Raw genomic sequence first — 230686 nt, 5'->3', positions numbered from 1 at the left:
GCGGCAAAAAGGTCAGCCGATCCGGTAATCGGGCAGGTCTAGGTTGTCGCGCAGACTGCCGGCGAACAGCCCCGCCACCGGGCGTCCGAGGTTCATCGCGCGCATCGCGACATCGCGGAACCACAACCCGAACCGGGTCCTGGTGGCGAAGAAACCCAGCAGCCGTTCGGCACCGGCCTGCTTGCTCTCGATGAACGGCCGCAACAGCGACTCGTAGCTCTCGAAGGCACGGCGGTGATCGTCACCGGCGCGGGCGAGTTCCCCGGCCAGGGCGTACGCCTCGGTGATCGCCAGCCCGGTGCCCTCGCCGCCGAGTAGGGAGATGCAGCCTGCCGCATCACCGATCAACAACACCCGGTCGTCGGACCAGCGGTCCATCCGGATCTGGCTGACCACGTCGAAGAAGAGATCCTCGACGTCGTCCACCGCGGCCAGGATCTGCCGGGACTCCCATCCGGCCTCATCGAACTGGTTGTGTAACTGCTCTTTTGGTGTCATGCCGTGGTTGTCGTGCTCGTCGCGGAACACGAACAGGAACATGGTGCGGTTGCCGCGCAAGGTGAACTGACCGATCTGGCGGCCCGGAACGCTGTACGTGAGATAGGTATCGGACGTCCCACCGCGGTAGCCGTCGACCACACAGGCGGCGACCTTGCAGCCCAGGTAGTGCTCGAAGCGCTCCTCGGGCCCGAACACCAGGCGGCGCACGTTGGAGTGCAGGCCGTCGGCGCCGATGACCAGGTCGAAATCGTCGGCAGGCGCGTTCTCGAACGTCACCCGGACCCGGTCGGGACGCTGGTCGATGCCGGTGATGCTGTCGTCGAACAATGTCGGCAGGGAACCCTCGACCGTGCGGTAGATCGCGGCGGCCAGGTCGCCGCGGGGCAGGCTGGTGTAGTCGTTGCCGACCATGCGACGGAACACGTCGACGCGGAGTTCGGCACGGGTCGCGCCGTCAGGTCCGAGCGAGCGCACAGATCCCACGTCATAGCCCGCATCGCGGATGGCGGCTTCGATGCCCATCTTTCGGGTCACCCGGTAACCGATACCCCAGAAGTCGATCATGTAGCCGCCGGTGCGGAAAGCCGGCGCCCGCTCGATCAGCGTCGGGCTGTGGCCGGTGCGGAGCAGCCAGTGCGCAAGCGCCGCCCCGGCGACCCCGGCCCCACTGATGGCTATCCGCATAGCAATTCGATGCTACGCGAGTCGCGGCTGCGGGCGTGTTTGCAAAGAAAGGCCCGGACGGGTTACGTCCGGGCCCCTCCTTCCCCCTGGCTTATCTGGCGAGCCGAGTTGACGGCGGCTCAACGCCTCTTGGGGTGTAGAACTTCCTCGGTCGAGTGTGCGTCGCGTGCGTTGTCCCGCTTGGCTGCGCGTTTCTCCTTGAGCGACTTCCCTGATTTCTTGGTCATGCTCTGCCGTGGCGACTTGTCAGAAATGGTCGGCCCCTTTGACTTGGGGGCCTGTGTGGTCCCGATAGCTCGACCCTACGCGCGGTTCACTGCACCCGCAACGATGTATGCCAACAGTGTTGACAGCCGGTGGGGAGATGGTGATGCTGTCAATGATGTGGGCACCCATTGCGGGCGTGCGATGTAGTCTCGCGCTCCCAGCCATTTGGAGGAGTCGTCACGATGGCTAAACAGGCGACCGCGGCACGGCGTGGTGTGGACGGCCAGATAAACCGTTCGGTGATCCTGCAGGCTGCACTGCGACTGGTGGACCGCGACGGCGTCGATGGCCTCTCGATGCGCCGGCTCAGCGAGGAGGTCGGCCGGGATCCTGCCGTGCTTTACCGGCATGTGCCCAGCAAGGCCGCGTTGCTCGACGGGGTCACCGAGATGGTGATCGGCCAGCTGCGCATCGACACCGCCGATCCAGACTGGGCCGGCCAGCTACGAACGGCGGCGCACAGGTTTCGTAAGTTGGCCCTGGATCACCCAAATATCGTGCCGCTGATGGTGACTCGTCCGCTGGCCACCACTCTGGGGCGGCGTCCGCCGGGGATGCTGCGGCCACTGGAGGATGTCCTGACGCTGTTGACAGCAGCCGGATTCTGCGGGACCGACGCCCTGTACATCTACCGAATGCTCTTCGGCTACCTGCACGGCCACATCCTCACCGAGTTGCAGGAGGTCGTCGAACGGCCAGAGGAGTCCGACGATGTGCTGCGGCTGGGTCTGCACCGGCTGTCCATCACGGAGTTCCCGCAGGTGCGCGCACTGGCCTCCGCGCTGGGGTCCTACGACGGCGCAGCCGAACTTGACCGCGGCCTCGACGTGCTGCTCATCGGGTTGGAGACCACCATGGGCCCACACCCCGGCTGAGGACCGTCCCGGCAGCGGGGCGGTCCTCAGGCAGGAGGCTATGGGGTCAGGTTCACGGTCACTCCTCCCGAGAACATCGAGTCGTGCAGCTCGATGGGGGCGGGCGGATAGGGAGTGCTCATGTCGGTTCCTTCGTGTCGGGTGCCTGGTATCCACGCCAGGCGAACAGGTGAACGTACAAACAGCCACCGACAAGTGCGTGGACTCGGAAACCGGCGCCCCGATGTCCAGCCGAGCGTCAGACTCGCGTGCCAAGCTGGAGGTATGGCTGCGAAACGTTCCCCGCACCGCGCTGACCTCGTGCTTTCCGGCGGTGGGGTCAAGGGCATCGGCCTGGTGGGTGCGGTCGTCGCGCTCAAGGACGCCGGGTACGCGATCGAGCGGATCTCCGGAACCTCGGCCGGTTCATTGGTCGGCGCCGTGGTGGCGGCCGCCGAGCAACGCAACGACCTGACCAGTGCGCAGCTGCGCGAGCTCGCCTTGGACGTGCCCTACCGCAAGTTCCGCGACAGCGGGCCGATCGAACGCATCCCGGTGCTGGGGACGGCGTGGGGGCTGCTGCGTGAGACCGGTGTCTATCGCGGGGATTTCGCCTACGACTGGATACGCAGTGAGCTGAAGAACCTGGGCGTCAAGACTTTCGGCGACCTGGCGATCAAAGACGACCATCTACTCCCTGAACGTCGCTACCGGTTCGTGGCCACGGTGACCGACGTGACGACCCAGCAATTGGTGCGTCTGCCCTGGGATTACCGACGTGTCTATGGCCTGGACCCCGACGAGCAACTCGTCGCCGACGCGGTGCGGGCCTCGATGGCGATCCCGTTCCTGTTCAACCCGGTCACGCTGAACACCGCTGCCGGAAAACCGTGCACGCTGGTCGACGGCGGGGTGCTGTCGAACTTCCCGATCGACTCGTTCGACCGTCCCGACGGTGCCGAGCCGCGCTGGCCCACCTTCGGGGCGGCCGTGGTGCCGTACCTGCCCGCGCCCTCGGCCGAGCAGCTCATCCCGGGGCTGGGGATGCTGCGCTGCGGCGAACCCTCTTTCCTGGAAAGTCTGCTCACCACCCTGCTGGTCGGTCACGACCAGGCCCATTTGAGCCTGCCGTGGGTGAAGGTGCGTGCGATCCAGGTGGATTCGACCGACGTCGGGGTGTTGGACTTCGACGTCACCCGCAACGAGGCTGAGACGCTGTACGACAAGGGCTACGCGGCGACGACGGAGTTCCTGTCCACCTGGGACTGGCCGGCCTATCTGGAACGCTTCCGCCGGGCCCACCAGGTGGATCCGCGCTAGTGCGGATCAGCTACTCCGCACCGGGCCGGATCAATCTGATCGGCGAGCACACCGACTACAACCTGGGCCTTGCGTTGCCGATTGCCTTGCCGCAGCGGACCTTTGTCAGCTTTGATCCGGATTCATCTCGTGCTCTGGAGGTTTCGAGTTCGTTGGGCGACGGGCCGGTGCGGATCGGTCTGGACACCGTGCCGGGGGAGCTCACCGGGTGGGCGGCGTATGTCGCCGGGGTGGTGTGGGCGCTGCGGACTACTGGGATCGCGGTGCCGGGCGGGACGATGACGATCACGAGCGAGGTGGAGATCGGGTCGGGGCTGTCGTCGTCGGCGGCGCTGGAATGTGCGGTGCTGGGCGCGCTGCTCACCGCGGCCGACGTCGAACTGGATCGCGTCGATCAGGCGCGGATTGCCCAGCACGCTGAGAACGAGTACGTCGGTGCGCCAACGGGACTGCTCGATCAGCTGACGTCGCTGTTCGGTGAACCCGGACAAGCCATGCTGATCGACTTCCGCGACGTCACCGTGCAACCGGTGCGCTTCGAGCCCGAGTCGTCCGGCGTGGCACTGCTGTTGATCGACTCCCGGGCCCGGCACGCGCACGCCAGCGGCGAGTACGCGGCCCGGCGGGCATCGTGTGAGCGGGCCGCCGCCGAGCTCGGGGTGGCCTCGCTGCGTGAGGCGTCTGTCGCCGCAGCGCTCACGGCGGTGAAAGATCCGGTCGATGCCCGGCGGGCACGTCATGTGCTGACCGAGAACCAGCGGGTGCTCGATTGCGTTGCCGCGCTGGCATCGGCGGATTTCGTGGCCGCCGGCGCACTGTGGAACGCGTCGCACGCCTCGATGCGCGACGACTTCGAGATCACCACCGGCCACCTCGATCTGATCGCTGAAACAGCGGTGCAGGCCGGTGCGTTCGGTGCACGGATGACCGGCGGCGGGTTCGGTGGCTGTGTCATCGTGCTGGTGCCGCAGGAGCGGGTGAAGGCGGTCGGCGAAGCGGTGTCGCGCGCGGTGTGTGCGGCGGGGTATCCGGAGCCGAGCATCACCAGGACGCACGCGGGTGGTGGCGCGGGGTCGGCTAACGCAACTTGACCATGCGCGTGGTCGAGCTCTCGTCCAGCTCGACGACATCGGTCCGTGACCGCAGGAAGTCGCTGAAAGACTTGAATCCCAAAGACCTCTCACTGAACGACGGATCCATCCGCTTCATCTGACCCTTGACGGCGGAGTTGTGCAGCCACTCGACGTCGTCTTTCTCCAGGCCGATCTGCAGCGCGCGGGTCAGCAGCGCGGTGGCCTGGGCCTGAGGGTCGGGTTCCTCCTTCTTGCGGGTTCTCCTCGGCTGCGTGGGTTCCGGCTCCGGTGTCAGCGTGGGGACACCGGGCAGCGAGTCGTAGACGACGAACTCGTCGCACGCGGCGGCCAGCACCCGGCTCGAAGATCCGGCCACCCCGATGCCGACGACATAGCGGCCCAGGCGTTTACACCGCTGGGCAAGCGGGATGTAGTCGGAGTCGCCGGCCACGATCACCACATGGGTGAGGTCAGGCAGGCGGAACATGTCCTCGACCGTGTCGACAGCCAGCCGGATGTCGGCGCCGTTCTTGCCGTAGGCGGCGGCGGGGAAGAGCTGCACCAAATCGACGGCGCGGCCGACGAGCTGCTCGCGGTATCCGGCGTTGAGGTCGGCCGACCAGTCCGCGTAGGCGCGGGTGAGTACCAACGTGCCGAAGGAGGAGGCGAAGTCGAGGATGGCACCGAGGTCGACGGTGGCCTTGGTGAGCTTGTCGGGTTCCAGGCCTTTGGCTTTGTCTTTCTGAAATGAGTTGCGGCCGTTGACCTGGTCGTAGCGGGAGATCACGATGTTGTCGAAGTCGAGGTATACCGCGACGCGGGTATTGAGTTCGGTCATGTCAGTCCTCGGTTTCGGGCTGCCCGATGAGATTGCGGGCACCGGTGGGGCCGAGCAGTTCCCGGAACGCCTGGATGGTGTAGCCGACGACGGTGGCGTCGGTCTTTGCGCGCGCGGTGGCGGACCGGGGCAGGCTGAACAGCGGCCCCATCTCCCCGAAGTAGTCGCCGGGCCCGACGACCTTGATGACTTCCTCGCCGCCGCTGGATAATTCGCGAACCAGGTCGATCTCGCCCTCGCTGATGATGTAGATCAGGTCGCCCATCTCGCCCTGGGAGAACAATACCTCGCCGGCTTCGATGGTAACGGTCTCGGTGTTCTGATGCTCGACGGCGACGTGCGGAACGAGCTCCACCACATGGTCGGCCAGCGGCAGGATGCGGGTGTCGTGGGTGGCGACGACGACGACGTGCTCACCGCTGGCGAGTTCCCGGATGAGTCGGAGCACTTCCTCGACCTGGATGAAATCCAGGTGTGCGGTCGGCTCGTCGGCCAGGATCAGCGGCGGATCGAGGGCGATGGCGCGAGCCACCGCGACGCGCTGCTGCTGCCCGCCGCTGAGATCGCCCGGGCGGTGGTGCAACCGGCTCTCCAGGTTGACCCGGGTGAGCAATTCGGTGGCGCGCTGGCGGGCTTCCCGCCGGGTCCGGCCCGCGGCGCGCAGCGGCACCATCACGTTCTCCAGCGCAGTGAGGCTGGGCACCAGGTTGAAGGCCTGGAACACGATGCCGACGGTGTCGCGCCGGTAATCCGAGAGCGCTTTCTTGTCGAGCGTCGTCACGTCGATGTCGCCGAACTCGATACGGCCCGCGGTCGGTTTGAGGATCCCGCCCAGGCACGACAGTAGCGTCGTCTTGCCGCAACCGCTGGGGCCCAACAGAATTGACAGCGATCCGGCGGGGACTTCGAGGTCGAGGCCGTCGATCGGGCGTACGGCGTAGCCGCCGCTGGAGTACTCCACGACGAGGTCTTTGACGAGCAAGTCGGCCATCTCAGGGACCTCGGAATGCCAGTGCCGGGTCGACGTTCACGGCGCGGCGCAGCCCGGCCACACTGGCCAGCAGGCCGACCACGACAGCCACGATCGGTAGCGCGACGAAGGCCACGGTGGGCACGTCGCAGCGCATCGGGAACAGCGGTCCGAGCAGCAGTGACAGCCCGGCGCCCAGCACCGCGGCCAGCAGCGCGACCGTCACGGCCTGCATCGCCAGGCCGGCCATGATGGAGCGGCTGGCCACGCCGACGGCCTTGAACACCGCGAAGTCGCGCGTGCGTTCCAGCGCGGACAGGTAGATCACCGAGCCGACGATCAACACCGCGACCGCCCACAGCAGGCCGGCCATCAGGCTCATCGCCTGGTTGGCTCCCCGCAGTGGGCGCACCATGTCGTCGACGGCGCCGGATCGGTCGACGATGCGGAACTCCGGTGGCGCCGCGCCCGGGGTGCCGACGATGCCGACCGAGGAGATCAGCTTCTGCCCCGAGAACAGCAGTTGCTGGGCGCCGGGGACCGTCAGGTAGATGTTGTCCTGGGCGGCCAGGGCGGTGAGGTCGTCGACCAGGCCGACGATGCGCAGTTTCGCCGCCCCGACCGCGACATCGGAGCCGATCGGCTGGTCCATCGTCGTCGATACCGCGACCTCGTCGGTCGCGCGCGGGGCCCGGCCGTCCTTCAACGGCGGCGCACCCGGGCCGGCGTCGGGCACCCCGAACACATTCACGTTGCGCGGGGTGCCGTTGTTGGGGATCGTCGAGGAGCCGTAGACGAGCGGGACGGCTGCGGTGACGCCGGGCAGGCGCGCGGCGCGCTGGACATCGGTGAGCGGCAGCGGTGCCGAGCCGAGGAACGGGCCCGCCGCGCCCGCCTTGATCATGAACGCGTCCAGGCCCAGCGCGTCGACACTGCGTTCGGCCTCGACACGGAAACCGTGGGCCAGGCCCGTCAACACCAACGTCATGGCAAAGACCATGCCGGTGCCGACAGCGGCGATCAGGAATCTTCGTCGCCGCCATTGCAGATCGCGTAACGCCGCCATCAACACGTCAGTGCCCTCCGCATCTCTGCCGACGTTACCGAGGTGGATGTTGCTGGTGGAGGTTATTGGGCAGAAGCTTGTGTTCGATCACCCTCGCTGACCCTCAGATCCTTGCGCAGGCCGGAGCACACCATCTGCCAGGTCCGCGTGCGGGTACGTGGCCGTAGGGTTTGCCACCGGTTCAGCTCCTGTGTCCCATTCGCGACGCTGTGACGAGCGTGCAGCTTTTCCGGCCAGAATTGCGAGATCGCGCCGAAACCCTGCACGTTCGCCACAGCACCGCAGCCACTACCCCAACCCGACATTCGTGCCGGTAGCTGTGGGTTCCTAGCGGTTCGCCGTAACCTTCCATTCGCGGGGCGATTGGAAGGTCAGTGGGCGTCCTGCCATGCTTGCCAGATGTCGGGGCGGAGTCGGCCGCGGTCGGGAACCGTCAGTCCGGCTTCGCGCGCCCAGGCGCGGACGTCGGCGGTGCTGGGTTCGGATGTCGGTGTGGCTTGATCAACGACGGCGACGTCGATTCTGACTTGTGAAATACGTTGCAGCGCAGCTTGTTCTGTGATCGCCCAGGTGTGTGCGGCCGCGAGGAATCGGTAGGTCCATTCCTCGGCGAGCTGGCGGGCCTCGCAGAACACGATCGGTACGTTCGGCCAGCGGACCTGCAGTTCGGCCAGCCCGTCGGCGACCACGGCGGGACGCACGCGGTCGAGTTTGAACAGCTGCGAATAGCGGTCTTCGACGACGACGGTCGCACGCGGCAGGGCGGCCAGGTCGGCGAGTTGATAGCGCAGTCGACCAGTGGTGAGGCTGGTGACCAGGTCGGCCAGGGATTTGCGTTCGACGCTGGCGACCAGCATCCCGTCGATAACCACGCCGTAATCGCCGCACGGCAGCGCCTGCTGCACGGTGGTGACCTGCTGGGCGCCGAACCGGTAGGCGTAGCGCTCGTGGCTGTCGATCACGATGTGCAGCTCGTCGATGCCCTGGGCCCGCGCTGTCGGGGTCCGCACGTTCGGACGCGCCTGCTTGCGGGTGCGCGGCGACTGCCAGAACACCGCGTCCCGGCCGCGGGCGGTGGTGAACACCAGTTGGGAGCGGTTCTCCCGGGACCGCTGCAGGATGACGTCGATGGATGCACCCCGGCGCTGCGACGACCGCAGGGGGAGTCGTTCGACGATCACCGCGTCGGTCGGCCACTCATCAAGGCCGACCGGGTGGCAATACAAGGCCTTGGCCCGAGGCCATGTCCCCGACGTCCGAAACAGCAGGTCACCACCGGGTTGCGGAATCCTCAGCAGGTAGGGTAGCCGCGAGTCTTCGTCCGGATTGAGGGCTATCACCATCTCCGCCACACCCCGAGTCTGCCGGTGTCGGTGCGGGATTGACCAGTGCGGGTTGTCGGTGGCTGGTGCAACGATGCGCGGTTCACTTCAAACAGGAGGTTGATATGAAGCGGGTATTGCTGGCGGTTGCCGGTGTGGTGGTTGTTGCTCTGGCGACGAGCCCGGCGGCGGTGGCGTCGCCGTCGTGGACCATGCCGAATCTGATCGGGATGGATCTGCAGGGCGCGCAGGATGCGATCCAGTCGTTGACCCGCGGTGAGGTGTGGTTCAGCAGTTCGACCGATCTCACCGGGAAGGGCCCGGCCCAGATCAGCGACCGCAACTGGCAGGTGTGCAGTTCGACGCCGCCGCCGGGGACGAAGTTCTCTGCGTCGACCGAGATCGACTTCGGTGTGGTGCGCATCGACACCGAGACGTGCCCGTGAGGGTGTGACTCATGGGGCTCGAAGGCGTGGCTCCGAGCCCCATTCGCCCTCGTTCTGGCTGGGATTGCGCTGATAATCCCCAGGTGAGTCCTCGTGCGCGGTTCCGGCACCGATTCCTGGCGAAAGCCCTGTTGCTGAGTCGGCTGCGCAACTGGACGCTGCGGCCGGCGATGATCGACCGGTTGGCCGCCGGGCCGCCACGCCAACCGTATGCGGGGCTTCCTCCGAAGCGGGTCTTCAAGAGCGTCGCCGTCACCCGCAGCGACATCGACGGATGGCCGGTCTACGAGATCAGTCCCAAGCTGTCCGAACCCGCGGTCGTTGACGGTCACGTGCTTTATCTGCATGGCGGGTGCTACGTCGCCGAATTCGCACCGGCCCTGTACTGGCCGTTCCTGGCCAAGATGTCGGTCCTGGTTCGTCGCACTATCACTGTGCCGATCTTCCCGCTGACGCCCGAGTACTCGTACCGTGACGTCTATCCGCTCCTGTTGAATGTCTACCGCCGAATCCTCGGCAGCCATGACCCGAAATCGATTGTATTCATGGGTGATTCGGCTGGTGGAGGTTTGACTTTGGGATTGTGCCATGCCGGCCGGGATGCCGGCTTGCCGCAACCGAGCGATGCGGTCCTGCTGTCACCGTGGTTGCATGCCGGGTTACCCGATCCAGCTGTGGCGGCTGTGGCCAAGCTCGATCCGGTCCTCAACCTCGAGTTCTTGCATCGGGCCGCACGGCACTTCGCCGGAGGCGATTCACTCGATCATCCGTTGTTGAGCCCGGCGGTAGGTTCGCTGACCGGGTTGCCCAAGATCACCGTGTTGACGGGCACCCACGACATGCTTAATCCCGATGCGCGAGCATTTCGGCGACGTGCACAAGCCGACGGTATCGAAATCGGTTGGTACGAACTCGACGAGGGCATTCATGGCTGGATGGGGTTTTCCGTACTGGGGCGTGATGCGGACGACGCGTGTTACTACATCCGTGATGTGCTCAGGCGCCGATGCTGATCCGACCGGCCACATTGGCACCGGCAGCGGGAAAGATATGTGATTTCGAAACGTGACACTGCCGGTGATATCAGCTGTGCCGAGCGCCAGGTCAATTGAACGCAGTGCTGCCAGCTACGGCGTGCGTCGTGCTGATGAGCTTCGCGTAGCAGTGATTCCGATCGAAGCCATGGTCGCTGCACCAGGACAACGTCAACTCGTTGTCCCACGCAACGCCTTGGTTGATGACTCCCGGTCGTTTGGAACTCAACTGCGGCACCCATCGGTCGGCGCCCTGGGTGCTCACGACGGTGTGGTCCCCCAACGAGATCTGGCGTAGTTGTGCGGAACTGGACACTTCAGGGTTTCGGGTCGCCGTCGGCATGTACGACGGGGGCGGCGCCGTCTTGTGCACCCCAGTCGTGAATCGGCACGACGTGGGCCTCCTCCAATCGTGCCGCCGCCTACAACTCACGGAGGAACCGGGTCCGGAACTGCGCATCGTGTGCCGTGATCATGGTGGTCGCGAGCGTTGCCGCGGTCAACGTCCACGGCGACGACGCGGTGCTTCCGGCCATCCTTCTCGATGTGGCGGCGAGGCTCGGTGTCGCGCAGGTTCCGTAAGCGGCGTGCGGGTGGCGATGGTACCGAGAAAGGTCGGTGAGCTGAAGGCGTTGGAACCCAGCCAGTTTGGCTGTCGCTACCCCCAGCGCATTCCGTTCAGCGGCTTGTTCATTCGGAACGTCGCGTCCTGATAATCCAAAGGGGACGAAACTTCTTCGGCATAGATCTGCTAGCCACGGTGCCGGATGTAGCGGTCTGGATACGTCAACGATCGGAACGATATCGCATTGGGGTCGATGAGCCCCTTCTCGATGACGAACATCGAATTAGCCCGAACCTCAGCCACCACAGCAGGTTCCATGCGCTCGGGGTTGAAGCCTTTCGTGATGATCGAAAAGTCGCGCCACGTAGCTATCATCAGCACAAAGCCAGGAGTCAAGATGCGTAGCTGGCCTTGTTGACCGTAGGCCTCCGAACTTTCCCCTTCTCGTTTCAGGTCACCGAGGGTGAAGATCAGTACGTCGTGTCCGTGAGTCGGCGAGGCGACATGAGTTACTCGTTCGCCAGTTTGAACGCCAACGGCGTGTCGCTGGTGCTGGGGTGAACCCGGTGCGGGCTACCCGGACGGGGTCAACTTGATCGCAGCGAGGTGCTCACGATCGACCGCCTCGGTGAACTCGTCCAGCGTGGGGATGCGCTGATCGCGGAACGTCAACCCCATCATCCGCTGGGCGCGTTTGACGCCGTAGGACTCGGCGCAGCGCCAGAACAGGTCGGCGACGGTCGCGCGGTCCTCGATGAGTTCGCCGCGCATGGTCGTCGTCTGGCCGTCGTGGAGGACTTCGGCGGTGGCGCCGTCGCGGAAGTTGTGCTTCCACCCGGCGTCGGTCATCGCGTAGAGGGTGTTGTCGATACGGTGTGCGCTCAGCGGAATCGCATACTGTCGTCCGGTCTTTCGACCCCGCACGGTCAGAACCATGAACTGGTGGCGTGCGGCGCCGGCGATCGGCGTGCGCAGCACGAACCGCAGGGCCGGGTTGACGACGCGCAGCATCGCTTTCGGCGGATGAGCCACGGATACCGCGGGTAACTGCTCTGTCATGACTTCACGCTAGGCCGATTGTGCGACGTTGCCCAGGGTGCCGGTGGTTGCGCGGGTTGGGGCGATTGCCGACCTCGGCGAGGCTTCGGAACGTGATCTCGTCGGTGATGTCACCGCACTCGGGTCGGTCAATTCTGGACCCCTGAAATGCGGAAAGTGGTAGAACGACCTCTTTTGTAAAAGATGTCGAGCGACTACAATTCGAAATGTCGGCGAACGACTACAGGGAGTGGGGCATGCAAGTCAAGACAATGGGCGACGTCGGTGCGCTCGTCCGTTCTGCTCGCACGGCTCGCGGAATGACTCAGGCTGAGCTGGCCGCACAACTGCGCATGAGTCGAGACTGGGTTGTTCGGCTCGAGAAGGGGCATCCCCGGCTCGAAGCGCAACGCGTGCTCGATGCACTTCGCGTCGTCGGTGTGAGTCTGGAGGCGACCGCGCCGGAGGTGACGTCCAACGCTCGCAAACGTACCCGGAAGGAAGCTCCCGAGAAGCCCAAGCCGGAGGGAACGGCTCCCGTGACCTCTGATCCGTTCGACGCGCTGTTCGGCACGAGGAAAAGGTGATGGCGGACAGGACGTTGGGGATCTACCTAGACGGGATCCCGGCCGGCACGGTGACACAGTCTGCCCACGGAGCTCTGCGTTTCACCTACGACGACGAGTACGCCGCCCAGGCTGACCCGACACCGTTGTCGCTGTCCTTGCCTGTCTTGTCGAATCGGCATCGGGACAAGGCTATTCGATCTTATCTTGAAGGCCTGCTTCCGGACAGCGAAGGTGCGCGACAGCGGTGGGGACGCGAATACAACGTGTCACCTAACAATCCCTTCGCCCTGCTCGCCCACGTCGGGCGCGACGCAGCCGGCGCGGTGCAGATTCTCCCGCCCGATGCCGATCCGGCTGATGCCCGCGCGCGGACAGGTGACATTCAATGGCTCAGTGAGACTGAGCTCGCAGATCTCGTCCAGGTGCTCGCCACTCATCAATCCGACTGGGACCCAGGAAGGTTCGGTGGCAGGTGGAGCCTCGCCGGCGCGCAACCCAAGGTCGCGCTGTTCCGGGACCCGCAGTCCGGGCGGTTCGGGATCCCGCGAGATTCGACCCCGACGACCGTGATCGTCAAGCCTGCAATCGCCGGCTACGCACGGCACCACATCAACGAGACGCTGTGCCTGCGGGCTGCACGTGAAGTCGGGCTGCTCGCCGCCGAATCCGCGGTGATGGAAATCGGTGACGTCCAGGTATTGACCTCGACGCGCTATGACCGCCGCTATGACGGGACCACCTGGCACCGGGTCCACCAAGAAGACATGTGCCAGGCGCTGTCGGTCCACCCCAGTCTGAAATACCAGTCCGACGGAGGGCCCGGGGTCAGTGATATCGCTGACCTTCTCAACAGGCTCCCGATCGAGGACCGCGCTGTGAACGCCGAGCGCTTCTTCAAAGCACTGTCCTACAACGTCCTCATCGGCGGAACTGACGCGCACGCGAAGAACTACTCGCTCGTCCTCATCGGGTCACGGGCCCAGGTGTCGCCGCTGTACGACGTTGCTTCGGCCGCGCCATACGAACAGCGCGAGCGCCTCCACTCTTCGATGAAGATCGGTGACCACTGGAAAATGCTCGACGTCACCACTTCCGATTGGAGCAAGGTCGGACGTCGTCTCGGGATTCCCGCGGACCAGGCCGTGGCCTGGGTGGACGAACTGCGCAGGGATCTTCCTGGTGCGTTGGAGAGTGCCGCAGCGGCTCTGCCGGTGAGCGTGCAACCTGCGGCAGAACGCATGGCGGAGCGGATCGTTGAACATGTCACCGGGACATGGAGGCCCAACCTGGACCGCTGAACAGCGCGAGGATGGAGATATGGAGGGTTTCGTGACCGTTCGGGCCTACGCCGAGCTCAACGACTTCGTGGAAGCGGACTCGCGAGGCCGGGTCGTGCGCCGTCCCTGCCAGAGCCATCAGACCGTCAAGGATGTCCTGGAGGCAATGGGTATTCCGCACACCGAGATCGATCTGATCCTCGTCAACGAGGACCCGGTGAGTTTCGATCACCGCCCGGTAGTGGGCGATCGCATCGCGGTGTATCCCATGTTCGAGGCGCTCGACATCGGGTCCACGGCACGATTACGGCCAGAGCCGTTGCGGCATCCGCGGTTCGTGATCGACGTCAACCTCGGCTGGCTGGCCCGATTGCTCCGGGTGCTCGGGTTCGACGTGTGGTGGTCGAGCGACGCCGACGATCAGGCACTGGCCGGTATCAGCGTGGATCAGCGGCGGATCCTGCTGACCCGGGACCGTGGCCTGTTGAAGAGGCGGGCGATCACCCATGGCTTGTTCGTTCACTCTCAACAGTCGGAGGAGCAGACGCTGGAGGTGATGCGGCGGTTGGATCTGCGACGGCGGGTTGCGCCGTTCACTCGGTGCGTGCGATGCAACGGCGCGCTGGCGGCTGTGGCGAAGGAGCAGGTTATCGACCAGCTTGAGCCGTTGACCCGGCGGTATTACGACGAATTCAGTCAGTGTACGGACTGTGGGCAGATCTACTGGGCCGGCGCACATTTCGAACGGTTGACCCGTCTCGTCGACAGGTTGCTCGCGCAGCTCTGACCGGTGCGCTTGCTTGGAACCTTCCGAGCCGGGAGCGTCCACCCAGACATGTGGGCGACCAATTGAGGTAGTCGGCTACGCATGCCCAGCACGATCGCCCGGTCGCCCGGTCGAGGCTGGATGGCGAAACCCACCGTCGCACCAGGGGAGGCACTGCGATGACCACCACAGAGGTCAACAAACCCATCACGAGACGCAGGACGAAACCAACCGATCAGCCCCCTGCGGCGCTGGCGCCCAATGCCCGAAGCCCCTACGCACTCGCGGAGTTCACCGTTGGACATCCGATCGACTGGTCTACTGTCGACGACCGGAAAGGCGTGCTCGAGGACGTCTTTGGGATGCCCTATGCCGAACTGTTCGATCCGCGGCACGGGTCGCCGCTGTTTCTGGGATCTCGCCTTGACGTGGACGGGATTCTTCGGCCTGAAGACATTGCAGCGCCGGAACCTCCTACACTAGTGCGCGATTCGGAGCGATTGGAGAACCGCGAGGATTTCGTACCCCGGGTTCTGCGCGATATCGAACCGCTGGTCGGTCGGTTTGACACCGTTCGCCTGCGGTCGATTGTTCCTACCCGGGGTGGGGGATGGATGGTCGAGATCGCGGGGCCGCGGGACGGTTCCGGGATATTCATCGACAAGGTGTTCACCCATGGCATGCTCGACGCGCTGATCAACTTGGGCGTTTTCGTCACCGGGTGGACGCCTGACGGCGCCGAATGGACCGACACTGGTCGGTTCTACAACGAGGCTGCCGAATACTTCGATCCGATTCAGGGCAGCCTCGGCGACTGCGGTTTGATATCCGCACTGTCATCGGTGGCCTGGACATTGCCCTACACATTCGCCCAGCGCTCGCGGGCCACGGGCACGGACAATCAGCAGTTCAAGAACCAATTCCGGTTCACCGATCCCAGCACTGGTGTGGCCAGCCTGGTCGAGGCCACCGAACGGATCCCGGTGTGGGCAAGCACCTCCACACCGCTCTATGCCCACTCATCTGAGCCTGGCGAGACGTGGCCGGCGCAATTGGAGAAGGCGTACGCAAAGTGGATCACCGGGACCACGAACGATCGCCCCGACATGACGTCGTTGAACGGCAGCGTCTGGCCGGACGTGGCGACGGCAGTGCTGACCGGACGGCGGCCGCAACGCACCGCTACCGCTGGGCAGACCACCGCCGCGATCACCAACCTCGTTAAATCGCATTGTGTCAACGGTCGCACCGTCGATCCGATGACTGCGTGGACGTACCAGACGGAACCCGAAGGTGTGAATTACGCTGACGCGAATATCGTTGCCAACCACGCCTATTCCGTGTTGGGCTGGGTCGGCGCTCCTCTACTTCTACCGTTCCGTAGATCGCTGCGGCCGGTCCTGAGGGTCCAACTGGACTACGTGATTCTCCGCAATCCGTGGGGTGACACCGAGGGCACCAACCCGTTGGTCAACTCGGTTTCGTTGCGGGACATCGGGTTCACGCGAACGCTGGATCTCTCCGTCGATGACGGGGTTTTCGCCATCGACTTCAGTACGTTCCAGCGGTACTTCACGGCCATCGGCGTGGCGGTATGAGGCCGATGTCAGATTCGTAAGCGCGGGAACGTGGCTGGCAGTTCTTCATGACCGAAAGTAGGGGCCGGCGCGCTGGGTTTACGGCGGATCCGCATAGCGACGGGGTTCAACCGTTGGCTGGTCGCCGTCGTGGCGTACTTCGGCAGCCGGCACCGAGGTCGGGTTGTGTCGGTAGATCGCCGGAATATCGGACAGGGCCTCCGGCAGACCGTCGGATTGGCCGCCGCGCCAGCGGATGATGCCTGGATCCTTACCCGGTTGCGGTGAGAGCGGTCCTGCCCATCCCTCCTCGAAATCGAGCATGTAGTAGTACAGCGCTGGGTTGTCAGTGTCGTTCCACCGACCGGTGTCGATGGGGGATTCTCTGGTGTCGCGGACCAAGCCCCACGTGATATTCAACGGCGGCGCTTGATACACCACGTAGATCATCGGACCGGCCGTCCAGGCGTGGGAAACACGAAACACGCGATGCCCCGGCTGGTCGCCACCGGTGTGTTTGCCGTTCTCAACGGCGATGTGCCGCAGTAGTTTTTGCAGCACACCGGCTGCGAACTCGTGCGCAGCCTGGGTGGGATCAGTTGATGGGCACATTGCTGTTCCTCCTTCCGGGTGGGCGGCCGTATCGTGACACATGCGGGCACACCCAAAGATCGCGGCCAGTGTGGTCGGCGCAACGCTTGCATATCGGCATGGTGCAGCACGTGCATGTCGGGTCCATGTACACGGCGAAGATGGAGATGTTGTGACGAACAGGCCGACACCGTTTGAGGTGCATGAGTCCGGTGCGCTGTTGCACGGCACCAAGGCCGACCTGGCGGTGGGTGACTACCTGATGCCCGGACGCGAGTCGAATTACGAAGCCGGCCGGATCATGAACCATGTGTACGTCACCCGCACCTTGGATGCCGCGGTGTGGGGAGCGGAGATGGCCGTTGGCGAGGGGCGGGGCCGCATCTACATCGTCGAACCCGAGGGTGCGCTGGAGGACGACCCGAACGTGACCGACAAGAAGCTTCCGGGAAATCCGACCCGCTCCTACCGGACCCGCGAGCCGGTGAGAGTCGTCGGTGAGATCACCGACTGGGTGGGGCATTCACCCGAGCAGCTGCAAGGCATGCGGGACACCTTGGCTGACCTTCGGCGGCGAGGGTTGGACGTCATCTACGACTGATATCTACCGGTTCGCGCACGGTCGCCGGTTCGCTCGATAAGGGAATATGTACACCCCCCGTACCCTTTCATCGTGAACGCGATCGATCCCGACCAGCTCAGCACCTGCCTGCGGGTGCTGTCCGAGGTGGAGGCGCTGCCGCCCGAGCATCCCGATGCCGTTGCTGTGCGGCGGGCCACTGCGAAGATGTTCAAGGCGGTGAAGAAGACCCGCCGAGACGCCAGACGTGACGCGATCGCGGCCGCTGACCGTGCGGTCATCGCCGCCACCGCCACGGGTGCGCCGGGACGGATCGACGACGAGACCCAGGGTCTGCCGCTGGTGTCCGCCGCGGTCGGGGCCAGTGCGGGCACACTGCTGCGCTCGCGGGCCTGCTACATCTGCAAGAACCATCACACCGTGGTCGACGCGTTCTACCACCAGCTTTGTCCGGACTGCGCCGCGGTCAACCGGGCCAAGCGCGATGCCCGCACCGACTTGACCGGGCGCCGAGCCCTGCTCACCGGCGGGCGGGCGAAGATCGGCATGTACATCGCGCTGCGGCTGTTGCGCGACGGCGCGCACACCACGATCACCACCCGGTTCCCCAACGACGCGGTGCGGCGCTTCGCCGCGATGGAGGACAGTGCGGACTGGCTGCACCGGTTGCGGGTGGTGGGTATCGACCTGCGTGACCCTGCGCAGGTGGTTGCCCTTGCCGACGAGGTCGCTGCGCAGGGACCGCTGGACATCCTGATCAACAACGCGGCGCAGACGGTGCGCCGCCCGCCCGGCTCGTATGCCGCGCTGGTCGAGGCCGAGCGCACCCCTCCGCCGGCGTTGGTGGACGTGATCACCTTCGACCATGTCAGTGACGCCCACCCGCATGCCCTGGCCGGGAGCCTCGGCGAGCACCCGTCGGCGCACGCGCTCACCGAACTGGCCCTGACCGCGCGCAGTGCCTCGCCGGAGCGAATCTCTGCCGGGACTGCCATCGATGCAGGTGGGCTGCTGCCCGACACCGCGTCGGTCAACAGCTGGACCCAGCGCGTGCACGAGGTCGACGCGATGGAGCTCCTCGAGGTGCAGCTGTGCAACCAGACGGCGCCGTTCATTCTGGTGAGCCGGCTGCGCCCGGCGCTGGCCGCCTCGTCGGCCCGACGCAAGTACGTGGTGAACGTGTCGGCGATGGAAGGCCAATTCGGCCGCGGCTACAAGGGCCCCGGCCATCCGCACACCAACATGGCCAAGGCCGCGTTGAACATGCTGACCCGCACGAGCGCGGGGGAGATGCTCGAACAGGACGGCATTCTGATGACCGCCGTCGACACCGGCTGGATCACCGACGAACGCCCGCACCCGACCAAACTGCGGCTGGCCGAGGAAGGCTTCCACGCACCGCTGGATCTGGTGGATGGTGCTGCGCGCGTCTATGACCCGATTGTGCGGGGGGAATTGGGCGAGGACCTCTACGGGTGTTTCTTGAAGGATTATTCGCCGGCCAGTTGGTAGGGGCTCTCCCGAACTTCTTCGCCCCGGTCGCCCACGTGGTCGTTCTGTTTCTGATGCGACGATCTTCGGTTGCTTCGAGCCAGGAGAAATAGTCCGGTGTCGTGGACCTGCGTCGGTTTTGAGCAGGTGTCCAGCAACTTCACAGGAGATCGCCAGGATGTGCCTGAGATGATTGCTGTAGGTGCGATGGGCCGGCATGGCTCTTGATGGATAGAGCATCTTGAGGGGGAGAGATGGCCGATCTGCAGGTGACACCGGAAACGTTGCGACAGGTGTCGACGGAGTTCGCGACGGCAGCGCAGCAGCTACACGCGAGTTTGGGATCGCTCGACAGCGAGGTCGCACAGATGCTGGGGCCGAGTTGGACCGGCAGTGCGGCGTCGGCCTACGACGCGGTGTGGCGTGAGTGGCATGAGGGCTCGTCGAAGGTGCTTGACGGGTTGACGGCGATGTCGGACCTCTTGGCGTCGGCTGCAGCGCGGTATTCGGGCACTGACCGAGACGGTGGCGTGACCATCGCAGGAGCGGGCATCTAGAGCATGGGTGCATTCAAGGTGGATCCGGCGGTGTTGTTGGCCGCTGCCGATCGGATGTCGCAGTTCGAGCAGCACATGGAACAGACACTGGCGCAGTTGGCGGCCATCGAGCACCAGTTGGGTGCGACGTGGGATGGCGAGGGAGGGCAGGCGCAGGCCGGCGCTCAGCAGCAGTGGACCGAGGGCTCGGCCGAAATGCGACGGGCGTTGGCCGATTTGCGCACGATAGCTGAGGGCGCGCACGAGAACTATCACGGTGCCGCGCAGTTGAATCTGCGCAACTGGGGTTAGTCGGTGGGCGGTTATGAGGTCGATCCGGCACAATTGGCCGTATCGGGCAAAACTGTTGGCGCGCAAGGTGATGCGCTGATCAAAGCACTGACTGCGTTCGATTCTGCATTGTCGGGATCGGGTTTGATGTGCGGTACCGACGCGGCGGGCATGGCGTTCTTTGCCGACTACCGCAAGGGCGGGCAGTCGGTGATCTCGGCGGCCGAGTCGGCGGTGAATGCGCTCCGTAATGTCGGCTATGGAGTGGAGGTGTCGGCGCACAACTATGCAGTCGGCGACGCAGCCTCGACCGTCGGCGGTGGCCACGAATCGATTCCGGTTCCAACCGAACCGGCCAAGTACTCGGCATCCGGGGTATCGGGACAGTCGGGGCCGGAAATCCCGGAACCCAGTTTGTGGTCGATGATCCAGCCATTCGTGAGTCAGTCCTGGCCGAACGGTAACCCGGAAACCATGTGCGAGGTCGCGGCTGCGTGGCGTGGGCTCGGTACTGCCATATCGACGGCGTCGGGCGACGCCGGGGACTGCCTATCGAGTGTTTCCGGCCATGACATTCCCGAGTTGACGAGTATCACCGATGCGCTGAACACGTTGACCAATGGCACCAAAAATCTTGCCGGCAAATGCACTTCGATGGCTGAAAAGCTGGAATCCTTCGCCGGCGAGGTACAAAGCTCGCAGGACGCGATCCGAGATCTGCTGCACCGGTTGAGTGCATCGGGAATTTTGAGCGAGATCGGGAAGATCTTCAGCGGACACAACCCAATTGACGATCTCAAGGCGATCGGCCACGACATCTCGGAGATCCTGCACACCCTGAGCCGCGAGTTGGACGCCGCCGCTTCGGGGTTCCAGACACTCATCGATGGTATGGACGGACTGGTCCGCGAATTCGAGGCTTGGGACCGCAAGGAGTTCACCCGGTTCTTCGGCAATGACGTCGGCAACGCGCTCGCCAACACCGTCAACGCGCACACGCAAATCGCTGAGGGCGTAGTGAAGTCGGGGCTGGAAGTCGGGCAATCGGTTCCGGCGATGCTCGCCCACCCGGTGGACACCGCGAAGGGCATCTGGGACATCGACAAGAATCTGGCGGAGTTTTTCAATCCGCTGGGCCCGGTGTTCGATCGGCAAGGGCAGAAGGAGGCTGGCGACCACCTCCTCGATACTGTCAAAGGTGTTGTGGATTACAAGGATTGGTCGAGCGACCGCCCTTTGGTCGGTCTAGGGCGTGTCTGCTTAATGTGAACAGTGTTGTGACTGATGCTGTTTAGGTGATACGTACAGGTGTGATTTCTGATGAGTTGTGGTCGGCGATCGAGCTGCCCTCCGCCCGACGGCGGGGCCGCCCGTGGAATGATCATCGCCTGACGCTGGAAGGCATTATCTGGCGTTTCCGCACCGGATCACCGTGGCGCGATCTACCCGAGCAGTTCGGTGCCTGGCAGTCGGTAGCCGAACGACATCTGCGCTGGTCCACCGATGGGACCTACACACGGATCTTCGCAGCGATCGCTAACGATATTGATGACACCGACGCTGATCTGGCCGAACTGCTGCTGTCGGTGGATTCGACCAGCGTACGTGTGCATCAGCATGCTGCTGGTGCACGCCCGGGGCGGCACACAGGGGGATCTATCGAATTACAAGAAGTACCCCGACGAGCCTGACGACCACGCCATTGGACGTTCCCGGGCGGGTTGACCACCAAGATCCATGCGCTGGCCGACCAACGATGCAGTCCGGTCGCCATGGTGCTGTCGGCTGGCCAGGCCGGCGACAATCCGATGCTATGGCCACTGCTGGACCTGCTTGCCGACACCGATATCAACACGTTCCGCCTGCTGGCCGACAAGGCCTATTCGCACGACTCGACCCGGGCGCGGCTACGCCAGCTGAAGATCGCGCACACCATCCCCGAACGCAGTGATCAGATCGAACGCCGCAAAGCCAAGGGCAGCAAAGGCGGACGGCCACCAGCATTCGCCGGGCGAATCTACAAGCATCGCAACACCATCGAGCGGTGCTTCAACCGCATCAAACACTGGCGAGCCATCGCCACCCGCTACGACAAGTACGCCCTTTCATACCTCGGCGGAGTCACCCTGGCCGCGATCATCACCTTCCACCGAGTCCGCAATTAACAGACACGACCTAGGCGACAATCTCGGGAATATCGCGCAGGTATTGCTCCCCGGGGTGGGAGAAGCCAAGGCCGGTGTCACAGCCGGGAAGGTAGGGGAGGAAAGCGCCCGAGCAGCGCGCGCCGAGGGGGCTGCGGCCCGCGGAAGCCTGAGAGCGCTCGGCGAAACCAGTGGTAAAGAGATCGCCGACCAGGCCGGCAAGATCGGCAAGGACCTCGACGGGTTGGGTGCCAAGCCGGTCGAGGCGCCCAAGGCTGAACCGGTGGCGCGGCCGGCGGACTCGGGGCCAGCACCGGGGGCGAATCCCGCGGTTGACGGCCGAGCGGCGGGGGACGCTGGTGCTGGGAAGGCCCCGGTTGACGCCGGCGCTCGGCCGGGCGGGGAGCCCGTGCCCACCTCGCATGGGCCGGGGGCGTCACCACATGGCTGGGAACCGCATGGGGCGGGTGCCGTGCCACACAGCGGAGAAGCATTGCCGCCAGCGGGTGCGCATGCTCCCGGTGGATCCACGACCGACGCTCCACACGGCGATGGATCACATCCACAGGCGCCGGCGAACGCGTCGGCGGGTGAATCCACACCGGGTAGCTCGGTTCCGCATGAGGCACCGGCTCCGCAGGCGATGGCCGAGGCGCACGCCGGTGGCGGTTCGCACGGTGGTGACCATGGAGGGGCTTCGCATGGTGGAGGTGACCACCAGGCGCCTCATGCTTCGGGCGACCAACATTCACCAGGGAACCCTGTGACGCCCACGGGTAGTGATCATCAGCCGTCCACGCTTGGCGCGCCCACCCCGTACGCGCCAGAAGCACCCGACGTCGCGTCCCAACTCAACGGCGCTTTCGCGAACGGGCATCCGACAACCGATCTCGTCCGCCAGGTCGCCGACCTATCGACACACCAATTCGGCGACGCCGACCGCGTGGTCCTAGGTAAATGGGATGGGCAGGACGGTGGCTACATCGGAGAAGCGAGACACCACGGCGGCACCTTCTTTGATACAGGAGATGCGGCGTGGGATGCGGTTGAGCACGGGCTCCCTGAGGCTCAGTCGAAAGCTCTAGGCTGGCAGATCAATGAACAGTTCCTGCGCAGCCAGATGGAAAACCACGTCGGCCGGATTGATTACATTCTCGACCGAGGAAAATACTCCTCACTTGAAGATATGGCAATCGAACGCCCAGGTTCGTTCTCTGCAATGGAGGTAGAATTCCTGAATAAATATGCCGCGTCTTACGGGTATCAACGAGTCGGTGACTCTTGGGTGTACGTGAAAGATGGAAGATGACGACGAATTTTCGTGAACAAGTTCAGGCTACAGTGGGCCCACTGCTGGATGAACTTGGTTTCGCGTTCGATGGATACGATGACAGTCCTGACAGAGGTGGCAGTCGGCACATTGTCTATTACCGTTCTGGAGACTGCAAAGTGCAGATATACACGTCATCCAGGGAAGGCGAAGTAAACTGCATGATCGCTCCCTTGGCTGCCCCTAACGAATTCGGGATGCGCGCGGATAAGTGGCAGTACTTCACACGTTTCGCGAAACGTCCAGATCTGCCGTTGGAGGAGTTGATGCAGGCGGCGCGAGCGGAGTACGAATCATATTCGAATCCACTGGAGTGGGTGCGCGACCGTATCGCGAATAACTATGAACGCGCGCATGCCGGGATTCTGGAGATGTACGGCAATCCTTAGACCTGCGCGCGCTAGTTTCCACTTGCGTCAATGGCCGCCGCGGAGAAACCGCGTGGACGGGGGTGGCTCACGAACTGCTTTGGCGTCGAGCCGCGCATAGTGCGTGTAGGAAAGGCTATACGGATATGGCCCGAATGTAGATGTATTCCTACGCGGCGTCGGGGGGCAGATGCGTAGTGCGGCCGGCCATCGGGCGCCAATCGAACAGGCTGCTCTGGGCATCTATGTGGTCGCACTGTTGCCGTGCCCACTGTCGGATCGACGCGTTGGAGTCGTTCTGCGCCAGTGGGCAGTCGCTCTCGACGTCCGGTGCAGCCTGTCCAAGGCCGCAGTCCGAGGCGTCTGATGCGCCGAGGCCAGTGCGACGCTCAGTATGCTCTGGGCCTCCTCATCATCCGGATGGATGGCCAATTCGCCGCGGTTACAAGGGGCCAGGCCATCCGCACACCAACATGGCCAAGGCCGCGTTGAACATGCTGACCCGCACGAGTGCGGGGGAGATGCTCGAACAGGACGGCATTCTGATGACCGCGGTCGACACCGGCTGGATCACCGATGAACGCCCGCACCCGACCAAGCTCCGGTTGGCCGAGGAAGGCTTCCACGCACCGCTGGATCTGGTGGATGGTGCTGCGCGCGTCTATGACCCGATTGTGCGGGGGGAATTGGGCGAGGATCTGCATCTGCACCGTCGAACACGGGTCATCGTTTGCCGCCGGTTCAGGTCCAGCATCCCCTTCGGGACGCTGTGACGAACGTGCAACTCTTCCGGCCAGAATTGCGCAACCACGCGGAAACCCTGCACATTCGCCACAACACCGTCGAGCGTCTCTTTGCCCGCGGCAGCGTCAACGCGGGCAGGCCCGAGTGAGCACACCGATCAGGTCAGGCGTTCCATGGCGCGGCGCGCGTACCGGCGAGTGGCCGGAGAGCTGTCCTTCAGGTGGGGTTCGATCAGGTGGCGTACCCCGGAGGCGTTCATCTTGATGAGTGCCGGAATCACGATGTTCGCCCAGCGGTCAAGGTAGGGCAGCACGGTGTCGCGGGACTGGGGCGTTTTCACTTTGCCGAAGTACGCGGTCAGGAAGAACTTGTCGCTGCCGTCGTCGAGTTCGCTGAACACCTCGACGATCCGGTCGAAGTGGCGGACTGTCGCGCTGCGAGCCAGCACCTGCCCCGCAGCGCCTGAACACGGCGATGCGCGAGGTGGCCGTCGACGGATCTGGTCGGTTGCCACGTCGATGACGCGCTGGTTTCCGCGGATTGCCGGGTCGTTGAGGCGGTGGAGCAGCCGGCCACGGATGAGTTCACGGTGGCGGGTTTCCGGCCCGGGGATTCGTTCCTCGAGATGCTCCAGCCAGTCGAGAAGCACCGGAATGGCCTTCGGAACGGTGCGCTGCGGCAGCTGATTGACTGTGTAGCAACGGAATCCGACTGCGGCCAGATCCTGCATCAGTCGCCGGTCGAATCCGTCCTCACCGTGCCGATACTGGGCCGGTACGTCGTCCATCCAATCGTCGCCTTCGGGCATCCCCAGATAATCGGTCGTCGGTTCGGGCCGTTTGGGCTTCTCCTTGCGGGCCTTCCGTGCCGCAGCTGCCGCATCTTTTTCGACCGGGCTGGACGACTCGATCTCGGTGATGCGGTGGCGGAGGCGGGCAATCGCGTCGTCATCGCGGCTGCCCCGCAGTTCGTCGGGTGCGCCGGAATCGACGGGCATGGCTTCCCTTCAGGTCGGTCACCTGATGCTAACCGGGGCTGAGAGAACGTCGTGACGGGAATTCCACATCAATTGAATGCAGTGCTGCCGGACACGGCGTGAGTCGTGCCGATGAGTTTCGCGTAGCAACGATTCCGATCAGAGCCGTAGTTCCGGCACCAGGCCAATGCTCCACTCGCGTCTTCGTAGGCGAGTTTTGCTTCCGGAGCGCGGGTTTCGACGCTGACGTCCTACAGGTTGTTGAATGACGCCTGGCATTCCACGCGGAGTCAGACGAACATCCTCTCGGTCGGGACTGCGCTGTTGTCTCACAGGTGAATACGCATCACCCTGCGATCGGACGACGCACATCCAGCTGCGCACGGTCTGCTGCAATTCGTCCGGCCGCCCATCCAGCACCGCTGGAAGCCAACATTTCACGGGGAACCGTCGCTGGAAAGAGCCGGTTGGTGAGGTCATCGGTGGCCTGGCTGCGTGCTGCCAGTACCGGAAGTAGCGTTCCGCGATCCACTTCGGTGGCCACCGTCGCAGAGGTGGCGGTGAGGCGTTCACCGATGCGGGTGGCGTAGGAGAGCAGAAACGATTGGCGAAACGAGCGTGTCCGGGTCTGTCCGCCGCGGCGGGTTTCTCGGCCCGCGCGCAGCATCGCCCGGGTGGCCTGGACCAATAGCGAAGTAGCGAGCAGTTCAACCAATTCTAGGTCGCACTCGGCCCCGACGACGGCGACGAACCCGATCTTTTCCGCGCACACCATGCGGCACCGGTTGGCCGTTGCCACGGACTGCACCAGTGCCGCCTTGGCGCTGACGTAGGGGCTGTCGATCCAGATCCGCCGAGCGATGGCCTCCGCTGCGCGACCACGCTCGTGATCTCGAATCGCGTGGTGCAACGAATACCTGCTCATCAGCTCTTGCGCCTTGGCCGAAAGGGCTTCAGCTTCTTCAGGAAACTTGGTGGCCTCTGCCTTGGCCAGCAGCCCGCGCACCCGGCTGAGCGCTTTCGCGTCGGCCGTACTCACTGCGACAGCGGAATGCTGGTGCGTGCCGGGCGGCGGCAGCAACGGTTCCAGGATCGGCAGGGTTCCCAGAAGCCGCAGTAGCTTCAACACGACCGTCAATGCTGCGCGATGGTCGACAGCATGTCTGTCGGCCCAGTCCGACATCTGCGGAGTGCCGTGATCGATCCTCGCGGACAACGCGGCGAGCTCGGCGCGCCATCGGGGGTGCAGCGCGGTCGCGGGATAGCGCTGGGACTCGCGAACGACCGACTCGTCCAGATAATCGGTAGCCGATGCGTCGAAACGGCGACGCGCGAACTCGTGGAGGTCATTCGGCGACCAACCCGCCTCCCACGCCCTGTTGATGGCGCCAGTCATGGCGCCGTCGGCGGCAAGGTCAAGATCGTGTGCCCGGCCAGAGAACCCGTCGAGTAACTCAGCGGCGTGGAATTCCGCGTCGTGGTCGGGACACATCGCGTAGTGGTGCAACCCTGCGATGAGCTGGTCGAGTATCACGACCCGGTCGGGCTCGGGATCGGTGTGCCAGCGTTTCTGGTGGGTCGTTGCGCGGCGGCTCTTATGCTTGGCGGCGCGCTTTTGGCGGTTGCGGCGGCTCATGTTCGGATTCTGGTGGAAGGGTCTGACATTGAGTGACGTCTGCTGTGTCACCGCACCGTGCGCCAGCCTTGGACCCGGGAACGTACGAATCGCTGCTCGTCAACGGCAGCTGAAAAGCTGATCAGCCGTCGGCAGCATGGGGGCTCGCCCGGTGGAAACTGGTGCATAGCGCGGTGGCCGTCATCGGTGACAATGGCTATCGGCACATGCATTCGGGGAGGTCGATGATGCTGGTGGATCCTGAGGTCCTGAGGACCTTGGCTAGTCAGGCAGATGCCGCAAGTTCGACGATTTCTTCTGCAGACGTCGGTAGCAAGGCAACGTCGGCGGCAGATGGCCTTCCAGGTTCAACCACGCAGTGGGCCGCACGAACCGTCGGTGAGCACTTCTCGAATGCGGCCATCAAGCTCGCCGACAACGTCACCAAAATGGGGCAGGCTGTCCGTGGCGCGGGCGATGCTTTCGAGGTGGCGGATGACGCGCTCGCGAGCAACTTCGACGGATTGTTCTAGCCGATGTTGCCGTCTCGTCCCACCTTGATTGGTTGGAATCCAGACTCCTTGACCACGTCCGCAGCTGCGATCAAGTCGGCTGCGGGATCCGTCTCGGGTGCGGTAAAGGGAATCAATCAATCGTGCCAGGAAATGCCCGCGATGAAGTCATGGTCGGGCCGTTCCCATGAAGCGGCCGCTGCGATGTTCACCCGTGCAGAGCGTGATGCCGTCAAGTTTTCTGGATACGCCAACGCTGTGGCGGCTGCGCTTAGCGGCGGCGCGGAATCGATCGGGAGTGCGCGCAGCACGTTGATTGCGAAGGCTGATGAGGTCGACTCCGGGCCGCTGAATGTGTCTGATCAGTGGGTGGTACTTGTTGACCCGGCGTTCATGTCAGAGGAGGAGATGGCCAAGCTGCAGGCGCTGGCGTTAGAGGAGCAGGGAGTTATCAACCGCATGCTGATCGCGGTCGGTGACGCTGACGATGCGACTGCAAACGCTGTGGTGGCGGCGGGCCACGAGTTCGGGTACATCGAGCCAAGGCCGGCAACTGATCTCGGCGGGTTGCTGCTTCCAACGGCTCAACGGCCCCCCGATCAGGTACCTGACCCGAGGACCGTGCCGGGTGTGATGGGTCAGGAGGCGATCCGGTCTGCCGATGAGCAGATGCATGTCCGCGAAATCATCGAATCGACCAACAAGAACGGCGAGGAGACGAAGACGGTCATCAAACAGGACGGCAGCAAGGCGGTGACCACGCGAATGGATCCCTTCGATTGGCCGAGCAAACAGAACTTCTACCAGATCGAGGAGTTCGACAAGAACGGTGAGCGGGTGGCGACGACGAGTTCCTGGCGCGATGCGGGTACCGACACCGACTACACGTCGATCACCTATGCAAATCAATCGAATCTCTTGATGTCCAGGGACTCGTCCGGGCACCGGAGTGCTAGCTTCACCCCGCCGGCGGGGCAACCGAGTAAGGTGCCGGTCGACTTGATCGACAGAGTGTCGCTGGTCACCGGCGCGGGGATGTCTGGGTTGGAAAAGCACATCGGACACGGTGGTTCGTTGCCAATGGTCACTGCGGAATCAGTCGAGAGCATCGGCAAGACCATGAAGTTCGGTGGTCCGGCGTTGTCGGTGGCGACTACGGTGTTCGATTTCGCGATGGCAGAGTCGGACAAGGACAGATGCATCGCTCTCGTCGCGGGCGCCGCAGGTGGTGGTGGTGCTTGGGGGATGGCGGAAGTCGGCGCGGCGATCGGTGCTTTCGGCGGGCCCGCTGCACCTGTCACAGTCCCGGTTGGCGCTGTAGTTTTCGGTCTTGCCGGAGGACTCGGCGGCTCCGGAATGGGTAAGTTCGTCGGGGAGGTCCTGTGTCCGAACTGAACCTTCCCGAGCCGACGAGCTGGGCGAAGGCTGGTCGGCTACCTGTGTGGGCGATCGTGGGCGCTATTGCAGTTCTCGTTTTCATGGTTGTTCAGGGCGTTCTGGCCACGATTCGCGGTAGTTACTTGACATCTGTTGTCGTCTTCGGACTGCTCGCGTTTCCGGCGCTGTTGTGCTTAGCGTTGCTGCTGGCATCGGCTGGGCGGACGAGAGCTCGAACAACCAGCGACGGGACCGGATTCACCCTGTGGCCCGACAAGCGGTTCAGCGTGTTGTACTTCTCCGGACTGACGCTGCTGGTTCCATCGGGAGTTCTCTTCGCGATCTTTGTGCCGCGAGGCGCCGTCGACATTTCGATGTCGCGTGGGATGCAGATCTTCTCGCCCGCGTTGATGATGGCGGGCGTAGCGTTTGCGATCGCCGGGTTGATAGCCGGATGGCGGCGCGGAGGGGTCGGCTACCTCAAGTTAACACCCGCATCGGTCGAGATCGCTGATGCGATCAAAACCAGGGCAGTGGAGTGGGATGACATTGTCGACATCAAGGATCATTCGGAGACCAAGGACGGCAAAAAGGCCGGCAGATCAGTGGTTCTGTGCCTGCGCGATGGCGGCGAGAAGGTTATCGGCGGCCTGAATATCTATGTCCCTACGGGCGTCGCGCTGTACTGGTTAGTCCGGCACTACTGGCGGCACCCTGAGGACCGGACGGAGTTGGTGGACTCGCGGGCTCCAGAACGGTTGCGCGACGGACGATTTGATCTCGGGTAGGCATTCATAGGCTGACCGGTATCCGAGGCCCGGCGATTTCGGTGGCGCACAAATCGGCAAGTTTGTAGGGGAGGCTTTGTGTCCGAACTGAATCTCCCCGATCCAGCGAACTGGGCCAAAGCAGGCAAGCACGCGGTGTGGGCGGGATTCGTCGTGTCCGTGGGGATGGTCTACTTCGTTGTCCGGGGGATCCTGGCTGGACTGCGCGGCAACTACTTGACGACGGTTTTGATTCTCGGATTCATCACGTTTCCAGTCCTGATGATGGCTGCGCTTCTGCTGGCGGCAGCCGGCAAGACACAGACGCGGACCTCCAGCGACGCAACGGGGCTCACCGTGTGGCCGGATAAGCGGTTGAGCATGCTGTACTTGATAGGACTGGCGGCGATCGGCCCCTCCGCCCTGCTGCTCGCGTTCTTCATACCACGCGGTTTGATCGACATTCCCATGTCGCGAGGGCTCCAAATCTTCTCCCCTGCGCTGTTCATAGCGGCTGCGGTGTTCGCGGTCATCGGTCTAATTAGCTGGATGCGGCGCGGCGGAGTCGGATACCTCAAATTCAACCCGGCAATGGTTGAGATCGCCGACGTGCTCAAAACGGGGACCGTGGAATGGGATGACATTGTCGACGTCAAGGATCATTCCGAAACCAAGGACGGTAAGAAGGCTGGCAGTTCGGTGGTGTTGTGCCTACGTGATGGCAGCGAGAAGGTGATCGGCGGCCTGAGCCTCTACGTCCCGACGGGTGTGTCACTGTATTGGTTAGTTCGGCACTATTGGCGGCATCCCGAGGATCGGACGGAGTTGCTGGACTCGCGGGCTCCGGAACGGTTGCGCGACGGACGATTCGATCTCACGTAGCGTTACGATCCGAGGTATTCAGATAAGTTGCACGGTTCGCCGACCCGACGAGTAATCACCGAGCGAGCCCATACTGATGGAAGCTGGAGCTGTGAGGGGACAGATCAACTGGACCACTGCGACGGGCTCACCTCGACATGACGATCTACTCACACTCAAACCTGGCACTGATCGCGCTATGCCGATGCGAACGGGCGGCCAGGTACTGTTGCGGTGCTTGTGGTCTCGGGGATCCGTGATGGCCGGCATGGTGTCAAACCACCGCTACTCATTCGGTGGAGTTGACCCAGAACCAGCCAACCTTTCGTTCAAGAATGCCGCGCTTGCGGCGTGGGTAACGATTTGTCCGTCCTTATCGGGCACGTGGCGCGTCCACTGATCCTTGGATAGCTCGAACACTACGGTGTGTTGCGGATCGGTGCCGATGAGCATTCGACGGGTCATGAAGAGTCGGCCGTGTTCACGCGCTTCTTTGCGCGTGGGCGACCGCGTCGTGATGCATGCGGGGCACAGCGAAAGCTCGCCGGTGGTCCCTCGCGCGCATCGCTTGCAGATCGGCATCGTGCAGCATGTACACAGCAGCATTCGGTCGACACACTCTGCGCAGGTCCGGCCGCCGCAGTATTCACACGGTGGGCTGTCCACCCCAAAATGGCCCTCGCGATCGATCATGCCGACGTCCATCGCATGACCGGTGGCTTTACTGACTCGCCGCGCGTCTCGTTGGCCGGCCGCGAGTTGGCGATCGTAGTGCCATTCTTGGCCGCCGTAAACTGTTACAAGTTGCTTGAGTTGAGCGCCGATGGTGAGCGTGGTCTGAGGACCCACGGCGCCCAATGTCTGCTCGAGAGCAGCGGCGAGCCGGGCCGAGAGCGGCTGAGCGTCAGGTGTTACGACGCTTGCCGTCGGCGTCCAAGCCGCTAGTGCTGCCCATGTGGTGTCCGCCCCCATACGGGGTCCCGCTGTCAGCGCTCCTACGGGATCAACGTTGAGCGTAGGCGATGATGCGGCGTTCGTGACAGTGGAGAGTCGGAGCTTCGCCGGGTCGGTGAACGCCGAGACACCGTCTGCGTCACCAAGTCCCATCGAACGCGACAGCGCTGTTGCCGCGGCGGCATTCTCCGACGGCCTGATCACGTACCAGTCGACTTGCGCCGCGCGCCGAACCCCAAGGACTCGCAGCGACGCCAGGCCGAAGATCGCCGCCTCGGCATGCTGCCCGATTGCATAGGCATACAAGCGCGGCGCCGGTTGCCATGCTTCGGCTACCCACGTCGGTAGGGCTGCATGATGACCTCGACTCCATGCGGCCATCTGGCGATGAGCACCAGATCCGTCCACTGTCACTTCGAGGATGCCTGCCGGTGTTATCGCGACGTCGTGGCCGTGCCGCTCCCATCGGAGACGCAGACTCGTCGCGGTGGGTTCCTGCAAACCCTTGAGGATCTGCGCAACGGCAGGTGGCGTGCGGGGGATGGTGTCGGGAAGTGTCGCGGCAGATGGCAATTCGTCGACCGCCAACGACGCAAGGTTCTGATCAGGTCTTGTGAACACCGTTGCGCTTCGCTCGGCAACCTGAAGCTCGGAGCTAGACCAGGTGGCGTGGAAGGTGCGTTCGGTTTCCAACACGAGATGAGGATCTGGGAGCGCCGTTTCGGGTACGAGTACCTCGTGGATGGGCACCATCTGGGTCCTGTACTTTGCGCTAGCCGCCAGCCTCAACCGGTAGTCGAAGTCAATCATGTTCCGGCCGAAGGCAAACCACTGCGCAATCGATCCGTGTCGAATGAGCGCCTGTTCGGCGGCGCCACCGCGAGTCATTACTACTACTGTGGCATCCGCGTCTGTTCCGATGAGGACGGAGGCGCCCACCGCGGCCAGCTCCACCGGCAAGCCTTCCATTTCCTGTCGTGTCGCCACGTGCAGGTCAGAGCAGGCTGGGCATACTTCGCCGACTCGGCATGCGCCGCACGTATTGCGTTTGCACACAGGACAGCTGGAAACCTGGGGATCTCTACCACAGTCTGAACAGGCGAGGTTGTTGCATAGCAGGCAGTGGTCTCGGGAGACAGTGTGGACGGAGATCGAACACCGTCGGCACACTGAGGCTGAACAGCCGGTGCATTTGATCGCGGCAAGGCCCCCGACCGAATCGCAGGCCCTGCATGCCCAGGAATCGCACGCTTCGCATCGTTCTGCCGTGCCGGCAGCGTAGAAGTGACCGTCACGGCAGACACCGAAATCGGTTTCATGGATGCCGATGTCGTCGAGTTTGGGAAAGACCGGTTCGCCGTCGAAACTGCGGTACTTGTATATCGCCCGGCTATGGCCCTGCCACGTTTCGGTCACCTCGAACCCGTTGCAAAGCAGGTCCGTAAACGGTCGCTGCGCCCGGCTCAGGAACGCTTGCTTCAGTACATCTGGTAGTCGCGCCATACGATGTGCAGCACGTTGGTTCGGTTGCACACCGAATGTCGCCAATGTTGCGATGTCGGCGGCAATCGCGTTGAAATCGGATTCAATTCCGACGTGTTCGACGACCGGTTGGATATCGCGCGACACCAGGGTGCATTCGGTTGGCGCCGGGAAGGGGCCCTTGATGGACTGCGCCTCATCGAGGCGCTTGCCGAGCCGTCCTCCGGGCTTGCCACGTGAATCAAGATAAGCGAAGGAGCCTAGTTGATGTGGCAGGGAGGTCTCATCGGGGCCGGCGAGCCATTCCTGTTCGCTACCCAAGTAGCTGGGCTTTCGAATGCTCACCAATATTGCTTCGTTCCGTGCCTGAATTGACAGGCGTACGGGCTCCAACGCCGCCGTGGCGAGCGTGGACGTCTTCTCGGCGTGACCACGCCATTGAAGTTGAGAATATTCAACCGTATTCGTCGTGAACGAACCATCATTGTCGACCGACGTGACTTCCTTCACCATGCGGTCGGCTTCCAGGTAAAAGTCGGTGAACCTCGAACGGCGGGTGACGAGGATCGTAGGGGGAGCCGGCGGCGGAACGTTGCGCCGAAGATTTTGAAGCACGGATTCGAGCCGGAATTCCTGCTCGGTTCGGACAGGCGTGTCCGAATACTTGGGTAGGTCAGCAACAGCCTTGCTGTCGATAGCCGTGCCCACAGTGTCAGCGAGAGAGAATTCGATGTCGACGGCGGTCGCCGTGCCTATCCTGACTCGCGTTTCGTCTGAGTGAGGGGGCTCATGTGTGAGGTCGCGAAAGGCCAGTCCGCAGTCGAACGGAAGCTTGTTTTGTGCAGCGTACGAACGGATTCGCGCTCGCTCGCGATCGGCGATGTCTTCCTTCGAGAGCAGAGTTTCCGTCCATCCGCTGGGGCGGATCAGTTGCGCTACTCGCCCACCGACCAACAATGTCGCCCCATGGCTCAACGTCCAGGCGACCGCATATTCCTCGTCTAGCTGCGGCGCGCGAACCGGTGTCGCACATCCGCTGCACAATCCGCTGGTCTTGGTGCGACATGCGCGGCAGGTGGCCGTGCCGCATATCGGGCAATCGGCGAAGACGGCGTCGTCACCACACTCTGTGCACAGGTACTTATCGCAAGATCCGCAATGGGTTGACTCTGATTCATCGATCCAGTGCGCTCCGGAGCAGTGGGCCAGCACCTTGATCGGCTTGCCAGATACGTCACTCTCGACGACTGGAGCAGGCAGACCCCACTCGTACGTCAGCTCTCGCTCGTCACCACTGGGGCCGGCCCACGTCTCCTCGACAATCCAATCGTCCTCCTCCAGCGTCACGGCAAGTACTTTCGCCCTGGCACGGATGTCGGGCTGTCGACTCAGACGCTTCTCCTCGGAACGCAGCGCCTTGGTGAGCCGTGCTTTGTCCTCGTAGGTGGCTTCATCGATCTGTGCGCTGTAGCCCTTGGCAATTCGTTTCAGCTCGTGGGCTTGGTCTTTCGTTACCTGTTTTTCTCTGTCACGACGTAGCGATTCAAGTTGGCCGGCCGCCGACTTCTCGAACTGGTCAACAACTTCCGATGGCGTGTTGAACACGGCGGGGAGCGTTTCGCCGTCCTGCAGCGGACGGCGGGGCAGCCGTTGTTTGTTGTGGCCATTGATATCAGCGGTGATCAGATGCTCGGACGTTTCGGCTTCACCGATAGTCGCGCGGAAGGTCGCTTGGCCGCTCCACGAGCCCGACGGAATAAGCCTGCGCCGTACGAGCGTCAGTGTTGAAGCGTGTTTGTATGGGCTAGGCCCGATGTCGTCGGGAATGACCGGGACTGTCGCATGCATGTCGCCACGCATCCGCAGAAGGCCGAGCAGTTCGTCGAAGACCGGTGAGCCAACTGCACAGAGCTCCGCGTCTGGATGCTGTTCGAGCCCCATCCGGTCGAATGCGAGATGCATGACGGTCCGACCGCCGAGTTCCTCTTCGAACTCCTCGTCGAACTCGGCGGTGAGGAAGGCGCCGTCGCCTTCGCCGGTGTCATGGAGCAGCCTTGCATCCAGTGCCTTGAGGACCTTGCGTGCCCACTTCTGTACGCGCCGCTGACGCATCCGCGCACGCTCGCTCACAGCGGGCGCCAATTCGCTGCTACCGGCCTTGGTCAGATCTTTTCGATGCTCAAACGCCGACGCCATCCAGTTGCTCAGGCCGCTGTCGGTGGCGATAAGCGTGGACGCACGGTCGCGCGCTTGGGCGAGCTCGGTGCCCAGCTGGGTGAGCAGCCCTTGCATTTTAGAGTCGTTGTCGGCGAAAAGTGCTTCCATGACCCGTGTTTCGAAGGATGCTGATTTCGAGTCGTCGAGCTCGCCGAGGATCGTGGTGACTTGTCCGAACAGTAGCTCGAACATCCTCAGCTTCAAGGCCAGCAACTGATAGACACTCTCGTCGATGGTTCCCCGTGCGTAGAGATTTGCGACGAAGACTTCGTCTTTCGGCTGTGTCAGACGGTCGACACGGCCGATGCGTTGCTCGATGCGCATCGGGTTCCACGGGAGGTCGAAGTTCAGCACACAGTTGCAGAACTGCAGGTTCTGACCTTCGGCGCCGGCGTCGGTCGAGATCATGACCGGTGCTTCGCCCGACCTGAAGGCAGCGATGGTCTTGGCTCGCTCGCTCGGGGACATCGATCCGTGGAACGAACGCGCGTGCAGCCCCTCGGCATCCATCCGGCGTAACAGCCCAGTGACCGTATCTGTGTGCTGGGTGAAGATGAGGACGCGTCCGTGCTCGCGTACCCAGCCGCGGGTGATCTCAAGGGCCTTGTTCTCGCGGGCTGATCCCTGGATGTCCATGGCGAGGTGGCCGACTTCACTCAGGACAGAACGGACCCGAGGATTGGGATGGCGCTCAGCCATGCGCATCGCAGTGGTCCCCATCGAGAAGGGGCTGGCCGTCAGTCGCAGCGCCAGGCTGCGTCGACGCATGGTGTCTCCGCTGTCGCGCATGACATTTCGGAGCAGATCAGTGCTCAGCGCATACAACTCGCGTTCACGGGGACCGAGATCGACGGGTACGTCGACTGCGACTCGTTGCACCCGGTCAACGCCGGCTTGGGCACGAGTGGTGCGGATCATGGCGCTGCTGATCAACCGGCGCAGCGCTGCCGGGTCATTGGGCGTGCGCGGGTCGGACGACTTCATGAACTGTCGTTTGAAGTCGTTCACCGACGTGAATGTGCCCGGTCGCAGCAGCTCCACCAGTCGGTATAGCTCAAGTAAGTCGTTCTGGACCGGTGTTGCCGTCAGGAAGAATGCGTACCGGCAGGCGGTCGTCAAAGCGGTGATCAGCTCGCGCGTCTTCTTAGCGTTCTTCCCCGCTGCGCGGTGAGCCTCATCGACGATAACGATGTCCCACGGTTTCGCAGTAAGTTTGTCGATGGCCCGAGTGCCCAAATTCAGGGTGAGGATCAACTTGTCTTGCTTCCCGACCTCCCGACTATTGAGCGCGACATCAAATGTGAGGTCGAACTTGTGGTTCATCTCTTCGCGCCACTGTTCGCGCAGGGGAGCAGGGCACAGGATGAGGACCCGCTTCGCCAAGCCCCGAAGCGTCAGTTCTTTGATGGCCAGACCGGCTTCGATCGTCTTGCCCAGGCCGACCTCGTCGGCTAGAACCGCGCGTCCACGTAGGCGCGACAGCGCGTGGCGGGCAACGGCTTCCTGATGGGGCATTCGATCGACATTGGCCACATCGACGGCGAGAAGCTCATCAAAATCGTCAAGGGTGGCCAGCTCTTCGCCCTGCAGGCGAAGTTCGACGATTTCGAGCGGATCAAATCCGGCGGCCTTCAGTTGCTCACCAAGAAGTTTGCGCGCCTCCTTGAGAAACCCGATGGAGTTGCCGGGGCTGGACTTCCAATCGTATTCGGAGTCGGCGTGGAACTGTCGGTCCACCGTTCGCCGCCGCTCCACCTTGGACACTTTTAGCTTGGGGACCACCACCACGGGTGGGTGCACTGGGGGCGTGATTGGTGACGTTCCAGGCGGTAGCAGCAACAGCCGGTACACTTCGCCGACCTGGCGCAGTCGGAGAAGACCCCGGTCTTGGCCGTAATCCTGCAACCGCTCGGTCAACAGGTCGCCGGTGAGTTGTCTTGAACGTCCACTCCATTGCACGTGGAAGGGCTCGCCTTCCAGTTCGAAGCTGAGCGTGGTGCTGTGTTGCGGCAGCGCCAGATCCGCGGCCTCACGTTCGGTGAGTGTGAGCTCGCCGGCTTCCAGCAGCTGCTGAGTGATTCGTTTCTCAATCATCGTTCTTCACCGTCATTCCGAGTGTCTGCGCGCCGAGAGAAGTGAGCACCAGAGATTGATACGGGGTCCGCGCGCCCTCACGCTGCACCGATTTCCGTTCGATGAGACCGTCTCGCAAGAGCTTGGCGACCGCATCTTCCCAACGCTTTTGGCCGTTGCGGACGTGACGGAGTGCACCGAACTGAGGACAGCTGAGGACGCCTGCCCCGAGTGGCCGCCCTTCACCGAGGGAGTCTTTGCCGAGGACCGCGGCGCTCAAGCTGGCTTCCCCATAGAAGCCCTTGCGATAGGCCGATGACCAAGCGACTGCCTGCAGCACGGTCAGCTCGGCGTTGACGAGCAGTTCGGGGTCGGCGACCAGATGGTCGGCCAGTGATGCCCATGGCGCCGATCCGCCACTGCAGTGGTCGCACTCCGCTATGTCACGGCTGGTGCAGTTGCCGACAGTGTCCCCGAAGTGACGCCCGACGACGATGCGACGGCAGTCGGATTGGTTTGTGGCGTAATCGATGATGGCCTGCAACCGGCGCTGTTGCCAGTGTTTCCAACGTGCCGATTCGCGCTCCAGCGCCTCCTGCGAAGCGTGGGTCGAGAGCAGTTTTACCCGCCGGAGCCTGCGCGAGCTGGAGAACGTGATCAGCCTGTCGAGTGACCAGGCGATCAGTTGTTCCTCCAGTGCGTCAGGGTCATAGCCGTGTTTGTCTTTGAGCTGTTGGAAGTCGAGTTGGAGACGGACATTTGGGCGTGCCCGGAACTTCTTGTAGAACAACTCGCGGAAGAGCCGACGCTCGGCCTCGTCGTCGGGTTGGTGGAAGCCGACATCGACGGTGCCTCTCGCTGAGCAGTCGAGGCCGAGCTTGAGGGCGCCCACACGCTCGAGTTGAGCAAGGTGGACGTTGATCTCGTCGTCCTCGATCTCGAGTCGGTCAGCCAGTTCATCGATATCGAAAACCCTGCTGTCACCGCGATCGGGGCATTCCCACAGCGCCGTCAGCAGGCGTTGCGTGATCGCCGCATCGGCTTTCGATTCGTGGGCGCTGATGAGGCGATTCCGTCGACCGAGATCGGCCTTGGTGTACAGCAGCAGGCACTCGCCGGTGATATTCGGAGCCCGCGCCGCTCGGCCGGCCTCCTGTGCGTATCCGTCGAGTGAGTCGGGCAGGTCGTAGTGAGCAACCCAGCCGATGTTGGGTTTGTTAATGCCCATACCGAAAGCCTTGGTTGCCACAATGATTCGGGTCGTGTCCGAATCGAAGTCCTCTTGGGCGGCGTCGCGTTGTTCGGGAACCATACCGGCGTGGTAGGGCCGTGCAGGATGGCCCGCACGGCGCAGCATGGCGGCGATCTCCTCGGCCAATGAGCGTTTCGACACGTAGACGATGCCCGGGGTGTCGCCCGACCAGGTGACGAACCGCAACAGTTCTCGAACACGCTCTCGCTCGTTGCCGCATTCGATCACCCGGAACCGCAGGTTCGGACGGTCGCTGGGCTCACGTACCGTCGTCGGATCGTGCATGTCCATCGCACCGACGATGTCGGTCGCGACCTCGGGGGTGGCGGTCGCCGTCAGGCCTGCACGCGGTGGACGTGTGTCAAAGCTGGCGACCGAGGTGGGGACCTGACGGAATTCTGGGCGAAAGTCGTGCCCCCATACCGAGACACAGTGGGCCTCGTCGACAACGACACCGTTGAGTTGTTGGCGTCCTAATGCGCGACGCAGCACCGGATCTCGGGCAAGTCGTTCGGGCGAGACATATAGCAGCCGAACCTTTCCATTGGCGGTGTCGCGAAGAATCTCGCTCTGCACTACACGTGATGTCGTTCCGGTGATGCCCTGAACAGGTCGAATGCCGCGGCGTCCACGTAGATCGTTCACCTGATCTTTGATCAGCGCGATCAACGGGGAGACGACGACGGTGGCGCGCGCCTGTGGAGCGAGCAGTGCGGGTAGCTGGAAGCACAACGATTTGCCGAACCCAGTAGGCAGCACGGCCAGAATGTCTTTGCCTTGGGCGATGGCAAGCATGACTTCCAGCTGCTTGGGGTGGAGATTGGTTATCCCGAAAAGCTTTTCGGCGGCTTCGATGAACTTCGCGGTGGGATCCTCCCCCTCGACGAGTCGCAGCTCCTCCAGCATCTGGGTCACGTCGTCACGACCGAACGTGATCGCGGACGACAGGTCGGGTGCCGCACCGGTGACGAACTCGATGGCGGTGGTCCAGGCATCATCGCGGTCTGTGGCCTCGTGGAGGCTGGGCCCGGGCAGTGATCCGAGGAGAACCCGCTGGGCCTGCGTCGGTGAGTGCAGTCGGCGGTCGCACACCAGGGCAGCGCCCTTGTCGGTTTCGGAACGGATGAGCCGACCGAACCCCTGGGTGAACTGAATGGCCGTCATGGGCAGGATGTATTCCAGGAACGGATCCCCACCGCGCTCGGCGATGGCCCGCTGGCGAGCGGACACGAGAGGATCGTCGGGGTGCGGGTAGGGCGGCTTTTCGATGAACAGATACGACAGGGTTTCGCCGGGAGCGTCGAAGCCTTCCCAGTATGACTTCAGTCCGTATAGTGCGGTCCCTGGTTCGGACCTGAACCGATGCGCAATCTGCGTCCGGCCCTGCTCACCTTGTACGAGAAGTTCGACGCCGCGTTCGGCCAGCTCGGCAGACTTCGTTCGGACGCCGTCGGCGACGGTTTCCATCCGTGAACGGGCTGCGAAGAGGGTGAGCGTCTTGCCGCCCGCCAGTGAGAGGAAGCCGGCCTGGTCGGCGGTCATCTCCTCGCAGAATTCTCGTTCGTTCACGGGGATCGGGATCGGGAGATGGTTGGTGAGAATGACTTTCGACTGTTGCTTGTAGTCGAAAGGGGAGCGCAGCGTCAGCCCACGGAAGGAGCCTTCGACCGGGTCAGGGTTGATGCTGATGCCCAGCCGGGAGGCGAGGTAATCGAAGCGATGCTCGACGGTCAACGTTGCCGAGCACAGAACCGTCGAGTGGGTCCGATCGACCACGTGCTGCTGGAACTCGGGGAACACATGTATCGGGAGGCGTTCGAATGCCCATGCGGCGGGGTCGTCTTCGTCGGCCGCGAGCCGGTAGACCCAAAGATGGCTGTCGGGCAATGTGCCCAGGGTGCCGAGCAAGTCGATCGCATTGTCGATGCGTTCTGCATATCCGCGTAGGCGTTGTTTTGCGGAGTTCAGCCCACTCGTATCGGTGAGTGCACTTCTCAGGGCGGCGACCGCTTTGGCGAGCTGAATCAGTGCGTAGCGCACAGACGCGCCGGTTTGTCGAAGCGTTCGGAATTCGGGTCGGTTGGTGACAACCCCTGACTGAAGGACCGCCGCGTCGGCCTTACCCGCATACTCGTGTAGGTAGGTGTCGATTGCTCGGGCGAATTCATCACCAGCAGAACGGATCTGGCTAGATGCAGTGGTGACGGCCTGAACGGCTTCACCGACCGTCGGGCCTCCACCGGCTTTCGACCGGATATCACGCAGGAGTCGCGAACGACGAGACAAGACGTTGACCAGGATCTCGAGCTCGATCGCGTCGACGCGTTCCGTCCACGCCGCGGTCAACGAATCTTCGAGGGTGTGCGCCTCGTCGAAGATCAGGTCGGCTCGGCCCTCGTCGAGGACATTGCCCGGACTCCGTCCGACTCTCACCCAGCTGGCAATGAGTGCATGGTTGACGGACAGCACGCCAGGCGACTTGTCGAGGTCTTCGATCTGCTGCATCAATGGGCAGATCGAAGACCACTTGCATGACGCACGGTCGCAACCTGCCGCATTGGTGCGCAGTCGGGCCCGGGTGCGGGCATAGCGAGTGTCGGGGCGACGGATCACTTCATCGGTGACGTCATCCCAAGTGCCGGTGGGTGATTCAGCGATGGTGCGGAGCGCCACCGCGGCTGCCAGCCCAGAGATTTCCTTGTCCGGCAACGCATCTTCGAGTTCGCGTGCGCAGACATAGTTGCTCACGCCCTGGATCTGCCGGAACGGGGCAGTCAGCAGCTTTTCGTATTGGAGCCGTTTGGCTTCATCGCGCAGCTGGCTTTGGAGCGCTTTCGTTGCTGTGGCGACAACGACCGGTTGACGGGGGCGTGATGCGCGGCCGAGCGCCGGCAGCAGGTATCCCAGCGACTTGCCGGTACCGGTCGGTGCCTCAACGGCAAGCCTCCCGCCGGCATCCAGCACCTGGGCGACAGCGTGGGCCATCTCCTGTTGTGCAGGACGAGGGCGGAGGTTGCGGCGCTCGCGCAACACCGGGAAATTGTCCCGAGTGGCCGACCATGCATCGGTGGTCGCGTGGCCAGACGGGACGAGGAGTGGATCGGGCGGGCGAGTCAACGTTTCGATGTCCGGTGCTGCTTGCAATGCGGGCAGCAGCAAGGCCAGTGGACTGCTGTGGGTTTCCAGTGTGGCGATGGCGAGCGGCCAACTGGGGTCGTTCATGTCGACGGCGGCCAGCATCTCGCGGGCAACCGCGGCGGTCGCCGTGGCGTCCGACAGCGCGCGATGAGGCTCGTCGTTGCGGATCCCGTAGTGCTGGGTCAGGTCCGCGAGTTGGCGATTCGGCATCGCCACATCGACGAGCAAGGACAGGTGCAAGGTGTCGGCAGATTGAGGGAACGGCGGGCTCTCGATGCCGGCGGCCTTCGCGGCGTCCTTGAGGAACGGCAGGTGGAACGCGAGCAGGTTGTGACCGATGAGGAGGTCGACGTCCTGCAGAGCAGTGGTCAGTGTGGCCACTGCATCGGCAAAGGGCATTGCCGGACGCAAATCATCATCGGGCGTGGCCACTGCGATGTCTGCCAGTACCGTGCCATCGAGGCGAATCAGGGCAATCTCGGTGATGAAGTCCGTGGTTCGGTTCAGACCCGTCGTCTCGATATCGAGCACCGCCACGCGGCCGTACGGAATGCGCGTCGTGTTCGGGACGTACCAGTCGTCATCGGCCGCGGGGCCTTCCGACTGTTCGTTGCCGCTCTCGAAGCCGGCAATCGCTACTCTGATCAGCCCGTCTGCTGTAACGCCAAACCGGCGCGGAAATCGATCGGGCAACAGTTGCAGCCGCTCCAGCGGCTGATTGAAACCCTCTGCGCTCAGCCGTTCCCTCAAGTCGGTGGCAACAAGTGGCCCGAGCTGAGCGAGGATGCGGTGCGCCGCCTCGATCGCGGGAGGCAGCGGGCGTTCTGGCGTACTCATGGGCAGGCTGAAGTAATGCGCGCCCGCAACGGCGGCTGCGCCACGAGGCAACGAACTGCGTGCACCCTGACCACCCCCGGCCTAACCTCGAATCGCCCTATGCGGCCGCGTCAATATCGAGCGGTTGCGCGAACCATACTCACGAGGACCGACATGGCGACCGGTGGGGTGGTCAACGCGTTGGCTCCGGTCGTTGGGGCCGGAGGGCGCCGAACTGCTCGACATCGAACAAGCAGCAGGATAGGCCTGTCGAGGGTCGCTGGTACGTGGAACGAAGAAGGTTCGGACTTGCCTAGCGCAAGCGTGTGGGTCGGGCCGGAGATCTTGCCCGTGGTGAACTTCGACGTCCGGGTTTCCGGTGAGTTGCGCCGTGTGATCAGACGTTTGGTCTTCTTGAGAAAGCGCAGTGATCGCTTGGCCGAGATTCGATCACCCAATACTCGGGATTCGCGTTCCATCTAAGCTCGTGGCGGGTGGATTCGACGTGGTGAGCAGGGAGATTGCCGATGGAGATTCGGTGACGCGACGGCCGGCGGCGTCGTCTCGTGTGGTCCGCTCGCGTATGAGCAAGCAGCGACGCCGAGATACGCAACCAGAGCTGCTGGTCCGGAAAATTCTTCACTCACGCGGCATTCGTTATCGCGTGGATGCGCGCCCGGAAGCTGATCTCAGGTGCAAGGCTGACCTCAGCTGGAAGGGCATCCGCCTCGCTGTGTTCATCGATGGTTGCTTCTGGCACGGCTGTCCTGACCACAAGACCAGCCCGAAGGCGAATGAGGAGTGGTGGGCGCTGAAGCTGGCAGGGAACGTTCAGAGGGACCGTCGAACCGACGGCGAACTGTCAGAACGTGGGTGGACAGTGCTCCGTTTCTGGGAGCACGAAGACCCAGAGGCTGTCGCCGACGCCATTTGCCATCAGATCGAGGCGCTCCGGGCCGGGTGTGGCTGAAGCGGATCAGTCAAGGGTGCTCGCGAGATCTCGAAGCTCCGCGGGCTGGGCAGCTAGAGGTCCGAGGCGACTGTCTTCCCATCGGGCAGTGACCACCTGGTCGAGTTTCGCGCCGTCAAAGGTGACGCCGATAGCCTGGGCCAGCACGTGCACGGCAAGGCGAGGTGGAATGGCATTGCCGATCTGTTGGCCGATGTCCTTTCCCGACCACGGGTAGTCGCGGGGGAAGGTCTGCAGAACGCCGGCCTCTTGGTGTGACAGGCGGCGCCAATCGCCGTCAGGAAAGCGGAGCCGATTCCTCATGATCTTCCCCGTCACCGTGGCTGACGGCTCGTCAGAATGACGGACGCCCCGGTTACGTGGGTCGCCACCGCTGCCGTAGTTCGAGACCACGGTGAAGTCGACGTCGTGACCGAGTGCCTCGCCCATCGAGACCCAGGGCTCGAGATCGAACGCGGTCTGCTCAGGTCCTCCCTTGCGGAACCCGTGGTGGGTCGGTGCAGGCAGGCTGATGCCGTGGGTGCCCAATCGCGCGATCAGGATGGCACGGCGGCGGGTCTGTGGGACCCCGAACTCCTCGGTTCGGAGCACGCCGTGAGCGACCTGGTATCCGAAACGCTCGAGCACGGCGCGAAACGCCGCCCAAACCGGTAGTACGGCTGGAACCTGCTCCAGAACGATCGCTTGAAATGGGGCACCTGCGCGAAGTGCACTCAACGCCCACCTCATCGGCTCCAGGACGAGTCCTGTTCGTTCGTCGGCGAACCCGCCGAGCGTGTGTTCAGCCTTCGGGCTTTCTGCCATCTCCGTCACGCGTCGAACGACGTCATCCAACGCATGCCTTCCGGAACCTGTACCTGCGACGGTGAATGTTTGGCACGGTGGCCCTCCGGTGAGGACGTTCGCTTCGGGGAAGTCCGATGGCCCGTACGCCCGGACGTCGTCAGGCACTGTCTTCAGCTCGGCAGCGGTTCGGGTCGCACAGGCGTTGGCGTCGAGCTCGATCCCGGTTGTGGGGATGCCTAGCCATGTCGCGCCGACGTCGAGCCCTCCCGGGCCCGCAAACAGGTCGATGATCCGGGGCTTGGGACCTGTCTCTCCTGGCTCGGATGGCATGGGTTGATGCTAGCCGGCCGCTCGTGATCTGCCGGTGCAGCGCGGCCGAACCCGCTCAGTCGACTGCTGCCCGGCCCGGTTCCGCTTGCGCGACGCAACAACCACTTCGCAGGACTAGCCAATATTTGACGGTGGCGAATGATACAAACTCGGGGAACGCGGACGATGGTTCCGCAAACAAGCGGAGTTGCTGCCGTTGACGTGTGGGGAGGCTGATGGTGGCCATGGGGTGGTCTGACCCGGATCGTGGGCTGGAACGGCTGGTCAACGAGTTCCGCGAGAGGTGTATTCGGGTCTACAAAGAGGATCCGAACCGGGTCGAGGAAGACGCCGGCAAAGAGCGTGGCATCGCCGAAGGCGGGTACGGGCGGAAACAGATCCAGGAACTCGTCCAGAACTCTGCGGACGCGCTCAAAGGGGCGCCCGGGCGTATCCAGGTCACCCTGACGAGTGATGCGCTCTACGTGGCGAACGAGGGCCATCCGTTCGAGGACTCAGGCGTCCGTGCACTGCTGTACACGCACCTGTCGAACAAGACCGGTACCGAGATCGGCCGCTTCGGGTTGGGATTCAAGTCGATCAGCGGCATCTCCGACAGCCCGCAGATCTTCAGCCGCTCGGTTTCGTTCGAGTTCAGCCGACACCAGGCAGCCGAAAAGCTGTCCGACGAACTGGGACGCCATCATGAACCTGCCGACGTCCCGGCGTTGCGGCTGGCCTGGTCGCTCAACCCAATGTCCGAGTTTCGCGCGGATGCTGTCCTTGCCGACCTCGCCGAGTGGGCTACGACCGTCGTCAAGGTGCCGTTGAAGAACGGGGCGGCAGCTCAGCTGTCCGCCGAGATCAACGAGTTCGACGAGTCGTTCAATCTCTTTGCCCCCCATGTGCGGATCCTCGACCTCGTCGACCGGGTCGGGGGCCGTGAGCGCCATTTCAAGGCGGCAAAAAGTGGAAACCGGGTCATCCTCACGACCGAGGACGGCGATCGAGATTGGTTGGTCGTATCTACTGAGCACAAGCCGTCCGCCAAAGCGTTGGAATCGGCTGGTCACGCAGCCCGGCGCGACTCTGTGACGGTGAGTTGGGCACTGCCGTTGACGGGGGCAGTCGGTGTGGGTCAGCTGTCCGCCTTCTTCCCGGTCAAATCTGATTTGACCCTGAGCGGCCGGGTGAATGCCCCGTGGAAGCTGTCCGACGATCGCATCAACGTGATCGAGTGTGAGTTCAACTACGAGATTCTGACCCAGGTGGTGCCGAAGCTGGTGGTCGCCGCGCGCAAGGATCTGATCGCTGACCGCGCATTCGGTCGTTACATCGACGTCTTGCCCGCGCGTGGGAAGGAGTCCCGTAGTTGGGCCGACACGGTCTTGAATGAGCCCGTTTTTCGAGCTCTCCGGGAATCTCGCTGCCTGCCGGATCTTGATGGACAGCTGCGGGCACCTAGTGCGCTACAACGTATTCCCAACGACGTCGTTGAACTAGCGGGTCGATGGTTGACCGTCACCGGCAACCGTGGGGCATGGGTGCACCCCGACTGCACCAGCAGAACCGATCGACGCTCCAAAGTCGATCGTCTCCTGCAAGAGGATGACAGGGAGAAATCCCCGGGTCGGGTTCTGCACTGGCTGCAGTCGGTGGTGGCCGACCCGAAACCTGAACAATCCGCCGCGGCAATCGAGCTGGCCGCGGAGCTGGTACGCACAGGCGGCAACACCGAGAAGGACGTGCGCGATGCGCGGATCGTGTTGTTGGAGAACGGGTCTCTTGCGCAACCAGTACGTGGTCGGTGCTTCCTGCGTACCAATCCGGGGCAGAATGGAACCTCCTTTGTCAACGAGACTGTGGCCGGGCGTCCGGCCATCGCCGATGCACTGAAATACCTGGGCATCACCGCGTACGAAGACGGTGGTGAGATGCTGCAGCTACTCACCGAGCTCAGACACACCGGGAAGGTCGACTGGGACGAGCTGTGGATCGCGATGCGCGGCTCAGGCGTTCAGCAGGTGCACGAGGCTTTCGACGGAGTGTTGGACGGCAAAGCCACCAAGGTGATCCAGGTGCGAAATGGTCACGGCCGCTGGGTGCTTGCCGAAGGTTTGTATTTCGCAGGGGAGTGTCTCAAGCCTTTGAAGGAGGACGGTGCATACCTCGTTGACGGCGATTATCACGCCGCCGACCACGAAATCCTGTTCTTGCTGGGTGTGAGATCGAGGCCAACGCGATCGGCAGCTGCCTCGAATGAGAAATGGGTGGCGCGGTACCAAAGCACCGTTCGCGAACGGCTCGGAGATGAATTGGGACTGGGACTCCAGGCGCGACAGGGTATCGAGATCGACGGCATCAATGCGGTCCTCGGGCCTTTGGAATGCTTGCCGGACCTCAGTGTCACGAACAAGGTGGCACTGAGTGCCGCGGTCATCAACGACGTCGACGTTCCGCGGGTGCGGGTGACCCATCCCAACGTCCCCAAGACGGCCCGCTACGTTGCGCCGGAACTCTGGTGGGTTCGCCAACATGGGCTGTTGCAAACCACGTTGGGAGCCGTGCCGGTGGCCGATGCATTCGTCGCAGAGGTGCAGGGTGTTGCTGAGGGTCTCATCCCGTGTGTGAGCCAGATCGTGATCAGCTCCGATGCCGAACGGGTCTTGGGGCTCAAGCGCGAGATGGGAGACCTCGACCCGTCAGGATTCAATTCGCTTGTGCAGGTTCACGTCAAGCGCGATGACACTCTGCGGGTAGGTCAGACTTACGCCTGGTGGTGTTGGACGCACAAAGAGGTCGAGCCGCCCGATCGAGTGTGGGTGCGCCGTGATGGTCAGTGGGCGGAGGAGGACCGGAAGTCCGTCGCGGTTGTCCACGGCAAGAAGTCATACGACGAACTCGACGAGTTCGGCATCCCTTGCATCCTCGTCGACAGTATCGATGACGTCCACACGCTGAGTGAGTGGTGGGGCTGTCTAGAGGGTCGCGCCCTCCCCGTCACCTATTCCTACGAGACGAGTGCGGAGCCGGAACGGCTCACTGAGGTGTTCCCGGTGCTCGACACGCTCCCCGGCGCTGATGAGCTCGAAGGTCTGGTCCTGCAGAAGTGCCTGTCCATCAGCAAGGTGGCGGCTGTCCCCGGCCAGCCCGCCGTACAGGTGGCTTGCACGTCGGGCCGAGAAGCGAACAGAATCCTCGTGACCGGCACCACCGACCGAGAGATTCTGAAGCAAGCGCTCGAATGCCTGCTTCACGACAATTCCGACAGACGCGTCGACCTTTTGCTCCAGGACATGGAGCAGCGCCGTAATTCGGAACTTGTTCGGGCGATCAGGAATGCGTCCACCGATGCCGAACGCCTCCTCATGTTCGCGGGAGAGGAGCGTCTGAGGACGCTGGTCCCGAAGGATGCGCTCACCTACCTCGTCAACGACGGCTTGCTGGAACCGCATGGTCTCGACCTCGCCAAACTCTGCGTGACGATGCTCGGTGTCCGTGCATTGGAACGCGCGTGCAGAGTGGGTGCCAGTGGGCTGCCGGTTCCCGCTCCGTCGACTTGGGCGGGATCGTTCAATACTCGGGCCTGGGTGAAACGACTGGGGTTCGGCGAGGAATGGGCGGGCCAGAAGGCAAGGCAGCGTAACAAGCCGACGGAATACATCGACGGCCCAACCCAACTCGACGAGCTCCACGACTACCAGCAGGTGGTTTCCCAGCGCCTCGCCGACCTGCTGCGCGGAGTTGGGCCCCGGCGAGGAATCGTTTCGTTGCCCACAGGTGCCGGAAAGACCCGCGTTGCCGTACAGACTGTCATCCAGTCGATCCGCGACGGCAGTCTCGACGGATTGGCCTATGGCACTTCCTTCTCTGGACCCATCCTGTGGTTGGCCGACGGAGAAGAACTCTGTGAGCAGGCGATCGACGCGTGGTCATATTTGTGGCGGGCCCTCGGCCGGCAGGACACCCAGCTGATCCTCAGCCGATTCTGGTCGAACTACGACATGGAAGAGGAATTGGCGGGCGTGCAGGTCGTGGTGGCGACATGGCAGAAGATCAAGGCCGCTGCCGTCGACAACGCGGATTACGCCTGGTTGGCCGAGGCGCCGATCGTCATTATCGACGAGGCGCACGGCGCCTACACCCCGTCCTACACCACGATCTTGGAGTGGCTGGGCCGCGGCACGCGCCAGCGGGACAAACCCCTGATCGGGCTGACGGCAACACCGTTTCGGGGTCGCCGCGACAGTGCGGAAACGGAACGCCTGTTGGCTCGATTCGACGATAACCGCTTGGACGAGGGGGTATTCGGCGACGAACTCCCACAGGTCAGGTTGCAGCGAGACCGAGTTCTCGCCCGCGCCAGCCTGGAAATTATCGGTGGTGTGTCCATCGATCTGTCGGACTACGAACTCCAAGATTTCAAGTCAAAGGGCTGGCTGTCCAAGAGTGCCGAGATCCGGATCGGTCGGGATGAAGACCGTACCCGCACGATCGTGGATTCGATCCTGAGCAAGCCCGAGAGCTGGCAGATCGTGGTCTTCGCCGCTTCGGTCGAGAATGCCCAGACCTTGGCCACCTTGTTGACGCTCCACGGACGCCCGGCTGCTTCCATAGACCAGGACACCAGCCCCGAAGACCGGCGCGTGGCGATCGAACGGTTCAAGTCAGGCGATTTGAAGGTACTGACAAATTACGCGGTGTTGTCCCAGGGCTTCGATGCGCCGAAGACCGACGCCGTATACATCACCCGTCCGACCAGTAGCGAGGTCCGTTACCTGCAGATGGTAGGCCGCGGTCTTCGTGGACCGAAAAATGGTGGTACCGAAGAGGTCTTGATTGTCAACATGCTCGACAACATCGTTGAGTTCGGTGACAGCATCGAGTACCACAAGGTGAAAGACATCTTCGAATCAGAACGTGAAGAGGAGCCTGCCGATGTCGGATGAAGGTCGGCATGAAATAGAGCTCAACGAGCAACAACTCGACGTGGTCGACGCGTCCGCGGATGCGCGATTGCTGGTGATCGCGGGGGCTGGGCAAGGCAAGACCGAAGTCGTCGTCAGTCGGATCAACAGCCTGGTGCGCGACGAGGGTCTGACGGCCTCCGACGAAATTCTCGTTCTGAGCTTCTCTCGAGCCGCGGTATCGGCTGTCCGGACCCGGCTGGAGATGAGGGACGCTGCCGCGCCAAACGTTCGGACATTCGACTCATTTGCGAGCATCTTGCTGCTCGGAGCCGATATTCAACCCGAGGGCAGCTTCGACGCCCGTATTCGGCGTGCGACGCAGCTGCTGAAGGAGGCGGACAAAGCGCCCGACGAGATCGAGCCCCTGCGTCATGTTGTCCTCGACGAGGTGCAGGACCTCGTCGGTGACCGATCCGATTTCGTGCTGGCCATCCTGAATTGGCTCGATGACGACGCCGGTATCACCGCCCTCGGTGACCCGTTGCAGGGTGTGTACGACTTTCAGCTTGAGGATTCGCTCAGCAAGACGACGGCTGAGGATTTCTTCGACTCACTCAAGGGATCGTTCGGTTGTGAAACCGTCGGTCTGGGCAGGAATTACCGCGCCAGGGGTAAGTACCCGAAAGCGGTTGTCGCCTTGGGTGAGAAGCTCCGTGCCACCGCCGACAGCGACGAGGCGGAGGACCTACTGGTAGATCTGGCTTACGAGCTGCCTTATCGCGGCGAGATCGAGGATTGGTACGACCTTGTCACGCCGTCCGCGGGCAAGAAGACGGCGATACTCTGCACGACCAACGCGGACGTGCTCCGGGTGTCGCGGTATCTCAACGAAAAATCCGTCGCGCACGCTGTCCGCAGGCAGGCACAGGATTTCGGTGCCGCACGGTGGATCGCGGGTGCGCTCGGCCCGTTGCCGGGCCCGAAGGAACGGCGATCCGAGGTCGAAGCCGCGCTCGAGCGGCTGCTCGCCGAGCGCGACGTGGAAGAGAAGTGGAACGAACTCAAGTCTGCCGAAGGGCGCAGCAGTGAATACGACTCGCTGGACCTTCATCGGATGAGCCGTCTGGTCAAGGCGCGGGCGTTGCCGCTTCCGCTCACCGAGCCCGACCTCAGTTCGGTGATCGTGTCGACGGTCCATCGGGCGAAAGGCTTGGAGTTCGACTCCGTCTTCATCGTCGAACCTGGATGGTTGCCGGAAGACGAGGACATTTGGACGAGGATGCGTCGTGAGTACGTGGCGTTGAGTCGAGCGCGCGATGAAATCTTCACGTGCAGGTTGCCGCAATCGAAATCCGTGATCAAAGCCGACGACCGGCTGGGACGGTTCAAGGAGGAGGTTTGGAGTAAGAAGAAGCGCGGTGCGACGTGGACGAGGGCATTCGAATTCCTCTACAGCGACGTGGAGACCGCGTACCCCGTCGCGTCACACACCGTCGATGCCCAGCGCCTACAGCAGACGCTGCAATCAATCGGTCAGGTCGGCGTGAGGATTTACGCAGAACTCGACGAGGCCGAGTCCACCGCCGAATCGCCGTCCTACCTGTTGGTGACACAAGACCTGCAGCCGTTGGGACGCACAAGCCCTGCGTTCAACCACGCGTTCCAGAAGGCGTTCGGTTGGTTGAAGAATCGTCCGACGGTCATCGACGGTCTGTCTCTGGTGTCGATCGAGACGGTCGCGGGTGACTATCGCGAGTCGGAGAAGGCCGGTCTCGGAAGCTCAGGATTCTGGTTGGTGCCGCGCATAACGGGTCTGGCCCGCCCGGACTTGACCACAACATAGGAGTTGCAGTTCGCGATGGCGAATCTTGCTGAGCAGTATGGTTTTCGCGACGACATCGTCGATGAATTGATCAAGGATCTGGTCGGGCCGGCAGAGGGGCCGGACGAGGTCGTCAGCGATCTTCCGCTGGACCGGTACATCGCCGGTGTTCTCTGGCCTGCAGATGATCTACTGCAGGAGGCTGCAGAACCCGACAGCGGCGAGTCCGAAGAGAACGACTCCGTCGACAGCCCGATCTCGCAGGCTCTGATGCGTTACCCGACCTCGATGGGGATCACGTTCTCCGTCGACCTGACGAGGGCCAAGTCGATTCATATTGCGATCGAAGCGGCCAAGTACATTCCATCGGGTACCGCGGGAAGCGGTGAGTCGTCCGATCAACGTTCGAGTCGGCGGAATCAGAAGGTGAAACCGGACTCGTGGGTCCGCCACCAACAGGTCGTCGAGCCCGTCGAGTGGGATGTCGCGACGCCCGGGGCCAAGAAGGTCGACGTCGTCCCGGGTCTTCAGCTGTACGTGTACACCCGCGTGCCGAAAGACGGCCGCGTGGCGGTGTCGGTGGCGCTGCGTAACACGCAGGTGCCCCCCAAGAAAGAATTCCGCGACGCATATTCCTGGTTCCAGGTCGGATTAGAGGTGCGGTCGCCCCAGGAGGCCATCGTCGACCGATCCTCGTACGGTGTCCTCAGCGACGATTCTGACTTGCGCTCGGCCGCCTTGCTGTACCGCAACGCGCGGGTCTTCGCGATCGGCCACGGCTGCGCCGCCACCTGGGATCGCGAGGGCACTTCACCTCACGTGGGACGGGTGACAACCACGTTCACCCCTCAGCAGGAGATCTCCAGGGCGAAACCTGGTGGGGTCAGCGACGCTGTCAACCTGCGGATGTCGTTCCTGGCCAACGCCACCGATGGAGAGTTGGCGGAGAACCTGGGGCAGCTGGTCACCGAGTATCGCGAGTGGATCGACCGGTTGAGCACGAGTGTTCAACGTGGCGACGCGGATGTCGAGGACGGCCTGAAAGTCGTCGCAGAGGAACATGTCGCGCGTGCCCGGACTGCGGCCGAACGAATACAGAACGGTATCGACCTGCTCGTGACCGATCCCGTTGCAGGACGCGCATTTCGGCTTGCGAACGCGGCGATGCAGATGCAGCGCGCACGTCAGGACTGGGTCCGCAAAGGCGCTGTTGGACCGGTCGGCGACGGCGCCGAGCAGACATGGCGCCCGTTCCAGATCGCCTACATACTGCTGAACCTTCCGGGCCTTGCGGACGCCGATCACGAGGACAGGGACATCGCGGACCTTCTGTGGTTCCCCACCGGTGGTGGCAAGACCGAGGCATACCTGGGTCTCGTCGCCTTCACGATCTTTCACCGCAGGATCAAGGATCCCGAAACCCTCGGGGTGGCGGTGATCATGCGGTACACCCTGCGGCTGCTGACGATTCAACAGTTCGAGCGTGCAACTATGTTGCTTTGCTCGCTGGAGCGGCTGCGGCAGCGTGAGAACGACCTGGGGAACCGCCCGTTCTCGATCGGTCTGTGGGTGGGCCAAGCAGCGACACCGAACACACTGGTCGAAGCACGCAAGTCACTCCGGGACATTGCCGACGGCAGAGAACTCAACGAGAAGAACCCGGTTCAGCTGACGCAGTGCCCCTGGTGCGGTCAGGATCTGAACGAAACCCACTACGCTGTGGTCAAATCAGCCGACGAGCGGCTGAGGATCGCGTGTGGGAACAGTTCGTGTGACTTCCGAGACGGCCTGCCGGCGTACGTCGTAGACCAGGACATCTACCGAGTTCGTCCAGAGCTCGTTCTCGGAACGGTCGACAAGTTCGCACAGATGGCGTGGAACGAGAAAGTTCGAAACCTGTTCGCACGGGACGGAATCGGAACCCCACCGTCGCTGATCATCCAGGACGAGTTGCATCTGATCTCCGGGCCGCTCGGCTCGATCGTCGGACTATACGAAGCCGCCATCGATGCCGCTTGCGGGCGGCTGACCTCGGAAGGTGTCATCGACGGGCGGCCGAAGGTCATTGCCTCGACGGCGACCATCCGCCGTGCCGACCGTCAGATCCGTGCCGTCTTCAACCGTCGTGCCGAGCAGTTCCCGCCTCCCGGCATCGACCCCGATGAGTCGTTCTTTGCAGAACCCGCGCCCCGCGAGGACTACGGCACGCGCGAGTACGTCGGGGTGATGGCACCGGGAACCAGCCACGCCACGCTCATGGTCCGGGTCTATGCCGCCATCTTGCAGGCCGCGCAAGATCTGCCCGGTGCCCCCGAGACCAGGGATCCATATTGGACGCTCCTGGGGTACTTCAACAGCCTCAGGGTGCTCGGCAGCGCCAGTCTCCAGGTGCAGGGGGACGTGAGGGACCGCCTTCAGTTGGTCGCCCGCCGCAAACAGGCTTCGCCGCGAGACCCGAGACCGCCAGTTGAGCTGACGAGCCGGGAGCCCTCTGCGAATATCCCCCGGATCCTGAAAAGTCTTGAAAGAGATTTCACGTCGGGTGCAGCGAACGACGTGGTCCTGGCCACCAACATGATCTCGGTGGGTGTGGACATCGACAGGCTGGGGCTGATGGCGGTGATGGGCCAACCTCAATCCAGCGCCGAGTACATCCAGGCCACCAGCCGGGTCGGTCGTCAGCATCCCGGATTGGTCGTGACGATATTCAACGCTGCCCGTTCCCGTGACAGGTCGCATTACGAGAACTTCGTCCCGTACCACCAGGCGCTGTACCGTGCCGTCGAGGCGACCAGTGCGACACCGTTTACCGCCCGCGCTCGTGACCGTGCCCTGCACGGCGTGCTGGTCTCGCTCGCCCGGCTTTTGGTGAAGGACCTTGGGGCCAACGAGTCGGCCCACAAGGCCACCGTTCGGTACGACGAGATCACCCAGCTGGCGGAGTTTTTGGAGCAGCGTGCGCAGGCCGTCACCGATCCGGAGGAAGCCGAAGACACCAAGAAACAGCTCGGGGAGCTTCTCGAGGTGTGGGCCGAGGCCGCAGAATCTCGCCCGGAGATGCAGTACAGGAACAGCGGCAACGACTACGACGATTCGCTGCTCGTACCCTCCGATGTGGCGTTGACCAAAGACGACATCGAGTACTCCACCCGAGAGACACCGTGGCCGACCCTGCAGAGCATGCGGGACGTCGACGCCGAAAGCACGCTGTTTCGGATATCTGAAAGGAAGGTGCCCCGATGAACGGTGCGAAGGCTCGGCGCAGCCAGTTATTGAGCACATACGGGGTGGGCGGTCTGTTCCCGTCTGAGTCAACGAGCTTCATGATTGCTGGTCTTCATGAATGGGATCCGAAGAGAGCCGAGCACATCGCGGAGCCGCGGTTGGCCCGGGCGCTTGGGGTCGCGGAGCTCAAGGCCCCGCCGGCAGGCGGCAAGCGGGATGTGCCGGTCATCCGCTACCCCTACACGCAGGTGTGTCCGAAGTGTCGACGTATCGGTTCGCTGAGGGATCTGTCCAAGGATCCGAACGAGGCGAGGTGCAAGGAAGACAACATCGACCTGACCCCGTTTCGTCTGATGAGCGCATGTCGAAACGGTCATGTGAGCGAATTCCCCGTCTTCTCGTGGTTACACAAGGGCCAATATGACAAGAGCAGCGGCGATGAGCACAGAATGGAACTCAACGTGCTCGGACGGACGTCATCTCTGGCTGACCTTGTCCTGGAGTGCAGCTGCGGCGTCCAGAGTCGGAGCCTTGACGGTGCCATCGGTGCGGGTTCACTCATTGACTTTGGTAAGTGCAAGGGTCTGCGGCCATGGTTGGGACCTGACACGAATGAGGAATGCGACGAATATCCGCGCGCGGTGCAACGCGGTGCCTCGAACGTCTGGTTCCCGGCCGTGCGGTCCTCGATCTCGATACCGCCCTATTCGATAGCCATCGCGAAGTTCGTGGACAAGCACTGGGAAATGGTCAAAGATCCTGCCGCCGTGATCCCGCCCGTGCTCGCCGGCCTGGCTGCCATGTCCAAGGGCCGGTTCAGCGTCGACCAGATCACCCGTGAGATCGAACGCCGTCGCGGTGAGGCGGAAGGCGACGAAGAGATCTCGGAGGCCAAGCTCCGCGCCGATGAATACAAGGCGCTGGTCGAGGGACGTGAGGAGGAAAGCCTCGACTCGGACTTCGTCTGCCTGCGCCGCGATGTCCCGGACGGGTTCGAATCCCTGATCTCTGACGTTCGGAAGGTGACCAGACTCCGGGAAGTGCGTGCACTGCAAGGGTTTACCCGTCTGGATGGTGCGCCCGATCCATCCGGTCCCGCGCAGAAACTGTGTGCTCTCTCGCCCAAACATGAGCACTGGTTGCCGGCGATCGAAGTGATCGGCGAGGGTGTCTTCCTCGCGTTTCGGCGCGACGCGCTCGAGGAGTGGGCCGGCGGTGAGTTCGCACAAAGGCGACGGCGGATATTGCAGAAGGCAGCCGACCGAGCGGCCGCAGATTACGGACGCCCGCCAGCGCCTGTCGACATTATCAAGGTTGCGATACACACGTTGTCGCACATCATCATTGATCAGTTGTCCCTCGACGCCGGGTATCCGGCATCAGCGCTTCGAGAACGGCTCTTCGTGAACGACAAGGTGGCAGGGCTATTGATCTACACGGCAAGCTCAGACTCGGCCGGAAGCCTGGGCGGAGTCGCCTCGATGGCAGAGACAGAGCACCTTGGGGCGGCACTCAGGGAAGGTCTGCAACGCCTGTCCTGGTGTTCGTCCGACCCGGTGTGCATCGAGTCGGCGGGCTCGGGCGCCGATGGACTGAATCTCGCAGCCTGTCATGCATGCGTCCTCGCACCGGAGACGTCATGTGAGATGAACAACTCATATCTGGACCGAGCCCTGCTGTTCGGCACCCATGACGAGGGCTGTGAGGATGCGGGGTTGTTCTGTGAGCTGGTCGAGAAGGCGCTCTGATCAGTTTGGGGCGAGGCCGGCAAGTGAGTCAGGAAAGGTTGTGGCACGTAGTGAAAGGCAAACATCATCAACGGTTCCCGCTCAAGTACGGGGAGCTGCGCGACATGAGATGCGGCGCGGTCACCGACGAGGCGAAGGGCATTCGTCGGGTCAGGGACTTCCGTCCGACTTACTTCACGGCTGACTGGACCGACGGTGTGCTCGTGCAGGTGAGGGTGTGGGGTCCCCAGCTGCTCGACGACGGCTCAGAAGGTGAGCGTGACCTCGATTACCGTTGGCGCAATACCCGCGACTTGGGGCCGGTGAAGTACCGCGATCTGCCGCGAATCGTCGCCGAGCGGCTGCAGGAGTACTACGCCGAGAACGGTTTCACAGTCCTGCCCGAGCAACTATGAACGACCGCTGTACACCGCGCTCACCACGGTCGAATCGTGAACTCGCTGTGGTTCGCGCGCGGCCGCTACCCCGGCGAGCTGAATAGAAGGTAGTTCCGACGCAGACAGATTGGACCGTAGCGTGATTGGTATCCAGCACCTTTCCATGCGAGTGCCGTGGCGGGACAGGCCGTGGGACGCATCCATATGCGACGATCCGCTGGGCAACTCGTCGTGCACGTTGCTCGCCAACATCGGTCCGAATCGACAGGATCTGTACGAGGCCGAGAATGCTTCAGCGAGCACCGACACACTCGACACAAGCCGCTTGCCATGCCTCAGCGAACGAGGCATGTTCATGTCTCCGATCGGCTATACGGTTACGAAGACCCACCCGTTCGCGTGGCATCAGGCGCTGAAAGATTCGCTGCGGCCGACCCGGGTTTTGTTGCCGGGCTATGCGTTCGAGGCGATCCCGTTCCGCTGGCTGAACCGCAAATCGCTGAATGAGGATGTCGGCTTCGCCCGTGTCCCCGATTACAACCCGACAGCCGAAGACGACGTCGACCAGGTGCTCGGTTTCCGCGACGGTGCCTCGTGGGTCATGGACGGTGACAACCAGCGGGCCATCATGGATGAGTTTTTCGCCTCGGTCGCACCGGGCGAGTCCCTCGTTTTCATCTACCTCAAGCATTCGCCGCTGCAGGAGGTGCGTACTGATCGCCTGATTGTCGGGGCAGCCCGTGTCACCGGGGTTCAACGGCCCCCGATGTGGAACCAAGAGGGCAAGCCGCCATTTGACTCGTGCATGTGGGAAACGGTCGTTGAGCACAGCCTGAGGCCCGACATGCGGGACGGCGTGTTGCTCCCATACCAAGAACTCGTGAGTCTTCTCGACCAAGGTGTGGATATCGATGGGGCGCTGGCGTGGGCACCTGAAGGTCGTACAACTGAATTCAGTTATGTGACTGAGCATCTCACCGACGATGCCGCCATTGATGCCCTGGCATCGCTCAAGAACGCCGCCGAAGGTGCTCGTGCGCTCGGCGTGGAGGTCCCTCACGCTGCGCTGGCCTGGCTGACCGAGCAGACAGAGCGGCTGTGGGAACTGCGCGGCCCTGTGCCGGGCCTGGCGGCCGTTCTCGCATTCCTGCGGGTCGAACAGCCGTACGTTGCCACACGCGCCGTAATGGACGAGGTCGCGGACGCCGTGACGTGGGGTGTGTTGCGCGAGATGCTCAATGGGCATCGGCCGGTTCCCGGTGCGCTCGACCGTCACCTGACGTCGACGGTCCGAAGGATCTGGGCAAAGCTGGAGGCGGAGAAACAGAATGCACTACAGCTGCTTTCGGCATTCGACATCTCACCTGAGCAGCTGGAGATGCTGATGAGTGGTGATGCCGAAGTCGAATGCTCGCCGCAAGAACTGCTCGACAACCCCTATTTCGCGAGTACCTGCACGTATGGCTCGGAGCTCCATGTGCCTTTCCTAACCGTGGACCGGGCGCTCTTTCCACCCACCCATGTCAAGTGGTCGCCACCTTTGCCCCCCGACGTTGACATCTGTGACCATCTCGACCGTCGACGGGTGGAAGCCCTACTGACAGATGTGTTGGAGCGGCAGGCGGTGCAAGGGGACACCTTGCTACCCGAGTACGAGGCCATCGACTTCGCCAATGACTTTGCGCTCAGCCGGCCGCCCAACTTGGCTCACATCGTGCTCGAAGGGCTCGACCTAGATCGTGATGGACTCCTCGATCAGGAGGAGTGGTCACCGCTCACCAGCATCGCATTGGCCGACGGATCCCCTGCGATCAAGTTGACCCGGTTTGTGGAGGTAGCCGAATTCATCCGAAACTGGGTGAAAGATCAGGAGTCCATGCCGAACCTCGGGCACCTGGATGATGCGCGGGAGGTGCTGGATACGGCGTTGGCACGGAATCAGAATGTCGATAGCGATGGTGCCGCGTTCGACGAACTCGAGGACCGTGCCCGAACCGAGAAGGCGGCGGGGCTCAGCGAGCTGCACGATTCACCGTTGTCGGTGCTCATCGGACCTGCCGGCACCGGCAAGACCACCCTCCTGCGGGCACTCGTGGAATATCCCGGTGTCGCAGATGGTGGAGTCCTGCTGCTGGCGCCCACTGGTAAGGCGCGGGTCCAGCTGGAGACCAAGATCGGTCTACCCGCGAAGACGCTCGCCAGTTACCTTTCCTCGTCGCGCCGGTACGACGGTGAGTCCGGCCGATACCTGGTCTGGGGTGATCAACAGCCGCGTCAGAGTCATGGCCTGGTTGTCATTGATGAGGCGTCGATGCTCACCGAGGAGATGTTGGCGGCAACACTCGACGCGTTCACCGGGGTTCGGCGCATCGTCCTTGTAGGCGATCCACGTCAGCTTCCTCCGATCGGTGCCGGTCGGCCATTCGTTGATCTCGTCGACGCCAAGCACCCTGATTCATTCGACAAATGGACACACGTCTGCCCCGGCTATGTCGAACTGCAGGTGACCCGTCGACAACTCCCCGAGGGTGGTCACGGGACGCGTCATGATCTGGAGCTTGCCGCCTGGTTCGGCGGAGGTACCCGTGGCGCCGGCGACGAAGCCATCTGGTCCGAACTCGCTGAGGAACCGAATCGGCCTACTGTCCGCTACCTCCAATGGGGAGACAGAAGTGTCGCCGAGGCATTGCTCGAGGCGCTCTCCGATGAGCTGCCGCTGGATGTGCATGAGAAGCCTGATTGGGCGTTCGCCCTCACGTACGGGGCCACGCTGAACGAGCCCTACCTGAACTGGGAAGCGGGGGCCGGCAGGCATGCGGAGGACTGGCAGATTCTCTCGCCTACCCGGTCACGGGCATTCGGAACGGGTGAACTGAATCGGCACATCAAACGCACCTACCGGGCAAGCGACACGGAGTTCGGGCAACGCAATGCCAAGGCCAATATTCCAAGGCCGATCGGTCCGGAGCTGATCGTGCGTGGCGACAAGGTCATGCAGACCGTCAACAAGAAGTCGAAGGCGTACCCGGCGGAGGGCGCCATGAACTATGTCGCGAACGGTGAGATAGGGGTGGCGATCGGCAGGATCGTGCCAAGCTACAAGCGCAAGAAGGCCAACCTGCCGTTGAACGTGGAGTTCTCCTCGCAGCCTGGGTTCCAATATGGCTACTGGCCGTCGTCAGGGGAGGATCCGCCTCTCGAACTCGCCTGGGCGGTAACAGTTCACAAGTCGCAGGGCTCCGAGTTCGCTACGACGCTGCTCGTACTGCCGGCGCGGGCGAACGTTTCGCGCGAGCTGATGTACACCGCGCTGACGAGGCAAAAGGACAGGGTGATCATCCTTCATGAGGGGACGCTTGCCGATCTGCGAGGGCTGGCGGAATCGTGGCGGTCCGAGACGGCGCGGCGGCTCACTGATCTGTTCGCTGCGCCGAGTCCGGTGTCGGTCGAGATCCGCGGAGCGCGCCGGCGCTACGAACGGCGGCTGATTCATGTCTCGGCGAACGGGACGCCGATGGCGAGTAAGAACGAGGTCATCATCGCCGGGTTGCTCGACCGCCTCATGCCAGGTCAGTGGAGCTACGAGGAACCCTTCCGGGGTGCGGACGGTCGAGAGGTCCTGCCGGACTTCACGATCCACACGGCCGGCGGCCGCAAAGTGTACTGGGAGCATGCCGGGATGCTCGATCGGTCGGACTACGCGGCGAAGTGGGAACTCAAGAAAGCCTGGTACGCGGAGAATGGTGTGTTTCCGTTCGACGACGGCCGCGCCGGTGACGCCGTCCTGATGTGGACAGATGACCTGAGGGGCGCGGATGCGCAGGCCTGGCTGGAGCTGGCATCAAGTGTGTTCGGCGTGCAGGCCGCTGAACCGGCATCGGGCGGCGGCGTGGGCAAGCGGCGCGTGGCCAAGAAGGCACCGCCGAAGCGCGCCAAATAGAGCCCAAAGGGACAGCGCCGACTCTCATGGCGAAGCCATGTGTATCGGAATATTTGTCGGTGGCCCGTGCGAGGCTGGAAGGCTGTCTCGAAGAAGGCCGAGACTACGGAAGGAGTGTCCAGGTGCCCCGCCTGACGCCAACCCGATCTGGACCGGCATTCCAGCGAGGGCCGTGTAGTGCCTAAGTACAGGTTCCACTGGTCAAACCTGCCCGCAGACCTCCTCGACGAGCTCTGCAACGGCCTGTTCGACGACTGCGACGGGTTCGACCCGGCCGACGTGCTATATGACGCCTACGGTGCCCGCCCGAAGGAAGACTTCGCCGCCGAAGCCTGGGATGTGCTGCGCGAGGCCTGGCTGGAGCACGATAAGGAGTCGCGCGAACGTGTCGTCGCGGACCTGCGGGAAATCCGCCATGAGAATGGTCAGATCACCAACCGCAGAGCCCAGATGGAGTATCTGCGCGAGCTGAGGAATGCCAAGACTCTGCGAACCGTGGTCCTGCAGGCGTTCATCGACCGCGGTGAAATCGAGTCCGAGCCGCCCGGGCCCGAACCGCCCGCGGTCGCGACACCGAAGCCGAGACCGCCCACCACAATTCCAAAGTCCACTGCAACAAAGCCCGGAGAACAAGTGATCACCGCCGTCGAAACCAACCCTGCCGACCTCAACGTCGCTCCCGGCTCGATCGTCGTCATTCGCGACGAGGAATGGCTGGTCACCTCGGCCGAGCAGGGAGCCGACGGCTGGCTGGTCCGGGTGCGTGGCCTCTCCGAGTTGGTGGCCGAAACCACCGCCGCTTTCTACTCCAGTCTCGACAAGATCCAAGTGCAGGATCCTAAGAAAGCGAAAGTGGTCCCCGACGGCTCGTCGGGCTACCGCGACTCCCGACTGTGGCTGGAGGCACTGATCAGAAAGACGCCAGTTCCTTACGGGGACCAAAACCTGACCGTCTCGACCCACATGCTCGCCGATGCCCTGGCTTACCAGCGGGCGGCGGTCACCAAGGCGCTCGACCCGCAGCACATCCGCCCGCGTATCTTGCTCGCCGACGCTGTCGGGCTGGGCAAGACGCTGGAGATCGGCATGATCCTGTCGGAGCTGGTGCGACGTGGCCGTGGTGAACGCATCTTGATCGTCACGCCCAAGCACGTCTTGGAGCAGATGCAGCACGAGTTGTGGTGCCGCTTCGCGCTGCCGTTCGTCCGCCTCGACTCGATTGGCATCCAGAAGGTCCGCCAGAAGCTGCCGGCCACCCGCAACCCGTTCACCTATTTCAAGCGGGCCATCATCTCCATCGACACCCTCAAGAGCCCTCGCTACAAGGCTCACCTGGAACGCCAGCAGTGGGACGCCGTGGTCATCGACGAGTCCCACAACCTCACCAACACCGGCACTCAGAACAATGAGCTCGCCCGCGTCCTGGCCCCCAACACCGAGGCGCTCATCCTGGCCTCTGCCACCCCGCACAACGGCAAGGAAGAATCCTTCGCCGAACTGCTGCGGCTGCTGGACCCGACAGTGGTGCACGCCGACGGTGGCTTCACAAAACGGGACGTCGAGTCGCTGCTGATCCGCCGGCATCGGCACAGCCCAGACGTCGCCGCCGAGGTCGGCAGTGATTGGGCCGAACGTGCCGAGCCGGTACACCTGCTTGTCAAACCATCCGCGGCCGAGGACGCGGTCGCCGCGGAGCTGTCGACGACCTGGCTGCACCCCGCGTCCGGCAGCTCCCCCTACTCCGGCGACACCAAGGCGCTGTTCCCGTGGACGCTGGCCAAGGCGTTCCTGTCGTCGCCGGCCGCGTTGGCCGAGTCGATCAAGCAGCGCCGCGCCAAGCTCGACCAGAACGATGCCAAGCAGCGGGCCGAGCTCAAAGCCCTCAACACCCTCGACGAGCTCAACGAAGTAGCCCTGGGCGATCAGGCCGGCAAGTTCGCCGCATTGGTCAAGCGCCTCAAGCAGATTGGTGTCGGCAAGGGATCAGAGACCCGTGCGGTGGTGTTCGCCGAGCGGATCGCCACGCTGACCTGGCTGCGAAACAACCTGCCCGCGGCGCTCGGTCTGAAAAGCGAGAACATCGCCATGCTGCATGGCGGGCTGTCCGACGTCGAGCAGCAAGAACTCGTCGACAGCTTCAAACTGGAGACCTCGCCGATCCGAGTGCTGGTGACCGGTGACGTCGCCTCCGAAGGCGTGAACCTGCACGCGCAGTGTCATCACCTGATCCACTACGACATCCCGTGGAGCCTGATCCGCATCGAGCAGCGCAACGGTCGTATCGACCGCTACGGGCAGAAGCATCCGCCGGTGATGTCCTCGCTGATCCTCGAGCCCTCCGACCCCGAGTTCTCCGGCGACCTGCGGGTGCTGTCGCGGTTGCTAGAACGGGAGAACCAGGCCCACGAAACGCTCGGCGATGTGGCCTCGCTGATGGGCAAGCACAGCGTCACCGAGGAAGAGAACGTGATCCGCGATGTGCTCGCCAAGGGGTCTGAGCTCGACGACGCGGTTCGTACCGCTGCCGAGGTCGCTGCCGGGGAGGACCTCGATGCGTTCTTCGCAGAATTCGATGCCGTTGAGGCGACTGCGACGCCGTTGCCAGCATCTCCGCGCCAAAGCCTCTATCCCGATGACCTGACCTTCCTCGACGAGGCGCTGCACGCGGCATTCCACGACAAGCCGCACGCCAAACCCGAGCAGGGCGGTATCGGCTGGACGGTCAGTGCGCCGCACGGCATTGCCGAACTGTCCCCGCCCCGCGATCTTCGGCAACGGCTCGCGCAGCTTCCACAGAACTATCTGCAGCACGGCCGGGTACTGGAGCGGCTCAAGCTCGCCACCAACCCGACGGTCGGCACCGCCCAGTTGCGCATCGCGCGAGAAGGCAAGGGCATCAACAACACAACCTGGCCCGAGGCGCACTACCTGGGTCCGCTACACCCCGTGCTGGACTGGGCCAGTGACCGCGCGCTGACAGCGCTGGGCCGCAATCAGGTGTTCGCGATCCGGGGCGACGTCGACGCCCCCACGGTGTTGCTCATGGGCACCTTGAGCAACAAACGGGGACAGCTGATCTCGCGGGTGTTCTCCACCGCGGTGTTCCGCAAACCGGCCAACCCTGACTTCTGCATGGTCGAACCTCTCGAAGACATCAGCTTCCTCACCTCGCAAACCGGTCTCAAACCGGGCGCGTCCAATCCGGGACCGATCGCCGGACCCGAGCGCTACCAGGCGCTGATCCCGATCGCCGTCGAGCGTGCCCGACTCCAGATGCGCACGGTACTCACTGCACAAGAAGCAGCCACCACCGAACGCCTGGCCCAGTGGCGCATGCGGGCGCAGCGCTGGCACGACGATGCCGAACAACTCGAACTCTTCGGGGCGCAGCGCTCAAAGGTGAGCAAGCTCGGGCAGCGCATCAACGACGAGCAGCGCCTGGCCGACCTGCTGGCCCCCACCCAGCAGCTGGTCCGCCCGCTGCTGATCATCGTGCCCACCGACATCCCCGTCGCCGGAAAGGAACTCTGAGCCATGCCGTCCTACGATTCCATCGTCGTCGGCGAGGACTGGATCAGCGAGCACTACTTCACCACCGACTCCACCAAGGAATCCTTCCAGGGCAAGGTGATCGAGCTGCGCAAGCAGTGGGACGCCGAAGCGGCGGAGGGCCGGGACACGGTGCAACGACGGCTGTTGGCCGCTGCCGGCGAATTGCAGACCGAGTTGTCGACCCTGGCCGAGAACCCAGACGGGGCGCCCGGCGCACACGCCACGATTCGGACCGTTCTCGGGTTTCCCGAGACGCTTACCGACTACACCGGCGAGCGTGCCGGCACCGAGCTACGGTTGCCCAACGCCCGGCCGCCCGGTGTGACGAGCATGTTGTTGCTGCAGGCCCGCCCGGTCGAATCGGTTGACGACCTGCTTGACCCCGAAACCGGGCTGCTGCTCGACGCGGGGGAGGAGGACGGCAAGCGCATCGACTCGGTGACCAAGGCGGTGTCGGCCGCGTTCCGCGCCGATGAACCCCCCACGTTCATTGTGGTGCAGGCTGGCCAGTGGATGCTGCTGGCCGAGGGGCAGCGGTGGGCTGAAGGACGGTACCTGGCCGTCGACCTGCTGGTGGTCACCGAACGTCGCGATGACAAGCGCGGCGGTGAACTTGACCGGGCCGCCGCGATCCTCGGGCGCCAGGCCTTGCTGCCCGACGCTGACGGAAACATCTGGTGGGCAGGTGTTCTCGAAGATTCGGTCAAACACACCGTCGGGGTGTCCAAGGATCTGCGTGAAGGCATCCGACTCTCCATCGAGATCATCGCCAACGACGTGGTGGGCCGCCGCGCCGAGCAGGGCCTGCCGCTGGATGAGATCGACGCCCAACAACTCGCCAAGCACTCGCTGCGATTCCTCTACCGCATCCTGTTCCTGCTCTACGCCGAAGCCTCCCCGGAGATGCGAGTGCTGCCCTCGGGAGCCCCCGAATACGGTGAGGGGTACGGCCTGGATCGGCTGCGTGAGCTGACGCTGACCGAATTGGTTTCGCCCGCTGCGAAATTCGGTACGCACCTGTACGAGTCGCTGGCCAAGCTGTTCGATCTCGTCGACGGCGGTCATCACCCGCACACACCCGAGGTGGGCGATGGAACCGACGATCCGGCACCCGGTTTGGAGTTCAACGAACTACGCGCCGACCTGTTCGCACCCGCCGCCACCGCACTCATCGACGAGGTCGGGCTCAGCAACGAGGCGACGCAGCGAGTACTGCAACACTTGCTCCTGTCCAAAGAGTCCAAGGGACGTAAAGGCGCTGACCGAGGGTTCATCTCGTATGCCGAGCTCGGCATCAACCAGCTCGGTGCCGTATACGAGGGTCTGATGTCCTACACCGGCTTCTTCGCCGACGAAGACCTCTACGAGGTCGCCAAGAACGGTGACCCGGAAAAGGGGTCGTGGGTGGTTCCGGTGACGCGCGCCGATCACCTCTCGGAGTCAGATTTCGTGACGACGGAGGACGAGGCTACCGGCGAAAAGATTCCGGTGCTTCACCGTCAGGGCACCTTTGTGTTCCGGCTCGCTGGCCGGGAACGCCAACAATCAGCCTCGTACTACACGCCCGAGGTGTTGACGAAATTCGTTGTTTCCCAGGCCCTCGAAGAATTGCTGGACCAGAACGGCGAGCGCACCACGCCGGAACAGATTCTGCAGCTGACCATCTGCGAGCCTGCGCTGGGGTCCGGTGCGTTCGCGATCGAGGCGGTGCGCCAACTGGCCGCCGAGTACCTCAAGCGTCAGCAGGAGGATCGCGGAAAGGTCATCGACGCCGACCAGTACCAGGTCGAGCTGCAGAAGGTGAAGGCATACCTCGCCCTGCACCAGGTGTACGGGGTGGACCTGAATGCGACCGCGGTGGAGCTGGCCGAGATCTCGCTGTGGCTCGACACCATGGTCGCCGGGTTGCAGGCACCGTGGTTCGGGTTGCACCTCCGGCGCGGCAACTCGTTGATCGGTGCCCGGCGAGCGGTGTATGCGCCGACGCTGCTGGCCAAGAAGGCATGGCTGAAGGAGGTACCCAAGGATGTTCCGCTCGGAGACGAGATAGGTGCGGACATTCACCATTTTTTGCTGCCATCCGAGGGGTGGGGTGCGGTCATCGATACTGCCGAGGCCAAAACCTACGCTGCGAACAAGCGTGAGGAACTCCGGGTGTGGCGCAACAGTATTCGCGCCAATCCGAGCCCGGCGATCAAGAAGCGACTGGCCGCGCTGGCACGGCGGGTGGAGACTTTGTGGGAGCTGACTCTGCGCCGGCTGACCATCGCAGAATCGGAGATCCGCCGCGACATCGACGTGTGGAGTCTCCATTCGGATGATCGGTCGGGTGCTGTGGTGACCCGCGAGCAGATCGAAGCGGTACTCCACGACGAGAATGGTGCCTACCGTCGGCTGCGTCGGGTAATGGACGCCTGGTGTGCGCTGTGGTCCTGGCCGCTGACCACCGACATCGAGCCGCCCGATTGGGATCGGTGGGTCGGCGCGCTGGAGGCGCTCCTCGGCGTGCCGCCGAAGGCTGGCAAATTCGAGAAGTACGGCCAAACCAGCCTTGCGGGTGATCTGAGTTGGCACGAGCTTGATCTCGCCGAGGACACTGATCGCACCTTTTCGCAAGCACTTCCGATCGAGAAGGTGCTCGACGGCTTCCCCTGGTTGGCGGTCAGCCAGTCCATCGCCGAGATGCAGGGCTTCTTCCACTGGGAGCTGGACTTCGCGCCGGTGTTCGCCAGCGGAGGATTCGACTTGCAGGTCGGTAATCCGCCATGGGTGCGCCCTGACTGGGATGAGGCCGGAGTGCTCGCCGAATTCGACCCTTGGTGGCAGCTCAATGACGAACCCTCCGAAGCGGTGAAGTTGCAGAAACGGGACGAGACGTTGACGCAATTAGGTTCGGTGGACGGCTATCTGGACGAACGGGCCGCGCAGGCAGGAATTACCGAGCATCTTGGTTCGGATGTCGACAGACCCATACTGACTGGGCTTCGGACTGATCTTTACCGCTGCTTCATGGAGCGCTCCTGGCGGTCGATGGCCGCACGCGGAATTGTTGCTCTCATCCACCCGGAAAGCCACTTCACCGAGTTACGAGCGAAGAATCTTCGCCGGGCAGCGTATGAGCGACTTCGGCGACATTGGCAATTCAAGAATAACGCCTATGTCTTCCGTGAAATCAGCCACAAGCGCGATTTCGGTGTCCACGTCTACGGTGTCAGCACCGGCACCATTGACTTTCTGCAAGCTGGGTGGATATATCACCCCAGTGTTCTCGAACGGTCCTTCCATCATGACGGTTCTGGGCAAGCCCCAGGCGTCCGCGATGCCGACGATAACTGGGATATGCGGCCGCATGCCGAGCGAATCGTCCGAGTTGACGAATCAGTCCTCGCAGGGTGGGCAGCTCTAATAGATGAGTCTGGCGTTCGGCCCACCGAGGCCCGGATGCTATATCCGGTGAATCGAGCCAGTGCCGAGGCGCTCGTCAGGATAGCTGCGGCACCGCGCCTAGGGGACATCGGTTTCGAGTGGACGTATGGGTGGAACGAGACCACAGATAGGAAGCTCGGATTGCTTGACTCGGCCTCTGCGGTTCCCGAACTATGGGATTACGCCATCCTCCAGGGGCCACATCTAACCGTTGCTACTCCGCTGTACCAGCAACCCAACCCGAACCCGAGGAACCGGCAAGATACTACGCTGATCGACCTCGAATCGATTGACGAAGACTTCATTCCCCGCACGAACTACCAAGTCGCGAAGCCATACTCCGAGTATATTGCCGCCTACTCCAAATGGCGCGGCGAACCCAGTTCGGGGTATTTCCGCCTGGCGTGGAGAAAGATGGCAGACACCGCTATTGTCCGCACACTGCACTCTGCGCTGATTGCACCAGGCCCATGCCATGTCCATGGCTTACTGTCGCTCACAACGACGGATTCGGTCGATCTCGCTGTCGCAGCGGGATTCAGTAGTTCACTTGTCGCCGACTTTCTAATCAAGGCGACGGGCCTCGCGAATATCTCATCCGAAGTCCTCGGTAGGACTCCGCACGTCCGGCACCATCCTCTTGAGGGCCAACTAGTGGTACGGACACTTCGCCTAAACTGCCTGGTCCGGCCTTACGCCCCGCTGTGGGAGGATCTGTACGACACTGCGTGGCAGCAGGATTCGTGGGCTCCACATGTTGGGGTCGATTTTGCAGACCGTGGGTTGTTGGGTGCCGTCGACAAGAAATGGGCGTGGGCTACGCCGCTGCGTAGAGCGGCAGACCGCCGGCAGGCGTTGGTGGAGAATGACGCGATCGTCGCGATCATGCTCGGCATCACCGCTGAGGAACTGCGGACGATCTACCGCACTCAGTTCCCGGTGCTGCAGAAGTACGAGCGTGACGCGCTTTACGACGCAAACGGCCGACAACTGCCCGGCAAGTTGGCATCCGAGTACCGCAAGAGAGGCTCGTTGAAGCCCGACGACCTCACAGTTGACGGTGTTACCTACGTCGAGCCGTTTGTCGGGGTGGATCGGGAGCGCGACATGGAGTTGGCGCACAAGCATTTCAGCGATATTGCGGGCGAATGAATCAAAGAGTTGCGCGGCTGCGCGCGATGTTGCGACTGGCGGCCGGCCTGAGTGACAGATGGGCTTACAGGATCAGTGTCCCTGATGTTGATGCAACTCCGGCGCTTAACTGCCGTGCCTGTGCTGCCGACGCGTCAGTTGGGGGTTCTGTTGGATTGAAACTTTCATGCAGTGTAGGCATCAGTACCTCAAGAAAGACGGCGATACTTCTGTGAAAATAACGACGCTCCGGGTCAGCAACTTTCAATGTTTTGGTCCCAAGTCGACGGATATTGGTCTCGCTGGTATGACCTATATACTTGGGCCGAACGGTACTGGCAAGACCGCTGTGCTGGAAGCGCTTTCGCGAATGTTCGGCCCGTCGCAGACTCAACGGAGAATTCGTGTCGAAGACTTCCATGTGCCAATCGACAAGTCGCCGGCCGATATTAGAGCCGACGGGCAGACCCTTTGGCTTGAGGTGGATGTCGAGTTCCCGGAAACCCGCGACGGCGCACAACATGGATCGGTCCCACCAAACTTCGCGCACATGGCGATCGATAGCGCAGAGGGGGTGCCGCGGATCCGTGTACGCCTGACCGCGACGCTCGCCCTCGACGGCTTCATCGACGAGAAGATTGAGTATGTATTGGAGACAGACGAATTCGGCAATCCAACTCGTCGTGCCGACATGTCTCGTTACGATCGCGGACATATTGAAGTGCACTACCTGCCTGCGCGCCGCGACCCAGCTGACCACATCTCATACACGACGGCCTCGCTAATCGGCCGGTGTTTGCGAGCTGCAGATTGGACGAAAGAGCGGGTAGATATTGGTGATCTTTCAGCACAAATCACGACCTCGCTTGTAGGAAATGCTGCGGTGGGCAGCATAGGTTTGCGTTTGACAGACGAATGGCAAGGGCTTCACGGAGGCATGTACTTCAAGGATCCGTCAATTGCATTCGGGCGAGGTGATTTTGAGGGCGTGCTGCGTCAGATTACTGTGACGTTCTCGCCCTCGCATGACACTGTGCCACTGCCATTCGAGAGGTTAAGTGACGGTCAGAAGTCTTTGCTCTACATCTCGCTCGTCCTTGCCTGGCAGGCTCTCGCCAGACGAGTGCTCAGCGGCGAGGAGTCGACGTTGGATGCTGACCGGTTGCGCCCGCCCGTACATACGGTCATTGCACTGGAAGAGCCAGAAAACAGCCTCTCGCCACAGTATCTCGGCCGAATCATCCGTCAGCTGCGAGCTGCATGTGATTTGGGCGATGTTCAGTCACTCATCGCGACACACGCACCAACGCTGCTGCGTCGCGTGGATCCAGACGCGATCCGATTCTTGCGATTGAACGATGTGAGGGAGACCATCGTCAAGCGCATCGTCCTACCGGAGGACGGCGAGATGGCCGCCAAGTACGTACGGGAAGCCGTCCAGGCCTATCCAGAGTTGTACTTCTCTCGATTCGTCGTGCTCGGCGAGGGCGACAGTGAGCAGGTCGTGTTGCCACGTTTTTTGGCTGCTGCCGGCATCGCTGAGGAAGATGCTTCCGTGCTGGTGGTGCCGCTCGGCGGGCGGCACGTCAACCACTTTTGGCGTTTACTCAACGAATTGCAGATTCCTCACGTCACTTTGCTTGACCTCGATGCTGGTCGCTATCACGGTGGCTGGGGTCGAGTGCGCAACGCTCTGAAGCAGATCAATGCCGTTCGCTCAGACACGTTCGCGAAGGCAAAGGTTGACGAGCTTCCTAAGTGGAACGACGATCAAGACTTTCCGGCTTTCATCGACCCGGACCGGAACTTTGACGAGGGCCGCGGGCCCGTTGCGGTGCTTGAGGAGCATGGCGTCTACTTCTCCGACCCAGTCGATCTCGATCTGATGATGATGGCCGCCTATCCCGATGCTTACGGGGTCGTGCCGTCTGAGGCCGATGATGATGCGATCGTGGCTGTGCTCGGAAAAAGCCATGTGAACGAAGGACGCCTGCCCGATAATCTTCTCCGATTGTTTGATGATTACCATCAGAAATTTGATCTGGGTAGCAAACCCGCGGCACACTTGACTGCATTGGCGGAGCTAAGCGACAAGCAGCTTCTGGACGGCCTGCCGAGCACGTTGAGTCGCTTGGTCGCAGATGTGCGCAAGAAACTTGCCGGGCTTCCAGAATGATTCTCCCCGACCAGTGGCAACCCATCGACGGTTTCATCCTCGAACCAAACGCCTTGAAGGCTGCGACGATGGCGGACCAGAACGTGGTGGTCGCTGCGGGGCCGGGTGCGGGAAAGACCGAGTTGTTGGCTCAGCGGGCGGATTTTCTGCTCCGCACGGGTCAATGTAACTATCCGCGCCGAATCTTGGCCCTGAGTGTCAAAGTCGACGCGGCTCGAAACCTGAGGGACCGAGTTCGCAGCCGTTCTGGAGCTCACCTGGCGGCGAGGTTCGACAGCTTCACTTTCCACGCTTTCGCCAAACGACTGATCGACAACTTCCGACAAGCTTTGACGGGGCAGAACGCTCTCGATCCGGACTACCGCGTCGACTTCACTACTCGTATAGCGCGTGAGCAAATAACCTTCAACGACCTGGTGCCTCTGGCATTGGAAATTCTCGAATCCAACGCGTACGCCGTTGGAGGAACCCGCCAAACCTTCAGCCATGTGTTTCTCGATGAGTTTCAGGACTGTACGAAACCGCAGTACGAGATGATCAAACTGGCGTTCGGTCAGGCGTCGCAAGTCTTGACGGCCGTCGGCGATACGAAACAGCGGATTATGGTGTGGGCTGGCGCCCTGGACGGAGTGCTACAGACGTTTGCGGAAGACTTTTCGGCACTTCCGCTCCCCCTGTATCAGAACTTCCGCTCCGCCCCGCGATTAAGGCGGATGCAGAATCGGATGATCGCAGAAATGGACCCCGGAGCGGTCAGTCCCGCCGAGCAGCTTATCGGTGGTGATGGCATCATCGACAGGCGCAACTTCGACAATGAGGCTGAGGAAGCCGAGTCGGTGTCGGGCTACATCGAAGACTGGCTCCAAGCTGGAGTCGCGCCGACAGAGATCGCTGTCCTGGTGCGCCAGCAACCTCACCTGGTCGCAGCCGTGCTCGGCCGCGAACTGACCGAGTGCGGCATCCCGTTCCGTAATGAGCAAGAGAGTCAGGACCTGGTGGCCGAACCAGCATCCGCGCTCGTTCTCAATTTTATTCGCGTCATCGCCGACGACAGGCAACCCGACGCCTACACCGAAGTGATGCGAATCGCTAACCGTGCCAGCAGTTCCGAGGAAGAGGCCGCTCGTTTCGACAGCCGCATGAAGCGAATGCTCCTTAAAGCGCGAGCAGAAGTGCGCAGTCCCGACTTCGAATTAGCCGAGATCGGAGCTTGGCGAACGCTCGTCAACGAATTCCTGGAGATGGTGTCGCGACCGGTGCTCACCGCATTGTCTCCCGGGTACCAGCATGGCACGTATCTAGACGAACTGATCCAGCAAGCACTCGACGCATTCGGACGCGAGTTAACGCTGGACGGTGACCCAGTCCAGGCCCTCCGGCGTCTGTCGGATGAAGAGGCAATACGATTCCTCACCATCCACAAATGCAAAGGCCTGGAGTTTGAAAAGGTCGTCGTCCTTGGTGTGGACCGACAACTGTTCCGGGGCGATCCCACCGTCGCCATGTCCGAGTTCTTCGTCGCAATATCGCGTGCGAAACATCACCTAGTGCTGACCTACGCCGCTCATCGGGATCGACCGGCTGAGATACCGGCATGGCAATGGCCAGAGAAGCGAGTGGCATACGACAAGTTACTGAATTTTGCTCATGACGATTAAGCATCCGAAGCTCGTGCCAGCGCTCGACGCACTCGGCTCGTGGGCGCAGCAACAATCTGGCCAGAGAGTGCATATCAGTGCACGAAGTGACACGTCTGGAGAACCTCGCGCCGAGAACGACCTGGCGCGAATCAGATCGGGCGCCGCGCCTGCACATTGCCATGACACGAACAACGTCGTTTGGAAACATAGGCGTGGTCACCAGTGCTTGAGCGCGCAGACGGAGGCAATCTGATGGGCGCACTACTTCCTACCCTGCAAGCGACACACTTGCGGGAGGGCTTGACCGATTACCTGGCAACGACATTCGCGTTGACCGACCCCGACGCCCAGGCGGTTCTGACCGACTTCATCGGTGATCCCGTCAACGGGATGTTCAAGGGGCCGTATGTGCGGCTGCGGCTGCCGTTCGCCCCGGCCAGTGACGACTGGCGTGACGACCTGGATTGGTGGCCAGCCGATTTCACACCGTACGGGCATCAGGCGCGGGCGTTCGAGCGGCTCTCCACCCATCACCAGGAACGGCCGCAGCCCACGTTGGTCACCACCGGCACCGGGTCGGGCAAGACCGAGGCTTTCCTGTACCCGATCCTCGATCACGTGTTGCGCGCCAAGAAGTCCGGTGTCACCGGGATGAAGGCGCTGATCCTGTACCCGATGAACGCGCTCGCCAACGATCAGGCCGAGCGACTGGCCAAGCTGATCTCCGGGGATCCAGCCCTTGGCGCAGTCACTGCGGGTATTTACACCGGTGAGCAGAGCGGCGGTGGGCGCACTCGGGTTTCGGCGGACGGCTTGATCACGGATCGCTCCCTCATGCACGACTCGCCGCCCGACATCCTGCTCACCAACTACAAGATGCTCGACCATATGCTGTTGCGCCCCGACCGCGCCGATATGTGGCAGTTGTCAGCCGAATCGCTGCAATACCTGGTGCTCGATGAATTCCACACCTACGACGGCGCGCAGGGCACCGATGTCGCGATGCTGCTGCGTCGGCTTGGTCTCACCCTCAAAGCTCACTGGACTGCCACGTCGCGGGTCACCGACGGCGACCGTGCCCGTCCGCTCGGCAAGGTGACCCCGGTCGCGACGTCGGCGACCCTGGGCTCACGTTCCGCCCCAGCCGCCATGCTCGATTTCGCGTACACCGTGTTCGGGGAACCGTTCGGCGCCGACGCAGTGATCGAGGAAACCCGGCTGAACCCCGGCGAATGGCGCAAAGCCCGATTGGGCAGCCACGACCATGCCTGGAAGCCGATCGAACCGGCGCTGCCCGACGCGCTCGACCGGATCACCGCCCTCGATCGAGGCGACGGCGACAACCATGCCATCGCCACTGCGGTATTCGCCGAGCTCTTCGAGACGATGTTCCAATCTGATCGCTTTGCGAAGCCCACCCAGTCTGAACTTTTCGAGCAGCCCGTCCAATCTGACCTCTTTGAGAAGTCAGGACATGCAGGTGATCCCGCCACTGCGTCGGACCTGGACGCCGAGGAGATGCTCGATCAGCTCAAGCGGCACCGCTTCATCCAGGCGGTGTTGGAGAACGCCGTCGACGCGGTGTCGCTGCCCGACCTGGCCGAGCAGGTGTTTCCGGCGGTCCCCGTCGATCGCGATGCCACCCGCACCCGCGACATCCGTATTCGGTTCCTGGAGTTCGTTGTTGCGATGCTCTCGCACGTCCGGGCCGAGACCGGCCGGGCGGCGCTCGGGGTCGATGTGCACCTGTGGATCCGGGAACTCAGCCGTGTCGACCGCGCCGTGCGGGCCGCCACCGAATACCGCTGGTCCGACGACGGGACCTCCGTCGACGACGAGCTGTATCTGCCCGCGGTGTACTGCCGGCACTGCGGACGCTCGGGCTGGGGTGCACGGCTGGCACCGACCGGAAGCGCCCTCGACGTCACCGACGAGGCAATCCGCGCCGACCACGCCGCCGGCGCCTCCCGATTCCGTGCGCTCATCTCGGCGCCCGCCGAAGCGCAGGTCGCCGACAAGGTCCACGGTCTGCGGTGGTTCCACCTCGACCAGCGTGAACTCCTCGATGCCACACCGGACCCGCAGAGCCCGGATGTTGTCGACGGCCGGGTGCTGCCGGTGCTCACCCTGATCGGGCCCGACGCCGACGAGCAATCCAAGAACGACGTCTGCCCGGCCTGCGGAGCCGCCGACGGCATCCGGTTCCTCGGCAGCGCGGTGGCCACTCAGCTGTCGGTGACCCTGTCGAACCTGTTCGGCGACAAGGATCTCGACGCCGCCGAGAAGAAGGCGTTGATGTTCACCGACAGCGTGCAGGACGCCGCGCACCGCGCAGGCTTCGTGCAGGCACGCTCCCACAGCCTCAGCCTGCGCACGGCGCTGCGCGGAGCGCTCGGTGACGCCGAACTCGACCTCGACGAGCTCGCCCGAGCCGTCATCGACCGAGCCGGAAACGATCCGATGCTGCGCTACCAGCTGCTGCCGCCGGACATCGTTGACCGCGACGAGTTCGTGGCGTTCTGGAAGCCCGACGTGCATCCCAACTCGCGGCGGGCGGCGGAAAACAAGGCCAAGCGCCGGCTGCGGTTCGACGTCGACCTCGAATTCGGTTTGCAGTCCCGCACCGGCCGCACCCTGGAACTCACCGGCAGCGTCGCCGCCGAGGTCTACCTGGGGGCCGCACACAAGGCACCGATCATCGGGAAGCGTGCCCTCGACAAGGCCGACCCCGCCCAGTTTCCGTTGACCGGGGTCTCCGATGCAGCACTGGCCCAGTGGGTGCGGGGCACGGTCGAACGGATCCGTACCCGCGGCGCCATTCACCACGACTGGCTGCGGCCTTACCTCGAGAAGAACGCCAACCGCTACCACGTGTGGGGTGGGCGCCCACGCGGACAGGGCATGCCAGCCTTCCCGAAAGGTCGCCCCGCCCCGGCCTTTCCGGCCCTCAAGTCCGGAACCGGTGCCCTGCCAGAGGGATTCGACCCGATCACGGCCCCGTCTTCCTGGTACGCGCAATGGACGTCGCGATGCCTGGACGTCAGCCCCCACGACGGCACCTTCCTGGCCAAGGCGCTGTTCGCCGAACTCGCCGAGCAGATGCTGCTGTCCACCATCACCACCGAGACCGGCTCCACCGTCTACGGATTGTCGCCGGCCACCGTCCAGGTCAGCGCTCCTACGCTGGAAGCGCTCGTCGACGCGCGGCACCTGCTGGCCTGTGACATCTGCCAAACCCCGGTGCCGGGCAGTGCCACCACCGTCGACGAACTGGACGGGGCACCCTGCACGTTGATCCGCTGCCCCGGGCGGCTGCGTCGTAGCGCGAAGACCGACAACTTCTACCGGCGTCTCTACGACTCCACGGAGATGAAACGTGTCGTCGCACGGGAACACACCGGCCTGCTGCCGACCAAGACCCGCCTCGAATATGAGACTGCCTTCAAACGCGGCGGTACCGACCCGCAAGCACCCAACGTGCTCGTCGCGACCCCGACCCTGGAGATGGGCATCGACATCGGTGACCTGTCCACCGTCATGCTCGGGTCGCTGCCCCGATCGGTGTCGTCCTACCTGCAGCGTGTGGGGCGCGCCGGCCGGCTCACCGGAAACTCGTTGGTGCTGGCCTACGTTCGCGGCCGTGGCGAACATCTGCCCAAGCTGTTCGAGCCGCTGTCGGTGATCCAGGGGGATGTACGCCCGCCGGCGACGTTCCTCAGCGCCGAGGAGATCCTGCAACGCCAGTACATTGCGCACATCGTCGACCAGTTCGCCCGTGACCCGCAGCTGGCGGCGCCCAAGGATGCACGGTCGGTGCTCGGAGACAACGGGGCGGACAGCTGGCTGGCTCGGTTGATGGAGACCGCCGCCACCGACGCCGACGCGCTGCTGGACCGCTTCCTGGCCCAGTTCGGGGAACATCTCAGCTCCGATGCCGTCGACGCCCTGCGATCCTGGGCGAGCGCGCCACCGCAGGGCGGACCCAGTGGCCTCACCCAGCGCCTGATGGCCGCGGCCTACCAATGGCAACTCGACCTCAAAGAACTCACCGAACGGCAGGCTACCGTCGACGCGGATCTTCCCGAGTTCGAACGCCGGGCCACCTCCCCGGCCGCCACCGACGACGACCGTCGGGCCTTCAAGATCGCCAAGGGTTCACGCAAACTGCTTGGCGCCCAGATCACCTCGCTGACTCGCGACTACTGGATCTCGGTGCTCGAACGCTACGGCGTGCTGCCCAACTACACGCTCCTCGACGACGCGGTGACCCTGGATGTCGGCGTGACCTGGATCGACCCGGACAGCAACGACTACATGGGCGAGCAACTCAGCTATCAACGCGGCTCCCGGGTTGCGCTCACCGAGCTCGCGCCGGGCGCCACCTTCTACGCCCAAGGCCTCGCGGTCACCATCGACGCGGTCGACCTGGGCACCGGTGAATCCAACATCCACGACTGGCAAGTCTGCCCACAGTGCGGGTGGGTGCGCAGCAGCGCGTCCGCTGCGGGACCTGATCCCGTGTCGAGCTGCCCGCGCTGCCACAGCTCAGGCATCGCCGACGTGAGTCAGCACCTGTCGGTCGTCGAGATGACCCGCGTTTCGGCGGAAGTGCGCCGGGATGAGGCCACCATTAACGACCTGCGCGACAACCGCGCACAGGAACCGTTCACCGTGGTGACCGCCGCCGACGTCGACCCCACCCAGGTGGGGCGCACCTGGTTCCGCTCCAGCTCGTCGTTCGGTGCGGAATACCTGCGGCGCTTGGATATTCGTTGGATCAATCTCGGCGGGCGGGCGTCCAAGGGCAAGACTCGGATGATTGCCGGGCAGGAATCGGCCAGCGGCCTGTTCCGGGTCTGCGCGTCGTGTGGGCAACTCGACCGGGAGGCCGGGCGCAACAGTCGATACGAGCACCGCACCTGGTGTCGCCTGCGGGGCTCGGCGGCCGAGGACGTCCGTGACATCGCGCTGGCGCGACGACTACGCACTCAGGGCGTGCTGCTACACCTGCCTCCGCAGATGGAGTACGACAACTTCGCCCACCCCAGCCTGGCCGCCGCGATCCTGCTCGGCCTGCGCGAGGTGATCGGCGGATCACCCGAGCATCTCGACGTCGCCACCATCAGCGATGCGCTCTGGGCGCCCGACCGACGCGCGCTGCTGATCCACGACACGGTTCCCGGCGGGACCGGATACCTCGCCGAATTCGCTGACCACACCAAGGTTTTCGCGGTGCTGGCGGCGGCCCGGCAGATTCTGCGGGAATGCCCGTGCCGGGACGAGGATCGGCTGGCCTGCCACCGCTGCCTGCTGCCGTTCGCTGCGCCTTACGAGATGGACAAGGTGTCACGGCTGACCGCGTTGAATCTGCTCGACGGCATCCTCGAGGTCGGCGCCCACGGCACGCCCGAGCTGGATGCCTGGACCGCCGACGTGACCGAGCAGGCACCGCCCAGCACGCCGCTCAGCGACGAGTCGTTCCTGGAACGCGACTACTACTGCTCGTTCATCGAGCGGCTCAAGTTGATGGGTGCCGCCGTCGTGGAGAAGCCGGGAACCTACGGTCCGTCGGCCACCATCACCCTGCAGGGCAGCAAGGCGCGGAAATGGTCACTGCGACCGCAGGTTTCGCTGGACTTCGTGAAACCCGACTTTGTGTTGCAGACCGCCGACCCGGACATCCCCCGCGTCGCGATCTTCGCCGACGGTCGCGCATTTCACGCGGGGACCGGAGACCGCAACCGCGTCGCCGACGACGCCGACAAACGTGCCGCATTGCGGGCCGCGGGCTATCTGGTGTGGGTCTTCGGACATGAGGATCTGCAGCGGTTCAAATCTGGGGAGTCGATCGAGCCGGCTTGGTTCGATCAAAAGGCCACTAGCTTCGTCACCAGCCGGTTCCATGTTCAACCGGGTTTGGTTCGGCTGCAAGCCAAAGACCCGGTATCGCAACTGCTCGAGTTCATGGTGACTCCCGACATCGACGCCTGGCGACACTTCAGCAAGTGGATGCCGTACTTGTTCGTCCGCAGTGACAACAGGGTGAAGTCTGATGTTGACGAGGTCACCGCGGCGGCGTTGGCGACGCTGGACGGATCAACGCCGTTTGAAGCGGCCGGGTCCGACATGTGCTGGGCATATGTAGACGGAAGCGTCACCGTCACCGCCGGCGTCCGCACCACGTCCGACCCGCCACAGGCCGTGCTCGCCGTCGATGACCGAGACGAGCGGTTGGAAGACCTGGGCGGGAAGGCGTGGAAGAAATGGCTGCGGCTGTCGAACTGGTTGGGGATCAGCGACCCCGGCCGGGTCAGCACCCGCACCTTGCTGGCATCGGCCCCGGTGTCCGGGCCTGCGGAGGCAGGAGAGCCCGAGCTGCCTGCGGAATGGCAGCTCCTGTTCGACGAGGCGGTGTCCGACGCAGAACGCGAACTCATCCGGGCCTTGGCTGCCGCAGGTGCTGCGGCACCCGAGCTGGGTTACGAGACGACGAATGGCGATGTGCTGGACATGGCATGGGCCGGTGGTCGGGTGGCTGTGGTGTTCGATGAAGCGGAACCGGTGGACGGGTGGACGCTGTGCGCGCCGGATGTCGACGAGATTGTCGAGGCATTGAAATTGAACGGAGTGGTGTAGGTGGCGAATCTGGTTATCGCGTCGAACAGCAAGGGCATGTCGAAGCTGGACGGTTCGGTCAAGAACAAGGTGTACGACTTCTTCGAGAAGCTCACCGCCGATGACACTCAACCCTCGCTGCACATCGAACCGCTGCATGTGGCCATCGATCCCCGCGTGCGCACGGGGCGCGTCGACCTGCACTACCGCGCGGTGCTGTTTCGGGTGGACGACAAGTCCAGCGGCCCGACGTACATCTACATGGGCACCTGGGGACACGACGATGCGATCAAACTCGCCGAAAAGGCGACCCTACGGGTCAACCCCATCAACGGCACCCTTGAAGGGTTGATCGGAGACTCCGCACCCGTTGAGCCGGTTCAGGCTCCGCCTGTCACGGAACTGGTCGCGAAACCCGAGCTGTCCTACCTTGCCGGGGTCGGCTATAAGCTCACCGACCTCACCGAGGGGTTGGGTATCAATCCCGTGCTCGCGGCCAAGGCGATGGAGGCGCCGGACGAGTCGGCGTTGTTGGAGGCCGCGGCGACCGGCCTCGAATGGGAGGGGAGCGCACTGCTCGAACTCGCCACCGGCATCGCGATCGAGACGATCAGGGAGAACCACGGGTTTACCAAAGAGCCGGTGGACAAGAAACTCGACGAGAACCAGCAGATCATCGCGGCGCTGCAGCGTCCAGCTTCGAAGATGCAGTTCGCGTTCATAGAAGATAACGAAGAACTGCGCCGCGTCATCGAAGGCGGCGACTTTGCCGCGTGGCGTACGTTCTTGCATCCCGAACAACGCAAGTATGTCGAGTCGAATTTTTCTGGCGCATTTCGTCTTTCAGGTGGCGCCGGCACTGGTAAGACTGTCGTCGCGATCCATCGGGCCCGTCGCCTCGCCCGCGACAACCCGGACGCCAGGATCATCCTGACCACTTACAACAAGGCTCTCGCCGAAGGCCTCAAAGCTGACCTCAAGGCACTGGACCCCGACGTACGGATCGCCGACAAGCCCGGGGATCCCGGCGTCTACGTCGGTGGCATCGATGCACTCGGTAGTGGTGTGCTGCACCGAGCCGGATCTGCCGTCGCGCCGGCCTGTGAGCGATTGTTCGGGCATGGCATCGAATTCGGTTCTAAGCGAACCGCATCCGATCCGGTGTGGCGAGAAGTTGCCCAGTCCGTCGACTCAGGGCTGGACACCAAATTGGCCGGCCCCACATTTCTGGAGAGCGAATACGTGGCGGTGGTTCTGGCCAATCGCATCACCACGCTGGAGCAGTACGCCAAGGTCGCGCGACCCGGCCGGGGAGTACGGCTCAGCCGTCCGGAGCGCATCGGCGTCTGGAAGCTGGTCGAGGCGTTCCGTCGGCACAGCCAGATGGACGAAACCATCAGCTTCCCCGAAGTCCTCGCCCTCGCCGCAGAGGCGCTGCGCGTTCGCGCGGAGCGCGACGGCACCTACCTGGCTGACCACGTCCTCGTCGACGAGGCTCAGGATCTGCACGCCACGCACTGGGCGTTGTTGCGGGCACTGGCGGCAGAAGGGCCGAACGACCTCTTCATCGCCGAGGATTCACATCAGCGGATCTACGGCAGCCCGGTTGTGTTGAGCCGCTTCGGGATCAAGATCGTCGGCCGGTCCCGTCGGCTGACGCTGAACTACCGGACCACCGCGCAGAACCTCCACTTCGCTGTGAGCGTGCTCTCCGGCGCGGAGTACCGCGATCTCGAACAGGGGGAGGAGTCGACCAGCGATTACCGCTCCGCGCGAAATGGCCCTGTGCCGGAATTGATTCCATGCTCCGACTTGGCTGCCGAGCTGGAATCGGTGGCGACGAAGGTCAAGGAATGGTTGGCGGAAGACGGCGTGGAGCCGGAGAGCATCGCCGTGCTCACCCGCAGCCAAGACGAACGCGACCGTTTCGTACGCGGGCTCGGCGAACGCGGCGTCACAGCTCGTGCCGTCGACAAGAACGCTGCGACACCGGGCCAACCGCTTGTGATGACCATGCACCGGGCAAAGGGGATGGAGTTCTCACGTGTCGTCCTCGCGGGTGCTGATGAGAAGCACGTGCCGTCACCGGCGACCCTGCGCAACGTGCCCGATGAAGAACGCGCGGAAGCGTTGCTGCGCGAGCGATCCCTGCTCTATGTCGCCAGCAGTCGCGCGCGAGATGCGTTGGTGGTGACATGGAGTGGGAAGCGGTCTGATTTGTTGGGATCGGCCGGGCAAGGCTGAATGAGTTTCTGACAAAGGTGATGTGATGGCGTCCAAGACAGTCGACGCAGTCATCTTCGACGGTGACAAGTCGGTGGCGAAGGCGGCTGGCCGTCCGGTGCGATTGATGCCGGGTGGAGTCGCCGGGATCGTCTATAGCGGGTGGGTCTATCCCCTGTATGAGGGGGATGTCATCAATATTGCCGACGACGCGCGGAGTAAGGAGGAATGCAACGTTTTTGTATCGGCTGACGTGGCTATTCCATACGCTCGCAGGCCCGCGTCTGCTGTCGCCGACGGTGCCCTCGGAATCGAAGAGTGGTATTTGGAAACCAATAGATTCGGCCACTACCTCGTTTTCGACGGGTCGGAAGAAGCTGCCGAGCGACTCGTAGAGGCAGTAGACACAATTGGGCTCGGTGTCAGAGGATGGGGCGAGAGCTGGCGGCCCGCAGACAACGGCGAGTTCTACGACTGGTATATCCGCCTCGGGTACAACGGAACTCGGGAAGAGTGCGTGGGCCTGGTCGGTGACCTTATCGCGGAGGACGTTGTCGAGGATTACTACTCAGATCTCGAAGACGTCGACGGCGCGCATTCCGTTGGGAGACGGCATCAGCTGGCGAGCCTGGTTATCGCAGCCTCCAGCAGGTCACTCGACGCCGATACTGTTATGGACAACCTGGAGCCGTTCGACGCGGACCCAGCCTGCGGCGGAGGCTATTTGGCATGGCGCCTGCGCGAAGTGACCGCCCGCCCTGTCTCTTCGCTTGACGACTCTGCCGCGAGCCGGCTGAAATACATTTGCTCTATCGTCCGAGACGACAGGGAGCTCATTGCCCGTTTGATTTCGCGCCACGGCCGTTTCTTGGAGAACCGTCCACATCTCGCCGAGCGCGCACTGGCTACTGAATTCGACAAGGTTGACGTCGATACTTCCTGGCGCTCACCGGATGATGCGCTGCGCCGGGCGCGGGCTAGCCAGACGTTCTTGCGCCATGCTGTCATGTTGACCTTCGGCACCGACGATTGCTCAGAACTGCTACAGACGATGCTCACCCAACTCATGCCGCCTGCGGAGGCGCGTGTCATTGATTCACCACGCAATGTCGCCGCAGCGATCGCCAACCTCACCCGGACGATCACTCTCGTGGACGAACTCCTCGGCGTCGATGATCCCGCAACGCTGTACGCCAAGGGCCGTGCGGAGTTGCTCGCATTGGAGGCAGGTGATTTCGATTTCCTCGCTGCCCTTTACGTGGATGGGTCTCGAACGGCCGACCGAGTGGCCGTGGCGGATCTTCCCTTCGAGGTGCTGCCACCGGGAGAGTTGGTGCAGTCGTTTGTCGATGAAGTCCGCCGTAGCGGCACATTCCATGGCCGGGAGGCAGACGTTCAGCGCACGGCGGTGTTGCTCGAAGTGGCCAAGCGTTTCCCGGACCGGAAGTCGACTGTCCACCGAGGTGCGTTCTCGTCGACGGGTAACGACAACGGCTACGTCGTACTGAGAATGGCGCTGCCAAATAGCACCGACGAAGACGCAATTGCGATCAGCCCTTGGAAGGGTGAACACGCCACATACGTCGTCCGGCACGGGTGTGGCCAACAGTATCCTTGGCCTTCGGTGCTTTCCCGGACGAAGCGGGAGGCCAAGGAACTTGGTGCTCGAAGCCTGTTGTTCCGAGTCGACTTGGATCACAAAATCGACGTGTATGAGGCCATGGTCAGCAAGATTGTTGCCCTGCTCGAATGTGACCGCGACGAGTTCGACAATGGCCAGCTCTACTTCGACTATTCGGATGGCCGCTATCGCGTGCGGGATCCTGATGACTACGACAGGGCGTATTCCATTGAACGCAACCGGAATGGAACGAACGACCAGTATGGAAGTGACGGCTTGGCCAATGTTTTCCGGCGGATCTTGAACTGGTTTGGGTCGTGATGCTTCAGCGGATCTCGACGACACCATCAGCATCGGATACTCGGATAGTTGACTCCGGCGGGGGCAACCGCTCGCAGCAGATCAACGGCGTGTCTGCGATTACCTGACCTCGATCACCGCTGCCGTGCACACCTGTCTCGGGATGGGCGGTCGATCCAATCTGACCCCATGTGGTCTCGGAGCTAGCAGTTGTCGAACTGCCAAGCGCCGTCGATGAATGTCCATGTCCTCGGGTTCATGGAGCTTGCTGGTGTGTTCGGGTCGTTGTCGATTGAGACCACCTGGGCGGATGATCCGTTCACTTTCACTGTGACGCCGGCGTATTGCGGCTTGCGACCTTTAAGCCACTCGTTGAGGAAGGCGTTGTAGCTGTCGAGATCGCCGAGCGTCTGTTTGCACCTCTGCGAGTAGAACTCGTAGGCCGCAGCGGCGTTCCCTCGCGATGCGAATACGTCGAGTTGATGCGCTCGGATCTCCAGTGCTTCTTTGGAATTGGGTACTGCGGCCGTTGTCACGCTGTTTGTTGACTCGGCGCCGAAAGCGGCCTCATAGACCTTGGCTGCCGAAGCCGGGAGGTCGCCGCTGACCCTCAGCAGCAAACCTCCTTTTACGGTCGTCCATTCCGTGCCAAGGATCGGTACGGAGGAATGAATCTGCTGGAGGTAGTCGGACCTGCGGCGAGCCGCGGTCTCATCGGGCCATTGCTCGATCGTGGCTCCGCAACTGGCACCGGGGGAACCCGTGTCGCAATCGGCGCGGGAATCGATCAATACCGTCGCCGCCGAATAGCCGTTCGGCCTACCGAGCAGGTGGTTGGCGTCAGTGTCTTCGTTCAGGTCGACGATGCTCGTAACCTGAGGGACTGCGGCCTGAATCGCTGCTGCTGCGGCGTGCGCATTGGCCGGTTTGGGGCTTGCTGCGACGCTGCTGCCTGTTACTTCTGATGGATGAGCCCCCTCGACATCTCCACTCTGCCATGGCCGCCCGGCGAGAAACGCCCCAACTGCAACGACGACACCCGTCATGACAGTGGCGACGAGAATTCTGGTTCGACGTACCTTCCGATCACGGGCTGGTTGTTTTGCTAACAGCCCGTAGGGCGCAGGCTCCACCGTCGGCCTGGCCGCAGCGATTGTGGGATCTACCGGTCCTGGCGCCCCCGGCGAGTCGATGTGATCAGCGAGTGCGTCGGCGAAGTCAACACAACGCAGGAATCGGTCACCGGCCCGTTTCGCCAGGCCCATTTGCAATATGGGATCAAGTTTCGCGAGTTCAGGTCGCTTTTCAGAGAGACTGGGCGGAATGCTATTGACCTGATGATTGATGACGGCAGCCGCGTTGGAGCTTGGGTACAGGTGTGATCCCGTGAGCAGGTGATAGGCGGTCGCGGCCAGGGCGTATTGGTCGGCCTGGTCGCCGACTCCCTCGCCTAGTAACTGTTCGGGTGCACTATAGGCGAAGGTGCCCACCGTCATGTTTGTGGCGGTAAGGCCGTTAGCCTCGGTCAACGACCGAGCAATGCCAAAGTCTGCTAGATATGCGCGGTGCCTTCCGCTGCGATCGGGATGACTGAGAAGTATGTTGGCCGGCTTGACATCTCGATGCAATAGGTTCTGCTCATGGGCGTAGTCGAGTGCGTTGGCGATCGCGCTTATGATCGCTGACGCCAAGTTGGCCGGCATACCGTCTGGGTACGAGTCGTGCAGCATCCGGGCAGCATCGATGCCGTCCACGTACTGGGATGCAATCCAGAGTTGACCATTGAACTCGCCTCTGTCGTGCACGGTGACGATGTTGGGGTGCGTCAGCCTGGCCGCGAGGTCGGCTTCGCGAATGAATCGCTGTCGGAAGTCCTCATCCAATGAGGCCTCGGGGCGCAGGACCTTGAGTGCGTCTGGTCGGGGCAGGCGTGGGTGTTGGGCAAGGTAGACCTCTCCCATTCCACCGGCGCCAAGAAGTCGCAAGATTGTGTATCCAGCGACGTTGTCACCAATTGCTAGCGGCATCCGCGCATGCTAGCCACAGCTACTTCCATCGCAGTGAACAGGGGTCTGATGCGCGGCGTAGGCGACGCTTTCGGGCACGAAATCTTCCCCGGCGGTCATAAAATTCTGCGATCGATCGGCCGATGCCGTCAATCGCAGCTGGGACAGATTCCGGTCAGGGACAACTGCATCCCGCATCTGCAGAAGCCTGCTTCCCGCCTGACATCACGAACGCTGTCCTCCCTGCCGCGGTACATCCGGTTAGTCGGGTGCTCGACATACCACGTTCCCTTCTGGGAACTGCTCCTGCCGCGGCCGGCCCCGTTCGCCGCCGCTCGGTTGACCTCATCTTCGGAGGTGAAGCCAGTTGTGTAGCCGAAATAGATGTGGAGGTCGGGCAGGCCGTCGCGTCGGATGGCCCTGATGTATCCCTTGCCCGGCTGCGGTACTGCACGGAATTCGACGATGCCTATCGCGTTCACGATCCGACGGATGAACTCGTGGTTCTCGACTGGGATTCGCACCGCGGTCAACGCTTCGAGGAGCGAATCGTGTGGTCGGCCTGCTCTCGTCATCGTCACCCCACCTGACCTATTTTGGCCAGCCAGCGAAGCAATGGTATCGGCGGTCGATCTCCCTCCATGTGGTGCATTGTCTCATCGCGCACTGACACCGATGGGTGAATGGCCAGCCGCCGCACTCAGTGGCAGGAAGCTACATCAAATCCTCGGTGTCGCTCGGGTTTTCCCGCCGCCACACCTTGCTCTTGTCGCGTGCCCGCCCGAGCAGCCCCCCGATCCGGTCGATACCTTCACTTGCGGCGCCAAGAGCCAAAGTTGCTGTGTCACTTGCCACCCCGAGTGCTGCCGTGGCGGTATCGCTCACTCGCTCGACGGCAGCGTTGGCGGCGTCACGAGCGGTCGGCGCCTTGAAGTCCTGCCACTCCTGCATATGCGCGCGTCGCGACTGGCCGAATCGATCGAGGTCGGCGCGAAGTATCGGCAGGCTGCGTTGTAGACCCTGCACCGACCAGAACCGGAAACCGTCGATGGCTTCCGTCTTCGCCACGGCCTCCAGGATTTCACGGGCACGTTGGAACAACGCGTCGTCCTCGACCAGCTGTCGGGCCAGCAGATCGCGCGCGTCATCGAGAACCTGCTGCACGTGCTCAGGTTGAGTAGCCTCAACGCGAGCCAGCCGTAGCCGCTGCCACTTGAACAACGACTCCTGGGCCACCACCAACAGACTCAGTGTCTCGCCGAGCTGGTTGCTGTCGACCGCTTTGACGATGAAATCGGCGCGCTCCTGGATCGGCTTCGTTGCGTCGAAGCTCTTCAACGTCCGATCGGCGTGATGACGGAGCTGCTCCACGGTGCGATTGAGTGCCGGCCCGATCCCGGCAATCGAATCCCAGTCGGCATGGGAGAACGATCCGTGTCGGTCCAGATACGCGGTCATCCGATCGATGGTGACGCGATCACCCAAGACGTCGCCGGACCGATTGGCGTGGGCGAGGCGCAGCACTTCCTCGACCTTGCCCTCGACTCGCTTGACGGATTCTTCGACTTCAGCAATCGCTGACTTGAGCGCCAGTTGCACCGCGACCATCTGCAGCGACATCATGCGCGCCGGGGTGAGGTTGGCGTGCTTCCACTGCAGCTGGCTGACAAATTTCTTGTCCGCACCGCGCGTCATCATCCGGTAGAAGCCGTCTGTTCCTGGGATCAGCCGGCCCTTCTGAATCGCCTTGAGGCTCTCGGGGTGCAGCTGAACGAACTTTGCCGACTGCCCCAGGAACGACGCCGTTCCAGCCGCGAGGCCGGCCACGTTGCCGAGTGCTGTCTTGTCCACCCCCATGACCCCGACCACGTTGCCCGCGGCACCCCGAATGCGGTCGACGTAGGCTTCGATCTCCGATGGATCACCCGCGACCAAAAGTCCCTCGGGCTGTACGGAAACGGCAACCTCGCCGTCGTGCGGAATCACCGCGGGGAGTTCGTCAGGCACGCTGTCCACAGGTACCGGTGTTGTCGGATCAAGCTCGTTCGGCATCTGCGTCCCCTTTTGCTCGCGCTCGGGATTCTAGGTGAGTTCACGTTTTCGCGGGCCGCGGATCGGTATCCGTCTGGCGCATTCGCTAACCGTTTCACTGACGCCGACGGCGGCTCGCTGCAGGCGTCCGGGGGTGGACGCTGGGTGGTCGTGCGCAACGTCGTCGGCGCTGCCCCATCCTTGGTGCTGCCGGAAGGCGGGCTTTATTTCGGCGACATTGAAGCGCTCGTTGACGCCGATGCGCAGCTGGGTCTGTAGGGATGTCAATGCTGTGGGCGCAGCACTCGCGCAACTGGCGGCCGCAATCGTTCGAATTGCCAGTGCGGGGGCCGAAGCTCTGCCCTGTTCACCCAAGCGTGCTGCCCGCGACCGGAGCATGCGACGATTTGTTCACGCGGCCGCTAATCGCAACTGCCACATATTCCTGTCAGCGATAGCTCCATACCGCAGTCGCACAATGTTGCCTTACGTCGGACATCCCGGGAACGCTCACCGCCTACACGAGCCTGATTGACCGGGTGCAAGACGTACCACGTTCCCTTCCTCGAACTGGCTCCTCGGCCCACCGCATCGGGCGCGAGTCGCATGGTCTCCTCTTCGGAGCTGAATCCGTTCGTAGCCCCGTACTCGATGTGTAGATCGCGACCGCCGTCGCATCTTGTGGCCACGACATACGACTTGCCAACGTGGTGAACGACGCGGTACCCGGTGATCCGGGCGGCAGTGGTGGTCGCGCGGATGAACGCGTGATTCTCTGCCGGTATCCGTGCCTCCGACAATGCCGCGATGAGAGAGGCTGACGACTGATCTGATGTGTTCATGGGTTCCCTAGTTCTCCACAGACGTTGTTGCGACCCGCACGGGCTCCCAGCTGTCGCGTACGTATTCGGCGGCCTCCAGCAGTGTTATCGGAGCCTCGCTGCCGTCGCGCCCGGTGTCATCAGTGTCGTCGACCGTCTTTCGTGACGTTTCGATCGAAACACTGAGAATGTCGACCGCCTCGTTCAGCGCCGTGAAGGCATCTTCCGCCGCGATATGTGCTACTGCTTCGTCGATTTCGGTCAGGGCGGCGTCGGTGGCGGTGTCCCTGTCCGCTGACCGCAAGGCCTCTATGGGATTGGCGGACCGCCGCCTCTCCGTGCGGGCGTACCATCCATGCCGCTGTGATTTCCTCGGGCGGCGGAAGCTCGGCAATGGCGTTGAGAAATTCATCAAGGTCGGGCGTTTGCCCCTCCGCGCCGAATGGCGTGACCGTTCCCGTTTCGCTGGCGACGAAGAACTCGGCGAGCTCCTCCTGTCCCTCGGCGGTGGTCCTCGTCACGGTGCCGTGCATGAAGAGCTCGGGACGTTCCTGCTCGGTGACGAGTTCATCGTCCTGTGTGAGCGCCACGTCGCCGGCGTGAAGCAACGGCAGCGGCGAGGCCGGTACCGACATCTGGGCGCGAGCGACGCTACCGCGGATCTGACGTAGGGAAACACGACCAGCCCACCGACTTGCTCGGTGAATTCGTGGACGATCTCCGGTTTATCGCGCGAAACCGGTGCCGGCAGAAAGAAGATGGCCTCACCATCGACCACGAAATGCCCATAGGCATTGCATGTTTCGATTCGGCATCGCACACCGAGTTCGTCGCCCTCCAGGCGTGTGCAGAAACTCACCGCAGCATAGTCGTCGGGGGAGTCTGGCGCGTGTAGCTCTTCTGGCGGCAGGCCCGGGTCGAGAACGTCGGCGGAATCGGAAGGTTGTCGGTGGCCTCTGTCGTTCTGTTCGGTCGTGATGATCCGTCGGCTCATCGGTGCTCCTGGTCGTGCTGAAGATGATCGGGGATGTCTTTGCCGTGCAAGAGTCCCCGGGCCTTGGCTTCTCGTACCAGCCGATCGTGAATCGGCCCCTCATGAGGATCGACCTCCACGACTGTCCCGGTGGAGTTGTAGTAGATGAGCTGGCCAAGAACCTTGTCGCCCTGGACCAATCTGAGAGTGCGATCCTCTCTGTCGCCAGTGGGACCCACGATCGAGACCTCGCTGTTGGCCGTCCGAGCTTTCGCCTCGCCCTGTCGGCGCCGGTGGTTCTCGCGTAGTTCGCCTAGATGGCCGTCGAGCTCGCGGTTCTTCTCGTCACGGCGCTGCGCGCGCTCCTGGTCGAACTGACGGACCTTCTCGATGCCGTCGGCGTAGACCTGGGTCAGCACTTCGGCCGGGATGCCGAGTTGCTCGGCCTCGACGCGGATGGCCTCCATGAGCAGCTGCTCGAGCGGGAGTAAACCGTCGAGCATCAGGGACTTCTTCGGGAAAGGCACCTGGGGATGGCTGATTCCGCGTTCGTCCCACCAGCCCCATGGGTTGTAGTTCGTCGTCATCGGCGCAGCCCTCCTGTCTGCTCGGTGACCCACCGGTTGAGGCCAGTGGACCGATGTCATTAGTTATAGATGCTCGCGCCCAAAGCGCAGGCGGCACGAGAATGGAAACGCACGCAGACCAAGTTGGCAGAGCCTCCGAAACTCTGCCCTGTGCACTCAATCGCGCTGCCTGTGACGGGTATGTGCGACGAGTGCGGCTGAACCGCTTCGTGAGTCATCGCCAGTAAGCTTCCGCTTCCGTAACAACGGGATCGAAGTAACGTCGGTTCGTGCCTTTGTAGAACTGGCCGCCCTGATCGATCAGTGCGGCATCTGCCTCGGCCTCGGGTGCTGACCGCCAGTACCTGACTATGGAGCCTTCACGCAGCTGATGACTGTTGCTCATCTCGACCTTTGCGTCCACAGCCCAACACAATCCCGGCGCGGTAATCCCGTGGACACTCTTACCGTCGCGGCTCGGTCACTTTCGACCCCACACCGCCCCATAGCCCTTACCCGCAGACCCATGGCGTTCCCTTCGGCCGACTTGTCTGCTGCAAGAAGGGGCAATGCTTCCGGGGCAGACCCTGTTACCGTCCAAACTATTGGGCAAGGGGGAACTGATGTGTGTGGCTGATGTGCGGTTGGATCCTCGGCCGTGAACATGATCGCGTTGGTCGCAGTGCTCACCGCGGCGTGCGCTGTCTTCTTGCTGGTAGCGGCTATCCGTTTCGGTCGGGTGGCCAGGCGCTGGCTCGTTATCCTTGCGTTTGCTTGCGGGTTCGGGCTGTTGGCCATGTTGCTTACCGATTGGCCCTTGGGCCTGCTGTCGAAGTTTTGGGCTGATCACTCGGTGTTGAGCGCAGTGTTGAGCTCGTTGCTTCTTGTAGGTGTCGGATTTCTCGCATTCGAGGTGCATGACACTCGTGTGCAGTCCGAGCTCGACGACAATGTCACCGCCGCCGGGATGGGCGGCATCGTCGATCACGTCGTTGACATCGAGGTCGCACTTGCCTTGGCAGCAGCGCCGAACCCGCCAGATCCCGTGCAGTGGGGTGACTGGTCGGCGGACGGCCGCCCGTTGAGGTGGCTTCGGGACCGGCACGAACTGCTCAATCGCGCCGAGGCAGGTGGTCCGTCGCCAACCGATCCCCGTCGCCACGAGCCTGCCGGTCAACTTGCCGATGGAGCGGACTCGTGGCGCACGGACCTACTCGACCAATGTGTTCGGCGTGTGATCGGTGCCTTGCGAGACTGGGCGCATGTCGTGGGCCGATCTCGCAATGGTCAGGCCGCGCTTGTCGATCTGGGAAAGTTACGCAACGAGTTGCTGAAAGTTCAGGCCGCACTCGGCGCGGGGCGCACATCCGAAGCGTGCCGAATCATGGCGCGCTTGCGGCGGGATTGTCGCATCGTCGCTCTCGCCTTGGAGATGCGCAGCGGGGTCGAGCGACCTCGAGCAGAAGTGCTGCGAACTATGGAACCGTTCAACGGCAGCGCCCAATCCGGAAATTGGCTCGTGCGGACCAAAGTGAGGCTCGAGCGAGACACGTGGAAGAGCGCGCGGGCACGAGCCGAAAACGACTTGATTCGAGGACCCGGTCGGGCCTGAAGGTTGAGTAGACCGCTCTGGTTGGACCGGACCAATCAGGGACGCTTCCAGTTCGTCACCGCATGTCATACCGGTCTGGGACACTGAAGTCGAGGATCGGGAAAGAGCACAGATGGAGTCGACAACCACACCGAAGCTTGGCGACGAGTTCGCAGAGGCCATGTGTTACGCGGCAAAACTACATGCGACACAGACTCGGAAAGGCGGGGACATCCCGTACTTCGGACATCTGATGTCGGTGTCGGCACTGGTGATCGAAGCCGGTGGCAGCCAGACGCAGGCGATCGCGGGTCTTCTCCACGACGCCGTCGAAGACCAGGGCGGAAAGCCGACTTTGGACGCGATCGAATCCCGGTTCGGTTCGGCCGTGGCCAAGATCGTGTCCGAGTGCAGCGATACGGACGAGGTACCCAAACCGCCGTGGCGAGATCGCAAGGAACGCTATATCGCGCATTTGCGGGGCGCCTCCGATGATGCCGTCCTGGTCTCGCTGGCCGACAAGGTTGACAATGCCCGGGCGATTCTGCGCGACCTGCGGTTGCACGGTGACCACCTCTGGCAGCGCTTCAACGTCAAGGATCCGCAACAGCATCTGTGGTACTACCGCAGCCTGCTGGAGGTGTTCGAGCAGCGGACCGACAGTTGGCTGGTGGAGGAGCTCAGGTACACCGTCGAGCAGATTGCGGCGCTAGCCGGTCCTGCTGTGCGCACGTAGCTGCGACTGCGACCTGAGCGCAGGCGTAGCGGACCGGACAATGGCGCGAGTGGACTAGTCAGAAGTAGTTTGCGAAGTGGTACTTGACGCCGCTGGACTCGATTGTCCGACCGACTCCGTACGATGCGTCGCCCGACCAGTTACGGGCGAGCACATCGAGGACGTCAGCTCCGGGTTGCCCACCAAGCGCGTTCACCAGGGCAGGCACGTCCTCGGCGGCGATCGTGTAGAAGTACTCGTATTCGCCGTCCGAGCTGATGAATTCGGTGACCGCGCCGAGATCTTGACCGACGATCCGAAGCGTTCCGTTGGAGTCGAGATAGGCATCAAGATTGAGCCAGCTGCCGTCCTCGCGGTGTTCATTTAGCAGGCTCACGTGGCGGGATTCTGCACGCTCGGGCTCGGTTTGATCCATGTCGTTGAGCTCCTACCGGTTTGCTACATCGACGGATATCACAGTAACCGATCCCGCCGGCTCGATCGGGCAGACGCCGGAGCACTCCTGCAAAGACAGGGCGGTGTCCGGGGAGCCGAGCTTTGTCGATGTGGTCAACCCGAAGCCGGGGGAGATCCGCGCCTGGGCATACAGCGGAGCGTGCGAGCAGATGCAGGACTGGGACCTCATCGTCGCTGACGCGGACAACTTGGAATTGCTCCTGGAGCTCGTCGGCGATCAAGCGTGCCGTGCTCGCAAATACCTTCTTGACAGTTTGTATTGCCTGGTCGCCATTCGGACCACACCGACCCGCGGCCGTTGAGAGCCGCCGAGACGGCGCGGAAAGCCACGGATGCGTGGATCGCGACGTGGGGTCGGCGCGTTTGTCTGGTCCCTGAGCATCCGTCCGATTTCAATCGGGCGGACTGGTGTGGCCGGCACGGTTTTCGCGCGAACCCCGACGGATCGCGTCTAAGCAGCTGCACGCATACCAATCAGCGCCCTGTGCGCGACGTGCCTAGGCATTGTCGAACTCCTCTGGCACTTCCAATCTGCTCGGATGCGACCGAAATGGCTCTTGATCCAGCGGCGGGTGGCCACACCAACTGCCTCATGCGTCGCGGATTCGCCGGCTTGTCGGAGGTGTCTGTCATTCTGTCCGGCTGCTTGAACGCAACCAGCGCGACTCAGCGCAAGCAGATTGAACGACGGGAGGCAAGAGAAATGACTCGTGACAGCGGAGGCCGCCGCACGAAGGCGGTCGAACTCGACGACGACCTGTTGGACCGCATCGGGGAGGTGGTCGCCGCTAGCGATGTCATCCAGACGTTGAGCAACAAGCGCACCAACTGGGTGACGTCGTTCGACCGCACGGGCGTGTGGGTGGAAACGGAGCGATCCAGGGCGCGCGCCTCCGGGCCTCAGCTGGTGCCGGCATGGATGGTCGTCGTGGCCTGGGAACAGTTGCGTAAGAACGGAACTCTCAGCCACATCGAGCTTCTGAACGACCTGAAAGTCATGCGATCGGCGTTCGTCTGCGCGTTGCTCGCGCAATTCCCTGATGTGGTGGTCGTGCAAGACCGCCCGGCCGTCCTGGAAAGGATCACCAACTCGTAGAACACGATTCGTGCGCCGAAGCAGGGCTGGGAGCGTGTTGATGGACTCGTGCGTTGCGAGTAATCCGCAGTTATTGCGGATGCCGCAGTATCTGCGCTATAGTTGGTCATGTCGAACTCCTACGAGCAGATTCGCAACCACCTGGCCCACGCAGAAGGCGCCGACACTGCTGCTGAAGCCCTACAACACTTGCGGCACGTTCTGACGGAGGTCGGAAAGTTGCTTGACGAACAGCTTGCCCGTGCCGTTGTCGACGACGAAATGTCAATTGCGGCAGCCGGAAAGAGTGCCGGCCTCACCGAAAACGCCGTTGGGCCACGCCTGGCGAATACCGCCAGGCTTGCTCCATACGCAACAACTGAACGCCGCGTCACTGCCGAAGACGTCAAACGCGCCCGCAATGACAAGTGGGCCAATAACCCGCTGCCGCCGGCAGCTACACCCGAACCGATGCGGTTCAAACCGCGCCGAAACACCAAGCGCTCCTAATTTTTCCGGAAAGGACCAATCATGACCAACCCGAATCTCAGCCACCTTGTGTTCCTGCTCGACCGGTCCGGGTCGATGCAATCGATCAAATCCGACGTCATCGGCGGATTCCACGCCTTCCTCACCGAACAGCGCGCCGCCGACGGTCAGTGCGTCGTGACCCTGGCGCAGTTCGACGACGAGTACGAGGTCGTCTACCGTGGCGTTCCGCTGGGCCAGGTGCCGCAGCTCGACCTGTCGCCACGTGGGTGTACTGCATTGCTGGATTCGATGGGCAAGCTCATCACTGACACAGCTGCCGAGATCGATGCGCTGCCCGAAGATGACAAGCCGGGAACGGTGGTCGTGGCGATCATGACCGATGGTTTGGAGAACGCGAGCGTCGAATGGCAACGGCCGGCCATCAAATCCCTTGTCGAGCAACAAACCAACCAGCACGGGTGGGAGTTCCTCTACATGGGCGCTGATCAAGACGCTGTGGAGGTCGGCGAGGGCTTGGGCGTCAAAGCCGGGCAGTCTGTGTCCTACGCACGAGGGAAATCCCGTGAGGCCTGGGTCGCAGCATCGGGCAACGTCCGTAGGTACCGTGGCGCGAAGCTCGTGGACGAGGACGCCGCAATGCCCGAGTTCACTCCGGATCAACGCACCGAGTTGTCCGACGGGTAGCGTGCTGGCGTCGAGCGGGGAGATCAGCACCATGTCGTACCCGCATAGTTAGATCTGGGATCTGGGCATGGACGAAACCGGGAATTCTGACAACACGTCGGTGAAGGGGTCATCGTGAGCGTCGAGGTGTTTCGGGATCGGGACGACGATTACCTGACGTGGGTGGAAGCGCACAGCGCCGGTTACGTGATCAACGTCGGACGAAGTCTGAGCGGTGTCGCCAAGCTGCATCACGCGGCATGCCGCACGATCATCAGCAGGCCACCATTTACTGAGTCATACATCAAGATCTGCTCAGCTGCGCTGCGTGACTTCGACGATTGGGTTCTGGGCTACCCAGGCGTCGACCTGTCCTCGTGCGGGACGTGCCAGCCACCCGCGTACAACGCTTCCACCGAGGATTCTGTGCCGGCCCAACAGGTTCTGTCAGCGCCGGAAGCCGCAGAGGCTGAGCTGAAGTCGACGGCAACGTATGAGTGGGAAATCGACGGACCCGGGGCCGGCAAGCGGTGGGTCCGGTTGTGGACCGACCGCTACATTCCGTACGAGCGGCTCACCGATGATCAGCGGGCCGCTCGCGCAGCGCTGCGGGCTAGGGTGCGATCCCTAACAGCGGCGCCCGGTGAAATCCTGCACGCAAGTTTCGCAGGCGTCACACCCGATGGGATGGACGTGGAGAACGTGGTGCTCTACAACATCGACGGCACCGCGGGCGGGTGCTTCCAGCCAGGCACCCGGCACGGAGTCCGCATTGAAACGGCAAATGCGTTGCACGGCAATGCGCCGTCTGGTCGATCACGTGCGTGCTCCTACGAGTATGGACTGACGAGCCCGGACAGCGGATTCACCCATTGGCGGCCCACACGGCCACTGGCTCGCTTCACGGAATCCGATCTTGGCGAGTTCCCGTCCGCCAAGCGATTGGAACAGGTCTGGCTCGCTATTCGGCACACCAAAGACGTGCACGTCGCCGACACCCCTATCGCCGCGTCGGACCGGGTCGCGATCCGCCTCACCCTCAGTTATCCGTGCTCGAGAACGGCAGGGGCCAACCCCGAAGTTGTCAAAGCACTCATCGACGCCACCGTCGCCGCGTTCCAGTGCCACCGCGACAGGACATCGGTCGACGAGATCGGCTCTCGACTGGCCCGCACCACAGGCAAGCCGGCAGATCTGATCAAGCAATTACTGCTCGACGGCAGCCATGCCGTCCTGGGCGCCACGGATCGGCTCGTTTACCTCCGGGGAGCGGGGGTGCAGTGGAATCCGGCCGACCATTTGGTGGTGGCTGCGCAGGTCGTATGTCGGCCGGTGCCCGAGGCCACATGGTCGCTGTCAGGCGAGATCCACGCGGTTGAACCGGTGTCGTGATGCCTAGGTAGCTGAAGGTCTAGGACTTGCAGCTACAACCACGTCCTCCTGGCCCAATCATATTCTCCACCAGTGCGGTTCACCTGCGAGAATAGGGCGATGCCCGACGAACCGCGCTTTGTCGATGTGGTCAACCCGACACCGGACGAGATCCGCTCCTGGGCATACAGCGGAGCTTTTGAGCCGATGCAGGACTGGGATCTCATCATCGCGGACGTGGAGAACCTGGAACTGCTCCTGGAGCTGATCGGCGATCAATCGTGCCCGTCCCGGAAGTACCTTCTTGACAGCTTGTATTGCATATTCGGCCATTCGGAGCGCACGGACACACGCCTGTTGACAGCTGCCGAGACGGCGCGGACAGCGCCGGATACGTGGATCGCAACGTGGGGTCGGCGCGTTTGTCACGTCGCTGAGCATCCGTCTGATTTCAATCGTGCGGACTGGTGTGGTCTGGACGGTTTTCGCTCGAACCCTGCCGGATAGCGTCTGCGCGGCCGCACGCGCACGCCCGCTCAGCGCGTTGTGCGCGCCGTGTCTAGGCATCGTCGAACTCTTGTGGCACTCCGGATCTGGTGCGAATGTGGCAGAAGTGGCTTGTAGTCCAGCAGCACGCTGGCCGCGCCAACCGCACCCCCGCGTCGCAGATTCGCAAGGTTGTCGGTGGGCTCTGTCATTCTGTGCGGCTCGCGTGTGCGAGCAACCATGAACAACGGATGGAGCACATACGATGACTACCTACTTGGTCAAGACGGCCGCGACCCTGCATGGCGAGGCGAGCCGCACGATGACGAGAAAGAACCTTCTCGGCGCCTTCGCCGTGGGCATGCTGTTGTCATTCGGTGGCGCTGCCTTGTGGTCCGTCAATGCCACCACTGAGGGATTCGACGTCGCCGCACCGTCAGTGCAGTTGGCCGGCGCCGTCACCAGCATCGAACAGCACGACGAGCCCCATGTTCGAGCTCTCTCCGGACCCATGGTCCCGTTGGAACCCGTCTCGACGGTGAGTCAGCGCAACGCGGTGCGCGCCGCCAAGGACTACCTCGACGACACCGCCTTCTCCCGGCAGGGCCTCATCGAGCAACTGGAGTACAGCGAGTTCTCCACCGCAGACGCGACTTTCGCCGTCGACAGCATCACCGTCGACTGGAACGAGCAAGCCGCAAAAGCTGCGAAGGACTACCTGGACTATTCGGCGTTCTCCCGTGGCGGCCTCATCGGCCAACTCGAATACGCCGGGTTCACCTCGGCCCAGGCCGCCTATGGAGCCACTGCAGCAGGGCTGTAGCACTTGCTCAACCGTTGTCGGTGGTCGGTGTGATACTGAGCGGCTCCCGTGAGCACCGGCCTTGCCGGCTGCGGGAGTCGCTCTGGCCCAGGAAAATCAATGGCAGCAGTGCGTCGCATGGACGAGTATCTGGAGGTATGTGGTGAGCAACAATAAGAGCTCCTCGGGCGTGGGTGGCCTGATCTTCTTCGTCTTCGTGCTCATCGCGTTGGTCCCGAAGCCGGTGTGGATCGCACTCGGCGTCGTCGCTGTGGTGTCTGTGGTGGGGTGGGCCGGCTACAAGATTGTCGTTGCACTGGAGCAACGCAGCTATGAGGCGCAGGAACGCGCTCGTATCGAGCAGGCGGCACTGGCTGCGGACGCCAAACGTCAACGCGAAGAACGGGTCCGCAAGGAGAAGCAGCGGCGCATCGATACACTCGGCAAACAGAACGCCGCGCTTGTGGAGTCCGCGCTGATCGCGGTGAAGCAGGTAACCGCGTCCGAAGCCGCCCGTGCCGGGTGGCTGGGTGACGTCGACTTCAGCGCCGACATCAAGGCGATCACCGACAACTTCGAGAAGGCGCACGCGCTGCGTGGCGTAATCGGAAAGTTGTCGGCATTGGACAAGCCCAGCGCCGAGGACCGCAAGATTCTCGCTGAGGCCAAGACCACTGCCGCCAACTTGGAACTCGTGGCGATCGAACGGGTGGAACTCATCGGCAAATGCGCCAAGGAAGCCCAGCTCATCGACAAGTCACTACGCACCGAACGCGAGGATGCCAGGGTCGCCGAACAACGCGCCGAGCTGCACGCGAAGCTGAGCGGCATGCTCTACGGCATTGAGGCCACCCCAGAAGCCTCGCAGCAGGATTCGGCGGTAGATGGGGTGATGGCGCGCGTGCAGGCCTATCGGGAGATCAAGAACCAGATTCAACAAGCCCGTGACGGGGGAGCCGCGTAGCTGCGGCGCGCGCCGAGGACGCCAGCAGTCACCGGGCCGTCGTCCCGCGGACCCATCCCGGCAGGAACCCGATGTCCAACCGCGCGCTCGTCTTATAGCCCGACCACGTCGCAATCCCCGGCGGTTGGCTCGCGTAGACCCCGCGGGCCGCAGCCACCACCCGGTTGTATTCGGTGGGCCAACGGATTTCGCTGGCGATCTGCTCCAGCTTCGCCTGATCGCGCCCCAGCACCTCCGTGACGATTTCTACCGCCGGCAGCGCGTGCCGTTTGTCGGTGTTACACCGCGCGCAGGCCAGCACAAGGTTGGCCAGGCCGTCGATGCCCACCAGCGACCACGGCAGCACATGGTCGATCGGGTTGTCCGCGGGCAGGTGCGCCTTGCAGTAGAAGCAGTGCGGCGTGAAAGCCTCCTTGAACGGCTCCCGCACGGCGGCGAGCGCGGTGCGGTCCCGGCCGAACAAGTGGCCGGCGATATCGGGCACCTCAGCGGTGAGGAACTTGTTCATCCGTCGCACATCGTCGACCCACATGATCTCCAGGGCCGGTTTGAGGAGTCCGGCGAGCCGGGCCAGGCCCGTCGCCACCCCGGGCATCAACTCGATCGCGTCACCGTGGGCGCGCAGCGTCCGGCGGGAGACGTTCGAGTGCAGAAAGCTGTCGTCGTAGAGAAACGGCTCGTTGGTAGCAGCGCCCGGGAGGCGCTGCAGCCGGTACAACGGTTGTTGCGCCAGGCAGAGGCCGATGTCATCGATGGACGCCCGATAGACCTCCGGTGCGGTCGTCATCGCGACACTCAGCGATGAGCCGGTCGCAGCTGAACGTAACGCCCTGGCGGCGCGAGGGATTCGTTCGCGTTCACCGGTGGACTGCCGAAGGTCGTGGCCCTCGAACGGCCGCACCTGGCGCCAGTACAACTCCAGCACCCGGTGCGCGAGATCGGGGATGGGGACCGTCAACGAATCAGACGGTTGGTCCGGCAGGTTCTCGATGCAGTGGTCGATGAGCGCCATGAGGGTGGCCAACTTGTACGTCGCCACCCGGGCACCGGTCTCTAAGATCGCCACCACGCGCTGACCGAGCAGCAGGGGATCGATGGCGTCAGGCACGAAACCTTGTTACCACGGCGCGGTCAGTCGGAGTGCTCGATACTGAGATCGACCCTAGCTCCACATCTGCGGCCGGCGCGGCCGTTGGTATTCGTCGTGAGATTCGAGCACATGGCCGTGTTCGTCTTCGGCCCACCACCGCTCGAACGTTCCGCCCCGCTGCGTGATCACCCGATGCAGCTGCACGAGAACGTATTCCTTGGTGCGGGCGACGGCTTCTTTCGGTGTCGCCTCGCGCTCATACCCCTGCACCGCGAGGTCAACCGTCCCCGTGTCGGAGCTCATGTAGAACGTGACCGTCCCGCGAACACGCTGCAGTTCAGCCGTTTTCGAACCACGGATGATGCTTAGCGGCCACCGGGCACATGGCTCACGCCTTCGGTCGGTCATGGTCTCCTTCTCTTTATCGGCGTTCAGTTGAACGAGGCCACGAGCGCCGAGTGGTCGGTCTCGCGGGCAAGCCGCGGTGCGTGGTCGAATTCGCACGCCACCACACGCTCTGCGAACTCCGGCGCGGCGAAGATGTAGTCGAGGCGAAATCCGTTGTCGCCGGGGCGGCTGAACCATGAGTACTCGCGGGCGGTCGGGTGCAGCGACCGCCACACGTCGGTGTATCCGGTGGCGATCAGGCGACCGGGCGTCTCCGGGCCGATGAACTTCGTCCCCTTGGGTTCTTTGTCGAGATCGTTGTTGCCCGTGTTGAAGTCACCGATGAGGAGGTCGACGCCGCTGCGGCGGGCACGGTCGATCAACGCCTCCCAATAGGGCAGCTTCGCGTGGGCCTGCGGCAGGTAGACGCCGCAGACGAGAGTCCCGTCGAACTCCGCGCACCACAGGTGCCGGCCGGGCAGATCCCGGGTGAAGGGCGCCGCCCGGTCGATGGGGCTGCGGGAAGCGATGAGCACGGTGTTCTGCTTCGGCTCGGCCATGGGATGCGTGGTCGTATATCCGGCGTCTTCGAGCTGGGCGACCAGAGTGGTGCCCGCCTCGTTGGCCCGGAACTCGGTCACGACGAGCAGGTCGGCGTCATAACCGAGCAGTCGCGTGCTGAGTGCGTCACTGAACTTGCTGCCACCGTGGCGGATGTTCAGTGTCGCGATGCGGATCGTCATGCCGGGGTCCTCTCGCTCGGCATGGAATCTCCAGCGAGCCGACCAGTATGAAGAGGGGCACCGACAACTCGGTCGAGCCCGACTCGCGCCCCGATGCACTGTCGGTGGCCACCCCTACTGTCTCCCCATCGGAACCCGCAGGAGGTGAGAGATGGTTCAGGTACCTCAGGCCCGCCCCAGGCGCGTCGACCTGGTGTTTGCGCGCCCGCGTCCGGCCGAGTCGATCGCGATTGCGGTCGCCGAGACGGCGTTCGGTTACCGGTATGCCGCGGTCGGGGAGTCCTGGTCGTGCTCAGGAGTGGTGGCGGCGCCCAATCCCGAGGTGGCGGTGCTGGATGCCATCGGCGTGGTCTGCGCCGGGCGCCAGGGGCTGGAGCGGTTGCGGTTCGTCGTGAACCTGACTTGCGGAAGCCCGCTGTGGCGCTACGCCGGGCAGATCTCCGAGGCGGCAGGCGACTGGTGGATCGAGCGTCCAGACCATGCCGATCGCTCATTGCTGGCCGCCGCCGTCGCATCCGTGCAGAATGCCTGCCCGGCACAGCCGGTACCGCTCCCGTCGCCACGCTCGGTCGATGGCGGGCCCGTGACCGTGGCGACCGACGGCTCGGTGCGTCAACAGCATGCCGGGTTCGGCTGGCTCACCTCGTCCGGGGACTACGGGCTGGCTGGATATCGGTCGTCGTCCAAACGTGTCGGTACCGAACCGGTGCTCGTCGCCGAGCTGCGGGCGATCGGCGCCGCGGTGTCCGCGTTGCCCCGCCATCACTTGACGGTGTTGTCCGACAGTCAGCACGCCATCTCCATGGTGAACCGCTGGAAGCGTGGCCAGCCGGCCATGCCCGCGGATTACCCGGCAGAAGAGCCCGATCGCGAACACTGCCTGCACGCCGCCCGGCGCCGCATCTATCTCGAGCGCGACCGGATCGAAATACGCTGGGTGCCCGGGCATTCCGGTGTCCCTTTGAACGAGGGAGCGGACGCGTTGGCGCGGTTGGGCTCTCGATACCGACGCGGCGACGCCGACCTCGATGACGCCGAGTACCACCGCCGCGCTGCGGGTATCGCGCAGGCGTTCGCCGCAGAGTTCTGTCGGGTCGCAAGTGTGCCGGCGTAGTGTGGTGCGCCCGGAGAGGGGGAGCTGTGCGCAGAGTCAACGTCGGGCGTCTGGCCCTGGTTGCGGCTCTCGTGCTCGTCCTCATCGTCGGTGGCGCTGCCGCGGGGTGGTACCTCGGGAAGGTCGAGGATGACCGACTGGGGCAGATGAAGCCCTACCTGCCGGACAAGCAGCAACAACGGGCCCAGGACCTCGTCGCCGCCTTGAATTCGCGAGACCCGAAGCGATTGCAGCTGCTGCGCAACACCAGCGCCGCGCCGGACGCGCCGGACAACCTGCAACTTGACCGTCTCATCGAGGCGGCATTTCCGCTTCCTGATTGCCGGTACGCCCTCGACTCGGTCCGCGATCGGGGTGAGCAGGGGACGATGGACATTTCGTGGGTTTCGTCCGACACCAGGACCTACCGCTACGACATACTCCTCACCGAGAACTGCCCGGGCCGGGCCCCGCTGCACCGAGTGATCGCGGTGATCGCAGTGCCTTACATGGGCGGCTACTGGACCGACGCGTCGCTGCTCATCGAGCGGTAGGAGCTGGGGTGAAAGCCCTGGATGCGAAGGGACTTGAGCAGCCGGCGGAGGTGTCAGCACCCCTGAGTAGCCTCCGCCTATGGGAGACAAACGACGTGAACGCAAGGCCAAAGAGGCTCGTCGTGATGTGCGGCGGGCCAGGAAACGCGACCGGGAATCTCGTCCCGACACAACCTTCAGGGACGCGATACGTATGACCGTTTCGGGCAGACACCCCCACAGTCTGCTTGGCACGGCCAGCTACGTGATCCAGAAGGGCAGGCCCGATCCGTTGGACTGGCCAAAGTCGGAGTACGACGCCGGCTTCCTGGATCGGTTTGTCGACGGCATGATCGGTGAGCGTAATCGGGAGACGAGGGCGCTGCTGGCCGTGCTCGCTGAACTTCTCGTCGATGATCCAGAGCTCCAGCTGCGATGCAGAGAAGCTGTCGCTGAGCGCAACGATCCTCTGCCGCAATGGATCACCGGTCTGTCGCACGTCGAGATGTACCGCGCGGTGCGCCTCGCTGATGTGCTCGGCGACGCCGACGAACTTGTGATCGGCGCGCGATTCGACGGCAAACACGAGGTGACCGCGTCCGTTTTGATCGACCACAACGGACTGTCCGGCGTCGTCGATGCCATCGTCGTGTGGGATCCGATTGACCAGTGTCTTGCGCGGGCGGTCGCCTCCAGCAGTGATACCTATGTCGTCGAGATGACCCTGGCCGATGCCAGGGCGTGGATCGAGGATGCGCTCTCGGAGCCGACCTTGACGCGTGCGACCGATACCTGGCCGCAGTGCCGAGCCCTGATTCAGTGGTTGGTACGGCAGCTGCCCGAAGGTGGTGCACAGCGGCCGTCCACGGACTGGGTGGCGGCCGGGCAGCTGTGCGACCGGTTCTTCGCCACGGACTCAGCAGCGCCCTTTGCCGACCGCGGCCACCGGGATCTGCTGCTCGAGCTGATCGAGACTGGTTGTGGTGATCCGCTGCGGTGGAGTGAGGTCCGCGTGGAACGGGCGATCGGCAGCCCGTACTACGACGACTCCTACACTCCGTTGGAGGTCGTGTTGGACGCGCCTGATCTGCTGCGTGCCTTCATCCCATTCGCCCACGCGCAGAGCGGGATTCGCGAGGAGCTGACGGCGCACACGATCGCGGTGATCGACCAGCTGAGGTCGCGTTACAAGAAAGACATCCTGAGACAAGCGGAGAACTACTGGAGCCTCGACGATGCAGGCTGAAAGAAATGATCCCAATTTGCTAGCAATTTGCTAGCAGAATGCAAGCGGGAAGCGTACGCTGAGACGGTGCGAACTCTGCATCTGCGTAATGTCCCCGACGAGGTCATGGATCGACTCGAGCGGATGGCACGTGCCGCGAGCACGTCGGTGACCGCCGTGGCAATCCGTGAACTCGATGCGGCGACTCGCCGAGTCGACAACGCGGCGCTGGTCGCCACACTGCCCGATCTCGACATTCCCACCGAGACGATCGTCGAGCAGTTGGAATCCGAACGCAGGTGATCGTGCTCGACGCGTCGGCGGCAGTCTCAGCGCTGTTGAATGATGGGCCGGCCCGGAGACTTCTTGTGGCCGAACCGATTCATGTACCGCATGTGGCGGACGTGGAAGTTGTCAGTGTGCTGCGTCGTCAAGTCGCAGCCGGCTTGCTCGGGACAGAGGAAGCGCGTCAGGCGCTGGATATCTGGCGAAGACTCGGGCTGATTCGCTATGCCGCTGGACCTCTCCTGGAACGGGTCTGGGAACTCCGGTCCGCTGTAACGCCATACGACGCAATGTATGTCGCGCTTGCCGAAAATCTAGACTGCGCCCTGGTCACTGCGGATGTGCGGTTGTCCGGGGCGAACGGACCTCGATGCACCATCACGGTCGTGCCTCGCTGAGCGCTGTTGTCCGCGATCGCCCGCATATGCGATGTCTATCGATGGTTCGTCGCGAAGTTCACCGTCAGGGCTGGGCGAGTGAGGGCATCGTCGAGGACGTTTTGGCGCCCGTGATTCGCGACATTTAGAAGGCATAGCCAGGTCTTACAAACCCGCATACAAGAAATGGCTGTGGACGACACGAGCAGGGACGAGAAGGCGAGGCGTTGCCACTGCGGTTCGAACCGGGCAGCGCAGCCGCCGAAGCATGAAGTGCGAGAAGCGAATTATTATCCCAACGTTCGATGCGGTGCACCGTGGCGAGCGTGCAGGATCTTGGCGTCACGAGGCAGTTCTGGCCGGAAAAACTGCACGTTCGCCACAGCGCCCCGAAACAGGATCACCGACGGACCCCCATCGACTCAAACTCAACGAGGTGCCGGCCTCGCGTCAGATCACACCTCCACCGCATGCCCCGAAATCTTCTGTGTCCGCTTGTACAACCACAGAAGCACGGCCGCGAAGCCGATCACCCCGAGAACCTCAGCCAATGTCCCGTCATTGCCGGTGAAGATCGCGAGCGGCTCGTCGCTTCCGGTGCCGGCGACGAACCCGGCGAAGACGACGCCGTAGAGGCTTTCGCCGACGATCATGCCGGTGGCCAGCAGCACGCCGAGGCGCTTCTTGCGTTCGGTGCCGGCCGCGGAGTCACTGCGATCGGCCCACCGGTTGTAGAACCAACCCAGCAGTGAACCCAGCGGGATGATCAAGGTCAGGCTCATCGGCAGGTACATACCCATCCCGACTGCCAACGGGGGCAAGCTTAACCGGGAAGTGCGACATAGGATTTCGTCGACAATCACGATCCCCACCCCGATCGCCGCACCCAGGCCGATCAGCGACCAGTCCAGGGACCCGCCGAACACGCCTTTGGCGAGTGAGGAGATCAGCGCGGCCTGCGGCGCGGCCAGGGCATGGTCGGTGGCGCCCGGCGCGCCAAGAAAGCCGAACGCGCGTTGCATCAGGTCGAGCACCGGCGGGATCACCGCCGACCCGAACAGAACTCCAATGATCAAGGCCACCTGCTGTTTCCAGGGTGTGGCGCCGACGAGTTGACCGGTCTTGAGGTCTTGCAGGTTGTCGTTGGAGATGGTGGCGACTCCGAACGTGACGGCCGCGACGAACAGGGTGAAGGCCACCAGCGCGAGGGACTGGTCGCCATCGGCGCGGCCGAAGACCACCTTGATCAGCAGTGCGGCGATCATCACGGTCAGGATGCCGACCCCGGAGATGGGACTGTTCGACGAGCCGATCAGGCCGGCCATGTAGCCGCATACCGCGGCGATGATCAGGCCGATGACGAAGACGAACACCAGGCTCGCCACGATGATCCCGGTCGAACTGCCCTGCAGTGCGGTGCCGCGGGAGAATTCCCACAGCAGCGCTGCGATCGGAATCAGCATCGCCACGATGACCCCCACGACGAGGGGGAACGGGATGTCGCGTTGGGTGATGTCGACCAGTTGACCGCCACGCCGATCCCGTGCCGAGGCCATCGCCTCGGTGATGCCCTTGATGATCGGGCGCAGGATCTTCAGCAGCGTCCACACCGCGGCCACCGCGATCGCCCCGGCGCCGATGAACCGCACCTCGTGCACGAACACGCCATCGATCACGTCGGCCACCGACTCACCGGTCCCGAACGTCCCGATGGTCCGGATCGGCAGCAGCACCCCGAAGGAGATGATCAACCCGACGAGCATCGCGATGCCGACGGTCATCCCGATCAGATGCCCCACCCCGATCAGCGCGAGCGAGAGGCTGGCGCCGAACATCGAACCGCCGGCCCCGACGCGGAAGTACGCCGCCACATAGTTGGCCAGCACCTTGAGGTTGGCCAACAGCCCGAATCCGGCCGATACCAGCGCGCCGAACGCGATGACCCGGATGCCGATGCGGTTCTCCTCGGCGCCACGCGTGCTGTCACCGACCTTGAGCACCTCGGCCGCGGCGACGCCTTCGGGATAGGGCAGATCCGAGCCGGTCACCAGGGCCCGGCGCAGCGGGATGGAGTACATGACGCCGAGGGTGCCGCCGACCGCGCACACCGCGGCGGTGATCCAGTACGGGAACCCGGTCCACCAGCCGATCATGATCAGCCCGGGCAGCACGAAAATGATCGCCGAGAGCGTGCCGGCCGCCGAGGCGACGGTCTGCACGATGTTGTTCTCGACGATGGAATGGTTGGCGAAATTGCGCAGGAGGGCCATCGAGATCACCGCGGCCGGGATGGCGGTGGCGAAGGTCAGGCCGACCTTGAGACCGAGATAGACGTTGGCGGCGGTGAACACCAGCGTGATCGCGCCGCCGAGCAGGATGCCGCGGACGGTGAGCTCGCGCAGCGTCGGCGTGGTGGGGTTCGCGGAGCTTTCGACGGCCAACTCGGCATCCTCTCGGTTGCTGGTGAATACACGGTAGGCACTCAGCTGCCTCGGCGCGGCCCGATCGGCTCAGTTGGTGCGATCAGACGCTGGTCAGCTAACTCTACGGACCGCGAATTGTCATACCCCGATGGGATAATTGACGTATGTCGCAAACGATCCACCACCGCCTGCACATCCTCGAAGCCGCAGATTGGAAGGACGGCATCATCACCCTGCTGGAGCCGCGCTCGCCGTACCAGCCGTGGCGGTACGCGTTCGGGGAATCGCGCCCCGGCGACTACGCGATCGTCGTATTGGGCACCGATCCGGTCTCGGTGGTGACGCGGCTGGCCCGCATCGACCACGAGGGCGGTCTCGGCGGTGCGGTGCTGGGTCTGCACGGCGCTGATCTGGTGGACCTGGCGACCCTGGCGATGGTGCTCGACCTCAGCGATGCGTTCGTCAGCTGGCGCCTCGATGATGACGACGCCGAGCGGGTCATCCTGGCCATCCACGAGAGCCCGGTATACGGGGGACCGGAGAACCGCTGGGGGCATTCCTCGGTGGCGGCCGCACGCAACCTGCTCAACTTCGACGGGGACTGCCACGGCTGTGGCGCGCCGATCGACCTGAGTGAAGCCGACGCCCGCGACCTGGTGCACATTCATACCGTCGACCCGCTGCCGCGTTGGCACCCGGACCCACCGATCCGAACTCCGGACAGTCCACGTGTGCGGGGGCCGTTCCGTGCGGCGGTACGGAGCGCTGCCAAGGACTGGCCGGCCGTCATCTGTCGACGCTGTCGCGACCGCATGCGCGACGGAAACTTCCGGTCGTTCATCGACTTCAAATACGCCCAGAATCCCGATTGTCCGCAGTGCGGAGGGCAACGGACCCAGACGATCCAGTACGGCATGCCGGCTGATCCCGAGTCGTGGGGACCGTGGCTGCATATCGGCGGCTGCTGTCCTAGTGATGAGAAGTGGTGGTGCACGGTGTGTGACCACGCGTGGTGGTGAGTGACGAGTCACATTCGCCGATTACCCAACCGCCGCAACGCCTCCCGAAACACCGGGTTCGGATTGGCACCGGGCAGTACCGCGAGCACATCGGCCAACGCCCGCTTGGCCTCGACGCCGCAGGACTGCGCACCGTAGAGCGCCGCCACCGTGGGTGTGCGACTGTAGGACTCGACGCAGTGCACCAGCACCGTGTGGCCCTGCGCGCGAAGCGCTTCAATAGCCCTCACCGTGTCGAGCAGTACGAAATCCAGATGGGGATTCTCGTCGAAATCGGTCTTGTCGATCAGTCGCACCTCGACATGCGGCATACCTTCGGGCACATCGCTTTCCGGGATACGGCACAGCGACACCACTGCACTCACCTCTTCCGGCAGTTTCCGCAGCGCGCCGACACTGCCCAGCAGAACCCCCGGGTCATGGGGATGAGCAATCAGGATGTCGGCCCCCGACCAGGAGTAGTCGGGATCGGCGCTCGGCTTCTTCCGTTCGATCGCCGTTGCCAACCCCACCAGCCCACGCGACCGCATCCCGGGCCAACCATGCAGCAGGTAGCGCCACTGCAACGGAACCGCGGACGCACCATATGCGGCGCCGAGTAGCCCGCCGGCAATCGCGGCCACGGTGTCGGTGTCGTTCCCGGAGCGCACGGCCGCATCGATCCCGCGGCGCAGGTGCTCGGGACCGCGACCGTCGGCGGCGGTCGTGACGATCGCCGACCACGCCGCCTGCAACGCCCCGACCACCCACCCGTTCCTCGGAAAATCCACCGGACGGGAAGCCTCGGCCTCGTCCAGTCGCTGCGACCACAGGGCGCGACGGTCAGGGTCGAGGTGGTGCAGACCGATCCGGGCATTGAGCTCGGTGGTCAGCACGGCATGGCGAATTGCGCTGCACCACAACACCGTGGCATCGGCGGCGTCGGCTTCGAAATGGGTGAGTCCGCTGATCGCGCGGGCGGCCTGGACCATGGCGTCCTCGTCGTCGAGGTAGGCGATCGCCACCGGCGCGGTCCGCATCAGCGATCCGTTGCCGCCGCTGCGACCTATGCGTGCGTGGACCTCGGCGGCCGCGGCACGCGCCACGTCGGCAGTGGCTCCGTCGCGACCCGCGGCGCTGAGCACCGCCCGGGTTTGAATCCCGACATCCTTTGCCTCCAAAGACCATTCGTACCAACGTTTCACGATCGCGTCCTGCGCCTCGGGATTCCGCAAATCGGCTCCGGTGGCGGCGACTTCGGCGATCGCGATCGCCATGGAGGTGTCGTCGGTCCATTCCCCGGGCTCCCAGGGGCCGCCGCCGACCATCTCGACCGGCAGTTCTGGTCCGCGCGCCGGCTGGAACTCATGCGGCGCCCCCAATGCGTCGCCTGCTGCCGTGCCCAGCAGTACGCCCTCAACGCGGTCGTTCAGTGATGTCATGGCACCCCTCCTCTAATATTGCGCGAATCTGCGCTAATTGATGAATCACTGTACGCTGGGGCACTGACATGGACAAGCATCCGTATCGGGACACCAGCGGCAAGGGGTTGGAGGACTACCCGCGGCCCTCGGTCGCGGTCGACACCGCAGTCCTGACCGTCGACCCGGATGCCGGTCTAGTGGTGCTGCAGGTCAGTCGCACGCGTGGGCGTGGCTGGGCTTTGCCGGGCACATTCCTGCACGAGGGGGAGCTCCTCGCCGACGCGGTCCGGCGGTCGCTGGCGGACAAGGCCGATATCCACGGTCTGGACCCACGGCAACTGCACGTGTTCGACGCGCTGAAACGCGACGACCGGGGCCGGGTGTTGTCCGTCGCGCACCTCGCCGTCGTCCCAGCGGAACGCCTGGCGACGCGGTCGGTCGAGACGACCCGCCTGGTGTCGACCGACGTCCGCGGTGGGTTGGCCTTCGACCACGACGACATCATCGAGTTGGCCGTCGCCGACGTGCGTGCCCGCTACGAAAAGTCTCCGGACCCCGACCGCCTGCTGGGGGAGACGTTCAGCCTGCGTGACCTGCGTCTGATCCACGAAGCGGTCGCGGGACATGCGCTGCAGCGCGACAACTTCCGGCGCGCGATGGCCGATCAACTCGAAGCGACCGGCGACTTCACCGCCGGCGGCCGCGGCCGGCCCGCCGAGCTGTTCCGGCGCACTCCGTCGACGTGAATTCGGCTGCTGCAGAATCTGTTTGCCGCGTCACGGAGGTAAGTCTCCCGCATCGTTCGACGGGGGCGTCGGGTCTGCCGTACGGTCGAAAACATGGCTGTGTACACCCAGGCTTTCGAATGGACTGACACCAATCGTCATTGGCTCGTTGAGGTCCCCATCCGGGTGGTGGCGTACATCGTTGTCGCGTTAATCATTCGGTTTTTGCTGCATCGCATGATCGACCGCGCGACTACCGGCAGGGCCAACAAGTCTGTTAGCGACGAACTCGAAGGGCAAGCGAAAAAGCCTCCGCTGCTGCGGTATCTGCGGGACCGGGCCTCGGCGACGACCAACGGCATCCGGGCGGCCGAACGTCGTCAGCAGCGAGCGCAGACCATCGGGTCGGTCCTGAAGTCCACCGTGTCGATCGTGCTGCTGGTCTGGGTGGTGCTGGCGATCTTCAGCGTGCTCGGGGTGAACATCGCGCCGTTCATCGCCTCGGCCGGCGTGGTCGGGCTCGCGATCGGCTTCGGTGCCCAGAACCTGGTCCGCGATTTCGTCAGCGGCGTCTTCATGTTGTTGGAGGACCAGTACGGCGTCGGCGACAATGTCGACCTCGGCGAGGTGTCCGGGGAGGTGCAGTCCGTCGGGCTGCGGATCACCACGGTGCGCGACATCGACGGCACACTCTGGTACGTCCGCAACGGTGAGATCGCCCGCGTCGGGAACATGAGCCAGGACTACGCCGTGGCCCGCGTCGAGGTGCCCGTCGCATTGACCGCGGACGTGGACCGCGCCGAACAGGTCGCCGTCGACGCCGCCCACGACGTCATCGCCGATCCGTCGATGGCGGGCAAGGTCATCGGCGAACCGGAGATGCTCGGCGTGCAGTCGTTGGCGGCGGACCAGCTCACGTTGCGGATGACCCTGAAGACCCGGCCGAACGCCCAATGGTCGGTGCAGCGCAAGCTCCGTCGGGAAATCCTGCGCGCTTACGACGAGAACGGCATCGACCTGCCCTACCCGCAGGGCCGCATACATGCGGTCGTCGGCGGTCAGGAGACCAAAGGCACGTAATTGGCTGGGTTGATCCGCGTCTCACCCGACCACCGGTAGGCCGTCAACGCACCGCCTTTCACCGCGCTGAAGTCCACGCACGCGGTGTAGTCCGTCCAGTCGTGCAGGTGCTTGGCCGGCCGTTGCCGCCAATAGTGCCCGTAGAACACCGGGACTCCCGGCGGGTAGACGTAGGACAGATCGTTGCCTGACAAGGCCAATTCAGGCAGCGGCGGGTAAGGGCCGCCCGCTTCGGTGGTGAAATTGCCTCCCATTTCGGCAAAGTCGCGCAGCGTGACGGCACCGCTGTGCCACCACCGCATCCGCGCATTGCCGCGGGGGATGCCGTCCTTGTCGACGTACTGGCGCTGACCGTGGTCCACCAGGCTGATCTCAGGGCCCTTCAGCAGCGTCTCTACCGCCCGATAGAGCGGATCGCTTTCGGCGGTGGCTGCCACGAGATGGTCGAGTTCGTGAAACGGAGTGCTCGAACCGCACTGCCGTTCGACGACCGAGATCGAATCCGGGTGCCAGCACGCATGCACCACGCGCAGGCCGCCCAGGTCCAGCCACAGCGGAATCGTGGTGAACCAGTTCAGATATCGACGTCGGTCGGCGCCCGTGACCTGCGCCAGGAATGCCGCGTGCTAGTCGGGATTTGTCGGTGGCACGTGTCAGTCTGATCGGCTCGCGTGAGCGCGGTGTCACCGCTGACGAGAGGAACGACCATGACAAACCAGTACCCAGCGCCGGCGCCCGGTTGGCATCCGGACCCCGAGGGTCAACCCGGCCGGCGCTACCACGACGGCCGCCGCTGGACGCAGCACTTCGTCCCCACCCCGCCGGTCCCGCCGGTACCGGTCGCGCCGGCCGTTGCGGTGGCCGTCGCCACCGGCGGCGGAGCCAACCACGGATTGCACCTTGTGCTGACCCTGCTGACCTGCGGGGCGTGGTTGCCGATCTGGATCCTCGTTGCCTTGTTCAGCGGAGGTTCGTCGTCCTCGGTGGCCGTATCCGGCCCTGGTGCCGTCGTTCAGACCTCCCACCGCCGGCCCGCGCTGGTGGTGGCAGCCGTGCTGGGCGGGCTGTTCACGCTGGGCGTCGTCGCTGAACACCCTTGGCTGATCGGGGTTTTGGCGGTGGTCGGCGTGGCGGCCGGGTTCGGCGTCTGGATGTTCAAGTCGGCGCAGCAGCGCGAGGAACAGCAGCGCGCCGAGCAGTTTCGCCGCGACGTGCTAGCCGACCGCGCCGACTACGAGGACAAGCTGTACCAGGAGGGCGACCCGCGCGGAGTGCACGGCCGCTATCCGCCGCCGCCGGAGTAAGGATTTACTGCATCCTCGCTGTTGGGTGAGGGTTTCGCCCTGTTGGTACCTGATTTGGTACCAACAGGAGTACTCTCATCTCATGCCTTCATTGAACCTGGACTTCGACGACGCCGAAATGGAGCAGATTCGGGCCGCGGCCCGAGCCGACGACCTGTCGTTGAAGAAGTTCGCGCACGCGGCCGTCATTGAGCGCGCCAGCATGCACAAGCGCAGGGTGGCCGAGGCGGCGCGGGTCGTGGCCCAGCGTTCGGCCGAACTCAACCGACGTTTGGCGTGATCGAGTATCTCGACCGCGATGACGTACTGACCGCGGGGTCAATCGCGTTCGGCGGTGAACTGCAGGTGCGTGACTATGGCCTGCTCGACGCGGCTGTCGCCCGACCTCAGGCGACGGTCTTCGGGGTGGACGCCTACCCCCAAGTTTGGGAGAAGGCCGCGGCACTTCTGCAATCGCTTGCCCGTAATCACGCCCTGATCGACGGAAACAAGCGGACCGCCTGGGCATCGGCGTGGACGTTCTTGCACATCAACGGGATTGAACTCGCACCCGATTTCGACATCGATAGGGCCGAGATTCTGATGAACGAGGTGGCGACCCAGGATGGTGAGCTGGGTGAGATCGTCGCTGCACTGTTGAGTTTCAGCGTCGCCAGCACGTGAGATCAGCCCAACTGACGGTCCCGGCGAATTTGTCGGCCTCGGGTAGTTAAATCGTTGCATGTCGCAACAGGGTGGGGCCGCAGGCGCCGAACAGTCCGTGCACGACGTCATCCTGGAACTGCTCGGGGACGACGACGCATTGTCCGAGGCAGCCAAGGACGTCGTGCTGAACGCCCTGACGGAGGTGTCCGGCGGGGTAGGCGAGCAGACGCAAACCGGCCCGACGCCAACATTTCTCAGCTCGATCACGGTCTCCGGATTCCGAGGTGTCGGCCCGTCGGCACGGCTGGACCTCTTCCCCGCTCCGGGTCTGATGGTGGTCAGCGGCCGCAACGGCTCCGGAAAGTCCAGCTTCGCCGAGGCACTGGAGCTCACCCTCACCGGAACGAGCTACCGCTGGAACAAGAAGGAGAGCCTGTGGGCCGAGGCCTGGCAGAACCTCCACCACCCCGACCCGTGCGAGATCCAGGTGGGATTCACCCGCGAGGCGTCCGGTCCGTTCACCGTCGGGGTCGACTGGGATCAGGGCGCGAAGCTGGATGGCTGCAGCACCTGGACGCAGGCCGGCGGGGGTAAGCGGGTCGACGGTACCGCGGCCCTGGGCTGGTCGCGGGCCCTGGAACTGCACCGCCCGCTGCTGTCGTATGAGGAGCTCGGCCGACTCTTCGACGGCGGACCGTCTGCGCTGTACGACGCGCTGGCCAAACTGCTGGGGCTCGACGCGCTCGCCGACACCGAGAAGCTGCTGGCCACCAGACTGAAGGCGATCAGGACCGCCAGCGACACCGCCGACGCCGAACGCAAGCGCGTCCTGGCCGCACTCGCCGGGCACGCCGATGAACGCGCCGGGCGCGCCGCCAAACTCCTGCGCAAACACCGGGTGCCCCTTGATGAAGTCCGCGCGCTGGCCACCGGAGCGGGGGAGGCGCAATCCGATGTGGTGCCCGCGTTGCGGGCCCTGGCCCAGTTGGAAGCCCCGACCATCGACAGCGTCGAGGAGGCGACCCGGCAGCTATGGGCGGCCACCAAGGCCGCCACCGACTCCGCGACCGCCGCGATCGACCTCACCAGCCAACGCATCGACCTGTTGCGCGCCGCCCTGCGATTCCACGGCCAGGGCGGCGACACCGACTGCCCCGTCTGTGCACAGGGCCGCCTCGACGCGGAATGGGCCACGGCCGCCCAGGACAGCATCACGCAAAGCGAGGAGCTGCTGGACGACTACCGTTCCACGGCACGACAACTCAACACCGCACGGTCGAATCTCACCGCCCTGATCCAGGGACCTACGCCGGTGGTCGCGGTGCCCGGTGTCGAACTCCCAGCCCTGTCGACCTATAACGAGGCGGTAGCCGCCGCGCGGAAGATCCCGGTCGGCGACGATGCCCTGGCGGCGCACGCCGAGTCGACGCTGACCGAGGTGATCGCCACCGCCGAAACGCTGCGCGCCGAGGCGGCCGACGAACTCGCCCGACGCGAAACCGCGTGGGCCCCGCTGGCCGCGCAACTGGGCGGCTGGGTCGGCCTCGAAGAACAGGCCAGGGCAGTGGACGACGAGCTCGACGCCGTCGGCACGGCGAAGAAATGGGTCACTGAACACGCCGCTGCCTTCCGTAATCGACGGCTCAAGCCCATTGCCGCCCAGGCCCGCGACATCTGGCACCAACTCCGTCAGGAAAGCAACGTCGACCTCGTCGAGATCTCGTTGGAAGGCACCGCCACCCGGCGCAAGGTGGTGCTGGAAGGCGCGGTCGACGGCAAGCCCACCAAGGCGCTGTCGGTGATGAGCCAGGGCGAACTGCACGCACTGGCGCTGGCGTTGTTCCTGCCCCGGGCGACCTCGGCGAAGAGCCCGTTCCGGTTCGTCGTCCTCGACGACCCGATCCAGGCGATGGATCCGTCGAAGATCGACGGCTTCGTCCAGGTGCTGTGCGAGATCGCCAAGACCCACCAGGTGATCGTCTTCTCCCACGACGACCGGTTGGCCTCGGTCATCCGGGAAACCGGGGTCGACGCCAGGCTCATCGAAGTGGTCCGCGAGACCGGATCGCGAGTCACCGTGCGCGACAACGTCAATCCGGCACTACGACAAGTAGGCGACATCTTCGCGCTGATCAAAGACGCCAAGATGCCCGAGGACATCAAAGGCCGGGCCGCACCGGCGTTGTTCCGGATGGCGCTGGAATCCGCTGCCAAGCAGACCTTCTATGCCAAGCAGGCGCTGGCCGGCCGCGCACTCACCGAATCCGAGGACAAATGGGCATCTGCCAAGAAGACCTCGAGTCGACTCGCGCTGGCGATCCACGGTGATCCGCAGACCGATCTGACCGCCTGGCTCAAACCCGAACGCAAGCGGGCACTGCGGATCTGCAACGCCGGCGCGCATGGTGACGCGCAGCCGGTGTCCATCCACGACGCGCGTGACCTGGAGAAAACTGTTCTGGAAGTGCTGGCCCTGCGGTGAGTGCGACGGACCTGCTCGGCCAGGCGCAACGTGTCCTGCGGGCCCCCGGTGCAGCGGAGGGATTGTCGTCACGGGTCGCGGCGTTCCTGGCCCGCCAGGCCTTGGAGGAGATCATCGATCAGCGCTGCTCCGCCCTCAATGCGGATGCACCCTGGGCGAGTTCGCGCAGCAAGCTCGTCGTGCTCAAGTCCCTGGACACCGCCGAGGCTGCTGACCGCGCAGCGCTGGCGTGGAACCGTCTCAGCGTCGCCTGCCATGTGCATGCCTTCGAGATGCAGCCCTCCACCGCCGAGGTCGAGTACCTGTGCGAGGTGGTCGCGTCACTGATTCCCGCCAAGTCCTTCTGAGCCGAGTCCTTCTGATTGGCGAGGCGGCGGACTAGAATCCCCACATGGCTCGGGCCATTTTGGTGCTGTTGTCAGGAATCGTGATCGCGGGCGCTATCGCGACACCCGCCCACGCCGATCCGGCGCCGCCCTGCACTTTCACGCTGTCGCCGCCCGCCGTCGTTCACGTTGGTGGCGCCGATGTGGTCAGGGCGACCGTCGCCCCGGCCGCGTGTGGAGCCCCGGCCGACCCGCGCCTCAGCGTGGCCTGCGTGCAGCGTCAGGACAACGCCTCGCCCATCCAGTGCAATCAGGGCAGGGGAGCCCAACCGGCGGAGGTGCTTACGCCCTACCGACCCGGAGCGACCTACGTGTCCACCGGCCGGGGATGCGGCGGGTGGATGGGCATCGCGGAGATGGCCCCGCAATGCCAGGTGCTCGGACCGCTCACAGTGCCGCTGTAACCAGATGTCTCTCTCCGTTCATCTGTGAAATCCCTGTCAGTCACCTGTGCCAGGCAGGCTCACCCGAGGCACCGGCACAACTGAAGAGGGTGGCGAAATGACAACGGCGAGACTGGCCGCAGCCCTGACCACGGTGGCAGCGCTGATCCTGGCGGGCTGCTCCACCGAGGACAAGAAGCCGGAGACCCCGAAGGCGACCTCGCCCATCGACTGGAACCTGCCCGACGCCGACCGCTACCACCGCACGGCCACGTACCCGGTGTATCTCAACAGGACGGCCGGGGATCCGGTCGACGACGAGACCGTCGCCGAGATCTCCACCGTCACCCCGGACGGCAACACCGTCATCTACACCGACGCCGCTGCTAAACGCATCGGGTTCGTCGACATCCACGATCCCGCCAAACCCGTTGGTAAAGGCACGCTTTCCCTCGCAGAGCTGGGCCACAAGGACGACCAGCCCACCTCGGTCGCCGCGGTAGGCGAGCACGTCCTCGTCGTCGTCGACACCACCGGTGGCGACTTCGCGCACCCGTCCGGACGCGTCGACATCGTCCGGACCGCCGACCGCACCCGCGTGCACAGCATCGATCTGGGCGGTCAGCCTGACTCGATCGCCATCAGCCCCGACGGCGCGTTCGCCGCGATCGCCATGGAGAACCAGCGCAACGAAGAATTCACTCCGCCCGGCACGGAGGAAGGTGACCTTCCGCAGCCGCCGACCGGATTCGTGCAACTGATCGACCTCAAGGGCGCGCCGAACACCTGGAAACCCCGCAAGGTCGACTTCGACGTGGAGGCCGCGCGGGAAGCCGGGTTGGACACCCCCGAGGATCTCGAACCCGAGTACGTCAGTATCAACGCGCGCGGCCAGGTCGCGGTGACGCTGCAGGAGAACAACGGCATCGCCGTCATCGACGGCCGGGCCGGCAAGGTCACCAAGATCTTCAACGCCGGAACACAATCCGTCGACGGCATCGACACCAAAGAGGACATCTCCATCGACCCGACGGGTTCGATCAAAGACACCCCGCGCGAGCCCGATGCCATCGGCTGGATCGGTGACGACTACTTCGCCACCGCCAACGAAGGCGACTGGAAGGGCGGCACCCGCGGCTGGACGATCTTCGACGCCAACACCGGCAAGGTGGTGTGGGACGCCGGCAACTCCCTCGAACAACTCGCGGTACGCACCGGCCTGCACATCGAAGGCCGCGCGGAATCCAAGGGGCCCGAGCCGGAAGGCCTGGCCATCACCAACATCGGTGGCCGCCCCACGGCGTTGATCGCGTCGGAGCGCAGCAACTTCGTCTCCGTCTACGACGTCAGTGAACCGGCCGCTCCGAGGTTCCGGCAGATCCTGCCCACCACGCCCGGCCCCGAAGGGGTGCTGGCGATCCCGTCGCGCAATCTGCTGGCCATCTCCTCGGAGGCCGACGACGCCGACGCCCGTGTGCGGGCCTCGGTCAACCTCTACGGATACGGCGAATCATTCGCCACCGCAGGCAAACCGGACTTTCCGTCCATCGCCTCCGGCGATATCGACGGTGCCCCGATCGGTTGGGGTGCACTCGGTGCGCTGTCGGCCGACCCGCGGGACGGCAACCGGCTCTACACCGCCACCGACATAGCGTACGGGCCGGCCCGCATCCTCGGCATCGACGTCAACCGCAAGCCGGCCCTGATCGACACCGCGTTGCCGGTCACCGAACACGGCAAGCCCGTCACGCTCGACACCGAGGGCGTATCGGCCCGTCCCGACGGCGGTTTCGTGCTGGCGGTCGAGGGCGAAGACGGCCCCGGCAACCAGCTGGTCTACGTCGCCGCCGACGGCCGTGTCGAGAAGCGGGTGCCGCTGCCCAAAGACATTGCAGCCCAGCTGGGGAGCCAGGGCCTCGAAGGTGTCGCCTTCCAGTCGAACAGCGCCGGAGACGCCGTCTGGGTGGCGCTGCAGCGCGAGCTCAAGTCCGACCCGTTGGGCGTGGTCCGCATCGGGCGCTACACGCCGGACGGGGACAAGTGGGAATGGTTCGGCTACCAGCTGGACTCCACCACCGCCAAGGACGACTGGATCGGCATCTCCGAAATCTCGCTCCACAACGGAGAATTGCTGGTCCTCGAACGCGACAAACTCAACGGACCCGACGCGCGTCTGAAAGCGGTGTACCGGGTGGCGATTCCCGACGGCGGGGGCGTGACATCGGCCGCCGACAAGCCAACGGCTCTGCCGAAGACGTTGGCCCGCAATCTGGTACCGGATCTGCAGGCCACCAACAGCTATGCGCAGGAAAAGGTCGAAGGCTTTGCGATCGCCGGCAACCAGAACCTGTACGTGGTCACCGACAACGACGGGCTCGACGACGCCAATGGTGAGACGGTGTTCCTCGATCTCGGCCCGGCGGCGGCGGCGTTGAAGGGATAGCACTGGTTCCCGCCCTTGTGCCTGCCGACGTGAAAAGATGACGCGCATGACGGCGGTGTTCATCCGATCCGACAAGCTGTTGATCTTCGGTGGCCTGGCCATCTGCGTGCTGGCCGGCCTGTCCCATTACGGCGGCTGGCCGCACCTTGTCGCGTTCGGCGTCAGCGCGCTGGCGGTGGGTGTGCTGGCATCGCTCGTCGGCCTGGCCGTCGACCAGCTCGGCGACCGGTTCGGTCCCGGCGCCACCGGGGTACTGCAGTCGGCACTGGGCAATCTGCCGGAACTGTTCATCTGCATTTTCGCGCTCAAGGCCGGACTGGTGGACGTGGTGCGGGCCGCGCTGATCGGCTCCATCCTCGCCAATCTGCTGCTCGTGCTGGGCTTGGCATTCCTGGTCGGCGGGCTGAAGCACGGCCCGCAGAAGCTCGGTTCCGCGCAGGTCCGGACCATCCTGGTGCTGATGGTGCTGTCAGTAACCGCGATGGCGATCCCGTCGATCGCACACGAGGTGCATGCACCGGCCTCCGAGCACGAAGTGTCCTTCTCGATGATCGTGTCAGTGGTCCTGCTGGTGCTGTTCGGATTGTCGCTGCCGTACTCGCTGAGCCGCGACAAGGACAAGGCAAAGACCAGCGACCCGGTACCGCAGCCACACAAGGAGGCACCGCGCTGGCCGGTCGGGGTGGCGATCGGCATGCTGGCCATCGCCGGGGCGTCGGCAGCGTTCGTGTCGGACTGGTTCGTCGCCGCGCTGGAACCGGCGATGGACTCGCTGCACATCTCGCAGGCGTTCGCCGGCCTGGTGATCGTGGCGATCGCCGGCAACGCCGTCGAGAACGTCGTCGGTGTGCAACTGGCCGCCAAAAACCAGTCCGAATACGCCTTCTCGATCATCCTCAACAGCCCGATTCAGATCGCCCTGGTGTTGGCGCCGGTACTGGTGTTGGTGAGCCAGATCTTCGGACTCGCCTCACTGACCCTGGTGTTCGGGCCGATGCTGATCGTCGCACTGCTGGTCGCCGTCGTGCTTGCGGCGATCATCGCCTTCGACGGGGAGTCAACCTGGTTGGAAGGTGCGGCGCTGATCGCGTTGTACTGCATCATCGCCGCCTCGTTCTGGTGGGGCTGACGGGTCAGACCGCGAACGCCAGCCAGTAGCCGATGGGGATCGTCGCGAAGTACCCGAGGACGCCGACGGGGATACCGATCAGCGGTGTCCACTTCCGCCGTTCGGCGAATGCCGCGCCGGCCAACGCTGCTGCGCCACCTACCGCCACGCACATCCACGGAATCCAGACGAGCATGTTCTCACCGGTTACGGACAGTTGACACACCTTGTCGGTGCTTCCGTCATGACAGCCGGCGGTCGCCATGGCGAGCGGCAACACGAGCGCGGCGGCGACCGTAACCCCCAAAATGCCCATGCCACCGAGCAGCCCGGTGAACCACGCCCAGTGCTTCCCGCTGTTGCGGGTTCGGGCAGGTGATTCCGGGTCCGTCACCGATCAGCCCTCCGCAGCCACCAGAGACGTCAGCTTGATGTCGGGGTTGTCGCGCTGGAAACCCTCGAGCCGCCACGGCGTGGAGAACAGCACGAGCATGACGCCGTCGCTGCGGGTCAACACCTCGGCCGACACCTGACGATTCACGAAGTCCGCGTCTTCGGGCGAGACAACCCGTGCGATCTGGTACGGCAGGTTCTCCAGGGCGATCGGCGCGCTGAGCTCGGCGGCCATCCGGTGTGCGGCGACCTCGAACTGCATCGGCCCGACGGCGGCGAACACCGGGGCCTGCTCGCCGCGCTTGTCCGAGCGCAGGACCTGCACGACGCCTTCCTGCTCGAGCTGCTCGATGCCCTTCCGGAACTGCTTGTGCTTGCTCGGGTCGGTGCCGCGGGCCACGGCGAAGTGCTCGGGGGAGAAGCTCGGGATCGGCGGGTATGCCACCGGGACGTCGCGGTACAGCGTGTCGCCCGGGCGGAGCGCTGCGGCGTTGGCCAACCCGATCACGTCGCCGGGCCACGCGTCATCCAACGTCGAGCGCTGCTGGCCGAACACCGACTGCGCGTACTTGGTGACGAACGGCTTGCCGCTGGCAGCGTGGGTGAGGACGTCACCGCGTTCGAAGGTCCCCGAGACGACGCGCGCGTAGGCGATGCGATCGCGGTGCGAGCTGTCCATACCGGCCTGCACCTTGAACACGAACGCGCTGAACGGAGAGTCCACCGCGCGGTGAACCCCGTCGACGCCGAGTGACCCGCTCGGTGCCGGGGCCAACTCGACCAGGATGTCGAGCAGCTGGTTGACACCGAAGTTCAACGCGGCGGAGGTGAACAGCACCGGGGAGGACTCGCCGGACAGGAACGTCTCGCGGTCGTAGTCGGACCCGTCGATCGACAGCAGCTCGGATTCCTCGACCGCAGTCTCCCAGTCGTCCCCGGCGGCAGCGTGAGCGTCGGCCGCGGCGATGTGCTCCTCGGGGGCGGCGGTGGCCCCACCCGCGGTGCGGGTGAAGCGGATGAACTTCTCGGCCCGGCGGTCCATCACGCCCTTGAAGTCACCGGCGATACCGACCGGCCAGGTCAGGGGAGTGGTGCGCAGCCCGATCCGTTCGTGGATCTCGTCCATCAACTCCAGGGCGTGGCGGCCCGGGCGGTCCCACTTGTTGATCACCGTGATGATCGGGATCCCGCGGTGCTTACACACCTGGAACAGCTTCAGCGTCTGCGGTTCGAGGCCCTTCGCGGCGTCGATGAGCATCACCGCGCAGTCCACGGCCGTCAGCACCCGGTAGGTGTCCTCGGAGAAGTCGGCGTGCCCGGGGGTGTCGAGCAGGTTGATGACGCAGTCGCGGTACGGGAACTGCAGCGCCGTCGAGGTGATCGAGATGCCGCGAGCCTTCTCCATGTCCATCCAGTCCGACACCGTGGAGCGGCGGCCCGCCTTGCCGTGGATCGCGCCGGCCTCGGTGATCACCCGGGCATGCAGCGCGAGCGCCTCGGTCAGCGTGGACTTACCGGCGTCGGGGTGGCTGATGACGGCGAAGGTGCGGCGACGGGCCCCCTCGGCGGCGATCTTGGCAGCTTGGGCGGTGTTGGAGGCTTGGGGGGCCAGGGCGTTTTCGGTCATCTCGACTAGCGATGGTATGGCGGTTTGGGTGCAAACCCGTAATCGGCGACGTACGCGGGCAGGGACTGTGGGGTGAGGAAATGCAGTATCGCCGGTAGTACTCCATTACCGAATCGACTATTGGTCCCCTCTCCGGTGCTGATGTGACGCATGTGGCCAACATCTGAAACGACGGACAACCAAGCGGGCATCATCGTTCGTGATGAACATCTGTGTCTTCCTGTCCGCCGCCGACCTCGATGAGCGGTACACCGAACCAGCGCGCACATTCGCCGAACTCCTCGGCAAGGGAGGCCACACGCTCGTCTGGGGCGGGTCCAACAAAGGCTTGATGAAGGTCGTGGCCGACGGAGTGCAGGCCGCCGGCGGCCGGTTGGTCGGGATCTCGGTCGAGTTCCTGCGACAGCAGGCCCGGGCGGGAGCCGACGAGATGGTGATCACCGGCGATCTCTCCGAGCGTAAGGCGCTGCTGCTGGAACGCTCCGACGCGCTCGTAGTGATGGCTGGCGGGCTCGGCACACTCGATGAGGCCACCGAGATCCTGGAACTGCGCAAGCACCGGCGCCACGACAAGCCCGTAGTGCTGCTGAACACCGCCGGCTTCTATGACGGCCTGGTGATCCAGTTGCGCCGGATGGAGCAGGACGGGTTCCTGCCAGTGCCGCTGGATGACCTGGTGTTCGTCGCCGAGGAACCCGCCGCGGCGTTGGCGTACCTCGAGCGTGCCGTCAGCTGAGCAACGACACCGCCACGACTCGCCCACATCCCTGAGGCGTTGCGTCGAAGGCGAAGCGGTCCGGCTACCATTGAGACACTGATCACCCCCTGATCAATATGGCCCTCGCCGAACCACATTGGAGTGATGTTGACGTCTGTTCGTCGTGCCTATCTGGCGGTCGCACTTGCCGTGCTGGCCGTGTCGGGTGGCGTTGTTGTCTCGGCCCTGCCGGACTGCGCGGAGCACTGCCAGACGTTGGCCGCGGCACCCCAGGGTGCCCCGCAGCCCTCACCCACCGAACCGGCCAAGCTCACCATCACCCCCAAGCCCGACGCCGAGGTCGACCCGCTGGCCCGGGTCTTGGTCACCGCCGACACCGGCACCGTCGCGCGCGTGACGATGGTCAACGACGCCGGCAAAGAGATCCCCGGCATCCTCACTCCCGACTCCAAGACCTGGAAGCCGACCACCGCGCTCGGTTATGGCCGCAGCTACACGCTGAAGGTCGACGCGCGCGGGCCCGGCGGCATGCCGACCCGGAAAGCCACCACGTTCTCCACCGTGACGCCCGGCTACCAGGCCCGGGTCTACCTCAACGGCACGAACTACGCCTCGCTGCAGGACGGCGCCACCTACGGCGTCGGCACGGTCATCGTCGCGCGATTCGATGAACCGATCACCGACAAGGCCACCGCCGAGAAGCGGATGAAGGTCACCACCGAGCCCAAGGCTGTCGGCTCGTGGAACTGGATCGACGACCAGACCGCGCACTGGCGCCCGGAGAAGTACTACGCACCGGGCACCAAGGTCACCGTCGATGCCGGCATCTACGGCGCCAAACTCGGCGACGATCTCTACGGCGCGCAGGATGAGAAGGTCTCGTTCAACATCGGGGCCTCCCACGTCACCGTCGCCGACGACACCGACAAGCAGGTCAGGGTCTACGACAACGGCAAGCTGGTGCGGACCATGCCGACCTCGATGGGCATGGGCGGCACCGAGACGGTCGGCGGCACCAAGATGAGTTTCTGGACTCCCCGCGGCGTCTACACCGTGATGGACAAGGCCAACCCGGTGATCATGGACTCGTCGACCTACGGTCTGCCCGTCAATTCGCGGCTCGGCTACAAGACGACCATTCCGTGGGCCACGCGCATCAGCATCGACGGCATCTATCTGCATCAGCTCAACTCGACGATCTGGGCGCAGGGCAAGGAGAACGTCAGCCACGGCTGCCTGAACCTCAGCGGCGAGAACGCCGAATGGTTCTACAACTTCTCGGTGCCCGGCGACATCGTCGAGATCCGCAACACCGGCGGTGACCCGCTCAAGCCGGTCAACAACGGCGACTGGTCGATGCCCTGGGCCGAATGGGTCAAGGGCAGCGCCCTGCGCTGAGCCTCGTCACTAGAACACCCGACATGGCGGCGGGGGTTTCTTCACGATGGCAGGCAGGACGAACGTCTCGATGTAGCGTCGGGCCGCGTCGGGCTCGGTGATGCCGGGGACGGCCCTCACCAGGAAGCCCAGCGCGGTCGCGATGATGAACTGGGCGAGGTCGTGTGGGTCCAGCCCGGAACGGAACTGACCGGCGTCCTCGGCGATGATGCCTTCGATGGTGGTCGTCACCAGTTCGGTCAGATCAGAGTCCCCAGCGATCAACGAGGCGATCGTGCCCTCGGGCGTCTGATCGGCGATCGTGTTGAGCAGCGGATCCGACACCAGTTCGGTCGCGACGATCACCAGACTCTCGACCAGCAGCGCGATGGGCCCGGCACCGTCGGGTATCCGCGGCAGGATCGACCCCATATGCCGCTGGGTGGTGCGCTGCACAATGGCCGCGATCAAATCGTCGCGGTTGGTGAACTGGCGGTAGATCGCCGTGCGGGAATAACCCGCCTCGTGGGCGATGACCTCCATCGTCGACGCCCGGTAGCCGCGGGTGACGAACAGATACTCGGCGGCATCCATCAACACTTCGCGTGCCTGCTCGGCGGTGTTGCCACCACCCACGGGTCGGCCCCGGGGGCGACGTTCTGGTGCTGGCAATCGACTGTCCTGCTCGGCGGCGGGTGGGGTTTCAGTATGCCGGACGGTCCCGCCGAACAATAAAGAAACATTTTCAACCATTTGTTCCGTTTTCCTGCGGACGTCCGACGACGGCGGTTAGCGTGCCTGCGTGACCACACGGGGGCGAACAAGTCATGCAGTGGCGGCGATCGGTTGGGGCGTGCTGGTGATCGCCCTCTGGATGGGATTGATCGCGGGAACGGCCGCGACGGCCCACGCCGATCCCGGCCTCGAGAAGTCAACCACCCAGTCCGCCAACGACTCCGGTGCATCGACGAAACAACGTGGCCCCGCCTCCCGGCTCGGCCCGCGCAAGGAGAAGCCGCGCCGGGAGGGCAACACACCGGTGCATCAACGCCCGCGGCTATCCGCGCCGAAGTCCCTGCCACCGCGTTCCGACGTGCGTGGCCTGGTCGACAACCTCACCACCCGCACGCGGACCGCCCTGACCGACCTCGCCGATCGTGCGCCGAACGTCCGTTCCGCACAATCACTTACGCGCACCAAAGTCTCCACGAAGCGGGACGTGCCGGAGCTGCCCGAGGTCGCCGACGCCACCGTGGCGGAGAAGGTGGTACCGGACATCGCGGACGCGATCGACGTCATCACCCACCCGGTCGAGGTGAAGGCGCCGCCCGCCGGCGTCGACGCGGTCCTCGACCGGGTCACGAGCCCGATCCCGGCCCGGGGCCGCCAGATCGTGAAGCCCGTCGCCGCCATGACCACCCCGATCACCGCACCGCGGTCGGTACCGGTGGTCAACATCGTCGGCTCGCTGGTGTTTAACGCTATCGGCACTGCGCTGCAGGTGTTTTCGGGAACGCCGGTGCTCCCGCCCGGCAGTAACGTCACCGTCCGCACCTCGACGTTGGGCATGCCGGGCACCAACCAGACTGTGCGCGCCGACTGGTACTTCCCCGAAGACCCGGACTCCGTCACCGGCGTGACCTACCTGCAGCACGGATTCATGGCCACCGGCCCGATGTACAGCTACACCGCGGCCTACCTGGCCGAGAACACGAACAGCATCGTCGTCGTCCCGTCCCTCTCGTCAAACCTGTTCGACCCGAACGGCGAATGGATCGGCGGCGAACCGATGCAGCAGTCGGTGGCCGACCTGTTCGCCGATGACCGGCCAGAACTGACCGCGAGCGCCAGTGCGGCAGCCGATCACCCCGTCACCCTGCCGTCCACGTTCGTTCTCGTCGGCCATTCCCTGGGTGGAATGCTGGTTACCGGTGCCGCCGGACGCATGGTCGACAACGGCGCGGTCGACGACCTGGCCGGGGTGGTCCTGCTCGATGCGGTGGACACCCACCGCGACATGCCCGAGGCGCTGGGCCAGCTCCAGGGTGCCAATTACCGTCCCGTGCTACTCATTTCGTCCGAGCGGTATGTGTGGAACCGCAACGGCACCGTCGGTGACGAACTACAGGCCGCGCGGCCTGGGGAGTTCAACGGCGTGATGCTGGTCGGTGGGCGGCACATCGACGGACTTCAGGGTGGCAACGTCATCCTGCAATTCGCCGAGTACCTCGTCGCCGGCTTCTCGCAACCGCAGAATGTCGATGCGGTCAAAACGATTGCGGCCGGGTGGATCAACGACATGTACCACGGCACCGACGACGGCGTCTACGGCGCACCGCAGGAGAGCATCGAGGTTCCCACCCCGTCGGGCACCGCCACCGCGGTGGTGCTGCCCTTCACCTCGACCGAGCCGGTGCAGGCGACGCCGTGGGACGGGCTGGTGGGGCCGATCCTGGATGCGCTCTTCCCGTACGCGGTGTACGAGCCGTTGGCCGGACAGTCTGTTTCGCTGACCGTCTGAGAGCCGAAAATCGGTGTCGCCGCCCCAGGATTCAGACCATACCCTGGTGAGGACACCGAACCGGGGGGTTGCCGTGGGGGAGACACCGCCAGAGGAATACCCGCACGAATGGGTGGACCGGTACGGGCCCCGGGCGTATGTACCCCAGGCCTATGTCCAACCGCCGTCCGCGGCCCATCTGGCCATCCGGTGCGTCGCTGCGGTCATCGGCGGCGGTGCCATGGCGTTCTGGGCGCTGATCGTCTACGTGATGCTAAGTTCGGCCTTCGACACGAACCCGGCCACCGATCCGCACGGCTACGGGATCGTCTTCGGTGTCATCACCTCCGTGCCGCTCAGTCTCTTCTGCGCCGTGGTGTTGCCGTTCGCCGCACCCAGGCGCTGGTGGGGGCGAGCGTTCGCGATCTCGTTGCTGAGCCTGATCGCCGTCAACGCGCTGGTGTTCTGGGCGCTGAGCGTCTCGGGCGCCGGGTAGGTCCGCACCGGAGTTCGCTGGGACGCGCTGAACAAGGCATATACCAAGCTCAGCTATACATTTTGCCGCGAAATCGTTAACCGAATTGGTGCGGCATCTATGTGTGATTCAGCCCACGGACGATGTACATTGTGATCGCTGTCATACGAAAGGGCGTGCAATGCTCAGTGCATTTGTGGGTGTACTTCTGCTGGTGCTCGGCATCGGCGCGGTCGCCGGCGTTGTTACGGCCGTAGTGATGGGGTTACCTACCCTGGCGCTCGTGATCGGTCTCGTTTCCGGCGCATTTTTCGCCGGACGGGCCGTTTAGAGCTTCAGCCGCTTTCGCAGGCCGGTCGCTCGGACTGCCTGCCGGGCGATGGCCGCGCGGATTTCCGCTTCGGAACCCACGACCCGCACCCGCGTCTTGGCCCGGGTGACTGCGGTGTAGAACAACTCCCTCGTCAACAATCGGGAGTCTTCCGGCGGTAGCAGCACGGTCACCTCGTCGGCCTGGCTGCCCTGGGACTTGTGGATCGTCATGGCGTGCATGGTCTCCACCTCGGTGAGCCGGCCCGTCGCAAACGTTCCCGACCCGCCCACGGTGGCGCGCAGCCCGTCCGGTGTGGCCACGGTGACGCCGGTATCGCCGTTGTAGAGCTTGAGCCCATAATCGTTGGCCGTCACCAGGATTGGCCGTCCTGGGTACCACAATGCCCACGTGGGCTCACCGGTCGCCTCGGCCAGCCACCGCTGCACCTGACGGTTCCACTGCGCGACACCGAACGGACCGCGCCGATGCGCGCACAACAACCGGTGCTCGTCGAGGATGGCCAGCGCCGTGCCTGCATCCCCGAGAATCGCCGCCTGGCGCAGCGCAAGGGCATGGGGCACAAGTACTTCCCGCAGCCGCTCGCCTGCGTCGGCGGACACCCACTCGACATGCTCACCGCCGGCCGCCAGTACCTCGACCGCGCCCGAGGCGTCCCCGGACCGAATTGCTGACGCCAGCGCACCGATCGACTCACCGAACCGGTGCGAGGTTTGCAGCGCCGCCACCCCACGCGACCCCAACCCCTCGACCAGATCGGCCAACACCGCCCCGGCCTCCACCGACGCCAGCTGATCGGGATCGCCCACAAGTAGTAGCCGGGTCTGCGGACGCACCGCCTCCAACAACCGGGCCATCATGGTCAACGACACCATCGACGTCTCGTCGACGACGATCACGTCGTGCGGCAACCGATTTGCCCGGTGATGACGAAACCGCGACGACGTGTCCGGACGCGACCCCAACAGCCGGTGCAATGTGGTTGCCTGCAGCCCGGAGATCCGCTCACGGTCCACGTCATCGAGCCGGTTCACCTCAAGCTGCACGGCCTCCTGCAGCCGGGCCGCGGCCTTGCCCGTCGGCGCGGCCAGCGCGATCCGCAGCGCCGGCCGGCCGGCCAGCGCGGCCTGCTCGGCCAAGAGCGCCAACAACCGAGCCACCGTGGTCGTCTTACCGGTGCCCGGTCCACCGGTCAGCACCGTCAGTCCCTGCGACAACGCCACCTTCGCCGCCGCCCGCTGCTCCTCGAAACCCGGTGGGAACAGCCGCGCCACATCGGGAACCACGCCGCCCGGCTGGGCGCCCACCAGGGCCAGCACGTCGTCGCACACCTGCTGCTCCTCCAACCAGTACCGGTCGAGGTACAGCAGATCCCCGAACAGCCGCAGCACCGCAGGTGTGCCGAACAGCGGGCTGGCCGTTACGGCCGCCAGCCACTCGTCGACCGGCGGCCAGGGCAGCTCGGGGCGCTGGGCCTGCTCGGCCACCGAGCGCAGGTCCACACACACCGAGCCGCCGCGCAGCGCCCGCACGGCCAGGGCCAGAGCGAGTTCGACGGACGGGTCAGTGTCTTCCGCGAGCGTGCACAAGCGTTGGGCCACCTGCACATCGGCAGGCTCGAGGATCTCGGCGAACGCGTCCAACATCATCGGGCCCCCTGATCCAGTAGCTCCGACATCGCGACGACCAACGCGGCGGGTGGCTCCCAGCCGAACACCCCGGCCGGGTGTCCGTCGACGACGGGCGTCTGCGGCCCGCACATCCCGCGCACGAACAGGTACATCGCCCCGCCCAGATGTGTGCCCGGGTCGTAGTCCGGCAGCCGCCAGCTCAGGAACCGGTGCAATACAACGCTGTACAACAACGCCTGCAACGGATAGTCCGAGTGCAGCATGGCTTCCGCCATCCGGCCACGCCCGTAATCGGCCGCGGTGAGCGGCGCGTCGCCGGTGCCCAGCCAGTTGGTCTTGTAGTCGACGATCACGAAGCGTTGCCCGATCCGCAGCACCACATCCACCGAACCGGACAGGTAGCCGCGCAGCGGCTGACGGCCCAGCAGCCCGGTCGACAACCGCTCGGCATAGACGGCCATCGGATCGTCTGCAGGGAGATGCTCGTCGAGCAGGGCCCCGATCTCGGCCAACCGGGCGTACTCACCGCCGCGCAGATCGCCGCCGGCCATTGGGAACTCGAAGTCCAACTCGCACAACCGGTCCGCCAACCCGATCTGGCGCAGCGTCATGCCGGGCGCCAACGGGCCCAACGGAGTGTCGTGCATCGGCACCAGCGCGGCGGCGAGTTCGTCGGCCTCGATCTCGACGGGCCAGCGGGCCGCGTGGCGGCGGACCTCGGCCAGCAGTTCGGATGTCAGATCCGCGGCCAGCGGGTCGGCGGTCTCCAGCACCGCGTGCACAAGCGATCCGAACGCGGCCCCGGTCGGCAGCGACGCCATCGGGGAGGGCACGTCGGCACCCTGGGCGGGGGCGACGACGGCGATGTCGGTCGACTCGTCGTCGAGCTCGGCGACCTCGGGCTCGCTGGACACCCCGGAATTCCCGGCGTCTTCGGCCGCCCGCAGCAGCCCCGAATACGACGTGCGCCGCCACGCGGTGTCGATGGAGCGATGAAAATGCCGTGCCGCCAGATCATCCGGTATCGCCTGAGCCGGCACCGGCATGACCGCACCGATCACCGACTCCTCCAGCAGCGGACCACCCGCGGCCTCCCAGGCCTGCAGCCGGGCCAGCGCATCGTCATCGGAGACCCGGGCCGGTGCACAACGGTCGGGCACCACGGACTGCCCGGGCGCACGGCCCCGCAACAGGCGCGACAGGCCGCCGTTCGGCTCGTCGTTGGACGGCGCCCACCACGCCACCACCTGCGACTGGGCCCGGGTCATCGCCACATAGGTCAGGCGGCTGTCATCGGCGGCGGCCTCGGCCCGCCCGGCGCGGGTAACCGCCGGATCGGGGCCACCGATCTGCAGGCAGCGCACCCCCTCGTCGTGGAACAACACCAGATCCGGCTCCGGCACATACCGATTGAACGCGAACGGCAGATACACGATCGGGAACTGCAGTCCCTTGCTCACCCACACCGTCATGATCTGCACCGCGGCCGCGTCGCTGTCGAGGCGACGGTTGCGTTCGGACGAACCCCGGCCCTCAGACCGCTGGGTGCGCAGCCAATCCCGCAGGGCGGCCAGCCCGAAGCCCTCCCGGTGCGAGGTGTCGCCCAGGAGCTGGGTCACCTGCGCCAGATCGGTCATCAACCGCTCGCCACCCTGCCACGACAGCACCCGCCTGCTCATCCCGGCCAGCTGCGCAGCCTCGAATATCGCCGCCACACCCCGATCCCGGGCATGACCGGCCCAGGTGCGCAGCGTGTCGGCGACCCGGTCGGTCAACGCATCACCGCCCGCGGCAAGAGTTTCCGCGGTCTCCCCGAAGAACATCGTGGCCGCCGCGGCACGCACCAGCCCGGTGCGGTGCGGCTGATCGAAGGCCTCCAACAGATACAGCCAGTCCCCGGCCGCATCGGAATTGAACACATCCGAATCCCCGGTGTAGACCGCGGGGATACCGGCGTCGAGCAGCGCGGTATGGCAGGCCCCGGCGTCCTTGTGGGTCTCGACGATCACCGCGATATCGCCCGCTTGCAGCTGCCGGTCGGCATAGGTGGCGCCGCTGGCCAACAATGCCCCGATGTCGGCGGCCAGATCCCGACCGATGTGGTGGCGCAGGTCGGCGATCGGAATCACCTTGGTGCCGGTGCGGTTCCGCGGCACCACCCGCAGCCGGAAGGGATCGTTGTAGGGCGCCCCGGCCAGCCGATGACCCTGATGGTGTGCCTGCACGTCGTGCACCACGATGTCGGGGCCCCCGAGTTCGGCACCGCGCAGCACCGCCTGCAACCGGTCGACCAGCACGCTGTCGCTACGCCAGTTGGTGCCCAGCGTCTGCTTGTCTCCGGCGGTCGCCGCGGCCCGCAGATAGGTGTCGATATCGCCGCCGCGGAATGCGTAGATCGCCTGCTTGGGGTCACCGATCAGGATCAGCGTGGAATGCCCGGAGAACGCCCGCTCGATCACCTGCCACTGCACCGGGTCGGTGTCCTGGAACTCGTCGACCATCACGATCGGCCAGCGCTGCGCCATTCGTACCCGCGCCGCGGAACCTTGAGCGGCCAGCGCCCCGGCCAGCCGGGTCAGCAGATCGTCATAGCCCAGCACGCCGCGCCGCCGCTTGCGAATCTCCAACTCCGCCAGCACCGCCCGCGCGAACGCCACCCGAATCCCCGCCGGGGACTCCGGTTCAGGTTCCAGCGGGCGCAACTCGGTCGCCGGATTGGCCACCACCACCCGGGCCAGTTTCAGCGCCTCGGCATACCCCAGCTCCGGGGTTTCCCGCAGAGCGCCGAAGTGGGCGAGATACAGATCGTCCACGATCTCGCAGACCAACTCGTCCAGACTCTCGACCAGCGTCACACCCGAATCGCTGTCTCCGGCCACACCAAGGGATTTCAGGACGATCTGGCAGAACTGATGCGTGGTGGCGATCGTCGCCGCGTCGAAACCAGCCAGGGCGTCGCGCAGCCGCTGCCCGCGGGCCTGCTGGTCCTCGGCGATCAGATACCGCAGTAGATCGTTGTCGGCGCGAGCCGGGTCCTCCAACGCCGCCAGCGCACCGACGATCTGGGCCCGCACCCGCTCCCGCAACTCCTGACTGGCAGCCCGGCCGAACGTGATGAGCAGCATCTGATCCAGCGTCGCCGCGCCCTCGGCCACCAGGCGGGTCACCAGACCGGCCAGCGCAAAGGTCTTGCCGGTGCCCGCGCTGGCCTCCAACACCGTGGTGCTGTTGGCCTTCGGCAACGGGCCGAGCAGATCGAAGACGTTCACCGGCGCGACCTTTCGGCCTGCAGGACGGGCAGCCACAACCGCTCGGCGTACTCGCCCAGCCCGACCAGCCGGCTCAACGGCGCACTGCGGCCCCACGCCCGCACATGGGCCGGCGCCTCATCCTCGCCGGGGAATTTCCCACTGCGCCAGCGGTAGGAGGCCTCGCGCTCCGGGTCGTCACCGGCATGGCGCGCTGCCGCCCACGCATAGGAGGTCTTGACTGGCAGCGGTAGCGGCTCCCGGCGGCCCGCGTCATAGATGGCCACCAGATCGCCGAGTAGCGCGACCGGATCGTCCGGACTGTCCAACGTTTCGATGAGCGGGGTGTCGCCGCGCCGGGGCCGCCCGATGCACACCGCCGACCAGTCCCGGCCGGGATGCCCGGCAGCCAACGCCAACAACGGAATCCAGGACTGCAGGAGATGCTTGCCGCCGAGCTTGGAGTAGGTCACCGACACCAGCCGGTCACCGAACACCGGCGAGACCGTCCCGGTGATCCGCCGCCCGCCGCCCAGCTGGATATCGACGTCAAAGGCCTGCGGGTCGGCGTCCCGGTACCGCAGCGCCTCGGTGGCCAGCAGTGCGCACCGATCGCGCAGCGCGATCGCGCGGCGCCAGCCCAACTGTCCCGGCGGCAGGGTGCCGCGCCGCCACTCGGCCTGCTGGGCGTCGGCCGGGGTCATGCCCCGCATGATGTCGCCGAGCATCCGATCGCCGACAGTCCATTCCTCCAGGGCATCGATATCGACCGGCATCACATCCGACACCCCGTCCACATCCCAGGGCAGCGTGTAGTCCAGCGCCCGGAAGAAGCCCTTCACCGGATCCCTGAAGAAGGTGACGAGATCCTCCAACGCGACGTCACCAGTGGGAAGGGCCGGCAGCTGATGCGCGAAGAACGGCGGCCGGCTCGCCCGCTGCCCGGCGCTGGCCTGTGCCGCGGTGAGCACGGTGGGGTCGAAGGTGAACGGCCCGTCGGGTAGCAAAGCGCCGGGCGTGACGTTGCGAATGTCGAAGGGCTGCAACGGGTGTGTGGTGACAACGACCGGGGGTTGTTCGGCGGTGACCCTGAGGGTGTCGAGCAGCTCGGCCAGCGGCACCGCCGGCGGCCGGGCCTGACCGGAGTACTCGTTGGCGCCGGTATAGGTGACCACGAGCGTCTGCGTGGCCGCGCCGATCGCGTCGAGCAGCAACTGGCGGTCCTCCGAGCGGATGTCGCGCTCACCGGTGCGGGGATCGCGGGCCAGCACGTCGTCGCCGTCGACGGCCCCCAGTCGCGGAAACACGCCGTCGTCCAGTCCGACCAGGCACACCACCCGGTGCGGAACCGAGCGCATCGGCACCATGGTGCACACCGTCAGGGTTCCGGTACGGAAGTTGGCGCGCGTCGGACGACCCGCCAGATGCCGATCCAGCAGCGCCCGAACATCACTGAGCCGCAGCGGTGTTGCTGCCGCACCTGCGGCGTCGGTGATGTCCGCGAACTCGCGCTGCACCTGGGCCGCAGGCCACTCCTCGTCGGAACAGGCCAGCGCCTCGATCCCGGTGCTCAGCGCCGATAGCCACTCGTGCAACGGTCGGACACCGCTGAGCTGACGGACCGTGTGGCTGAGCGTCTCCACGAAGTCGGCGAACCGGCCGGCCAGCTCGACCCGGTTACTGCTGACGTCATCGAGCGGCAGCGTGGTGCCCAGCCAGGCGTGCGAGTCATCGGACATCGCCACCCCGGCCAACACCCGGTCGATGCCGAAACGCCAGGTGTTGTGTAGGAACTCGACGCCGTACGGGCCGCGGTGCTCCTGGTCGAAACCCCACCGGATGTTGGCCTCACGTACCCAGGCGGTGATGGCCTCCAGATCATCGTCGGTGAATCCGAACTGGGCCCGCACCGGATCGGACTCGGCCAGGTTGAGCACCTCGCTCGCGGTGGCCCGCCCGCCGGCCAGGGCCAGCACCGACGCGGCCACCGAGAGCAGCGGATTCGTCTGCACCAGGGCACGATCGGCCAGCCGCACCCGCAGCCGGTGCGCCGGATGCGCGCCGCGTACCACATCGCCCAGCCCGAACCCGGCCGTGATCAACGGTGCGTAGGTCTCGATATCGGGGCACATCACCAGGATGTCGCGGGGCTCCAGTGTCGGATCGTCGGCGAGCAGGCCTAGGAGCACCTCACGCAGGACCTCGATCTGACGGGCCGGGCCGTGGCAGCTGTGCACCTGCACCGAGCGGTCCTCCCGCCGCGGCACCCGCCCGGTCGGCCGCACCGCGTTGGCCGCAATATCCGACTGCAGCCATCCCAGGACTGTATCGGGATAGCCTGTGCCACTGAGATATTCGTCGGTCTGCGGAATCGGCAGCCCGCGCTGCAGTTCCCGCAGATCGCGGCCGAGGGTGGCCAGCAGCGGGTGGCCCACCACGCGGTGACTGTTGTCCTCACGGCGGGGGAGCGAGCCGGTGTGCTCGGCCAGTGACTGCCATAGGTCATCGCTGGGGTGCGGTAGCCACAGGTGCAGATCGTGATGGGTGGCCAGCGCGGTGAGCAGTTCGATCTCGGTGGCCGGTAACCGGGTGTGCCCGAACAACGACAGCCGCTCGGGCAGATCACTGGGCGATTCGATCAGCCGGGCAAGGGTTTTCGCGTGCCGCAGGTGCGGGGGATCGGCGTCGATCCGCTTGAGCAGTGCCTGCCACAACGGAGCCTGCCAGGACAGGTCCTCGGGCAGCTCCGCCCAATCGACCAGCAGTTGCGGGCGCTGCCGCGCATACGAGGCGAACAGTCCGGCCAACCGTCGGGCCACCGCATAGCGTCGGCCCTGACGCAGCTCATACTCGTCACCGGTCTCGAAGTGACCGAGATGGGTGGCCACCGGCGCACACCACGGCTGATCCAGGTTGTCGTCGATGACCGCCAGCAGCGGCCAGGCCATCGCGTCGGCCGACCACGGATCGTCCTCGGCGGTCCCGGTCAACTCGGCGATCAGCGAACGCGGGTTGCGGAACTCGACCGCCGCGCACACCCCCAACCGGTTCGACAGCCGCTGACTCAGCCAACGCTCCACACCCTTGGCCGGCACCAGCACCAACTCCTGGGCGAACGGGTCAGCCGGCGGGTGCGACAGCAGATCTGCCAGCCCGTCGGCGAGCAGATCGGTGCGCTCGGCCCGGTGCAGGTGCAGTGCCATCGACAGACACGATAGGAGACCCGGTCAAAGAGTTGCTGGGTTTGGTGCCGACAGCGCGGCGGGTCGGGCCGCAAGTGCGACCGCGAGGGTCAGCGCGCCTGCGATGACGAACGCCACCCGCACGCTGAACATGTCGGCCGCGCCGCCCAACAACGCCGCGGCGAACGGGCGCGACCCGAGGAAGCCGACCAGCCACAGCGCCATGATGCGGCCCCGCAGTTCTTCGGGTGCCCGCTCTTGCACGACGGTGCTCAGGCCGGTCATCGCCCAACCGAAGCCCAGCCCCGCGACCGCGAAACCGGCCAGCGCCAAGGGCGTGACGGTACCCAGGGCGAGCAGTCCGCAGCCCGCCACGAGCAGCCACAGCCCGATCGCCGACACCCGGGCGGCCGCCAGCCGTCCACGCATCGACGCCAGTGCCACCATGCCGACCGCCGCGCCGATGCCGAACGCCGCCGACAGCGCACCCACCAGGTGAGCACCGCCGCCGAGCTCCTCGGCCATCGACGGGGTGAGCGTGATCGACGGATCGGAGGCGAACCCGACCGTCGCCACGGCCAGCAGGGCCAGCAGCAGCGGGCGGTCCCGCCAGACGTATGCCACGGCCGCGCGAACGCGGTAGTCCCGGTGCGGGCTGCGCTCCGGTCGGGCCGGGAAGGTGACCAGCAGCAGGAAGATCGCGAACACCATGTGCAGGCCCGCGCTGATCGCGAAGCCGGGCGCCGCACCGAGACGGGCGGCCAGTAGGGCGCCGATGGCCGGACCCAGGATGCGGCCGATGGTCATCGGAATGCTGTTGAGCGCCATCGCCGTCGCCAGCTCGCCGTCGCGGATCAGGCTCGGGACGATCGACTGCATGGCCGGGCCGCCGATGACGAACCCGAAGCCGACCAGGGTGGAGCCGACCAGCACGGGTACCGCCGCTGCTGTGCCCTGCAGGTCGGGGGATAGGCCCAGCCACAGTGCGGTCGAGCCCGAGCCGATGATGCACAACACCCGGCCCCACAGGATCTGGCGGGCCGGGTCGCCGATGTCGGCCCACTTGCCGCTGGTCGGGCTCAGGATGAGCTGGGGCAGGAACTGTGCGACACCGACCATGCCCACCATCACCGCCGAACCGGTGGCGTCGAAGATCACGATGGCCGCGACGATGCCGTGCGTCCACACCGCGACGACGGAGAATATCTTGCCCCAGAACAGGGCTCCGAATACCGGGTCGAACATCAATCGGAGGGCGCCGCGCGGCTGCGGGCGGGCAGTGGTCTCGGCTGTCACGAGCTGACCCCCCGCTCGAAATCGGTGACCAGCTGCTCCAGCAGGCCGACGAGGGTGTCGACGTCGGACTCCGGCCATTCGGCCACGGTCTCGGCGACCATTTCCCGGCGCCGTTCGGTGACGTCGGCCAGGGCCTTGCGGCCGTCATCGGTCAGGGTGAGGGCGCACCGACGCTGGTCCTCGGCATCGTGGGTCTTGGTGAGCAGGCCGGCGGCGACGACGTTGCCGACGGTGCGGCTGGCGGTGGAGTGCTCGACGGCCATGTACTCGGCAACCTCGCCGACCGAGGCGCTCTGCCCGGCCTTCTCCCGCTGTTCGACGGCGCGGAGCACCCGCAGCGTCGACAGTGACGGGACGCTGCCCGACGCGTCGATCAACCGGCGCCGCCACCCCGGGCGCTGCCGGACGATGTGGATGCGCACCAGAAGCTCATCGAGGTCGGTGTAGCGAGACACTATATATGCATAGCACATACATATATTTCGGCCGGGAAATCGCCACAGCGCTTCATGTGCGAGCGGATGGCCCCGGCGGTGGGGCTGAGGTGGCAGGTGCGACGCGCGAAGCTCGGCTAGCCCACGAATTCCTTTGCCAGGCCGTCGATTCCGGCGCGAATCGCGGTGATGGCCTCGGCGCGGGCCTTGAGCTTGCTGGCCACGTGGGCACCGGTGTTCAAGGTCGCGGCAGCTTCGGCGGCCACCTCCTGGGCCCGGGCGAGCACCGCGTCGGCCTCGACGACCTCATCGAGCCAGCCGCCGGCGATGGCCGCATCACCGGTGAACACCGCAGCCATGGCGATCCCGCGCTGAAAAGCGGCCCGGGTCAAACGCATCCGCATGATCTCGATGGCTGAGATCGGCAGCGTCATCCCGATCTTCACCTCGTTGGCCTGGCACCGTGACGTCACCGCGCCGACCCGGTGATCACCCGAGAGCAGCAGGAACGAGCCCATCGCGATGGCATGGCCGGTCGCGGCCATGATCACCGGCACCGGGAAGCTCAGACACCGCACCGACAACTCGAAGCCGCCGGCGAGCATGCCCAGGGTCGCCGCCGCATCGCCGGACGAGAACACGCTCAGATCGAACCCACCGCTGAACACCTTGGAATTACCGGCCAGCACCACGGCTTTCACCTCGCCGGCCGCCGCACCGGCCGCCGCCTGATCCAGTGCCGCGTTGATCTCGGCCTGCATGGCGGGCGACAGTGCGTTGACCTTGCCGTCGTTCATCGTGATCGTGGCCACGGCATCGTTGAGCTCGTAGCTCACCAGGCTGCTCATCGCACTGATGCTAGCGAGTGGCTCAGGCCCGATGACGCCTGCCTGAGGAAGGCGGCGGCTTGATCAGATCGGTCTCGGGATCGTCGTCGTCGTAATCGTCGTCGTAATCGTCATCGTCACCGCCGGCCTCGTAGCGGTCGCGCCAGCGGGCCCGCACCTCGGCGCCCAGCGCGTTGATGCGGTTGATCTCCGAGCGCAGCGTCTCTTCATCGGTTTCCTTGGCCGCGTACTGGAAATAGCTCAGCACACCGCGCAACAACTCCAGCTTCTGCTTCTCCCGGCGGGCCTGGTCGTGGGTGGTCAGCAATTCCATCCGGTCCACCGGCGGCAGCGTCGCCCAATCCAGCACCGCCGTGTTGCGCAGCTTGCGGCCGCTGGGTTTGCCGGGTGAGCCCGGCTCGTCGTAATAGGTGATCGCCCCGTCGAAACGGGAGGCGATCGATTCGCCGAGTTGTTTACGGTCCAGCGCCGAATCCCACACGATGCGCCACTCCTGTGACGGCGCCAGATAAGGAATCTCGGCGGGCAGGTTCAACGGCACGATGTCGACGAACTTGTCGTCATAAGAGCTTTCGTACTTGCCGACGGTCGGCGGATTCGCGAATTCGAACCGCAACCCGTAGGCCGGCCGCTGACCGTAATTGCGCACGACCAGCTCCACCAGGTGCCAATCGGCCCCGCTCGGTTCCATGAACATCGACACGTTCGGCTGGGTCAGCTCGGCGCGCCGGTCCCTGGCCTTCAGATATTGCCGCCACGCATAGATCAACGCGACGACGACGACGGCAATCGCCACCCACGCTGCGAGCGCAGTCCATGCGCCCGGGTCGAAACTAGCCAACTCACGCCCCCGCTCCGTGACTGAATCGATGATCCCCACCAGGTGGGTATATCACGGACCTTCGATCGGGCGGCGGCTCGGCTCAGCAAACTTCAGCCAAAACCGGCGTTCTCACGAGGCGACGGCGGTGAGAACTTCGCGCTGCACCGGCACCGTCACCGGTGTGTGGACCAGCCGCTCACCGCGTGCCAGCCACTCGGTGTCGGTCCATTCGAAACGCGCAGGCAGTCGCCGCCAATAGTGCGGATGCGAACGCAGATACACCTCGACACTGGCGTGCACCTTGGCGTCCAGCGGCGGCCGACACCGGCCGATCACCGGCGCGGTCCCGGCCAGGGCATCGAGATCGGTGGGGCAGGCGCTGTGATCGTGAACCCGCAGCCCCGCCGAAATGGCTCCGTCCAGCATCCAGTCCAGAGTGATGTCGGCCAGCGGCCAGCACGCCCCGGTGCCGCCGGTGACATCGCTGCGGGTTCCCCGGAACCAGACTTCGTCAAGGCCCTCGCCGTACCGCATCGTCCGGCGACCACCGTCGATCGCCACCGCGTGCCGGCCGGACTCCACCGTCGGCAGCGGACCCATGTTGTGCTTGGTGCCCGGAGTGGTGGTGGCATTCCACAGCCCGACGAACTGCACCGGCACGGCCGGATCGCGTTCACCGAACAGCTGGGCCGCCAGCACCCTGATCTGTCGCCAGTCCTGCGGCGTGCGCGCCGTACGTGGCAGCACATAGGTGGCCAGCGCGTAGTCCAGTACGTCATCGGAATGAGCCGGCAACAGGCCGACCGTGCCGAGCAACGTGGCCAGTTCACCGGCGCGATGCCCACCCTCGCCGCCGCCGAACACGAAGATGCGATCTCCGGGATCCCACGCGTCGCCGAGGAATCGATACGCCTCGGCGATGGCCGCCCGGGCTTCGCCGGCCGAGTCGCCGCGGCGGCCCGGTGTGATCCGTCTGCCCGGCTGCGTGGCCGCGCCGCTGTGATACCAGGTCACCTGATCGGTGTCGTCCAGCAACCGAAAAAGGATCTCGGTATTCGACGCGTCACGGAGTCCGGGATGTTCATCTGAGTGGTCGAAGCACAGCGCGATGTTCTTCACGGCGACCCCCGGCGGGACTGTCAACTACTGCTCAACTGATGATGACCAATACTTTGCCGGGTCCGCGGGCCGGTGTCCTGAGTATTGCACTACTCGAATCGCAGAAAATGGGACGTAATTCCACTTGCAACCGCTTGGGCAACGAAATCCGTGGAAGTGGGACCGCTACGGGGTGGAATTACCCCGTTTCCTGCGCGTCAACTCAGTGGATTCCGCACTTGGTCGAACTGAAACGATCCATCAGCCACCCATCAGCATGTGCCATTGCTCGAGGTTCGACGCCCGGTAAACGTAGTTGCTGCGTTTGACTTCGTCGAGCGAGGCGCTCGGGTCGGTCGAGTACCAGTGCCCGGGGAAGACGGTCGGGTCACCGGGCAGCTTGGCCAACGCCTGCAGGCTGTGGAACATGTCGTCGACGTTGCCGCCGGGAAAGTCGGTGCGCCCGCATCCGTCGAGAAACAGGGTGTCGCCGGCGACCAGTCGGCCGTCCAACAGGAAGCACTGACTGCCCGGGGTGTGGCCGGGGGTGTGCAGTAGCTCGATCTCCACCGCGCCGATCGCGACCTTGTCGCCGTGCACGTGCGAGGTCAACTCACTGGGCGCGATCCCGGTGACCTTCGAGACCCAGTCGGCCTCGTGGGTGTTGACGTGGACCGGCACGCTCTGACGCTCCAGCAGTTCGGCGAGGCCCTTGAGGGAGAAGCCCGCCATCGTGCCGCCGACGTGGTCGGGGTGGTGATGGGTGACCAACACACCGGAGAGGTGCATGTCGTCGGCCTCGAGCACATCGACCAGATCGTTGGCCGCATACGCCGGGTCGACCACGACCGCGTCGCCGGTCTCGCGGTCGCCGATCAGATAGGAGAAGTTGCGCATCTGCTGTGCGATCGGGTCGCCGGCCGCGTAGTCGCGGCCCGACAACAACTGGCGGAAGTACAAGCGGTCTGCAACCTGGGGCTCGGACATGCGCCAAGCCTATTGGCGCCCCGCGGCGGCCTCCGGGCAGGCATCCCCGCAGGTCTAAAAACCGCACGTCATGACGTGTTTGAACCCACACCGACAAAACTCGCATCAGAAATGCGGAATTACTAGCGTCACTGGCATGCACCTCACCCGATTCACCGACCTGGGACTGCGCACCATGATGCTGCTGTCCTCGGGTGAGTCTGTGGACCGGCGCATCACCACCCGCACCATCGCCTCGGGAGCCGATGCGTCCGAGCATCACGTCGCCAAGGCGGTCTCCAAGCTGTCCGAGCTCGGCATGGTGAACGCGCGGCGCGGCCGGGTCGGGGGACTGGTGCTCACCGAGGCCGGGCGTAACGCCTCGATCGGCTGGCTGGTGCGCGAACTCGAAGGGGACCGCGAGGTCATCGAATGCGGCGGGGATTCCCCCTGTCCGCTCATCGCAGCCTGCCGGCTTCGCCGGGTGCTGGCCGACGCAAAGGAGGCGTTCTATCGCGAACTCGACAAATACACCGTCACAGACCTGACGGCCGACGGCCGCCTACCGATTGTTCTGCAACTCACCACCCCTGAAAGGAATCCCCGATGACCGTCATCAGCCCCGAGCCGTCTGCGGTACGCGACGAACTGGAGCCCAAGCACGCCGAAATCGTCTCCGCGACACTGCCTCTCATCGGCGCGCACATCGACGAGATCACCTCGGAGTTCTACCGTCGGCTGTTTGCCAACCACCCCGAGCTGCTGCGCAACCTGTTCAACCGCGGCAACCAGGCTCAGGGGGCCCAGCAGCGCGCACTGGCGGCGTCGATCGCCACGTTCGCCACCCACCTGGTCAACCCCGACCTGCCGCACCCGTCGGCGCTGCTGGCGCGCATCGGTCACAAGCACGCCTCGCTGGGCATCACCGCCGACCAGTACCCGATCGTGCACGACAACCTGTTCGCCGCGATCGTCGAGGTGCTGGGCGCCGACACCGTGACAGCCGACGTAGCCGAGGCCTGGGACCGGGTCTACTGGATCATGGCCGACACCCTGATCGCGCTCGAGCGCGACCTCTACGCCGGCGCCGGGGTGGAACCCGGTGACGTCTTCCGGCGGCTGCGCGTCGTCTCCCGCGTCGACGATCCGTCCGGTGCGGTGCTGGTCACCGTGCGCGCCACCGAGCCCGTCAACTTCGCCGCCGGACAGTACGTCTCCGTCGGAGTGACGCTGCCCGACGGTGCCCGCCAGCTACGCCAGTACAGCCTGGTCGGCGCACCCGGGTCCACCGACCTGACGTTTGCGGTCAAGCCCGTCGACGCTGTCGCGGACCAGCCCGCCGGCGAGGTCTCGTCCTGGATCCGGGCCAACCTGTGCATCGGCGACCTGCTCGACGTCACGCTGCCGTTCGGAGACCTCTACACCGGCGGTCGGCCCGACGGCCCCCTGGTCCTGGTGTCCGCGGGCATCGGGATCACCCCGATGGTCGGCATCCTGGAGTTCGTGGCCGCCGAGGCGCCCGACACCCGCGTACAGGTTCTGCATGCCGACCGCAGTGACAGCGGCCAGCCGCTGCGGGAGCGTCAGCACGAGTTGATCGACGCGCTGCCCAACGCGAGCCTCGAGCTCTGGTACGAGGACGGTGTCACCGGCGGTGCCCCCGGCGTGCACGCCGGACTGCTCAAGCTCGACGGGCTCGAACTGCCCGCCGACGCCGCGTACTACCTGTGCGGTGGGGCCGGTTTCGTCGAGGCGGTCCGCACCCAGCTGAGTGACCGCGGAATCGCCCACGAGCGGGTGCACTGCGAGCTGTTCGCACCCAACGATTGGCTCCTGGACTAGCCGACCAGGCAAAACACCTCCCCGGCGGCCGCGCTGACCTGCGGTTTGGTGCGGCTGCCGGGGAGGTTGTACCCTCTTTAAGGCCCCGCACCCAGCAAGTCGCAGGGCCTGAAGTTGGTAGGCCCCCTTAGCTCAGTCGGTAGAGCGTTTCCATGGTAAGGAAAAGGTCAACGGTTCGATTCCGTTAGGGGGCTCGGTGGACGAGCAGGCGGTGCGCCGACTCGCATCATCGGGGCGGTGTAGCTCAGCTGGTTAGAGCGCACGACTCATAATCGTGAGGTCGGGGGATCGAGTCCCCCCACCGCTACAGGAACATCAACAGCAGAGCGTGATTTTGAGCAGGGAGAACTGACGTGGCGTCGAGTACCGACGTACGGCCGAAGATCACTTTGGCGTGCGAGGTGTGCAAGCACCGCAACTACATCACCAAGAAGAACCGCCGCAACGATCCCGACCGGCTCGAGATCAAGAAGTTCTGCCCCAATTGCGGCACCCACCAGCCGCACAAAGAGTCGCGATAGCCCAACGCTCGTGGCTCTATCGTCGAACATCGTCGGGATGCACTACCGGCATCCTGAGCATTATGAGGTCGGACGCGAGAAGATTCGCGAGCATGCGATCGCGGTCAAGAACGACGATGCGTTCTACCACGACGAGGCTGCAGCCGCCGAGCTCGGCCACGATTCGCTGCCGGCGCCGCTCACCTTTATCTGCATCTTCGGGTACCAGGCGCAGTGGGCGTTCTTCGAGTGGGCAAACATCGGCATCCAGGACGCACAGATCGTCCAGGTCGATCAGGAGCTCAAGTTCTTCAAGCCGGTCAAAGCCGGTGACAAGCTCTACTGCGACGTGTACGTCCACTCCGTGCGCAAGGCGCACGGCACCGACATCATCGTGACCAAGAACATCATCACCGACGACAAAGGTGACGTGGTCCAGGAGGCCTACACGACCCTGGCCGGGCGTGCGGGCGACGGAGAAGAGGGTTTTAACTGATGGCGCTGCGCGAGTTCAGTTCGGTAAAGGTCGGTGACACGCTTCCGGAGCGGGTGATCCCGCTGACCCGTGGAGATCTGGTCAACTACGCCGGCGTCTCCGGCGACCTCAACCCCATCCACTGGGACGACGAGATCGCCAAGCAGGTCGGCCTCGACACCGCGATCGCCCACGGCATGCTGACCATGGGCCTCGGCGGCGGCTACGTCACCGCCTGGGTCGGCGACCCGGCCGCGGTCACCGAGTACAACGTCCGCTTCACCGCGGTGGTGCCGGTCCCCAACGACGGAGTGGGCGCCGAAATCGTCTTCAACGGACGGGTCAAGTCCGTGGATCCCGAGCAGAACCTCGTCACCGTCGCCATCTCGGCCACCGCAGGCGGAAAGAAGATCTTCGGGCGGGCCACAGCGACCGCAAAACTGGCGTAAGGGAGTTCTGGGTCATGGCACTCAAGGCCAACATCATGGGGATGGTTTGGAAATATCCGTACCCCTTCCTGATCGGTCGAGAGCAGATCCGTCAGTACGCCAAGGCCGTCAAGGCCACAGACCCGGCCAGCCACGACGAGGAGGCCGCGGCCGAGCTCGGTCACGATGCGCTGGTCGCTCCGCTGACCTTCGCCTCCACCCTGGCGCTGCTGGTGCAGGAGCACTTCTTCCAGAACGTCGACATCGGCATGGAAACCAAACAGATCGTCCAGGTGGACCAGAAGTTCGTCTACCGCAAGCCGCTCAAGGCCGGCGATCAGCTGCACGCCGTCATGCAGGTCACCTCCGTCGACGAGCGCTTCGGCGCGGACATCGTCGTCACCCACAACATCTGTACCGGTGACGACGGTGAGGTGGTCCTCGAAGCCATCACCACCATGATGGGCCACGACGCCGACGATTCCATCCAGGTCAAGTGGGATCCGGAAACCGGCAAGGTCATGCGGAAGGCTGCCGGGGAGTAGCCGTCGGCACTGGGTGCGATTAGTTTCTGGCGCCCACGCCGGGTACACTCGGCACTCGGGGTTTTTCCCATTTCAGCGCGCTGTCCGTCGGCTTGACCATGAACGGGCCGCGCGCGAATTGTGTAAAGCTCGGCGCAGTACGGTGGCGAAAGCGCCAGTATGTCACCGACAGAGGGGCGTAGCTCAACTGGCAGAGCAGCGGTCTCCAAAACCGCAGGTTGCAGGTTCAAGTCCTGTCGCCCCTGCTCAAACTGAATACTCGACAACATGTGGACACTGGAAGGTGACCGCAACAAACCAGTCCGCTAGACATGAACGGAGCACGCGGTGAGCGACGAGCGTGAAGGTGCCGGCTCCGCAGACGACACCGGAATCGACGCTGGCACCGACGCCGGGGCAATTGACAGCACCCGCGGTCAGACCGCGGTGGCAACCGGGCCGCTGCGCCCGACCGGCAAGCGGACCCGTCGCGTCGCTGGTGACGTCGACAGCGACGTAGCCGACGGTGACGCGTCGAGTGACGATGCCAAGGCCGACGCCGGCACGCCGAAGAAGGCCAAGAAGAAGGCGAAGGCCAAGAACACCGGCCCGTCGCGCAACCCGATCATGTTCGTCGTCAACTATCTGCAGCAGGTCGTAGCAGAACTCCGCAAGGTGATCTGGCCGAACCGCAAGCAGATGGTCAGCTACACCACCGTGGTGCTGGCCTTCCTGGTGTTCATGGTCGCGCTGATCTCCGGCGCCGACCTGGGACTGGCGCGACTGGTGTCGCTGGTCTTCGGCACCTGATCTGGAATTTGAGAGAGGACTGACAACGTGACCACGTTCGACGGCGACGAGACCGTTGCCGAGACCGTTGACGTCGACGGCGTCGAGTCGCACACCGACGAATCGGCTGAGGGCCAAGAGGCCGTAGCTGCCGACTCGGCCGACTCGGTCGACGAGACCGAAGCGGCTCCGGCCGAAGGTACCGACGAGGCGCCTGCAGCCGACGAAGACGAAGACGAAGACCCGGCAGTGGCGCTCAAGAAGGAACTGCGGCTCAAGCCCGGCGACTGGTACGTCATCCACTCCTACGCCGGTTACGAGAACAAGGTGAAAGCCAACCTCGAAACCCGCGTGCAGAACCTGGACGTCGGCGACTACATCTTCCAGGTCGAGGTGCCCACCGAAGAGGTCACCGAGATCAAGAACGGCCAGCGCAAGCAGGTCAACCGCAAGGTGCTGCCGGGCTACATCCTGGTGCGCATGGAGCTCAACGACGAGTCGTGGGGCGCGGTGCGCAACACCCCGGGTGTCACCGGATTCGTCGGCGCCACCTCGCGTCCGTCCCCGCTGTCGCTGAACGATGTGGTGAAGTTCCTGCTGCCGCAGGGTGCAGCGAAAAAGCCCGCCAAGTCCAGCGCCGCCGCGGCCGGTGCCGGCTCCGAGGCCACCCTGGAACGGCCCGAGATCCTGGTCGATTTCGAGGTCGGCGAGTCGGTCACCGTCATGGACGGACCGTTCGCGACGCTGCCCGCCTCCATCAGCGAGGTCAACGCCGAACAGCAGAAGCTCAAGGTGCTGGTCTCCATCTTCGGCCGCGAGACTCCGGTCGAACTGACCTTCAACCAGGTCTCCAAGATTTAGTCGCCACAGCGGCTAGAAACAACGGGCGTTTCACGCCCTTGGATGAGCAAGTAAAGGAACACCAGAAGCATGGCCCCGAAGAAAAAGGTCGCCGGGCTCATCAAGCTGCAGATCCAGGCCGGGCAGGCCAACCCCGCCCCGCCGGTCGGTCCTGCACTTGGCCAGCACGGCGTCAACATCATGGAGTTCTGCAAGGCGTACAACGCCGCGACCGAGTCGCAGCGCGGGAACGTCATCCCCGTGGAGATCACTGTCTACGAGGACCGCAGCTTCACATTCGCGCTGAAGACCCCGCCCGCCGCCAAGCTGCTGCTCAAGGCCGCAGGTGTGCCCAAGGGTTCGGGCGAGCCGCACAAGACCAAGGTCGCCAAGGTGACCTGGGATCAGGTGCGCGAGATCGCTGAGACCAAGAAGGCCGATCTCAACGCCAACGACATCGACGCTGCGTCGAAGATCATCGCCGGCACCGCCCGTTCCATGGGCATCACGGTCGAGTAGCGAAGCGGATCGACCCGACAACAAGGGTCGAGTATCCGTAGCAATACGTGGGAGGGCCCGCTTCGGCCCGCCAACCACAGACTCTGAATTGGAGATTCAATGAGCAAGAACAGCAAGGCATACCGCGAAGCCGCGGAGAAGATCGACCGGGACAAGTTCTACACCCCGCTTGAGGCCGCGAAGCTGGCCAAGGAGACTTCCTCCAAGAAGCAGGACGCCACCGTCGAGGTAGCCATCCGCCTCGGCGTCGACCCCCGCAAGGCTGACCAGATGGTCCGCGGCACCGTCAACCTGCCGCACGGCACCGGTAAGACCGCCCGCGTCGCCGTGTTCGCCGTCGGTGAGAAGGCAGAGCAGGCACTGGCCGCCGGCGCCGACGTCGTCGGCAGCGACGATCTGATCGAGAAGATCCAGGGTGGTTTCCTGGACTTCGACGCCGCGATCGCCACCCCGGATCAGATGGCCAAGGTCGGTCGGATCGCCCGCGTGCTGGGCCCGCGCGGTCTGATGCCGAACCCCAAGACCGGCACCGTCACCCCCGATGTCACCAAGGCTGTGGCCGACATCAAGGGCGGCAAGATCAACTTCCGCGTCGACAAGCAGGCCAACCTGCACTTCGTGATCGGCAAGGCGTCCTTCGACGAGGCCAAGCTGGCCGAGAACTACGGCGCCGCCCTCGACGAGGTGCTGCGTGCCAAGCCGTCGTCCTCGAAGGGTCGTTACCTCAAGAAGGTGACCGTCTCCACCACCACGGGCCCGGGTATCCCGGTTGACCCGTCGGTGACCCGGAACTTCACCGAGGCGTAGCGCAGCGGAGCCGACCATCGGCGCAGCGGCGTAATCCGTTTGTCGAGTGGCCAGTTACGGCACAAGATTCTCTGAATCGCGTGTCATAACTGGCCATTCGGCGTTTCCAGGGTGCACTCGACGAGACGGCGGCGTAGGAACGCCCGCGCCGGCTCAGACCCTGCCACTTCGCCCTCGAGCGCGATGCGGTACCAGCGCCGGGCCTCGCGCAGTCGGCCGGCCCGGCGCAGCAGGTCTGCGCGGATCGGCGCCACCGCATTCGTCCGGGCCAGTCGCGGATCGTCGGCCACCTCGTCCAGCGCGGCCAGCCCGGCCGGGAATCCATCGCGAAAGCCAACGGCGAGTGCACGATTGGCGCGCACGACCGGCGAGTCCGTCAGCGCCGCCAACTGGTCGTAGGCCAGGCAGATGGTGCCCCAGTCGGTGCGCCGCCAGGTGGGCGCGGTCGCATGCAGTGCCGCGATCACCGCCTGCGGGAGATATGTGCCCGGTGCGCCGTCGGCCAATCGCAACTGCTCCAGCCCCCGCGCGATACGGCCACGGTCCCAATGGCTACGGTCCTGCTCGTCCAGCGGTATCAATGCCCCGCTCTCGTCGACCCGCGTCCGGCGGCGTGAATCATGCAGCAGGACAAGGGCGGAGAGTGCGTGCGCGTCCCGGTTACCGGGCATCAGCGAGCACAGTTCACCTGCGAGTCGGACACCCTCGTCGCACAGCTCGTCACGGATGGCCGAGGGCCCGCCCGTCGACCAGTAACCCCAATGCCGCGCAGTTAAGCGTGTGACTGGTGTGGCAATTGTGACACGCCGTGTGGGATGCCGGTAGGACAGCGGAACTCCCGGTATCGATGGATTGTCCGTCCAAAGACACCATCTCACCAGGGAGTTCCGCTGTCTGTTCAGTCTGTCATCTGTCCTGGGCCACCGGGTCGTCAGGGCCGGTTCGCGCCGGGCCATCTGGGCGAGTTGACCCGGATCGTGTCCGCCGATCTTGTAGATGCCGCCTTGGAGAACACCGGCCGCGTACAGCGCCGTGTTCGGGTGCTGCCCTCGCGGGTCGTGGTCTACCTGCTGCTGGCCGGGGCGTTGTTCGCCGAGATCGGATACCAGCAGGTCTGGGCGCGGCTGGTCGCCGCCTGGATCCGGTCACCGTGGCCGCACCGGGTTCTTCGGCACTGTCACAAGCATTGCGACGTGTCGGAGTTGCCCCGCTGCGCGAATTGTTCACCCTGGTACGCGGCCCGGCTGTCGGCGCGACGCGCTGGCATGGGCTGTTGGTCTGCGCGATCGACGGCACCTCGATGTTCGTGCCCAACAGTGCAGCCAACGCCGCAGCGTTCGGCCGCCAAACCGGCCGCCCCGACGCCGAGTCCGGTATCCGATGCTGCGCATGCTGACGGTCGTGGCGTGTGGCACCCGCACCGTCGTCGATGCCGTGTTCGGCGCCTACGGAGTAGGCGAAACCACCTATGCACCAACGCTGCTGCGGTGCCTGAAACCAGACATGCTGCTGTTGGCTGACCGCAACTTCGCCGTCACAGCTCGTGGAAAAGATCGCCTCGACCCATGCCGAGTTGCTGATCCGCTGCAAAGACGCCCGTGTGCTGCCCCCGATCAAGACGCTGGCGGACCGGACGTGGCTGGCACGGATGGGCGCGGTGACCGTGCGGGTGATCGACGCCCGCATCAGCGTGCGGCTCGACGGCGGGCGACCCGCTACGGTCACTACCGCCTGGTCACCACCCTGCTAGACGAAAAGCAATATCCCGCAGACGAACTGGTCGAGCTCTACCATCAACGGTGGGAGATTGAAACCAGCTACCTGGAATTGAAATCGACCATTCTGGGCGGACGAGTGCTGCGCGCGGGTACCCCCGCCGGCATCACCCAAGAGGTCTACGCACTGCTGATCACCTACCAGGCCCTGCGCACCGCCCTGGCCGATACCGCACTGGCCCGTCCCGACATCGGCCCCGACCGGCTGAGCCTCACCGTCGCCCTGAACACCGCCCGCGACCAAGTCATTCACGCCGCCGCAACGATCGCCGACGCCACCATCGACCTGATCGGCTGCATCGGAGCCGCCGCCCTCAACCAGCCGCTACCAGCGCGGCGATCACGCTCGAGTCCCCGAGTGGTCAAACGCGCCATTTCCAAGCACCGGGCTAAAGGCGCCATCGACCGCACCAACTACACAACCGCCATCACCATCGAAATCCTCGACGGTTGACAACAGGGCGCGGACCTTAACTGCGCGGCATTGCCAGTAACCCTCGGTGAACACCGAATAGATGCAGCCGAGCACGTGCGGTGTGCGTTCGGCCAGAAGCTCCGGTGGTGGAACCCGCAACGGGATATTGGCCTGACGAATCTTGTTCTTGGCACGGGTGATTCGCTGACCTACTGCGGCCTCGGACTGCAGTACGGCACGGGCGATCTCGGTGACGGTGAGACCGGAGATCAGCCGCAGCGTCAGGGCCAGCTGCGCGCTGCGGTCGAGCGCGGGGTGGGCGCAGGTGAACATCATCCGCAGCTCGTCATCGCGCACCGGGTGCAGCTCGGCGTCCTCGGATGCGTTCACCTGCTCGTACACCGCTGCGAGTTCCTTTCCGGGACGGGAAGATTCACGCCGCAGGCGGTCCAGGGCCCGATTGCGTGCCACCGTCGTCAACCACGCACCGGGACTGGCGGGCACACCGTCGGCCGGCCATACCCGGAGCGCCTGTGCGCAGGCCTCCTGGACGGCGTCCTCGGCCACGGTGAGATCACCCGACCAGCGGGCGATGGTGGCCACCACCGGGCCCCACTCGCGCCGAAAGACGCCGTCCAATTGGGTCATTGACGATTACAGGCCTGAAATCCCGGCCAACTGGCGTACCTCGATGGCCGACGCCGGAATCATCGACGCCAACTTGACCGCCTCGTCGCGATCCGATGCCCGCAGCACGTAGAAGCCGTTGGCCACCTCAGCGCCCTCGGCGTACGGGCCGTCGGTCAGCACCACCTTGCCGTCGCGCACGCGCACCGTGGTCGCCGTGGCCGGCGGATGCAACGGCGCGCCGGCCAGCGTCCGGTCGCCGATGGTCTTGGCGCGTTCGACGTGCAGGCCCGCCTGCCGGTTCCATTCGTCGGTGCCCGGCGTGTTGACATCCTCCGGCCGCTCCAGCAGCAGGGCCAGCCAATCGTTGCCGAGTGGCCGCTCGGGTGCCTGCCAATGAACCATCGGCCACACCTCGACCGCGCCGAACTCGGCGACCGGGATGTCGCGGGCCAGGGCCAGCGCCTCATCGAGATTGTCGGCCTCGAACACGTAGTAGCCGCAAGCCACCTCGGCGCCCTCGGCGTACGGGCCGTCGGTGACTACCGGGTTGTCCGGACCTCCGGTGATACGGGAGGCGGCAGCGTCTTTGTCCAGTGCGTCGCCGGCCCGGATCGCCGAGGCGGCCTTGGCGTGAAATTTCTGGAACGCGGCCATGCCCTCGGCTCGCTGCTCAGGTGTCAGCTCCACATCCTGGCTGATCAGTAAAGCGAAGTAATACATCGTCATCTCCCGGCGTCAGCGAGTGAGAACCTTTCTGTCCCACTCTCTACCCATCCGACGAACGACGGCGCCGTGATCCGACAGCTCGCGTGAAACTACTTCTGCAGCGTGAACTGATGCACGCTGATGTGGCCCGATGCGAAGTATTTCTGGCAGCCGTTGAGGTACTTGTCGTAGCGGTCGTACACCTCTTGGCCCTGGATCGCGATGGCTCGGTCCTTGTGGGCCTCGAGCGCGTCGGCCCAGATCTCGAGCGTCCGGACGTAGTGTGGGCCGATCTCCTGCAATTGGGTGAGCGTGAACCCGGCGTCGGTCGCTTTCTCCTGTTCCATCGACACCGAGGGCAGTCGGCCGCCGGGGAAGATCTCGGTCATGATGAACCGGGCGAACCGGGCGTCCTCGAATGTCATGTGCAGACCGAGCTTCTGGCCCTGACGAAGGTCGAATCCGGTGATGTTGTGCAGCAACATGGTGCCACCGTCGGGCAGTGCGTTATAGGCCGTCTCGAAAAATGCCGGATACCGCTCGAATCCGAAATGCTCAAAGGCGCCGATCGAAACGATGCGGTCGACCTTGTCATCGAACTCTTCCCAACCCTGGAGCCGAACCTCGACATTGCGTTCGGTGGGAATCCGGGCGAGCTTTTCGATGGCGTATTCACGCTGCTCGCCACTGAGCGTCAGCCCGATGACGTTCACGTCGTACTTCTCGATGGCGCGCGCCATGCCTGCGCCCCAGCCACAGCCGATATCGAGCAGCGTCATCCCGGGTTCAAGTCCCAGCTTGCCCAGCGACAGATCGAACTTGGCGATTTGGGCTTCGTCGCCGGTCATGTCTTCGCGCTCGAAATAACCGCAGGTATAGCCCATTGTGGGGCCTAGAAACAGTTCGTAGAATTCATTTGAAATGTCGTAGATCGACTGCAGTTCTTCATATTTCGGTGTCAATTTGGACATATTAGATATGCTCCAAGCCGTAGAGTTCTGCTCGCGAATCCAGGGTACCGCAGACACCCCCGGTGAGCCTGTTGTCGTCGCCGTCAACAATTCTCAGTGGCAAACAAATGTATTGTGTCTAGAGCGCCAATTGTGCAGGTATATCCCGTGGAAAGCGTTCAGGCGGGACTGCGTCAGCGAAGGAAATCACACCCCGCGACATGCTCAGCGGGAACTGCCGAAGTTCGTCTTCAGCTCGCCGACGACCTCATCCCACACCGGCTCCGGTAAATCGTGGCCCATCCCGTCGATCAGCACCAGCCGGGCACCCGCGATCGCGCGGGCCACCGCCCGGCCCCCGAACGGGCGCATCAACCGGTCGGCTCGTCCATGGATCACCACGGTCGGCACGCTGATCCGCTTGTCGTGATGGCGCAGACTGCCGCTGCCGAGAATGGCACCGAAATGCCGGGCGATCCCGGCCGGGTAGTAGGCGCGGTCGTACAGTTCGGCGGCCTGGGCCCTGATCTCCGCCTCGGGAACGGGATAGCCGGGGCTGCCGTTGATCCGGCTGATCCGAACTGTGTTGTCGATGATGGCATCTCGCGACGAATTGGCGGGTGGGCCGGTGACCACCGACAGCAGCTGCTTGATGCCCGGCGGCGGCAACAGCGGCTGATTGTTGCTGGAGAAGATCACCGCCAGTGACCTGGTGCGCTGCGCGTGCCGGGACGCGAACACCTGGGCGATCATCCCGCCCATCGAACCGCCGACGATGTGGGCGGTGTCGATCCTGAGGTGATCGAGCAGGGCCGCGGCGTCGTCGGCGACGTCTTCGAGGGTGTAGACCGACGGGCTCCGGAGCCCCAGAAACGACCGGGCCATCCGCAGCGGCAGCGGAGAATCAACCCGCGTGCCGGACAATTTGGTGGACAGGCCGACGTCGCGGTTGTCGTAACGGATGACACGTAGCCCCAGGCTCACCAGCTTTTCGCAGAAACCGGTGCGCCACAACAGCATCTGCGCACCGAGACCCATGATCAGCAGCACGGCCGGGTCATTCGGGTTGCCCATGTCCTCGTAGTAGAGGTCGACATCGCCGGGTTCCGCGGACGATTTGGCGAAGCCGGTCCGCACCTTCATGCCGGCCACTCAGGCCTCGTCCCCGTCGGGATCGTTCTCTTTGTGCTCGCGGCTGATATCCACCATGAAATTGGCGAAATATCCGGTGAGCTGGGGATCGTTCATCATCTGCCACTTCGGGGCCAGCAGCTTCATGTACCGCTCCACGTAGAGGAACTGCTTGCCGATCAACACGAGTTCGCGGGGCAGCTTGACGTCGTAGGCATCGGCCAGGGTTGCAAGCTGCTTGCCGATTTCGGCGTAGGACATATCGCCGAGCGATTTCATGGTCAGCGGGGTGGCGAACTTCTCCAGGTCCTTGGCCGCCTGCGCCTCGGGCTTCACGGTGCCGACCGCGCCCATCAGCACAACGATCTTGCCCGCGGCCGCATGGTCCTTCTTGACCAGCAGCGCATAGACCAGCTCGCGCAACAGCCAGCGGGTACGCGGGTCGATACGGCCCATGATGCCGAAGTCGAAGAACACCACCTTGCCTGCGTCATCGACGTAGAGATTGCCGGCGTGCAGGTCCCCGTGGAACAGGCCGTGCTTCAGGCCACCCTCGAACACGCTGAACAGCAGGGCCTTGACCAGTTCGGTGCCGTCGAAGCCCTTCTTGCGGATTGCGGCGACGTCGTCGATACGCACCCCGGTGATCCGTTCCATGGTCAGCACCCGCTGGCTGGTCAGGTCCCAGTACACCTGCGGGACCCGGATGTTCTCGCCCAGCGGGGAGGCGTGCATGTGCGACACCCAGGCGTCCATCGACTGGGCTTCCAGCCGGAAGTCCAGCTCCTCGGCCAGGTTCTCGGCGAAGTCGGCGACCACGTCCTGAGCCGACAGCCGCCGGCCCAGCTTCGCCAGCTCCACCAGCTGCGCGCCGCGCTTGAGGATCTGCAGGTCGGCGGCGACTCGGCGGCGGATCCCCGGACGCTGGATCTTGACCACCACCTCCTCGCCGCTGTGCAGCGTGGCGTAGTGCACCTGGGCGATCGACGCCGAGGCGAACGGCTTCTCGTCGAACGTCTTGAACAGGTTCGTGGGCTCGTCGCCGAGCTCCTCCACGAACAACTTGTGCACCTCGTCGGTATCCGCCGGCGGCACCCGGTCGAGCAGGCTGCGGAACTCACGGCTCAGCGGCTCACCGAAGGCACCTGGGCTCGACGCGATGATCTGGCCGAACTTGACGTAGGTGGGGCCCAGGTCGGAGAAGGTCTGCGGGACCTGCCGGATGACCTTCTGTTGCAGGGAACCGCTGCCGAACATGTGGGCGGCGACACGGACCCCGGTGCGGGTGATCTGCCAACCGGTGGCGCCGATACGGGCGGCTTCCACAGGCAACGGCACCCGGCTCAACCGGGCGACCTCGCGGTGCTTGGGTCTCGGCGGCGTAGTGCTCATAGCTGCAGTGTCTCAAAGGGCGCGGTCAGGCGAAAAACATCTGTGCCGCGCGTCACACTGAGGCGAAGCTTTCTTCGACCTCTTCGCGGCTCTGCACCGGGTCGGTTCCGGGCACGTAGGTGGGCTCGGTGTGCGACACGGTGGTCCCGGCGGCGACGCGCTGTTGCGCCGCGCGGAACTCCGGGGTGTTACCGGCCGCGGTGTGCAGACCGTTGATGATCGACCACACCATGGTGCGCCGGGCCGCCCGCTCGATCGGATTGGGATCGGTGTGCCCGATCATCTGCTTGGCCCACTTCGGCATGGTGTCGCGGATCGCCCAGTCCACCGCGCTCTGCGGCATCGGCAGGTTGGGACCGGTGGCCATGGCCGCACCGTAGGTGAGCGCCAGTTTGGGCAGATAAGAGTGCAGGCACTCCAGCGTCTCGGCCTTGGTTGCGGGCAGGTCGGTGCCGCCCAGGGCGTGCCCGACACGGATGAACTCGCCGTAGTAGCGGTCGAGTTTCTTACCGCGCAACGGGTTCGGGTGGTAGATCTCGTGTGCGGTGGCCAGCCCCCACACCACGGTCGCGTAGTTCCAGCGCAGCCAGTCCGGATCGTCGGCGTCGTAGACCGCACCGTCTGGGCGGGTGCCCTTGATGGTGTGGTGCATGGAGCGGACAGTCTTGGCCACTCGTTCGGCGGTTTCGGTGTTGCCGTAGGCGGTGCCGATGAAGAACGCGATCGAATGCCCCAGGCGCACCGCGGCGCCCCGGGGATCGATGACGGGGATCGCGGTCCCGTCGTCATCGCGTTTGACCAGACGCGAATGGTGCATGCCCATCCAGTAGATGGAGGGATCGAGGCGTTCCAGGTAGGCCGCGCACTGCAGGCCGAAGACGAGTGCCTCGGTGTGGGAGTGGACGTGCCAGACGGCGCTGCCCGGGCCGAACCACCCCGGATCGCCGGCGGGTCCGGCGAACTCCATGCCTCGGAAGTAGTGCTGCCGAATGTCCGTATCGAACTTCCGCTGCAGCATCTGCTCGAGGATTTGGTGTGGCATGTCCACCGGGGACCCCCTTCTGGTTACGTCTGTAGCCAGAATACATTTTGGGTACGGGTGTGACCAGACTTAGTCTGTAGGAATGTCGAGTCCGACGCGATGGGCCGGCGTGCCGCTAGGGGACCGCCGGGCCGAACGACGCGCCCTGCTCGTGGACGCGGCGTTTCGGCTGTTCGGGGACGGCGGTGAGGCCGCGGTCTCGGTGCGCTCGGTCTGCCGCGAATGTGGACTGAACACCCGCTACTTCTACGAGAGCTTCGCCGATACCGACGACCTGCTCGGAGCGGTGTACGACGAGGTCAGCGCGGCCCTGGCCGTCGACGTCGAGGCCGCGACGACCGGGGCCGGAGACTCCCTGCGGGCCAGGACCCGCGCCGGAATCGCCGCCGTGCTGGGTTTCAGTTCAGCCGACCCGCGGCGGGGTCGGGTGCTGTTCACCGACGCCAGAGCCAATCCGGTACTGGCCGCACGCCGCACGGCGACCCAGGACCTGCTGCGCGAGGCCGTGCTGTCCGAGGGTGGCCGGTTGAATCCGGGTTCGGATCCGGTGGCCGCCCAGATCGGCGCGGCCATGTACACCGGGGCCATGGCCGAGCTCGCCCAGCAGTGGCTGAGCGGCAACCTGGGCGATGACCTCGGTGTGGTGGTGGAGCATGCGCTCCGACTGGTGCTCGGCCGGTAGCTCACCCGGCGGCGGGCCGCCAATCAGACCTCGGCGGCGGGCCGCCAGCGCGTGATCCAGTCGGTTTCCGGCCACTGCTCCTCGGCCGCCAGCAGCTCGTACATCGTGGCGCGGTCGATCGATTCGCGGATGATGTCGGCATGCCCGGCGTGGCGACTGAGTTCCTCGATCAGATGCATCGCCACCCACCGCACTGACCAGTTGTCGACGTCCTGTGGGAACCACGGCACATCGTGGGGAATCGGAACGGCGGTGTCGAGGTCGCGCTCGGCAAGCACTCGCAACGTCTCGGCGTTCTGGGCCTTGAACGCCCCGAGTAGTCCGGCCAGGGTCTCGTGCTCACCCATCACGTACTGGTCGGCGTAGTCGGCGATCTGATCTTCCATCGGACGGGGATCCGGCGGTGGGAACTGCGGCGCATGCTCGGCGCGGGCGGTCCAGGCCTGTTGCATCGCGGTGACGTGCTTGATCAGGCCACCGACCGACAGCGCGCTCACCGACGGGGTGGACCGGGCCTGCGCGTCGGTCAGGCCGTGCGCCACCGCGAAAAAGGCATTCTGCTGGAAGGCGACGAAGTCGATCAGGGTCTGGCGTTCGCCGCTGGTCGGGGCGGGCATTCCGGGCATGGTTCAGTTCTCCTCGTGGTGGGATGAGTGGGTGTAAAGATCTCGGATGCAGGCGATTTCGGCGCCGTGATGGATCACTTCCCGATTGATGTGCAGGACCAGCACGGCCATCGGCTCATTGCCGTACGGTCCTTCGGCGGGGCCGCACGGGCGCTTCAGGTCCTCTTCACTCAGAGACCTGACCCCGTCGATCCAATTTCGGTATGCGTCGTCGAGTTGGCTCAGGGCCGTGCTGGCATCGGTGGCGTACGGCCAGGACTCGTAGTCGGCCGGCGGCCCGCCGAAATGCGAGTGGTTGCGGATCGCGAACACTCCGACGATCACGTGTGCCAGTCGCCAGGCGATCGTGGTGAACGGTTCCGGTTGTGGCGGTGGATAACTGAAGTCGATGGCGCCGTCGGAGTGAACGGTCCAGCAGTGTGGGACGGGTGCCCAGAAGTACTCGTCGTCGGTCAGGCCGTCCAATCGCGGCCTCAGTTGATTGGTCCAGTGGAAGTCGAGTTGGTCGGCCAGGAGGTTTGTCCACATAGGACCACCCTGTCACCTATATAGGACAGCTTCGGTCCTAAAACTGCGGCAGACTTCTCGCATGGCTGTGAGCAGCGAAACCACCGGCCGCGTGTTGCAACTCCTCGGACTGTTTCAGTCGCGTAGGGCCTGGACGGGCCAGGAACTGGCCGAACGGCTCGGTGTCACCACCCGCAGCGTCCGCCGTGACATCGAGCGGTTGCGCGAACTCGGATACCCGGTTCACGCCAGCAAGGGACAGGGTGGGGGCTACCAACTCGGTGCAGGCGCGGCGCTGCCCCCGCTGCTGCTTGACCCCGACGAAGCCGTCGCGATGGCCGTCTGCCTGCGGCTGGCCGCCGGCGGAAGCATCGCCGGCGTCGGCGAATCGGCCCTGCGCGCGTTGTCCAAGCTCGACCAGGTCATGCCCGCGCGGTTGCGTTCGCAGGTATCGGCGGTGCACGACGCGACGGTCACCCTGGCCCCCGACTCCTCCGATGCCCCGGTGGAACCCGAGGTACTGATGACCCTGGCCCGCGCCTGCCGCGACCGCGAGCACGTCCGTACCGACTACACCGATATCCGGGGCAACCACACCCAGCGGCGGCTGGAGCCCTACCAACTGGTGACCACCGGGCGGCGCTGGTACCTGATGGCCTACGACCGGGACCGCCGGGACTGGCGGAGTCTGCGCTTGGACCGGATGACCGCGGTGGCCGCCCGCGGCACCACGTTCGCGCCGCGCGAGGCGCCGGATGCGGCCGACTACGTTCGGCGTGCGATCAGTTCCTCGCCCTACCGCTACGTCGCCCGGGTGCGTTACCACGCCCCGAAAGAAATTGTGGCGCAGAAGTTCCCACCGGCGTCCGCCACCGTCGAAGCCGACGGGCCCGACGCCTGCATCGTCACCACCGGCGCCGACGACCCCGAGCGCATGGTGCTCTATTTCGCCACCGTGGGCCACGACTTCGAGGTACTCGAACCGCCCGAGGTGGCTGCCGCCGTCGGGGTCGTCGCCGACCGCCTGCGCGCCGCCTTCCCCGGCGAGCAGACGTGAAAGCACCCCAATCCGGTCGACTTCGGGTACCGCAACGTCCTGCTCGCGGGGAGGCTGAGGCCGTAAGGTTCTGCAGATGCGGGTCCTGTCAGCGGAGACGACGGAGCTGTTTGCCGGGCCAGAGGATGCCCCTCGGCAGTTGGTTCGGGTGCGATACGAGGACTGCGCCGCACCGACGCCGGTGCGGGTGGACGGGGACGGGCTCTCCGGTGAGGCGATGGCCGCGCCGGGAGACGGCACCGTCGAGGTTCCGATCGACGTCGAGCGAGGCGTGCCCGGCGAGGTCCGGCGCGCCCGGGTGGGGGAGATCGCCTTCGACTTCACCGTGGCCGAACCCGGCTGGACCATGTACATGATCAGCCACTTCCACTACGACCCGGTCTGGTGGAACACCCAGGCCGCCTACATCAGCGTGTGGAACGAGGATCCGCCCGGCCAGTGCCGGCAGACCAACGGATTCGACCTGGTGCACGCACACCTGGAAATGGCCCGCCGCGTTCCGGAATACAAGTTCGTCCTGGCCGAGGTCGACTATCTCAAGCCCTACTGGGACGCCCGCCCGGAAGACCGGGCCGATCTACGCCGGTTCATCGAGCAGAGGCGCGTCGAGATCATGGGCGGCACCTACAACGAGCCGAACACCAACCTCACCAGCCCGGAGACCGCGATCCGGAATTTCGTGTCGGGCATGGGCTTCCAACGCGATGTGATGGGTGCCGACCCGGCCACCGCGTGGCAGCTCGACGTGTTCGGGCACGACCCGCAATTCCCCGGGATGGCGGCCGACGTCGGCCTGACCTCCAGTTCGTGGGCGCGCGGACCGCATCACCAGTGGGGGCCGATGCAGAACGACGGCGACCCCGAGCGCATGCAGTTCGCCAGCGAGTTCGAATGGATCGCGCCGTCGGGCCGCGGGTTGCTCACCCACTACATGCCCGCGCACTATTCGGCGGGATGGTGGATGGACTCCTCGGCCTCACTGGCCGAGGCCGAGGAATCCACCTACGCGCTGTTCGCCAAGCTCAAGCGAGTTGCGTTGACCCGCAACGTGCTGCTGCCCGTCGGCACCGACTACACCCCGCCCAACAAGTGGGTCACCCAGATCCACCGTGACTGGAACTCGCGGTACGTCTGGCCGAAGTTCTTGTGCGCGTTGCCTTCCGAGTTCTTCGCCGCGGTGCGAGCCGAAGTCGACGAGCGCGGCATCGTGCCGTCGCCACAGACCCGCGACATGAACCCGATCTACACCGGCAAGGACGTCTCCTACATCGACACCAAGCAGGCCAACCGGGCTGCCGAGGACGCAGTGCTCGACGCCGAACGGTTCGCGGTGTTCGCCGGGCTGCTCGGCGGCGCGGACTATCCGCAGGCCGCCATGACCAAGGCCTGGGTGCAACTGGCCTACGGGGCGCACCACGACGCCATCACCGGTTCGGAATCCGATCAGGTCTACCTCGACCTGATGACCAGCTGGCGTGACGCCTGGGAGCTGGGTGTCACCGCGCGGGACAATGCCCTGCACCTGTTGTCTGAAGCGGTCGATGGATCAGTGATCGTGTGGAACGCCGTAGCGCACAACCGGACCGACATCGTCACCGTGCACCTGGACGCACCGTTCCCCGGGGCCGTGCTCGACAGCGACGGCAATGAGGTTCCCGTGCTGGTCGAGCACGACGGAGCGACGGTGAGCTGGCTGGTCTGCGATGTTCCGTCCGTGGGGTGGCGGTCGTACCGGTTCACCGCCGGGACAGCGCACGGCTGGCAACCGGTGGCCGGGGACGAGATCGCCAACGACCGCTACCGGTTGCGCGTCGATGCGGACCGCGGCGGCGGGGTGTCCTCGCTCGTCGACGACGGCACAGAACTCATCGCCGACGGAGGCGTCGGCAACGAACTCGCGGTCTACGAGGAGTATTCGGCCCACCCCGAGGCCGGGGAAGGCCCCTGGCATCTGCTGCCCACCGGGCCGGTGGTGTGCTCCGCGGCCGCCCCGGCCGAGAAGGTGCAGTGCTACCGGAGCCCGCTCGGACAACGGGTGATCGTGCGGGGCCGCATCGCGGATCTGTTGCGCTACATGCAGACCATCACGCTGTGGGCCGGTGTGGACCGGGTCGATTGCCGCACCGTCATCGACGAATTCGTCGGGGCGGACCGACTGGTCCGGTTGCGTTGGCCCTGCCCGGTGCCCGGCGCGCTACCGGTGAGCGAGGTCGGCGACGCGGTGATCGGCCGCGGATTCGGGCTGCTGCACGATCATTCGGACCACCACGCGGTGGATGCCGCGCAACATCCGTGGACGTTGGACAACCCGGCGTACGGCTGGTTCGGGCTGTCCTCGGCGGCGCGCGTGCGTATCGGAGCCGATGCGGTGCGCGCCGTTTCGGTGGCCGAGGTGATCGCCCCCGACGACGGCACCGACCCACGCGATCTGATGGTGGCGCTGGTACGGGCCGGGGTGACCGCGACCTGCAGCGCGGCCGACAAACCGCGCTATGGCGATCTCAGCGTGGACTCCAACCTGCCCGACACCCGGTTCACCCTCGGCGGTCCCGAGGAAAACCCGTTCACCGCAGCGGTTCTCGCCGAGTCGGACATCGCCTATGCCGACGAGTACAAACGGCAGATCGACGCCACCGGATCGGCCCGGGTCTGGGTGCCCGCCGCCGCGCCGTTGACCGAACAGTGGGTGCCGGGCGCCGACCTGCGCGGGGTGCGAAGCCTGCCGGTGCTGATCCTGGCCGGTGACCTCGACGCGGTGGTCGATGACCTGGCCGACGCGGAGATCGTCGTCACCCAGCAGGCACCCGCGGCGGCCGAGCCGTTCGAGGCCCGCACCGTCGCGCTGCTGAACCGTGGGGTGCCGAGCTTCGCCGTCGAACCCGACGGCACCCTGCACACCTCGCTGATGCGGTCCTGCACCGGCTGGCCGTCGGGCACCTGGATCGACCCGCCGCGCCGTACCACGCCGGACGGCTCCAATTTCCAATTGCAGCACTGGACACACACATTCGACTACGCACTGGTCACCGGGGCCGGTGACTGGCGGGCCGTCGGGGTCGCCCCCGTCGCCGCGGAGTTCAACCGGCCGCTGCGGCCGGTGGTGGTCGATTCGGACGCAGGCGGCGGGCTGCCGGCGTGGGGATCGCTGCTGGAGATCGAGCCGGCCGGCACCGTGCAACTGGGTGCCCTCAAGGCCATGGGGAATCCGTTGGCGTCGGGCAGTGTGCGCAGTGCCGAGCCGGCCGACGGGGTTACCGCGCGCCTGGTCGAGATCACCGGCAGCGCCGCCGAGGTCACCATCCGCTCCGGGCTGCGCACGGTCTCCGCTGCCGCCAACCTGAATCTGCTGGAGGAACCTGCGTCCGAGCAGACGTCAGGCCTGACGCTGCACGGCTACCAGATCGCCACGGTGTCCACCCAGCTCAACCTCCCGAAAATGGTGTCGGGGGAACACCAGCGGTTGGCACCTGAAGCCGAGGCCGCGCAGCCCCTCTACGCCAGGTACTGGCTGCACAACCGCGGCCCGGCGCCGCTCGGCGGTCTGCCCGTCGTCGCGTATGTGCATCCGGAAGGCATTGCCGGACAACCCGGTAGCGAGGTGACCGTGCGGCTGACCGCGGCCAGCGACTGCACCGACGCCGCCCTGCACGGGCGGGTCAGGGTGGATGGACCGCCGGGGTGGGAGGCGCAGCCCGCCGAGCTGCCCTATGTCCTACCGCCCGGAGGGTATCTGGAAACCGATGTGGTGCTGAGCATCCCGGCCGGAGCCGAACCCGGGCTGTACCCCGTGCGCGCCGAGCTCGCGGTGACCGGCAGCGGATCGGATGCGCTGCCGCCGTCGTGGCGCCAGGTCGTCGAGGACGTCTGCATCGTCACGATCGGTGAACCCGCGCCGCAGGTGCTCAAGCTGGTGTCCGAGCCGCAGGCCGTCGACATCCAGGCAGGTGAGAGTGCCCGACTGTCGATGACGATCGGCACCGATGCGCTTGCCGCCCTGAGCGCCGAGGCGCACCTGATCAGCCCATGGGGAACCTGGGAGTGGATGGGACCGGCCGCGGTCGGCGTCGAGGTGCCCGCGTCGGGTACCGCCGAGATCGGGTTCGACGTCGCACCCCCGGCGTGGGTCCAACCGGGGGAGTGGTGGGCGCTGATCCGGGTGGGCTGTGCGGGGCGGCTGATCTATTCACCTGCGGTGAAGGTGACGGTCCGATGAACCCGGTGACCTGTGCGGCACGGGTGGCCGGAAAACCGGTGTCGATCAAGGAGATCGACGAGCGGGAGGCCGCCCTGCGGGCGGGAAACCGGGCCTCGGCGCTGCCACGACCCGGGACCAGCGAAGGACGTCAGTTGCGCCGCTGGCTCACCCAGTTGGCGGTCGCCGAACGGGTGGTCACCGACGAAGCCGCCGCGCGCGGCCTGTCCGGCCACGACGCGCCCGGTCCCGATGAGGTGCTGCCCGATACCGCGGCCCGGCTGGAGATCGGCAGCGTCGCCGCCGCCACGTTGGGTACCCCGCCGGCCCGTGCGGTGTTCGCGGCGGTGACTGCTGCGGTGGAGGTTTCCGATGTCGAGGTGGCGGCCTACCACGCACGCAATCCACTGCGATTCGCCTCGACGGGCAGCGGCCCGCACGGTTGGCGCGGCCGGCCCGTCGCCCCGTCGTTGGATCAGGTGCACCACCGGATCGCCGCGTACCTACGGGCGGCCGCGCGCAGGCAGGCGTTCCGGCTGTGGCTCGACGCGCAGTGCGCGGCCCTGGTGGAACTGGCGCCGGGGTACGAGCATCCCGGGGATCCTCGTCAACCGGACAACACCCACAAGCACTAGAGGTGACCTCGCATGGCACTGACGATCGCGCTCGATATCGGCGGCACCAAGATCGCGGTCGGCCTCGTCGACGCCGAGGGGCGACTGGTGCATCGCGGCCAACTGCCCACCCCGGACGGTGACGCCGAGACGGTGTGGGCCGTCGTGGAGAAGCTGCTCGGCGAGACCATGCGGGCCGCGGACGGTGCCGCCACCGGCGTCGGCGTCGCCTCCGCCGGACCGATCGATCTGCCCAACGGCACGGTCAGCCCGATCAATATCGCCCAGTGGCGACACTTCCCGATCGTCGAGCGGGTCGCCGGCGCCACCCGGTTGCCGGTCCGGCTCGGTGGCGACGGGCTGTGCATGGCGCTCGGCGAGCAGTGGTGCGGTGCGGGCCGGGGCGCGCAGTTCCTGCTCGGCATGGTGGTGTCGACCGGGGTCGGCGGTGGTCTGGTGCTCGACGGCGTGCCGTATGACGGTCGCACCGGCAATGCCGGGCACGTCGGCCATGTCGTCGTCGCCCCCGACGGCGGTGACCGGTGTGCGTGCGGCGGGCAGGGTTGCGTCGAGACCATCGCATCCGGCCCCAGCATGGTGCGGTGGGCCCGGCAGCAGGGGTGGGACGGCACCGACGCCAAGGCGCTGGGTGAGGCCGCGACCCGAGGAGACGGTCCGGCCGTCAAGGCATTTCAGCGCGGCGCGCGGGCGGTGGCGGCGACGATCGCCTCGGTGGGCGCGGTGTGCGACCTGGATCTGGTGGTGATCGGCGGGGGAGTGGCCAAGTCCGGGGCATTGCTGTTCGATCCGCTGCGCGCGGCGCTCGCCGACTACACCGGGCTGGAGTTCCTGCGGGGGCTGCGGGTCGTCCCGGCCGAGCTCGGTGGGGATGCCGGCCTGGTGGGTGCGGCGGCCCTGGCGCGGGCCTGACGCTTCTGTTGTTTCTGGATCTCCATGTGGGTGCGGCCCCATTCGCACAACGCGGCCAGGACCGGTTCCAGCGTTCTGCCGTAGGCGGAGATCGAATAGTGCACGCACGGCGGCACGGTCCCCGCGTCATGGCGATCGATGATCCCGGCGTCGACCAGATCGTGCAGATGCCGGATCAGCATCCGCTCGGTGATGTCGGGAATGCTGCGGCGCAGTTCGGCGGTGCGCATCGGTCCGTCGGCCAGCCGCCACAGGATCGTGCCCTTCCAGCGCCCGTCGATGACCGACAAGGTTGCGTCGATCGGGCAATCGCCGATCTCTTTCTTGGAAACCGCCATGCTCAAGCCCTCCCTGAGTACTGACTAATTTGTCAGTACCTTGTTTTTTGTCAGCATAGTGATCAGCCTAGATGACATGGAAGAAATCGTGCAGATTCTCGCCGTCGTCGTCACCGGGCCGCTGCTGGGCGTCGAGTTCGGCGTCGCCGCATTCACCAACCCGATCCTGCAGCGGCTCCCCGACGAGGCCTACCGCCAGGCCCGCGGCACCGGCAGCCGGATTCTCGGAACGGCGATGCCGTTCTGGTACATCGGCGCGATGGCGTTGCTGATCGCCGCCGCGGTATGGAGCCCGGGGCCGGTGCTCCTCACCGCAGTGGTGCTCATGGCCCTGGTCATGCTGCTGTCCCTGACCACGCTGGTGCCGATCAACAACCGCGTCGCAGCCGGATTCGGCGGTGGTGAAGACCCCGATCAGTTCCCTGAACTGGTCCGACGCTGGGACCGGCTGCACTGGCTGCGGGTCGGCCTGCTGGCGGCGGCGTTCGTGCTGCTGGTGGTGGCCGGCGCACACTGAGGGGGTGCGACGGCCGCGTTTTGGCTGATCGGTGCATGTTCGGCTACTCTGGTCGCGTTCTACCGAAGACCGTTGGTCACCTAGCAATAGGTTGAAGGTCCGGGAAGTGTCCCGGCGGCCCACGCAGGAGGACGAGGCTGGACCAGTTTCGTACTGGATATCTCTGCGCCCCGACCTGTCTGCGTCGGGGCGTTCGTCATTTCACGGCCCCGAGTCGGTGGAGCGCCCGATACCCACCACAAGGAGGCATGCATGGCCAAGGCTGACAAAGCCACGGCGGTTGCCGACATTGCTGAGCAGTTCAAGGCGTCGACGGCCACCGTCGTCACCGAGTACCGCGGGCTGACTGTGGCGAGCATGGCTGAGCTGCGTCGTTCACTCGGCGACTCCGCCACGTACACCGTCGCCAAGAACACTCTGGTGAAGCTCGCTGCGTCTGAAGCAGGCATTGAAGGCCTCGACGAGCTGTTCGCCGGTCCCACGGCGATCGCGTTCGTCCAGGGTGAGCCCGTTGACGCCGCCAAGGCGATCAAGAAGTTCGCCAAGGACAACAAGGCGCTCGTCATCAAGGGCGGCTACATGGACGGCAAGGCGCTGTCCGTGTCCGAGGTCGAGAAGATCGCCGACCTCGAGTCGCGCGAGGTTCTGCTCGCCAAGCTGGCAGGTGCCATGAAGGGCAACCTGTCCAAGGCTGCAGGCCTGTTCAACGCACCTGCTTCTCAGGTGGCCTGCCTCGCCGCGGCGCTGCAGGAGAAGAAGGCCGCCGAAGAGGCCGCGTAGAAGCTTCCGCTTCACGCACCGCTCACAAGCAATCGCAACCGCACAAACCACTCACATCTGTAAGAAAAATCAGGAAGGACCATAAACATGGCCAAGCTGTCCACCGACGAACTGCTCGACGCGTTCAAGGAAATGACCCTGCTGGAGCTCTCTGAGTTCGTGAAGCAGTTCGAAGAGGTCTTCGAGGTCACCGCCGCGGCTCCGGTCGCCGTTGCCGCCGCCGGTGGCGCCCCCGCCGCCGCCGAGGCCGCCGAGGAGCAGTCGGAGTTCGACGTCATCCTCGAGGGTGCCGGCGAGAAGAAGATCGGCGTCATCAAGGTCGTCCGCGAGATCGTCTCCGGCCTGGGCCTGAAGGAAGCCAAGGATCTGGTCGACGGCGCTCCCAAGCCGTTGCTGGAGAAGGTCACCAAGGAGGCCGCCGAGGACGCCAAGAGCAAGCTCGAGGCTGCCGGCGCCAGCGTCACCGTCAAGTAGTCCATACCCGGACCGCAAGAACCCCCGAATCCCTACGGATTCGGGGGTTCTTTGCTTGTATGGGCGGGTTGGGCCGGTGACGGAGCGGGTACTCCCGAATATTGGGAGACATCCCTGTGAGGGTGATGCGCCGTGCGCTATGGTGACTCAAGCCACAGGCCGCAGCAGGTGGTGGGGTGAGCCGTAGGCGGAAGGATCTTTGATGGGCGTCCAGATCGATGTGACGGGACTCAGCAAATCTTTTGGATCGTCAAAGATTTGGGAAGATGTCACGTTGACCGTTCCCGAGGGCGAGGTCAGCGTGCTGCTGGGCCCGTCGGGTACCGGAAAGTCAGTGTTCCTGAAGTCCCTGATCGGCCTGCTGCGCCCGGAGCGTGGCTCGATCGTCATCGACGGCACCAACATCCTTGAGTGTTCGGCCAAGGAGCTCTACGAGATCCGCACCCTGTTCGGTGTGCTGTTCCAGGACGGCGCGCTGTTCGGCTCGATGAACATCTATGACAACACCGCCTTCCCGTTGCGTGAGCACACGAAGAAGAGCGAGAGCGAGATCCGCAACATCGTCATGGAGAAGCTCGACCTGGTGGGTATGCCCAATGACGGGCACAAGTTCCCCGGTGAGATCTCCGGCGGTATGCGCAAGCGCGCCGGCCTGGCTCGGGCCCTGGTGCTCGACCCGAAGATCATCCTGTGTGACGAGCCGGACTCGGGTCTGGACCCGGTGCGTACCGCGTACCTGTCCCAGCTGCTGATCGACATCAACGCGCAGATCGACGCCACGGTGCTGATCGTGACGCACAACATCAACATCGCCCGGACCGTGCCGGACAACATCGGCATGTTGTTCCGCAAGCAGCTGGTCATGTTCGGCCCCCGCGAGGTGCTGCTGACCAGCGAGGAGCCTGTCGTCAAGCAGTTCCTCAACGGTCGCCGGATCGGGCCGATCGGTATGTCCGAGGAGAAGGACGAGGCCACCGCGGCTGCCGAGCAGGCCATGATGGACGCCGGCCAGCACGACGGCGGTGTCGAAGAGATCGAGGGTGTGCCGCCGCAGTTGATGGCGACCCCGGGTATGCCCGAACGCAAGGCTGTGGCCCGCCGCCAGGCCCGGGTGCGCGAGATCCTGCACACGCTGCCGCCGGCCGCGCAGGCCGCGATCCTCGACGATCTGGAGGGCACGCACAAGTACGCGGCCCACGAGTTCGGCGATGAGCCCACCTCGCGCCACCAGCGCCCCGTGATGGACGACGACCCGACCGGGGTCATCGAGGTTCCTCACCAGAGCTGAGTTTCATCACGTCAGGCCGGGCCCAGCGGGTCCGGCCTGACGTGTATCCGTAGACAGCACAAACAGCAGGTGCGGCGAATTGTCGTAGCGAGCGTTCGGCGCACCAAACCGCGCGTCACCTCTTGACGGACGGCCATGGACAGGCCAATCTGTTGGGCAGCATGTGTGAAGGGTTTAGTGGACGCCAGCCAGCGCCGGGTGACCCGATTCATGCAGTGGTTGTGTGGTGGCCGAGGGATGCTCGTTGAACAAATGGCGGACGTGCGCTATCGTTGGACGTTGCGCTGGCTGCACCCTGCCCACCCTCACCTGATCTGCACATAATGTTCTAGCCTGAGCGTTGCTCAGCATTAGTCCCGTGCCGTGCGTATGGGGTTCTGGACAGGTCAAGCCAGCCGAACCGACGCAGAATCGCGGCGAGGAAAGACGGCTCTTGCTGGCCTTTCCAGAAGTCGCATGAGGTGCTGGAAGGATGCATCTTGGCAGTCTCTAGCCAGAGCACAGCGAACGCTAACACCCATAACTCCGTCCCAGGAGCACCGAACCGAGTTTCATTTGCCAAGCTCCGCGAACCGCTTGAGGTTCCGGGGCTACTCGACGTTCAGACCGACTCCTTCGATTGGCTCGTCGGAGCGGACGGATGGCGCCAGAAGGCCATCGATCGCGGTGAGACCGCCCCCAAGGGTGGCCTCGAGGAGGTGCTCGAAGAGCTCTCGCCGATCGAGGATTTCTCGGGCTCGATGTCGCTGAGCTTCTCCGACCCGCGCTTTGACGAGGTCAAGGCTCCGGTGGACGAGTGCAAAGACAAGGACATGACGTACGCGGCTCCGCTGTTCGTCACGGCCGAGTTCATCAACAACAACACCGGTGAGATCAAGAGCCAGACGGTCTTCATGGGTGACTTCCCGATGATGACCGAGAAGGGCACCTTCATCATCAACGGCACCGAGCGTGTCGTGGTGTCCCAGCTGGTCCGCTCGCCCGGTGTGTACTTCGACGACAGCATCGACAAGTCCACCGAGAAGACGCTGCACAGCGTCAAGGTGATCCCCGGCCGCGGTGCGTGGCTGGAGTTCGACGTCGACAAGCGCGACACCGTCGGTGTCCGCATCGACCGCAAGCGTCGTCAGCCGGTCACCGTGCTGCTGAAGGCACTGGGCTGGACGAGCGAGCAGATCACCGAGCGCTTCGGCTTCTCCGAGATCATGATGGGCACCCTGGAGAAGGACAGCACCGCCGGTCCCGACGAGGCGCTGCTCGACATCTACCGCAAGCTGCGTCCGGGCGAGCCGCCGACCAAGGAGTCCGCGCAGACCCTGCTGGAGAACCTGTTCTTCAAGGAGAAGCGTTACGACCTGGCCCGCGTGGGTCGCTACAAGGTCAACAAGAAGCTGGGCCTGAACGCCGGCCAGCCGATCACGTCGTCGACCCTCACCGAGGAAGACGTCGTCGCGACCATCGAGTACCTGGTGCGTCTGCACGAGGGCCAGACCACGATGACCGTCCCCGGCGGCGTCGAGGTCCCGGTCGAGGTCGACGACATCGACCACTTCGGTAACCGTCGTCTGCGTACCGTCGGCGAGCTGATCCAGAACCAGATCCGGGTCGGCCTGTCGCGTATGGAGCGCGTCGTGCGTGAGCGCATGACCACCCAGGACGTCGAGGCGATCACCCCGCAGACCCTGATCAACATCCGTCCCGTCGTGGCGGCGATCAAGGAGTTCTTCGGTACCAGCCAGCTGTCGCAGTTCATGGACCAGAACAACCCGCTTTCCGGGTTGACTCATAAGCGGCGTCTGTCCGCTTTGGGCCCCGGTGGTCTGTCCCGTGAGCGTGCCGGCCTTGAGGTCCGCGACGTGCACTCCAGCCACTACGGCCGGATGTGCCCGATCGAGACCCCTGAGGGTCCGAACATCGGTCTGATCGGTTCGCTGTCGGTGTACGCCCGGGTCAACCCGTTCGGCTTCATCGAGACGCCGTATCGGAAGGTGACTGATGGGATTGTTACCGACCAGATCGACTACCTGACCGCCGACGAGGAGGACCGCCACGTCGTGGCGCAGGCCAACTCGCCGATCGCCGCGGACGGCAGCTTCACCGAAGACCGCGTCATGGTCCGACGTAAGGGTGGCGAGGTCGAGAACGTAGTCCCGTCCGACGTCGACTACATGGACGTCTCGCCGCGCCAGATGGTGTCTGTCGCGACCGCGATGATCCCGTTCCTCGAGCACGACGACGCCAACCGCGCCCTGATGGGTGCCAACATGCAGCGCCAGGCGGTCCCGCTGGTCCGCAGTGAGGCCCCGCTGGTCGGCACCGGTATGGAGTTGCGTGCCGCGATCGACGCCGGCGATGTCATCGTCACCGAGAAGGCGGGCGTCGTCGAGGAGGTGTCGGCCGACTACATCACCGTGATGGCCGACGACGGCACCCGGCACACCTACCGGATGCGCAAGTTCGCCCGCTCCAACCACGGCACGTGCGCCAACCAGCGCCCGATCGTGGATGCCGGGCAGCGGGTCGAGTCCGGCCAGGTGCTGGCCGACGGACCGTGCACCGAGAACGGTGAGATGGCCCTGGGCAAGAACCTGCTCGTGGCGATCATGCCGTGGGAGGGCCACAACTACGAAGACGCGATCATCCTCTCCAACCGCCTGGTCGAAGAGGACGTGCTCACCTCGATTCACATCGAGGAGCACGAGATCGATGCCCGCGACACCAAGCTGGGCGCCGAGGAGATCACCCGGGACATCCCGAACGTCTCCGATGAGGTGCTGGCCGATCTCGACGAGCGCGGCATCATCCGCATCGGCGCTGAGGTCCGCGACGGCGACATCCTGGTCGGCAAGGTCACCCCGAAGGGTGAGACCGAGCTGACTCCGGAAGAGCGTCTGCTGCGCGCCATCTTCGGTGAGAAGGCCCGCGAGGTCCGCGACACGTCGCTCAAGGTTCCGCACGGTGAGTCCGGCAAGGTCATCGGCATCCGCGTGTTCTCGCGCGAGGATGACGACGAGCTGCCCGCCGGTGTCAACGAGCTGGTCCGCGTCTACGTGGCCCAGAAGCGCAAGATCTCCGACGGCGACAAGCTCGCCGGACGCCACGGCAACAAGGGTGTCATCGGCAAGATCCTGCCCGTCGAGGACATGCCGTTCATGCCTGACGGCACCCCGGTGGACATCATCCTGAACACCCACGGTGTGCCGCGTCGTATGAACATCGGCCAGATCCTGGAAACGCACCTCGGGTGGGTCGCCAAGGCCGGCTGGAACATCGACGTGGCCGGCGGCACGCCCGAATGGGCGGGCAACCTGCCCGAGGGTCTGCTCTCGGCGCCGGCGGACAGCATCGTGTCCACCCCGGTGTTCGACGGTGCGCAGGAAGGGGAGCTCTCGGGCCTGCTCGGCTCGACGCTGCCCAACCGCGACGGCGACGTCATGGTCAACGCCGACGGCAAGTCGCAGTTGTTCGACGGCCGCAGTGGTGAACCGTTCCCGTACCCGGTGACGGTCGGCTACATGTACATCCTCAAGCTGCACCACCTGGTGGATGACAAGATCCACGCCCGCTCCACCGGTCCGTACTCGATGATCACCCAGCAGCCGCTCGGTGGTAAGGCGCAGTTCGGTGGCCAGCGGTTCGGTGAAATGGAATGTTGGGCCATGCAGGCCTACGGTGCCGCCTACACCCTGCAGGAGCTGCTGACGATCAAGTCCGACGACACCGTCGGCCGGGTCAAGGTGTACGAGGCCATCGTGAAGGGCGAGAACATCCCCGAACCCGGTATTCCGGAGTCGTTCAAGGTGCTTCTCAAGGAGCTGCAGTCGCTGTGCCTCAACGTCGAGGTGCTCTCCAGCGACGGCGCGGCGATCGAGATGCGTGACGGCGATGACGAGGACCTGGAGCGTGCCGCTGCCAACCTCGGTATCAACCTGTCGCGCAACGAGTCCGCCTCTGTGGAAGACCTTGCGTAGGTCTCGTCCGAGAATTTCTAGTCCCGAAAGGGGAAAGGGAGTTACGTGTTAGACGTCAACTTCTTCGATGAACTCCGCATCGGCCTCGCCACTGCGGACGACATCCGCAACTGGTCCTTCGGCGAGGTCAAGAAGCCGGAAACCATCAACTACCGCACGCTCAAGCCTGAGAAGGACGGCCTGTTCTGCGAGAAGATCTTCGGACCGACTCGCGACTGGGAGTGCTACTGCGGTAAGTACAAGCGCGTCCGCTTCAAGGGCATCATCTGTGAGCGCTGCGGCGTCGAGGTGACCCGCGCCAAGGTGCGTCGTGAGCGGATGGGCCACATCGAGCTGGCCGCGCCCGTCACGCACATCTGGTACTTCAAGGGTGTTCCGTCCCGGTTGGGCTACCTGCTCGACCTGGCCCCGAAGGATCTGGAAAAGATCATCTACTTCGCGGCCTACGTCATCACCGCGGTCGACGACGAGATGCGCCACAACGAGCTGTCCACGCTCGAGGCCGAGATGGCCGTCGAGCGCAAGGCCGTCGAGGATCAGCGCGACTCCGACCTGGAGGCCCGGGCGCAGAAGCTCGAGGCCGACCTGGCCGAGTTGGAGGCCGAGGGTGCCAAGTCCGACGTGCGCCGCAAGGTGCGCGACGGCGGCGAGCGTGAGATGCGTCAGCTCCGGGACCGGACCCAGCGTGAGCTGGACCGGCTCGACGAGATCTGGACCACCTTCACCAAGCTGGCTCCCAAGCAGCTCATCGTCGACGAGGTGCTGTACCGCGAGCTGCAGGACCGCTACGGCGAGTACTTCACCGGTGCCATGGGCGCGGAGTCGATCAAGAAGCTCATCGAGACCTTCGACATCGAGGCCGAGGCCGAGTCGCTGCGCGACACCATCAAGAACGGCAAGGGCCAGAAGAAGCTGCGCGCCCTCAAGCGTCTGAAGGTCGTCGCGGCCTTCCAGATGTCGGGTAACTCCCCGCTGGGCATGGTGCTCGACGCCGTCCCGGTGATCCCGCCGGAGCTGCGTCCGATGGTTCAGCTCGACGGTGGCCGTTTCGCCACCTCCGACCTGAACGACCTGTACCGCCGCGTGATCAACCGCAACAACCGGCTCAAGCGACTGATCGACCTCGGTGCACCCGAGATCATCGTCAACAACGAGAAGCGCATGCTTCAGGAGTCGGTGGACGCGCTGTTCGACAACGGCCGTCGTGGCCGGCCCGTCACCGGGCCGGGCAACCGTCCGCTCAAGTCGCTGTCCGATCTGCTCAAGGGCAAGCAGGGCCGCTTCCGTCAGAACCTGCTGGGTAAGCGCGTCGACTACTCGGGCCGTTCGGTCATCGTGGTCGGCCCGCAGCTCAAGCTGCACCAGTGCGGTCTGCCCAAGCTGATGGCTCTCGAGCTGTTCAAGCCGTTCGTGATGAAGCGTCTGGTCGACCTGAACCACGCGCAGAACATCAAGAGCGCCAAGCGCATGGTGGAACGTCAGCGTCCCCAGGTGTGGGATGTCCTCGAAGAGGTCATTGCCGAGCACCCGGTGCTGCTGAACCGTGCACCTACCCTGCACCGCCTGGGTATCCAGGCCTTCGAGCCGCAGCTGGTGGAAGGCAAGGCAATCCAGCTGCACCCGCTGGTGTGTGAGGCGTTCAACGCCGACTTCGACGGTGACCAGATGGCCGTGCACCTGCCGCTGTCGGCAGAGGCTCAGGCCGAGGCGCGCATCCTGATGCTGTCCTCGAACAACATCCTGTCCCCGGCGTCGGGTAAGCCGCTGGCCATGCCGCGTCTGGACATGGTGACCGGCCTGTACTTCCTGACCACCGAGGTCCCGGGCGACACCGGCGAGTACGTGCCCGCCGCCAAGGATCGTGCGGAGCGGGGCGTGTACAGCTCACCGGCCGAGGCGATCATGGCGCTGGACCGCGGTGCCCTGTCGGTGCGGGCCAAGATCAAGGTGCGGTTGACGCAGCAGCGTCCGCCGGCCGCCCTCGAGGCCGAGCTGTTCGAGAACGGTTGGAAGCCGGGCGCTGCCTGGACCGCCGAGACCACGCTGGGCCGGGTGCTCTTCAACGAGCTGCTGCCCAAGGGCTACCCGTTCGTCAACGAGCAGATGCACAAGAAGGTCCAGGCCCGGATCATCAACGATCTGGCCGAGCGCTTCCCGATGATCGTGGTGGCGCAGACCGTCGACAAGCTGAAGGACGCCGGCTTCCACTGGGCCACCCGTTCGGGTGTCACGGTCTCGATGGCCGACGTTCTGGTGCCGCCGCAGAAGCAGGAGATCCTGGAGCGGCACGAGGCCGAGGCCGAGGCGATCGAGCGCAAGTACCAGCGCGGCGCGCTGAACCACAACGAGCGCAACGAGTCGTTGGTCAAGATCTGGCAGGACGCCACCGAAGAGGTCGGTAAGGCGATGGAGGAGTTCTACCCGGCCGACAACCCGATCATCACGATCGTGAAGTCCGGCGCCACGGGTAACCTCACCCAGACCCGCACTCTGGCCGGCATGAAGGGCCTGGTGACCAACCCGAAGGGTGAGTTCATCCCGCGCCCGATCAAGTCCTCGTTCCGTGAGGGCCTGACGGTGTTGGAGTACTTCATCAACACCCACGGTGCCCGTAAGGGTCTGGCCGATACCGCTCTGCGTACCGCCGACTCGGGTTACCTGACCCGCCGTCTGGTGGACGTGTCGCAGGACGTCATCGTCCGCGAGACCGATTGCGAGACCGAGCGCGGCATCGTCGTCACGCTGGCCGAGCGCGGCCCCGACGGCAAGCTGATCCGCGATGCGCACGTCGAGACCTCGGCGTTCGCCCGCACCCTGGCCACCGACGCGGTGGACGAGAAGGGCACCGTCGTCATCGAGCGCGGCCATGACCTGGGCGACCCGGCCATCGACGCGCTGTTGGCTGCCGGGGTCACCCAGGTGAAGGTCCGCTCCGTGCTGACCTGCGCCTCGGCCTCCGGTGTGTGTGCCAAGTGCTACGGCCGCTCGATGGCCACCGGCAAGCTGGTCGACATCGGCGAGGCCGTCGGCATCGTCGCCGCCCAGTCCATCGGTGAGCCCGGAACGCAGCTGACCATGCGTACCTTCCACCAGGGTGGTGTTACCGGTGGCGCCGACATCGTCGGTGGTCTGCCTCGCGTGCAGGAGCTGTTCGAGGCCCGTGTTCCGCGGAACAAGGCGCCCATCGCCGACGTCGCGGGGCGGGTCCAGCTGGAGGAGAGCGACAAGTTCTTCAAGATCACCATCGTTCCCGACGATGGTGGCGAGGAAGTCGTCTACGAGAAGCTCTCCAAGCGTCAGCGACTGCGCGTGCTCACCCACGAGGACGGCTCCGAAGGCGTGCTGTCCGACGGTGACCACGTCGAGGTCGGCGACCAGCTGATGGAAGGCTCCGCGGATCCGCACGAGGTGCTGCGCGTCCAGGGCCCCCGCGAGGTGCAGATCCACCTCGTCAAGGAGGTCCAGGAGGTCTACCGGGCCCAGGGCGTGTCGATCCACGACAAGCACATCGAGGTCATCGTCCGGCAGATGCTGCGTCGCGTCACGATCATCGATTCGGGTGCGACAGAGTTCCTGCCCGGCTCGCTGACCGAGCGTGCCGAGTTCGAGACCGCGAACCGTCGCGTCGTGGCCGAGGGCGGCGAGCCCGCGGCCGGACGTCCGGTGCTGATGGGTATCACCAAGGCATCGCTGGCCACGGATTCATGGCTGTCGGCGGCGTCGTTCCAGGAGACCACTCGCGTGCTGACCGATGCGGCGATCAACTGCCGCAGCGACAAGCTGCAGGGTCTGAAGGAGAACGTGATCATCGGCAAGCTGATCCCGGCCGGTACCGGCATCGCCCGTTACCGCGACATCCAGGTGCAGCCGACCGAGGAAGCTCGGGCCGCTGCGTACACGATCCCGTCCTACGAGGATCAGTACTACAGCCCGGACTTCGGTCAGGCGACCGGTGCCGCGGTGCCGCTGGACGATTACGGATACAGCGACTACCGCTAGTTCGATACGGAAAAGGCCTCTGCGCTCCGCGTGGGGGCCTTTTTCATGCGCGAGTGATGCGCGAGTGATGCGCGAGTGGCCAGTTATGACACGCCGGAGAGCATTTCTTGTGCAGCAGGTGGCCACTCAGCGAACGACGGTGAACTAACGTCAGCGTGGTGACCGCGGTTGACGACTCGGTAACCGAAGCAGCTTCCGCGCCATCGGGTGCTGCAACCCGTGCTCGTCGACTGCGCATCCTGCGGTACATCGCAATTACGGTGTGGGCCGGGGTCGTCATCTACCGCACCGCCACCGACGGCTTCGCGTTCAACCGGGAATTGTTGCTGCTCTACATCGCGACCGGTTTGCTGGCCGCCAGCATCGGGCAGGGACGACGGATGCTCTACGTCCTCCGCGACTGGCTGCCGTTCGCTCTGGTGCTGGCCGCCTACGATCTGAGCCGCGGGGCGGCCACCCTGGTCGGCCGGCCGACGTTGTGGCACTGGCAGGTCGACGCGGATCGGTGGCTGTTCTTCGGCACCGTGCCGACGGTGTGGTTGCAGGAACGGCTGAAACTGCTCCATCCGCCGTGGTGGGAAGTCGTGATCAGCACGGTGTACATGTCGTTCTTCATCCTTCCCTACGTGGTGGCGGGTGTGCTGTGGCTGCGCGACCGCGAGGAGTGGAAGCGGTTCGTGCGATTGTTCGTCGGACTGTCGTTCGTGGCATTGGCCATCTATGCGCTGCTGCCCGCTGCGCCGCCGTGGGCTGCGGCGCGGTGCACCGCCGATGACGTCGACAGTGGCCCGTCCGGCCCTCGGTGCATGTTCCGGTCGGCGCGTGAAGCCGTCGACGGCGGGCTCCTGGGCGCCATGCAGGGCAGTCGCGACGGAGCACACGAGTGGATCGAACGGATCGTCACCCGCGGTTGGGGCAAGCTCAATCTGCATACCGCGACGGCGTTGATCGATCAGGGACAGGCCAGTGTGAACCTGGTTGCGGCCATCCCGTCCCTACATGCGGGGCTCACCGCTGCGGTCGCGGTGTTCTTGTGGAACCGGGTGAACCGCGGATGGCGGCCGTTCCTGGTGGCCTATCCGCTCATCATGGCCTTCACGCTGGTGTACACCGCCGAGCACTATGTGGTCGACATCCTGCTCGGCTGGGCCTTGGCGGGCGTGGTGCTGTTCGCGCTGAACCGGTACGAAGCGCGGAAGGCGGCACGGTCGGCTGAGTACGACGAACCGCCCCGCGACGCCGAGGACGTGCCGACAGTAGCCGGAGAACTGGACCCGGCCTGACTCCGCAGTCATTACAAGTATTGTGCGGTTGTCGGAAATTTGTAACACTGGGTGCATGGCCACGCACGTCGTCACCAATCAGGTCACTGCGCTGGAGGACTACAACCCCGCCACCTCGCCCGCGCTCGCCGAGGCGCTGATCCGCGAAGGCGGTGAGTGGGGGATCGACGAGGTCCACGAACTCGGCGCGATCAACGGCAGCGCCCGGGCGCAGCGCTGGGGCGAGTTGGCCGACCGCAACCAGCCGGTGCTGCACACCCACGACCGGTACGGCAACCGGATCGACGAGGTCGAATACGACCCGGCCTACCACGAACTGATGAACGTCGCGGTCACCCATGGTCTGCACGGCGCCCCGTGGGCCGATGACCGTGCGGGCTCGCATGTGGTACGCGCCGCCAAGATGTCGGTGTGGACCGTCGAACCCGGACACGTCTGCCCGATCTCGATGACCTATGCCGTCGTGCCGGCGCTGCGGTTCAATCCGGAACTGGCCGCGATCTACGAACCGCTGCTGACCAGCCGGGTGTACGACCCCGAGCTGAAGCTCGCGACGACGAAAGCCGGTATCACCGCGGGCATGTCGATGACCGAGAAGCAGGGTGGTTCCGATGTTCGCGCCGGTACCACCGAGGCCATCCCCAACGGTGACGGCACCTACTCCCTGCGTGGCCACAAATGGTTCACCTCGGCACCGATGGGCGACATCTTCCTGGTGCTCGCCCAGGCGCCGGGCGGCCTGAGCTGTTTCTTCCTGCCGCGGATCCTGCCCGACGGCAGCCGTAACCGGATGTTCCTGCAGCGGCTCAAGGACAAGCTCGGCAATCACGCCAACGCCTCCAGTGAGGTCGAGTACGACGGTGCCACCGCCTGGCTGGTCGGCGAGGAGGGGCGCGGCGTCCCGACCATCATCGAGATGGTCAACCTCACCCGGTTGGACTGCACGCTCGGCAGCGCCACCAGCATGCGCAGCGGCCTGAGCCGCGCCGTGCACCACGCCCAGCACCGAAAGGCGTTCGGCGCCTATCTGATCGATCAGCCGTTGATGCGTAACGTGCTGGCGGACCTGGCCGTGGAGGCCGAGGCGGCGACCATGCTGGCGATGCGGATGGCCGGCGCCACCGACAAGGCGGTGCGGGGCGACGAACGCGAGTCGTTGTTGCGCCGCATCGGCCTGGCCGCAGGCAAGTACTGGGTGTGCAAGCGGGCCACGCCGCACGCTGCCGAGGCGATGGAATGCCTGGGCGGTAACGGCTATGTCGAGGAATCCGGCATGCCGCGTCTGTACCGGGAAGCCCCGCTGATGGGCATCTGGGAGGGCTCGGGCAATGTCAGCGCGCTGGATACCTTGCGCGCCATGGCAACCCGGCCCGAGAGCGTCGAGGTGCTCTTCGACGAACTGTCCAAGACGGCCGGGCAGGACCCGCGGCTGGACCGCCACGTCACCACCCTGCACAACGATCTGGCCGACCTGGAGACCATCGCCTACCGGGGTCGCAAGGTCGCCGAGGACATCTCGCTGGCCCTGCAGGGCGCGCTGCTGGTGCGCCACGGCCACCCGGCCGTGGCCGAGGCATTCCTGGCCAGCCGGCTCGGCGGGCAGTGGGGCCAGGCGTTCGGCACCCTGCCGACCGGACTGGACCTCGCCCCGATCCTCGAGCGGGCGCTGGTCAAGGGATGAGTGTCGAAACGCTCAAGACCATGACCTACGAGGTCACCGATCGGATAGCGCGAATCACCTTCAACCGTCCCGAAAAAGGCAACTCGATCGTCGCCGACACCCCGCTGGAACTGCAGGCCCTGGTCGAGCGCGCGGACCTCGATCCCAATGTTCACGTGATCCTGGTGTCCGGACGCGGCGAGGGCTTCTGCGCGGGATTCGACCTGTCCGCCTACGCCGACGGAACAGGCGAGGCCGGTGGAGGCCGCTACGACGGAACGGTGTTGTCCGGGCAAACCCAGGCCGTCAACCATCTTCCGGATCAACCGTGGGACCCGATGGTCGACTACCAGATGATGAGTCGGTTCGTGCGCGGCTTCTCCAGCCTGATGCACGCCGACAAGCCGACCGTGGTCAAGATCCACGGCTACTGTGTGGCCGGCGGTACCGACATTGCCCTGCATGCCGACCAGGTGATCACCGCTTCCGACGCCAAGATCGGTTACCCACCGATGCGGGTGTGGGGCGTTCCGGCGGCCGGCCTGTGGGCGCACCGACTGGGGGATCAACGCGCCAAACGCCTTCTGTTCACCGGGGATTGCCTCACCGGCGCGCAGGCCGCCGAATGGGGTCTGGCCGTCGAGGCGCCCGAGCCTCAGGATCTAGATGAGCGCACCGAACGTCTGGTCGCTCGCATGGCGGCGATGCCGGTCAACCAGCTCATCATGGCCAAGCTGGCGTGCAATTCCGTGTTGCAACAGCAGGGGGTGGCGACCAGTCGGATGGTCAGCACGGTGTTCGATGGCATTGCGCGGCACACTCCCGAAGGGCATGCATTCGTCGCCGACGCGGTTGAGCACGGCTTCCGCGAGGCGGTGCGCCATCGCGACGAGCCGATGGGTGACTACGGGCGCAGGTCTTCCGGGGTCTGAGATGGCCGCGCTGAAACGGATGGCGGCTCGCTCGGTGGTGTTGAGCGTGCTGCTCGGCGCGCATCCGGCCTGGGCGAGCGCTGCCGAGCTGATCAGGCTGACTGCCGATTTCGACATCAAGGAACCGACGCTGCGAGTGGCGCTGACTCGGATGGTCAGTGCCGGTGACCTGGTTCGCTCGGAGGACGGCTATCGGCTGTCGGACCGGCTGCTGACCCGTCAGCGCCGCCAGGACAATGCTGTCGACCCGCGTTTGCGTGCCTACGACGGTCAATGGCTGACGCTGGTCATCACCAGCGTCGGTACCGATGCCCGCACCCGTGCGTCTCTGCGGAATACCCTGCAGCAGTACCGGTTCGGCGAACTGCGCGAGGGTGTGTGGATGCGCCCGGACAATCTCGACCAGGCATTGCCCCAGGAGATCACCGACCGGGTGCGGGTCCTGCATACCCGCGACGACGATCCGGCCGGCCTGGCCGTCGCGCTGTGGGACCTTCCCGGCTGGCGGCACACCGGCGAGCAGTTGTTGGGCGAGATGTCCGCTGCGGCCGACGTTCCGGGGCGGTTCGTCGCGGCCGCAGGCATCGTGCGGCACCTACTCTCGGACCCGGTGCTGCCCGACGAGCTACTGCCGGGCGATTGGCCGGGTGCTGATTTGCGTAAGGCATACAACGACTTCGCGGCCGAACTCGTTGACCGGCGCGACCAGAACGAACTGATGGAGGCGACGTGACCGAAGCTGTCCGGGTCGAACGCAACGGGGCGGTCACCACGGTCATCATCGACCGCCCGCACGCCCGTAATGCGGTCGACGGGCCGACCGCCGCTGCCCTGTTCGCCGCGTTCGAGCAGTTCGACGCCGATGAGGACGCTGCGGTCGCGGTGCTGACCGGAGCCGGCGGAACCTTCTGTGCGGGTGCCGACCTCAAGGCGTTCGGTACGCCCGAGATGAACCGGCTGGACCCGACCGGACCCGGGCCGATGGGGCCGAGCCGAATGGTGTTGTCCAAGCCCGTGATCGCCGCGATCAGCGGCCACGCCGTGGCCGGTGGTTTGGAGCTGGCCCTGTGGTGTGACCTGCGGGTGGTCGAGGAGGACGCCGTGATGGGCGTGTTCTGCCGTCGGTGGGGAGTGCCCCTGGTCGACGGCGGCACCGTCCGGTTGCCCCGGCTGATCGGGCAGAGCCGCGCCATGGACCTGATCCTGACCGGGCGCGCCGTCGATGCCGCCGAAGCCCAGGCCATCGGCCTGGCCAACCGGGTGGTGCCGACGGGCCGGGCGCGTCCGGCGGCCGAGGAACTGGCCGCCGAACTCGCCCGTCTCCCTCAGCAGTGTCTGCGGGCCGACCGCCTTTCGGTATTGCACCAGTGGGGCGAATCCGAGCAGGCGGCAATGGAATTCGAGTTCGTCAGCATCGAGCGGGTCGCGGCAGAGGCGGCCGAGGGCGCAGGCCGGTTTGCCGGGGGAGCCGGCCGGCACGGCGCCAGCGCGAGCTGACCGCGCGCGGTTGCGCGGGCCCGAGGCTACCCGCGGTGACCACCGCCGGCACGTTGCTTGGCGCCGCCGCTGTTCAAATGCCAGACAGTCGGCCAGGCTGGCGATTCCCGCCCATGCCGGCAGGTCGGCAGTCGCCGTTGCCACACGAAAGAGCCCGCCCGTTCAGTGAACGGGCGGGCTCTTTCAGGCGTCGGTGAAGTCCGGTAGCTATCCCTTGCTGACTTTGTTGTTGCTGCCGGTGTTGGTGACCTTGGGGTCGCCCGCTGCATAGCTGACCGTGTTGTTGAGCCCGACAATGGAGAGCCCCTTGTCGATCCGCTCGAAGGTGATCTTGTTGTCGGATCCACCGATGTTCACGTTGGCGCAGGTTCCCTTGACGGTCAGCGTGTTGTTGGTCCCGCCCACCGTGAGGGATTTACCGTCGGCGCAGTCGATGTCAGTCGTGTTGCCGACCGACATGTAGTTGATGGTGTTGCCGACCTCGACGTTGACCCCGGAGTCTCCCGCGGTGGCGCTGGGGGAGTTGGTATCCGAGCTTTCGGATCCGCAGGCGGCGAGGGTGAGTGCGGCCGCGGTGGCACCGACGGCAAGGATCAGTTGGGTGTGGGGAAAACGGGTGCGCACGGGTCTGTCTCTGCTTTCTTGGTCAGGCAGCGTCAGGAGGCGACGCGGCCGATCTGGTTGACCATCGCCAGTTCGCGGCCGCGGTCGACGATAATCGGGTCGCCGTTCTTGAAGAAAACCGTCTGGTCCCAGCCGTACACGGTGATGTCGTTGATGACGTTGTCGGCGACGATCACGTTGGACGTCCCCTGCACCGTGATCGCCCAGCAGGTGCCCAACGCGGTGACCCGGTTGTTGGATCCGGTGACGAACAGCGTGGCGTTGTTGCAGTCCACGGTTTGTTCGGTGCTCTGCCCGTTGATGGTGGTGTCACCGTTCTCGGCTGCCGCGCCGGGTGTACCGGCGGTGAGCGCGAGCGGCAATGCGAGCAGTCCAGCAGCCACTGTCCGGCCCACAAGTTTCGAATTCACGGTGAGTCCCCTTCCGATCCGCTGCGAGAAGAGTACGTGGCCACCGTGCGGTGACGGCAAGTGTTGACCAGTTTGGCGGGCGGTTGTCGACAGGTCGCGAGCTGAGTGCCTGCTCGGTACCGTATTCAGCAATGCGTCGGTGTGTCGTTCAGGCTGCTGCCGTGGCAGTCACAGCCGTGGTGACCGTCGCGGGGTGCTCGCACACCATCGACGGAACTGCCGAGCGCGCATCGACCGATACCGCCGATCCCGATCGCAGTTTCGGCTACGTCGACGACCGGTGCGGACTACTCGTCGACAGCACGATCCAGGCGATCCTGACCGCCGACAACGTGGTTCGTCCGTACAGCGGTGCGGTCTGCCAGTACGTGTTGTCACGCAAGGTGGGTGCGGCACCGAACGTGGGCTCCCTGCCGATGCTCGACGTGATCTTCTCCTGGTTCGAGACAGGGTCACTGGAGCGGGAGCGGGAGTTGGCCCAGCGCCGGTCCGCCGAGATCACCGACGTCGTGATCGAGCGGCACCAGGCGTTTGTGGCCCGACGGGATGTGACCGGCGCGGCTTGTTCGGCAACTGCGGCGGCCGGGTCGGGTGTGATCAGTTGGTGGGTCCAGTTCCGCGGCGCGGCCAATGCCGGCAAGGGCGATCCATGCCAGGATGCCAAGAAGCTGCTCGCGGCCACTTTGCAGTCGGAACTCTGACCGTGGCGTACCGCTCGCTCGCTGTGATGTGCCTGGCCGGTGCGGCCCTGGCGGCATCGATGACCGCGTGCGGGGCGGCGGATACACCGTCGACCCCCGAGCCTGCGGTCCCTGGCGGCGGTTTTCACGGCGCGGACTGCAACGGCATCACCGATGCGGACATCGCCGAAGCGGTCGGGTCGTCGATGTTCACCAAGGCCGTGGTCAGCGACGCCGGATGCTTCTGGCAGGAAAACTCGGTACTGGGCACCTTCGGTGCCGGCATGGGCATCTCTACGTGGTGGTACCGGGGCAGTGATATGGACACCGAACGGACACTGGAGACCCGGGCCGGGCGCACCCTCACCGAACTGTCGATCGACGGGAACAAGGGCTTTCGGGCGGCCGACGCGAATGTATGCAGCATCTACGTGGCCAAGGGGCGAGACGTCATCACCTGGTCTATCCAGAGCATGAATCCGGCCACGCTGCCCGATCTGTGTCAGGTCGTCGAGAAACTTGCCCGGCTGAGTCAGGGCCGGGTCAACTGATCTGCGGTGTCGGAGGGGCTACAGTTTCACCGCGACCCCAACGGCGGCGTCAATCACATCGACTCGAAGGCAGTACCTACATGTCAGCTCGGCCGGAGCCACAGGCGGCTGGCACCCGACGTTCCCAGTCCCGGCCGGCGCGGACCACCAAGCTCAGCCGTGACGCCATTGTGAATGCGGCGCTGACGTTCCTGGACCGTGAGGGCTGGGACGCGTTGACCATCAATGCACTGGCCAACCAGCTCGGCACCAAGGGTCCGTCGCTCTATAACCATGTACACAGCCTTGACGACCTGCGTCGCACCGTCCGGATGCGCGTGATCGACGACATCATCGAGATGCTCAACACCGTCGGTTCCGGCCGCACGCGCGACGACGCGGTGGCTTTGATGGCCAGCGCCTACCGCAGCTACGCCCACCACCATCCCGGTCGCTACTCGGCGTTCACCCGGATGCCGTTCGGCGGCGATCCCGAGTACTCGGCGGCGACCAGGGCTGCGGCGGGGCCGGTCATCGAGGTGCTGACCTCGTATGGACTGGAGGGCGAGGAGGCCTTCTATGCCGCCCTGCAGTTCTGGTCTGCCCTGCACGGCTTTGTCCTGCTGGAAATGACCGGCGTGATGGACGATATCGACACCGATGCGGTGTTCACCGATATGCTGCGGCGGTTGGCCTCTGGTATGGGGCAACTCGGGTCGTAGCGTCTGACCTGGGAATAGGTCGCCGCGAGCGGGTTTGGTCCGGCGCGCCCAGCCCTGGTATTGTGGTGGATCGTGCCTGGCCGGAAGGCGCATGCGGCTGAGTGTTTCGCTAGCGTGCCCGCACGCCGGGCCAATTTGCATGCACGCATCGGAATTCCGCCGATGTAAGAACGTGCGACACGCCCGGACGCGGGGTACGCGGCCGGGGGGATAACTGCAGTACAGAGACTTAAACAGCAAAGAGCAACACAGAGAAAGCCGGTACATGCCAACCATCAACCAGCTGGTCCGCAAGGGTCGCCGCGACAAGGTCGCGAAGGTCAAGACCGCGGCCCTCAAGGGCAGCCCGCAGCGCCGTGGTGTGTGCACCCGCGTGTACACCACCACCCCGAAGAAGCCGAACTCGGCACTTCGCAAGGTCGCGCGCGTGAAGCTGACCAGTGGGGTTGAGGTCACCGCCTACATCCCCGGTGAGGGTCACAACCTGCAGGAGCACTCGATGGTGCTCGTGCGTGGCGGGCGTGTGAAGGACCTTCCGGGTGTCCGTTACAAGATCATCCGCGGGTCGCTGGACACCCAGGGTGTCAAGAACCGCAAGCAGGCCCGTAGCCGCTACGGCGCCAAGAAGGAGAAGAGCTGATGCCGCGCAAGGGTCCCGCGCCGAAGCGTCCGTTGGTCAACGATCCGGTCTACGGGTCGCAGCTGGTCACCCAGTTGGTCAACAAGGTTCTGCTGGACGGCAAGAAGTCGCTGGCCGAGCGCATCGTCTACGGCGCGCTTGAGCAGGCTCGTGACAAGACCGGCACCGATCCGGTCGTCACCCTCAAGCGTGCGCTCGACAACGTCAAGCCCGCCCTCGAGGTGCGCAGCCGCCGCGTCGGTGGCGCCACCTACCAGGTGCCGGTCGAGGTGCGCCCCGAGCGCTCCACCACGCTGGCCCTGCGCTGGCTGGTCAGCTTCTCCAAGGCCCGTCGCGAGAAGACCATGGTCGAGCGCCTCGCCAACGAGATCATGGACGCGAGCAACGGTCTCGGCGCCGCAGTGAAGCGTCGTGAGGACACTCACAAGATGGCCGAAGCGAACCGGGCTTTCGCTCACTACCGCTGGTGATATCCGCGCTCGGCATCCAGCGTCGGGTGCCAGTGGGCGCGCAAACGAACACCTAATCAAGCAAGCGAAAAGTTGGGAAGACTTCCGTGGCACAGGACGTGCTGACAGACCTGAACAAGGTCCGCAACATCGGCATCATGGCGCACATCGACGCCGGCAAGACGACGACGACCGAGCGGATCCTTTATTACACCGGCGTCAATTATAAGATCGGCGAGACGCACGACGGCGCTTCGACGACCGACTGGATGGAGCAGGAGCAGGAGCGGGGTATCACCATTACCTCCGCGGCTGTCACCTGTTTCTGGAACGACAACCAGATCAACATCATCGACACCCCCGGGCACGTCGATTTCACCGTTGAGGTGGAGCGCTCGCTCCGTGTCCTTGACGGCGCCGTTGCCGTGTTCGACGGCAAAGAGGGTGTCGAGCCGCAGTCCGAGCAGGTGTGGCGTCAGGCCGACAAGTACGACGTGCCGCGGATCTGTTTCGTCAACAAGATGGACAAGCTCGGTGCGGACTTCTACTTCACCGTGCAGACCATCAAGGACCGCCTCGGAGCCAAGCCGCTGGTGATCCAGCTGCCGATCGGTGCCGAGAACGACTTCGAAGGCATCATCGACCTGGTCGAGATGAACGCCAAGGTGTGGCGCGGCGAGACGAAGCTCGGTGAGAGCTACGAGGTCGTCGAGATTCCCGCCGACTTGGCCGACAAGGCAGCCGAGTACCGCAGCGAACTGCTGGATACCGTCGCCGAGACCGACGAGGCGCTTCTGGAGAAGTACCTCGGCGGCGAGGAACTCACGATCGATGAGATCAAGGGCGGCATCCGCAAGCTGACCGTGAACAGCGAGCTGTACCCGGTGCTGTGCGGCAGCGCGTTCAAGAACAAGGGTGTGCAGCCCATGCTGGACGCCGTGATCGATTACCTCCCGTCCCCGCTGGACGTCGAGTCCGTCGTGGGCCACGTCCCCGGCAAGGAGGACGAAGAGGTCGTTCGCAAGCCTTCGACCGACGAGCCGTTCGCGGCGCTGGCGTTCAAGATCGCCGTGCACCCGTTCTTCGGCAAGCTCACCTACGTCCGGGTGTACTCGGGCAAGGTCGAGTCCGGTGCGCAGGTTGTGAACGCGACCAAGGGCAAGAAGGAGCGGCTGGGCAAGCTGTTCCAGATGCACGCCAACAAGGAGAACCCGGTCGAGTCGGCGTCTGCCGGTCACATCTACGCGGTGATCGGTCTGAAGGACACCACCACCGGCGACACCCTGTGCGATGCGAGCCAGCAGATCGTGCTGGAGTCGATGACCTTCCCGGATCCGGTGATCCAGGTGGCCATCGAGCCCAAGACCAAGAGTGACCAGGAGAAGCTGGGCACCGCGATCCAGAAGCTCGCCGAAGAGGATCCGACCTTCAAGGTGCACCTGGACCAGGAGACCGGCCAGACCGTCATCGGCGGTATGGGCGAGCTGCACCTGGACATCCTGGTCGACCGGATGCGTCGCGAGTTCAAGGTCGAGGCCAATGTCGGCAAGCCCCAGGTGGCTTACAAGGAGACCATTCGCAAGAAGGTCGACAAGGTCGAGTTCACCCACAAGAAGCAGACGGGTGGATCGGGCCAGTTCGCGAAGGTGCTCATCTCCATCGAGCCGTTCAGCGGCGAGGACGGTGCCACCTACGAGTTCGAGAACAAGGTCACCGGTGGCCGCGTTCCGCGTGAGTACATCCCGTCGGTGGATGCCGGTGCGCAGGACGCCATGCAGTACGGCGTGTTGGCCGGCTACCCGCTGGTGAACCTGAAGGTGACGCTGCTCGATGGCGCTTATCACGAGGTCGACTCCTCGGAAATGGCGTTCAAGGTGGCGGGTTCGCAGGTGCTGAAGAAGGCCGCCCAGGCGGCCCAACCGGTCATCCTGGAGCCCATCATGGCCGTCGAGGTCATCACGCCCGAGGACTACATGGGTGAAGTGATCGGCGACCTGAACTCCCGCCGTGGTCAGATCCAGGCCATGGAAGAGCGCAGCGGCGCACGCGTTGTCAAGGCGGCCGTGCCTCTGTCGGAGATGTTCGGCTATGTCGGAGACCTTCGGTCGAAGACCCAGGGTCGGGCGAACTACTCCATGGTGTTTGACTCGTACGCTGAGGTTCCGGCGAACGTGTCGAAGGAGATCATCGCGAAGGCGACGGGTCAGTAGTCCGTCTCCGTCGGGACCACAACTGAAGAAATCGAAACTGCTTACTCAAGCACCAACAAGTCCAGGAGGACACCACAGTGGCGAAGGCGAAGTTCGAGCGGACCAAGCCGCACGTGAACATCGGCACCATCGGTCACGTCGACCACGGCAAGACCACCACGACTGCAGCGATCACCAAGGTCCTGCATGACAAGTACCCGGACCTCAACGAGAGCTTTGCCTTCGATCAGATCGACAAGGCTCCCGAAGAGAAGGCTCGTGGTATCACGATCAACATCTCCCACGTGGAGTACCAGACGGACAAGCGCCACTACGCTCACGTCGATGCTCCCGGTCACGCCGACTACATCAAGAACATGATCACCGGCGCGGCTCAGATGGACGGTGCGATCCTGGTGGTGGCCGCGACTGATGGCCCGATGCCTCAGACCCGCGAGCACGTTCTGCTTGCTCGCCAGGTGGGTGTGCCTTACATCCTCGTCGCCCTGAACAAGGCCGACATGGTTGACGACGAAGAAATCATGGAACTGGTCGAGATGGAGGTCCGCGAACTGCTGGCCGCCCAGGACTTCGACGAGGAAGCCCCGGTCATCCCGATCTCGGCGCTGAAGGCTCTCGAAGGTGACCCGAAGTGGGTCAAGTCGATCGAGGACCTCATGCAGGCCGTCGACGATTCGATTCCGGATCCGGTTCGTGAAACCGACAAGCCGTTCCTGATGCCCGTCGAGGATGTCTTCACCATCACCGGTCGTGGCACCGTGGTGACCGGCCGTATCGAGCGTGGCGTGGTCAACGTCAACGAAGAGGTCGAGATCGTCGGCATCAGGCCGACCGTCACCAAGACCACGGTCACCGGTGTGGAGATGTTCCGCAAGCTGCTCGACCAGGGCCAGGCCGGCGACAACGTCGGTCTGCTGGTCCGCGGCATCAAGCGCGAGGACGTCGAGCGTGGCCAGGTTGTGGTCAAGCCCGGCACCACCACCCCGCACACCGAGTTCGAGGGCAGCGTCTACATCCTGTCCAAGGACGAGGGCGGTCGTCACACGCCGTTCTTCAACAACTACCGTCCGCAGTTCTACTTCCGTACCACGGACGTGACCGGCGTGGTTACCCTGCCCGAGGGCACCGAGATGGTGATGCCCGGTGACAACACCGACATCTCCGTCGTGCTGATCCAGCCGGTCGCCATGGACGAGGGCCTGCGTTTCGCGATTCGCGAGGGCGGCCGTACCGTCGGCGCCGGCCGGGTCACCAAGATCGTCAAGTGATGATCTGACCTGGTACTGCGAAAACCCCCGAGATCTCCGGATCTCGGGGGTTTTTGTATGCAAGCTGCCGAGCGTCACCCGGGCGGTCGGCCTTCCGTTCTGATTGGCGCAGTGGTGTAACGCAGGTGGCGGGTGGGGCGATGGACCCCACAGAGACAAAGGGTATGGGGGTCGGGCGATGTTTCGAACGATAGCTGCGCTGGTGGGCGCCGGCGTGGTCGCCGGTGCGGCACTGATCGGCTTGACGGGACCGGCGGCAGCGAGCCCCGGATGTCCTGACGTGCACTGGATCGGCGTAGCCGGTTCGGGTGAACGTGACGATCCGACGGTTGATGCCGGCATGGGCCGGGTGATCTACAACTCCCTACGTGATTTGTCCGTGTGGGTGCAGCAGGACGGTCGCACGATGACGGCCGAGGCGGTGGTCTACCCGGCTGCGCCGGTGCCCGCGGACGGCGATGTGCTGGGCTGGGGTGGCTTCATGAGCAGTGTCGACACCGGGGTGGCGGCGTTGGCGAATCAATATGCCGGATTCACCCAGCGGTGCCCTTCCAGCGAGGTGGTGCTGGCCGGCTATTCGCAGGGCGCGATGGTGGTCCACCGCAATCTGGCCGCACTGGCGGACAGTCCGAATCTGACGGCGGCTCTGTTGGTCGCCGACGGTGACCGCCTGCCGGCCGATCCCACCGTCAACCTGGGTACGGCCAGCATGGTGAGCGGCACCGGGAAAGGGAAGGGCGTCGCGCAGGACTGGCCGATCCTGGCCCACGCTCCCGCGCCGCTGTCGCCGTCGATCGGCAGTCGGACGATCAGCGTGTGCGATCGCGGCGATGCGGTCTGTGACTACGACGAGGACGCCGACGAGGTGACTGCCACCGCGGTGGCGGTGCACACCAGCTACGCCCGCTCGAGCGGCGGTGGCTATCGGTGGACCTGGCCGTTGTACCGGATGCTGGGCCCGTCGTCGATGCAGCAGCAGACCGTGCCGGTGGACGGCTCGACGGGTGGCGTCGTTCACTCCTGACCAGGGTGCCCGTGGGCGCTAATCTGAGGGCGCCCAACCGACGGCAGGAGCCTGTGATGTCCACATTCTGGCGGTACGTGCGCATTCAGGCCTTCGTGTTGATGTGTGGCATCGTCGGCCCGATCTTCCTGGTCATCTACTTCGTCTCCGGAGCCGATCCGTTGCTGAAGTGGATGTTCTGGGTGGGCCTGTTGATCACCGCCATCGACGTCTTGATCCCGCTCGGGATCACGGCCGCGGGATCGAAGTCGGCGGCGCAGAACGAGAAGCTCGAACAGGTGGGTGTACTGGCTCTGGCTCAGGTCACCGGTATCCACGAGACCGGCACCCGCATCAACGAGCAGCCGTTGGTGAAGTTGGATCTGCAGATCTCCGGACCCGGCATTGCACCGTTCGCCAGTCAGGACCGGGTGCTGGCGTCAGTGTCGCGGCTGCCGATGATCACCAACCGAAGACTGGCCGTGCTGGTCGACCCGACCACCAACGAGTACCGGATCGATTGGGAGAGAAGCAGTCTGGTCAGCGGGCTGATGCCGGCGACGTTCACGCTCGCCGAGGAGAACCAGACCTACGACCTGACTGGTCAGGCCGGCCCGCTGATGGAGATCCTGCAGATCCTCAAGGCGAACGGCATCGGCATCGACAACATGGTCGACCTGCGGGCCAATCCGGCGGTGCGTGAGCAGGTCCAGGCCGTGGTGCGGCGCGTGACCGCCCAGCACGCGGCGTCGGCCCCGCCGGCAGCCGCGCCGGTTCCGTCGTCGGCATCGTTCCCTGCGCCGCCGGCGCCCTCGACCGCCCAACGCCTTCAGGAACTGGAGACCTTGCGCGCCACCGGTGCCATCAGCGACGACGAGTACACGGTGAAACGACAGCAGATCATCGCCGAGCTCTGATCCCATTGACCGGTACCAGACCAGGAACACGTTCTACTTCTGCTGTTAGCCTGTGGCCAGACTCACGGAAGGGATCCTGGGATGGCGGCAGGTAACGCAACACTGGAAGGCCGCGTGGCATTCGTCACCGGCGCCGCACGTGGTCAGGGGCGCGCGCATGCGGTGCGGTTGGCCAACGAAGGCGCCGACATCATCGCCATCGATGTGTGCCGTCCGGTCGACGACACGATCACCTACCCGGCCGCGACGCCGGAGGATCTGGCCGAGACCGTCGCCGCCGTGGAGGCTGCGGGGCGCAAGGTGCTTGCGCGCGAGGTCGACATCCGCGATCTGGCTGCCCAGCAGCAGGTGGTGGCCGACGGCATCGAGCAGTTCGGCCGACTGGACATCGTGGTGGCCAACGCCGGGGTGCTCAGCTGGGGCCGGCTGTTCGAGCTTTCGCCCGAGCAGTTCGACACCATTGTCGACGTCAATCTCAACGGCACCTGGCGGACCATCCGGGCTGCCGTACCCGCCATGATCGAGGCGGGTAACGGCGGCTCGATCATCGTCGTCAGCTCCTCGGCCGGCCTCAAGGCCACGCCGGGCAACGGCCACTACTCGGCGTCCAAGCACGGTCTGGTCGCCCTGACCAACGCTCTGGCACTTGAGGTGGGGGAGTTCGGTATTCGGGTCAACTCGATTCATCCGTATTCGGTGGACACCCCGATGATCGAGCCCCAGGCGATGGCCGAGGTGTTCGCGAAGTACCCGGGCTATCTGCACAGTTTCGCGCCGATGCCGTATCAGCCGGCGGGCCAGGCCGCCGAGGGCTTGTCGGCATTCATGACGCCGGCCGAGGTCGCCGATGTGGTGGCGTGGCTGGCCGGTGACAACTCGGCCACTCTGTCGGGCAGCCAGATCGCCGTCGACCGTGGTGTGCTCAAGTACTGACGATCCGTCGCGGTCAGCCCGGGAGAACGAGCACTGGAACCGGGCTGTGCCGCAGGATCTTTGACCCGTGTGAGCCCAGGAAGACCCGGGCGACCGTGCCACCGGGCGAGGTCCCGATTGCCAGGATTTCGCCGTCGATCCAGTCGATGGCATCGATCGCGTCGCTCCAGTTGTTGCCGGTGACGACCTGAAGTTCCACCTCGTCACCGATGACCTTGTCGTCCTTCAGGCGCAGCAGCGCCTGTCGGGCCTGTTTCGCCCACTCCTGCAGGATGGCATCCTCGGCGTGTAGTCCGACAGTCGGCGGATACATGTTGCGTCCCCGCACTGCGAACGTGACCAGCCGCATCGGGATGCCCAGACGCCGGCTCAGGTCGGCCACCTGCTGGACCACCGCCACCGCTTCGGGGGATCCGGGGTAGGCGCACGTGATGCGCACCAGCGCAGCCGATTTCGATCGTCGGTAGCCGCGCGGACTGAGGGCCAGCGGAACCGGGCAGGAGTGCAGCAGCCGGTCGGCGGTCGAGCCCACTACCACCTGGCCCAGTTGGCCCTCCGATGCGGACCCGAGCACGAGTAGTTCGGCGTCGAGCTCTCCGACGGCTGCCATCAGCCCGTCGGACACCGACCGGTGCGCGAACTTGTGGAAGCTGACCTCAAGGCGACCGTCGAGCGCGGCCACGTACTTGCGTGCCTGTTCGGCCGAGGATTCCGCCAACTGTGCTGCGTACTCGGCATATTCGGCGTCGACGCGGGCCGGTGACGGGTTCAGCCACGATCGCGGGACGACGGTGGCCACGGCCAGGGACGTGTTCAGGGTACGGGCCGCACCCACCCCGAGGTGCAGCGCCGACGCTCCGCCCTTGCCCGCGAGATACCCGACGACGACGGTCATCGGCTCTCCTCGGTTCCGGGCGTGGTCATTACGTCGTTTTCATCGGCCGCTGCGCCCGGGATATACCCGTCGCCACCGTCGTTGAGTGCGCTGTGATGCCGGCTCCACAGCAGATAGAACGACAGGACGAGGGTGACCCAGATGCTGAACCACAGCCAGGTGATGTGGGGCAGGCCGTAGAGCACGAAAAGGCAGGCCAGCACGGAAATGACCGGTGTCACCGGGTATCCGGGAACCTTGAAGGAGCGCGGCAGGTCCGGTTCCCGTACCCGCAGGATGATCACCCCGATCGACACCACGATGAATGCCACCAGGGTGCCGATCGACACCAGGTCCCACAGATAGTCCAGCGGTACCAACCCGGCCAGGGTGCCGGTCACCGCTGCCACGACGATGGTGTTGTTCACCGGAGTCATGGTGCGCGGGTTGACCTTTGCGAACATCGGCGGCAGCAGGCCGTCGCGTCCCATTGCGAACAGGATGCGGGTCTGGCCGTACATCACCACCAGGGTCACCGAGAAGATCGAAATCACCGCGCCCACGGCCAGCACGGTGCTGGCCCAGGTCTGGCCGTGCAGGATGTTGGTGAGCATCACCGACAATCCGGCCTCGGACTGCTCGTCGGAACCGAACTCGTCGGCGGATTGGGTGCCCAGGCCTGCGAACGCGACCAGGATGTAGATGCTGGTGACGACGATCAGCGCGCCGAGAATCGCCCGGGGCATGGTCTTCTGCGGATCCTTCACCTCATCGCCGGCGGTGGACACCGCGTCCAGACCGATGAAGGTGAAGAAGATGGTGCCGGCCGCGGCGGTGATGCCGGTGAACCCCTTATCCCAGAACCCGGCGAAGTGGTCGGTGGTGAACGCGGTGAGCGCGATGGCCACGAACATGCCGAGCACACACAGTTTCAGGAGCACCATGACGGTGTTGACCGCGGCGGACTCGCTTGCGCCGCGGATCAACAGGAGCGCGCACATGACGATCAGGACTGACGCGGGCAGGTTGATGACACCGGGGTTGTCTCCCCACGGGGCCGCGGACAGGGCGTGCGGCAATCGCCAGCCGAAGAGGTTGTCCAGCAGTTGATTGAGATAGCCGCTCCAACCGACCGCGGTGGCCGACATCGAGACACCGTATTCGAGGAGCAGGCAGGCCGCGACGCCCATCGCGATGAACTCGCCCATGGTGGTGTAGGCGTAGGAGTACGTCGACCCCGAAACCGGCACGGCCGAGGCCATTTCGGCATAACAGATCGCCGACAGGCCGGCGGCGATGCCGGCCACCAGGAACGACACCAATACTGCGGGGCCGGCTTTGGGGACCGCCTGTTGGAGCACGATGAAGATACCGGTGCCGACCGTGGCGCCGACACCGAACAGGGTCAGCTGGAACGTGCCGATACTTCGTTTGAGGTGATCGGACGCACCGTGCGCGACGGGCGCCCCGAAAACCGGTCGTCGTCGCAACATCTGGCTGGTCAGGTTGTTGGCTGGGGCGGACATGGTGCCTCCTTGCTGCCGATCAACCGATTATCGGCGCGCCTCGTTCAGGGTGTCAGCGAATTGGTCAACAGCCCAGTCGAGCTCGTCGGCGGTCACCACCAGGGGCGGCGCGAACCGCAGGGTCGAGCCGTGGGTGTCCTTGACCAGCACACCACGTTCGGCCAACGCCAGGCTGAGCTGTTTGCCGGTGCCCAGATCCGGGTCGATGTCCACTCCCGCCCACAGGCCCATACCGCGCACGGCCGTCACTCCGTGCCCGATCAACCCGGTGAGCCGGTTGTGCAGGTGCTCACCGAGTTGGGTTGAACGGAGCTGGAACTCGCCCCGGCGCAGCATGCCGACGACCGTCGTGCCGATGGCCGTGGCCAGTGGGTTGCCACCGAAGGTGGAGCCGTGCTCACCGGGGTGCAGTACTCCCAGGATCTCGCGGTCGGCCACCACCGCGGACAGTGGCACCACGCCGCCGCCCAGGGCCTTGCCGAGCAGATACACGTCGGGAATCACGGCCCAGTGCTCACAGGCGAAGGTGCGCCCGGTGCGGGCCAGGCCGGACTGGATCTCGTCGGCGATCAGCAGCACGTTGTTGCGGGTACAGATGTCGCGGACCCGTGGCAGGTAGTCGGCGGGCGGAACGATGATCCCGGCTTCGCCCTGGATCGGCTCGATCAACACGGCGGCGGTGTTCGCGTCGATCGCCTCGGCGAGCGCCCGATGGTCTCCGAACGGCACCGAGCGGAATCCGGGCGTGTAGGGGCCGAAGCCGCGGCGCGCGGACTCGTCGTCGGAGAAGCTGATGATGGTGGTGGTGCGACCGTGGAAGTTGTTGTGTGCCACCACGATATTCGATTCTCCGGCGGGCACGCCCTTGACATCCGTGGCCCATTTTCGGGCCACCTTGATGCCGCTCTCCACCGCCTCGGCGCCGCTGTTCATCGGCAGCACCATGTCTTTGCCGCACAGTTCGGCCAGTGCCTGCGCGAACGGACCGAGGCGGTCGGAGTGGAAGGCGCGGCTCACCAGTGTCAGCCGGTCCAGCTGGACGTGGGCGGTGGCGATGATCTCGGGATTGCGGTGGCCGAAGTTGACCGCCGAATAGGCCGCCAGACAATCGAGGTAGCGCCGGCCGGTCACATCGGTGATCCAGGCTCCTTCGGCGCTCTCCGCGACCACCGGCAGCGGTGAGTAGTTGTGGGCGACACAGCGCTGGTCGAGCGCGATCGCGGCAGCGATCGCGGGGTCCGGGATGGCCGGGTTGTCCACGCTGTCCACCATGGTCATGGATACCGCTCCAGGGTGCAGCATTTGACGGATCCGCCGCCTTTGAGAAGTTCGGACAGGTCGACGCCGATCGGCTCGAAGCCGGCCCGGCGCAGCTGGTCGGCGAATCCCGTGGCAGCGGCGGGCATCACGACGTGCCTGCCGTCGGACACCACGTTGAGGCCCAGCACGTAGGCGTCCGCAGAGCCGACTTCGATGGCGTCGCCGAACAATTCGCCGATACGCCGGCGGGCGTCGTCACTGAAGGCCGGGGCATAGTAGGCGATGGTCGAGTCGTCGAGCACCGCCAGCGCGGTATCGAGGTGATAGAAGCGCGGGTCGACGAGTTCCAGGCTGGTCACGTCCAGCCCGGTGGCGGCCGCGATCTCGCCGTGGGCGCGCCGATCGGTGCGAAAACCGTATCCGGCCAGCAGGTTCGACCCGACGAGCAGCAGGTCGCCCTGGCCCTCGTTGATGTGATCGGTGAACACCGTGCGGTAGCCGGCGGCGGTCATCCACTCCGCGTAGGCGTCGGCCTCACTGGCGCGCTGCGGATAAGCGAAGCGGGCGACCACGGCGGTGTCCCCGAGGAGGAAGCCGCCGTTGGCGGCGTAGACCATGTCGGGCAGACCGGTGCGTGGGGTCACCAGGTCGACGGTGTGGCCGAGGTCGGCGTAGACCCGGCGCAGCGCGTCCCACTGCGACAGTGCGAGTGCGGTGTCCACCGGGGCGGTGGTGTCCATCCACGGGTTGATGGCGTATTCGACGGTGAAGAACTCCGGGGCGGTCATGGCGTAGTGGCGGTTGGTCGCGGTACGCGCGGGGGACACAGCGGTCCGCGCGGGGGACACAGCGGTACGCGCGGGGGACACAGCGGTCCGCGCGGGGGACACAGCGGTCCCGGGTGCGGGCGCAGCGTCAGGCATGACTTCATCGAAAATCGTCATGTTTCGACGATAGGAAGCATTCGTGACGCAATCAATCACTCCCTGTTGCGTCTAGAGCAGGGATATATTGCATGAACTGCCGTATGGCGGCGGTTTGTTGTGTGGAGGTCGATGTGGAACGTCTGGACGACACCGACGAGCGGATCCTGGCCGTACTCACCGAGCACGCCAGGGCGACGTTCGCCGAGATCGGGCAGCGCGTGAGCCTGTCGGCGCCCGCGGTCAAGCGTCGGGTGGACCGCATGGTCGCCGACGGGGTGATCCGGGGCTTCACCACGGTGATCGACCGCAATGTCCTCGGCTGGCGCACCGAGGCGTACGTGCAGGTGTACTGCCAGGGCACCATCGCCCCGGATCAGTTGCGCGCGGCCTGGATCGACATTCCCGAAGTGGTCAGTGCGGCAACGGTCACCGGCACCGCCGACGCCATCCTGCACGTCCTGGCGCGCGACATGCGCCACCTCGAGGAGGCCCTGGAACGCATCCGCTCAACGGCGAGTATCGAGCGCAGCGAAAGCATCGTGGTGCTCACGAACGTCATAGAGCGGGGCCGGTCCTGAGTGAGCCGGTGGCCTGCGCAAACATAGGGTGCCCTACAACACTCAACCGCCATCGTGTAAAAACCCCACGTGACTACATCAACGGGATCAGCTGCGGGCATTGTCATCGTCGGCGGCGGCTTGGCCGCGGCCCGGACGGCCGAACAGCTCCGCCGATCGGAGTACACCGGGCCCATCACGATCGTCAGCGACGAGGACCACCTGCCCTACGATCGGCCCCCGCTGTCCAAGGAAGTGCTGCGCGCCGAGACTGACGACGTCACCCTGAAGCCAGCCGAGTTCTACGCCGAGAACGACATCACGCTGCAGCTCGGCTCGGCCGCGCAGTCGGTGGATACGGCCGCCAAAACGCTGAAGCTGGCCGACGGCAGCGACGTCGCCTACGACGAGCTCATCATCGCCACCGGATTGGTGCCAAGGCGCATCCGGGCCTTCGGCGATCTCGCCGGAATCCACGTGCTGCGGTCCTACGCCGAGAGCATGGCCCTGCGCGAGCATGCCGAGAGGGCTCAGCGTGCGGTGGTGGTCGGTGCCGGCTTCATCGGTTGCGAGGTGGCCGCGAGCCTGCGCAAGCTGGGTGTCGAGGTGACGCTCGTGGAGCCGCAGCCGACACCGCTGGCCTCGGTACTGGGCGAGCAGATCGGTGCGCTGGTGACCCGCCTGCATCAGGCCGAGGGAGTCGACGTGCGCTGCGGTATCGGCGTGAGCGAGGTGCGTGGCGCTGACAAGGTCGAGCAGGTCGTCCTGGGCGACGGCACCGAACTCGACGCCGATCTGGTGGTGGTCGGCATCGGTTCGCAGCCGGCGGTCGAGTGGCTTGAGGGCAGCGGTATCGCGCTCGACAACGGCGTGGTGTGCGACGAGGTCGGCCGCGCCAGCTCCGCGGGTGTCTGGGCCATCGGCGACGTCGCATCGTGGCGCGATCACGTGGGTGGTCAAGTGCGCGTTGAGCATTGGAGCAACGTCGCCGACCAGGCGCGGGCCATGGTGCCGGCGATGCTGGGCCAGGAGTCCGCGCCCGTGGTGTCGGTGCCGTACTTCTGGAGCGATCAGTACGACGTCAAGATCCAGTGCCTGGGTGAGCCCGAGGCCGACGACGTGGTGCACGTCGTCGAGGACGACGGCCGCAAGTTCCTGGCCTTCTACGAGCGCAACGGTGTCGTGGTCGGTGTGGTCGGCGGCGGCATGCCCGGCAAGGTGATGAAGGCCCGCGGCAAGATCGCCGCCGGCGTTCCGATCTCCGACGTCCTCGGCTGACTTTCCCTGCGATTTGGGTGCGTTTGGCGGCGGTGAGAGCCGCTGAACGCACCCAGATCGCGCTAGAACTGGCCGAGGTAGAACCGGCCACCCTGGTCGTCGGTGCATTCGGCCATCAGTCCGTAGTCCTGTCGTGACGGCTGCTGCAACACCGTGCCGCCGGCCTCGACGACGCGGGTGACCGCAGCCTCGATATCGGCCACCGTCCACATCGGCACGGCCACGGCCCGTGCGGCGCCACCGGCCATCCCCGACATCGGCTGACTGCCCTGCACACCCCACCCGTCGGTGACCCGACCGGGTTCGAAGGTCCAGAAGAACAGCCGGCCGTAGAACGCCTTGAACCCTTCCGAGTCAGGTACCTGGTAGGTGAGGTACGAAAGTTCGCCTGGCCCTGCGCCGTTCAGATCCGGTCGCGGCGTGCCCGGCGCGGGCAGGAACACCGCGAACGGGGTGCCGGCCGGATCGGTGGCATCCAGCACGGTGCCGAAGTCGAATTCCTGGGTCTGGCCGGGTTGGCCACCGCCGGCCAGGATCGCCCGGCGGGTCTCGTCCAGATCGGTCACCGCGTAGCAGCAGAACAGATTGCCGGGGCCCGCGACGCTGAAGATGCCGATGGGCTGTCGGGTGTTGGTGACCTGGCCGGTGGCGGGGTCGTAGATCCAGCCCAGGACCTGGCCGTAGAAGGCAGCGGACCGGTCGGCGTCGGGGGCCCAGATCGAGACGTATCCGACGTCGCCGTGCTGGATGGGTACCACTGCTCCGGTGACTGGCCCGGACAGCATCCAGCGGTGGCCGGACGGGTCGATGATCACCGCATTGCGGGCGCCGTAGTTCTCGTACGGTTCCCGCTGCACCTGGGCACCCAAGGTGCGAGCCCGCTCCAGGGTGGCATCGGTGTCGGGCACATCCAGCATCAAGCTCACCGAATTCGCCTGTGGTGCGGGTGCTTTCAAGCCGATCTCGGGATACTCGTCGGCCAGGTAGAAAATGCCGCCGGCCAGTGCGAGCTCGGCATGGCCGATGCGACCGTCGTCCATGACGATCGGCTCACCGACCTGAACTGCGCCCAGCACATCGATGTACCAGGCGATCGCGGCCCGGGCATCGGGAACGGTCAGGTAAGCCACGACGGCGGATCGTGGGGTTGCCGGCGCAGCGGTCGGCTTATTCAGTTCGGCGATGGCAGTTTCAGTTCCACTCATGTCGACTCCTTCGGTGTGTTCGGGAAGGTTGAGGGCCGATTCCAGCCGCGCGCGCAGCCGGGCCGCGAACACCGGGTCGGGGGAGACCGGGTGGTCGTCGCCGCTCAGCACGGTCAACGGATCGTGGCTGTTGATCACGATGTCCCTCCCTCCGGTGTCGGGTACTGCGCTCTGAAGGCGCGGCGGGCCCGGACCAACAGGGCCTCGGTGGCGTGCACTGTGCGGCCGATCAACTCGGCGCACTCGGGAACCGAGCAGTCATCGAGGTAGCGGAGAACCAGCACGGTGCGGTGCTGCTCGGGTAACCGGGCCAGAACCGCTTCGGCGACAATGCGATCCAGCTCGGCATCCCAGTTGTCGGCGGGGTCGACCGGTTCGGGCAGTTCGGCCACCGGCACGGTGAACCGGTCGTGGCGACGACGGTAGTGGTCGGCAAGTTTGTGCCGGGCCACTCCGATCAACCACGCCACCGAGATCGGCGGCGGCGACGGTCTGCGGGCCGCGTCCATGGCGGCCAGGAACGTCTCTGACGTCAGATCCTCGGCGGTTCCGCGATCACCGCAGCGGCGTACGAAGTAGCCGTACACCGCCGGCAGGGCCTCGTCGTAGCACCTCAGCAGCGCCCGCGGAGCGTCTGTTTCGGCGCTCACACTCTTATCGTCGCCGTCGGGCACCGAACTCCGACGGCCTTGGGTGAAGTTTTTTCCCGGGAAAATCATTGGCGCCGGTCAGCCGGGTTACGTCATGGTGGTTGGCGTGGTGGATATCGAGGCCTTCAAGAGGGACGGGTTCGTCAAGGTCGAACAGGCCGCTCCCGCCGAAATCGCCGATGCGGCCCGGCATCTGCTCTGGACGCAGATCGGGCTTTCCGCGGACGACCCGGCATCGTGGACCGCCCCGGTGGTATGGGCGGCCGATCTGACCGGGGCGGGCCCGTTCGGCCGGCTGGTGAACAGCGCCTCGCTCACCGATGCCCTGGACCAGATCTGCGGAACCGGGGGTTGGCTGCCGCGCGGCGCCCTGGGCAACATCCCGGTCCGGTTCCCGGTCCATCCGCCCGCCGAGGACCGGGGCTGGCACATCGATGCCAACACCCCGCTGCCCGGAGGCCAGTGGGCGGTCAGCGGCCGCCCGCACACCGTGCTGGTGCTGGCCCTGCTGTCGGAAGTGGGACCCGACGACGCGCCGACCCGCATCCGCGTGGGTTCGCACCGCGACGCCGCCGGGGTGCTCGGGCCCGATCCGATCGACTTCGTCGAAGCCGGCGCACTCGTGGAAGAGGTCAGCCGAGACCGTCCGGTGGCACATGCCACCGGACGACCCGGTGACATGTTCGTGGTGCATCCTTTCACCGCTCATGCCGCCGACGTACATCGCGGCAGCACACCACGTTTCATGTCGCAGGCGCCTGTGATGCTCGCCGAGAAGCTCAGCCCACGAGGTCCGGAGGCGCTGGCCTGTGTGTGGGATGAGCTAGCGCGGGGCTAGGGCCTCCAGTCCTGGCCGCGTCACCTCGAAGGCGTCGGCGATGGCATCTGCCAGGGCGACCGACTCATCGGCGAGCCAGTGCTCGTACGCCGACAGTGCGACGCCCAACATGAGCCAGCCGACGGTCTGCGGCATCAGATCGCGGGGTGCCGCGTCGATCCGCTGCGCCACGTAGGCCGCGATGACTTCGCGCCAGCCGGCATACATGGTCATCGAATATGCCTGCAGTCCAGCGGTTTCCAGGATCACCCGCATGCGCCGCCGGTGTTGGGCCATCTCGTGGGCGTCGTAGGTATTGAACGACAGCAGTGCTTCGCGCAGCGCTTCGGCGAGCGGGATCTCGGTGCTCAGCGCGGCGAGCAGGTCGCGCAGGTGCTGCAGGTGGGCGTCGAAGTCTCCCCAGGGGATGGCGTTCTTGGAGGCGTAGTAGCGGAACAGTGTGCGTCGCGCGATGCCGGCGGCTTTGGCCACGTCGTCGACGCTGACCTCGTCGAATCCGCGGTTGGCGAACAGCGCCAGCGCGACATCGGTGATGTGGTCCTGCGTGGTGGACGGACGCCGACCGACTCGGGGCCCGGACGCCTGCTGCATTGAACCCGCCCTTCCATTTGTGCACTCGATGCCATATTATTGCGACTCAGGTCACAGATGTCGAGACCCACAGTTACCGGAAAGGTGCGATTCATGGATCAAAACCCGCAGGCAGAAACCGAAACCCAGCTCGTCACCGAGACGCTCGTCGAAGAGGTCTCGATCGACGGTATGTGCGGGGTTTACTGACCGTGTCCACGCAGGTCGCCGATACGGCTGCGCAAACCGGCGTGGTCTTCGACCCGGACTCCAGTTGGCGGTTACACCACCAGGTGGCGGTGCGGCCGGAGCCGTTCGGCGCCCTGCTGTATCACTTCGGAACCCGTAAGCTGTCGTTTCTGAAGAACCGGACGGTCGTCGAGGTGGTCAACGCTCTGGCTGATCACCCCGACGCCCGGTCCGCGTGTCGCGCGGTCGGAATCGCCGACGCCGACCAAGGCCCTTACCTGCACGCGCTGAGCGTGCTGGTGTCCTCGAAGATGCTCATCCCCGGGAATCCACAATGACTTCTGTTGCGCCCGCGCGCACTCCTGTTCCACGGCTCGTCGAGCAGTTCGAACACGGACTCGACGCCCCGATCTGCCTGACCTGGGAGCTCACCTACGCCTGCAACCTGGCATGCGTGCACTGCCTGTCCTCGTCGGGTAAGCGCGACCCGCGCGAACTGTCCACCCGGCAGTGCAAGGACATCATCGACGAGCTGGAACGCATGCAGGTGTTCTATGTGAACATCGGTGGTGGCGAACCGACTGTGCGCCCGGACTTCTGGGAACTGGTCGACTATGCGACCGAGCATCACGTGGGGGTCAAGTTCTCCACCAACGGGGTGCGCATCACGCCCGAGGTGGCCGCGAAACTCGCCGCCAGCGATTACGTCGACGTGCAGATCTCCCTGGACGGCGCCAACGCCGAGGTCAACGACGCGGTGCGCGGCAAGGGCTCATTCGACATGGCCGTGCGCGCGCTGGAAAACCTTGCCGCCGCAGGCTTTTCCGATGCCAAGATCTCGGTGGTGGTAACCCGCCACAATGTCGGCCAGCTCGATGAGTTCAAGGCACTCGCCGACCGCTTCGGTGCCACGCTGCGGATCACCCGGCTGCGCCCGTCGGGCCGGGGCGCCGACGTCTGGGACGAGCTGCACCCCACCCCGGACCAGCAGCGCCAGCTGTACAACTGGTTGGTCGCCCACGGTGAGCGGGTGTTGACCGGCGACTCGTTCTTCCATCTGTCGGGTCTGGGCGAGCCCGGCGCGCTGGCCGGGCTGAACCTGTGTGGTGCCGGCCGAGTGGTGTGCCTGATCGATCCGGTGGGCGACGTCTACGCTTGCCCGTTCGCCATCCATGACAAGTTCCTCGCCGGAAACATCCTGGAAGACACCGGCTTTGGCGCCGGATTCCAGAATGTCTGGCAGAACTCCCCGTTGTTCCGCGAGCTGCGCGAGCCCCAGTCGGCCGGTGCCTGCAGCGGCTGCGGACACTACGACGCCTGCCGTGGCGGCTGCATGGCGGCCAAGTTCTTCACCGGTCTGCCGATGGACGGGCCAGACCCCGAGTGCGTCGAAGGCTGGGGCGAGTCGGCCCTGGCGGCCGAGCGCATCAAACCCAAGCCCAGCGGGGACCACTCCCATGCCAAGAAGCCAGGTACCAAGCAGGGTCCGGTGGCACTGAAGCTGCTGACCACGCCGCCCGCCCGAATCTGTAACGAAAGTCCGGTGTAAATCCATGGCTCGTGATACCTGGTTCGAGACCGTCGCCATTGCTCAGCAACGGGCGAAGAAACGGCTCCCCAAGTCTGCCTACTCGTCGCTGATCTCCGCCAGCGAAAAGGGCGTGACGGTCTCCGACAACGTGGAGTCCTTCGCCGAGCTGGGCTTCGCCCCGCATGTCATCGGTGCCACCGAGAAACGTGAGATGGCGACAACCGTGATGGGTCAGGACATTTCGATGCCCGTCATCATCTCGCCGACCGGCGTGCAGGCCGTCGATCCCGATGGCGAGGTGGCGGTGGCGCGTGCCGCGGCTGCCCGTGGCACCGCCATGGGGCTGTCCTCGTTCGCCAGTAAGCCGATGGAGGAAGTCACCGCCGTCAACGACAAGATCTTCTTCCAGATCTACTGGCTGGGGTCCCGCGACGAGATCGCCGAGCGGGTGCAGCGCGCCAGAGAAGCTGGAGCCGCCGGTTTGATCTGTACGACCGACTGGAGCTTCAGCCACGGCCGGGACTGGGGTAGTCCGAAGATCCCGGAGCGGATGGACCTCAAGCAGATCATCAAGATGTCGCCTGAGGTACTCACCAAGCCTCGCTGGCTGTGGAGCTTCGGTAAGCATCTGCGTCCGCCGGACCTGCGGGTTCCCAATCAGGGCCGGCGCGGTGAGCCGGGGCCGACCTTCTTCGAGGCCTACGGCCAGTGGATGGGCACCCCGCCCCCGACCTGGGAGGACATCGCCTGGCTGCGGGAGCAGTGGGGCGGACCGTTCCTGCTCAAGGGCATGGTGCGCGTCGACGACGCCAAACGTGCTGTGGATGCGGGTGTTTCGGCGATCACGGTGTCCAACCACGGCGGCAACAACTTGGACGGCACCCCGGCGGCGATCCGCTGCCTGCCCGCCATCGCCGACGCGGTGGGCGATCAGGTCGAGGTTTTGCTGGATGGCGGGATCCGCCGGGGCAGCGATGTCGTCAAGGCTGTGGCGCTGGGCGCCCGGGCCGTCATGATCGGACGCGCCTATCTGTGGGGCCTGGCCGCCAACGGCCAGGCGGGTGTCGAGAATGTGTTGGACATCCTCAGCGGTGGCATCGACTCCGCGCTGCGTGGGTTGGGCAAGTCTTCGATCCACGACCTGACCCCCGACGACATCCTGGTCCCGGAGGGCTTCACCCGAGCCCTCGGTGTGCCGCGAACCGGCGCCTGACGGCTTACCGTCACCCTAAGGTGCAGCGTGACAGGGGTGGCGGGAGGGACGTACGTGATGCCGACGGGCGGTGCCGGTAAAGCTACGGCAAATCAATTGCTGCCTGTGCACCAACAATTGGCGCGCGGTAGGTGAATTCGGCCTACCATCGGCACGTGGCTTTCCCCAGCGGGCTCGGGAACTCAACGTCGAGGCAGCTACACAGCCTGTCGCCAATGTTGATCGTCCCTGTGGGCTCTACCGAGCAGCATGGCCCGCACCTGCCCCTGGACACCGACACCCGTATCGCCGCCGCCGTCGCGCACGCACTGCCAGAGCACCTGGACGGCGCGCCGCCCGGGGACTGGGTGGTCGCGCCCCCGGTCTGCTACGGCGCCAGCGGCGAGCACGAGGGGTTTCCCGGCACGGTGTCGATCGGTACCCAGGCCCTGCGATCGTTGCTGCTGGAGTACGGACGTTCTGCATCGAGTTGGGCGCCGCGACTGGTCTTCGTCAATGGTCACGGGGGGAATGTCGAGGCGCTGGTCGCCGCGGTGGCCCTGTTGCGCGAGGAGGGCCGCGACGTCGGTTGGGTTCCGTGCGCGGCCGCGGGCGCCGATGCACACGCGGGGCATACCGAAACATCTGTATTGCTACATATTTCGCCCGGCGATGTCGCCGCCGGATACCTGACTCCCGGGAACACCGCCCCACTGGCCGAGCTCATGCCGGCGATGCGCAGTGGTGGGATCGCGGCGGTCAGCGAAGTCGGCGTACTGGGTGACCCGACTACCGCCACGGCCGCCGAGGGGGAGCGTATCTTTGCTGAGATGGTCAACGGCGCTGCCGGTCGGATGCGGCGGTGGGAGCCGGGCCGGAACGGATTGCTGACATGACCGGACCGAGGCTGCCCGACGGTTTTGCCGTGCAGGTGGATCGCCGTGTCAAGGTGCTCGGGGCCGGTGCGGCCCTCCTCGGCGGGTCGCCGACCCGGTTGCTGCGGCTCGCGCCGACGGCGCAGACCATGCTCAGCGGCGGCCGCCTGGAAGTGCATGACGCGCAGAGCGCGCAACTGGCCCGGACTTTGCTCGACGCCACGGTGGCCCATCCCCGTCCGCCCAGCGGGCCGTCGCACCGAGACGTGACGGTCATTATTCCGGTGCGCGACAACGTTTCCGGTCTGCACCGGCTGATCGCGGCGTTGCGGGGTCTGCGGGTGATCGTGGTCGACGACGGCTCGGCGGTCCCGGTGGCGCAGTCAGAGTTCGCCGGGATGCACTGCGATGTCCAGGTGCTCCGGCACGTCCGGAGCAAGGGGCCGGCGGCCGCCCGCAACACCGGCCTGGCGGCGACGCAGACCGATTACGTGGCGTTCCTCGACTCCGACGTGGTGCCACGGCGCGGGTGGCTGGAGGCGTTGCTCGGACACTTCTGTGATCCGGCCGTGGCGTTGGTGGCGCCCCGCATCGTCGGCCTGCACACCGCCGACAACGTGGTGGCCCGGTACGAGGCGGTGCGTTCGTCGTTGGATCTCGGGCTGCGGGAGGCACCGGTGGTGCCCTACGGCCCGGTGTCCTATGTCCCGAGTGCGGCCATCATCTGCCGGCGCTCGGCGCTGGCCGCAGTGGGCGGGTTCGACGAGACAATGCAGTCCGGCGAGGATGTCGACCTGTGTTGGCGCCTGGTGGAGACCGGGTCCCGACTGCGGTACGAGCCGATCGCTCTGGTTGCTCATGACCATCGGACCGATCTGCGAGAGTGGTTGAACCGCAAGGCTTTCTACGGCGCGTCGGCGGCACCGTTGAGCGTCCGGCATCCGGGTAAGACCGCGCCTGTGGTGATCTCGGGGTGGACGCTGATGGTGTGGCTGCTCCTGGCCATGGGGTCGGGTTTCGGGTACCTCGGCTCGGTGGTGATCGCGATCTTCACCGGCCGGCGCATCGCACGGTCCCTCAGCACGGTCGATCCCGAACCCACCGAGGTCGCGGCGGTGACCGCGCGCGGGCTGTGGTCGGCGGCCCTCCAGCTGTGTTCGGCGATCTGTCGGCATTACTGGCCGGTCGCCCTGATCGCCGCCCTGATGTTCCGGCGGGCCCGGCATGCGGTGCTGGTGGCCGCAGTGCTCGACGGCGTGGTCGACTGGGCTACCCGGCGCGGCAATGCCGACGACGACACCAAACCCGTCGGCCTGCTGACTCACATCCTGCTCAAGCGTCTCGATGATCTCGCCTACGGGGTCGGCCTGTGGACCGGTGTGGTGCGGGAACGTCAGCTGGGCGCGCTCAAGCCGCAGCTGCGGAGCTAGCCGGAATTGGAGCGCGACGTCCTGATCGTCGGTGCCGGAAGCGCCGGATCGATTCTGGCTGAACGGCTTTCCGCCGATCCCGGCTGCCGGGTGACGGTCGTGGAGGCCGGCCCGGCGCCCAGTGACCCGCGGGTGGCGGCACAGATCACCGATGCCCTGCGGTTGCCGATCGGGGCGGCCAGTTCGGTGGTCCGTCACTATGCGTCGGTGTTGACCGACAATCCGCCCCGGCACACCGAGATCATCCGCGGGTCGGTGGTGGGTGGCTCCGGGGCGGTCAACGGCGGTTACTTCTGCCGGGGGCTACCCACGGACTTCGACACCTGGGCGGTACCGGGCTGGGGTTGGCAGGACGTGCTGCCACACTTCCGCGCCATCGAGACCGACCTGGATTTCGGCACCGCCCTGCACGGGGACGGCGGCCCGATAACCGTCCGTCGGGTAGGTGAATTCGACGGGTGCACAGCATCATTCGTGGACGCAGCGGCGAACGCCGGATTCGGTTGGATCGACGACCTGAACGGCTCGGATGCCGGTGCGATGCTGCCTGCGGGGGTGGGGGCGGTTCCGCTGAACATCAACGGCGGCAACAGAGTTGGGCCAGGAGGTGCCTACCTGCAGCCGGCCCTGGGCCGGTCGAATCTGGGGCTGCTGACCGACACCCGGGTCGACCGTGTGCTGTTCCGCGCGAATCGGGCGGTCGGGGTTCAGTGCGCAGACGGCGCCGTTCTGCATGCTGATCGAATTGTCTTGTGTTCCGGTGCAATCGGATCGGCGCACCTGTTGCTGCTGTCCGGAGTCGGACCGTCAGCCGAGCTGGAGGCGCTCGGCATCGAGGTGGTCGCCGGGCTTCCGGTGGGCATGCGCACGGTGGATCATCCGGAATGGGTGCTACCCGTTTCCTGGACGCCGACCCGCGACCTGCCGCCGCTGGAGGCCGTGCTCAGCACTGCCGATGGCATCGAGGTGCGTCCGTACACCGCCGGCTTCGCGGCCATGGTGCACGGGCACGGCCATGACCCTGCCGAACTTCCGCACCTCGGGGTGGCGCTGATGCGTCCGCAGTCGCGGGGCCGGGTCCGGTTGGCGTCGGCCGACCCAAAGGTGGCGCCGGTGATCGAACACCGCTACGACACGGTGGCCGAGGATGTCGAGACGCTGCGTCGGGGAACCGAGCTGGCTCGCGAATTGGTCAGCCACACAGCTGAAGTCGGCGATGCGTCGTGGTCGACATCGCAGCATCTGGCCGGCACTGCTCCGATGGGGGCAGGACCTGAGGCGGTACTCGATCCGACCTGCCGGGTGCTGGGGGTCGACGGTCTGTGGGTGGTGGACGGGTCGATCATGCCGGCCATCACCAGCCGCGGCCCCCACGCGACCATTGCCATGATCGGTCATCGGGCTGCGGAGTTTCTGGCGACCTGAACCGGCGCACCACAGCGATCTGCCGACCGTCGCGGCCGGGCGCCCACACGGCGACGAAGACCGCGGCCACCCCCAGTACCGCCGCCATCACCAACAGGGCCGAGTTGGTCGCCTCCAGGAACGCCTGCTGGGCCAACCGGGCGAATGCCGCGCCTTGTGGACCCAGGTGCTCGGACACCGTGAGTGCCTCGGCCAGCGAGTTCGTCACCGGGCCGTGCAGATTGTCGGGGATGCTGTCCAGCGCGGGGGCGAGGAGGTCCTGATACTGCGCGGCCAGGATCGAACCGGATACCGCGATGCCAAGGGCGGCACCGATTTCGCGGGCGGTGTCGTTGACGGCAGACGCCACGCCCTGCTTCTCGTCGGGAACCGCACCCATGATGGCCGATGTCGCCGGGGCGGTGGACAATCCGATCCCGGTGCTCATGATCAGCAGCGGCCAGGTGAAGTCCAGATAGGACGAGTCGAGTTCGAGCAGGCGCATGCACATCAGCCCGGTCGCTATCAGCAACAGGCCTCCGAAGACCGACATGCGCAACCCGATCCGCGGTAGATACAGATGGGTGGTGGCGCCGAGGATGAGTACAGGAAGGGCCAAGGGGCACAGCGCAAATGCGGTCTGGATCGGGCTGTAGCCCATCACCAGCTGGATGAACTGCATGCTGACGAAGAAGAATCCGAAATTGGCGAAGAACAGGAACGTCACCCCGATCGATCCGGTGGCGAAGTCGGGCCTGCGGAGCAGTCGCACGTCGAGCAGCGGGTGACGGTGCCGTAGTTGTGTGATGGTGAACAGCGCGGCCATCGCGATCCCGGCGATCATGCAGCCCCAGACCATCGGGTGCGTCCAGCCGCGGACCGGCGCCTCCACCACGCCGAGGACGAACACGGCCACCGCACCTCCGATGAGGATCGCGCCGATCCAGTCCAGAGGCGCGGCGTCGGCGTCCCGCGATGACGCGACAGTGCAGGTGAGGATGAACATGGCGACGGCCATGATGGTGAATGTCACGAAGATGGACTGCCAGGGCCAGAAGTGAAGGAGCCCGCCGGTGACCAGGAATCCGGCGATGGCGCCCGATCCGACGACGGCGGCCCAGATGCCAATTGCCTTGTTGCGTTCCGATTTCGGGAATGCGGCGGTGAGCATCGACAGGGTGGCGGGCATGATGAATGCCGCTCCGGCTCCGGCGATCGCGCGTGCCACGATCAGGTGAACCGGACCGTCCCAGATCAGCGGTGCCGCCGATGCCAGGGTGAAGACGGCGAGTCCGATCAGTAGCGCGCCGCGCCTGCCGTAGCGATCTCCGATGGCGCCGGCCGGGAGTAGCAGGCATGCCAATGCCAGGGTGTACCCGTCGATCACCCAGGTGAGTTGGGCCTGGGTCGCGGAGGTCTGGGTGGCGATGTCGGGCAGCGCGGCATTCAGGGCCACCATCGATGAGATGACGATCGACACATCGAGGCACGCGACGACGAGTAGCCAGTAACGCTGGCGGATCGACAGTTCGGCCATGCCCGGGTCGATATCCTGGCCAGACTCGACGAGGGTGTCGGTCATGCTGGGCACTCCTTGGTCGACGAACTTTTGAGACTATCAGTATCGGAGCGAGACGGTAAGTATGCTTTCTGGAGGTGACGGAGAATGACTGCCGACAGCGGTGACCCGCGCCCGGCCCGATCGCGAGCCCGGTTGCTCGAGGCGGCGACGACGCTGTTGCGGTCAGGTGGTCCGAGCGCGGTGACGGTCGACGCGGTGACCAGAGCTGCGAATGTGGCCAGGGCAACGTTGTACCGGCACTTCTCGAGCGGAAATGACTTACTGGCCGCGGCATTTCGCGCACTCATCCCGGCCGCGCCGATGCCACCGGAGGACGGCCCGCTGCGTGATCGGCTGATCGCGCTGGTTCAGGCGCAGGCCGAGTCGATCGCCGAGGCGCCGATCAGCATCACAGCGATGTCATGGTTGGCGCTCGGCGGCGACATGGAGCAGTTGCCGTGGCAGACCGGTGACAGCGCTGAGGTGCGGACCCTGCGTGAGCGGGTGGCCGAGCAGTACGCGGTGCCGTTCGAGGCGATCTTCACCAGTCCCGAGGCCATCGCCGAACTCGGTGAGGTGGATCGCTCGCAGGCCGCCGCGCTGCTGCTGGGTCCGATCGTGCTGGGCAAGCTCAGCACGCTGTCGGGATTCGACTACACCGCCTGCGTGCAGGCAGCGGTGGATGGCTTCCTTGCCACCCACCGGCGGCCCGAGCGTCAGCGCAGCGAGTAACGAATCGGCAGGTGCTTGAGTCCACCGACGAAGGTGGTCGCGGAAAGCTCTGGGGTTCCGGCCAATTCGATGGAGTCCAGTCGGCTCAGCAGCTCGGTGAACAAGCTGCTCATCTCCATCCTGGCCAGTGCTGCTCCCAGACAGAAGTGCACGCCGTATCCGAATGCCAGGTGCTTGTTCGGGTCCCGCCCGACGTCGAAGCGGTGCGGGTTGTCGAAGACCTCCTCGTCGCGGTTGCCCGAAACGTAGGCCAGATAGACGGACTCGCCCTTGGCGATCGGTACGCCGCGCACGGTGGTGTCGGCGGTGGCGGTGCGCATGAACTCCTTGACCGGGGTGGTCCACCGGATCATCTCTTCGACGGCGGTGCCCATCAGTTCGGGCTGCGCCCGCAGCCTGGCGAGCTGGTCCGGGTTTTCGATGAGCGCCAGCAATCCACCGGAGATCGCATCCTTGGTGGTGTCGTGGCCGGCGCTGGCGACGATCACGTAATACGACGCGGTATCGACGTCGGACAGCGGTTCCCCGTCGATCGTGCCGTTCGCGATGGCCGACGCCAGATCCTCGGTCGGGTTGGCTCGGCGCGCCGCGGTGAGCGCCGAGAAGTAGGCGAAGAAGTCCATCAAAACGGCGAGCTGGTCCTCCAGGGATCCGCCGTCACGCTTGTACTCGTCGTCGTCGCCGCCGAACATCTCCTGGGTCAGCATGTGCATGCGGCCGAAGTCCTCTTCGGGGAGCCCGAGCAACGACATGATCACGTACAGCGGGAAGTCCACGGCGATGGCGGTGACGAAATCGCATTCGGGCCCGATGTCGCGCATCTTGTCGACATAGCGCTTGGCGAGCTCGTCGACGCGAACCTTGAGCGCACGCATCGCCTTGGGGCGGAACCAATCTGCACCGATGGCCCGCACCTTGCGGTGGTGTGGGTCGTCCATGTGGATCAGGGTGCGCAGGCCCATGCCGGCCTCGAGCTGTTGTTTGGCCAGATCGTCGGCCGCGGCGGTGGCCAGGAGTGGCCGGGGCTCGCTGATGAAGAGCTCGTTGTCCCGCTCGACGGCCATGATGTCGGCGTGCTTGGTGATCGCCCAGAACGGTCGGTAGGGGCGGCTGTCCACCCAGGCCACCGGATTGTTGGCGCGCAAATGGGTCAGCGCGGTGTGCAGGCGTGCATCGTCGGCGTAAGCCGTCGGATCGGCGAGCACCTTCGCGGCGTCATCCATCGTCGGCGCGCTCATTCGGACTCCTCACTGCCAGGACTTGACGGGTGTCAACTATCACCTTATGTGATCGGCGCCACGCAAGGGAGCCGATTTCGTCGATCCGCCCCGTACGCTCGCTGCCATGCGGTCCGGGCGTCGCGTCGTCGCGTTGCTGGCAGTGTTGGCGATGCTGGTCGGAGGCTGTGCGTGGGGTGGCGGTCAGGCGGTGACATCCGGTCATCCACCGGGGCACGTGCAAGGGCCGGACCCGGCGCTCGTCCAAACCGCGGCCGGAACCCTGCGCGGCACAGTGGTATCCGACCACCGTCTGTTCGCCGGCGTGCCGTACGCCGCGGCGCCGGTGGGTCCCATGCGGTTCGCCGCGCCGGCGCCTGCGCCGGGATGGGCGGGGGAGCGCGACGCCACCCGCCCCGGGCCCCGGTGTATCCAGGACCCCGATTTGGATCCCGAACGCGGGGCCAACACCGCCGAGGACTGCCTGAGCCTGAACGTCTGGACGCCGCGGGTCTCGGCGGAGTTGCGCCCCGTGATGGTGTGGATCCACGGCGGCGCGTTCGCGGGCGGTAGCAGCGGTATCTACGACGCGGCGCGGTTGGCCGCGCGCGGCGACATCGTGGTGGTGACGATCAACTACCGACTCGGCACGCTGGGGTTCCTGGCTCACCCGGCCCTGGGGTCCGCAGGTGACATCGGCAACTACGGCCTGGCCGACCAGCAGGCGGCGCTGCGGTGGGTGCGCGACAACATCGCCGACTTCGGCGGCGATCCCGAAAAGATCACTGTCGCGGGGGAATCCGCAGGTGGGATGTCGGTGTGCGACCATCTGGTATCGCCGGGTTCGACGGGATTGTTCCGCGCCGCGATCCTGATGAGCGCACCGTGCCAGGCGCAGGCCGACCTGGCCACCGCGACCCGACGCTCATTCGATTACGCGGCCGCCGTCGGATGTCCCGAACTCGCGGTGGCGGCCACCTGCTTGCGGGCACTGCCGGTGGGCCGGCTACGAAAACCGGTCTGGTACTTCAATATCGGTAGTGACGAGCTGGCCGGTCCGGTCACCGGGTCGGCGTTGATTCCTCAGGCCCCGTTGGCGGCATTCGCGTCTGACCGCGCCGATCCGGTGCCGGTGCTCATCGGGACCACTCGAGATGAGTTCACATTGTTCGTGGCGCTGCGCTATCTGCGGCACGGCCAGCGCTACGTCGCGGCGGATTACCCACGGCTCCTGTCCGAGACCTTCGGCGCCGACGCCGCGACGGTCGGCGCGAACTACCCGATCGATCGCTACGGCGGTGTGGCACAGGCATATTCGGCAGCGGTGACCGACGGCGCCTTTGCCTGCGTCTCGGAGCGGATGGCCGGTGAACTGTCCCGCACCGGGCCGGTCTATGCCTACGAGTTCAACGATCGCTCCGCCCCGGCGCCGGAGGCCTTGCGAACGCTACCCTTCCCGGTCGGCGCCAGTCACTCGCTGGAGCTTCGCTACCTGTTCGACGTCGGTGGGGCGCCTCCGTTGGACCCGGCGCAGCAACGGCTCTCGGACCAGATGATCGACTACTGGAGCGCTTTCGTGCGCACCGGCGATCCTGCCGTCGACGGTCAGCCGGGCTGGCCCGGGTTCGATCCGGCGGGCGACGGCGCCCGAATGTCGTTGCAGGCCGACGGCAGTCGCGTCGACAATGGCTACGCACGCGAACATCAATGCCCGTTCTGGGCCGGGCTGGGGGAGAAGTGAACTCGATGGCGACCCCGGATCCGCATTTCGAGCTCAGGCCGGCGTGACCCAGGTGGTGATGTCGGCGTGCACGACCTCGACGCCGTGGCGGTCGGTGATGCTGACCGGCACCACGATGTCGGTGCCTTCGGTGAGGGTGCCGAAATCCGGTGGGGTCAACTCGGCCCTGGCCCGCAGCGAGGTGGTGGCCTTGGCGAGGTAGGCCACATTCATCGCCTTGGGGATCCAGCGGTGCGTCGTCGGTACGGTGGCCTCCATCAGCATGCCCATCGCCATCTCGGCGGCGTTGCACGAGGCGATGGCGTGCACGGTGTGCAGGTGGTTGTAGACGTAGAACCACTTCGGCACGGTCACCTCGGCCAGGCCGGGCTCCATGCGGACGACGTGGGGGAGGATCGAGGCGAAGTAGGGCACCCGGGCCATGGCCGCTGCGGAGAACGCCCAGCTGCCGCCGGGCAGCGGTGACAGCTTCTTCCATGCCTTATAGGTAGCGCTGGGGGTCCTCGCCGGCGACTGCGTCATGCGCCTCACCTTACTCAAAAGTAAGTTCGGTGGAACGGGCCGTGCCGAGCCGGGGGCGACCGTCGACCGGGATCTGTCGCGGGTGAAGCGCTGTGGCGGTCCGGCGGTCATTTTTCCGCCATGGCGCTTCATGTGCGGACCGCGCTCGACCGGTACTCCGACCTGCTCGATCGTGGATTTGGAGCATGCCGGGATCTAAGGCATACTGTTCGGGTTGCCTTGCGCCGGGTATTCCTGGCCAGGCATACGACCCGCGCCCCCACGGGCGCATCCGGTCCCAACACTAGATCGCGACTGATTTCCAGGGCGAGATAGTGTGCGCGAAGGCGACACGCCCGACCGCGGGGGCCGGTGGACCACAGACAGGTAAACAGCGGCGGCAATTCTCGGCGCACCCGCGCCGAGGCACAGGCCCGACGGGTTTCGGTGGGATCTCCCATCGAGGCTTCGATACGGCCGGCCGATGTACGAAGTAGAGGTAGGAGAAGCGTGGCGGGACAGAAGATCCGCATCAGGCTCAAGGCCTACGACCATGAGGCCATTGATGCCTCGGCGCGCAAGATCGTCGAGACGGTCACCCGTACCGGTGCCAGCGTCGTGGGCCCCGTGCCGTTGCCGACTGAGAAGAACATTTACTGCGTCATCCGGTCGCCGCACAAGTACAAGGACTCGCGCGAGCATTTCGAAATGCGCACCCACAAGCGACTGATCGACATCCTCGACCCGACGCCGAAGACGGTTGACGCGCTCATGCGTATCGACCTGCCGGCCAGTGTCGACGTCAATATCCAGTAGGAGACCCGAGAAAAATGGCTAGAAAAGGCATTTTGGGCACCAAGCTGGGCATGACGCAGGTGTTCGACGAGAACAACAAAGTCGTCCCGGTGACGGTCGTGAAGGCCGGCCCCAACGTGGTGACCCTTATCCGTACCCCCGAGCGCGACGGCTACAGCGCCGTGCAGCTCGCCTATGGCGAGATCAGCCCGCGCAAGGTCAACAAGCCCGTCACCGGTCAGTACGCCGCCGCGGGTGTCAACCCGCGTCGCCACCTGGCTGAGCTGCGGGTCGACGAAGCTGCTGCCGCCGAGTACGAGGTGGGCCAGGAGCTGACCGCCGAGATCTTCGCCGACGGTGCTTACGTCGACGTGACCGGCACCAGCAAGGGCAAGGGCTTCGCCGGCACCATGAAGCGTCACGGCTTCGCCGGCCAGGGTGCCAGCCACGGCGCCCAGGCAGTGCACCGTCGCCCCGGCTCCATCGGTGGCTGTGCCACCCCGGGCCGCGTGTTCAAGGGCACCCGGATGTCGGGCCGCATGGGCCACGACCGGGTGACCACGCAGAACCTCAAGGTTCACAAGGTCGATGCGGAGAACGGCGTGCTGTTGATCAAGGGCGCCATCCCCGGACGCAACGGTGGTCTGGTGGTTGTCCGCAGCGCAATCAAGCGAGGCGAGAAGTAATGACTCTCAAAATTGATGTGAAGACGCCGGCAGGCAAGAAGGACGGCAGCGTAGAACTTCCGGCTGCCCTCTTCGACGTCGAACCCAACATCGCTCTGATGCATCAGGTCGTCAACGCTCAGTTGGCCGCCAAGCGCCAGGGCACGCATGCGACGAAGACCCGCGCCATGGTCTCCGGTGGCGGCAAGAAGCCGTACCGGCAGAAGGGCACCGGCCGGGCTCGTCAGGGCTCGACCCGTGCGCCGCAGTTCACCGGCGGTGGCGTCGTGCACGGCCCGCAGCCGCGCGACTACAGCCAGCGGACCCCGAAGAAGATGATCGCCGCCGCCCTGCGCGGTGCGCTCTCGGACCGGGCCCGCAACGAGCGGATCCACGCGATCACCGAACTGGTGGAGGGTCAGACCCCGTCGACCAAGAGCGCCAAGGCGTTCCTGGGCAGCCTGACCGAGAACAAGAAGGTTCTCGTCGTCATCGGCCGCACCGATGAGGTCGGCGCCCGTAGCGTCCGCAACCTGCCTGGTGTGCACGTGATCTCGCCGGATCAGCTCAACACCTACGACGTGCTCCGTGCGGACGATCTGGTGTTCAGCGTCGAGGCGCTGAACGCGTACATCGCTGCGAATACGAAAGAGGAGGTGTCGGCCTGATGGCTACCGTGACCGACCCCCGCGACATCATCCTGGCTCCGGTCATCTCGGAGAAGTCGTACGGGCTGATCGAGAACAACGTGTACACGTTCGTCGTGCACCCGGATTCGAACAAGACGCAGATCAAGATCGCCATTGAGAAGATCTTCGACGTCAAGGTCAGTTCGGTGAACACCGCCAACCGCCAGGGCAAGCGCAAGCGCACCCGCTCGGGCTTCGGCAAGCGCAAGGACACCAAGCGTGCCATCGTCACCCTGGTCGCCGGCAGCAAGCCGATCGAACTGTTCGGAGCCCCGGCGTAAGCCGGGAACTAAGAGGATTTAACTGATATGGGAATTCGCAAGTACAAGCCGACGACTCCGGGTCGTCGCGGTGCCAGCGTCTCCGATTTCGCCGAGATCACTCGTTCGACTCCGGAGAAATCGCTGATTCGCCCGCTGCACGGCAAGGGTGGTCGTAACGCCCACGGCCGGATCACCACCCGGCACAAGGGTGGTGGCCACAAGCGTGCCTACCGCGTCATCGACTTCCGTCGCCATGACAAGGACGGCGTCAACGCCAAGGTTGCGCACATCGAGTACGACCCCAACCGCACCGCGAACATCGCGCTGCTTCACTACCTGGACGGCGAGAAGCGCTACATCATCGCGCCCCAGGGCCTGAAGCAGGGCGACGTGATCGAGCAGGGGCCGAACGCCGACATCAAGCCGGGCAACAGCCTGCCGCTGCGCAACATCCCCGCCGGTACCGTGATCCACGCTGTGGAGCTGCGGCCCGGTGGCGGTGCCAAGATGGGCCGCTCTGCCGGTGTCAGCATCCAGTTGCTGGGCAAGGAAGGCACCTACGCCTCGCTGCGCATGCCGTCCGGTGAAATCCGCCGCGTCGACGTGCGCTGCCGCGCCACCGTCGGCGAGGTCGGCAACAAGGAGCAGGCCAACATCAACTGGGGTAAGGCCGGCCGTATGCGGTGGAAGGGCAAGCGCCCGACCGTCCGTGGTGTCGTGATGAACCCGGTCGACCACCCGCATGGTGGTGGTGAGGGTAAGACCTCTGGTGGCCGCCATCCGGTCAGCCCGTGGGGTAAGCCTGAGGGCCGCACCCGCAAGCCCAACAAGCCGAGCGACAAGCTCATCGTCCGTCGCCGGCGCACCGGCAAGAACAAGCGCTAGGCAGCGGAAGGAGTAGCAGCGATGCCTCGTAGTCTCAAAAAGGGTCCGTTCGTCGACGGTCATCTTCTCAAGAAGGTCGACGTTCAGAACGACAAAAACACCAAGCAGGTCATCAAGACCTGGTCGCGTCGGTCGACCATCCTCCCCGACTTCATCGGGCATACCTTTGCGGTGCATGACGGCCGCAAGCATGTCCCGGTGTTCGTCACCGAGGCGATGGTCGGGCACAAGTTGGGCGAATTCGCCCCGACGCGCACCTTCAAGGGTCACATCAAGGACGACCGGAAGAGCAAGCGGCGATGAGTACCACAGTCACTGAATACCCATCCGCGATGGCGCAGGCACGTTTCGTGCGTGTCTCGGCGAGCAAGGCCCGTCGTGTCATCGACCTGGTCCGCGGCAAGAGCGTCGAGCAAGCCCTCGACATCTTGCGGTGGGCGCCGCAGGGTGCCAGCGAGACGGTCGCCAAGGTGATCGCGAGCGCTGCCGCCAACGCGCAGAACAACGAGGGCTTGGACCCGACGACGCTGGTGGTTGCGACCATCCACGCCGATGAGGGTCCGACCGCCAAGCGCATCCGTCCGCGTGCCCAGGGGCGTGCGTTCCGGATCCGCAAGCGCACCAGCCACATCACGGTGATCGTGGAGAGCCGTCCGCCCAAGCAGAAGGGTGCGCCCGCCGCCTCGGCCCGCAGCCGTCGTGCACAGGGCAGCAAGGCCGCCGCCGTGAAGGGCACGGCCGAGACGAAGGGAGGCTCGGAGTAGTGGGCCAGAAGATCAATCCCCACGGCTTCCGGCTCGGTATCACCACCGAGTGGAAGTCCCGGTGGTACGCCGACAAGCAGTACAAGGACTACGTGAAGGAAGACGTCGCCATCCGGCGTCTGCTGGCTACGGGTCTTGAGCGCGCCGGCATCGCCGACGTGGAGATCGAGCGCACCCGGGACCGGGTCCGCGTTGACATCCACACCGCGCGTCCCGGCATCGTCATCGGTCGCCGTGGCACCGAAGCCGACCGCATCCGTGCCGACCTGGAGAAGCTGACCGGCAAGCAGGTTCAGCTGAACATCCTCGAGGTGAAGAACCCCGAGTCGACGGCACAGCTCGTCGCTCAGGGTGTGGCCGAGCAGCTGAGCAACCGTGTGGCGTTCCGCCGCGCGATGCGCAAGGCGATCCAGTCGGCCATGCGCCAGCCCAACGTGAAGGGCATCCGGGTGCAGTGCTCGGGCCGCCTCGGTGGTGCTGAGATGAGCCGCTCGGAGTTCTACCGCGAGGGCCGGGTTCCGCTGCACACGCTGCGCGCGGACATCGACTACGGCCTCTACGAGGCCAAGACCACCTTCGGTCGGATCGGCGTGAAGGTGTGGATCTACAAGGGCGACATCGTCGGTGGCAAGCGTGAGCTGACCGCCGCCGCACCGGCCAGCGACCGGCCGCGTCGTGAGCGTCCGTCGGGTACCCGGCCGCGTCGTAGCGGTTCCTCGGGCACCACGGCGACGAGCACTGAGGCCGGCCGCGCTGCGACGGGTGGGGACGACGCCGCTGCAGTCACTACTCCGCAGGCCGCTGCTGTCGAGGCTGCGCCGGCCGCTGAGAGCACGGAGAGCTAAACCATGCTGATTCCCCGTAAGGTCAAGCACCGCAAGCAGCATCACCCGCGCCAGCGCGGCATCGCCAGCGGTGGCACGTCGGTGAGCTTCGGTGACTACGGCATCCAGGCCCTCGGCCACGCCTACATCACCAACCGGCAGATCGAGTCCGCTCGTATCGCCATCAACCGGCACATCAAGCGTGGCGGCAAGGTCTGGATCAACATCTTCCCGGACCGCCCGCTGACCAAGAAGCCTGCCGAGACCCGCATGGGTTCCGGTAAGGGTTCGCCGGAGTGGTGGATTGCCAACGTCAAGCCGGGCCGCATTTTGTTCGAGATCAGCTACCCCGACGAGAAGATCGCCAAGGAAGCACTGACTCGCGCAATCCACAAGCTGCCGATCAAGGCACGCATCGTGAGTCGAGAGGAGCAGTTCTGATGGCAGTGGGAACTACTCCTGGTGAGCTGCGTGAACTGTCCGACACCGAGTTGACGGCAAAGCTGCGCGAGTCCAAGGAAGAGCTGTTCAACCTGCGCTTCCAGATGGCAACCGGTCAGCTGGCCAACAACCGTCGGCTGCGCGTCGTGCGCCAGGAGATTGCACGGGTCTACACCGTGCTGCGTGAACGTGAGTTGGGTCTGGCTTCCGGACCCGTTGGTGAGGATTCGTAATGGCAGAGACTAAAGGCCCCAAGCACACGCCGACCACCGAGAAGCCCCGTGGCCGTCGCAAGACCGCCATCGGCTACGTGGTGAGCGACAAGATGCAGAAGACCATCGTGGTCGAGCTGGAATCTCGTAAGAGCCACCCGCTCTACGGCAAGATCATCCGGACCACCACCAAGGTCAAGGCGCACGACGAGAACGGCGATGCCGGTATCGGCGACCGCGTCTCGTTGATGGAGACCCGGCCGACGTCGGCCACCAAGCGGTGGCGGCTGGTCGAGGTTCTCGAGAAGGCGAAGTAGCCTTCTCCGCGCGAGCAGACACAAAAGTGCCCCAAACCTTCGGGTTTGGGGCATTTTTGCGTCTGGTCGGCGGGTCTGGTCAATTCACCGTCACCGTGAAAGATGGTGCGATCAACGTGTCGATCTGATCGCCACGCAGTCCGCCGCACCCGGTTCCAGCAACGCGATATCTGTTTGCCTTGTGCGCGAACCGATTCCCCGGAAGCGGCTGATCTGGACCTGTGGATCGGCTGGTTCCGGTGATTCGCATGCAGATACGGCCGGGGCGGCGGCATAATTTTTTCGCATGGATCCCCATTCGAAGTCGCAAAGTGCCGGTGAGAACAACGAAGCCCGTGCTCAGTTGCCGCGGCGCAAGCTGCTGGGGGGCCTGGCTGTCGCCGGTGTCGGCACGGTGGCCGTGTCCACGCTGCTGGCCGGCTGTGACAGCGATTCCGGCGGATCATCCGGCGGCGGTGGCGGAGTGAAGACCGACAACAGCGTCAAGGGCGCCACCGACGCGACCAAGGCGGCCAACCAGAAGCTGCTCGACACACTGCCGTTCAACGACAAGGCCGACTTCGAGGACGCGAAGCGAGGTCTGATCGCCAAGCCGGACACCCTGACGATCAAGGACGCCGACGGCAACGTGGTCTGGGACATGGAGGAGTACAAGAAGTACATCGCCGACGACAAGCCCGCGCCGGACACAGTCAATCCCAGCCTGTGGCGCATCACGCAGCTGAACATGCAATACGGCTTGTTCGAGGTGGTCAAGGACCGGATCTATCAGGTGCGTGGCTATGACCTGTCGAACGTCACCTTCATCAAGGGCGACACCGGCTGGATCGTCATCGACCCCCTGGTCTCGGCCGAGACCGCGAAGGCCGCGTTGGATTTGGCCAACCAGCACCTCGGTGCGCGCCCGGTCGTCGCCGTCATCCACAGTCATTCCCACGTCGACCACTACGGCGGTGTGCGGGGCATCGTCAACCAGGCCGACGTCGACTCGGGCAAGGTGAAGATCGTCGCCCCGGTCAACTTCGTCGAGGATGTGATCAGCGAGAACGTGATCGCCGGCAACGCGATGAGCCGTCGCGCGGTCTACATGTTCGGTGCGCTACTCCCACGTAACGCCCAGGGTGGTGTGGGAGCCGGTCTGGGACAGACCAACTCAACCGGCACCGCCGGCATGATGATTCCGACCGACATCATCAACCAGACCGGGCAGAAGCTTACGGTCGACGGCGTGGACATGGAGTTCCAGTACACGCCCGGAACCGAGGCGCCCACGGAGATGAACACGTTCTTCCCGCAGTTCAAGGCGATGTGGATGGCCGAGAACACCACCAACAACATGCACAACCTGTTGACCCTGCGCGGTGCCCAGGTGCGCGATGCACTGGTGTGGGCCAAGTTCATCGACGAGACGATCCGTCGCTACGGCCCGAACACGGAGGTCAAGTTCCAGAGTCACCACTGGCCCAGGTGGGGCAATGCCAACGTCATCGACTACTGGAAGAAACAACGTGACCTGTACAAGTACATGCACGATCAGTCGGTGCGGTTGATGAACAACGGTCTGGTGGGCTCCGAGATCGCCGAGGAGATCCAGTTGCCGCCGGAACTCAACACCTTCTGGCCGAACCGCGGGTATTACGGGACACTCAAACACAATTCACGGGCGGTGTATCAGCGCTACATGGGCTGGTACGACGGCAACCCGTCCGACCTTGACAATCTGCCGCCGGAGCCCGCGGCAAAGAAGTACGTCGACTACATGGGCGGTGAGGGCGCCGTTCTGGAGAAGGCCAAGAAGGACTTCGACAACGGCGACTACCGCTGGACGGCGATGGTGCTCAAGCATGTGGTGTTCGCCAACCCGGACAACGCCGATGCCAAGAACCTGCTGGCGGACGCCTACGAGCAGCTCGGGTATCAGGCCGAGTCGGGGCCATGGCGCTCGGTGTATCTGCAGGGCGCCTACGAGTTGCGCAATGGCGTGCCCACGACCGGTGGTATAGAGACCGCGAGTCCCGACACCGTCAAGGCCATGCCCCCGGACATGTTGTTCGATTACCTGGCGGTGCGACTGAACGGTCCGAAGGCCGCCGGCAAGAACCTGACGCTGAATGTCAACTTCAAAGACATCAACAAGACGTATGGTCTCACCGTCGAGAACGGTGTGCTCAACTATGCGGCCGACGCGCCGGTGCCGAATGCGAATTCCACCGTCACCCTCGACAAGGTCACACTCGACGACATTCAGCTCGGCAATGTCAAGCTCGACGACGCGATCTCGCAGAACAAGGTCACCATCGACGGAAATCGCGAATCCTTCAACGAGTTCATGGGCTTGCTCGATACGTTCCCGTTCTGGTTCAACATCGTCACGCCGTAGGGCCTTACGTCAACACCCTTGAGCTAGTGCTGCGGGTCGGTCTTACTTAGGTGGTACACCGCCATCCAGGAAGAATCCCGTGCAAACCGTCTTCGAACGAAGCGTCCCCGCCGACAGCCTCATTGACCGCTCGTTGGCTACCACCGTCCTGCGGCCGTTCTGGCTCGACGATGTGCCGGCTCAGCCCCGCCATCCGGCGCTGACCCAGGCCTCGTCGCAGTACGACCTGGTGGTGGTCGGCGGCGGATACACCGGCCTCTGGTCGGCTCTGCTGGCCAAGCAGCGTGACCCGGGCATGCGGGGTGGCACTGCTCGAGGGGCAGACGCTCGGATGGGCGGCCTCGGGGCGCAACGGCGGTTTCGTCGAAGCCTCGCTCACCCACGGTGAGGAGAACGGACGCAACCGCTGGCCCGATGAGATCGACACCCTCGACCGGTTGGGGATGGAAAACCTCGACGCGATCGAGAAGACCGTCGGCGCACTGGGTCTCGATTGTGATTTCGAACGGACCGGCTCCATCGCGGTCGCGCTCGAGCCCTATCAGGCCGACGAACTGGCGGCCGCCCCGCCGCGGCCGGGACACCTGTATCTCGACCGGCAGGCCATCCGGGCGGAGGTCGATTCGCCCACCTATCTGGCCGGCAGGTGGGCGAAGGACAGTGCCGCACTCGTGCATCCCGCCAAGCTCGTCAACGAACTCGCCCGTGCGGCAGTTGAACTCGGTGTGGACATCTACGAACACAGCAAGGTGCTCGGTGTCAGGCCCGACCGCTGCGGCGGGCGGTTGACCGTGCGCACCGAGCGCGTGTCGCTGCGAAGCGACCGAGTGATACTGGCCACCAATGGTTTCCCGTCGCTGTTGAAGCGCTACCGGTACCACACGGTCCCGGTCTACGACTATGCGTTGATGACCGAACCGCTCACCGATACCCAGTTGGCCGACATCGGCTGGGGTCACCGGCAGGGCATCAGTGACATGTCGAATCAGTTCCACTACTACCGGTTGTCCAAGGACAACCGCATCCTGTGGGGTGGGTACGACGCCGTCTATCACTTCGGCGGCCGGATCCGGCCTCGATACGAAGACCGCGATGTCACCTATCGCCGGCTGGCCGGCCATTTCTTCACTACGTTCCCGCAACTGGAGGACGTCGGCTTCACCCATCGTTGGGCAGGCATGATCGACACCTCGACGCGATTCTGCGCCTTCTTCGGGTCGGCGTGTGGAGGCCGCGTCGGATACGCCGCCGGGTTCACCGGGCTCGGCGTGGCGGCCACCCGCTTCGCCGCCGAAGTCATGCTCGACCGCTTCTCGGGCACGCCGACGGCGCGGACCGAACTCCAGATGGTCAAGTCAATGCCGCTGCCGTTCCCGCCAGAGCCGTTGGCCTCGGCCGGAATTCAGGCCACCCGCTGGTCACTCGACCGCGCCGACCATCGGCAGGGACGTCGTAACGTCCTGTTGAAGGCGCTCGACTCGGTCGGGCTGGGGTTCGACTCGTAGGGTTCCGGTGCGCCGAGGCGCTGCGACGCCGCACAATGGGGCAAGGGCGGTGACATGAGTGCCGGAGGCAGTGCGGATGGGCCGAACGTTGAAGTCCGAGTCGCCACGGCGACGCCGGCGGCAGACCAAACAGGGCGGGGTCCTGTCCGAGGAGCTCATCGTCGAGGCTGCACTGCGCGTGCTGCGGCACCACGGCGCGACGGGCCTGACGGTCAGGCGACTCGGCACCGCCCTCGGCGCTGACCCGACCGCTCTGTACCGCTACTTCCGCGGCATTGAGGACGTGGTGCTCGCCATCACCGACGAGCTGCTGCGGCGCGTGGTCGAGGGGTGGGAACCGACCGGTCGGTGGCGGGAAGACATGCGGGAACTCGGCGTGCGAGTGCACCGTGTCTATGTCGAACACCCGCAGGCCGGAGTGCTGGCCGCGAGCCGGGTGACCGGGGGGCCCCACGAGATCCAGGTCATCGAAACGGTTCTGGGTCTGCTGCGGACGGCCGGATTTCCCGAGCACGAAGCCGTCGACGTGTATCACGCCTTCATCGACCAGATGCTCGGGTTCGCCGCGCTTGATGCCGCCTTCGAAGCGCTGCCCGCCGAACATCGAGCCCACGACGACGACACGTGGCGCGATACGTACGCGCGGCTACCCGCCGAGACACACCCCAACATTGCCGCCACCAGCCGGCTGCTCGACGAGTCGATGCGGCGCAGTGGGTTTGAATCGGCCCTCGATCTCCTGCTCGACGGCGTTGCCGCGCGACTGAATTCGTGACGCGGCGTGTCAGCTGGGCAGCTCCGTCAATTTCCCCGGTAAACGCCGGCCAACAGGTGTAATCTCTGCGCGACCAGTGCTAGCGGTGCCGAATCGCCAACCGGAGTGAGGTCGCCATGGCTACAGTTTTCAATTCAGTTTTCAATTCAGCGGTCAACTCAGCGTTCAACGGCAAGATCGAATTGGATGTCCGGGATTCCGAACCGGACTGGGGGCCGTATGCGGCACCGACCGCGGTCGAGGATGCCCCGAACGTCCTGTACCTGGTGTGGGATGACACCGGCATCGCCACCTGGGACTGTTTCGGTGGCTTGGTGGACATGCCCGCGATGAGCCGCATCGCCGAACGCGGAGTCCGGTTGTCGCAGTTCCATACCACCGCGTTGTGCTCACCCACGCGGGCCGCACTTCTCACCGGCCGTAATGCCACCACGGTCGGTATGGCCACCATCGAGGAGTTCACCGACGGATTCCCCAACTGCAACGGGCGAATTCCTTTCGAGACCGCCCTGCTGCCGGAGGTGCTCGCCGAGAACGGCTACAACACCTACTGTGTGGGCAAGTGGCACCTGACGCCGTTGGAAGAGTCGAACCTTGCTGCCACCAAACGGCATTGGCCGTGTTCACGTGGATTCGAGCGGTTCTACGGGTTCATGGGCGGCGAGACCGATCAGTGGTACCCCGACCTGATGTACGACAACCATCCGGTCGATCCGCCGGCCACCCCCGAGGAGGGCTACCACCTGTCGCAGGACCTGGCCGACAAGACCATCGAGTTCATCCGGGACGCCAAGGTGATCGCCCCCGACAAACCGTGGTTCACCTACCTGTGCCCAGGCGCCGGCCACGCCCCGCACCACGTGTTCAAGGAGTGGGCCGACCGCTATGCGGGCCGGTTCGACATGGGCTACGAGGCCTACCGCGACATCGTGCTGGAGAACCAGAAGCGGCTGGGTATCGTGCCGCCCGACACCGAACTGTCACCGGTCAACCCGTACGCGGATGTGACGGGACCCAACGGTGAACCGTGGCCCGCCCAGGACACCGTGCGGCCGTGGGACACCTTGAGCGACGACGAGAAGCGGTTGTTCGCCCGGATGGCCGAGGTGTTCGCCGGGTTCCTGTCCTACACCGACGCCCAGATCGGCCGGGTGCTGGACTTCCTGGAGGAGACGGGGCAACTCGACAACACGATCATCGTGGTGATCTCCGACAACGGGGCCAGCGGCGAGGGCGGCCCGAACGGCTCGGTCAACGAGACCAAGTTCTTCAACGGCTACATCGACACCGCCGAGGAAGGGCTCAGGTTCATCGACCGGCTGGGGTCACCCGAGACCTACAACCATTACCCGATCGGCTGGGCGATGGCGTTCAACACCCCCTACAAGCTGTTCAAGCGCTACGCCTCCCATGAGGGTGGAATCGCCGACACCGCAATCATCTCCTGGCCCAACGGTATCGGCGCCCACGGCGCGGTACGCGACAACTACATCAACGTCTGCGACATCACCCCGACCATCTACGACCTGCTCGACATCACCCCGCCGGCGAGCGTGCGCGGGGTTCCGCAGAAGCCACTCGACGGCATGAGTTTCAAAGTGGCACTGGACAACCCGGATGCGCCGACAGGGAAGGAAACCCAGTTCTACACCATGCTCGGTACCCGCGGCATCTGGCACAGAGGCTGGTTCGCCAACACCGTGCACGCCGCCACCCCGTCGGGCTGGTCACACTTCGACGCCGACCGCTGGGAGCTGTTCCACATCGAGGCCGACCGCAGCCAGTGCCACGACCTGGCCGACGAACAGCCGGACAAACTCGCCGAACTCACGGCGCTGTGGTTCAGCGAGGCCGACAAGTACAACGGGCTGCCCCTGGCCGATCTCAACATCCTCGAGACCATGACCCGGTGGCGGCCGTACCTGGCCGGTGAGCGGTCCAGCTATACCTACTATCCCGACAGCGCCGAGGTCGGTCTCGGCGCGGCGGCCGAACTGCGCGGGCAGTCGTTCACGGTGCTCGCCGATGTCACCGTGGACGGGGCCGACGCGCACGGCGTGTTGTTCAAGCAGGGCGGTGCGCACGGCGGCCACGTGCTGTTCATCGCCGACGGGCGGTTGCGCTACGTCTACAACTTCCTGGGCGAACAGGAGCAGTCGCTGGTCTCACCCGACCCGATCCCGTTGGGGCGGCACATCTTCGGTGTGCAATACGAGCGGACCGGCACCGTCGAGGGCAGCCACACCCCGCTGGGGGACACCACCTTGTACGTCGACGACGACGCGGTCGCCGAGCTGGCCGGGATGCAAACCCACCCCGGCATGTTCGCGCTCGCCGGGGGTGGCATCTGCGTCGGCCGTAACACCGGATCGGCGGTGTCACGGCAATACCGGGCACCGTTCGCCTTCACCGGCGGCACCATCGGGCACGTCACCGTCGACCTGTCCGGTGAGCCGTATCAGGACCTCGAGCGCAAACTTGCCGTGGCATTCGCCAAGGACTGATCGATGAAGCCGGTGGCGATGGGTGCGGGTGCGGGTGCGCTGGCGATCGCCGTGTCGGCGGGCTGCGGCGCCGGCGGCCCCGTCGACCGCTCGGCTGTTCCCTCCACCACCGTGGCGGCACCGGTCACGACGATTCCCGCGGCGACCACCACGTCGAGCCGGCCCGCACCCAAATTCGCCCTGCCCGCCTACGGTGTCGAACCGACGGCGACGCGGGTATTGGCTGCCGGTGAGGTCACCTGCCCATCCCCGGACGGACGGACCGTCACGGTGCGCAGTGCCGCGCCGGGTTCTCCGACGCTCACCGTCGGGGTACCCGAAGGGTTCACCGAGGCGATGTCCGACGCGGAGGCGGTGCGACTGACCGGACCGGCCGGGATATCCGCCGAGATCACCGTGCGCCCGACCACCCGGGACGCCCAGGACGCGTTCGACCAGTACAGCGATGACCGCATCGCGAGGTTCTCGATCCACAGCGTCAGCGTGTTGCCCGGCGACTTGTGCGGCTACAGCGGGCAGAAGCTGATGGGCATCCTGGCCGACCGGCCGGGCGAGGGCACCCAATATGCCGACCGGACCGTGCACATTTGGACCAACAGCGGCGATTTCCTGGTCGCCGAGCGCGTCGAGGCCCCCAGCGGAACCCCGGGGTTCGACCAGGCCAGTTCGGCGATGCTCGCCGACTTCGGAATCACCATGCCGGGCTGAGCCGTCCGGCCATCGTCGGTGACTAGCCTCGGTGCCGTGGCCACCGAACTCCTTGAGCTTCCCGGCGGAACCTTCCGGATGGGTTCGACGGCGTTCTATCCCGAAGAAGCTCCGGTGCACACCGTCACCGTCGGTGCGTTCGCCATCGAGCAGCATCCGGTCACCACCGCCCAGTTCGGTGAGTTCGTCGCGGCCACCGGATACGTCACGGTCGCCGAGCAACCGATGGACCCCGCGCTGTATCCCGGAGTCGACGAGGCCGACCTGGTGCCAGGGGCCCTGGTGTTCAGGCCCACCGGCGGTCCCGTCGACCTGCGGGACTGGCGCCAGTGGTGGGACTGGGCGCCCGGCGCCGACTGGCGCCACCCGTTCGGGCCCGATCGGGATCCGGCCGCCGCCGACCACCCCGTCGTACAGGTGGCCTATCCGGACGCGGCGGCCTACGCGGCCTGGGCCGGGCGCCGGTTGCCCACCGAAGCCGAATGGGAGTACGCCGCACGCGGGGGAGTCGAGGGCAGCTACGCGTGGGGTGACGAGGCCACCCCGGGCAGAGTGCTCATGGCCAACACCTGGCAGGGCCGGTTCCCGTATCGCAACGTCGGCGCGCTGGGCTGGCGCGGCACCTCCCCGGTCGGCAGCTTCCCGACCAACGCCTTCGGGCTGGCGGACATGATCGGCAATGTGTGGGAGTGGACCACCACCCGGTTCGCCGGGCAGCACCGGCCCGACTCCGACGCGCCGGCGTGCTGCCCGCCGCCCGCCAACCCCGATCCGATGGTGAACCAGGTGCTCAAGGGCGGTTCGCACCTGTGCGCGCCCGAGTACTGCCACCGCTACCGGCCGGCCGCGAGGTCACCCCAATCACAGGACAGCTCGACCACGCACATCGGATTTCGCTGCGTGCTCAGCTGACGGTGTGCGGTCCCGTCCGCGGCGATTTGGCGCATTCGCCGTGCTCACCTACTATGTAGGGGTTGCCTTGGGCAGACCTCGGTTGACTGCTGTTCTGAGTCAGCCCTGCGTGCCCTTCGGTGACAAAGACCGCGCACGTCCAGGTCGGTATCTGGCGTGCATACAAATCCAGGTCAGGAGATCGAGTGATTCAGCAGGAATCGCGGTTGAAGGTCGCCGACAACACGGGCGCCAAGGAGATCTTGTGCATCCGCGTGCTCGGTGGCTCATCGCGACGCTACGCCGGCATCGGTGATGTCATCGTCGCGACCGTCAAGGACGCCATCCCCGGCGGCAACGTCAAGCGCGGCGATGTCGTCAAGGCCGTCGTGGTGCGCACCGTCAAGGAGCGTCGCCGCGCCGACGGTAGCTACATCAAGTTCGACGAGAACGCCGCCGTCATCATCAAGGCCGACAACGACCCGCGCGGTACCCGCATCTTCGGGCCGGTCGGTCGCGAACTGCGCGAGAAGAAGTTCATGAAGATCGTCTCGCTGGCTCCGGAGGTTTTGTAAATGAAGGTCCACAAGGGCGACACCGTGCTGGTGGTCTCCGGTAAGGACAAGGGCGCGAAGGGCAAGGTCATCGAGGCCTTCCCGACCCGCGACAAGATCCTGGTCGAGGGCGTCAACCGGATCAAGAAGCACACCGCGCAGTCGCAGAACGAGCGTGGCGCATCGTCGGGTGGCATCGTCACCCAGGAAGCCGCCATCCACGTGTCCAACGTGATGGTGGTCGATTCTGACGGCAAGCCGACTCGTGTGGGTTACCGCGTCGATGAAGAGACCGGCAAGAAGGTCCGCATCGCCAAGACCAATGGCAAGGACATCTGATGACTGCACCAGAGAAGGTTCAGCCTCGGCTGAAGCAGCGCTACCGCGAAGAAATCCGCGAGTCGCTGAATCAGCAGTTCGAGTTCGCCAACGTCATGCAGATCCCCGGTGTGGTCAAGGTTGTGGTCAACATGGGCGTCGGCGACGCCGCCCGTGACGCCAAGCTGATCAACGGCGCGGTTGCCGACCTGGCGCTGATCACCGGTCAGAAGCCGGAGATCCGTAAGGCCCGCAAGTCCATCGCACAGTTCAAGCTGCGTGAGGGCATGCCGATCGGTGCCCGCGTCACGCTGCGCGGGGACCGGATGTGGGAGTTCCTGGACCGGCTGATCTCCATCGCCCTGCCCCGTATTCGCGACTTCCGCGGGCTGAACGGCAAGCAGTTCGACGGCACCGGCAACTACACCTTCGGGCTCAACGAGCAGTCGATGTTCCACGAGATCGACGTGGATTCCATCGACCGCCCCCGCGGCATGGACATCACCGTCGTCACCTCGGCGACCAACGACGACGAAGGCCGTGCGCTGCTGAAGGCGCTGGGCTTCCCCTTCAAGGAGAACTGAGCACATGGCAAAGAAGGCGCTGGTCTACAAGGCCAACAAGAAGCCTAAGTTCGCGGTTCGCGCGTACACGCGGTGCAACAAGTGCGGTCGCCCGCACTCGGTTTACCGCAAGTTCGGGCTGTGCCGTATCTGCCTGCGCGAGATGGCGCACGCGGGTGAACTGCCCGGTGTGCAGAAGTCCAGCTGGTAACAGCAGCGACCAGCGCAGCAGACCACAGACCAATCCAACAGGTTGCGGAAGGCCCTGAACAGGGAACCGCCGCGAGAAAGGTGAGCCGGTTGTCATGACGATGACTGACCCGATCGCAGACTTCTTGACACGTCTGCGCAACGCCAATTCGGCGTATCACGATGAGGTGACCCTGCCCCACTCGAAGATCAAGGCGAACATCGCCGAGATCCTCAAGAAAGAGGGTTACATCTCCGATTTCCGCACCGAGGATGCCCGCGTCGGCAAGTCCCTGGTGGTGTCGCTCAAGTACGGCCCCAGCCGTGAGCGCAGCATCGCCGGCCTGCGCCGCGTGAGCAAGCCCGGTCTGCGGGTTTACGCAAAGTCCACCAATCTGCCTCGGGTGCTCGGCGGCCTGGGCGTGGCGATCATCTCCACGTCCTCCGGCCTGCTCACCGACCGTCAGGCGGCACGAAGCGGCGTGGGCGGCGAAGTCCTCGCCTACGTGTGGTGAGGGGATAGAAGACATGTCGCGTATTGGTAAGCAACCGGTCCTGGTTCCCACCGGGGTCGATGTGACGATTGACGGCCGCAACGTCTCGGTGAAGGGCCCCAAGGGCACCCTGACCCTGGATGTCGCCGAGCCGATCACCGTCGAGCGCAACGATGACGGCGCCATCGTGGTCAGCCGTCCCGATGACGAGCGGCGCAGCCGCTCCCTGCACGGGTTGTCTCGCACCCTGGTGGCCAACCTGGTCACCGGTGTCACCGAGGGTTACACCCGCAAGATGGAGATCTTCGGCGTCGGCTACCGCGTGCAGCTCAAGGGTTCCAACCTGGAGTTCGCGCTCGGTTACAGCCACCCCGTGGTGATCGAGGCGCCCGAGGGCATCACGTTCGCCGTCGAGACGCCCACCAAGTTCTCGATCACAGGCATCGACAAGCAGAAGGTCGGTCAGATCTCGGCGGTTATCCGCCGCCTGCGCCGCCCCGACCCGTACAAGGGCAAGGGTGTGCGGTACGAGGGTGAGCAGATCCGCCGCAAGGTCGGAAAGACAGGTAAGTAATCATGGCTGCTAAGACTGAAGCTGCCGCCGTCCGCAAGCCGGTGGGGCAGAACATCTCTGAGACCCGCCGTAACTCCCGGCTGCGTCGGCACGCCCGGTTGCGCAAGAAGGTTTCGGGCACCGCAGAGAACCCGCGCCTGGTGGTCAACCGCTCGGCACGGCACATCCACGTCCAGCTCATCGATGACCTGGAGGGCGTCACGCTGGCGGCCGCCTCGTCGATCGAGGCCGACGTGCGCGCCGTCGAGGGCGACAAGAAGGCGCACAGCGTTCGGGTCGGTCAGTTGATCGCCGAGCGTGCCAAGGCTGCCGGCGTCGACACCGTGGTGTTCGACCGTGGTGGCTACACCTATGGCGGCCGGATCGCGGCGCTGGCAGATGCCGCGCGCGAGAGCGGGCTGAAATTCTGATGACTGTCAACGAGAGGACTGCATGATGGCCGAGCAGGCAACTGGTGCCGGCGGCCCAGGCGCTTCCGACAACCGTGGTGGCCGCGGCCGCCGCGACGACCGCGGTGGCCGTGGTGGCCGCGACAGCGGCGAGAAGAGCAACTACATCGAGCGCGTGGTCACGATCAACCGCGTCTCCAAGGTGGTCAAGGGCGGTCGGCGGTTCAGCTTCACCGCGCTCGTCATCGTCGGTGACGGCAAGGGCA

The 230686-nt window shown here is 64.9% G+C and carries 196 protein-coding genes, 3 tRNA genes and 8 pseudogenes (1 of these 207 only partly in view); 148 read left to right on the top strand and 59 right to left on the bottom strand.

Going from position 1 to position 230686, the window contains the following annotated elements:
* Positions 1-12 precede the first annotated feature (12 nt).
* The gene (locus G6N44_RS12840; protein ID WP_163664498.1) at positions 13-1185 is read right to left on the bottom strand and encodes an FAD-binding domain; all 1173 of its coding nucleotides are present in this window, start codon (positions 1183-1185) and stop codon (positions 13-15) included.
* Positions 1186-1634: 449 nt separating this feature from the next.
* Between G6N44_RS12840 and G6N44_RS12835 the strand changes: the two genes are divergently transcribed.
* The 3 genes from G6N44_RS12835 to G6N44_RS12825 all read left to right on the top strand — a co-directional run bounded on the left by G6N44_RS12835 (position 1635) and on the right by G6N44_RS12825 (position 4717).
* On the top strand, positions 1635-2327 hold the full coding sequence (locus tag G6N44_RS12835) for a TetR/AcrR family transcriptional regulator C-terminal domain-containing protein (protein WP_163664496.1): 693 nt from the start codon (positions 1635-1637) through the stop codon (positions 2325-2327).
* Between the two features lie 264 nt (positions 2328-2591).
* Positions 2592-3626: a patatin-like phospholipase family protein gene (locus G6N44_RS12830; protein ID WP_163664494.1), complete on the top strand. Its 1035-nt coding sequence runs from the start codon at positions 2592-2594 to the stop codon at positions 3624-3626.
* Positions 3626-4717 (top strand): galactokinase, encoded by a 1092-nt coding sequence (locus tag G6N44_RS12825; RefSeq protein ID WP_163664492.1) that lies wholly within the window; start codon positions 3626-3628, stop codon positions 4715-4717. The genes G6N44_RS12830 and G6N44_RS12825 overlap by 1 nt, the downstream gene beginning before the upstream one ends.
* Here G6N44_RS12825 and G6N44_RS12820 read toward each other — a convergent pair.
* From G6N44_RS12820 to G6N44_RS12805, 4 genes are all read right to left on the bottom strand, one after another.
* Entirely contained in the window at positions 4704-5537 is an 834-nt protein-coding gene (locus tag G6N44_RS12820; RefSeq protein ID WP_163664490.1) for an NYN domain-containing protein, read from the bottom strand. The genes G6N44_RS12825 and G6N44_RS12820 overlap by 14 nt on opposite strands.
* A 1-nt stretch (position 5538) precedes the next feature.
* Entirely contained in the window at positions 5539-6528 is a 990-nt protein-coding gene (locus G6N44_RS12815; RefSeq protein ID WP_163664488.1) for an ABC transporter ATP-binding protein, read from the bottom strand.
* 1 nt (position 6529) lies between these two features.
* Positions 6530-7579, bottom strand: coding sequence for an ABC transporter permease (locus G6N44_RS12810; RefSeq protein ID WP_163664485.1), 1050 nt, complete (start codon positions 7577-7579; stop codon positions 6530-6532).
* Between the two features lie 365 nt (positions 7580-7944).
* On the bottom strand, positions 7945-8925 hold the full coding sequence (locus G6N44_RS12805; protein ID WP_163664483.1) for an ERCC4 domain-containing protein: 981 nt from the start codon (positions 8923-8925) through the stop codon (positions 7945-7947).
* A gap of 95 nt (positions 8926-9020) precedes the next feature.
* Here G6N44_RS12805 and G6N44_RS12800 point away from each other — a divergent pair, with 95 nt between their 5' ends.
* Both G6N44_RS12800 and G6N44_RS12795 read left to right on the top strand, forming a co-directional pair.
* On the top strand, positions 9021-9341 hold the full coding sequence (locus G6N44_RS12800; protein ID WP_163664481.1) for a PASTA domain-containing protein: 321 nt from the start codon (positions 9021-9023) through the stop codon (positions 9339-9341).
* 83 nt (positions 9342-9424) lie between these two features.
* Positions 9425-10354, top strand: a complete 930-nt coding sequence (locus G6N44_RS12795; protein WP_163664479.1) for an alpha/beta hydrolase fold domain-containing protein — start codon at positions 9425-9427, stop codon at positions 10352-10354.
* 772 nt (positions 10355-11126) lie between these two features.
* On the opposite strand, the gene G6N44_RS12790 is transcribed toward G6N44_RS12795, so the two are convergent.
* Positions 11127-11315 carry an AbfB domain-containing protein gene (locus tag G6N44_RS12790; RefSeq protein ID WP_163664477.1) on the bottom strand — a complete coding sequence of 63 codons (189 nt, stop codon included), beginning with the start codon at positions 11313-11315 and terminating at the stop codon, positions 11127-11129.
* Positions 11316-11366: 51 nt separating this feature from the next.
* Between G6N44_RS12790 and G6N44_RS12785 the strand changes: the two are divergent.
* Positions 11367-11501, top strand: a pseudogene (locus G6N44_RS12785) (DUF732 domain-containing protein); the annotation flags it as partial.
* A 12-nt stretch (positions 11502-11513) separates the two neighbouring features.
* On the opposite strand, the gene G6N44_RS12780 reads toward G6N44_RS12785, so the two are convergent.
* Entirely contained in the window at positions 11514-11999 is a 486-nt protein-coding gene (locus G6N44_RS12780; RefSeq protein WP_163664475.1) for a hypothetical protein, read from the bottom strand.
* A 236-nt stretch (positions 12000-12235) separates the two neighbouring features.
* Here G6N44_RS12780 and G6N44_RS12775 point away from each other — a divergent pair, with 236 nt between their 5' ends.
* From G6N44_RS12775 to G6N44_RS12760, 4 genes are all read left to right on the top strand, one after another.
* A complete protein-coding gene (locus G6N44_RS12775; RefSeq protein ID WP_163664473.1) occupies positions 12236-12565 on the top strand; it encodes a helix-turn-helix domain-containing protein in 330 nt (109 codons plus the stop codon).
* Positions 12565-13845 (top strand): type II toxin-antitoxin system HipA family toxin, encoded by a 1281-nt coding sequence (locus G6N44_RS12770; RefSeq protein WP_163664471.1) that lies wholly within the window; start codon positions 12565-12567, stop codon positions 13843-13845. The genes G6N44_RS12775 and G6N44_RS12770 overlap by 1 nt, the downstream gene beginning before the upstream one ends.
* Before the next feature lie 19 nt (positions 13846-13864).
* Entirely contained in the window at positions 13865-14611 is a 747-nt protein-coding gene (locus G6N44_RS12765) for a Mut7-C RNAse domain-containing protein (RefSeq protein ID WP_163664469.1), read from the top strand.
* 593 nt (positions 14612-15204) lie between these two features.
* Positions 15205-16188, top strand: a complete 984-nt coding sequence (locus tag G6N44_RS12760) for a C2 family cysteine protease (RefSeq protein WP_163664467.1) — start codon at positions 15205-15207, stop codon at positions 16186-16188.
* A gap of 78 nt (positions 16189-16266) precedes the next feature.
* On the opposite strand, the gene G6N44_RS12755 is transcribed toward G6N44_RS12760, so the two are convergent.
* Positions 16267-16779 carry a hypothetical protein gene (locus G6N44_RS12755; RefSeq protein ID WP_163664465.1) on the bottom strand — a complete coding sequence of 171 codons (513 nt, stop codon included), beginning with the start codon at positions 16777-16779 and terminating at the stop codon, positions 16267-16269.
* A gap of 151 nt (positions 16780-16930) precedes the next feature.
* Between G6N44_RS12755 and arr the strand changes: the two genes are divergently transcribed.
* The 9 genes and pseudogenes from arr to G6N44_RS12710 all read left to right on the top strand — a co-directional run.
* The gene (arr, locus tag G6N44_RS12750; protein ID WP_163664463.1) at positions 16931-17359 is read left to right on the top strand and encodes an NAD(+)--rifampin ADP-ribosyltransferase; all 429 of its coding nucleotides are present in this window, start codon (positions 16931-16933) and stop codon (positions 17357-17359) included.
* Between the two features lie 72 nt (positions 17360-17431).
* The gene (locus tag G6N44_RS12745; protein ID WP_163664461.1) at positions 17432-18850 is read left to right on the top strand and encodes an SDR family NAD(P)-dependent oxidoreductase; all 1419 of its coding nucleotides are present in this window, start codon (positions 17432-17434) and stop codon (positions 18848-18850) included.
* Between the two features lie 233 nt (positions 18851-19083).
* A complete protein-coding gene (locus G6N44_RS12740; protein ID WP_163664459.1) occupies positions 19084-19386 on the top strand; it encodes a WXG100 family type VII secretion target in 303 nt (100 codons plus the stop codon).
* 3 nt (positions 19387-19389) lie between these two features.
* Complete coding sequence (locus G6N44_RS12735; protein ID WP_163664457.1) at positions 19390-19677, top strand: WXG100 family type VII secretion target; 288 nt, start codon at positions 19390-19392, stop codon at positions 19675-19677.
* A gap of 3 nt (positions 19678-19680) precedes the next feature.
* Positions 19681-20925 (top strand): WXG100-like domain-containing protein, encoded by a 1245-nt coding sequence (locus tag G6N44_RS12730; RefSeq protein ID WP_163664455.1) that lies wholly within the window; start codon positions 19681-19683, stop codon positions 20923-20925.
* 26 nt (positions 20926-20951) lie between these two features.
* Positions 20952-21821, top strand: a pseudogene (locus G6N44_RS12725) (IS5 family transposase).
* Positions 21822-22563: 742 nt separating this feature from the next.
* Positions 22564-23109, top strand: a complete 546-nt coding sequence (locus G6N44_RS12720) for a hypothetical protein (protein ID WP_163664453.1) — start codon at positions 22564-22566, stop codon at positions 23107-23109.
* Positions 23106-23519 carry a hypothetical protein gene (locus tag G6N44_RS12715; RefSeq protein WP_163664451.1) on the top strand — a complete coding sequence of 138 codons (414 nt, stop codon included), beginning with the start codon at positions 23106-23108 and terminating at the stop codon, positions 23517-23519. The genes G6N44_RS12720 and G6N44_RS12715 overlap by 4 nt, the downstream gene beginning before the upstream one ends.
* A gap of 399 nt (positions 23520-23918) precedes the next feature.
* A pseudogene (locus G6N44_RS12710) lies at positions 23919-24271 on the top strand (hypothetical protein); the annotation flags it as partial.
* 128 nt (positions 24272-24399) lie between these two features.
* On the opposite strand, the gene G6N44_RS12705 reads toward G6N44_RS12710, so the two are convergent.
* Together G6N44_RS12705 and G6N44_RS12700 are read right to left on the bottom strand one after the other, a co-directional pair.
* The gene (locus G6N44_RS12705) at positions 24400-25239 is read right to left on the bottom strand and encodes a HEAT repeat domain-containing protein (protein ID WP_163664449.1); all 840 of its coding nucleotides are present in this window, start codon (positions 25237-25239) and stop codon (positions 24400-24402) included.
* Positions 25240-25564: 325 nt separating this feature from the next.
* A complete protein-coding gene (locus G6N44_RS12700; protein ID WP_163664447.1) occupies positions 25565-26854 on the bottom strand; it encodes a DUF2786 domain-containing protein in 1290 nt (429 codons plus the stop codon).
* A gap of 173 nt (positions 26855-27027) precedes the next feature.
* Here G6N44_RS12700 and G6N44_RS12695 point away from each other — a divergent pair, with 173 nt between their 5' ends.
* The 4 genes from G6N44_RS12695 to G6N44_RS12680 all read left to right on the top strand — a co-directional run bounded on the left by G6N44_RS12695 (position 27028) and on the right by G6N44_RS12680 (position 30371).
* On the top strand, positions 27028-27366 hold the full coding sequence (locus tag G6N44_RS12695; protein ID WP_372508211.1) for a type VII secretion target: 339 nt from the start codon (positions 27028-27030) through the stop codon (positions 27364-27366).
* Positions 27367-27414: 48 nt separating this feature from the next.
* Entirely contained in the window at positions 27415-28740 is a 1326-nt protein-coding gene (locus G6N44_RS12690) for a hypothetical protein (protein WP_235683018.1), read from the top strand.
* Entirely contained in the window at positions 28728-29510 is a 783-nt protein-coding gene (locus G6N44_RS12685) for a hypothetical protein (RefSeq protein ID WP_235683017.1), read from the top strand. The genes G6N44_RS12690 and G6N44_RS12685 overlap by 13 nt, the downstream gene beginning before the upstream one ends.
* A gap of 78 nt (positions 29511-29588) precedes the next feature.
* Positions 29589-30371, top strand: coding sequence for a hypothetical protein (locus G6N44_RS12680; RefSeq protein ID WP_163664443.1), 783 nt, complete (start codon positions 29589-29591; stop codon positions 30369-30371).
* Between the two features lie 264 nt (positions 30372-30635).
* On the opposite strand, the gene G6N44_RS12675 is transcribed toward G6N44_RS12680, so the two are convergent.
* Together G6N44_RS12675 and G6N44_RS12670 are read right to left on the bottom strand one after the other, a co-directional pair.
* Positions 30636-37097, bottom strand: a complete 6462-nt coding sequence (locus tag G6N44_RS12675; RefSeq protein ID WP_163664441.1) for a DEAD/DEAH box helicase — start codon at positions 37095-37097, stop codon at positions 30636-30638.
* Positions 37090-42303 carry a RecQ family ATP-dependent DNA helicase gene (locus G6N44_RS12670; protein ID WP_163664439.1) on the bottom strand — a complete coding sequence of 1738 codons (5214 nt, stop codon included), beginning with the start codon at positions 42301-42303 and terminating at the stop codon, positions 37090-37092. Before G6N44_RS12670 ends, G6N44_RS12675 begins: the two co-directional genes overlap by 8 nt.
* A gap of 562 nt (positions 42304-42865) precedes the next feature.
* Between G6N44_RS12670 and G6N44_RS12665 the strand changes: the two genes are divergently transcribed.
* Positions 42866-43252, top strand: coding sequence for a very short patch repair endonuclease (locus tag G6N44_RS12665; RefSeq protein WP_163664437.1), 387 nt, complete (start codon positions 42866-42868; stop codon positions 43250-43252).
* Between the two features lie 6 nt (positions 43253-43258).
* Here G6N44_RS12665 and G6N44_RS12660 read toward each other — a convergent pair whose 3' ends face one another.
* Entirely contained in the window at positions 43259-44368 is a 1110-nt protein-coding gene (locus G6N44_RS12660; RefSeq protein ID WP_163664435.1) for a DNA cytosine methyltransferase, read from the bottom strand.
* Positions 44369-44583: 215 nt separating this feature from the next.
* On the opposite strand from G6N44_RS12660, the gene G6N44_RS12655 reads away from it, so the two are divergent.
* The 13 genes from G6N44_RS12655 (at position 44584) to G6N44_RS12595 (ending at position 83074) form a co-directional block, all read left to right on the top strand.
* Entirely contained in the window at positions 44584-49296 is a 4713-nt protein-coding gene (locus tag G6N44_RS12655) for a DEAD/DEAH box helicase (protein ID WP_407666176.1), read from the top strand.
* Positions 49286-51100: a UvrD-helicase domain-containing protein gene (locus tag G6N44_RS12650; RefSeq protein ID WP_163664433.1), complete on the top strand. Its 1815-nt coding sequence runs from the start codon at positions 49286-49288 to the stop codon at positions 51098-51100. Before G6N44_RS12655 ends, G6N44_RS12650 begins: the two co-directional genes overlap by 11 nt.
* Before the next feature lie 15 nt (positions 51101-51115).
* Entirely contained in the window at positions 51116-54322 is a 3207-nt protein-coding gene (locus tag G6N44_RS12645) for a helicase-related protein (protein WP_163664431.1), read from the top strand.
* A complete protein-coding gene (gene drmB / locus G6N44_RS12640; RefSeq protein WP_163664429.1) occupies positions 54319-56052 on the top strand; it encodes an MrfA Zn-binding domain-containing protein in 1734 nt (577 codons plus the stop codon). The genes G6N44_RS12645 and drmB overlap by 4 nt, the downstream gene beginning before the upstream one ends.
* 50 nt (positions 56053-56102) lie before the next feature.
* A complete protein-coding gene (locus G6N44_RS12635; RefSeq protein WP_163664427.1) occupies positions 56103-56447 on the top strand; it encodes a hypothetical protein in 345 nt (114 codons plus the stop codon).
* Between the two features lie 121 nt (positions 56448-56568).
* Entirely contained in the window at positions 56569-60369 is a 3801-nt protein-coding gene (locus G6N44_RS12630) for an ATP-dependent DNA helicase (RefSeq protein ID WP_163664425.1), read from the top strand.
* Positions 60370-60546: 177 nt separating this feature from the next.
* Entirely contained in the window at positions 60547-63900 is a 3354-nt protein-coding gene (locus tag G6N44_RS12625; protein WP_372508213.1) for a helicase-related protein, read from the top strand.
* Positions 63901-63903: 3 nt separating this feature from the next.
* A complete protein-coding gene (locus tag G6N44_RS12620; protein WP_163664423.1) occupies positions 63904-68499 on the top strand; it encodes an Eco57I restriction-modification methylase domain-containing protein in 4596 nt (1531 codons plus the stop codon).
* A gap of 286 nt (positions 68500-68785) precedes the next feature.
* Positions 68786-70654 (top strand): ATP-dependent nuclease, encoded by a 1869-nt coding sequence (locus G6N44_RS12615; protein WP_235683015.1) that lies wholly within the window; start codon positions 68786-68788, stop codon positions 70652-70654.
* Entirely contained in the window at positions 70651-72312 is a 1662-nt protein-coding gene (locus G6N44_RS12610) for an ATP-dependent helicase (RefSeq protein ID WP_163664419.1), read from the top strand. Before G6N44_RS12615 ends, G6N44_RS12610 begins: the two co-directional genes overlap by 4 nt.
* A gap of 234 nt (positions 72313-72546) precedes the next feature.
* Complete coding sequence (locus G6N44_RS12605; RefSeq protein ID WP_163664417.1) at positions 72547-78930, top strand: DEAD/DEAH box helicase; 6384 nt, start codon at positions 72547-72549, stop codon at positions 78928-78930.
* Positions 78931-81153, top strand: a complete 2223-nt coding sequence (locus tag G6N44_RS12600; RefSeq protein ID WP_163664415.1) for a 3'-5' exonuclease — start codon at positions 78931-78933, stop codon at positions 81151-81153.
* A 25-nt stretch (positions 81154-81178) separates the two neighbouring features.
* Entirely contained in the window at positions 81179-83074 is a 1896-nt protein-coding gene (locus G6N44_RS12595) for a hypothetical protein (RefSeq protein ID WP_163664413.1), read from the top strand.
* A 182-nt stretch (positions 83075-83256) separates the two neighbouring features.
* Here G6N44_RS12595 and G6N44_RS29870 read toward each other — a convergent pair whose 3' ends face one another.
* The 3 genes from G6N44_RS29870 to G6N44_RS29480 form a co-directional block, all read right to left on the bottom strand.
* On the bottom strand, positions 83257-85080 hold the full coding sequence (locus tag G6N44_RS29870) for a serine/threonine-protein kinase (RefSeq protein ID WP_163664411.1): 1824 nt from the start codon (positions 85078-85080) through the stop codon (positions 83257-83259).
* Between the two features lie 693 nt (positions 85081-85773).
* Positions 85774-87111: a hypothetical protein gene (locus tag G6N44_RS12585; protein WP_163664409.1), complete on the bottom strand. Its 1338-nt coding sequence runs from the start codon at positions 87109-87111 to the stop codon at positions 85774-85776.
* Positions 87112-87939: 828 nt separating this feature from the next.
* A complete protein-coding gene (locus G6N44_RS29480; protein WP_235683014.1) occupies positions 87940-88215 on the bottom strand; it encodes a hypothetical protein in 276 nt (91 codons plus the stop codon).
* Between the two features lie 7 nt (positions 88216-88222).
* Here G6N44_RS29480 and G6N44_RS29475 point away from each other — a divergent pair, with 7 nt between their 5' ends.
* The gene (locus G6N44_RS29475) at positions 88223-88582 is read left to right on the top strand and encodes a hypothetical protein (protein WP_235683013.1); all 360 of its coding nucleotides are present in this window, start codon (positions 88223-88225) and stop codon (positions 88580-88582) included.
* A gap of 319 nt (positions 88583-88901) precedes the next feature.
* On the opposite strand, the gene G6N44_RS12575 is transcribed toward G6N44_RS29475, so the two are convergent.
* Entirely contained in the window at positions 88902-89471 is a 570-nt protein-coding gene (locus tag G6N44_RS12575; protein WP_163664407.1) for a hypothetical protein, read from the bottom strand.
* A 214-nt stretch (positions 89472-89685) separates the two neighbouring features.
* Complete coding sequence (locus G6N44_RS12570) at positions 89686-89874, bottom strand: hypothetical protein (RefSeq protein ID WP_163664405.1); 189 nt, start codon at positions 89872-89874, stop codon at positions 89686-89688.
* A gap of 234 nt (positions 89875-90108) precedes the next feature.
* Between G6N44_RS12570 and G6N44_RS12565 the strand changes: the two genes are divergently transcribed.
* Together G6N44_RS12565 and G6N44_RS12560 are read left to right on the top strand one after the other, a co-directional pair.
* Positions 90109-91062 carry a hypothetical protein gene (locus G6N44_RS12565; protein ID WP_163664403.1) on the top strand — a complete coding sequence of 318 codons (954 nt, stop codon included), beginning with the start codon at positions 90109-90111 and terminating at the stop codon, positions 91060-91062.
* Positions 91063-91174: 112 nt separating this feature from the next.
* On the top strand, positions 91175-91777 hold the full coding sequence (locus tag G6N44_RS12560; protein WP_163664401.1) for an HD domain-containing protein: 603 nt from the start codon (positions 91175-91177) through the stop codon (positions 91775-91777).
* A gap of 58 nt (positions 91778-91835) precedes the next feature.
* Here the strand turns inward: G6N44_RS12560 and G6N44_RS12555 are convergent, their stop codons facing one another.
* Positions 91836-92192 (bottom strand): hypothetical protein, encoded by a 357-nt coding sequence (locus G6N44_RS12555; RefSeq protein ID WP_163664399.1) that lies wholly within the window; start codon positions 92190-92192, stop codon positions 91836-91838.
* Here G6N44_RS12555 and G6N44_RS12550 point away from each other — a divergent pair.
* The 8 genes from G6N44_RS12550 to G6N44_RS12515 all read left to right on the top strand — a co-directional run bounded on the left by G6N44_RS12550 (position 92191) and on the right by G6N44_RS12515 (position 98086).
* Positions 92191-92535 carry a hypothetical protein gene (locus G6N44_RS12550; RefSeq protein ID WP_163664397.1) on the top strand — a complete coding sequence of 115 codons (345 nt, stop codon included), beginning with the start codon at positions 92191-92193 and terminating at the stop codon, positions 92533-92535. The two genes, G6N44_RS12555 and G6N44_RS12550, sit on opposite strands and share 2 nt — an antisense overlap.
* Positions 92536-92783: 248 nt before the next feature.
* Positions 92784-93329, top strand: a complete 546-nt coding sequence (locus tag G6N44_RS12545) for a hypothetical protein (RefSeq protein ID WP_235683012.1) — start codon at positions 92784-92786, stop codon at positions 93327-93329.
* A gap of 108 nt (positions 93330-93437) precedes the next feature.
* Positions 93438-93818, top strand: coding sequence for a hypothetical protein (locus G6N44_RS12540; RefSeq protein ID WP_163664394.1), 381 nt, complete (start codon positions 93438-93440; stop codon positions 93816-93818).
* 21 nt (positions 93819-93839) lie between these two features.
* Complete coding sequence (locus G6N44_RS12535; protein WP_163664392.1) at positions 93840-94484, top strand: vWA domain-containing protein; 645 nt, start codon at positions 93840-93842, stop codon at positions 94482-94484.
* Between the two features lie 114 nt (positions 94485-94598).
* On the top strand, positions 94599-95855 hold the full coding sequence (locus tag G6N44_RS12530; protein ID WP_163664390.1) for a hypothetical protein: 1257 nt from the start codon (positions 94599-94601) through the stop codon (positions 95853-95855).
* A 99-nt stretch (positions 95856-95954) separates the two neighbouring features.
* Complete coding sequence (locus G6N44_RS12525) at positions 95955-96341, top strand: hypothetical protein (protein WP_163664388.1); 387 nt, start codon at positions 95955-95957, stop codon at positions 96339-96341.
* A gap of 244 nt (positions 96342-96585) precedes the next feature.
* A complete protein-coding gene (locus G6N44_RS12520; protein ID WP_163664386.1) occupies positions 96586-97143 on the top strand; it encodes an Ltp family lipoprotein in 558 nt (185 codons plus the stop codon).
* Positions 97144-97285: 142 nt separating this feature from the next.
* Complete coding sequence (locus G6N44_RS12515) at positions 97286-98086, top strand: hypothetical protein (RefSeq protein WP_163664384.1); 801 nt, start codon at positions 97286-97288, stop codon at positions 98084-98086.
* A 28-nt stretch (positions 98087-98114) separates the two neighbouring features.
* On the opposite strand, the gene G6N44_RS12510 is transcribed toward G6N44_RS12515, so the two are convergent.
* From G6N44_RS12510 to G6N44_RS12500, 3 genes are all read right to left on the bottom strand, one after another.
* Positions 98115-99194 (bottom strand): HNH endonuclease, encoded by a 1080-nt coding sequence (locus tag G6N44_RS12510; RefSeq protein WP_235683011.1) that lies wholly within the window; start codon positions 99192-99194, stop codon positions 98115-98117.
* Positions 99195-99248: 54 nt separating this feature from the next.
* Positions 99249-99479, bottom strand: a complete 231-nt coding sequence (locus G6N44_RS12505) for a hypothetical protein (protein WP_163664382.1) — start codon at positions 99477-99479, stop codon at positions 99249-99251.
* Positions 99480-99607: 128 nt separating this feature from the next.
* The gene (locus tag G6N44_RS12500; protein WP_163664380.1) at positions 99608-100306 is read right to left on the bottom strand and encodes an endonuclease/exonuclease/phosphatase family protein; all 699 of its coding nucleotides are present in this window, start codon (positions 100304-100306) and stop codon (positions 99608-99610) included.
* Positions 100307-100457: 151 nt separating this feature from the next.
* Between G6N44_RS12500 and G6N44_RS12495 the strand changes: the two genes are divergently transcribed.
* From G6N44_RS12495 to G6N44_RS12475, 5 genes are all read left to right on the top strand, one after another.
* On the top strand, positions 100458-101420 hold the full coding sequence (locus G6N44_RS12495; RefSeq protein ID WP_163664378.1) for a ribonuclease H family protein: 963 nt from the start codon (positions 100458-100460) through the stop codon (positions 101418-101420).
* A gap of 26 nt (positions 101421-101446) precedes the next feature.
* Entirely contained in the window at positions 101447-101953 is a 507-nt protein-coding gene (locus tag G6N44_RS12490; RefSeq protein WP_163664376.1) for a hypothetical protein, read from the top strand.
* A 79-nt stretch (positions 101954-102032) separates the two neighbouring features.
* Positions 102033-103178 carry a hypothetical protein gene (locus G6N44_RS12485; RefSeq protein WP_235683010.1) on the top strand — a complete coding sequence of 382 codons (1146 nt, stop codon included), beginning with the start codon at positions 102033-102035 and terminating at the stop codon, positions 103176-103178.
* Between the two features lie 66 nt (positions 103179-103244).
* Positions 103245-103460, top strand: a complete 216-nt coding sequence (locus G6N44_RS12480) for an antitoxin (protein ID WP_163664374.1) — start codon at positions 103245-103247, stop codon at positions 103458-103460.
* Positions 103457-103840: a type II toxin-antitoxin system VapC family toxin gene (locus tag G6N44_RS12475; protein ID WP_163664372.1), complete on the top strand. Its 384-nt coding sequence runs from the start codon at positions 103457-103459 to the stop codon at positions 103838-103840. The genes G6N44_RS12480 and G6N44_RS12475 overlap by 4 nt, the downstream gene beginning before the upstream one ends.
* 434 nt (positions 103841-104274) lie before the next feature.
* Here the strand turns inward: G6N44_RS12475 and G6N44_RS12470 are convergent, their stop codons facing one another.
* On the bottom strand, positions 104275-106260 hold the full coding sequence (locus tag G6N44_RS12470) for an OPT family oligopeptide transporter (RefSeq protein WP_163664370.1): 1986 nt from the start codon (positions 106258-106260) through the stop codon (positions 104275-104277).
* Between the two features lie 146 nt (positions 106261-106406).
* Between G6N44_RS12470 and G6N44_RS29470 the strand changes: the two genes are divergently transcribed.
* Entirely contained in the window at positions 106407-107261 is an 855-nt protein-coding gene (locus G6N44_RS29470) for a hypothetical protein (protein WP_235683009.1), read from the top strand.
* Positions 107262-107269: 8 nt separating this feature from the next.
* Here G6N44_RS29470 and G6N44_RS12460 read toward each other — a convergent pair whose 3' ends face one another.
* Positions 107270-108682: an ADP-ribosylglycohydrolase family protein gene (locus G6N44_RS12460; protein WP_163664368.1), complete on the bottom strand. Its 1413-nt coding sequence runs from the start codon at positions 108680-108682 to the stop codon at positions 107270-107272.
* A 68-nt stretch (positions 108683-108750) separates the two neighbouring features.
* Between G6N44_RS12460 and G6N44_RS12455 the strand changes: the two genes are divergently transcribed.
* Positions 108751-109410 carry an NUDIX hydrolase gene (locus tag G6N44_RS12455; protein ID WP_163664367.1) on the top strand — a complete coding sequence of 220 codons (660 nt, stop codon included), beginning with the start codon at positions 108751-108753 and terminating at the stop codon, positions 109408-109410.
* A gap of 93 nt (positions 109411-109503) precedes the next feature.
* Positions 109504-110469, top strand: coding sequence for a mechanosensitive ion channel family protein (locus tag G6N44_RS12450; protein WP_163664365.1), 966 nt, complete (start codon positions 109504-109506; stop codon positions 110467-110469).
* Here G6N44_RS12450 and G6N44_RS12445 read toward each other — a convergent pair.
* Positions 110448-111095 (bottom strand): annotated as a pseudogene (locus G6N44_RS12445) (metallophosphatase); the annotation flags it as partial. The gene G6N44_RS12450 and the pseudogene G6N44_RS12445 sit on opposite strands and share 22 nt — an antisense overlap.
* An 81-nt stretch (positions 111096-111176) precedes the next feature.
* Between G6N44_RS12445 and G6N44_RS12440 the strand changes: the two are divergent.
* From G6N44_RS12440 to cax, 8 genes are all read left to right on the top strand, one after another.
* Entirely contained in the window at positions 111177-111773 is a 597-nt protein-coding gene (locus G6N44_RS12440) for a DUF2510 domain-containing protein (RefSeq protein WP_163664363.1), read from the top strand.
* Between the two features lie 82 nt (positions 111774-111855).
* The gene (locus tag G6N44_RS12435; protein ID WP_163664361.1) at positions 111856-112053 is read left to right on the top strand and encodes an antitoxin Phd; all 198 of its coding nucleotides are present in this window, start codon (positions 111856-111858) and stop codon (positions 112051-112053) included.
* Positions 112050-112436, top strand: coding sequence for a type II toxin-antitoxin system death-on-curing family toxin (locus tag G6N44_RS12430; RefSeq protein WP_163664358.1), 387 nt, complete (start codon positions 112050-112052; stop codon positions 112434-112436). Before G6N44_RS12435 ends, G6N44_RS12430 begins: the two co-directional genes overlap by 4 nt.
* A gap of 58 nt (positions 112437-112494) precedes the next feature.
* The gene (locus tag G6N44_RS12425; protein WP_163664356.1) at positions 112495-114900 is read left to right on the top strand and encodes an AAA family ATPase; all 2406 of its coding nucleotides are present in this window, start codon (positions 112495-112497) and stop codon (positions 114898-114900) included.
* The gene (locus tag G6N44_RS12420; RefSeq protein WP_163664354.1) at positions 114897-115247 is read left to right on the top strand and encodes a hypothetical protein; all 351 of its coding nucleotides are present in this window, start codon (positions 114897-114899) and stop codon (positions 115245-115247) included. The genes G6N44_RS12425 and G6N44_RS12420 overlap by 4 nt, the downstream gene beginning before the upstream one ends.
* Before the next feature lie 44 nt (positions 115248-115291).
* Positions 115292-115690 (top strand): hypothetical protein, encoded by a 399-nt coding sequence (locus G6N44_RS12415; protein ID WP_163664352.1) that lies wholly within the window; start codon positions 115292-115294, stop codon positions 115688-115690.
* A gap of 97 nt (positions 115691-115787) precedes the next feature.
* On the top strand, positions 115788-118112 hold the full coding sequence (locus G6N44_RS12410) for an esterase-like activity of phytase family protein (RefSeq protein ID WP_163664350.1): 2325 nt from the start codon (positions 115788-115790) through the stop codon (positions 118110-118112).
* Between the two features lie 37 nt (positions 118113-118149).
* Positions 118150-119241 (top strand): calcium/proton exchanger, encoded by a 1092-nt coding sequence (cax, locus tag G6N44_RS12405; RefSeq protein WP_235683008.1) that lies wholly within the window; start codon positions 118150-118152, stop codon positions 119239-119241.
* Between the two features lie 4 nt (positions 119242-119245).
* Here the strand turns inward: cax and G6N44_RS12400 are convergent, their stop codons facing one another.
* Both G6N44_RS12400 and G6N44_RS12395 read right to left on the bottom strand, forming a co-directional pair.
* Positions 119246-119614: a hypothetical protein gene (locus G6N44_RS12400; protein WP_163664349.1), complete on the bottom strand. Its 369-nt coding sequence runs from the start codon at positions 119612-119614 to the stop codon at positions 119246-119248.
* Positions 119615-119617: 3 nt separating this feature from the next.
* Positions 119618-121240 carry a peptide chain release factor 3 gene (locus G6N44_RS12395; RefSeq protein WP_163664347.1) on the bottom strand — a complete coding sequence of 541 codons (1623 nt, stop codon included), beginning with the start codon at positions 121238-121240 and terminating at the stop codon, positions 119618-119620.
* Between the two features lie 202 nt (positions 121241-121442).
* Here G6N44_RS12395 and G6N44_RS12390 point away from each other — a divergent pair, with 202 nt between their 5' ends.
* Positions 121443-121976, top strand: a complete 534-nt coding sequence (locus G6N44_RS12390) for an LOG family protein (protein WP_163664345.1) — start codon at positions 121443-121445, stop codon at positions 121974-121976.
* A 123-nt stretch (positions 121977-122099) separates the two neighbouring features.
* Positions 122100-123356, top strand: a complete 1257-nt coding sequence (locus G6N44_RS12385; RefSeq protein ID WP_163664343.1) for a L,D-transpeptidase — start codon at positions 122100-122102, stop codon at positions 123354-123356.
* 9 nt (positions 123357-123365) lie between these two features.
* Here the strand turns inward: G6N44_RS12385 and G6N44_RS12380 are convergent, their stop codons facing one another.
* Positions 123366-123971: a TetR family transcriptional regulator gene (locus G6N44_RS12380; RefSeq protein ID WP_235683007.1), complete on the bottom strand. Its 606-nt coding sequence runs from the start codon at positions 123969-123971 to the stop codon at positions 123366-123368.
* A gap of 166 nt (positions 123972-124137) precedes the next feature.
* Between G6N44_RS12380 and G6N44_RS12375 the strand changes: the two genes are divergently transcribed.
* The 3 genes from G6N44_RS12375 to G6N44_RS29055 all read left to right on the top strand — a co-directional run bounded on the left by G6N44_RS12375 (position 124138) and on the right by G6N44_RS29055 (position 126641).
* Positions 124138-125856, top strand: coding sequence for an alpha/beta hydrolase family protein (locus G6N44_RS12375; protein WP_163664338.1), 1719 nt, complete (start codon positions 124138-124140; stop codon positions 125854-125856).
* 46 nt (positions 125857-125902) lie between these two features.
* Positions 125903-126331 (top strand): hypothetical protein, encoded by a 429-nt coding sequence (locus G6N44_RS12370; RefSeq protein ID WP_163664336.1) that lies wholly within the window; start codon positions 125903-125905, stop codon positions 126329-126331.
* Positions 126332-126491: 160 nt separating this feature from the next.
* Entirely contained in the window at positions 126492-126641 is a 150-nt protein-coding gene (locus G6N44_RS29055; RefSeq protein ID WP_170309394.1) for a hypothetical protein, read from the top strand.
* Here the strand turns inward: G6N44_RS29055 and recD are convergent.
* The 9 genes from recD to G6N44_RS12325 all read right to left on the bottom strand — a co-directional run bounded on the left by recD (position 126638) and on the right by G6N44_RS12325 (position 140188).
* Positions 126638-128287, bottom strand: a complete 1650-nt coding sequence (gene recD, locus G6N44_RS12365) for an exodeoxyribonuclease V subunit alpha (RefSeq protein ID WP_163669868.1) — start codon at positions 128285-128287, stop codon at positions 126638-126640. The two genes, G6N44_RS29055 and recD, sit on opposite strands and share 4 nt — an antisense overlap.
* The gene (gene recB, locus G6N44_RS12360) at positions 128287-131541 is read right to left on the bottom strand and encodes an exodeoxyribonuclease V subunit beta (protein ID WP_163664334.1); all 3255 of its coding nucleotides are present in this window, start codon (positions 131539-131541) and stop codon (positions 128287-128289) included. The genes recD and recB overlap by 1 nt, the downstream gene beginning before the upstream one ends.
* Positions 131538-134723, bottom strand: coding sequence for an exodeoxyribonuclease V subunit gamma (gene recC, locus G6N44_RS12355; RefSeq protein WP_163664332.1), 3186 nt, complete (start codon positions 134721-134723; stop codon positions 131538-131540). Before recC ends, recB begins: the two co-directional genes overlap by 4 nt.
* A 24-nt stretch (positions 134724-134747) precedes the next feature.
* Positions 134748-135998: an MFS transporter gene (locus G6N44_RS12350; RefSeq protein ID WP_163664330.1), complete on the bottom strand. Its 1251-nt coding sequence runs from the start codon at positions 135996-135998 to the stop codon at positions 134748-134750.
* On the bottom strand, positions 135995-136471 hold the full coding sequence (locus G6N44_RS12345) for a MarR family winged helix-turn-helix transcriptional regulator (protein WP_170309393.1): 477 nt from the start codon (positions 136469-136471) through the stop codon (positions 135995-135997). The genes G6N44_RS12350 and G6N44_RS12345 overlap by 4 nt, the downstream gene beginning before the upstream one ends.
* A 98-nt stretch (positions 136472-136569) precedes the next feature.
* Entirely contained in the window at positions 136570-137280 is a 711-nt protein-coding gene (locus G6N44_RS12340; protein ID WP_163664326.1) for a crotonase/enoyl-CoA hydratase family protein, read from the bottom strand.
* A 22-nt stretch (positions 137281-137302) separates the two neighbouring features.
* Positions 137303-138160 carry a DUF8453 domain-containing protein gene (locus G6N44_RS12335; protein ID WP_163664324.1) on the bottom strand — a complete coding sequence of 286 codons (858 nt, stop codon included), beginning with the start codon at positions 138158-138160 and terminating at the stop codon, positions 137303-137305.
* Between the two features lie 72 nt (positions 138161-138232).
* The gene (locus G6N44_RS12330) at positions 138233-139222 is read right to left on the bottom strand and encodes a phospholipase effector Tle1 domain-containing protein (RefSeq protein ID WP_163669867.1); all 990 of its coding nucleotides are present in this window, start codon (positions 139220-139222) and stop codon (positions 138233-138235) included.
* A gap of 240 nt (positions 139223-139462) precedes the next feature.
* Positions 139463-140188, bottom strand: a complete 726-nt coding sequence (locus G6N44_RS12325) for an MBL fold metallo-hydrolase (RefSeq protein ID WP_163664322.1) — start codon at positions 140186-140188, stop codon at positions 139463-139465.
* Positions 140189-140324: 136 nt separating this feature from the next.
* Between G6N44_RS12325 and G6N44_RS12320 the strand changes: the two genes are divergently transcribed.
* From G6N44_RS12320 to rplA, 13 genes are all read left to right on the top strand, one after another.
* Positions 140325-140777 (top strand): RrF2 family transcriptional regulator, encoded by a 453-nt coding sequence (locus G6N44_RS12320; protein ID WP_163664320.1) that lies wholly within the window; start codon positions 140325-140327, stop codon positions 140775-140777.
* The gene (locus G6N44_RS12315) at positions 140774-142009 is read left to right on the top strand and encodes a globin domain-containing protein (RefSeq protein ID WP_163664318.1); all 1236 of its coding nucleotides are present in this window, start codon (positions 140774-140776) and stop codon (positions 142007-142009) included. Before G6N44_RS12320 ends, G6N44_RS12315 begins: the two co-directional genes overlap by 4 nt.
* Positions 142010-142130: 121 nt before the next feature.
* A tRNA-Thr gene (locus G6N44_RS12310) sits at positions 142131-142203 on the top strand.
* 39 nt (positions 142204-142242) lie between these two features.
* Positions 142243-142316 (top strand) — tRNA-Met (locus G6N44_RS12305).
* 46 nt (positions 142317-142362) lie between these two features.
* On the top strand, positions 142363-142530 hold the full coding sequence (rpmG, locus tag G6N44_RS12300) for a 50S ribosomal protein L33 (RefSeq protein WP_003881823.1): 168 nt from the start codon (positions 142363-142365) through the stop codon (positions 142528-142530).
* A gap of 10 nt (positions 142531-142540) precedes the next feature.
* Complete coding sequence (hadA, locus tag G6N44_RS12295; protein WP_163664316.1) at positions 142541-143005, top strand: (3R)-hydroxyacyl-ACP dehydratase subunit HadA; 465 nt, start codon at positions 142541-142543, stop codon at positions 143003-143005.
* Positions 143005-143433, top strand: coding sequence for a (3R)-hydroxyacyl-ACP dehydratase subunit HadB (hadB, locus tag G6N44_RS12290; protein ID WP_163664314.1), 429 nt, complete (start codon positions 143005-143007; stop codon positions 143431-143433). Before hadA ends, hadB begins: the two co-directional genes overlap by 1 nt.
* 14 nt (positions 143434-143447) lie before the next feature.
* On the top strand, positions 143448-143957 hold the full coding sequence (gene hadC / locus G6N44_RS12285; protein ID WP_163664311.1) for a (3R)-hydroxyacyl-ACP dehydratase subunit HadC: 510 nt from the start codon (positions 143448-143450) through the stop codon (positions 143955-143957).
* A 172-nt stretch (positions 143958-144129) separates the two neighbouring features.
* Positions 144130-144202, top strand: a tRNA-Trp gene (locus tag G6N44_RS12280).
* Positions 144203-144284: 82 nt separating this feature from the next.
* Positions 144285-144746, top strand: a complete 462-nt coding sequence (gene secE / locus G6N44_RS12275) for a preprotein translocase subunit SecE (protein WP_163664309.1) — start codon at positions 144285-144287, stop codon at positions 144744-144746.
* 27 nt (positions 144747-144773) lie between these two features.
* The gene (gene nusG, locus G6N44_RS12270) at positions 144774-145586 is read left to right on the top strand and encodes a transcription termination/antitermination protein NusG (protein WP_163664307.1); all 813 of its coding nucleotides are present in this window, start codon (positions 144774-144776) and stop codon (positions 145584-145586) included.
* Positions 145587-145655: 69 nt separating this feature from the next.
* On the top strand, positions 145656-146084 hold the full coding sequence (rplK, locus tag G6N44_RS12265; protein ID WP_163664305.1) for a 50S ribosomal protein L11: 429 nt from the start codon (positions 145656-145658) through the stop codon (positions 146082-146084).
* A 99-nt stretch (positions 146085-146183) separates the two neighbouring features.
* Positions 146184-146891: a 50S ribosomal protein L1 gene (gene rplA, locus G6N44_RS12260; RefSeq protein WP_163664303.1), complete on the top strand. Its 708-nt coding sequence runs from the start codon at positions 146184-146186 to the stop codon at positions 146889-146891.
* 83 nt (positions 146892-146974) lie between these two features.
* Here rplA and G6N44_RS12255 read toward each other — a convergent pair.
* Positions 146975-147649: pseudogene (locus tag G6N44_RS12255) on the bottom strand (DUF6596 domain-containing protein); the annotation flags it as partial.
* Positions 147650-147706: 57 nt separating this feature from the next.
* Between G6N44_RS12255 and G6N44_RS29865 the strand changes: the two are divergent.
* The 3 genes and pseudogenes from G6N44_RS29865 to G6N44_RS29230 form a co-directional block, all read left to right on the top strand.
* A pseudogene (locus G6N44_RS29865) lies at positions 147707-147967 on the top strand (transposase domain-containing protein); the annotation flags it as partial.
* 110 nt (positions 147968-148077) lie between these two features.
* A complete protein-coding gene (locus tag G6N44_RS29235; RefSeq protein WP_197907525.1) occupies positions 148078-148287 on the top strand; it encodes a hypothetical protein in 210 nt (69 codons plus the stop codon).
* The gene (locus tag G6N44_RS29230; RefSeq protein WP_197907509.1) at positions 148281-149120 is read left to right on the top strand and encodes a transposase; all 840 of its coding nucleotides are present in this window, start codon (positions 148281-148283) and stop codon (positions 149118-149120) included. Before G6N44_RS29235 ends, G6N44_RS29230 begins: the two co-directional genes overlap by 7 nt.
* Before the next feature lie 33 nt (positions 149121-149153).
* Here G6N44_RS29230 and G6N44_RS12245 read toward each other — a convergent pair.
* The 6 genes and pseudogenes from G6N44_RS12245 to G6N44_RS12220 form a co-directional block, all read right to left on the bottom strand.
* A pseudogene (locus G6N44_RS12245) lies at positions 149154-149729 on the bottom strand (RNA polymerase sigma factor); the annotation flags it as partial.
* A 6-nt stretch (positions 149730-149735) separates the two neighbouring features.
* Complete coding sequence (locus G6N44_RS12240) at positions 149736-150431, bottom strand: YciI family protein (RefSeq protein ID WP_163664301.1); 696 nt, start codon at positions 150429-150431, stop codon at positions 149736-149738.
* Between the two features lie 95 nt (positions 150432-150526).
* On the bottom strand, positions 150527-151387 hold the full coding sequence (locus G6N44_RS12235) for a cyclopropane mycolic acid synthase family methyltransferase (RefSeq protein WP_163669866.1): 861 nt from the start codon (positions 151385-151387) through the stop codon (positions 150527-150529).
* A 204-nt stretch (positions 151388-151591) separates the two neighbouring features.
* Positions 151592-152509 (bottom strand): alpha/beta fold hydrolase, encoded by a 918-nt coding sequence (locus tag G6N44_RS12230; protein ID WP_163669865.1) that lies wholly within the window; start codon positions 152507-152509, stop codon positions 151592-151594.
* Between the two features lie 9 nt (positions 152510-152518).
* On the bottom strand, positions 152519-153889 hold the full coding sequence (locus G6N44_RS12225; RefSeq protein WP_163664299.1) for an ABC1 kinase family protein: 1371 nt from the start codon (positions 153887-153889) through the stop codon (positions 152519-152521).
* 52 nt (positions 153890-153941) lie between these two features.
* Positions 153942-154937 carry an oxygenase MpaB family protein gene (locus tag G6N44_RS12220; protein ID WP_163664297.1) on the bottom strand — a complete coding sequence of 332 codons (996 nt, stop codon included), beginning with the start codon at positions 154935-154937 and terminating at the stop codon, positions 153942-153944.
* Between the two features lie 76 nt (positions 154938-155013).
* On the opposite strand from G6N44_RS12220, the gene G6N44_RS12215 reads away from it, so the two are divergent.
* A complete protein-coding gene (locus G6N44_RS12215; protein WP_163664295.1) occupies positions 155014-155613 on the top strand; it encodes a TetR/AcrR family transcriptional regulator in 600 nt (199 codons plus the stop codon).
* 23 nt (positions 155614-155636) lie between these two features.
* Here G6N44_RS12215 and G6N44_RS12210 read toward each other — a convergent pair whose 3' ends face one another.
* Positions 155637-156239 carry a DinB family protein gene (locus G6N44_RS12210; protein WP_163664292.1) on the bottom strand — a complete coding sequence of 201 codons (603 nt, stop codon included), beginning with the start codon at positions 156237-156239 and terminating at the stop codon, positions 155637-155639.
* Positions 156240-156242: 3 nt separating this feature from the next.
* The gene (locus G6N44_RS12205; protein WP_163664290.1) at positions 156243-156767 is read right to left on the bottom strand and encodes a DinB family protein; all 525 of its coding nucleotides are present in this window, start codon (positions 156765-156767) and stop codon (positions 156243-156245) included.
* 61 nt (positions 156768-156828) lie between these two features.
* Between G6N44_RS12205 and G6N44_RS12200 the strand changes: the two genes are divergently transcribed.
* From G6N44_RS12200 to G6N44_RS12185, 4 genes are all read left to right on the top strand, one after another.
* The gene (locus G6N44_RS12200; RefSeq protein ID WP_163664288.1) at positions 156829-157803 is read left to right on the top strand and encodes a helix-turn-helix transcriptional regulator; all 975 of its coding nucleotides are present in this window, start codon (positions 156829-156831) and stop codon (positions 157801-157803) included.
* Between the two features lie 76 nt (positions 157804-157879).
* Entirely contained in the window at positions 157880-162016 is a 4137-nt protein-coding gene (locus G6N44_RS12195; RefSeq protein WP_163664286.1) for a glycoside hydrolase family 38 N-terminal domain-containing protein, read from the top strand.
* A complete protein-coding gene (locus tag G6N44_RS12190; protein WP_163664284.1) occupies positions 162013-162630 on the top strand; it encodes a DUF7158 domain-containing protein in 618 nt (205 codons plus the stop codon). Before G6N44_RS12195 ends, G6N44_RS12190 begins: the two co-directional genes overlap by 4 nt.
* 12 nt (positions 162631-162642) lie before the next feature.
* Positions 162643-163539: an ROK family protein gene (locus tag G6N44_RS12185; protein WP_163664282.1), complete on the top strand. Its 897-nt coding sequence runs from the start codon at positions 162643-162645 to the stop codon at positions 163537-163539.
* On the opposite strand, the gene G6N44_RS12180 is transcribed toward G6N44_RS12185, so the two are convergent.
* Positions 163440-163877: a winged helix-turn-helix transcriptional regulator gene (locus tag G6N44_RS12180; RefSeq protein WP_163664280.1), complete on the bottom strand. Its 438-nt coding sequence runs from the start codon at positions 163875-163877 to the stop codon at positions 163440-163442. The two genes, G6N44_RS12185 and G6N44_RS12180, sit on opposite strands and share 100 nt — an antisense overlap.
* Before the next feature lie 76 nt (positions 163878-163953).
* Between G6N44_RS12180 and G6N44_RS12175 the strand changes: the two genes are divergently transcribed.
* From G6N44_RS12175 to G6N44_RS12125, 11 genes are all read left to right on the top strand, one after another.
* The gene (locus G6N44_RS12175; protein WP_163664278.1) at positions 163954-164394 is read left to right on the top strand and encodes an anthrone oxygenase family protein; all 441 of its coding nucleotides are present in this window, start codon (positions 163954-163956) and stop codon (positions 164392-164394) included.
* Between the two features lie 252 nt (positions 164395-164646).
* Complete coding sequence (rplJ, locus tag G6N44_RS12170) at positions 164647-165174, top strand: 50S ribosomal protein L10 (RefSeq protein ID WP_163664276.1); 528 nt, start codon at positions 164647-164649, stop codon at positions 165172-165174.
* A gap of 87 nt (positions 165175-165261) precedes the next feature.
* Complete coding sequence (gene rplL / locus G6N44_RS12165) at positions 165262-165648, top strand: 50S ribosomal protein L7/L12 (RefSeq protein WP_163664273.1); 387 nt, start codon at positions 165262-165264, stop codon at positions 165646-165648.
* A gap of 202 nt (positions 165649-165850) precedes the next feature.
* Positions 165851-166936 carry an ABC transporter ATP-binding protein gene (locus tag G6N44_RS12160; RefSeq protein ID WP_163664271.1) on the top strand — a complete coding sequence of 362 codons (1086 nt, stop codon included), beginning with the start codon at positions 165851-165853 and terminating at the stop codon, positions 166934-166936.
* A gap of 461 nt (positions 166937-167397) precedes the next feature.
* Positions 167398-170907, top strand: coding sequence for a DNA-directed RNA polymerase subunit beta (rpoB, locus tag G6N44_RS12155; protein ID WP_163664268.1), 3510 nt, complete (start codon positions 167398-167400; stop codon positions 170905-170907).
* Between the two features lie 45 nt (positions 170908-170952).
* Entirely contained in the window at positions 170953-174906 is a 3954-nt protein-coding gene (locus tag G6N44_RS12150) for a DNA-directed RNA polymerase subunit beta' (protein ID WP_163664266.1), read from the top strand.
* Between the two features lie 158 nt (positions 174907-175064).
* A complete protein-coding gene (locus G6N44_RS12145) occupies positions 175065-176189 on the top strand; it encodes a phosphatase PAP2 family protein (RefSeq protein ID WP_163664264.1) in 1125 nt (374 codons plus the stop codon).
* A gap of 55 nt (positions 176190-176244) precedes the next feature.
* Positions 176245-177870 carry an acyl-CoA dehydrogenase family protein gene (locus tag G6N44_RS12140; protein WP_163664262.1) on the top strand — a complete coding sequence of 542 codons (1626 nt, stop codon included), beginning with the start codon at positions 176245-176247 and terminating at the stop codon, positions 177868-177870.
* Entirely contained in the window at positions 177867-178781 is a 915-nt protein-coding gene (locus G6N44_RS12135; protein ID WP_163664260.1) for a crotonase/enoyl-CoA hydratase family protein, read from the top strand. Before G6N44_RS12140 ends, G6N44_RS12135 begins: the two co-directional genes overlap by 4 nt.
* Position 178782: 1 nt before the next feature.
* The gene (locus G6N44_RS12130) at positions 178783-179514 is read left to right on the top strand and encodes a PaaX family transcriptional regulator C-terminal domain-containing protein (RefSeq protein WP_163664258.1); all 732 of its coding nucleotides are present in this window, start codon (positions 178783-178785) and stop codon (positions 179512-179514) included.
* Positions 179511-180278, top strand: a complete 768-nt coding sequence (locus tag G6N44_RS12125; protein WP_163664256.1) for a crotonase/enoyl-CoA hydratase family protein — start codon at positions 179511-179513, stop codon at positions 180276-180278. Before G6N44_RS12130 ends, G6N44_RS12125 begins: the two co-directional genes overlap by 4 nt.
* A gap of 207 nt (positions 180279-180485) precedes the next feature.
* On the opposite strand, the gene G6N44_RS12120 is transcribed toward G6N44_RS12125, so the two are convergent.
* Positions 180486-180902, bottom strand: a complete 417-nt coding sequence (locus G6N44_RS12120) for a DUF3060 domain-containing protein (RefSeq protein WP_179964517.1) — start codon at positions 180900-180902, stop codon at positions 180486-180488.
* A 32-nt stretch (positions 180903-180934) separates the two neighbouring features.
* Positions 180935-181312 carry a DUF3060 domain-containing protein gene (locus G6N44_RS12115; protein ID WP_163664254.1) on the bottom strand — a complete coding sequence of 126 codons (378 nt, stop codon included), beginning with the start codon at positions 181310-181312 and terminating at the stop codon, positions 180935-180937.
* A gap of 131 nt (positions 181313-181443) precedes the next feature.
* On the opposite strand from G6N44_RS12115, the gene G6N44_RS12110 reads away from it, so the two are divergent.
* From G6N44_RS12110 to G6N44_RS12065, 10 genes are all read left to right on the top strand, one after another.
* Positions 181444-182013 carry a DUF3558 domain-containing protein gene (locus G6N44_RS12110; RefSeq protein ID WP_163664252.1) on the top strand — a complete coding sequence of 190 codons (570 nt, stop codon included), beginning with the start codon at positions 181444-181446 and terminating at the stop codon, positions 182011-182013.
* Positions 182014-182072: 59 nt separating this feature from the next.
* On the top strand, positions 182073-182543 hold the full coding sequence (locus G6N44_RS12105; protein WP_235683078.1) for a DUF3558 domain-containing protein: 471 nt from the start codon (positions 182073-182075) through the stop codon (positions 182541-182543).
* 80 nt (positions 182544-182623) lie between these two features.
* Complete coding sequence (locus G6N44_RS12100; RefSeq protein WP_163664250.1) at positions 182624-183244, top strand: TetR/AcrR family transcriptional regulator; 621 nt, start codon at positions 182624-182626, stop codon at positions 183242-183244.
* 265 nt (positions 183245-183509) lie between these two features.
* Positions 183510-183884, top strand: a complete 375-nt coding sequence (rpsL, locus tag G6N44_RS12095; protein ID WP_003881867.1) for a 30S ribosomal protein S12 — start codon at positions 183510-183512, stop codon at positions 183882-183884.
* The gene (gene rpsG / locus G6N44_RS12090) at positions 183884-184354 is read left to right on the top strand and encodes a 30S ribosomal protein S7 (RefSeq protein WP_155916076.1); all 471 of its coding nucleotides are present in this window, start codon (positions 183884-183886) and stop codon (positions 184352-184354) included. Before rpsL ends, rpsG begins: the two co-directional genes overlap by 1 nt.
* Positions 184355-184440: 86 nt before the next feature.
* Positions 184441-186543 (top strand): elongation factor G, encoded by a 2103-nt coding sequence (fusA, locus tag G6N44_RS12085; protein WP_163664248.1) that lies wholly within the window; start codon positions 184441-184443, stop codon positions 186541-186543.
* A gap of 77 nt (positions 186544-186620) precedes the next feature.
* Positions 186621-187811, top strand: a complete 1191-nt coding sequence (gene tuf / locus G6N44_RS12080) for an elongation factor Tu (protein ID WP_163664246.1) — start codon at positions 186621-186623, stop codon at positions 187809-187811.
* A 178-nt stretch (positions 187812-187989) separates the two neighbouring features.
* Entirely contained in the window at positions 187990-188835 is an 846-nt protein-coding gene (locus G6N44_RS12075; RefSeq protein WP_163664244.1) for a cutinase family protein, read from the top strand.
* A 56-nt stretch (positions 188836-188891) separates the two neighbouring features.
* Complete coding sequence (locus G6N44_RS12070) at positions 188892-189731, top strand: SHOCT domain-containing protein (protein ID WP_163664242.1); 840 nt, start codon at positions 188892-188894, stop codon at positions 189729-189731.
* An 81-nt stretch (positions 189732-189812) separates the two neighbouring features.
* Entirely contained in the window at positions 189813-190664 is an 852-nt protein-coding gene (locus G6N44_RS12065; protein ID WP_163664240.1) for a mycofactocin-coupled SDR family oxidoreductase, read from the top strand.
* Positions 190665-190677: 13 nt separating this feature from the next.
* Here the strand turns inward: G6N44_RS12065 and G6N44_RS12060 are convergent, their stop codons facing one another.
* From G6N44_RS12060 to ddaH, 4 genes are read right to left on the bottom strand one after another with little or no spacing between them, the layout of a single operon-like run.
* Positions 190678-191559 (bottom strand): universal stress protein, encoded by an 882-nt coding sequence (locus G6N44_RS12060; protein ID WP_163664238.1) that lies wholly within the window; start codon positions 191557-191559, stop codon positions 190678-190680.
* Complete coding sequence (locus tag G6N44_RS12055; RefSeq protein ID WP_163664236.1) at positions 191556-193064, bottom strand: amino acid permease; 1509 nt, start codon at positions 193062-193064, stop codon at positions 191556-191558. Before G6N44_RS12055 ends, G6N44_RS12060 begins: the two co-directional genes overlap by 4 nt.
* A gap of 27 nt (positions 193065-193091) precedes the next feature.
* A complete protein-coding gene (gene rocD, locus G6N44_RS12050) occupies positions 193092-194342 on the bottom strand; it encodes an ornithine--oxo-acid transaminase (protein ID WP_163664234.1) in 1251 nt (416 codons plus the stop codon).
* Entirely contained in the window at positions 194339-195268 is a 930-nt protein-coding gene (gene ddaH / locus G6N44_RS12045; protein WP_276039415.1) for a dimethylargininase, read from the bottom strand. The genes rocD and ddaH overlap by 4 nt, the downstream gene beginning before the upstream one ends.
* Before the next feature lie 113 nt (positions 195269-195381).
* On the opposite strand from ddaH, the gene G6N44_RS12040 reads away from it, so the two are divergent.
* Together G6N44_RS12040 and G6N44_RS12035 are read left to right on the top strand one after the other, a co-directional pair.
* Positions 195382-195828: an Rv2324 family transcriptional regulator gene (locus G6N44_RS12040; RefSeq protein WP_163664232.1), complete on the top strand. Its 447-nt coding sequence runs from the start codon at positions 195382-195384 to the stop codon at positions 195826-195828.
* Between the two features lie 69 nt (positions 195829-195897).
* Positions 195898-197085: an FAD-dependent oxidoreductase gene (locus G6N44_RS12035; protein WP_163664230.1), complete on the top strand. Its 1188-nt coding sequence runs from the start codon at positions 195898-195900 to the stop codon at positions 197083-197085.
* Between the two features lie 62 nt (positions 197086-197147).
* Here the strand turns inward: G6N44_RS12035 and G6N44_RS12030 are convergent, their stop codons facing one another.
* Both G6N44_RS12030 and G6N44_RS12025 read right to left on the bottom strand, forming a co-directional pair.
* Entirely contained in the window at positions 197148-198428 is a 1281-nt protein-coding gene (locus G6N44_RS12030; protein WP_179964516.1) for a VOC family protein, read from the bottom strand.
* Positions 198425-198940 (bottom strand): RNA polymerase sigma factor, encoded by a 516-nt coding sequence (locus G6N44_RS12025; protein ID WP_163664228.1) that lies wholly within the window; start codon positions 198938-198940, stop codon positions 198425-198427. The genes G6N44_RS12030 and G6N44_RS12025 overlap by 4 nt, the downstream gene beginning before the upstream one ends.
* Positions 198941-199046: 106 nt before the next feature.
* Here G6N44_RS12025 and G6N44_RS12020 point away from each other — a divergent pair, with 106 nt between their 5' ends.
* Positions 199047-199778 carry a phytanoyl-CoA dioxygenase family protein gene (locus G6N44_RS12020; protein WP_235683006.1) on the top strand — a complete coding sequence of 244 codons (732 nt, stop codon included), beginning with the start codon at positions 199047-199049 and terminating at the stop codon, positions 199776-199778.
* Here the strand turns inward: G6N44_RS12020 and mftR are convergent.
* Positions 199764-200369: a mycofactocin system transcriptional regulator MftR gene (mftR, locus tag G6N44_RS12015; protein ID WP_163664224.1), complete on the bottom strand. Its 606-nt coding sequence runs from the start codon at positions 200367-200369 to the stop codon at positions 199764-199766. The two genes, G6N44_RS12020 and mftR, sit on opposite strands and share 15 nt — an antisense overlap.
* A 93-nt stretch (positions 200370-200462) precedes the next feature.
* On the opposite strand from mftR, the gene mftA reads away from it, so the two are divergent.
* The 7 genes from mftA (at position 200463) to mftG (ending at position 206990) form a co-directional block, all read left to right on the top strand.
* The gene (mftA, locus tag G6N44_RS12010; protein WP_003881928.1) at positions 200463-200558 is read left to right on the top strand and encodes a mycofactocin precursor MftA; all 96 of its coding nucleotides are present in this window, start codon (positions 200463-200465) and stop codon (positions 200556-200558) included.
* A gap of 2 nt (positions 200559-200560) precedes the next feature.
* A complete protein-coding gene (gene mftB / locus G6N44_RS12005; protein WP_163664222.1) occupies positions 200561-200875 on the top strand; it encodes a mycofactocin biosynthesis chaperone MftB in 315 nt (104 codons plus the stop codon).
* Positions 200872-202086: a mycofactocin radical SAM maturase gene (mftC, locus tag G6N44_RS12000; RefSeq protein ID WP_163664220.1), complete on the top strand. Its 1215-nt coding sequence runs from the start codon at positions 200872-200874 to the stop codon at positions 202084-202086. The genes mftB and mftC overlap by 4 nt, the downstream gene beginning before the upstream one ends.
* A 4-nt stretch (positions 202087-202090) precedes the next feature.
* Complete coding sequence (gene mftD, locus G6N44_RS11995; RefSeq protein ID WP_163664218.1) at positions 202091-203281, top strand: pre-mycofactocin synthase MftD; 1191 nt, start codon at positions 202091-202093, stop codon at positions 203279-203281.
* Positions 203282-203412: 131 nt separating this feature from the next.
* Complete coding sequence (mftE, locus tag G6N44_RS11990) at positions 203413-204156, top strand: mycofactocin biosynthesis peptidyl-dipeptidase MftE (RefSeq protein ID WP_163664216.1); 744 nt, start codon at positions 203413-203415, stop codon at positions 204154-204156.
* A complete protein-coding gene (gene mftF / locus G6N44_RS11985; protein ID WP_163664214.1) occupies positions 204153-205565 on the top strand; it encodes a mycofactocin biosynthesis glycosyltransferase MftF in 1413 nt (470 codons plus the stop codon). The genes mftE and mftF overlap by 4 nt, the downstream gene beginning before the upstream one ends.
* A 6-nt stretch (positions 205566-205571) precedes the next feature.
* Entirely contained in the window at positions 205572-206990 is a 1419-nt protein-coding gene (mftG, locus tag G6N44_RS11980) for a mycofactocin dehydrogenase MftG (protein ID WP_163664212.1), read from the top strand.
* Here mftG and G6N44_RS11975 read toward each other — a convergent pair.
* The gene (locus tag G6N44_RS11975) at positions 206920-208551 is read right to left on the bottom strand and encodes an MFS transporter (RefSeq protein ID WP_163664211.1); all 1632 of its coding nucleotides are present in this window, start codon (positions 208549-208551) and stop codon (positions 206920-206922) included. The two genes, mftG and G6N44_RS11975, sit on opposite strands and share 71 nt — an antisense overlap.
* Before the next feature lie 84 nt (positions 208552-208635).
* Between G6N44_RS11975 and G6N44_RS11970 the strand changes: the two genes are divergently transcribed.
* Positions 208636-209262, top strand: a complete 627-nt coding sequence (locus G6N44_RS11970; RefSeq protein ID WP_163664208.1) for a TetR/AcrR family transcriptional regulator — start codon at positions 208636-208638, stop codon at positions 209260-209262.
* On the opposite strand, the gene G6N44_RS11965 is transcribed toward G6N44_RS11970, so the two are convergent.
* The gene (locus G6N44_RS11965) at positions 209247-210500 is read right to left on the bottom strand and encodes a cytochrome P450 (RefSeq protein WP_163664206.1); all 1254 of its coding nucleotides are present in this window, start codon (positions 210498-210500) and stop codon (positions 209247-209249) included. The genes G6N44_RS11970 and G6N44_RS11965 overlap by 16 nt on opposite strands.
* 106 nt (positions 210501-210606) lie before the next feature.
* Between G6N44_RS11965 and G6N44_RS11960 the strand changes: the two genes are divergently transcribed.
* Positions 210607-212220, top strand: a complete 1614-nt coding sequence (locus tag G6N44_RS11960; protein WP_163664204.1) for a carboxylesterase/lipase family protein — start codon at positions 210607-210609, stop codon at positions 212218-212220.
* Between the two features lie 33 nt (positions 212221-212253).
* On the opposite strand, the gene G6N44_RS11955 is transcribed toward G6N44_RS11960, so the two are convergent.
* Positions 212254-212742: a hotdog fold domain-containing protein gene (locus tag G6N44_RS11955; protein WP_163664202.1), complete on the bottom strand. Its 489-nt coding sequence runs from the start codon at positions 212740-212742 to the stop codon at positions 212254-212256.
* A 489-nt stretch (positions 212743-213231) separates the two neighbouring features.
* Between G6N44_RS11955 and rpsJ the strand changes: the two genes are divergently transcribed.
* From rpsJ to rpsE, 25 genes and pseudogenes are all read left to right on the top strand, one after another.
* Complete coding sequence (gene rpsJ, locus G6N44_RS11950; protein WP_003925843.1) at positions 213232-213537, top strand: 30S ribosomal protein S10; 306 nt, start codon at positions 213232-213234, stop codon at positions 213535-213537.
* A 14-nt stretch (positions 213538-213551) separates the two neighbouring features.
* Entirely contained in the window at positions 213552-214202 is a 651-nt protein-coding gene (gene rplC / locus G6N44_RS11945) for a 50S ribosomal protein L3 (protein WP_044516127.1), read from the top strand.
* Complete coding sequence (gene rplD / locus G6N44_RS11940) at positions 214202-214849, top strand: 50S ribosomal protein L4 (RefSeq protein WP_163664200.1); 648 nt, start codon at positions 214202-214204, stop codon at positions 214847-214849. Before rplC ends, rplD begins: the two co-directional genes overlap by 1 nt.
* Entirely contained in the window at positions 214849-215151 is a 303-nt protein-coding gene (gene rplW / locus G6N44_RS11935) for a 50S ribosomal protein L23 (RefSeq protein WP_163664198.1), read from the top strand. Before rplD ends, rplW begins: the two co-directional genes overlap by 1 nt.
* Positions 215152-215178: 27 nt before the next feature.
* Positions 215179-216018 carry a 50S ribosomal protein L2 gene (rplB, locus tag G6N44_RS11930; RefSeq protein WP_163664196.1) on the top strand — a complete coding sequence of 280 codons (840 nt, stop codon included), beginning with the start codon at positions 215179-215181 and terminating at the stop codon, positions 216016-216018.
* 21 nt (positions 216019-216039) lie between these two features.
* Positions 216040-216321, top strand: coding sequence for a 30S ribosomal protein S19 (gene rpsS, locus G6N44_RS11925; RefSeq protein WP_163664194.1), 282 nt, complete (start codon positions 216040-216042; stop codon positions 216319-216321).
* Positions 216318-216782 (top strand): 50S ribosomal protein L22, encoded by a 465-nt coding sequence (gene rplV / locus G6N44_RS11920; RefSeq protein ID WP_163664193.1) that lies wholly within the window; start codon positions 216318-216320, stop codon positions 216780-216782. Before rpsS ends, rplV begins: the two co-directional genes overlap by 4 nt.
* Positions 216782-217627, top strand: coding sequence for a 30S ribosomal protein S3 (gene rpsC / locus G6N44_RS11915; protein WP_163664190.1), 846 nt, complete (start codon positions 216782-216784; stop codon positions 217625-217627). The genes rplV and rpsC overlap by 1 nt, the downstream gene beginning before the upstream one ends.
* Positions 217628-217630: 3 nt before the next feature.
* Positions 217631-218047 carry a 50S ribosomal protein L16 gene (gene rplP, locus G6N44_RS11910; RefSeq protein ID WP_036441254.1) on the top strand — a complete coding sequence of 139 codons (417 nt, stop codon included), beginning with the start codon at positions 217631-217633 and terminating at the stop codon, positions 218045-218047.
* Positions 218047-218280: a 50S ribosomal protein L29 gene (gene rpmC / locus G6N44_RS11905; protein ID WP_055109978.1), complete on the top strand. Its 234-nt coding sequence runs from the start codon at positions 218047-218049 to the stop codon at positions 218278-218280. Before rplP ends, rpmC begins: the two co-directional genes overlap by 1 nt.
* Entirely contained in the window at positions 218280-218576 is a 297-nt protein-coding gene (gene rpsQ, locus G6N44_RS11900; RefSeq protein WP_163664188.1) for a 30S ribosomal protein S17, read from the top strand. The genes rpmC and rpsQ overlap by 1 nt, the downstream gene beginning before the upstream one ends.
* A gap of 286 nt (positions 218577-218862) precedes the next feature.
* A complete protein-coding gene (locus tag G6N44_RS11895; protein WP_163664186.1) occupies positions 218863-220956 on the top strand; it encodes an alkyl/aryl-sulfatase in 2094 nt (697 codons plus the stop codon).
* Positions 220957-221035: 79 nt separating this feature from the next.
* Positions 221036-222461: pseudogene (locus tag G6N44_RS11890) on the top strand (NAD(P)/FAD-dependent oxidoreductase).
* Between the two features lie 76 nt (positions 222462-222537).
* Entirely contained in the window at positions 222538-223236 is a 699-nt protein-coding gene (locus G6N44_RS11885; protein WP_163664184.1) for a TetR/AcrR family transcriptional regulator, read from the top strand.
* A 116-nt stretch (positions 223237-223352) separates the two neighbouring features.
* Positions 223353-225740: an arylsulfatase gene (locus G6N44_RS11880; RefSeq protein WP_163664182.1), complete on the top strand. Its 2388-nt coding sequence runs from the start codon at positions 223353-223355 to the stop codon at positions 225738-225740.
* Positions 225741-225743: 3 nt separating this feature from the next.
* Positions 225744-226448, top strand: a complete 705-nt coding sequence (locus G6N44_RS29465) for a MotB domain-containing protein (RefSeq protein ID WP_235683005.1) — start codon at positions 225744-225746, stop codon at positions 226446-226448.
* Positions 226449-226484: 36 nt separating this feature from the next.
* Positions 226485-227360 carry a formylglycine-generating enzyme family protein gene (locus G6N44_RS11870; protein ID WP_163664180.1) on the top strand — a complete coding sequence of 292 codons (876 nt, stop codon included), beginning with the start codon at positions 226485-226487 and terminating at the stop codon, positions 227358-227360.
* A gap of 185 nt (positions 227361-227545) precedes the next feature.
* The gene (rplN, locus tag G6N44_RS11865; RefSeq protein WP_024440402.1) at positions 227546-227914 is read left to right on the top strand and encodes a 50S ribosomal protein L14; all 369 of its coding nucleotides are present in this window, start codon (positions 227546-227548) and stop codon (positions 227912-227914) included.
* The gene (gene rplX, locus G6N44_RS11860; protein WP_163664178.1) at positions 227915-228232 is read left to right on the top strand and encodes a 50S ribosomal protein L24; all 318 of its coding nucleotides are present in this window, start codon (positions 227915-227917) and stop codon (positions 228230-228232) included.
* The gene (rplE, locus tag G6N44_RS11855) at positions 228232-228795 is read left to right on the top strand and encodes a 50S ribosomal protein L5 (RefSeq protein ID WP_163664176.1); all 564 of its coding nucleotides are present in this window, start codon (positions 228232-228234) and stop codon (positions 228793-228795) included. The genes rplX and rplE overlap by 1 nt, the downstream gene beginning before the upstream one ends.
* Positions 228796-228799: 4 nt before the next feature.
* Positions 228800-228985, top strand: a complete 186-nt coding sequence (locus G6N44_RS11850) for a type Z 30S ribosomal protein S14 (RefSeq protein WP_163664174.1) — start codon at positions 228800-228802, stop codon at positions 228983-228985.
* A 94-nt stretch (positions 228986-229079) separates the two neighbouring features.
* Complete coding sequence (gene rpsH, locus G6N44_RS11845) at positions 229080-229478, top strand: 30S ribosomal protein S8 (RefSeq protein ID WP_163664172.1); 399 nt, start codon at positions 229080-229082, stop codon at positions 229476-229478.
* Positions 229479-229491: 13 nt separating this feature from the next.
* Positions 229492-230031 (top strand): 50S ribosomal protein L6, encoded by a 540-nt coding sequence (gene rplF / locus G6N44_RS11840; RefSeq protein ID WP_163664170.1) that lies wholly within the window; start codon positions 229492-229494, stop codon positions 230029-230031.
* Positions 230032-230033: 2 nt separating this feature from the next.
* On the top strand, positions 230034-230441 hold the full coding sequence (rplR, locus tag G6N44_RS11835) for a 50S ribosomal protein L18 (protein WP_163664168.1): 408 nt from the start codon (positions 230034-230036) through the stop codon (positions 230439-230441).
* A gap of 25 nt (positions 230442-230466) precedes the next feature.
* Positions 230467-230686: the 5' end (the start) of a 30S ribosomal protein S5 gene (gene rpsE / locus G6N44_RS11830; RefSeq protein ID WP_163664167.1), read on the top strand. It continues 437 nt past the right edge of the window; the window shows 220 of its 657 coding nt (coding positions 1-220); its start codon is at positions 230467-230469; the stop codon falls past the right edge of the window.

The organism is Mycolicibacterium alvei (genome assembly GCF_010727325.1).
Taxonomy (GTDB): Bacteria; Actinomycetota; Actinomycetes; order Mycobacteriales; family Mycobacteriaceae; genus Mycobacterium; species Mycobacterium alvei.
The sequence above is the reverse complement of the archived record's forward strand: the minus strand, read 5'-3'. Positions and strand labels throughout refer to the sequence as shown.

What these genes read in the sequence shown, in the direction of transcription:
- G6N44_RS12650 (WP_163664433.1), top strand. Translation starts at nt 49,286, where the DNA reads ATGTCGGATGAAGGTCGGCATGAAATAGAGCTCAACGAGCAACAACTC.
- G6N44_RS12055 (WP_163664236.1), bottom strand. Translation starts at nt 193,064, where the DNA reads ATGTCCGCCCCAGCCAACAACCTGACCAGCCAGATGTTGCGACGACGA.
- G6N44_RS12390 (WP_163664345.1), top strand. Translation starts at nt 121,443, where the DNA reads ATGAACATCTGTGTCTTCCTGTCCGCCGCCGACCTCGATGAGCGGTAC.
- G6N44_RS12645 (WP_163664431.1), top strand. Translation starts at nt 51,116, where the DNA reads ATGGCGAATCTTGCTGAGCAGTATGGTTTTCGCGACGACATCGTCGAT.
- G6N44_RS29055 (WP_170309394.1), top strand. Translation starts at nt 126,492, where the DNA reads ATGCTCAGTGCATTTGTGGGTGTACTTCTGCTGGTGCTCGGCATCGGC.
- G6N44_RS12800 (WP_163664481.1), top strand. Translation starts at nt 9,021, where the DNA reads ATGAAGCGGGTATTGCTGGCGGTTGCCGGTGTGGTGGTTGTTGCTCTG.
- G6N44_RS12575 (WP_163664407.1), bottom strand. Translation starts at nt 89,471, where the DNA reads ATGACGACGAACTACAACCCATGGGGCTGGTGGGACGAACGCGGAATC.
- G6N44_RS29230 (WP_197907509.1), top strand. Translation starts at nt 148,281, where the DNA reads ATGCTGACGGTCGTGGCGTGTGGCACCCGCACCGTCGTCGATGCCGTG.
- G6N44_RS12200 (WP_163664288.1), top strand. Translation starts at nt 156,829, where the DNA reads ATGGCTGTGAGCAGCGAAACCACCGGCCGCGTGTTGCAACTCCTCGGA.
- G6N44_RS12620 (WP_163664423.1), top strand. Translation starts at nt 63,904, where the DNA reads ATGCCGTCCTACGATTCCATCGTCGTCGGCGAGGACTGGATCAGCGAG.
- G6N44_RS12415 (WP_163664352.1), top strand. Translation starts at nt 115,292, where the DNA reads ATGGCTCGGGCCATTTTGGTGCTGTTGTCAGGAATCGTGATCGCGGGC.
- G6N44_RS12485 (WP_235683010.1), top strand. Translation starts at nt 102,033, where the DNA reads ATGGGAGACAAACGACGTGAACGCAAGGCCAAAGAGGCTCGTCGTGAT.
- rplB (WP_163664196.1), top strand. Translation starts at nt 215,179, where the DNA reads ATGGGAATTCGCAAGTACAAGCCGACGACTCCGGGTCGTCGCGGTGCC.
- recD (WP_163669868.1), bottom strand. Translation starts at nt 128,287, where the DNA reads ATGTTGGACGCGTTCGCCGAGATCCTCGAGCCTGCCGATGTGCAGGTG.
- G6N44_RS11965 (WP_163664206.1), bottom strand. Translation starts at nt 210,500, where the DNA reads ATGAGCGCGCCGACGATGGATGACGCCGCGAAGGTGCTCGCCGATCCG.
- G6N44_RS12135 (WP_163664260.1), top strand. Translation starts at nt 177,867, where the DNA reads ATGAGTGTCGAAACGCTCAAGACCATGACCTACGAGGTCACCGATCGG.
- rplW (WP_163664198.1), top strand. Translation starts at nt 214,849, where the DNA reads ATGGCTACCGTGACCGACCCCCGCGACATCATCCTGGCTCCGGTCATC.
- rpsG (WP_155916076.1), top strand. Translation starts at nt 183,884, where the DNA reads ATGCCGCGCAAGGGTCCCGCGCCGAAGCGTCCGTTGGTCAACGATCCG.
- rpsQ (WP_163664188.1), top strand. Translation starts at nt 218,280, where the DNA reads ATGGCAGAGACTAAAGGCCCCAAGCACACGCCGACCACCGAGAAGCCC.
- G6N44_RS12070 (WP_163664242.1), top strand. Translation starts at nt 188,892, where the DNA reads ATGTCCACATTCTGGCGGTACGTGCGCATTCAGGCCTTCGTGTTGATG.
- G6N44_RS12540 (WP_163664394.1), top strand. Translation starts at nt 93,438, where the DNA reads ATGTCGAACTCCTACGAGCAGATTCGCAACCACCTGGCCCACGCAGAA.
- rplX (WP_163664178.1), top strand. Translation starts at nt 227,915, where the DNA reads ATGAAGGTCCACAAGGGCGACACCGTGCTGGTGGTCTCCGGTAAGGAC.
- drmB (WP_163664429.1), top strand. Translation starts at nt 54,319, where the DNA reads ATGAACGGTGCGAAGGCTCGGCGCAGCCAGTTATTGAGCACATACGGG.
- hadC (WP_163664311.1), top strand. Translation starts at nt 143,448, where the DNA reads ATGGCACTCAAGGCCAACATCATGGGGATGGTTTGGAAATATCCGTAC.
- G6N44_RS12820 (WP_163664490.1), bottom strand. Translation starts at nt 5,537, where the DNA reads ATGACCGAACTCAATACCCGCGTCGCGGTATACCTCGACTTCGACAAC.
- G6N44_RS12840 (WP_163664498.1), bottom strand. Translation starts at nt 1,185, where the DNA reads ATGCGGATAGCCATCAGTGGGGCCGGGGTCGCCGGGGCGGCGCTTGCG.
- G6N44_RS12780 (WP_163664475.1), bottom strand. Translation starts at nt 11,999, where the DNA reads ATGACAGAGCAGTTACCCGCGGTATCCGTGGCTCATCCGCCGAAAGCG.
- G6N44_RS12605 (WP_163664417.1), top strand. Translation starts at nt 72,547, where the DNA reads ATGGGCGCACTACTTCCTACCCTGCAAGCGACACACTTGCGGGAGGGC.
- G6N44_RS12130 (WP_163664258.1), top strand. Translation starts at nt 178,783, where the DNA reads ATGGCCGCGCTGAAACGGATGGCGGCTCGCTCGGTGGTGTTGAGCGTG.
- G6N44_RS12495 (WP_163664378.1), top strand. Translation starts at nt 100,458, where the DNA reads ATGGTTCAGGTACCTCAGGCCCGCCCCAGGCGCGTCGACCTGGTGTTT.
- G6N44_RS12775 (WP_163664473.1), top strand. Translation starts at nt 12,236, where the DNA reads ATGCAAGTCAAGACAATGGGCGACGTCGGTGCGCTCGTCCGTTCTGCT.
- recC (WP_163664332.1), bottom strand. Translation starts at nt 134,723, where the DNA reads ATGGCACTGCACCTGCACCGGGCCGAGCGCACCGATCTGCTCGCCGAC.
- G6N44_RS29870 (WP_163664411.1), bottom strand. Translation starts at nt 85,080, where the DNA reads ATGCCGCTAGCAATTGGTGACAACGTCGCTGGATACACAATCTTGCGA.
- G6N44_RS12675 (WP_163664441.1), bottom strand. Translation starts at nt 37,097, where the DNA reads ATGATTGAGAAACGAATCACTCAGCAGCTGCTGGAAGCCGGCGAGCTC.
- G6N44_RS12410 (WP_163664350.1), top strand. Translation starts at nt 115,788, where the DNA reads ATGACAACGGCGAGACTGGCCGCAGCCCTGACCACGGTGGCAGCGCTG.
- G6N44_RS12065 (WP_163664240.1), top strand. Translation starts at nt 189,813, where the DNA reads ATGGCGGCAGGTAACGCAACACTGGAAGGCCGCGTGGCATTCGTCACC.
- G6N44_RS12525 (WP_163664388.1), top strand. Translation starts at nt 95,955, where the DNA reads ATGCCCGACGAACCGCGCTTTGTCGATGTGGTCAACCCGACACCGGAC.
- ddaH (WP_276039415.1), bottom strand. Translation starts at nt 195,268, where the DNA reads ATGACGATTTTCGATGAAGTCATGCCTGACGCTGCGCCCGCACCCGGG.
- G6N44_RS12610 (WP_163664419.1), top strand. Translation starts at nt 70,651, where the DNA reads ATGATTCTCCCCGACCAGTGGCAACCCATCGACGGTTTCATCCTCGAA.
- G6N44_RS12670 (WP_163664439.1), bottom strand. Translation starts at nt 42,303, where the DNA reads ATGAGTACGCCAGAACGCCCGCTGCCTCCCGCGATCGAGGCGGCGCAC.
- G6N44_RS12160 (WP_163664271.1), top strand. Translation starts at nt 165,851, where the DNA reads ATGGGCGTCCAGATCGATGTGACGGGACTCAGCAAATCTTTTGGATCG.
- G6N44_RS12665 (WP_163664437.1), top strand. Translation starts at nt 42,866, where the DNA reads ATGAGCAAGCAGCGACGCCGAGATACGCAACCAGAGCTGCTGGTCCGG.
- G6N44_RS12320 (WP_163664320.1), top strand. Translation starts at nt 140,325, where the DNA reads ATGCACCTCACCCGATTCACCGACCTGGGACTGCGCACCATGATGCTG.
- G6N44_RS12315 (WP_163664318.1), top strand. Translation starts at nt 140,774, where the DNA reads ATGACCGTCATCAGCCCCGAGCCGTCTGCGGTACGCGACGAACTGGAG.
- G6N44_RS11850 (WP_163664174.1), top strand. Translation starts at nt 228,800, where the DNA reads ATGGCAAAGAAGGCGCTGGTCTACAAGGCCAACAAGAAGCCTAAGTTC.
- G6N44_RS12060 (WP_163664238.1), bottom strand. Translation starts at nt 191,559, where the DNA reads ATGACCGTCGTCGTCGGGTATCTCGCGGGCAAGGGCGGAGCGTCGGCG.
- G6N44_RS12835 (WP_163664496.1), top strand. Translation starts at nt 1,635, where the DNA reads ATGGCTAAACAGGCGACCGCGGCACGGCGTGGTGTGGACGGCCAGATA.
- mftD (WP_163664218.1), top strand. Translation starts at nt 202,091, where the DNA reads ATGGCTCGTGATACCTGGTTCGAGACCGTCGCCATTGCTCAGCAACGG.
- G6N44_RS12830 (WP_163664494.1), top strand. Translation starts at nt 2,592, where the DNA reads ATGGCTGCGAAACGTTCCCCGCACCGCGCTGACCTCGTGCTTTCCGGC.
- G6N44_RS12705 (WP_163664449.1), bottom strand. Translation starts at nt 25,239, where the DNA reads ATGCCCGTCGATTCCGGCGCACCCGACGAACTGCGGGGCAGCCGCGAT.
- G6N44_RS11970 (WP_163664208.1), top strand. Translation starts at nt 208,636, where the DNA reads ATGACTGCCGACAGCGGTGACCCGCGCCCGGCCCGATCGCGAGCCCGG.
- rplA (WP_163664303.1), top strand. Translation starts at nt 146,184, where the DNA reads ATGAGCAAGAACAGCAAGGCATACCGCGAAGCCGCGGAGAAGATCGAC.
- G6N44_RS29475 (WP_235683013.1), top strand. Translation starts at nt 88,223, where the DNA reads ATGGGATTGGCGGACCGCCGCCTCTCCGTGCGGGCGTACCATCCATGC.
- mftF (WP_163664214.1), top strand. Translation starts at nt 204,153, where the DNA reads ATGACCGGACCGAGGCTGCCCGACGGTTTTGCCGTGCAGGTGGATCGC.
- rocD (WP_163664234.1), bottom strand. Translation starts at nt 194,342, where the DNA reads ATGACCATGGTGGACAGCGTGGACAACCCGGCCATCCCGGACCCCGCG.
- rplP (WP_036441254.1), top strand. Translation starts at nt 217,631, where the DNA reads ATGCTGATTCCCCGTAAGGTCAAGCACCGCAAGCAGCATCACCCGCGC.
- G6N44_RS12210 (WP_163664292.1), bottom strand. Translation starts at nt 156,239, where the DNA reads ATGCCCGGAATGCCCGCCCCGACCAGCGGCGAACGCCAGACCCTGATC.
- G6N44_RS12560 (WP_163664401.1), top strand. Translation starts at nt 91,175, where the DNA reads ATGGAGTCGACAACCACACCGAAGCTTGGCGACGAGTTCGCAGAGGCC.
- G6N44_RS12235 (WP_163669866.1), bottom strand. Translation starts at nt 151,387, where the DNA reads ATGTCCAAATTGACACCGAAATATGAAGAACTGCAGTCGATCTACGAC.
- G6N44_RS12345 (WP_170309393.1), bottom strand. Translation starts at nt 136,471, where the DNA reads ATGTGCTATGCATATATAGTGTCTCGCTACACCGACCTCGATGAGCTT.
- G6N44_RS29470 (WP_235683009.1), top strand. Translation starts at nt 106,407, where the DNA reads ATGTCGCAAACGATCCACCACCGCCTGCACATCCTCGAAGCCGCAGAT.
- G6N44_RS12760 (WP_163664467.1), top strand. Translation starts at nt 15,205, where the DNA reads ATGGTCGAGATCGCGGGGCCGCGGGACGGTTCCGGGATATTCATCGAC.
- G6N44_RS12655 (WP_407666176.1), top strand. Translation starts at nt 44,584, where the DNA reads ATGGTGGCCATGGGGTGGTCTGACCCGGATCGTGGGCTGGAACGGCTG.
- G6N44_RS11885 (WP_163664184.1), top strand. Translation starts at nt 222,538, where the DNA reads ATGGGCCGAACGTTGAAGTCCGAGTCGCCACGGCGACGCCGGCGGCAG.
- G6N44_RS12520 (WP_163664386.1), top strand. Translation starts at nt 96,586, where the DNA reads ATGACTACCTACTTGGTCAAGACGGCCGCGACCCTGCATGGCGAGGCG.
- G6N44_RS12140 (WP_163664262.1), top strand. Translation starts at nt 176,245, where the DNA reads ATGGCCACGCACGTCGTCACCAATCAGGTCACTGCGCTGGAGGACTAC.
- G6N44_RS12455 (WP_163664367.1), top strand. Translation starts at nt 108,751, where the DNA reads ATGGACAAGCATCCGTATCGGGACACCAGCGGCAAGGGGTTGGAGGAC.
- rplD (WP_163664200.1), top strand. Translation starts at nt 214,202, where the DNA reads ATGACTCTCAAAATTGATGTGAAGACGCCGGCAGGCAAGAAGGACGGC.
- G6N44_RS12195 (WP_163664286.1), top strand. Translation starts at nt 157,880, where the DNA reads ATGCGGGTCCTGTCAGCGGAGACGACGGAGCTGTTTGCCGGGCCAGAG.
- rplJ (WP_163664276.1), top strand. Translation starts at nt 164,647, where the DNA reads ATGGCCAAGGCTGACAAAGCCACGGCGGTTGCCGACATTGCTGAGCAG.
- G6N44_RS12505 (WP_163664382.1), bottom strand. Translation starts at nt 99,479, where the DNA reads ATGAGCTCCGACACGGGGACGGTTGACCTCGCGGTGCAGGGGTATGAG.
- rplE (WP_163664176.1), top strand. Translation starts at nt 228,232, where the DNA reads ATGACTGCACCAGAGAAGGTTCAGCCTCGGCTGAAGCAGCGCTACCGC.
- cax (WP_235683008.1), top strand. Translation starts at nt 118,150, where the DNA reads ATGACGCGCATGACGGCGGTGTTCATCCGATCCGACAAGCTGTTGATC.
- G6N44_RS12205 (WP_163664290.1), bottom strand. Translation starts at nt 156,767, where the DNA reads ATGTGGACAAACCTCCTGGCCGACCAACTCGACTTCCACTGGACCAAT.
- rplK (WP_163664305.1), top strand. Translation starts at nt 145,656, where the DNA reads ATGGCCCCGAAGAAAAAGGTCGCCGGGCTCATCAAGCTGCAGATCCAG.
- G6N44_RS12535 (WP_163664392.1), top strand. Translation starts at nt 93,840, where the DNA reads ATGACCAACCCGAATCTCAGCCACCTTGTGTTCCTGCTCGACCGGTCC.
- G6N44_RS12450 (WP_163664365.1), top strand. Translation starts at nt 109,504, where the DNA reads ATGGCTGTGTACACCCAGGCTTTCGAATGGACTGACACCAATCGTCAT.
- G6N44_RS12185 (WP_163664282.1), top strand. Translation starts at nt 162,643, where the DNA reads ATGGCACTGACGATCGCGCTCGATATCGGCGGCACCAAGATCGCGGTC.
- G6N44_RS12340 (WP_163664326.1), bottom strand. Translation starts at nt 137,280, where the DNA reads ATGAGCAGCCTGGTGAGCTACGAGCTCAACGATGCCGTGGCCACGATC.
- G6N44_RS12175 (WP_163664278.1), top strand. Translation starts at nt 163,954, where the DNA reads ATGGAAGAAATCGTGCAGATTCTCGCCGTCGTCGTCACCGGGCCGCTG.
- G6N44_RS12735 (WP_163664457.1), top strand. Translation starts at nt 19,390, where the DNA reads ATGGGTGCATTCAAGGTGGATCCGGCGGTGTTGTTGGCCGCTGCCGAT.
- G6N44_RS12225 (WP_163664299.1), bottom strand. Translation starts at nt 153,889, where the DNA reads ATGAGCACTACGCCGCCGAGACCCAAGCACCGCGAGGTCGCCCGGTTG.
- G6N44_RS12740 (WP_163664459.1), top strand. Translation starts at nt 19,084, where the DNA reads ATGGCCGATCTGCAGGTGACACCGGAAACGTTGCGACAGGTGTCGACG.
- G6N44_RS12460 (WP_163664368.1), bottom strand. Translation starts at nt 108,682, where the DNA reads ATGACATCACTGAACGACCGCGTTGAGGGCGTACTGCTGGGCACGGCA.
- G6N44_RS12230 (WP_163669865.1), bottom strand. Translation starts at nt 152,509, where the DNA reads ATGAAGGTGCGGACCGGCTTCGCCAAATCGTCCGCGGAACCCGGCGAT.
- G6N44_RS12240 (WP_163664301.1), bottom strand. Translation starts at nt 150,431, where the DNA reads ATGTATTACTTCGCTTTACTGATCAGCCAGGATGTGGAGCTGACACCT.
- rpsH (WP_163664172.1), top strand. Translation starts at nt 229,080, where the DNA reads ATGACGATGACTGACCCGATCGCAGACTTCTTGACACGTCTGCGCAAC.
- G6N44_RS11975 (WP_163664211.1), bottom strand. Translation starts at nt 208,551, where the DNA reads ATGACCGACACCCTCGTCGAGTCTGGCCAGGATATCGACCCGGGCATG.
- hadB (WP_163664314.1), top strand. Translation starts at nt 143,005, where the DNA reads ATGGCGCTGCGCGAGTTCAGTTCGGTAAAGGTCGGTGACACGCTTCCG.
- G6N44_RS12660 (WP_163664435.1), bottom strand. Translation starts at nt 44,368, where the DNA reads ATGCCATCCGAGCCAGGAGAGACAGGTCCCAAGCCCCGGATCATCGAC.
- G6N44_RS12190 (WP_163664284.1), top strand. Translation starts at nt 162,013, where the DNA reads ATGAACCCGGTGACCTGTGCGGCACGGGTGGCCGGAAAACCGGTGTCG.
- mftR (WP_163664224.1), bottom strand. Translation starts at nt 200,369, where the DNA reads ATGCAGCAGGCGTCCGGGCCCCGAGTCGGTCGGCGTCCGTCCACCACG.
- G6N44_RS11880 (WP_163664182.1), top strand. Translation starts at nt 223,353, where the DNA reads ATGGCTACAGTTTTCAATTCAGTTTTCAATTCAGCGGTCAACTCAGCG.
- rplL (WP_163664273.1), top strand. Translation starts at nt 165,262, where the DNA reads ATGGCCAAGCTGTCCACCGACGAACTGCTCGACGCGTTCAAGGAAATG.
- G6N44_RS12550 (WP_163664397.1), top strand. Translation starts at nt 92,191, where the DNA reads ATGTCGTTGAGCTCCTACCGGTTTGCTACATCGACGGATATCACAGTA.
- G6N44_RS12545 (WP_235683012.1), top strand. Translation starts at nt 92,784, where the DNA reads ATGGCTCTTGATCCAGCGGCGGGTGGCCACACCAACTGCCTCATGCGT.
- G6N44_RS12765 (WP_163664469.1), top strand. Translation starts at nt 13,865, where the DNA reads ATGGAGGGTTTCGTGACCGTTCGGGCCTACGCCGAGCTCAACGACTTC.
- G6N44_RS12700 (WP_163664447.1), bottom strand. Translation starts at nt 26,854, where the DNA reads ATGAGCCGCCGCAACCGCCAAAAGCGCGCCGCCAAGCATAAGAGCCGC.
- G6N44_RS12105 (WP_235683078.1), top strand. Translation starts at nt 182,073, where the DNA reads ATGACCGCGTGCGGGGCGGCGGATACACCGTCGACCCCCGAGCCTGCG.
- mftA (WP_003881928.1), top strand. Translation starts at nt 200,463, where the DNA reads ATGGATCAAAACCCGCAGGCAGAAACCGAAACCCAGCTCGTCACCGAG.
- rplC (WP_044516127.1), top strand. Translation starts at nt 213,552, where the DNA reads ATGGCTAGAAAAGGCATTTTGGGCACCAAGCTGGGCATGACGCAGGTG.
- G6N44_RS11895 (WP_163664186.1), top strand. Translation starts at nt 218,863, where the DNA reads ATGGATCCCCATTCGAAGTCGCAAAGTGCCGGTGAGAACAACGAAGCC.
- G6N44_RS12790 (WP_163664477.1), bottom strand. Translation starts at nt 11,315, where the DNA reads ATGATAGCTACGTGGCGCGACTTTTCGATCATCACGAAAGGCTTCAAC.
- G6N44_RS12075 (WP_163664244.1), top strand. Translation starts at nt 187,990, where the DNA reads ATGTTTCGAACGATAGCTGCGCTGGTGGGCGCCGGCGTGGTCGCCGGT.
- G6N44_RS12595 (WP_163664413.1), top strand. Translation starts at nt 81,179, where the DNA reads ATGGCGTCCAAGACAGTCGACGCAGTCATCTTCGACGGTGACAAGTCG.
- G6N44_RS12425 (WP_163664356.1), top strand. Translation starts at nt 112,495, where the DNA reads ATGTCGCAACAGGGTGGGGCCGCAGGCGCCGAACAGTCCGTGCACGAC.
- G6N44_RS12110 (WP_163664252.1), top strand. Translation starts at nt 181,444, where the DNA reads ATGCGTCGGTGTGTCGTTCAGGCTGCTGCCGTGGCAGTCACAGCCGTG.
- G6N44_RS12770 (WP_163664471.1), top strand. Translation starts at nt 12,565, where the DNA reads ATGGCGGACAGGACGTTGGGGATCTACCTAGACGGGATCCCGGCCGGC.
- rpmC (WP_055109978.1), top strand. Translation starts at nt 218,047, where the DNA reads ATGGCAGTGGGAACTACTCCTGGTGAGCTGCGTGAACTGTCCGACACC.
- G6N44_RS12500 (WP_163664380.1), bottom strand. Translation starts at nt 100,306, where the DNA reads ATGACGATCCGCATCGCGACACTGAACATCCGCCACGGTGGCAGCAAG.
- G6N44_RS29465 (WP_235683005.1), top strand. Translation starts at nt 225,744, where the DNA reads ATGAAGCCGGTGGCGATGGGTGCGGGTGCGGGTGCGCTGGCGATCGCC.
- rpsS (WP_163664194.1), top strand. Translation starts at nt 216,040, where the DNA reads ATGCCTCGTAGTCTCAAAAAGGGTCCGTTCGTCGACGGTCATCTTCTC.
- G6N44_RS11955 (WP_163664202.1), bottom strand. Translation starts at nt 212,742, where the DNA reads ATGACGCAGTCGCCGGCGAGGACCCCCAGCGCTACCTATAAGGCATGG.
- mftC (WP_163664220.1), top strand. Translation starts at nt 200,872, where the DNA reads ATGACTTCTGTTGCGCCCGCGCGCACTCCTGTTCCACGGCTCGTCGAG.
- G6N44_RS12615 (WP_235683015.1), top strand. Translation starts at nt 68,786, where the DNA reads ATGACCTATATACTTGGGCCGAACGGTACTGGCAAGACCGCTGTGCTG.
- rplF (WP_163664170.1), top strand. Translation starts at nt 229,492, where the DNA reads ATGTCGCGTATTGGTAAGCAACCGGTCCTGGTTCCCACCGGGGTCGAT.
- rplR (WP_163664168.1), top strand. Translation starts at nt 230,034, where the DNA reads ATGGCTGCTAAGACTGAAGCTGCCGCCGTCCGCAAGCCGGTGGGGCAG.
- G6N44_RS12715 (WP_163664451.1), top strand. Translation starts at nt 23,106, where the DNA reads ATGACGACGAATTTTCGTGAACAAGTTCAGGCTACAGTGGGCCCACTG.
- G6N44_RS12755 (WP_163664465.1), bottom strand. Translation starts at nt 16,779, where the DNA reads ATGTGCCCATCAACTGATCCCACCCAGGCTGCGCACGAGTTCGCAGCC.
- G6N44_RS12440 (WP_163664363.1), top strand. Translation starts at nt 111,177, where the DNA reads ATGACAAACCAGTACCCAGCGCCGGCGCCCGGTTGGCATCCGGACCCC.
- rplV (WP_163664193.1), top strand. Translation starts at nt 216,318, where the DNA reads ATGAGTACCACAGTCACTGAATACCCATCCGCGATGGCGCAGGCACGT.
- G6N44_RS12585 (WP_163664409.1), bottom strand. Translation starts at nt 87,111, where the DNA reads ATGCCGAACGAGCTTGATCCGACAACACCGGTACCTGTGGACAGCGTG.
- rpsL (WP_003881867.1), top strand. Translation starts at nt 183,510, where the DNA reads ATGCCAACCATCAACCAGCTGGTCCGCAAGGGTCGCCGCGACAAGGTC.
- G6N44_RS12100 (WP_163664250.1), top strand. Translation starts at nt 182,624, where the DNA reads ATGTCAGCTCGGCCGGAGCCACAGGCGGCTGGCACCCGACGTTCCCAG.
- G6N44_RS12555 (WP_163664399.1), bottom strand. Translation starts at nt 92,192, where the DNA reads ATGGATCAAACCGAGCCCGAGCGTGCAGAATCCCGCCACGTGAGCCTG.
- G6N44_RS12180 (WP_163664280.1), bottom strand. Translation starts at nt 163,877, where the DNA reads ATGGCGGTTTCCAAGAAAGAGATCGGCGATTGCCCGATCGACGCAACC.
- G6N44_RS11960 (WP_163664204.1), top strand. Translation starts at nt 210,607, where the DNA reads ATGCGGTCCGGGCGTCGCGTCGTCGCGTTGCTGGCAGTGTTGGCGATG.
- G6N44_RS12325 (WP_163664322.1), bottom strand. Translation starts at nt 140,188, where the DNA reads ATGTCCGAGCCCCAGGTTGCAGACCGCTTGTACTTCCGCCAGTTGTTG.
- G6N44_RS12815 (WP_163664488.1), bottom strand. Translation starts at nt 6,528, where the DNA reads ATGGCCGACTTGCTCGTCAAAGACCTCGTCGTGGAGTACTCCAGCGGC.
- G6N44_RS12435 (WP_163664361.1), top strand. Translation starts at nt 111,856, where the DNA reads ATGCCTTCATTGAACCTGGACTTCGACGACGCCGAAATGGAGCAGATT.
- G6N44_RS12215 (WP_163664295.1), top strand. Translation starts at nt 155,014, where the DNA reads ATGTCGAGTCCGACGCGATGGGCCGGCGTGCCGCTAGGGGACCGCCGG.
- G6N44_RS12395 (WP_163664347.1), bottom strand. Translation starts at nt 121,240, where the DNA reads ATGACCGAAAACGCCCTGGCCCCCCAAGCCTCCAACACCGCCCAAGCT.